Source organism: Variovorax sp. PBL-E5 (assembly GCF_901827185.1).
In the GTDB taxonomy this organism is placed as follows: Bacteria; Pseudomonadota; Gammaproteobacteria; order Burkholderiales; family Burkholderiaceae_C; genus Variovorax.
The window spans coordinates 3,073,237-3,297,858 of sequence record NZ_LR594671.1 but is presented as its reverse complement, the minus strand read 5'-3'; the positions used below and the strand labels follow the sequence as shown (position 1 = coordinate 3,297,858).

Here is a 224,622-nt window from a genome sequence, read left to right as displayed (position 1 = left end):
AGTTCTGCATGAAGAAACTACTGGCCTTGGTCTTCTTGATCGCCGCAGCGGCCGGCGGCCCCACCACCAGCTTTGCCTTCAACGGAGCGCAGGGAGGCGCCCACGGTGGAGGCTTCCAGGGACACGCCGGAGGCTTCCATGGAGGCCCCGGATTCCACCCATTCCATGGATTCGCCGGCTTCCCCGCGCGGCACCCGTTTTTCGTCCGGCGCAGTGCCGTGTTCGTCGGCGTGCCTTTTCCCGTCGCCGTGAATGCGGTGGGTTTCGTGGGCGGGGAGCCCCTCTATCTGTACTGCCAGAACCCGATGGGATTTTTCCCCGAGATCCAGTTCTGCCCGACGGGTTGGCTGCAGGTTTCGCCGTAATGTGATCGAGGGCGGTGTCCCGCCCTTTGCGCCGCGGCCCGCGCTACAGCTGGCGGCTGCGCGCCATCGGCGGGTTCTGCGCGAAGTAGCGCAGGATGCCGCGCATCAACGCGTCCGCCAGTTCTTCCTGGTAGGCCGTGGTGCGCAGCTTGGCTTCTTCGCCGGGGTTGCTGATGAAGGCCGTCTCGACGAGCACGCTCGGGATGTCGGGCGCCTTCAGGACCGCGAAGCCCGCCTGCTCGACCTCGCCCTTGTGCAGGCGCGCGCCGATGTTGCGGATCTCGCCGATCATGGCGCCGCCGAGCTTGAGGCTGTCGTTGATCTGGGCCGTGGTGCTCATGTCGAGCAGCGCCTGCTGCACCTGCACCTCGTGCGCGCCGACGTTGATGCCGCCGACCTTGTCGGCCTGGTTTTCCTTGTTGGCCAGCCAGCGTGCGGCGCTGCTCGAAGCGCCGCTGCGGCTCAGCGCGAACACGCTCGCGCCGCTGGCGGCCGGCGTGGTGAAGGCATCCGCATGAATGCTGATGAACAGGTCGGCCTGCACGCGGCGCGCCTTCTGCACGCGCATGCCGAGCGGCACGAAGAAGTCGGAATCGCGGGTGAGGAAGGCGCGCATCGGGTTGCCGTTGACGCTGCTGGCGTTGATGCGCTCGCGCAGCCGGTGCGCGATCTGCAGCACCACGTCCTTCTCGTGCGTGCCGGCCGAGCCGGTGGCGCCGGGATCCTCTCCGCCATGCCCGGGGTCGATCGCGACGATGATGATGCGGTCGGTGCGGCTCGGTGTCGCGCCGTTTCCGCGCGCGCTGGCAGCCGGCGGTACCGGCGTCAGGGGCAGCGAGCCCACGACGGGCGGCAGCGAGGGCGGGGCGGTGAGCGCCGGCCCGGCGTTGCGGTTGCCCAGTGTGGCAGCGGGTGGCGGCGTCGTGCGCATCGACTGCTGCGCCATCAGCTCGCCCAGCGGATCCACCGCGTCGGGTGCGGCGCGCAAGGGCGCCTGCGTTTCGCCAGGCCCTGCGCCGTTGCGCGGTGCGATGCCGGCCACCGTGCCTTCGCGCTCCTGCGGCCTGGGCGCGTCGCGCAGGCGTTCGCCGATCAGCGCCTCGAGCGGATCGATGGCCTGTTCCGGATACAGGTCCAGCACCAGCCGGTCGCGGTAGGCGGCCACCGGCGCGAGCGAGAACACCTGCGGTGCCACCGACTGCTTGAGGTCGAACACGATGCGCACCACGTTCGGCGCGAACTGTCCGACGCGCAGGCCGTTGATGTAGGGATCGCCGGGCTTGATCTTGCCGACCAGCTCGCGCAGCGCGGGGTTGAGGTCGATGCCTTCGATGTCGACCGCCAGCCGCGGCGGGCTGCCGACCACGCGCTGCGTCGACTTGAGCCGGCCGTCGGATTCGATGGTGACGCGCGTGTAGTCGGCCGCCGGCCAGACGCGCACCGCGATGATGGTGGCGCCGTGCGCGATCTCGTGCAGCCCGAGCAGCAGGGCGATGCTGCCGCCCTGCAGCAGCGTGCGTCGTTTCAGGCCACGGGCCTTCATGCAGCGTCAGCGAGCAACCGGCTGCCGCGCGCTGTGTGCGCCTGCAGGGTCACGGTGCGGGTGTCGTCTGTCATTGCTTCTATTTTAATAGCAAGGTCCGCGAGCGGAAGGTGTCCGGCGACGTTCTGCGGCCACTCGGCGAGCTTGAGGCCCGGGCCGGCGAAGATGTCGCGAAAGCCCGCGTCTTCCCATTCGCGCGGATCGCTGAAGCGATAGAAGTCGAAATGGTAGATGGCGAGGCCGTCCGGCGCCTCGTGCGGTTCCACCACCGCGTAGGTCGGGCTCTTGATGCGCCCGCCGATGCCGAGCGCGCGCAGCAGGTGGCGAACGAAGGTGGTCTTGCCGGCGCCGAGCTCGCCTTCCAGCGAGACGAAGGCATCGCGCAGCGCACTCGAACGCGCGAGCGCTCGTGCGAGTGTGTCGGTGTCTTCTTCGGTGCGCCAGCGTCGGGTGACGCCTTGCGTTTCTACAATCGGCGGGTGATCGGCAGCCATCAACTCGTGATCCGGATTCAGGCCTTGGCCCGGGAGCTCGGATTCTCCCAAATCGGCGTTGCCGGCGTCGATCTGTCGAGCGCGGAGGACGGCCTCATGCAGTGGCTGGCCCAGGGCTTCCATGGCGACATGCACTACATGGCGGCGCATGGCGCGCGCCGCGCGCGGCCGGCCGAACTGGTACCCGGCACCGTGTCGGTCATCACGGCGCGCATGGACTACCTGCCGCGCACCACGCCCGACGATTGGCAGGCGATCGAATTCGAGCGGCTCGCGCGGCCGGGCGAGGGCATCGTGTCGCTCTATGCGCGCGGCCGCGACTACCACAAGGTGCTGCGATCGCGGTTGTCGAAGCTGGCCGATCGCATCGCCGCGGAGGTGGGGCCCTTCGGCCACCGCGCCTTCACCGATTCGGCGCCGGTGCTCGAGGCCGAGCTCGCATCGCGCAGCGGCCAGGGCTGGCGCGGCAAGCACACGCTGGTGCTGGACCGCGATGCGGGTTCGATGTTCTTCCTCGGCGAGATCTACGTCGACATGGCGCTGCCGCCGAGCGAGCCGGTCTCGCCGCATTGCGGCAGCTGCAGCGCCTGCATCGACATCTGCCCCACGCAGGCGATCATCGCGCCGATGCGGCTCGATGCGCGACGCTGCATCTCGTACCTCACCATCGAGCACGCCGGCGCGATCCCGCTCGAACTGCGGCGGTTGATCGGAAACCGCATCTACGGCTGCGATGATTGCCAGCTCATCTGCCCATGGAACAAGTTCGCGAAGAAAAGCGCGCTGCCGGACTTCGATGCGCGCGAGGGCCTCACCGGCCGGCAATTGGGCGAGCTGTTCGCATGGCGCGAGGACGATTTCCTGCGCTACGCCGAAGGCAGCCCGATCCGCCGCATCGGCCACGAGCGCTGGCTGCGCAACGTGGCGGTCGCATTGGGCAATGCATTGCGCGCGGGGGACGAGGGCGCACGTGCGGCGCTGGCCGCGCGCACGGAAGACCCGAGCGCGCTGGTGCGCGAGCACGTCGAATGGGCGCTCAGTGGTGAATGATCGCCGACAGCTGCGCCGTGCCCGCATCGAGCGAGTGCATCGAGCTCAGCCGCAGCGAACCGTACTTGAGGATCGGGTTGTTGATCAGCCGGCCGCTGAAGTGGCCGTTGAAGCGCGTGTCGCTGCAGCCGCTGAGCGTGAGGTCGAGCGAGGCATTCGCGGGCGAGACGAAGTCGGTGCTGGAGCCGGCCATCGTGCAGGCGGCCTCGGGCACGCTGCCGCGCACCGTGCCGTCGGGATCGATCTGGATCGCGCCGGGATGCACCGCGGGCGCGCCCTGCACACCGATGTCGGGCTGCACGACGGAAAACAGGAAAGGGCCTTTCCAGGCGCCCTGGTAGCGCGTGTAGTCCTGCGCCTGGGCGGTCGCCCCGAACAACGCTGCGACGACGAGGGCCGGTAGGTAGCGCATCGACTCGATGGTAGCGGCTCGACGAGGGTCGTCTAGCGTGAAAGCGCCAGGGCGAAGGGCAGGCTGGCCACGCCGAGTGCCGTCGACAGCGTCACCAGCCCCGCCACGAACGGCCCGTTGTAGCCCATGCGCGCTGCCAGCACGTAGGCGCTGGAAGCGGTCGGCACGGCCGAGAAGACCATCAGCACCGCCGATTGCGCGGGGCCCAGCGCCAGCGCGCGCGAGAGGCCCCAGCCGATCAGCGGCAGCGCGAGATGCCGGATGGCGAGCACCGACACCGCCAGCACCTTGCCGCGCGCCAGCGTTGCGAACTGCATGCCGGCGCCGGCGGCCATCAGGCCGAGCGCGAGCGATGCGGCGCCGATGCGCGTGAGCGTCGGTTCGAGCCAGAACGGCACGCGCAGGCCCAGCAGATTGGCGATCAGCCCGCTCACCGTGGCGATGATCAGCGGATTGCGCACCAGCTGGCGCAGCAATCCGCTGCGCGCATGCCGCACCATGGGCCAGACCGCGGCGACGTTGAACAGCGGCACGCAGACGCCGATCAGCACCGCGATCGACAGCAGGCCGTCGGCCCCGGCCAGCCGCTCCGACAGCGCCAGGCAGATGAAGGAGTTAAAGCGAAAGGCGACCTGCGCGCTGGAGGCGTGGTCGCGGCGGTCGATGTAGGCGGCGAGCAGCGGAACGAACGGCAGCGCGTAGGCGAGCGCGATGCCCGAGAGCCCGACCCCCAGGCCCGCGCCCAGCAGGTGCGAGGCGGCGCCGAAGTCGAACGGGCTGCGAACGATCGACTGGAACAGCAGCACCGGAAAAAGAAAATAGTAGACCAGGCTCTCGACCTGGTCCCATACCCGGCGGTCGAGCGCGGTGTAGCGGCACAGCAGCCAGCCGCAGGCGATCAGCGAAAAATCGGGAAAGAGCAACTGCGCATAGTTCACCGGTCGAGGATAGCTGCGGCACCGACCGTGGGTTATCCACGAGGTGGGATGGAGAGCAGAGCCGGTAGCATCCGAGGCTTTTGTTCGTTCAAGGAACCTCTCGATGCGACGTCGCCAATGGAATGCTTTCGCCTGTATGACCGCACTGGCCGCCGTCGCGGGACCGAGTTGGGCGCAAGGCTATCCCACCAAGCCGATCGAGCTGCAGGTGCCCTTCGCACCCGGCGGCACCACCGACATCGTGGCGCGCGTGATCTCCGAGCCGCTCGCCAAGGCGCTGGGCCAGAGCGTGATCGTCGTCAACCGCGCCGGCGGCGGCGGCATCGTGGGTGCGGCCGAGACCGCGCGCGCCGCGCCGGACGGCTACAAGCTCGGCATCGCCACGGTGTCGAGCACGGCGGCCAATCCGGCCATCAATCCGAAGACGCCGTACAACCCGATCACCGACTTCACGCCGATCACCAACATCGCGGCCACGCCCAACATCATCGCGGTCAACCCGCACTTCCCGGCCAAGAACTATGCCGAGTTCGTTGCCGAGCTCAAGAAGAACCCGGGCAAATACTCTTACGCATCGTCGGGCACCGGCGGCATCGGCCATCTGCTGATGGAGCTCTACAAGAGCCTCACCAACACCTACGTGCTGCACATTCCCTACCGCGGCGCCGGCCCGGCGCTGAACGACGTCGTCGGCGGCCAGGTGCCGATCATGTTCGACAACATTCCGTCGACCCTGCCCTTCATCAAGAGCGGCCAGCTGATACCGATCGTGGTGGCGGCACCGCAGCGCCTGGCCGCGCTGCCCAACGTGCCGACCTTCAAGGAAGTCGGCCTGGAGCCGGTCAACCGCATGGCCTACTACGGCATCCTCGGCCCCAAGGGCCTGCCGAAGGAAGTGGTGGACAAGATCTACGCCGGCGTCAAGAAATCGGTCGAGGATCCCGCGGTGCGCAAGCGCATCGAGGACACCGGCTCGCTCGTGGTGGCCAACACGCCGGAGGAGTTCGCCGCGCAGATCAAGGCCGAGTTCGCGATCTACAAGCAGGTGGTCGTCAAGCAGAAGCTCACGATCGACTGAGGCGCGTCGCGTCCGATGCAAGCCGCCCGGTCGACGGGCGGCTTTTCTTTTTGTTATCTTGCAGCGCATGACCGCGGACACCGCCACGCCCGACACCGCCCCCGAGATCGACGACTTCATCGATGCGCTCTGGCTCGAGGACGGCCTGTCGAAGAACACGCTGGCCGCCTACCGGCGCGACCTGGCCCTGTTCGCACGCTGGATGCAGGCCGAGCGCAGCCGCGCGCTGAACGCCGCGCTGGAAAGCGACCTGCAGGCCTACATGGGCCAGCGGCTGTCGGACAAGGGCAAGGCGACCTCGGCCAACCGGCGGCTTACGGTCTTCAAGCGCTATTTCCGCTGGGCCTTGCGCGAGCACCGGATCGCGGCCGATCCCAGCCTGCGGCTCGCGCCGGCGCGGCAGATGCCGCGCGCCATCAAGACGCTGTCGGAGCAGCACGTCGACGACCTGCTGGCCGCGCCCGATGTCGATACGCCGCTGGGCCTGCGCGATCGCGCGATGCTCGAGCTGATGTATGCAAGCGGCCTGCGCGTGAGCGAGCTGGTGGCGCTCAAGGTCTTCGAGATGAGCCTGAACGACGGCGTGCTGCGCGTGCTCGGCAAGGGCAGCAAGGAGCGCCTCGTGCCCTTCGGCGGCGAGGCGCGCCGCTGGATCGAGCGCTACATGCACGACGCGCGGCCGGCCATCCTCGGCGGCCAGCAGACCGCCGACCTGTTCGTCACCGCGCGCGGCGCGGGCATGACGCGCGTGATGTTCTGGGTCATCGTCAAGAAGCAGGCGCGGGCCGCGGGCATCGAGGTGCCGCTGTCGCCGCACACGCTGCGCCATGCCTTCGCCACGCACCTGCTCAACCATGGCGCCGACCTGCGCGCGGTGCAATTGCTGCTCGGGCATGCCGACATCTCGACCACCACGATCTACACCCATGTCGCGCGCGAGCGGCTCAAGCAGATGCATGCCAAGCATCACCCGCGCGGCTGAGGTCATCGCCATTGCGGGAGAATCGAATGAACCAGCGTTCCAGCCTGTCCGTGGAGAACCTTCGATGCCCTTGAATTCCTGCCGTCGCGCGCTCGCTGCGGCGCTCGGTCTCGCACTGTGCAGCCTGATGCCCGCGGCGCAGGCGCAGGTCATCCCTAAGACCATTCATCTCATCGTCGGCTATCCGGCCGGCGGCGTCGCCGACGTGGTGGCGCGCGCGCTGGCCGACAAGCTCGGCGCGCAGCTCGGTACCGCGGTGGTGGTCGAGAACCGGGCGGGTGCGAGCGGCACCATCGGCATGGACGCCGTCGCCAAGGCGCCGCCGGACGGCGGCACGCTCGGCTTCTCCGCGGTCAGCCCGCTGGTGCTGAACCCGCACCTCGCGAAGTCGCCCTTCGATCCGCTGAAGGGCATCGCGCCGGTCGCCAGCGTCATGTATTCGCCCGTGCTGCTGCTGGCGACGTCCGCCACCGGCACGCGCGACTTCGCTTCGCTGCTCGAGGACGCGCGGGCGCGGCCCGGCGCGGTGCGCTGGGCCACCTCGGGCCAGGCTTCGCTCGGCCACATCGTGCTCGAACAGCTGCGTGCGGCGGCGAACGTGAACATCACGCATGTGCCCTACAAGGGCGGCGCGCAGCAGATGAACGACGCGCTCGGCGGCCAGTTCGAGATCCTGTCGATCAACGCCGGCCCGAGCCTCACGCCGCAAATCAAGGCCGGCAGGCTGCGGCCGCTCGCCGTCGGCGCACCGAAGCGGCTCGGCAGCCTGCCGAAGGTGCCGACGCTGGCCGAGCTGGGCTTTCCCGCGGCCAACCTGACCTCGCTGTTCGGCGTGTTCGCGCCGGCCGCGATGCCGTCGATCCTGATCGAGAAGTACAACGCCGAGATCAACAGGGCGCTGGACTCGCCCGATCTGCGTGCCAAGCTGATGGCGGCGGACAACGTGCCGACCGGCGGCAGCGCGGAGGCCTTCGCCGACGAGATCGCGGCGGAGTACGAAAGCAACGGCCGCATCGTGCGCAGCGCAGGCATCAAGGCAGATTGAGGAGACCCGCATGGACGAGACCCCCGGCGCCGGCACGGCGAAGAAACAGCAGCTCTATCTCGAGGACCTGTCGCCCGGCGATCGCTTCACGAGCGGCGAACATGCGCTCGATGCCAAGCAGATCATCGAGTTCGCGACACGCTTCGATCCGCAGCCCTTCCACCTCGATGCGGAGGCCGCCCAGCGCACCTTTTTCCAGGGCCTCGCGGCGAGCGGCTGGCATACCGCGGCGATCACGATGCGGCTGCTGGTCACCAGCGGCCTGCCGCTGGCCGACGGCATCATCGGCTCGGGCGGCGAGATCCATTGGCCCAAGCCGACGCGGCCGGGCGACGTGCTGCATGTCGAGTCCGAGGTGATCGAGGTCGTCCCCTCGCGCTCGCGGCCCGAGCGCGGCATGGTGACGATGCGCTGCGAGACGCTGAATCAGCACGGCGCGGTGGTGCAGCGCTTCACGCCGAAGATGGTGGTGTCGCGGCGGCCAGCGGCCTGAGCGTGCTCAGCCGTCGGCCAGCGCGCGCAGCTCTTCGTCGGTGAAACCGGCGCGTGCACGCGCTTCGAGGTTGAACGGCGCCCGCAGCCGCGGTGCCTCGTGCCGGCGGTACAGCACGCGGTAGTGCGCGATGGGATCGCACCCTTCGCGTTCGCACAGCCATCGATACCAGCGATTGCCGATCGCCACATGCCCGACCTCGTCGCGCAGGATGATGTCGAGGATGGCGCAGGCGGCCAGCGCATCCGGCGTGTCGACGCGCCGCAAGCGGGCCTGGATCAGCGGCGTGGCGTCGAGCCCACGGGCCTCGAGCGTGCGCGGCACCAGCGCCATGCGCGCCAGCACGTCGTGCTTCGTCTTCTCGCACATGGCCCAGAGGCCATCATGGCCGGTGAAGTCGCCGTAGTGCCAGCCCATCGTTCGCAGATGCGCGTGCAGCAGGGTGAAATGCTGCGCCTCTTCGTCGGCCACGCGCAGCCAGTCGCGGTAGTAGGCCTCGGGCATGCCGTCGAAGCGCCAGGCGGCATCGAGCGCGAGATTGATCGCATTGAACTCGATGTGGCAGATCGAATGGATCAGCGCCGCGCGGCCCTCGGTCGTGAAGGGCGAACGCTTTTCCACAGCCGTGGCGGCCACGCGCAGCGGGCGTTCGGGGCGTCCGGGCACGCCGGCTTCGTCGCCGGGCGTGCGCACGGTGTCGACGGGCACGGGCTGCTCACCCATGCCGGCGGCCACGGCGCGCGTCGCCAGCACCTTGCGGTCGGGATCGGTGAGGCGCAATGCGGCCAGGGCGCCGAGACGGGGATGCATCCCTACAATTCTAGGTTTTGATCCCGGGGGCACCGAATGGCTCTGTATGAACTCGACGGCGTGGCGCCGCAACTCGGCGACGGCGCCTGGGTCGCCGACAGCGCGCAGGTCATTGGCAACGTGGTGCTGGCAGACAACGCCAACATCTGGTTCGGCGCCGTGCTGCGCGGCGACAACGAGCCGATACGCATCGGACACAACAGCAACATCCAGGATCTCTCGGTGCTGCACACCGACCACGGCTGCCCGCTGACGATCGGCGACAACGTGACCGTCGGCCACCAGGTCATGCTGCACGGCTGCACGGTGGGCGACAACTCGCTGATCGGCATCCAGGCAGTGGTCTTGAATAACGCGAAGATCGGCCGCAACTCGATCGTTGGCGCCGGCAGTGTCGTGACCGAGGGCAAGGAGTTTCCGGACAACTCGCTCATCATCGGCGCGCCGGCCAAGGTGGTGCGCACGCTCGACGATGCGGCCGCCACGAAGCTGCGGCAGAGTGCCGAGCACTATGTCGAAAACGCCCATCGCTTTGCGAAGGGCCTCAAGAAGATCGCATGACATGACGTTCACCGACTCCTCCCTCATCCATGAGGAGACCAGAGCACCCGTGGAACCGGCTCTGCCGGGCCGCGGGGTGCGCTCCCTTGAGGGGGAGCGCCGCAGGCGCATGGGGGTGTAAGGCATGTCTGAGTTGCACAAGTTCCTGTTCGACGGCCTGCCGGTGCGCGGCATGATCGTGCGCCTGACCGATTCCTGGACCGAGATCCTCGCGCGGCGCGCGTCCAACACCGCCACCGGCGCCTATCCGCCGCCGGTGGCCGAGCTGCTCGGCGAGATGACGGCCGCGGCCACGTTGATGCAGGCGAACATCAAATTCAACGGCGCACTGAATCTGCAGATCTTCGGCGACGGGCCGGTGAAGATCGCGGTGGCCGAAGTGCGGCACGACCTGAGCCTGCGCGCCACGGCCAAGGTGATGGGCACGGTCGCGGCCGATGCGCACTTGCCGGACATGGTCAACGTGGGCAACAAGGGCCGCTGTGCGATCACGCTCGATCCCAAGGACAAGCTGCCGGGTCAGCAGGCCTACCAGGGCGTGGTGCCGCTCTTCGGCGACCAGGGCGAGAAGCTCGAACGTCTGAGCGACGTGCTGCAGCACTACATGCTGCAGAGCGAACAGCTCGACACCACGCTGGTGCTGGCCGCCGACGACAAGGTGGCCGCGGGCCTCCTGATCCAGCGCCTGCCGGTGAAGGGCGAGGCCAATCTCGAAGGCAGGTCGCCGAGCGATCGCGACCAGGCCAGCGAGGACCAGATCGGCCGCAACGAGGACTACAACCGGATCTCGATCCTGGCCTCGAGCCTGACGCGCGGCGAGCTGCTCACGCTCGATGTCGACACCATTCTGCGGCGCCTTTTCTGGGAAGAAAAGTTGCTGCGCTTCGAGCCGCAGACCGGGCACGGCGGTCCGCATTTCGCCTGCACTTGCGCGCGCGAGCGGGTTGCAGGAATGATCCGCGGGCTCGGGCAGCCCGAGGCCCGGAGCATCCTGGCGGAGCGCGGCGACGTCGAAGTCGGCTGCGATTTCTGCGGCAGGCAATACCGCTTCGATGCGGTGGATGTGGCCCAGCTCTTTCTCGCGCAGGGCGATCAGCTGCCCGCCAACCCCACGATTCAATAGCCGTCGAAGCGGCTGAAGCGGATGTCCGGCGCGCTCGTGTTGTGGCGCGACACGATGCTGCGGCCGAAGCGCACCTGAACCGTCCGCAGCGTCGAGACTTCGGGCAGCGGCGTGGCCTGCAACGCGGACCGAGGGGTGGCCTGCCACCGCACTTCGCTCATGTCGGCATTGTCGGCGGCGACATACATCGAACGCAGCACCGCGAAGCGCTGATCGCCGTGCGTCGGTTGCGTCAACGTGACGTCGAGCGCGGTGCGCGCCTGGCTGATCTCGGTCACCTTCGCGATGGCGCTGCCGCCCTGCGCGAAGGCGAGGCGGATCCGCAGCGGCTTGCTGTCGATCGCGATCGATGCGATGTTCACCACCGGCCGTCCATCCTGCTCGACCGGGCCCAGCACGAAGGACGAGCCGTAGACCCCGTCGCCGAAGCGCGGCGCGGGCAGCGGCTTGAGTCGCCAATAGCCGTCGGCCGGATAGAGCACCAGCGCCTCGAGCGGTTTGCGGCCGGGCTTCTTCGCAAAGATCTGGAGCAGGTGGAAGCCCGTGACCGAGTGCCCGTCCACCGTGACCGGCACCTGGTTCGGCCGCCAGAAGCTCGGCAGCACCATGCCCACGATCAGCCAGCGCTTGCCGTCGTGCAGCACCTCGCGCCGCGGCGTGAAGGTATAGCGCGGATCGGTCGGGTGCGTGCTGCCGTCGAAATTGCAGCCGGAAAAATCCGGCGCCGTGCGGTCCTTGGCGATCGATGCGAGGTAGACGGGCGGCAGCGCCTCGACCCGGAAGCGGCGGATGCCGTCGCCGCGCAGGTCCATCGAGACGTTGTCTTCCTCCGCGCAGGTGGTCGGCCGGGTCTGGTTCTCGACCGTGGCCTGGAGCGGCGCGGCCCAAACCATCGTGGACGCGAAGGCCGCCAGCAAGAGGCAGAAGAGGGCGGTGCGGTGTCTGAGGAAAAGCATGAGGCGGATCATGGCATCAGCGCTTCTGGCCGATGAGTTCGCTGAACAGGCGATGCTCGCAGGCAGGGTCGGAGCATTTCTCGCAGGGCCAGAACCAGCCGCGCGCTTCGTTGCCGTTCGAACGGCCCGCGGTGCCGGCCTCGGCCGCCGAAAGTATCGCGTTCCAGGCGCTGGCGAGCCGTTCGGTCCCGCGGCCATGGATCACCGCGTAGGGGGTCTGCGCGTCGGCGAGAGCAGTCCGGATGCGCGCATCCCACCCTGCCTGTTCCTGCGGGCTCACACCGGCGGCTCGCGGAAGGTCGAGCGCCATCAGCAGCGTGATGACGTGCCCGCGCTGCGCGGCCAGCGCCGGTATGTAGAGCAATGCATCGGCGTGCGCGAGATCGTTGCAGACGGTGGTCGTGAGTCCGCTCGCGTCGGTGTCCACCACGCCGCGCTGCGCGAGGCGTTGCGCGAGCGCGTTCGCGAGCCAGGTCTTGCCGGTGCCGGGCGCACCGAGCACCGCGATCACACAGCCGGCCGGCAGCACGGGCGTCATGGCGCCAGACGGGTACTGCCCATTCAGTGCGTGATCTGCACGAACACTTCGTTGGGCTTGACCATGCCGAGCTCCTGGCGCGCCCGCTCCTCGACCATCTCGAGGCCTTCCTTGAGGTCGTTGACCTCGGAAGCCAGGCGCTCGTTGTTCTGCGCAGCCTTGGTGTTGGCCTCTTTCAGCTCGGCCATCTTCTGCTCCATCTGCGCCACATCGCGCACGCTGCCGCGCCCGGTCCACAGCTGCCACTGGAGGATCAGCAGCAGCAGGACCAGGATGATCGGGACGATGCGCGAGCGCATGGCGCGGCGAGCCCAGGATCGCTAGCGGAGGTTATAAAACGCGGCGCGGCCCGGGTAGCTCGCGACGTCGCCGAGGTCTTCCTCGATGCGCAGCAACTGGTTGTACTTGGCGATGCGGTCCGAACGCGACAGCGAGCCGGTCTTGATCTGGCCGGCGTTGGTGCCGACCGCGATGTCGGCGATGGTGCTGTCCTCGGTCTCGCCCGAGCGGTGGCTGATCACGGCCGTATAGCCGGCGCGCTTGGCCATCTCGATGGCGGCGAAGGTCTCGGTCAGCGTGCCGATCTGGTTGATCTTGATCAGGATCGAGTTGGCGATGCCCTTGTCGATGCCTTCCTGCAGGATCCTGGTGTTGGTCACGAACAGATCGTCGCCCACCAGCTGCACGCGCTTGCCCAGGCGCTCGGTGAGCTGTTTCCAGCCGTCCCAGTCGCCTTCGTGCATGCCGTCCTCGATGCTGATGATCGGGTACTTGTCGACCCAGGTCGAGAGCATGTCGATCCAGTTGCCGGCCGACAGCGTGAGGTTCTCGCCCGAGAGCACGTAGTTCCCATCCTTGTAGAACTCGCTGGCGGCGCAGTCCAGGCCGAGCGCGATCTGCTCGCCCGCGGTGTAGCCGGCCTTGTCGATGGCTTCGAGGATCAGCTGGATCGCGGCCTCGTGGTTCTCGACGCTGGGCGCGAAGCCGCCTTCGTCGCCGACCGCGGTGCTGATGCCGCGGTCGCCCAGGATCTTCTTGAGCGCATGGAACACCTCGGCGCCGTAGCGCACGGCTTCGCGGAAGCTCTTGGCGCCCACGGGGATGATCATGAACTCCTGCAGGTCGAGGCTGTTGTTGGCGTGCGCGCCGCCGTTGATGACGTTCATCATCGGCACCGGCAATTGCATGCCGCCCATGCCGCCGAAGTAGCGGTACAGCGGCAGACCCGATTCCTCGGCGGCCGCGCGGGCCACGGCCATCGAGACGGCCAGCGTCGCGTTGGCGCCCAGGCGGGCCTTGTTGTCGGTGCCGTCGAGGTCGTTCAGCGTGCGGTCGAGGAAGGCCTGCTCGCTCGCGTCGAGGCCGAGCACGGCTTCGGAGATCTCGGTGTTGATGTTCTCGACCGCCTTGAGCACGCCCTTGCCGCCGTAGCGGCTCTTGTCGCCGTCGCGCAGCTCGATGGCTTCGCGCGAACCGGTCGATGCGCCCGAGGGCACGGCCGCGCGGCCCATGGTGCCCGACTCGAGCAGCACGTCGCACTCGACGGTGGGATTGCCGCGGCTGTCGAGGATCTCGCGGCCGACGATGTCAACGATTGCACTCATCTTTTCTCTTTCGGATTGACGGGGATTACAGACCTTCGACCACGATCATTCGCATGATGGCCGCGCCCTGGCGCGATGCACGCGCCTTGGCATATTCGGGCGAGCCGTTGAATTTCTTCGCGGCCTCGACGCTGGGGAACTTGAGGATCACGATGCGCTGCGGATTCCAGTCGCCTTCGAGCACCTCGACCTTGCCGCCGCGCACGCAGACTTCGGCGCCATGGGCTTTCATGGCCTCGGAGGACAGCTTCTTGTACTCCTCGTATTGCGCGGGATCGGTGACGTCGACGTGGGCGATGATGTAGGCGCTGCTCATGGTTGAAACGCATCCTCGAGGAAGGTATTTTTCTTGGTGACGCTGTCGAGTGCCAGCAGCGTCTCGAGCAGCGCCTTCATGTGCTTGAGCGGCACGGCGTTGGGGCCGTCGCTCAGCGCCTTGGCCGGATCGGGATGGGTTTCCATGAAGACACCCGCCACGCCCACCGCGATCGCCGCGCGCGCGAGCACCGGCACCATCTCGCGCTGGCCTCCGGACGTCGTGCCCTGGCCGCCGGGCAACTGCACCGAGTGGGTGGCGTCGAACACCACGGGGGCGCCGGTCTCGCGCATGATCGCGAGCGAACGCATGTCCGACACCAGGTTGTTGTAGCCGAAGCTGGCGCCGCGCTCGCAGGCCATGAAGCTGTCTTCGGGCAAGCCCTTTTCGCGGGCGGCCGCGCGCGCCTTGTCGATCACGTTCTTCATGTCGTGCGGCGCGAGGAACTGGCCCTTCTTGATGTTCACCGGCTTGCCCGACTGCGCCACCGCGCGGATGAAGTCGGTCTGCCGGCACAGGAAGGCGGGCGTCTGCAGCACGTCGACCACCTGGGCGGCGGCGGTGATGTCTTCGTCGGTGTGAACGTCGGTGAGCACCGGCAGGCCGAGATCGCGCTTGACCTTGGCGAGGATCTCCAGGCCCTTGTCGCGCCCCGGTCCGCGAAAGCTGGTGCCCGAGGAACGGTTGGCCTTGTCGAAGCTGCTCTTGAAGATGAAGGGAATGCCGAGCGAGGAAGTGATTTCCTTCAGCGTGCCGGCGGTGTCCATCTGCAATTGCTCGGACTCGACCACGCAGGGGCCGGCGATCAGGAAGAAGGGCTTGTTCAGCCCGATCTCGAACCCGCAAAGCTTCATGCCACGACCTTCAATGCCTTCTTGTCCGCGACCTGGTGTTCGAGCGCGGCCTTGATGAATGCGTTGAACAACGGATGGCCGCTCCACGGCGTGGACTTGAATTCGGGGTGGAACTGCACGCCCATGAACCAGGGATGGACCTCGCGCGGCAGCTCGACGATCTCGGTCAGGTGCTCGCGCTGCGTGAGGGCCGAGATCACCAGGCCCGCACGCCGCAGGTCGTCGAGGTAGTTGACGTTGGCTTCGTAGCGATGGCGATGGCGCTCGGTCACCACGTCGCCGTAGATGCTGTGGGCCAGCGTGCCCGGTGCCACGTCGGAGCTCTGCGCGCCCAGGCGCATGGTGCCGCCGAGGTCGGACTTCTCGTCGCGGGTCTTGACCGTGCCGTCGTTGTCCTTCCACTCGGTGATCAGCGCGATCACGGGGCAGGGCGTCTCGGGGTCGAACTCGGTGCTGTTGGCGTTCTTCAGGCCGGCCACGTTGCGCGCGTACTCGATGGTCGCGACCTGCATGCCCAGGCAGATGCCCAGGTAGGGCACGCGGGTCTCGCGCGCGAAGCGGGCGGCGGCGATCTTGCCCTCGACGCCGCGCTGGCCGAAGCCGCCGGGCACCAGGATCGCGTCGTACTTGGCCAGGCGGGCCACGTCCTGCGGCGTGATGGTTTCGGAGTCGACATAGTCGACCTTCACGCGGGCGTGGTTCTTCAGGCCGGCGTGGCGCAGCGCCTCGTTGAGCGACTTGTAGCTGTCGGACAAGTCGACGTACTTGCCCACCATCGCGATGGACACTTCCTTTTGCGGATGCTCGACCTCGTAGACCAGGTCGTCCCAGCGCTGGAGCTTGGCCGGCGGCGTGTTGAGCCTGAGCTTGTCGCAGATCAGGCCGTCCAGGCCCTGCTCGTGCAGCATGCGCGGCACCTTGTAGATGGTGTCGACGTCCCACATCGAGATCACGCCCCATTCGGGCACGTTGGAGAAGAGCGAGATCTTGGCGCGCTCGTCGTCGGGAATCGGCCGGTCGGCGCGGCACAGCAGCGCATCGGCCTGGATGCCGATGGCGCGCAGTTCCTTGGCCGTGTGCTGCGTGGGCTTGGTCTTGAGCTCGCCGGCCGCGGCGATCCACGGCACGTAGCTCAGATGCACGAAGGCCGAGTTGTTGGGGCCCATGCGCAGGCTCATCTGGCGCACGGCTTCGAGGAAGGGCAGGGACTCGATGTCGCCGACGGTGCCGCCGATCTCGACGATCGCGACATCGACCTCGTGCGCGGTGCCGAGGCCGGCGCCGCGCTTGATGTATTCCTGGATCTCGTTGGTGATGTGCGGGATCACCTGCACCGTCTTGCCGAGGTAGTCGCCGCGGCGCTCTTTTTCGAGCACGGACTTGTAGATCTGGCCGGTGGTGAAGTTGTTGGCACGGCGCATGCGCGTCGTGATGAAGCGCTCGTAGTGGCCGAGATCGAGGTCGGTTTCGGCGCCGTCGTCGGTGACGAACACCTCGCCGTGCTGGAACGGCGACATCGTGCCGGGGTCGACGTTGATGTAGGGGTCCAGCTTGATGAGGGTGACTTGGAGGCCGCGCGATTCGAGGATCGCGGCGAGCGAGGCGGAGGCGATCCCTTTGCCGAGGGAAGACACCACACCACCAGTGACGAAGACGAATTTGGTCATGCCAGTTCCGAACGTGCAGGTCCGGGCAGTGGGAAATTGCGATTATAGAGGTCGGGCCATACCCCTTTACACTGCCGGCCATGCAAGAGTTGGATGGCAAACATATCGTTCTGGGTCTCACGGGTGGCATCGCCTGCTACAAGTCGGCGGAGTTGTGCCGCCTGCTCGTGAAGGCCGGCGCCACGGTCCAGGTCGTGATGACCGAGGCGGCCACGCAGTTCATCACGCCGGTGACGATGCAGGCGCTGTCCGGGCGGCCCGTCTACGGCTCGCAGTGGGACGTGCGCGAGCCCAACAACATGCCGCACATCAACCTGAGCCGCGAGGCCGATGCGATCGTGCTGGCGCCGGCCAGCGCCGACTTCATCGCGCGCCTGGTGCAGGGCCGTTCCGACGAGCTGCTGAGCCTGCTGTGCCTGGCGCGCCCGGCCGAGCGCGTGCCGCTCTTGATCGCGCCGGCGATGAACCGCGAGATGTGGGTGCATCCGGCCACCCAGCGCAACCTGCGGCAGGTCGATGCCGACGGCGCGCGCGTGCTGGGCGTGGGCAATGGCTGGCAGGCCTGCGGCGAGACCGGCGACGGCCGGATGCTCGAACCCGCCCAGTTGTTCGAAGAGATCGTGGCCGAGTTCCAGCCCAAGGTGCTGGCCGGCGAGCACGTGGTCGTCACCGCCGGCCCGACCTTCGAGGCGCTCGATCCGATCCGCGGCATCACCAACCATTCGTCGGGCAAGATGGGCTTCGCGATCGCGCGCGCGGCCCGCGAGGCCGGTGCCGAGGTCACGCTGATCGCCGGGCCGGTGCATCTGCCGACGCCGCGCGGCGTGCAGCGTCTCGACGTGACCTCGGCGCGGCAGATGCTCGAAGCCACGCTCGGCGCCACGCAGCGCGCGAGCGTCTTCGTCGCCACGGCCGCGGTGGCCGACTGGCGACCGGCTTCGCACAGCGAACACAAGATCAAGAAGGATGGCAGCGGCCAGCCGCCGGTGCTGCACTTCGTCGAGAACGACGACATCCTGCTGACCGTGGCCCAGGGCGCGCGCGCCAAGGCCGGCGAACTGTTCTGCGTCGGCTTCGCGGCCGAAAGCGAGAACCTCGTCGAGCATGCGAAGGCCAAGCGTGCGCGCAAGGGCATTCCGCTCCTGGTCGGCAACATCGGTCCGCTGACTTTCGGACAGGACCACAACAGCCTGCTGCTGGTCGATGCCGACGGCGTGCGCGAGCTGCCGCGCGCGCCCAAGCTCATGCTGGCACGCGAACTGGCGGCCGAGATCGCGGCACGGTTGCCGTCCGGACGGCAGCGATGAATCCGGACTGGAACACGCCGCCCGACGGCGATTTCGCGCGCTACGTCGAGCGCCTTTCGGCCCAGGCGGCGCTGCCGCAGCGTCCGCCGCAGGAAGGCGAGCATGGGCTCGATGTCGGCATGACGCCGTCCTCGGCGCCGCACGGCGCGACGGACAGCGCGGTTGCCGCAGCGCGGCGCAGCGCGCAATCGAACGGCGAAGTGCCGCGCGGCGAGAGCGGCGGCCAGGGCGCGCACAACCTCGCCAAGGCGCTGGCGATCGGCTGGGTCTTCGCCTTGCTCGCGCTGCTGACGCTCAAGGTGTCGTTCTCGATCGTCGTGCTGGTTCTCGTGGGCGGCCTCTGGCTGGCTCATCGGCTGCGGCGCTGGGCGCTGCCGCCCGGGATGGCGAACTGGCGCGAATGGCTCGCGGAAGAGGCGCGCAAGCAGCAGCAGAAGAAGACGTCCGGCAAGTGAGGCTTCGTGGCGGCGGGTGCGGTGCTGAGACAATAGCGCCGAACCTCAACGAATCCGACGACTGACATGCAGCTGACCCCTTCGCGCCCCGACATAGAGTTCCTGATCCTCGACCCGAGGCTCGAGGAATGGGGCCTGCCCGAATACCAGTCGTCGATGGCCGCGGCCATCGACCTGCATGCGTGCGCCGACCAGAGCCTCTCGATCGCGCCCGGCAGCCCGGCGATCCTGATCTCGGCGGGCTTCGCGATGCACATCGCCGATCCCGGCATCGCGGCCCTGATCGCGCCGCGTTCGGGGATGGGTCACAAGCGTGGCCTCGTGCTCGGCAACTCCGTCGGCGTCATCGATGCGGACTACACCGGCACGGTGATGGTCAGCGTGTGGAACCGCAATCCGGCCGGCAGCGAGCCGATCCGCATCGAGCCCGGCGAGCGCATCGCGCAGATGATATTCGTGCCCATCCTGCGCCCGCGCTTCACCGTCGTCACTTCGTTCTCGGCGTCGAGCGAGCGGGGTGCGGGGGGCTTCGGCTCGACGGGCTGAGGGCGACGGTCTCTCGGACCAGCCGCCACACCCGCTGCGCCAGCGGGGAGGGCGCGCGGTTGCGCCGATGCACCAGCATGATCGCGCGCTGCATCCGCGGCACGAGCGGGCGCACGGCCAGCGCCTGCAGGCCGGCCGGTGGCACGGCCAGCGCAGGCATCACGCTGATCCCGATGCCGGCCTCGACCATGCGAAAGGCGGTGGTCGCATGGCCGACCTGCTGCCGCACTTCGCAGTGCGCGCCATGTCCGGCAAGCGCATCGTCGATCAGGCGCCGGCTGCCGGAGGCGTGATCGAGCAGCACCAGCGACTCGCCATCGAGCGCCGACCAGCGCACGCTGCTGCGTGTGGCGAGGCGATGGGAGGGATGCAGAATCAGGCAGAACGGGTCTTCGAGAATGGTTTCGCCGTACAGGTCATCGGCGGCGGGCGGCTCGACCACGACGCCGAAGTCGACTTCGCCGGCACGCACGCTGTCGAGCACGTCTTTCTGGATGCGGTCGAGCAGCACGAATTCGATCTCGGGGTGGCGCCGCGCGCACTCGGCGATGCAGCCCGGCATCAGATTGGCGGACAGTGTCGGGCTGCTGGCCACCCGCACCTTGCCGCGCCGCGCGCTCGCCATGTCGTGGGTGTCGGCCAAGGCCTGTTCGAGTTCGTCGAGCACCCGGTCGAGCCGCGCGGCGAGCGATTGGCCGGCTTCGGTCAATGCGACCTCGCGCGTGGTGCGGTCGAGCAGTTTCAGACCGAGTTGCGCCTCGAGTTCGGAGATCGAGCGGCTGACCGCCGGCTGCGTGAGGCCCACCTGGTCGCCCGCGCGGCTGAAGTTGCGGCCCGCGGCCACGGCTCGGAAGACGCGAAGCTGGCGCAAGGTCACGTTCATGCGCAAGAATCATATATCTATCAGATAAATCCATTTCACTTTTCAATCGGACCGCGGTCCAATCTGCGCCATGGCCCGTTCACGCTTTCTTCCCGACAACTTCACCATTGCCCTCGTTGCCGTAGTCGTTCTCGCCAGCCTGTGGCCGGCCGGCGGCGCGACAGGCCGGTTCTTCGAGCACCTCACGACCGTCGCGATCGGTCTGTTGTTCTTCCTGCATGGCGCCAAGCTGTCGCGCGAGGCCATCCTTGGCGGCATCACGCACTGGCGGCTGCACCTGCTGGTATTCATCAGCACCTTCGTGATGTTCCCGGTGCTGGGCCTGCTGCTGCGGCCGGTGCTCACGCCGCTCGTCACGCCCGAGCTCTATACCGGCGTGCTGTACCTGTGCGTGCTGCCGGCCACCGTGCAGTCGGCGATCGCCTTCACCTCGATGGCGCGCGGCAACATCCCGGCCGCCGTCTGCAGTGCTTCCGCGTCGACGCTGCTCGGCGTCTTCGTGACGCCCGTGCTGGTCAATCTGGTCGTCGTGCCGAATGGCGCGGCAGGCTCGTCGCTCGATGCGATCTGGCACATCCTGCTGCAGCTGATGGTTCCTTTCATCGCCGGCCATCTGCTGCGGCCATGGATCGGCGGCTTCGTGAAGCGGCGTGCCGCGATCCTGACCGTGGTCGATCGCGGCTCGATCCTGCTGGTGGTCTACACCGCATTCAGCGCGGCCGTGATCGAAGGCCTGTGGAAGCAGGTTCCGCTGTCTGCGCTGGCCGGGCTGCTGGTGGTGTGCGTGGTGCTGCTGGCGCTTGCGCTCGGCTTCACGACTTTCGTCGCCCGGCGCCTGGGCTTCAGCAAGGCCGACGAGATCACCATCGTCTTCTGCGGCTCCAAGAAGAGCCTGGCGAGCGGCATTCCGATGGCGAAGGTGCTGTTCGCCTCGCAGGCGGTCGGCGCGATCGTGCTGCCGCTGATGCTGTTCCATCAGATCCAGCTGATGGCCTGCGCGGTGATCGCGCAGCGCTATGCGCGGCGCCCGGCCGTCGACGATGAAGCGATGCGGGCGCACGCGCGCAAGATCGCCTGAAGCCCGCTGCAGGCGGTCTCCTTCACGTGCCCGCGCCCGTAACCCACAGGTAAAGAGCGGAACCGGCCATGGCGCGGATCGTCGAAGGTTTCAACATGTTCCGGTCGTCATCCCGAAGGCGCCGGACGCGTTAAAGCCCATGTGCGGGGGTTTCTTTCGAGACCCCGATCGCGCCCTTTTCGAGGAGTACCCACCATGAAGATCTCGTTTCGCCTTGTTGCCATCACCGCGTCGGTGCTTGCGCTCTCCACGCTGACGGCCTGCGTCGCGCCGGCACCGGTCTATCAGACCACGCGCTATCCCTACCAGCCCGCGTACCCCCAGGCCCAGGGCGCTTATGTCGAATATGGCCGCGTGGCCAACATCGAAGTGCTCCAGAGTCAGACCGGTGGCACCGGTACTACCGGCGGCGGCGCCGTGGCGGGTGGCGTGATCGGCGGTGTGCTCGGCAACCAGATCGGACGCGGCAACGGCCGTGTCGCGGCCACCGCACTCGGCGTGGTCGGCGGCGCGCTGCTGGGCAACAACATCGAGGCCAACCAGAACGGCCCGCGCACCTATCAAAGCTATCGCGTGTCGGTGCAGACCGACAACGGTGCCTACCGGGCCTTCGATGTTCCGACGCCGGGCGATCTGCGCATCGGCGATCGCGTGCGGATCGACAACGGTCAGATCTCGAGACTTTGACTCGCCCCCAGGCTTCGCGCACTTCGTGTCGCTACGCCTTCCCCCTGCCGGGGGCAACACCGGCGGCCCGGCTAAGCCGGTTCCGCGGCGTTTCACGAAAGGCGCCGCTTTTGAGCGGCGCCTTTTCTTTGGGCGTGTTGGTTCGTTCGGTTCAGTGCAGTAGGTCGTTGCCCGGGGCTATGGGCGGGACTTTGAAAAAGCCTGTGCCGGCGGTGCCTTTGCCGATCTCTTCCTCTGTCGCTTCGCGCACCGATCTCACCATGATGTCGAGGCGGATCGCGATGCCGGCGAGGGGATGGTTGCCGTCGAGCACCAGATGCTCGGGATAGATTTCGCTCACGGTGTAGATCACGTCCTTGGGCATGTCGGGGTTCACGCCCTGCGGCAGCGCGGCGCCGTCGAAGGTCATGCCTTCCTCGGTGCCTTCGGGGAACAGCGTGCGCGGCTCGAGGAACAGCAACTGGTCGTTGAAGTCGCCGAAGGCCTGCTCGGGTTCGAGTTGGAGCTGGACCCTCGCACCCGGCTCATGGCCGAGCAGTGCGGCTTCGATCGCGTCGAAGAGGTCGTCGCCGCCGACCAGGAATTCGACCGGATCGTCGAGCACGTCCAGGACTTCGCCCAGGGTGTCCTTCAAGGTCCAGGTCAGGCCGACCACGCATTGTTCTGAGATTTCCATGGGGGAGAATTCTCCCATGGAGATTCACCAACCCTTGTCTTTGCTCGGCGGCCTCAGTGCAAGCCTGTTCATGCGCCGTCACTGGCAGAAGAAGCCGTTGCTGGTGCGCCAGGCGATGCCTGCCATGGCGCCGCCGATCGAGCGCGCGGCGCTGTTCGCGCTGGCCGGGCAGGAGGGCGTCGAGTCGCGGCTGATTCGCCACGGCAAGAGCGGCTGGACGCTGCGTCACGGCCCCTTCGCACGCCGGGCCTTGCCTTCGCCGGGACAGCCGGGCTGGACGCTGCTGGTGCAAGGCGTCGATCTGCATCACCAACGCGCCTACGAACTGTTGCAACAGTTCCGTTTCGTGCCTGATGCGCGCCTGGACGATCTGATGATCAGCTATGCCAGCGACGAGGGCGGCGTCGGCCCGCACTTCGACAGTTACGACGTGTTTCTGCTGCAGGTCCAGGGGCGCCGCCGCTGGTCGATCGGCAGGCAGCGCGACCTTCGGCTGCAGCCGGACGTTCCGCTCAAGATCCTTGCGCAGTTCGAGCCCGAGCAGAGCTTCGTGCTTGAACCCGGCGACATGCTGTACCTGCCGCCGCGCTATGCGCACGATGGCGTCGCGGTCGGTGGCGATTGCATGACCTGTTCGATCGGATTGCGCTCGCCGGCCGCTGCCCCGCTCGGTGCGGATCTGCTCGCGCGCATCGCGGAGGCACAGGCCGACGCGCTGGAAGAGGCCACGCGGGCTGCCGTGCATTACCGCGACCCCGCGCAACCTGCGCTCGATGCGCCCGCCGCGATGCCGCCCGCGCTGCAGGCCTTTGCGCGCGACGCGGTGATGGCTGCCTTGCGGGAGGCTGACGCGATCGACCGCGCGCTGGGTGAATCGATGACGGAGCCCAAGGCCAGTGTCTGGTTCGAGCAGGGCGAACTCCCTTCCGAATGGAATGCCGTGGCGCTCGACCGCCGCACGCGCATGCTGTATGACGCGCGGCATCTCTACATCAACGGCGAAAGCTTTCGCGCCTCGGGGCGCGATGCGAAACTCATGCGTCGGCTGGCGGACGAGCGCGCCCTCGGCGCGCGCGATCTGAAGGGCGCCAGCGACGACGCGTTGGCCTTGTTGGGCGACTGGTGCGAAGCGGGGTGGTTGCATGCCGAATGAGAATGAAATTCCGAATATCGATCTGCCGGAAGGTCCGGTCGATGGCCGCCATGCATTCCATGCGCATGTGCACGCCGCGCTGGCCGCGGCTGCGCATCAGAACTGGCGCGAGATCGTGCTGAGCGATCCGGCCTTCGACGACTGGCCGCTCGGTGAGCGTGCCATCGTCGATGCGCTGCAGGCCTGGGCGTCGGCGGGTCGCCGCCTCGTTCTGCTGGCGCAGCGCTTCGATGTCTTCGATCGCGAACATGCGCGCTTCGTCCATTGGCGCCGCATGTGGAGCCACATCATCGAATGCCGTGCCTGCGAGGGGCCCGGCCTGCCGCAGGTGCCGAGCGCGATCTGGACGCCGTCCTGGTTCCTGAACCGCATCGACATCGAGCACGGCCGAGGCGTTTGCGGCCGCGAGCCCGAAGGCCGCCGGGCGCTTCGCGAGCGGCTCGACGAGTGCCTTCGCCATGCGAAACCGGGATTTCCGGCAACGACGCTCGGTTTGTAAGCCAATGCCGCGAATCATCGGCCCAGACATAGTCCGGCGAGGGTGGAGGTCTAGAATTTTCCGTTCCAGATCTTCACCCTAAGGAGCCCACTAAATGAAGAAGTCCGTCCTGCTTGCCTCTTTGATCGTCGCTGCTGCATTGACCGCATGCGGCAAGAAGGAAGAGACCGCACCTGCCGTCAGCACGCCACCGCCCGCCGAGGTCACGCCACCCGCTGCGCCCATGGCACCTGCTGCATCCGATTCGTCCTCGATGCCGGCGCCCGCGGCTTCCGATTCGGCCATGGCGCCTTCGTCCAGTGCGTCTTCCGCGCTCGACGCAGCGAATGCGGCCACCGACGCAGCGAAGAAGCCCTGAGTCGCTTCACGCGCATCAGCGTTTCGACGCAGGCCGCCTTCGGGCGGCCTTTTTTCATGGCCTCAAAGATCGAGCCAGGGTGATCCGTCCGCGGCGTTCGCGGCGAGCATCTCGTCCTCATGCGCACCCAGCGCATCGGCCAGCATGCGTCGAACGATGTCGGGACGGTTGTTCTGTTCGCTCAGATGGGCCGCCAGCACATGCCGCAAGCCGTCGTGATGCACCGCGTGTGCAATGGCCGCGGCGGCGGCATTCGACAAGTGGCCGTAGTTGCCGCCGACGCGCAGCTTGAGGAACGGCGGGTAGGCCGAAGCGGCCAGCATGTCGCTGTCGTGGTTGAACTCGAGCAGCAAGGCATCGAGTCGCGTCAACTGCGCAAGCACGTGCGGTGTCGCGTGGCCCAGGTCGGTCAGCACGCCGAGGCAGCGCGCGCCGTCGGTGCAGCGCAATTGCAGCGGTTCGCGCGCATCGTGCGGCACGGTGAACGGCTGCACCACGAGGTCGCCGACATGGATGTCGGCGCCGTCGCGCGCGAGCTTCAGCCGTCCCTCGAAGTCGCGCCCGCCGGTCGCCAGCCAGGTGCCTTCGCTCATCCAGACCGGGATGCGATCGCGGCGCGACAGCGCATGCGCGCAGCCGATGTGATCGCCGTGTTCATGCGTGACGAAGATCGCATCGATGTCGCCCGCAGCGAGTCCGGCACGCGCCAACCGTGCATCGAGATGCCGCAGCGCGAAGCCGCAGTCGATCAGCAGTCTCGACGTGCGGCCATCGCTGACCGCTTCGACCACCGTGGCGTTGCCGGTGCTGCCGCTCCCGAGACTGCGAAAACGCAGCATGGGGACTTGTTGCCGCTACTTCAGGTCATCGGCGATGACTTGAACGATTCGTTGTGCATTGGCCGAAGACTCCGGCACACCCGCCTCGTTCAACACCGAGACCGTGCTCGCTTCGCCCTGGCTCTTGACCAGGATGCGGAACTTGAGCGGCGCTTCGTTCTTGGAAGAACTGCTGCTGAAGATCTTGCCGAAGAAGCTGGGCTCCTTCTTGTTCGGATCCGGCGTCACGTAGCGCACGAAGTAGATGCCGGCGCTGCGGTCGCGGTCCTCGACCGTGAAGCCGGTGCGATCGAGTGCCAGGCCGACGCGGCGCCATGCTCGCTCGAAGCCTTCGCTGATCTGCACCACCGGCTGGCCGCCGACGTTGGCGACGCGCGATGTCTGCGGCGTCGCGGCGGTCGCGGCCAGGATCTTCGATTGCTCCTGCGAGACGCCGAGCTTGACCATCAGGCGGCGCAGGAATTCGGCTTCGAGTTCGGGGTCGCTCGGCCGGGGCTGCCACACCGTCTGGTCCTGGCGCGACGTGCTGTAGACCTCCTGCATGCCGCGATGGCTGACGAAGATCTCGGTGCCGTTGGGCGTGCGTTCCATGCGCGTGCGGAAGCGGTCGAGTTCGCCGGTCGAATAGATCGGGTCGACGATCTTGCCGAGCGTGCTGCGGATGATGTCCTGCGGCAGCTTGGCGCGGTTCTCGGCCCAGTCGGTTTCCATGATCCCGAGGTTGCGCTGGTCGGTGGTGAGCAGAAAGCCGTTCTCCTGCCAGAAGTCGCGCACCGGTTCCCAGAGCTGCTCGGGTGTGCGGCCGACGACGATCCAGCGCTCGGAACCCGAACGCTCCATGCGCACGTCGCCGACGGAGCTGACCGCGGTCGGCACGCCCGGCGCATTGGCAATGCCGGCCTGGTACGAATTGGCGCTGACGGTGCCACCGGGCACGGCATAGCGGTTTTCGCGCGACAGCTGCGTGAGATCGGGCGGCACTTCGAGCGTGGGTGCCTTGCCGGCGCTCTTGTAGTCGATCTTGTCGCCTTCGAGGGCCGAGCAGGCAGCGAGGCTGGTGACCAGTGCCAGCAGTGCAAATCGCGAAATGGTGTTCAACGTCGTCTTCCTTGGAGGATGGTTCGATCTATCGATGGGCCGCAGCGCCCGTCTTTCAGAGCGCAGGCCGCGCAAAAGGTTGCCGGCGTTCGCGTACGGCGAGTAAAGATGGCTCAGTCCTTGAGCAGGCCGCTCGCGCGCAGCGCGGATTCGACCACCGGGCGGCTCGCTTCGCCGAGCTCGGTGAGCGGCAACCGCAGCGCGCCGCCGCACAGGCCCAGGCGAGCCATGGCCCACTTGACGGGAATGGGGTTGGGCTCGACGAACAGGTGGCGGTGCAGGGGCATCAGTTCGAACTGGATCTGCATCGCGCGCTTCGCATCGCCGGCGATCGCCGCCATGCAGAGCTCATGCATCTTGCGCGGCGCGACATTGGCGGTGACGCTGATGTTGCCCTGGCCGCCGCACAGCATCAGCGCCACGGCGGTCGGATCGTCGCCCGAGTAGACGGCGAAATTCTTCGGCAGGTCGCGGATCAGCCACTGCGCACGCTCGATGTTGCCGGTCGCTTCCTTGATGCCGATGATCCCGGGCACCTGCGCGAGGCGCAGCACGGTGTCGTGCGCCATATCGGCGACGGTGCGGCCCGGTACGTTGTAGAGCACGGTCGGCAGGTCACCCACCGCTTCGGCGATCGCCTTGAAGTGCCGGTACTGGCCTTCCTGCGTCGGCTTGTTGTAGTAGGGCACGACCTGTAATTGCGAGTCGGCGCCGACGCCCTTGGCGAACCTGGCGAGCTCGATCGCTTCCTTGGTGGAATTCGCGCCGCAGCCGGCCATGATGGGCACGCGCCCGCGGGCCTGCTCGACCGAGACGCGGATGATCTCGCAGTGCTCTTCGACATCGACCGTCGGCGACTCGCCCGTGGTGCCGACCACGCCGAGGCAATCGGTGCCTTCGTCGATGTGCCAGTCGATGAGCCGGCGCAAGGCGGGATAGTCGACACTGCCGTCGTCATGCATCGGCGTGACGAGCGCGACGATGCTGCCTGTCAGTTGCTCCAAGGGAATCTCTTTGTCGGTTGCACGAAAGGTACACATTCTACTGATCCGCCGGACGGCCCCGGCGCGGGCCGGAACGGTCCGGCGGCGAAGGCCCGTGCGGGCTTTCCCTAGAGGGGGTGGCGCGCAGGCGCGGCGCCGGACGGGCGCACGGCCGCGATGCGCTGGACGAAGCGCTCCGGCCCGCTCAGGAAGCCGTCCTCGTAGGCCACCACCCGCAAGGGTGCACAGGCGGCGAGCAACTCGCCGGGCGCGAGCAGGAAATCCGGTCGCGACGGCTTGCCGACGGTCTCATTGCCCATTGCGAACGTTTCGTACAGCAGCACGCCGCCGGTCGCGACCGCCGCGACGATGTCGGGCAGGCGCGGCCGCCAGAGGTAGTTGGTCACGACCACGGCGCCGAAGCGCTGGCCGGCGAAGGGCCATGGCCCGGCCTCGATGTCGGCCAGCACGGCGTGTCCGAAGCGGCCGGCCGCATCGACGGCCTCCGGCGAGCGGTCCACGCCGGTCACCGCATGGCCGCGTTGCGCGAACCACTGCATGTGCCGGCCCGCGCCGCAGGCGACGTCGAGCACCGCGGCATCGGCTGCGGGCAGGTGCGACCAGCGCACGATCCAGGGCGAGGGCGTGAGCGTCGCGTGCTTCAAAAGCAGGCCCAGAACTGGTCGATCAGCGTCACCATGAACGCCGGCCGGGTGTAGAGCGCGAACACGCCGGCCAGCACGATCGCCGCTGCGGCCAGCCACCCGGCATGGCGCAGGCGTTGGTGCAGCGTCGGCTTCGTGTTCATGGTCGTGCAGGCTCAGGCGGGTTGCGCGATCGGCCGTGCGATCGCGCTTTCCCGCACCGGCAGATTGATCAGCGCGGCGAACACGCCGAGCGCGATGGCGATGTACCACAGGATGTCGTAGCTGCCGGTGCTGTCGTAGAGATAGCCGCCGAGCCAGATGCCGAGGAACGAGCCGACCTGGTGGCTCAGGAACACGAAGCCGCTCAGCATCGACAGGTGCGCCACGCCGAAGATCTGCGCCACCAGCGCGTTGGTGGTCGGCACCGTCGACAGCCAGAGGAAGCCGAGCACCGCCGCGAACACATAGGTCGAGAGCGGCGAGATCGGCAACCCGATGAAGAGCGCGATCGCGATCGCGCGGCCCAGGTAGATCACGGCCAGGATCTTGCGCTTGGCGAAGCGCTGGCCCAGCATGCCCGCGAGGTAGGAGCCGAAGACATTGAACAGCCCGACCAGCGCCAGCGCATAGCTCGCGACCTCGGGCCCGAGGCCCTTGTCGCGCAGGTAGCTCGGCATGTGCACGCCGATGAACGCCAACTGGAAGCCGCAGACGAAATAGCCGGCCATCAGGAAGCCGAAGCTCGGGTAGCGGAAGGCTTCGGCCACCGCGCGCACGACCGTCTGCTCGCGTGGCACGGTGGCCGCGGCCGAGCTGCGCGGCTCGCGCAGGCCGAAGGCCAGCGGCACGATCACCAGCACCATCATCGCGAGCACGATCAGCGCCGTGTGCCAGCCGAGCCGCGAGATCAGTTGGCCCTCGATCGGCACCATGAGGAACTGCCCGAAGGAGCCGGCCGACGCCGCCACGCCCATGGCCCAGGAGCGGCGCTCGGGCGCAATCTGCCGCCCGATCACGCCATAGACGACGGCGTAGGTGGTGCCCGCCTGCGCCGCGCCGATCAGCACGCCGGCCGTCAGCGTGAACAGCAGCGGCGTCGGCGACAGCGCCATGCCGGCCAGCCCGAGCGCATAGCACACGGCGCCGATCAGCAGCACCCGGAACGCGCCCAGCTTGTCTGCCAGCATGCCCGCGAACACGCCGATCACGCCCCAGGCCAGGTTCTGGATCGCGATCGCGAACGAGAAGGTCTGCCGCGACCAGCCCTGCTCCTGCGTGATCGGCTGCAGCCAGAGTCCGAAGCCATGGCGGATGCCCATCGACAGCGTGACGACCATGGCGCCGCAGAACAGGACCTGCACGAGGCCGAGAGAAGGGCGGGCGGGGGATGAAGACATCCCGTGCAATGTACCCAAAAGCGGTGCCGCGGACGGGATCGCTCGCGGCGGCGATTGTTGAAATTTTCGGCCGGCTTTGATGCGTTCGCCGCCGGCCGCTCGCGCGACGGTTTCAGTTCGCCGCGCCCCGGCTGGCCGTGCCGTACAGCGGCGCGTTCACGTCGCGCCAGGCCAGCATCGCGCCCAGGCTGCGGTCGGCGGGCGCCTCGAAGCCGCAGTCGCCGTCGAAATCGCGTGGATTGCGAAAGCTCCCGAACAGAAGATCCCACCAGGGCAGGTCGCCGTAATTGCAGGCATGCAGCCCGCGGCGGTGGTGCACGCAATGCGCTTCGGGCCGCTGGATGACATAGCCCAGCCATTGCGGCGTGCGCACGTTCCAGTGCTGGAACATGCCGTGGAAGGCCGCGACGTAGCCGACCAGCGCGGCCGCCAGCGGATCGAGGCCGAGCACGATCACCGTGGCGAACAGCTGGATCAGCACCTGCACCACCATCTCGGCCGGATGGAACAGCGCCGAGCCGGAAATGTCGATGCGCTGCGGGCTGTGGTGCATCTGGTGGCCGAAGCGCCAGAGCGGCGAGATCGCATGCGAGGCGCGGTGCCAGGCGAAAGCCAGGCCGGACAGCACCAGCCAGCCGACCGCGGTGCCGCCGACCACGCCGAGCGGCGTGCCGTCCATCCAGCGATGCGCGGCCATCCAGTCGAGTGGCAGCAGCATCGGCACCACCGCGCCCGTGGTGCCGATCAATACCAGGAAGCCCACGCCCAGCCAGCGCCAGCCGCGTCGCGCAGGAAAACGCCGGGCCGGCCAGCGGGCCTCGATCGCCAGCAGCACGAGATAAGTCGTCGGCACCAGCAGGCCGACCAGGTCGACAGCTTCCATGGAGCACTTCTTCTTACGGCGTAAGGCTGCTCGAAGTCTATCCCTTACGATGTAAGATTTCAAGCATGAAGACAAGCCGGAACCCAAGGCGCGCGGCAGCGCTGCCGTTGTCGCCCGAACGCATCGTGCAGGCCGCGCTCGACGAGGTCGAGGCCGACGGGCTGGCCGCACTCAGCATGCGCAAGGTCGGCCAGCGGCTGGGCCGGGAGGCCATGAGCCTCTACCATCATTTCCCCAGCAAGCAGCATCTGCTCGATGCGATGGTCGACCATGCGCTGCGCTCGATCGAGCCGCCGCCTCCCGGCCTGTCGCCGATCGACCGTGTCCGCCGCAGCATCTACGATTACCGGGCGATGGCAAGCCGCTTTCCTGCGCTCTTTCCGCTGGTCGCGGTGCATCGCCTCAACACGCCGACGGGCGTGCGCTTCATCGAATCCATCCTGGTGCTGATCAGCGCGGTGGTGCCGGACGCCGAAACCGCCGCGCGCTACTTCCGCGCTATCGGCTACTACATCACGGGCGCCGGGCTCGACGAAAGCGCGGGCTATGCCAAGGGCCCCTCGGCGGCCGAGCCGGTGAGCGACGAGTTCGTCGTGCGCGAATGTCCGCAGCTCGTCGGCGTCGCACCGTACTTCAAGCCGGCACACTGGGACGCGACCTTCGCGCTCGGCGTCGAGGCGCTGCTCGCGGCCATGAAGCGGGATGCCGCCCGCCTGCGGCAGGCATCGCGCGATCCGGGGGCCTCCAAGGGCAGCGCCTAGAATCCCGCGCCATGGCAAGCAAGGAACCAGGCAGTTACGCAGAGGCATCGATTCGCGTCCTCAAGGGCCTCGAGCCCGTCAAGCAGCGTCCGGGCATGTACACCCGCACCGAAAACCCGCTGCACCTCATCCAGGAAGTGATCGACAACGCGGCCGACGAAGCGCTCGCCGGCTACGGCAAGAAGATCAAGGTCACGATGCACACCGACGGCTCGGTCGGCATCGAGGACGACGGCCGCGGCATTCCCTTCGGCCTGCATCCGGAAGAGAAGGCGCCGGTGATCGAGCTGGTCTACACGCGGCTGCATGCGGGCGGCAAGTTCGACAAGGGCTCGGGCGGTGCCTACAGCTTCTCGGGCGGGCTGCACGGCGTTGGTGTTTCGGTGACCAATGCGCTGTCCAAGCGGCTCGAGGTGATCACGTACCGCGAAGGCTCGGTGGCGCGGCTCGCATTCTCGGGCGGCGACGTGATCGAGAAGCTCAAGATCCGCCCGCAGGAAAGCGCGAGCGCCGCCAACGGCGATGGTCCGCGCGACCGCAGGCAGGGCACCACGGTGCGCGCGTGGCCCGATCCGAAATACTTCGAGTCGCCGGTGCTGCCGATCCACGAACTCACGCACCTGCTGCGCAGCAAGGCAGTGCTGATGCCGGGCGTCACCGTGACGCTGGTGATCGAGAAGACCAAGGAAACCCAGACCTGGCTCTACAAGGGCGGCCTGCGCGACTACCTGATGCAGACGCTCAACGGCGATCCGGTGATCCCGCTGTTCGAAGGTGCCGGCCATGCCGACCGCAATGCCGACAACTTTGCCGAGGGCGAGGGCGCCGAGTGGTGCGTGGCCTTCACCGAAGACGGCCAGCCGGTGCGCGAGAGCTACGTCAACCTGATCCCGACCAGCGCCGGCGGCACGCACGAGAGCGGGCTGCGCGATGGCCTGTTCAATGCCGTGAAGAGCTTCATCGAGCTGCATTCGCTCCTGCCCAAGGGCGTCAAGCTGCTGCCCGAGGACGTGTTCGCGCGCGCCTCGTACGTGCTCTCGGCCAAGGTGCTCGATCCGCAGTTCCAGGGCCAGATCAAGGAGCGCCTGAATTCGCGCGACGCGGTGCGGCTGGTGTCCAGCTTCGTGCGGCCGGCGCTCGAGCTGTGGCTCAACCAGCATGTCGACTACGGCCGCAAGCTCGCCGAGCTGGCCATCAAGGCCGCGCAGACGCGGCAGAAGGCCGGGCAGAAGGTCGAGAAGCGCAAGGGCTCCGGCGTCGCCGTGCTGCCCGGCAAGCTGACCGATTGCGAGAGCAAGGACATCGCGCACAACGAGGTCTTCCTGGTCGAGGGCGACTCGGCCGGCGGCAGCGCCAAGATGGGCCGCGACAAGGAAAGCCAAGCCATCCTGCCGCTGCGCGGCAAGGTGCTCAACACCTGGGAGGTCGAGCGCGACCGCCTGTTCGCCAACACCGAGATCCACGACATCTCGGTGGCCATCGGCGTCGATCCGCACGGCCCCGACGACACGCCCGACATGTCCGGCCTGCGCTACGGCAAGGTCTGCATCCTGAGCGATGCCGACGTCGACGGCTCGCACATCCAGGTGCTGCTGCTCACGCTCTTCTTCCGCCACTTTCCGAAATTGATAGACGCCGGCCACGTGTATGTCGCAAAGCCGCCATTGTTCCGTGTCGATGCGCCGGCACGCGGCAAGAAGCCGGCGGCCAAGGTCTATGCGCTCGACGAAGGCGAACTCACCGCCATCCTCGACAAGCTGCGCAAGGACGGCGTGCGCGAAGGCGCCTGGAGCATCAGCCGCTTCAAGGGCCTGGGCGAAATGAGCGCCGAACAGCTGTGGGAAACTACGCTCAACCCGGACACGCGGCGCCTGCTGCAGGTCCGGCTGGGCCGCTTCGATGTCACCGGCACCCAGGGCGAGATCACCAAGCTGATGGGCAAGGGCGAAGCCGCGGCGCGGCGCGAGCTGATGGAGCTCAGGGCCGACGACGTCGAGATCGACGTCTGAAGGCAAGACCCATTCAGAGCGGCGTCCGGTGAACGGCGCGGCGGCCCGCTCCGCGTCGACGGACGGGGCGCGCGGGGGCCGGATAACCATGGAAGGGGAGAGGATCGTGTCACATCAACAGCAGCGGTTTTTCGTCAACAGCGTGAGTCAGCACTTGCCCGGCTTCTTCCAGGGCAAGAGCGTGATCGAGGTTGGCAGCTTGAACATCAACGGCTCGGTGCGCGAGTTCTTCTCGGGCTGCAACTACGTGGGGCTCGATGTCGGCGAGGGCAACGACGTCGATCTGGTCTGTCGTGGCGAAGATTACGGCGGGGCGGCCAACTGCGCCGACGTGCTGATCTCCTGCGAGGCCATGGAGCACAACCCCGGCTGGAAGAAGACCTGGCTCAACATGCTGCGGATGGTGAAGGGCGACGGGCTCGTCATCATGACCTGCGCCACCCACGGGCGCCGCCAGCACGGCACCGCCGAGTTCCTGCCTTTCGATTCGCCGCTGACGCACGGTCAGGGGCAAAACTACTACTGCAATCTTGCAGCCGCGGACTTCGCCGGCATCGTCAACCACGACGCCTGGTTTTCGGTCTGGGCCTTCTTCCAGGATCTGAGCGCGCACGACCTGTACTTCTTCGGTGTCGGGCTGCAGGTCGACGAGCAGACCCAGGCGCAGGCTCGGCGCCTTCAGGCGGCGTTCCATGAGCACTATCAGCGCGTGAACGTGCTCGGCGTGTACTGAGAGAGACCTCGCTGTGAAAGCGCTTGCGCCCCCCCTGCGGCAGATTCACCTTCATCAGATCTTCTACGACGAAGCGACCCGGGCCGCGCTCGATCCCGGCTTCGTCCCGATGGACAATCTGGCGAACGCCCGGCCCGACTGGTTCGAGTACTGGAGCATCCGGCGCTTCTTTCTGGGCAGCGTCCTGAACGAGAACGATCTCTACGGTTTCTTTTCGCCGAAGTTCAGGACCAAGACGGGGTTGAGTGCCGAGGCGGTGCGGCAGTTCGTCGGGGACGGCACGGCTTCCCGCGCGGACGTCTACCTGTTTTCTCCGGTGTGGGGCGCGGCCTGCTATTTCCGCAATGTCTTCGAGCAGGGCGAGCGCTTTCATCCCGGCTTGCTGCCGGTGTCGCAGGCCTTTTTCGATGCCGCGGGATGGCGCGTCGATCTGCGGCAACTCGTCATGAGTACGCGCACCACGGTGTTCTGCAACTACTTCGTGGCCACGCCTCGTTTCTGGCGGCGGTGGTTCGAGGTCGGCGAGGCCCTGTTTCGCATCGCGGAGGATCCGGGCCACCCGCTGGCGCGTCATCTCGTGACCTTCACCGCTCACAACCCTGCGGCCAACATCTACCAGTTCAAGGCATTCCTCCAGGAGCGGATTGCGAGCTTCCTCCTGTGTGTCGAGGACTGGAATACCGTGGCCTGCGATTTCAGCGCGTTGCCGGATCCGCTCTGGCCCGCGCATCTGCAGCGCGATCTGCTCGTGCTCGACGCGCTCAAGATGTCCTACGTCGACACGGGCCTGCGCCTTTTCATCGACGAGTTCGATCGCCGACGGTCGGGTTCCTGATCCTGTCCATGGCTCGAAGCGCATGAAGAACTCGTGGTCCGGCAGCCTGAGGCGGCACATCCGGTGGATCGTGGCGTGGCTGCTGGTGGCCTGCTCGATGGGTGTCCATGCGGCCGACATCTACGGCTACATCGATGACAAGGGCGTGGCTCATTTCGCCTCCGAGAAGCTCGACGCGCGCTACCAGATCTTCTTTCGCGGCGGCCAGAGTTTCGACACGGCCGATGGCATCGGGCCGCTCGCGCGCCGGGGTGCGATCGGCGGCAAGGTGCCGAAGGCCTCGCAGACCCTGATGTCGCTGTTCGAGGCATCGCCCAGCTACAAGGTGGCCAAGGCCGCGCTGCGAGACGCCTCGCGCAAGCATGCGATCGACTACGAACTGCTGCAGGCGCTGGTCGCCACCGAGTCGGGCTTCGATGCGCAGGCGGTCTCGCCCAAGGGCGCGCTCGGCCTCATGCAGGTGCTGCCGGCGACCGCGCAGCGCTACGGCGTGTCGGCCGACAAGCGAAACACGATCGAGAAGAAGCTCTTCGATCCGCGCATCAACATCGCCACCGGCACGCGCTACCTGCACGACCTGATCGCGATGTTTCCCGGCGAGATCGAGCTCGCGCTCGCCGCCTACAACGCGGGCGAGGGCGCAGTCCAGCGCGCCGGCAACAAGATCCCCAACTACCGCGAGACGCAGGACTACGTGAAGACCGTGCTGCAGCTCTACGCCTACCTCAAGCCCTCGGTCGCCCTGGGCGGCGGCCGCACGCCCGGCCGCATCCGCATGCAGATCGGCGGCGCGATCGGGCGCGGCAACATGCCGCCCGCCGAGCCGCAGGACATGCCGGCGATGCCGGAACTCCGGATCTCGCCCTATATGCCGCGCGTGCCCGGCCGCTCGACACCGATCACCGAATAGACACCGAACCCACACCGAAGAAGAAGCAGCCAAGACATGGACTCCCAACCGCCTCTCGATCTCCAGAGCCCCGAAGAAGACGGCGCGCTCACGCTCGCCGACTACGCGCAGACCGCCTACCTCGAATACGCGCTCAGCGTCGTCAAAGGCCGCGCGCTGCCGGACGTCAGCGACGGCCAGAAGCCGGTGCAGCGGCGCATCCTCTATTCGATGTCGCGCATGGGCCTGGGCTTCGGCGGCGCCAACGGCACCGTCGGCGCCAAGCCGGTCAAGAGCGCGCGCGTGGTCGGCGACGTGCTCGGCCGCTTCCATCCGCACAGCGACCAGGCCGCCTACGACGCGCTGGTGCGCATGGCGCAGGACTTCTCGCAGCGCTATCCGCTGGTCGACGGCCAGGGCAACTTCGGCAGCCGCGACGGCGACGGCGCCGCCGCCATGCGCTACACCGAGGCGCGCCTCGCGCGCATCACCAGCCTCCTGCTCGACGAGATCGACGAAGGCACGGTCGACTTCATCCCCAACTACGACGGCTCGACCGAAGAGCCGCGCCTGCTGCCCGCGCGGCTGCCCTTCACGCTGCTCAACGGCGCCAGCGGCATCGCGGTCGGCCTGGCCACCGAGATCCCGAGCCACAACCTGCGCGAGATCGCCGATGCCTGCGTGGCGCTGATCAAGTCCAACGGCAAGCTCAGCGAAGAAGAGCTGTTGACCCTGGTGCCGGGCCCCGACTACCCCGGCGGCGCGCAGATCATCAGCAGCGCCGCCGACATCGCCGAGGCCTACCGCACCGGCCGCGGCTCGCTCAAGGTGCGCGCGCGCTGGAAGATCGAGGACCTCGCGCGCGGCCAGTGGCAACTGGTGGTCAACGAACTGCCGCCCGGCGTCAGCACGCAGAAGGTGCTGGAGGAAATCGAGGAACTCACCAACCCCAAGGTCCGCACCGGCAAGAAGGCGCTGTCGGCCGAGCAGACGCAGCTGAAGGCGGCCGTGCTCTCGGTGCTCGACGTGGTGCGCGACGAATCGAGCAAGGACGCGGCCGTGCGCCTGGTGTTCGAGCCCAAGACCTCGCGCATCAGCCAGGACGAGTTCGTCACCACCTTGCTGTCGCAGACCTCGCTCGAGACCTCCTCGCCGATCAACCTGACAATGGTCGGCATCGACGGCAAGCCGACGCAGAAATCGCTGCGCCAGATGCTCAACGAATGGATCGCCTTCCGCGAGATCACTGTCGAAAAGCGCTCGCGGCATCGCCTGGGCAAGGTGCAGGACCGCATCCACATCCTCGAGGGACGGCAGCTGGTGCTGCTGAACATCGACGAGGTGATCGCGATCATCCGCGCCGCCGACGATCCGAAGGCGGCGCTGATCGCGCGCTTCGCGCTCAGCGATCGGCAGGCCGAGGACATTCTCGAAATCAGGCTGCGCCAGCTGGCGCGCCTGGAGGCCATCAAGATCGAGCAGGAGCTCAAGGGCCTGCGCGAAGAGCAGAAGAAGCTCGAGGACATCCTTGGCAGCCCCGCGGCGCTGCGCCGCCTGCTGGTGAAGGAGATCGAGGCCGATGCCAAGAGCTTCGAAGACGCGCGCCGCACGCTGATCCAGGCCGAGAAGCGCGCCGTCGCCGAAGTGCGCGTGGTCGACGAGCCGGTTACGGTGATCGTCTCGCAGAAGGGCTGGGTCCGCACGCAGAAGGGCTGGGCCAGCGAGCGTGCCGCGGGCGCGCCGGCACCCGAATACAGCTTCAAGTCCGGCGATGCGCTATACGGCGCCTTCGAATGCCGTTCGGTCGACACGCTGCTGGTGTTCGGCACCGCCAAGGAGAAGGGCGTGCGCGTCTACAGCGTCGCGGTGGCCTCGCTGCCGGGCGGCCGTGGCGACGGCCAGCCGGTGACGACGCTGATCGATCTCGACAGCGGCACGCACGTCGCGCACTATTTCGCCGGCCCGCTCGGCGCCAGCCTGCTGCTGTCGAACAGCGGCGGCTACGGCTTCATCGCGGCGGTCGAGAACATGGTCTCGCGCCAGCGCGGCGGCAAGGCCTTCATCGACGTCGGCGAGGGCGAGCAGCTGTGCCGGCCCTCGCTGGTCGGCGGCGCGGGCGGCGCCGAGCCGCTGCCGGCGGCGACGCACGTGGCCTGCGCATCGACCGGCGGGCGCATCCTGAGCTTCGAGATCGGCGAGCTGAAGGCGCTGCCCAAGGGCGGCCGCGGGCTCACGCTGATCGACCTCGATCCCAAGGACACGCTCGCAGGCGCCGCGGCCTACACGCGCAGCGTGCGCATCGAAGGCATCGGCCGCGGCGGCAAGGAACGCGAGGAGACGCTGGAGATCCGCACGCTCAACAATGCGCGCGCCGCCCGCGCGCGCAAGGGCAAGGCGGCCGACCTCGGCTTCAAGCCGGCGAGCATCGTGCGCGTACAGTAGGCCGCTCTGGAGAACAAGTGGACGCCACCCTCATCAGCCTCATCGTCGCCTTCGGCTTCGGCCTCGTCAGCTTTCTGCTGACGCGCTGGTGGTCGCGCCGCAGCCAGCAGAAGAAGACCGAGCGCGAACGCGCCGCGACCGCGGCCAGCCAGAGCCGCCAGGTGCGGCGTGCACGCGAACGGCGCAGGCACCGCTGAAGCACGCGCGCATCCGGCTCAACTCCAGGCGCCGACCTGCAGCCGCACGCGGCCCGTGATGCCCGGCGTGCTGAGCGCCGCGCCCTGCTGCGAGAGCGGCACCACGAACTCGAGCTTGCCGTCGATCACCTGCTGATAGCTGATCGGCAGCGAGGCCTGCCCGGCGGTGTCGGTCTGCCAGCCGTATTTCACGTTCCACTGGTGGCTGGTGCTGCCTTCGGGCGGCGGTTCCATCTCGATGATCAGCGTGTCGCGGTAGAGCGAGCTGCCTTCGTAGTGGCCGTCGAGCCAGAACTTCTTGTTGACCTGGTAGTCGGGCACGCGCACACCCAGCGTCATCGCGTAGGCCAGCGTGCGCCGGTTCGGATCCACCTTCGCGCGGTTGGCGAGGAACACGGTCGACAGGTAGATCGACTTGTTGTCGGGGTTCGCGGCGTCGGTCAGTTCCTTGTGGGTGCGGCAGGCCGGCGAGTCCTCCTCGGCGACGCGCCGGCTCAGGTACCAGCGCTTGCCGCGCGGCGCGGCCAGCAGCTCGACCTGGTAGAGCGCATCGACGTCCGCGTCCTTCGGGATGTCGGGCGGCAAGGCGACCTGGTCGACATCGAACCACAGGTCGACCCGCACGTCGCCGAACAGGAAGCGCACCAGATTCTGGTAGGCCTCCTCGGAATTGACGATGCCGAAGAAGCCGGAGTGCGAACGGTAGGTGAACGCGCGCGCCGTCGGCTTGAGCTTGCCGGCGTCGTCCTTGTACCAGAGCGCGGCATTGTCGATGCGCACCAGGCCGTCGCTGCCCTGGCCGGCGAACATGCGCGACAGGCCTTGCGCCACTTCGTAGTCGCCGCGGTTGCTGCCGATCATGCAGAAGAAGCGCTCCGGCGACGGCTGGATGCCGGCGGGCAGGCAGTCGACGCGCCCGTCGGCCGCGGCCGACGTGTCGAGGTAGTCGGCCATCTTGTCGCGGTTGAAGGTATTCATCTCGCTGGCCGAGAGCCAGGTCGGCACGTTGATGCCGGCAACGTCGATGCCGTTGTGCGGCGTCGCGAAGGTGAACACCTTGTCGACGCTGGCACGCGCTTCGGGCGTGCCGAGCGCATGGTTCTGCAGGAAGGCGCGCACCACGAGGCCGCCCATCGAATGCGCGACGAGGTAGCAGCGGAATTCGTCCTTCGTCAAGCCGGCGCCGGGGTGCTGCGAGACCAGGTCGCGCACGCGCAGGATCAACTGGCCGAGTCCTGTCGCGTAGGTCTTGACGTCGCGCGCCTGGCCGTCGCCCAGGAGCGCGGACCCGGCGTCGTAGTAGCGATAGATGACGATCGAGGTGGATGCGATGCCGTCCACGTCGCGGCCGGTATCGTCCGGCGGCGGCTTCCAGTCCGGATCGAGGATGTCGAGGCCGTTCTGGTAGACGTTCTGGTAGCCGTATTCCGACAGCAGCCGCACCACCGGCGACTCGAAGACGAACTTCTGCGCCGCCGCGTTCTTGTCGACCGTGGCGCGGTACACCGTCGAGCCGACATTGAAGCCGCAGAACGGATCCGCCGCCGTCTCGTCGCGCTCCGACGCGGTCATCGCGTAGCCGCGCACGTAGATGATCGGATAGCGGTTGCTGCTCATGGCGTGTCCTGTCGGCGCCGGGCTGCGGCGGGACGACGACTGTGACTCGGATGGCGCTTGGCGGCCATACAGCGGGCGGCGTAGGTCCTCTGTCGAGGTCTTGCTCCCTCCCCGGAGGGTTGGGGAGGGGGCTTCCGGGGCTTTGAACTGTGCGCTGCGTTTGATCGGAGGCCGGAGCCGGGAGTTCGCCCCGGCGGGCGACTCACTTTCTTTGTCTCGCCAAAGAAAGTAAGCAAAGAAAGGCGACCCCACTGTGCGCGACCCTCCGCTTCGCTACGGGCAACCTGCGGTGCTCGCTTTTCGGCGCGCACAGAGGGGCTTGGGGTCAACGCGCCATGGCGCGTATATGTGTTTCTCGGGCCATCGCTTCGCTCGGCTGCGCAAATGGCATCGAGTAACGCTGCCAGCTGCCAATTGCCAATTGCCAATTGCCAATTGCCAATTGCCAATGACTCGCCCGCCGGGGCGAATTCCCGGCTCCGGCCTCACATCAAACACAACGCCAAATCAAAGGCCCGCAAGCCCCCACCCCAACCCTCCCCCAGAAGGGGAGGGAGCAAGTCATGTGCTTGTCCTCGGCCAGCTTCGCGATGCGCGCCATCGGCTCCTGCCACGGATGAAAAGCGAGGTCGAAGGTGCTGTTGTGCACCGGCAGCAGCACCTGGGCGTGCACGTCCTCGAAGGCCTGCACGCTTTGCTCCGGCGTCATGTGGACCGAGGGCCAGTGGCTGTCGTAGGCGCCGTTCTCGATCAGCGCCAGGTCGAAGCCGCCGAAGCGTTCGCCGATTGCCTGAAGTTCGGCGAATAGCCGCCGTCGCCACTGTCGTAGAAGCGTTGCGCGCGCTGCGCCAGGTAGCCGATGATCGCGGCATCGAGATGGTCGTAGTGGTCGTGCGAAATGATGACGCCCTCGATCGCCGGCAGCTGCGCGAGTGCGATCGGCGATTCGTCGAAGCGCTTGGGCCCGATCCACTGGAAGGGCGACGCGCGCTCGCTGAACATCGGATCGATCAGCCAGTAGCTGCCGCGCAGCTTGAGCAGGCTCGACGAATGCTCGATGCGCGCCACGTGGTTGGCTTGCGGATCGAGCGCATCGAGCTGTGCGGCGCCGAGCGCGTGCACCGGAATCGGGTCGATCGGCATGGTGCCGGTCTTGGTCTCGAACAGGAACCTCGGCCAGATCTTCCATGGGCTCGCCGAGGGCAGGGCCTGCGGGTTCGGCGGGTTGCGGAAACCGCAGCCCTTGAACTGCGGCGATGACGCATAGGGCGATGCGTCGCAAGGACCATGGCCGGCGCAGGCCGCGAGCAGGGCACAGGCCGCGACGGCGAGCGCCGCATGCAGCCGGCATGGCCGCAGGCACCGGTGTGCGAAGGCGAAGGAGGGCAGCATGGACATGGCGTGCGAATTCATCGAGCGGGCAAAGGCGCCGCGCCGAGCTTACTGAATCCGGCATAGACCATTCGTCCCATTGATCGCGCCTGCCAAAGGTGAAATATTCCACGCCGAACCACGAGGAGCCGCATGGACGACACCATCCAGAAGCTGGTGAACGCCCGTCGCATGGCGCTCAACGGCAGCGACGACGGCGGACGGCCCTGGGGGCTGGCGCTCTCGGGCGGTGGCATCCGCAGCGCGACCTTCTGCCTCGGCCTGCTCAAGGCGCTGGCGTCGCGCCGGCAGTTGCTGCGCTTCGACCTGATCTCCACCGTGTCCGGCGGCGGCTACATCGGCGCCGCGCTGGGACGGCTGTGCACCAATGCCGGCTCGGCCGACGAGGTGCGCGAGATCGAGCGCACGCTCGGCGATGTCGACCGCTCGCGCTTCGGCTGGTGGCTGCGCGCCAACGGCCGCTACCTGATCCCGGGCGGCATGCGCGACACGCTGTTCGCGACCGCGCTCTACCTGCGCAACCTGCTGGGCACGCACGTCGAGATCGCGATCGCCGCGAGCCTGATCGGCATGGTGCTCGCCGCCACCAACCTGCTGCTGTGGGATGCGGTGTTCCGCGCGGTGGACCTCGATGGCGCACAGGCCGACGTGGCGCTCGCCGGCGCCGAACTCACCAGCACGCAGGCGCTGCTTGCGATCGTGCAATGGGCCACGCAGGTGCCGACGCTGTGGTTCACCTGGATCGGACCCTTCATCGCGTCGCTGGTGCTCGCGTGCGCTTACTGGTCGGTGCGCGACAAGCCATCTCCCTCCTCGATGTTCCTGCAGGTCGGCATGTGGTGCGCGCTCGGCGCCGGCGCGTGTTGGGTGGGTCCGCAACTGGTCCATCACTACAGCGGCCCGCAATGGCTCGCGCCGGCCTTCGTCGGCTTCGCGCTGTGCTGGATCGTCGCCTTGCTGTGGGGGCTCTGGCGCGGCCGGCAGCGCAACGCCAGCCAGCTGCGCAACGAGCTGACCGATGCGCTGGCCTCGGTGCTCAACACCGCGCTGCTGATCGGCCTGCTCGGCCTGCTCGACCGCAGCGCCTGGTGGCTGGCGGCCGACAATCAGCAGCAGCGCATCTCCTACGGCGCCGTGCTGCTGGTCGCGGCGGCGGCGCTGCGCGGCGTGCTGCCGACGCTGCTGTCGCAGAAGGGCCAGGCGCCCGGCATCGGCAAGACGGTGCTGCTGACGCTGGCCAGCCTGCTCGGGCTGGTGCTGGCCTTCTGCCTTGCGGCCTGGTGGATCGGCGTGGTGTACGCAGCCGTGTTGCTGCAGGTCTTCACGCCCGAAGGGCTCGACTTCTCGCGCGGCTGGGTCTGGCTCGGGACCATCGGCGTGATCGTGGGCTCCTATGCACTGGTCACGGGGCGCAACTTCGCCTTTCTCAACATCTCGTCGCTGCACATGTTCTACCGCGCGCGCATCGTGCGCGGCTACCTCGGTGCGGCCAATGCGCGGCGGCTCGGCGCCAGCCCGACCGACGAGATCTCGGGGCTCGAACCGCCGCAGGTGCCGGTGGGCGAGGTCGATGCGCACGACGACATCGCGCAGCTGCACTATGCGCCGCATCTGCACGGCGGGCCGGTGCATCTGGTCAATGTCTGCATCAACCAGACGCACGACTCCAAGGAGCGGCTGTTCAATCGCGATCGCAAGGGCCTGCCGCTGACCATCGGTCCGCTCGGCTGGATGCAGGCCGGCGGCGGCGCGTGGCTGCAGGCCCGTGCCAAGGCCGCGCTCACGCTCGGTGCCTGGACCGCGATCTCGGGCGCCGCGATCGCGCCGGGCCTGGGCCGCGTGACCAAGCGCGGCATCTCCGCGCTGTCGGTGTTCGCGGGCCTCCGGCTCGGCTATTGGTGGGACAGCGCCGACGCCGGCATGGTGCAGCGCGGCGCCGCCGCGCGTGGCAGCACGCTCCTGATGAAGACGCGCTTCCTGTTGCTCGAATGCTTTGGCGCCTTCCCGGGCAGCAGCTCGGCCAACTGGTACCTGAGCGACGGCGGCCATTTCGAGAACACCGGCGCCTATGCGCTGCTGCGTCAGCAGGCCGCGCTGATCGTGATCGCGGACTGCGGCGCGGATCCGGACTACCGCTTCTGCGACCTCGAGATCCTGATCCGCCGCGCGCGCATCGACCTCAATGCCGAGATCACCTTCATGAAACCGCAACCGGACGCCGAGTGGTCGCACCGGGAGGCCTTCGGTTCGCTCAACGACCTCGCTTCGCCCAGCAGCCAGGCCTGTCTTGCGATGGCGAACGTGCGCTACGCCAGCGGCGCCACGGGGCAGATCGTGCTGGTCAAGCCCAATGTCTCGGCCGCGCTGCCGGTCGACCTGGTGAACTTCAAGGCTGCCAATCCGCTCTTTCCGCAACAGCCGACCACCGACCAGTTCTTCGACGAGGCGCAGTGGGAAAGCTACTTCCAGCTCGGCGCCGAGATCGGCCACCGGCTCAAGGGCGAGCTGCTCGACCAGGTCGCGGCGGGTGCGCAGGGGCTTTTCGTGCCCGACGATGGCCAGTCGCTGCCGGTGGACGATGCCGATGCGCCGCGCACGGCCGGCGAGCGCAGCGACGGCGCTGCGGCCGCGGCCGTCGGCAAGATGAGCCGCCTGCAGGCGCGCGTGATCAAGGCCGGTGCGGTGACGGCATCGGTCGGGCTGGGCACCGCCGCCACCTTCGGCGTCGCGGCCTGGCAGGGCATCGACAACTGGCGCTCGCAGCAGGCTGCGACCGAGCAGTCCGAGAACACCGCCTTCAAGGACCTGAGCAACGTCTGGGCGCACCTGCCGGCCGGCACCTCGGCGAGCGAAGCGCCCTCGCTGCTGGCGGCCGAATTGCTGCGTACCGGCGACCTGCTGTGCCGCGAGGGCAGCGACAACTTCATGGCCAAGTTCCGTCTCTCGGTGCAGATCGTCGACGATGCCAAGCGCGCGTGCGCCAAGGAAGCGCCGCAACAGCGCACGCCGGCCTGTGCGCGCCTGCTCGACGCGGGCAACGGCATCGACTGCCTGCAGCCGACGCGGGCGCCGGCCTGTGCGCCGCGCTACTGGGCGCGCGACTACAGCGGCCAGACGGCGTCGAAGGAAAACTGCAGCGGCACGGCACCGACCCCATGGCCGGCGGTGGTGTGGCTGCGCGACGTGGTGACCGGCGGCCCTGCCGTCCAGGTCGCGGCCGCGCCGCCGCCGGTGGAGGCTCCTGCGCCTTCGGCCATGCGTGGCATCGAACCGGGACAGGTCGGCGCAGCGTCCGGAGAGGCCGGTGCGACGCCGCCCGAGGCCGGGGGCGCACCGGTGCCCGCAGCCGACGTGTGCCGTGGCGTCGTGGTCTACATCCAGCTCTACGGACCGGCGCTGCGCGACGCGGCGCGCGCGTTGCGCGAGCCCTGGCACGCGCTCGGTGCCTCGGTGCCGCCGGTCGAGGACGTGCTGCGCACCTCGCGCCAGGCCGGGCGCTCGCCGCCCACCGGCCATCCGCAGCCGAGCGTGATCATCCGCGACGAGTCGCAGCGCGCCTGCGCCCAGGCGCTGGTGCAGACCGCCGCATCGCCGACCGGGCAGCCGTGGACCATCAAGCTGTTGCCGCGCTCGCTCAAGGGCGCGGCCGATGCAATCGAGGTCTGGCTGCCGCGCGCCCGGGATACCTACGGGAACTGAACAGGGCCGCGGCCCCTAATCCGCCCCCGCCCGCCAGACCCGCGCCAGCACCGCCAGCTTGGTGCGAAAGGTATGGCGCTCGTCCGACAGCGCATCGATGAAGTCCGACAGCCGCTTCGACTTGATCATCGTGTAGACCGTGAGCCAGGTCGTGAAGATGCCGATGCCGAACAGCCAGGCCGCCTTGCGCCACCACGGCGCATCGGCCTCGGCCAGCAGGTTCATGCCGAGGAAGCCGGTGGTGATGGTGCCGATCAGGCCGAACAGCGTCACCACCGTGAGCCGCACCACCGTGTTGGCCTGGCGGCGCAGGCTGTCGGCATCGAGGTACGTGTTCATGTCGGCGATGCGCACCTTGACTTCGTCGTACAGCGGATCGAGCCCCAGGTGCGTGGTGCACAGATGGAACAGCGCGCGCACCTGCGCCTGCTCCGAGATTTCGTGGAACCAGTAGCGGTGCGTGAAGCGCAGGAAGCCCTCGAAGCTCATGCGGATCGCGCGCTTGAAGCGCTTGACGCTCGCGACGTCGTGCACGTCGAGATTGCGCAGCGCCTCCACCAGCCGGTCCGAGAACATCAGCAGCGCCGCCTTCTGGAAATGCGCGATCAGGAACAGCAGGAAGTGCTGGTGCCTGAACTGCGCGAGCACGCCGCGGTCGCGGCAGCCGAAGAATTCGGAGCGCGCATCGCCGACCACGATCAGCGCGCGGCCGTTGCACAGGTAGCGCGTGTTGGGCGCGGCGCCGGCATCGACCCAGAAGCGGTCGTAGCAGTAGCGCTGCTCGAAGTCGGCCACCTGCGCCTCGGCATAGGGCAGCGGTCCGGCGCCGCCGACCGCGGGCTCCGCGGCGCCCGTGACCATCGCGAGCCGGATGAAGTCGCTGCGCGACAGGCGCCGCGGATCGTCGAGCGAGAGGTAGGCCATCACCGGCATGCGGTAGTACTCGAGCTGGCGAAAACGCAATGCGCCCGGCTCGTCGGAATGGTCGCTCACCAGCGGCTGCATCAGCCAGGCCCAGTGGGCCGCGAGGCGCGGCGCGCGGTGCTCGGCCACGTGCGAGAGAAAGGCCTCGCGCTGCTGCGCATCGGAGCGCGCGAGCACGCGGCCGTCCGCGGCCAGCCATTCGACGCTGTTCATGCAATGCAAGGCCTGGCCCTGCGCGTCCCAGCCGCCGGGGTAGGCGCGGCCGAAGCGGTAGAGCAGCTCCTGCGCCTGCGGCAGCCCGAGGTCGTCGGCGCCGACCTCGACGTTGAGCAGCACCACGTCGACGTCGAAGAAGAAGTACAGATCGACATGCACCACCTGCAGCGTGACCGCCGCGTCGCCGGGCTTCGGCACCACGCGCACGGCGGCGACATCGTGGCGGCGGAACACGCGCATCGGCGATTCGCTGCCGATGTCCGTTCCGGCCTCGCGCCCGCGGCGGCCGTCGCCATAGAGAAAGCGCTGCACATAGGGCAGGAAGCTCACGAACTCGTTGTAGTGCCGTTCGTGGAAATGATCGCTGCTGCCGTTGTATTCGTCGATCTCCTCGCGCCAGGGCGAGGCATCGCCGAGTTCGCGCAGCACCTGCCACGGGCCGCGATGCGCATGGCGCGGCTGCGTGGTCGGCATCAGCCGCAGCGGCCACAGCAGGGTCTGGCGCAGATGACGCACGACCGGCGTGGCGCTCGCGCTGTCGAGCTTCGTCGCGGCGTCCGATGTGTCGGTGATCAGCATCGCGTCAGTTTAGGCAGGCGAGGCGCCTAGGGGAATCCCTAGTGTGGCGCTGAAACCGGTTTCAATATACTTGCCGCCGTGCACTACCAATTCCAGTTCGAAGCCGTCTTCGCCGCCTGGCCGCTGTTGCTCAAGGGCACGTGGATCACCATCCAGCTCTCGCTCGTCGCCACGCTGCTGGGCCTGGTGGTCGCCATCTTCTGCGCCTGGGGCAAGACCTCGGGGCCGGGCTGGCTGCGCTTCATCGTCAATGCGTACATCGAGGTCATCCGCAACACGCCCTTCCTGGTGCAGCTGTTCTTCTTTTTCTTCGCGCTGCCGGCCATCGGCTTGCGCTGGTCGCCCTACACCGCGGCGCTGACTGCGATGGTGGTGAACCTCGGCGCCTACGCGACCGAGATCATCCGCGCCGGCATCGAGTCGATCCCCAAGGGCCAGATCGAGGCGGGCAGGGCGCTCAACCTCAAGCCGTGGGAGATCTTCCGCTTCGTCATCATCAAGCCGGCGCTGAAGGCCATCTATCCGGCGCTCACCAGCCAGTTCATTTTGCTGATGCTGAGCTCGGCCGTGGTGTCGGTGATCTCGGCCGATGACCTCACCTCGGTCGCGGCCAACCTGCAATCGCAGACCTTCCGCAGCTTCGAGATCTACATCGTGGTCGCCGCGATCTACCTCGCGCTGGCGCTGGCCTTCTCGGCGCTGTTCAAGCTGATCTACCAGCGCACGCTCAACTATCCGGACCGGCGCTGAACACCATGCGTACCTTCGGCACTCCCGAATTCCTGTTCATCCTCGAAGCGGCCAGGTGGACGCTGGCGCTGTCGCTGATCGCCTTCGTCGGCGGTGCGATCCTGGGCCTCGTGGTCGCGCTGGCGCGCACGTCGGACAGCAAGACCGCGCGCACGCTGTCGACCGGCTTCATCCAGATCTTCCAGGGCACGCCGCTGCTGCTGCAACTGTTCCTGATCTTCTTCGGCGCGCCGGTGCTCGGCTTCGACATCAATCCGTGGATTGCCGCCGGCGTCGCGCTGGTGCTCAACAGCGCGGCCTTCCTCGGCGAGATCTGGCGTGGCTGCATCGAGGCGGTGCCGCGCGGCCAATGGGAAGCGGCGGAAGCGCTGAGCCTCAACTACAGCGCACGCATGCGCGACGTGGTGCTGCCGCAGGCCTTCAAGATCGCGCTCGCGCCGACCGTGGGTTACGTGGTGCAGATCATCAAGGGCACTTCGCTGGCGGCCATCATCGGCTTCACCGAGATCACGCGCGCCGGGCAGATCATCAACAACGCGACCTTCCAGCCGCTGTACGTCTTCACGACGGTGGCGGCGATCTACTTCGTGATCTGCTGGCCGCTGTCGCTGCTGGCTGCGCACATGGAGCGTCGCCGCGCGCGTGCCCTGGCGCGCTGAGCACTGAGCACTGCGTTTTCTTTTCTCATCCGACTTCAAATCAAGGAGACTCCGACATGAACCATTCCATCGCCCGCCGCACGGCCCTCGCAGCCATCGCCCTGGGCGCCGCGCTCACGGCGTTCGCACCCTTCGCCTCGGCCCAGAGCGTGGCCGACATCAAGAAGAAAGGCGAGATCACCATCGGCATGCTGGTCGACTTCCCGCCCTACGGCACCACCGATGCCAAGAACCAGCCCGACGGCTACGACGCCGACGTCGCCAAGCTGCTGGCCAAGGACTGGGGCGTCAAGGCCAACATCGTGCCGGTCACCGGGCCGAACCGCATTCCCTTCCTCCTGACCAACAAGGTCGACCTGCTGGTGGCTTCGCTGGCCATCACGCCCGAGCGTGCCAAGCAGGTGCAGTTCTCGACGCCCTATGCGGCCGCGACCATCGTTCTCTATGGCAAGAAGGGCAGCGCGATCAAGAGCGCGGCCGACCTGAAGGGCGTGCGCGTCGGCGTGGCCCGCGCCAGCACGCAGGACGTGGCCGTGACCAAGGCCGCGCCCGAAGGCACCGAGATCCGCCGCTTCGACGACGACGCCTCGGCCATGCAGGCGCTGATGTCGGGTCAGGTCGATGCGATCGGCTGCTCGGTCACCGTGGCGGCGCAGATCGCCAAGCGCGTGCCGGCCAACACCTTCGAAAACAAGTTCACGCTGGTGCAGCAGGCCATGGCGATCGCGATGCGTCCGGGCCAGGACGACCTGCTCAAGAACGTGAACGACTTCGTTCAGAAGAACACCGCCAACGGCGAGCTCAACAAGCTCTACAACAAGTGGCTCGGCGCTGATCTGCCCAAGCTGCAGTAGGACGCGAGAAGCCATGACGGACGCAGTCACGACCCAGGCGGGCGCCGACACCATCATCCGGATGGAGGCGGTGAACAAGTGGTACGGCACCTTCCAGGTGCTGACCGGCATCGACCTGTCGGTGAAGAGCGGCGAACGCATCGTGATCTGCGGGCCGTCCGGCTCGGGCAAGTCGACGCTGATCCGCTGCATCAACCGGCTCGAGACGGTGCAGAAGGGCCGCATCGTGGTCGACGGCATCGAGCTCACGGCCGGCGGCAGGAACATCGACGCCGTGCGCGCCGAGGTCGGCATGGTGTTCCAGCAGTTCAACCTGTTCCCGCACCTCACCATCCTGCAGAACTGCACGCTGGCGCCGATGCGTTCGCGCGGCCTGAACAAGGCCGAGGCCGAAGCGATCGCCATGAAGTACCTGACGCGCGTGCGCATTCCCGAGCAGGCCGCCAAGTACCCGAGCCAGCTGTCGGGCGGCCAGCAGCAGCGCGTGGCGATCGCGCGCGCGCTGTGCATGACGCCCAAGATCATGCTGTTCGACGAACCCACTTCGGCGCTCGATCCCGAGATGGTCAAGGAAGTGCTCGACACCATGATCGGCCTGGCCGAGGACGGCATGACGATGCTGTGCGTCACGCACGAGATGGGCTTCGCACGCAGCGTGGCCGACCGCGTGATCTTCATGGCCGAGGGAAGGATCGTCGAAGAGGCGCCGCCGGAAGAGTTCTTCGCTCATCCCAAGAACGAGAAGACCAAGCAGTTCCTCGGGCAAATCCTCTCCTCTCACCAAGCGCATTGACGTGTTCCAGGTACTGATCTCGCTTTCGTCCTACGGCGCAGCCGAAGTCGGCCGGCACGGCCAGCTGTGGTGCGCGCAACTCGCGAAGGCGGCCGGCGCCGACGGCGTCGAGGTGCGCGGCGAGCTGCTGCGCGATCCGTCGTCGGAGCTGCCGGCGCTGGCCGGACTGGCTTCGGTCTATTCGAGTCCCGAAGGTCTGTGGGCCGAAGGGGGCATGCTCGACAGCGCCGCGCTCGCGCGCGGCCTCGCCGCCGCGACCGCGCTCGGCGCGCGCCGGCTCAAGACGGCGATCGGCGATTTCCGCGTGTCCTCGCACGGCGCGCTGGCGGGCCTGAAGGCGCAGCTGGACGAGACCCGCATCGAGCTCGTGATCGAGAACGACCAGACCGTGTCGGCCGGTTCGCTGCCTGCATTGCAGGCCTTCTTCAAGGCGGCCGACCACGCGGGGCTCGACCTCGGCATGACCTTCGACATGGGCAACTGGCACTGGCTCGGCGAATGCCCGCTGCAGGCCGCCTCGGCACTGGCCTCGCGCGTGCGCTACGTGCATTGCAAGGGCGTGCAGCGCCTGCCCGCGAAATGGGTGGCGGTGCCGCTGGCCGACTCGGTCGCGCCGTGGCGCGCGGTGCTGCGCGCATTGCCGGCCGACGTGCCGCATGCGATCGAATACCCGCTGATCGGCGACGACCTGCTCGCCGTCACGCGCGACCAGGTCGCGCACATCCGCGCGCTGCGCGCTGTGTCATGACGAAGCCTGCCTTCGACGTCGCGCTGTTCGGCGAAGCTATGCTGCTGCTGGTGGCCGACCGCCCCGGACCGATCGAGAACGCGACCGCCTTCCACAAGCGCACCGCCGGCGCCGAGACCAATGTCGCCATCGGCCTGGCGCGCCTCGGGCTCCAGGTCGGCTGGGCCAGCCGCCTCGGCACCGACTCGATGGGCCGCGCACTGCTGGCCGCGATGCAGGCCGAGGGCATCGACTGCTCGCACGTGGTCAGCGACGCGACGCAGCGCACGGGCTTCCAGTTCAAGGGCCGCGTGACCGACGGCAGCGATCCGCCGGTCGAATACCACCGCAAGGGTTCGGCCGCCAGCCACATGGGCCCGGCCGATGTCGACGAGGCCTGGCTGCGTTCGGCACGGCACCTGCATGCGACCGGCGTGTTCCCGGCCATCTCCGACACCAGCCTGCAGGCCGCGATCCGCAGCATGGCGGTGATGCGCGCGGCCGGCCGCACGATCTCCTTCGATCCCAACCTGCGGCCCACGCTCTGGTCCTCGCCCGAGCGCATGCGGCAGGAGATCAACGGCCTCGCCGCGCGCGCCGACTGGGTGCTGCCGGGCATGGAAGAGGGCGTGTTCCTCACTGGCGAGCCGACGCCCGAAGGCATCGCGCATTTCTATCGCGCGCTCGGCGCGAAGCTGGTGGTGGTCAAGCTCGGCGCCAACGGCGCCTACTACGACAGCGACGTGGCCGGCACGGGGCGCGTCGACGGCTTCCCCGTGAAAGAGGTGATCGACACGGTCGGCGCCGGCGACGGCTTCGCGGCCGGCGTGATCAGCGCGCTGCTCGAAGGCCGGCCGGTGCCCGATGCGGTGCGGCGCGGCGCCTGGATCGGCGCGCGCGCCGTGCAGGTGCTTGGCGATACCGAAGGCCTGCCGACGCGGGCCCAACTCAATGAGGCGAACTTGTGATGCAAAAAAAGAAGGTGCTGGTGTTCCGCGAACTGCCCGATGACCAGCTGGCGCGCCTGCAGGCGGTGCACGAGGTCACGGTGGCCAATCCGCGCATCGCCGCGCAGCGCGAGGCCTTCGAGGCCGCGCTGCCCACGGCCCAGGGCATGATCGGTTCGGCCTATCCGGTCGATGCCGCGCTGCTCGACCGGGCGCCGAAGCTCGAGGCGATCGCCAGCGTCTCGGTCGGCGTCGACAACTACGCGCTGTCCGAGCTGCATGCGCGCGGCATCCTGCTGTGCCACACGCCCGGCGTGCTCGACGAGACGGTGGCCGACACGGTGTTCGCGATCCTGATGGCGACCTGCCGCCGCGTGGTCGAGCTGTCGAACCTGGTGCGTGAAGGCCGCTGGGACAAGAACATCGGCGACGAACTGTTCGGCTTCGACGTGCACGGCAAGACGCTCGGCCTGCTGGGCTTCGGCCGCATCGGTCAGGCGATCGCGCGCCGCGCCGCGCTCGGCTTCGGCATGCCGGTGCTTTACCACGCGCGCCATCCGGTCGACCTGGCGGCGCAGGCGCCCGAGCTGCAGGGCCGCGCCATCCATACGCCGCTGGACGATCTGCTGGCGCGTGCCGACATCGTGGTCGCGATGCTGCCGCTGTCGGACAGCACGCGCGGCATGATCGATGCGCGCGTGTTCGGCGCGATGAAGCCGGGCGCGATCTTCATCAACGGCGGGCGCGGCGCGACCGTGCAGGAAGACGCGCTGCTCGCCGCGCTCGACCAAGGCACGCTGCGCGCCGCGGGGCTCGACGTGTTCGCCACCGAGCCCTTGCCCAAGGCCTCGCCGCTGCGCACCCACCCGCGCGTGACGCCGCTGCCCCACATCGGCTCGGCCACGCACGAGACGCGCCACGCGATGGCCGAGCTGGCGACCACCTGCCTGTTGCAGGCGCTGGCGGGCGAGCGGCCGGCAGCGGTTTTCGATACGGCTGCGGCGTGAAGGCGAGGCCGCCACGAGCAACGATCGCGGATGTCGCGAAAGCGGCAGGGGTGTCCAAGGCCACCGTTTCCCGATTCCTGAATCACCGCGAGCGCCTGCTGAGCCCCGACATCGCGGCGCGCGTCGAAGTCGCCGTCACCCAGCTCGCCTACACGCCGAGCCTGATGGCGCAGGCGCTGAGCCATGGCCGCTCGCGGCTGATCGGCCTCATCGTCGCCGACATCACCAATCCCTATTCGGTCGCGGTGCTGCGCGGCGCCGAGAAGGCCTGCCAGGATGCGGGCTACCTCGTGATGCTGTTCAACCTCGGCAACGACATCGACCGCGAGCGCGAGGCGATCGATGCGCTGGCGGGCTACCAGGTCGACGGCTTCATCCTCAACACGCTGGGCCGCGGCGCCGGCCTGGTCGATGCCGATGCGCTGCATGGCCGGCCCGCGGTGCTGGTGGATCGGCGCCATGCCGGCATGCACACCGATTTCGTGTCGCTCGACAATGCGGCCGCGATGAAGACCGCCTGCGGCCACCTCGTCGAAGGCGGATGGTGCGAGCTGCTGTACATCACCGAGCCGCAGAAGGGCGTGAGCTCGCGGCGCGAACGCACCGCGGCCTTCGGCGGCTGCATGGAGGCGCATGCGTCGGACGCGCCGCGCGTGGCCGGGCAGGTATTCGAAAGCACGGAAGGCGACGCCGATGCGCTCGAAGCGGCGCTGCGCGCCTTGCGCCAGCGCGCGAAGCGCGGGCGGCGCGCGGCGGTGATCGCCGGCAATGCGGTCGTCACGCTGCGCGTCGCGGCGGCGATGGCGAAGCTCGGCTGGCGCTTCGGCGAGGAGCTGGGTTTCGTCGGCTTCGACGATCCCGAATGGACATCGCTGATCGGGCCCGGCCTGAGCGTCATCTCGCAGCCCACCGATGCGATCGGCCGCACCGCAGCGGTCTGCCTGATCGAGCGGCTCAAGGGGCTGGAGACGGCGCCGCGTCAGTTGCTGCTGCCGGGTGAGCTGGTGATTCGCGGCTCGTCGCGCGCACTTGCGGCCTAGCGCCGCGCACGCAGCTCAGCGCGCGGCCCAGTCCGGTGGCCGCTTGTCGATGAAGGCCTGCACGCCTTCGAGCGCCGCCTCGTCCATCATGTTGCAGGCCATCGTGCGGCCGGCGTCCTCGTAGGCGGCGGCGATGTTCTTCTCGATCTGCCGGTAGAACAGCGCTTTGCCCATCGCCACCGCGACGCGCGGCTTGGCCACGATGCTCGCCGCGAGGCGCTCGACCTCGGCATCCAGCTGCGCGGGCTCGGCGACGCGATTGACCAAGCCTTGTTCCATGGCGCGCGCGGCATCGATGAACTCGCCCGTCACGAGCATCTCGAACGCCGCCTTGCGCGAGAGGTTGCGCGACAGCGCGACGCCGGGCGTCGAACAGAAGAGGCCGAGCGTCACGCCGCTGACCGCGAAGCGTGCGTCCGATGCCGCGACGGCCAGGTCGCACATCGCGACCAGCTGGCAGCCGGCCGCGGTGGCGATGCCCTGCACGCGCGCGATCACCGGCACCGGCAGATGCTGGATCGCGAGCATCACGCGCGTGCATTGCGCGAACAGGGCCTGGTAGTGATCGAGCGAAGGTTGCGCGCGCATCTCCTTCAGGTCGTGGCCGGCGCAGAAGGCGCGGCCCTCGGCGGCCAGGATCACCACGCGCGCCGCATCGTCGTGCGCGATCGCATCCAGCTCGGCCTGCAGCGCGTCCAGCATCGCGGCGGACAGCGCATTGAAGGTGCGCGGGCGGTTGAGCGTCAGCGTGACGACGCCGCGCGCATCGCGCGCGGTGCGTACCAGCGGGTCGGAGGGCCCGCCGGGGTTCTCGCCGGATGCAGTCTCGTGGATCTTCGTCATACGTGTCTCCATGCGGTCCATTGTGGACCGAAGTCCTGACGATTCGATCGTTCGCGCCGTCGTTACGGCCGAATCGCCGGCCCTTGCGACGCAATGGCGGCTTCCCGCTGCCAGCCCTCGCTCCTACAGTTCCTTCTGGTTGAACAGGAGTTCGTCATGAGCCCGATCCCCCTTCGCAAAGTCCTCGTGCTGGGTGCCGGCAAGGTGGGCAGCACGGTGGCCGACATGGTGGCGGAATACCACCGGCTTGCGGTCACGCTCGCCGATCGCGCGCATCCGGTGCCGGTGCCGGACGACCGTCTGGTCGAGCGCATCGTTCTCGACGTCGGCGACGACGCGGCGCTGGCCGCGGCGCTGGCCGGCCACGACGTGGTGATCAACGCGCTGCCTTTCCATCTTGCGGCGCGCGTCGCCGCCGCGGCGCGCGCATGCAACGTGCATTACTTCGATCTGACGGAAGACGTGGCGGCCACCGCCGCGATCCGTCTTCTGGCCGAGGGCGCGCGCAGTGTGATGATGCCGCAGAGCGGGCTGGCGCCGGGCGTGATCGGGATGCTGGGCGCCCACCTGGCCGGCCGCTTCGACACCTTGCACGACCTGCGGCTGCGCGTCGGCGCGCTGTCGCGCCATGCGACCGGGCGGCTGCGCTACAACTTCACCTGGAGCATCGACGGCGTCATCAACGAGTACTGCCATCCATGCGCGGCCATCGTGCAGGGCCGGCAGGTGTCGGTGCAGCCGCTGGAGGGTCATGAGAGTTTCGTGCTCGACGGCGAGACCTTCGAAGCCTTCAACACCTCGGGCGGCCTGGGCACGCTGTGCGAGACGCTGGCGGGCCGCGTGCGCAACCTCGACTACAAGACGATCCGCTATCCGGGCCACCGCGATGCGATGGACTTTCTCCTGCACGACCTGCGCCTGGTCGAACGGCGCGACCTGCTGCGGCAGGTGCTGGAGCATGCGGTGCCGCACAGCCGCGAGGACAGGGTCATCGTGTTCGCATCGGCGTGCGGGCTGCGCGCCGGCCGCTTCGAGCAGGAGAGCCGTGTAGCCCGCATCGCCGGCGGCCGCTTGCGCGGCGTCGAGCGCACGGCGATCGAACTGGCGACGGCGGCGGGCGTGGTCGGCGTGGTCGAGCTGCTGCGCAACGGCCACCTGCCGGCGCGCGGTTTCGTCGGCCAGGAGCAGGTGCCGCTGGACGCCTTCCTGGCCACCCGCGTCGGCAGCTGCTATGCGGCACTCGGCGACACGCCTGCGGCTGCAGCATGGCCGGCCGAGCTGCATCGCGGCCCGGCGCCCGCGCATACCTGGCCGCCGTCGCTGCGACGCAGGACCCGCAAGGAGCCACAGCCATGAACGATCCGCTCTCCCTCTTCGAACGCTGCGGCATCGGCGCGGCGGAACGGGCCGGCGGCACGCTGCCCGTGCGCTCGCCCATCGACGGTGCCGAACTCGCGCGCCTGCACGAGACCCCGCTGGCCGGGATGCCGGCGCTGATCGCCCGCGCGAAGTCCGCGTTCGCGCGATGGCGCGACGTGCCGGCGCCGGTGCGCGGCGAACTGGTCCGGCTCTGGGGCGACGAACTGCGCAGCGCCAAGGCCGACATCGGCCGGGTCGTCTCGATCGAGGTCGGCAAGATTGCCGAGGAGGGCCTCGGTGAAGTGCAGGAAGGCGTGGACATCTGCGACTTCGCGCTCGGCCTGTCGCGCCAGCTCTACGGCCGGACCATCGTGTCGGAACGGCCCGGGCACCGGATCATGGAGCAGTACCACCCGCTCGGGCCCGTCGCCGTCATCACGGCCTTCAATTTCCCGAGCGCGGTGTTCGCATGGAACACGGCCCTCGCGCTGGTGTGCGGCGATCCGGTGCTCTTCAAGCCGTCGGAGAAGGCGCCGCTGTCGGGCCTGGCAACTTTCAGGGCGCTGGAGCGGGCCATCGCGCGCTTCGGCGAGCGGGCGCCCGCGGGCCTGGCCCAGATCGTGATCGGCGGTGCCGCACAGGCCGAGGCGCTGGTCGACAGCACCGACATTCCGCTGGTCTCGGCAACCGGCTCCACGCGCATGGGACGCGCGGTCGGTCCGCGGGTCGCGGCGCGCTTCGGCCGCCGCATCCTCGAGCTCGGCGGCAACAACGCGATGATCGTGACGCCCGAAGCCGACCTCGACCTGGCGCTGCGCGCGATCCTGTTCAGCGCGGTCGGCACCGCAGGCCAGCGCTGCACCTCGCTGCGCCGGCTCATCGTCCATCGCACCGTCAGGGAGCGGCTGCTGTCGAAGCTGGTGCCGGCCTACGACAGCCTGCGCATCGGCCATCCGCTGGAGCCCGGCACGCTCGTCGGACCACTGATCGACCAGGCGGCCTGGGAGGCGATGCAGCGCGCGCTCGAAGACGCCATGGCGCAGGGCGGCCGCGTCGTCACCGGCGGGGAGCGTGTCCATGCCGAACGCTTCGCGCAGGCGTTCTACGTGCGGCCCGCGATCGTCGAGATGCCGGCGCAGACCGCGGTGGTGCGCCGCGAAACCTTCGCGCCGCTGCTCTACGTGCTGGCCTACGACGCCTTCGACGAGGCCATCGCGCTGCACAACGACGTGCCCCAGGGGCTGTCGTCGTGCATCTTCTCGAACGACCTGCGCGAGGTCGAGCGCTTTCTCTCGGCGGCGGGTTCCGATTGCGGCATGGCCAACGTCAACATCGGTCCGAGCGGTGCCGAGATCGGCGGCGCCTTCGGCGGCGAGAAGGACACCGGCGGCGATCGCGAGAGCGGCTCCGACGCCTGGAAGCAGTACATGCGGCGCAGCACCAACACCCTCAACTTCTCGAGCCGGCTGCCGCTGGCGCAGGGGATCCGCTTCGAGTGACGACCTTCTGCGGCATCGGATGGCGCGGGCTCAGGTCGAGCAGGTTCCAGGCGTCGATGGCCGACAATCTCTCGCTGTTCGCCCGTTCCCCGAAGTCCCATGTCCCAGCGATCCCCGCAACGCATTCAACCCACCCTGACCGGAGACACCGTCGAGCTCCGGCCGCTTCGCGCCGAGGACCGGCAGGCGCTGCTGGCGGCGGCGGCCGACGGCGAGTTGTGGAACTCGAAGCTGACCGTCGTCCCCGGGCCCGACACCGTCGACGCCTACATCGACGCCGCATTGGCCGGGCGCGAGGCCGGCACGGTGATGCCTTTTGCCATCGTCCTGCGGCGCAACGGCCGGGTCGTCGGCTCCACCCGCTTCTGGAAGATCGATGCCGTGCATCGAAAACTCGAAATCGGCAGCACCTGGCTGAGCGCGTCGATGCAGCGCACGGGCGTCAACACCGAGGCGAAGCTTCTGCTTCTGACGCACGCCTTCGAGGCCCTGGATTCGGTGCGCGTCCAGTTCACCACCGACGAGCTGAACGAGCGGTCGCGAGCGGCGATCCTGCGCCTCGGCGCGAAGCAGGAGGGCATCGTTCGCAACGAGCGCATCATGCCCGACGGCCGCAAGCGCAACTCGGTGCGCTTCAGCATCATCGATGCCGAATGGCCCGGCGTGAAAGCCGCCCTCACGAAGAAGATGCGAACATAGCCGCCTCGCCAGCCACGCGATGGAACGTGCAGAAGGTCACGAAAAATTCACGCGGCTGACGCATGCGTGCAGGGCTGCGGCTCGTCAAGCCCTGAGTCCATGGCATTCTTGGAAACCAGAATGAACACCTATCCGACAGCCAGCCAGGCCAACGGCGTGGCCCGCACGCTGAGCAAGAGCTCGGCCTGCACCATCGTCGCCTACCGGACCGATGACCACTCTTTCGTGACCGCGCGGCCAGCGGATGTCGTGCACGGCCTGGTGGTCGGCATCTACCGCAACGGGTATCAGGTGCGCTACCCGGAGCGCAAGGCGAGCGCTTGACCGCCGAAGGCGGATTGCCCGGCGCCTTGCGCGCGCTGCTGCACTCGCAGCGCGTCGCGGCACTCGGGACGCTCGACGACGATGGCGCACCCTTCGTGTCGATGGTGCCGTTCGCGGTGGTGCCGTTCGCGGTGGTGCCCTCGTTGGGATGCCTGGCGCTCCATGTCAGCGGTCTGGCGGCCCACACTGGTCATCTGCTGCGACGGCCCGGCGTGTCGCTGCTCGTCATGCAGCCCGGGGTGGCCGGCGAGCCGGTCCATGCCTTGCCGCGCGTGACCCTGGCGGGCGAGGCCACGATGCCGGTCCCCGACAGCCCCGCGTGGCACGCATGCCGGGCCGCCTACCTGGAAAGATTTCCCGAGGCCGAGCCGATGACGCAGCTCGACGACTTCCGTTTCGTCGCCATCCGCCTGGCACATGGCCGGCACATCGCCGGCTTCGGCGCCGCGCGCGATGTGGGCCCGGACGAGCTCGAACGCGCGCTCGCAGGCCCGGTCCTCCGAAAGTGAAAGGCGGCGAAGCGGCGGGGCGCGCAGCCGCCGGCTGACCTCATTCCTCGCTCGTCCACTCCACCTGCACGCCGAGGCCGCGCAGGTTCTCGACGAAGCCGGGATGCGCGCGGCGGATCGGCGTGGCATTGCGGATCTCGGAGCGCCCCTCGATGCTGGCCGCCACCATGAAGAGCGCGATCGCGACGCGGATGATGTAGGGGCTCTCCACCACCGCCGGCACCAGCGGATTGCCGCCGAAGGTGATGAGCCGGTGCGGATCGGACGAGAACACGTGGGCGCCGAACTTCGACAGCTCGCCCGTCCAGCCCAGCGCGCCGTCGTAGACCTTGTTCCAGAACATCGCGTTGCCCTGCGCACGCACGCCCAGCGCGATGAAGATGGGCAGCAGGTCGACCGGAAAGTAGGGCCACGGCGCCGCCTCGACCTTGGTCAGCACGTTGCTGGTGAAGGGCGTCTGCACCTTCAGCGGGCCGCTGCGGATGGCGCGCGACCAGCCGTCCTCGTGCGCGATCCGCACGCCGAACTTGGCGAAGGTGCGGTCGATCAGCGGGAAGTTCCCGGGCGCGCTGTTGCGCACGCTCACGTCGCCGCCGGTGATCGCGCCGAGCGCCAGGAAGGTCGTGATCTCGTGGAAGTCCTCGTCGAACCGGAACTCGCCGCCGCCCAGCGGCTGGCCGCCGTGCACGGTCAGGCGCGAGGTGCCGATGCCTTCGATGCGCACGCCGATCATCGCCATGAAGCGGCAGAACTCCTGCACGTGCGGCTCCGACGCCGCGTTGGTCAGCACCGATGTGCCATCCGCGGCCGCGGCGCACAGCACGAAGTTCTCGGTGGTGGTGACCGAGGCGTAGTCGAGCCAGTGATCCGTCGGCCTGAGCCGGCCGCCGCTGCGCACCAGCAGGGAACCATCGACACGCTCGACCTCGCCGCCGAAGCGGCGAAACACATCGACGTGCGGATCGATCTCGCGCACGCCCAGCGTGCAGCCCTTGACGTTGTCCTCCAGCCGCGCGACGCCGAAGCGCGCGAGCAGCGGCGGCACCAGCATGATGGACGAGCGCATTTCCTCCGGCAGCCGGTGGCGCGCGGCGTCGAAGGCGGTGTCGCGGTGATGCAGTGCCAGCGTGCCGGTCGCGTGGTCCATCTGCACCTCGCTGCCCAGGGTGCGGAAGATCTCGAGGATCTTGCGTACGTCGGTGATGTCGGGGACGCCGTGCAGGCGCAGCGGCTCGAAGCTCAGCAGCGTCGCGCACAGCACCGGTAGCACGGCATTCTTGTTGGCGGAAGGGGTCACGCGGCCGCGAAGCGGCGCGCCGCCGTGCACGATGAGATTCGACATTCCCGCACTGTACCCGGCGGCCGGCGCGAACCCGCTTGACCGTCGCGCCCGCACCCCGCAGCATGCATGTCCATGAACCTCGCAACCTGGCTCATCTACCTTCTGGCGGCCCTCGGGCTTTCGCTGTCGCCCGGCCCCAACGGCCTGCTGGCGCTGACGCATGGCGCATTGCACGGCCGGCGCAAGACGCTCTACACCATCTTCGGCGGCGCGCTCGGCTTCATCGCGGTCGTGGCCCTTTCGATGTTCGGCATCGGGGCGCTGCTCAAGGCCTCGCTGGTGGGGTTGACCGTGATGAAGTGGGTCGGCGGCGCCTACCTCGTCTGGCTCGGCATCCAGGTCTGGCGCTCGCCGCCGATCGGCATCGACGTCGAGGCTTCGGCGCAGCCCCGCACGGGCTTCTCGCTGTTCCGGCAGGGCGCGCTCTCGGCGCTCACCAATCCCAAAGGCCTGCTTTTCTTCACGGCTTTCCTGCCGCAGTTCATCGACCCGGCGCGCAGTCTCTTCGGCCAGTTCGTCATCATGGCCGGGACCTTCGCCGTCATCGAGATCGCGATCGAACTGCTCATCGCCAGCATGGCGCATCGCATCAGCCCCTGGTTGCGGCGCGTGGGCCGGCGCTTTAACCAGGCCTGCGGCGGCGTGTTCATGGCGATCGGACTGGCGCTGCCGCTGCGCGCCTGAGCGGTGGCGCGCCCCTTGAAAGCGGGGCACATCCGATGCAATGTGGACGATGTCCATTTTGCGTGCTAAGGTTGGGTTCACCGCATTCGAAACCCTCCGTTCAAGGATCCCCATGGCACAGAATCTCTGGCTCAACCTGCCCGTCAGGGACCTCGCCCGATCACGCGCATTCTTCGAGGCCCTCGGCTTCGCCATCAACGACCGGCATGGTCAGAGCCACATGGTGAGCCTGGTGGTCGGCGACCCCGGCGTGATCGTCAATCTGTTCCCCGAATCGGCCTTCGCGGCCATGGCGGGCGCCGGCGTCTCCGATGCCGCGAAGGCGGCCGAGGTCATGCTGTCCCTCGGCGCGAATTCGCGCGAGGAAGTCGACACCCTCACGCGCAAGGCCAAGGCCGCAGGCGCCACCGTGTTCGGCGAGCCCGCCGAGGTGCAGGGCTGGATGTACGGCAGCGGCTTCGCCGACCTCGACGGGCATCGCTGGAACCTGCTGCACATGGACATGGGCCGCATGCCCAAAGGCTGATCGGGCGCCTCGATCGAGACGTGCGCGGCCTTGTCTCAGCGTTCGGGCGGCGCGACCGCGCTGCGGCGGTCCACCTTGCGGCTCAGCACCACCGACGTGTGGGTCTTTCGGATGCCCTCGATCAGTCCGATGCGATCGAGCAGGGCGTCGAGCTGCTCGTTGGTCTCGCAGTGCAGGAGCACCATGTAGTCGTACTGGCCGCTGACGGCCGAGACCTCCTCGACCTCCGGCAGCCGTTCGAGCGCGCGGACGACGCCGGCACCCATCCTGGGCGCCACGCTCAGGCCGCAGTAGGCCCGCACCGCGGCCTGCTCGAGCTGCTGCCCGAGCCGCACGCCGTAGCCGGCGATCACGCCATCGCGCTCCAGGCGCGCGATGCGTGCCACCACCGTCGTGCGCGCCAGCTCGAGCTTGCGCGCGAGCAGCGCCGCCGACTCGCGCGCGTTGGCCCGCAGCAGGCTCAGCAGGTGGCGGTCGGTATCGTCCAATCAGCGCTCCGGCATGCCCAGAGAGTCATTCGATTTCGGCGATGAGCTCGATCTCGACGCAAGCGCCCATCGGAATCTGCGCGACACCGAAGGCGCTGCGCGCGTGCGCGCCCTTGTCGCCGAAGACCTCGGCCATCAGTTCGCTCGCACCGTTGGTGACCAGGTGCTGCTCGGTGAAGCTCGCGGTCGAGTTGACCAGGCTCATCAGCTTGACGATGCGCCGGACCTTGTTCAGATCGCCGATGGCCGCATGCAGCGTGCCGAGCAGGTCGATCGCGATTGCGCGCGCGGCCTGTCGGCCCTCGGCCGTCTCGATGCCGGCGCCGAACTGGCCGACCCAGGGCTTGCCGTCCTTCCTCGCGATGTGGCCGGAGAGGAAGACCAGGTTGCCGGTCTGCACGAAGGGCACATAGGCCGCGGCCGGCGTGGCAACGGGCGGCAGCGTGATGCCGAGGCTGGTGAGTTTGTCGTAGATGCTCATGAGGGTTCCTTGTCCTGGTGGTTCGGGGTTTGATTTTGCGATTGCGATTGCGATTGCGATTGCGCGGCCCGTGCCGCTTCCTCGCGCAGCTCTTCGAGCGGCTGCACGGTGACCCGCACGTCGAGCGTATGCCGCGCGCCGCCGTGCAGCACGCCGCGCATCGGCGAGACATCGGCGTAGTCGCGGCCGATGGCGAGCATGACGTAATCCGCGCCGGGCTGGCGGCCGTTGGTCGGATCGAAGCCGCTCCAGTCGCCGGGCCCCTCGGTGCCCGGCAGATAGACCGACACCCAGGCATGCGAGGCGTCGGCGCCGACCAGGCGCGGTTCGCCCGGCGGCGGCTGTGTCAGCAGATAGCCGCTGACATAGCGCGCCGGCAATCCCATGGTGCGCAGGCACGCGATCATGATGTGGGCGAAGTCCTGGCACACGCCCTTGCGCTGCGCCAGCGCCTCGATGGCCGGCGTGTTGATCTCGGTGCTCTCGGCGTCGTAGACGAAGTCGCGATGCATGCGCAGCGCCAGGTCCATGGCCGCGTCGAACAGCGGCCGGCCGGGCACGAAGCTGGGCCGCGCATAGGCCGCGAAGTCCTCGTGCCGCGGCACGTAGGTCGACGGAAAGACGAATTCGCAGGCCGGGTCGAAGGCTGCGCCCTTGGCATAGCGGAAACGCTCGCGCACCGCTTCCCAGGGCAGCGCGCGGTCGGCCGCCGGCGAGAGCTGCGGCACCGCGGTCTCGACCACGCTCTCGGCGGTGACCACCAGTTCGTCATGCGTGGAATCGAGTGCGAAGAAGGCGCGCGCATTGCCGTAGACATCGGGCGACTCGCTGCGTTGCGCGGGCGCAGGCTCGATCGTGAGCGCGTGGCTCACCAGGCGCTGCGAAGCGCAGGCGATCGGCTTCAGGTGCGCCAGGTGCTGCGCCGTCTCGACCGGCGGTGCATAGGCATAGCGGGTTTCGTGCGTGACGTGGAGCAGCATGGGGGTCAGGCGCCGACGGAGCGTACCGGGTCGGAAGTCAAGGTGAAGTAGCGGATGCCGATCGCATCCGACACATGGTAGGCCGCGGTCTCGCAGGCTCCCAGCAACTGCTCCAGCGCCGGATAGCGGGCCGCTGGCCCGGCTTCGCACAGCCGCTCGAGCGTCCAGCCGGCGGGATCGGGCAGCTCGTGCGAAAGCGCGCTCAGCTTGCCCGGCGCGCTGCCGGCCAGCCGCGCGATGCGCCCGCGCAGCGTCTGCGTGACCCAGGCCAGCGAGCGCGGGTTGTCGCCGTCGAGCACCAGCAGGTCGACCATGGTCGCGACATCGCGCCGCTGCTGGTAGCGCGCATGGAAGGTGATGGTGCTGTCGAAGAGCGCGATCATGGCCTCGAAGCCGCTGACCTCGTGCACCGAGGCGGTCTCGAAGCCGGCCTGCAGCGCGCTCGACAGGAAGCCGAGCCGCTCGATATGGCGGCCGATCGACAGCAGCCGCCAGGCATCGTCGCGCGTCATGCGGTCGGTCTGTGCGCCGGTGATGGCGGCCAGTGCGCCGCTCGCCGATTCGAGGTTGCGCAGCGCGGCGCCGCTCGCATAGCCGCCGTCGCCGGCCTCGTCGGCCAGTTCGGCCGAGCGGCGCAGGAATTCGTTCTCGGCGCGCACGATCTGGTTCCAGTGGTCCTGCGACAGCCGCTCGCGCACCGCGGCAGCCGCCTGCCGGATGCAGCGCAGGCTGTAGCCGACGCTGCCGCCGCGTTCGACATCGCCCAGCTCCGCGATCAGCGCGCGCTCGAACACGCGCCGCGATCGCGGCGGGCTCGGCACTTCGCGCGGCACCAGCGCATTGCGCACCGCCATGCCGTGCAGCCAGGTCAGCAGGGCGGGCGAAGAAAGATCCTCGCCGCCCAGCAGGTCGAGCGTGAGCCGTGCGAGGCGCACCGCGTTCTCGGCGCGCTCGGTGTAGCGGCCGAGCCAGAACATGTTCTCGGCGGCGCGGCTTGTCACCGGCGCGCGATGCCGCGCGAGCGAGGCCGGCGTTGCGTGCGGCTGCAGCCGCGTGCTGCGGTCGACCTCGCCGCGCGTCTGCATCTGCACCCAGACGTCGGCGCTGCTGCCGCCGCGCTGCATCGACGCGATCTGGGCCGAGGCGTCCAGCAGCCGCGCGAGGCCGCCGGGCAGCACGCGCCAGGACTGCGCGCCGTCGCTGACCGCGAACACGCGCAGCAGCACCGAGCGCGGCGCGATCCGGCCGGGCCCGACGCGCTGCGACCAGGTGGGCATCTGCGACATCGGCAGGTAGCTCTGCACCGTGTGCTCGTCGCCCTGGCGCACGATGCGGCCGGCCCATTCGTCGAGTTCGCGCCGGCTCATGCGGCTGCCGAGCACGGCGTCGAAATTGGTGTGCGTGTCGTAGCCGGCGTAGGTGGATTTGATCGCGCAATCGCGCAGCTGCGGCAGCACCGCTTCCATGGCGGCGCGTTCGCCGCACCACCAGGTCGGCAGCGCCGGCAGTTGCAGCTTCTCGCCGATCAGGCGGCGCGCCAGCGCGGGCAGGAAGCCGAGCAGCGCCGGCGATTCGAGAAAGGCCGAGCCGGGCATGTTGGCCACCAGCACGTTGCCGGCGCGGATCGCCTGCAGCAGACCCGGCACGCCGAGCGTGGAGTCGGGCCTGAGCTCGAGCGGATCGAGGAACTCGTCGTCCAGGCGCTTGATGAGCCCGTGCACCGGGCGCAGGCCCTGCAGCGTCTTCAGGTACAGGCGCTGGTCGCGCACCGTGAGGTCGCTGCCTTCGACCAGCGTGATGCCGAGGTAGCGCGCGAGGTAGGCATGCTCGAAGTAGGTTTCGCTGTACGGCCCCGGCGTCAGCAGCACGACGTGCGGCGGCGCGCCGGCCGGGCACATGTGCTGCAGGCCTTCCATCATCGCGCTGTAGGTCGCGGCCATGCGCTGCACGTGCAGCGCCTCGAAGGCCTGCGGGAACTGGCGCGAGATCGCGAGCCGGTTCTCGATCAGATAGCCGAGGCCCGAGGGCGCCTGCGTGCGTTGCGAGACGACCCACCAGTTGCCGTCGGGTCCGCGCGCCAGGTCGAAGGCGGCGATGTGCAGCCAGGTGTCGCCGGGCGGCGCGACGCCGTGCATCGCGCGCAGGTAGCCCGGATGGCCCTGCACCAGCGCCGGCGGCAGCAGGCCTTCGGCCAGCAGTTGCTGCGCGCCGTAGACATCGGCCATCACGCGGTCGAGCACGCGCACGCGCTGCAGCACGCCGGCCTCGATCTGCGCCCAGCTGTCGGGCGAGACGATCAGCGGGAAGAGATCGAGCGACCAGGGCCGCTGCGGACCGTCGGCGTCCGCATAGACGTTGTAAGTGACGCCGTTGTCGCGGATCTGCCGCTCGAGGTTGATCGAGCGCCGCGGCAGATCGCCGAAGCCGCCGGCGCCGAGATGCTCGAAGAACGCGGACCAGGCGGGTGCGAGCGGCGGGCGTTCTTCGGTGGCCGGGTCGTCGCCGGTGGCCGGCCGCACGGACGGGGCGGAGGACGCATCGTGCAGCGGCGCCGGCTGCGAGGCGACGCCGGTGGCAGATGGCTCCGGCGGTGTCGGCGCGCCGCGCAATTCGTCGAAGTGTCCGGGCGCTGCGGCGGGGGCGAGCGCCGACGCGAGCACGGCCGGTGCTTCCAGCGCCGGTGCGTCGAAGAGAGATTCGTTCAGTGAGTCCACGATCCGTGGATTGTCACATCACCCCCGTCAGCGTCGCAGATCCAGCGTGAACGGGAATTCGCGGCTGCCCGCCAGCTCGATGGTCGCCGGCGGCGTGCTCATCGGCCCCGGCGTATGGCCCATGCGCGAGAAGCGCGAATGGCGACGGCTCTCGGCCTCGTAGGCATTGACCGGGAAGGTGTCGTAGTTGCGGCCGCCCGGATGCGCGACGAAGTACTGGCAGCCGCCGAGCGAGCGCTTCATCCAGGTGTCGACGATGTCGAAGGTGAGCGGCGCATGGGCGCCGATGCCCGGGTGCAGCGCCGAGGGCGGGTTCCAGGCCTTGTAGCGCACGCCGGCCACGAATTCGCCCACCGTGCCGGTGGGCTGCAGCGGCAGCACGCGGCCGTTGACGGTGATCACGTGGCGGCTTTCGTTGAGGCCGGTCGCGCGCACCTCGATGCGCTCCAGCGACGAATCGACATAGCGCACGGTGCCGCCGGCCGAGCCTTCCTCGCCCATCACGTGCCACGGTTCGAGCGCGTTGCGCAGCGACAGCTCGATGCCCATCGCCTGCACTTGCCCGACGAGCGGGAAGCGGAATTCGAGATGCGGTGCGAACCAGTCGGCATCGAAGCCGAAGCCGGCCTGGCGCATCTCGGCGATGACGTCCGCGAAGTCCATCTTCACGAAGGTCGGCAGCAGGAAGCGGTCGTGCAGCTCGGTGCCCCAGCGCGTCGCGGGCGCCTGGCAGGGCGCATCCCAGAAGCGGGCGACGAAGGCGCGCAGCAGGAGCTGCTGCGCGATGCTCATGCGCGCATGCGGCGGCATCTCGAAGGCGCGCAGCTCCAGCAGGCCGAGGCGGCCGGTGCTCGAATCGGGCGAATAGAGCTTGTCGATGCAGAACTCGCTGCGGTGCGTGTTGCCGGTGACGTCGACCAGGATGTTGCGCAGCGTGCGGTCCACCAGCCAGGGCGGCATGTTCTGGCCGTGGATCTCGCGGTTGCGTGCGATCTGCTTGAGCGCGATCTCGAGTTCGTAGAGCTGGTCGTTGCGCGCCTCGTCGACGCGCGGCGCCTGGCTGGTCGGCCCGATGAACAGGCCCGAGAACAGGTAGCTGAGCGACGGATGGTTGTGCCAGTAGAGCAGCAGGCTGGCGAGCAGTTCGGGCCGGCGCAGGAAGGGGCTGTCGGCCGGTGTCGCGCCGCCGAGCACGAAATGGTTGCCGCCGCCGGTGCCGGTATGGCGGCCGTCGGTCATGAACTTCTCGGCCGACAGGCGCGTCTCGAACGCGGCGTTGTAGAGGAACTCGGTGTGGTCGACCAGCTCGCGCCAGTTGTGCGCGGGATGGATGTTGACCTCGATCACGCCCGGGTCGGGCGTGACCTGCAGCATCTTCAGGCGCGGATCGCGCGGTGGCGGATAGCCTTCCATCACGATGCGCACGCCGAGTTCGCGCGCGGTGGCCTCGACTGCGGCGACGAGATCGAGGTAGTCCTCCAGCCGCGCCAGCGGCGGCATGAAGACGTAGAGCACGCCCGAGGCGCTGCCTACCTTTTCTGCCGCCGGGCCATTGGCGCGGCGCGGGTCGCGCACCTCGACGCACAGCGCGGTGCGCGTGACCCAGCCGGCCGATTCGCCGCGTTGCGGCTGGCGCGTCGCGGCTGCATCGACGCCGGCCATCGCGTTCGCCTCGGTGCCGGCATCGCCCATCGCGGCCGTGCGGCTTCGCGCGGCCTGCAGCCGCAGCGCAACCGACGATTGCTGCGGCGTGCCGAAGGCGTAGGGCACGGTGCCGATGTCGGCCGCCTGCGCACCCTCACCGGTCGCATGGCGCGCACGCAGTGTTTCGGCACTCGGCAACACGGCGCGCGGCGCGGTCGGATCGCGCTCGATCAGGTAGGGATAGTCGCTCTTGCTCGCCCAGGGCTGCGAATCGAGCGGCAGCCGATAGCCCATCGGCGAATCGCCGGGGATCAGGTACATGCGGTCGTCGCGCAGGAACCAGGGACCGGTCTTCCACCCCGGGCCGGCGAGCGCGGGTGCATCGATGTCGGCATTCGCGGCCTCGATCGGCAGCATGTAGCCGATCACGGCATCGAGCTTCTGCGTGAACACGCGCCGCAGGCGCACGCGTTCGAGTTCGTCGTCGAGCTTCGAATCGAAGGGATCGACATTGACCGGCAGGCGGCGCTCGCGCCAGAGGTAGTAGTAGGTGTCCTCGTAGCCGGCCTGCACGAAACGGTCGGTCAGGCCGAGCTTGCCCGCCAGCGCGCTCGTGAAGCGGCGCGCATGCTCGCTGGTGTAGTGCGTGGGATGGCGCTCGTCCGCGAACAGCGCGGGGTCGTGCCACAGCGCCTGGCCGTCGGCGCGCCAGAAGATCGACAGCGCCCAGCGCGGCAGCTGTTCGCCCGGGTACCACTTGCCCTGGCCGAAATGCAGGAAGCCGCCCTGGCCGTATTCGGCGCGCAGCTTGTGCACGAGTTCGGTCGCGTAGCCGCGCTTGGTGGGGCCGAGCGCGTCGGTGTTCCACTCGGCGGCATCGCGGTCGCTGGTCGCCACGAAGGTCGGCTCGCCGCCCATCGTGAGGCGCACGTCGCCGGCCGCGAGGCGCGCATCGACGGCGTCGCCGAGCGCCAGCACCTCGGCCCATTGCGCTTCGGTGTAGGGCTTGGTCACGCGCGGCGATTCGTGGATGCGCGTGACGGTCATCTCGTGGCCGAACTCGACCTCGGCATGGTCGACCCCGCCTTCGATCGGCGCCGCGCTCGACGGCGTCGGCGTGCAGGCGAGCGGGATATGGCCTTCGCCGGCCATCAGGCCCGAGGTGGCATCGAGGCCGATCCAGCCGGCGCCGGGCAGGTAGACCTCGCACCATGCATGCAGGTCGGTGAAGTCGACCGTGGTGCCGCTCGGGCCATCGAGCGCCTTGACGTCGGGCGTGAGCTGGATCAGGTAGCCCGAGACGAAGCGCGCCGCAAGGCCGACATGCCGCAGCAACTGGACCAGCAGCCAGCCCGAGTCGCGGCAGGAGCCGGAGCCGTTGGCGAGCGTCTGTTCGGGCGTCTGCACGCCGGGCTCCATGCGGATCAGGTAGTCGACGTCCTTCTGCACCTGCTGGTTGAGGCCGACCAGGAAGTCGATGGTGCGCTGCGGCTTGCGGTCGATCTTGTCGAGATAGGCCTGCACCAGGGGCGTGGCCGGGTCGGCCACGAGGTAGGGCGCGAGTTCCTGCGACTGCGATTCGGTGTAGGTGAAGGGGAAGTTCTCGGCCTGCGGCTCGAGGAAGAAGTCGAAGGGGTTGTAGACCGCCATCTCGACCACGAGGTCGACCGTGACCTTGAAGTCCCGCGTCTTCTCGGGGAACACCAGGCGCGCCTGGTAGTTCGCGAACGGATCCTGCTGCCAGTTGATGAAGTGCTGCTCGGGCTCGACCCGCAGCGAGTACGAGATCACCTGGCTGCGGCAATGCGGCGCCGGCCGCAGCCGGATCACCTGCGGCCCGAGCTGCACCGGGCGGTCGTATCGGTAGTGCGTGACGTGGTGGAGAGCGGCGTGGATGGACATTTTTTCTCGTGACGTCGAGCGGGCCTCGGGTGAGACGCATACTAGCCCACGCAGATAGCAATTAGCGCGCCACAGAACAAGCGCAAGGGATGGATTGCAAGATGTCGTCGGGAGTTTTCGTTTGACGCCGGGCCCGGAAACGCGTGGCCTCGGTGCCTTTGCCGTGATGGCGGGCTCGGTGCCGGGCGCGGCGCTGCAATTGCAGCAGGCGGCGCTGTGGCGCTGGTGGATCTATGCGGCGATGCTTGCGGCCGCGGTAGCGGGGATGGGGTTGCTGCGTGTGGGCCGCCGCTTGCCGCGCGGCCTCGGCATGCTCGCCGCGGCGCTGCTGCTGGGCGTGCTGGCCGGTGTCGGCGCCGCAGGCTGGCGATCGGCCTGGTATGCGGACGACGCGCTCGCGCCGGCGCTGGAAGGTCGCGACGTGGACGTGGTGGGCGTGGTCGCGCAGATGCCGCAACGCAGCGAGGCTGCCGCGCGCTTCCCGCTCGAAGTCGAGTCGGTGCGCTGGGCCGATGGTGCGACGAAGGAGGGCGGCCCGCCGCGCGTGCCGCCGCGCATCGCGCTCGGCTGGTATGCGGACAACACCGGCCTCTGGGGCCGCGCGTCCGACGACCCCTCGCTGCAAAGAGCGGCGAGCGGCCTGCCCGCGCCCGTGCATGCCGGCGAGCGCTGGCGCATGACGGTGCGGCTCAAGGCGCCGCATGGCAGCCTCAATCCGCATGGCTTCGACGAGGAATTGCGGCTGTGGGAGCAGGGCGAACAGGCCACCGGCTACGTGCGCACCGGCGCCCATGACGCGCGCCCCGAGCGCATCGGCGACACCTGGCGCCATCCGGTCGAGCGAGCGCGCGAGGCCGTGCGCGATGCGGTCTTCGAGCGCGTCGCCGACCGGCGCATGGCCGGCGTGATCGCCGCGCTCGTCACCGGCGACCAGAACGCGATCGAGCGCGCCGATTGGGATGTGTTTCGCGCCACCGGCGTGGCGCACCTGATGTCGATCTCAGGTTTGCACATCACCATGTTTGCCTGGCTTGCCGCACTGGCAGTCGGCGCGCTCTGGCGCCGCAGCGGCCGGCTGATGCTGTGGTGGCCGGCGCAGCAGGCCGGTCTGGTCGGCGGCGTGCTGCTGGCGACGCTCTATTCGGTCTTCAGCGGCTGGGGCGTGCCGTCGCAGCGCACCGTGCTGATGCTGGTCACGGTCGGTCTGCTGCGTCTCGCCGGGCGTCGCTGGCCCTGGCCTTTCGTCTGGCTGTGCGCCTGTGCGGTCGTTGTGGGGGTCGATCCCTGGGCGTTGATGCAGGCGGGCTTCTGGCTGAGCTTCGTGGCCGTCGGCGTGCTGTTTGCTGCCGATCCCGGATCGCAGGGCGAAGGCCGGCCCGGCTGGATGGGCCGGGCGGCGCGGCTGTGGCACGAGCAATGGGTCGTGACGCTGGCGCTGACGCCACTCGGCCTGCTGCTGTTCCAGCAGATCTCCGTCGTCGGCCTCCTGGCCAACGCGGTCGCGATCCCCTGGGTCACGCTCGTGGTCACGCCGCTCGCCATGCTCGGCGTCGCATGGGCGCCGCTGTGGGACGTGGCTGCCCGGTCGGTGCAGGTGCTGGCCTGGCTCCTCCAATGGCTGGCCAGTCTGCCCTTCGCGACCGTGTCGATGGCCGCGCCTCCCGTGTGGGCGGCCATGGCGGGCGTGGCCGGCGGCGTGCTGCTCGCGATGCGGCTGCCGTGGTCGATGCGCGCGCTCGGGTTGCCGCTGCTGCTGCCGGTGCTGCTGTGGCAGGCGCCACGCCCGGCCGCGGGCGAGTTCGAATTGCTGGCCGCGGACATCGGCCAGGGCAATGCGGTGCTGGTGCGCACCGCCACGCACAGCCTGCTCTACGACACCGGCCCGCGCTACAGCCTCGAAAGCGATGCCGGCCACCGCGTGCTGGTGCCGCTCTTGCGCGCCTTCGGCGAGCGGCTCGATCTGCTCGTGCTGAGCCACCGCGACAGCGACCACACCGGCGGCGCGCCCGCGGTGCTCGCGATGCAGCCGCAGGCGCGCCTGCTGAGTTCGATCGAGGCCGGGCATCCGCTGCAGGCCCTGCGGGCGGCGCAGCGCTGCGTGGCTGGCCAGCACTGGACCTGGGACGGCGTCGGGTTCGAGATCGTCCATCCGCTCGCGGACGACTACACGCCATCGGTCAAGCCCAATGCCGTCTCCTGCGTGCTGCGCATCGACAACGGCCATGCGTCGGCGCTGCTGGCCGGCGACATCGAGCGGCTGCAGGAGATGGCGCTGGCGGGCCGGTCGACGGCCCTGCATGCCGACGTGCTGCTGGCGCCGCACCACGGCAGCAAGACCTCGTCGAGCCCCTTCCTGCTCGATGCCGTGCAGCCGCGCATCACGCTGGTCCAGGCCGGCTGGCGCAACCGCTTCGGCCATCCGGCGCCGGAGGTGATCGCGCGTTACCGCGCGCGCGGCATCGCCGTCGTCGACTCGCCGCACTGCGGCGCGGCCACGTGGTCAAGCGTGGTTCCGGGCACCGTGAAATGCGAGCGGCAGGAGGCCCGGCGCTACTGGCATCACCTCGTGCCCTGAGCCGAATTTGATGGCGGGCGCCTCGCAGGGGCGCGAAATCCGACGGACTTTGGCCTCGAACTTGCTAAGCTACGGCCAAGGAGATTGGTCGTCCCATGCACAAATTCGACGAGATGTACGAGCAGCTGCCCTACCACGGCGCAGCGGTGCGAAATCACTACAAGCGCTACGACCAATGGCTCGCGCAGCAGCCTGGCGAGGTGATGCGATCGCGGCGCGAAGAGGCCGAAATGATCTTCCGCCGCGTCGGCATCACCTTCGCGGTCTACGGCGCGAAGGACGAGGACGGCTCCGGCACCGAGCGCCTGATTCCCTTCGACCTGCTGCCGCGCATCATCCCGGCGCACGAGTGGGAGAGCATGGAAAAAGGCCTGGTGCAGCGCGTGACCGCGCTCAACCGCTTCATCCACGACGTCTACCACGACCAGGAAATCATCAAGGCCGGCGTCGTGCCGGCCGAGCAGATCCTGAACAACGCACAGTACCGGCCCGAGATGGCCGGCGTGAAGGTGCCCAACGACATCTACTCGCACATCTCCGGCATCGACATCGTGCGCGCACCCGACGCCGACGGCAAGGGCGAGTACTACGTGCTGGAGGACAACCTGCGCGTGCCCAGCGGCGTGAGCTACATGCTGGAGAACCGCAAGATGATGATGCGGCTCTTCCCCGACCTGTTCAGCCAGAACCGCGTCGCGCCGGTCGCCCACTATCCCGACCTGCTGCTCGAAACCTTGCGCGCCTCCGCACCGCCCGCGACCGCCGAGCCGACGGTGGTGGTGCTCACGCCCGGCATGTACAACAGCGCCTACTTCGAGCATGCCTTCCTCGCGCAGCAGATGGGCATCGAGCTGGTCGAGGGGCAGGACCTCTTCGTCAAGGACGACTTCGTCTACATGCGCACCACGCGCGGGCCGAAGCGGGTGGACGTGATCTACCGGCGCGTGGACGATGATTTTCTCGACCCCGAAGTGTTCCGCCCGACCTCGACGCTGGGCACCGCGGGCCTGATGCGCGCCTACCGCGAAGGCAACGTCGTGATCTGCAATGCGGTCGGCACCGGCGTGGCGGACGACAAGTCCATCTACCCCTATGTGCCGAAGATGATCGAGTTCTACCTGAACGAGAAGCCGATCCTCAAGAACGTGCCGACCTACATGTGCCGCAACAAGGACGAGCTCGACTACACGATGGCCAACATGAAGGACCTCGTGGTCAAGGAAGTGCACGGCGCCGGCGGCTACGGCATGCTGATCGGCCCGGCCGCGACGCAGGCCGAGATCGAGGACTTCAAGAAGGCCGTGCTGGCCAAACCCGACGGCTACATCGCGCAGCCGACGCTCGCGCTGTCGACCTCGCCGACCTTCGTCGAGGCCGGCATCGCGCCGCGCCACATCGACCTGCGGCCTTTCGTGCTGTCGGGCAAGGAAGTGCAGATGGTGCCCGGCGGACTGACGCGGGTCGCGCTCAAGGAAGGCTCGCTGGTGGTCAATTCGTCGCAGGGCGGCGGCACCAAGGACACCTGGATCCTCGAGGCCGATCGCAGCGCCAGGCCGCGCGTGCCGGCGCAGTCGCAAACGCAAGCGCAAGCGCAAACCCCGTCGACCTGACCGCAAGAGGAGATCGCACCATGTTGTCACGCACCGCCGATCACCTCTACTGGATGTCGCGCTACACCGAGCGCGCGGAGAACACCGCGCGCATGCTCGACGTCAACTACCAGACTTCGCTGCTGCCGCAGTCGGCCGAGGTCGCCAAGTACGGCTGGCAGGGGCTGCTGTCGATCAGCGAACTGCTGCCGCTCTTCAACGAGAAGCATGCGCACATCGCGCCGCGCGAGGTGATGGAGTTCATGGTCCGGGATGAATCCAATCCCTCGTCGATCCTGTCGTGCCTGCGGGCGGCGCGCGAGAACGCGCGCGCGGTGCGCGGCGCGCTCACCACCGAGGCCTGGGAGACGCAGAACACGACCTGGCTCGAGGTCAACCGCATGCTGCGCGCCGGCGATTTCGAGCGCGACCCGGGGCAGTTCTTCGAGTGGGTCAAGTTCCGCTCGCACCTGTCGCGCGGCGTGACGCTGGGCACCATGCTGCAGGACGAGGCCTTTTATTTCTCGCGCCTCGGTACTTTTCTCGAACGCGCGGACAACACGGCGCGGCTGGTCGACGTCAAGTTCCATGCGCTCAACAGCGAGTTCTTCGGCGCCGCGACCGAGGAGGATCAGGAGTACGACTTCTACCATTGGAGCGCGATCCTGCGCAGCGTCTCGGCCTTCGAGGTGTACCGCAAGGTGTACCGTGACGTGATCAAGCCCGAGCGCGTGGCCGAGCTGCTGATGCTGCGTGTCGACATGCCGCGCTCACTGCATGCGAGTCTGCACGAAGTGGTGAGCAATCTCGACAAGGTCAAGAACGAGCAGAGCGCCGAAACGCAGCGGCGTGCGGGCAAGCTGCTGGCCGATTTGCAGTACGGACGGGTCGACGAGATTCTTGCGACCGGGTTGCATGCTTATCTGACGCAGTTTCTGGATCGTGTGAACGAGCTGGGGTGGCGGATCAGCCAGGATTTTCTGGTGCCTACGCACTGAACTCTTGCTCCCTCTCCCTCTGGGAGAGGGCTGGGGTGAGGGCATCGGGCCTTTGAACCGTTGTTGTCTTTGGTTGGGCCTGGAGCCGGGAATTCGCCCCGGCGGGCGAGTCACTTTCTTTTGCTTCGCCAAAAGAAAGTAACCAAAGAAAAGGCGACCCCACTGTGCGCGTCCCTTCGCTTCGCTACGGGCAACCTGCGGTGCTCGCTTTTCGGCGCGCGCAGAGGGGATGAGGGGCAACGCGCCATGGCGCGTGTTTGTGTTTCTCGGGCCGTCGCTTCGCTCGGCTGCGGAACAGCCAACAATATGGAGTGCGACTGCCAATCGGCGATTGCCGTTTGCTCGTTGCCAATTTCACTCTTCGTTTGCGGGTAGGCAGTATCGACGACCTCTGACCGCATCCACTGACCCATCCACGCAATCTTCGCACCGCACCGCCCCACACAAGGACGCGCCAAGGCGTGTTGACCCTCATCCCCTCTGTGCGTACCGAGGGTGCGCGTCTGGCGCGCAGCACGCATTTGGCATTGCGTTGAGCGCCGGCGGGCACCGCTGCTACTTTCATGCTGCACAGCCCGCAATTGCAGCCCGACGGCTCCGTTAGGTAGCAGACATCGTGCACCGGCGCCGAGTCACCCCGAGATCACGCGCCTAGAGTTCGTTGTGCGCCTGAGCCGGGCGGTTCCACGACTCGCCCGGCTTCCGCGCCCAATCGCTATCGGCTTAAGACTCGGGTCGCTGACCCCTCAGTCTTGCTTCCCGATCACGCCGTGTCACGCCGTCGATGCCGTCCCGGTGAAGGGACTCCACAAACCCGATCGCGAGTACGTGCAAGGAAATCGGAGATGGCGCCCCGCGTTTTGCGAATGGACACGGGCCGGGGGCATGCGTTGCGGATGGAAGCGGCCGTCCAGCATTCGCATCCCGGGCACTTTTCGCATGCGGCATCAGTGCGGTCTTGATGCCCGTGGCCACGCGACGACCGGGCGGTCTTAGTAGCGCGAGGAGAACCTCAAACTCTTGCCAGGAGGAAGACCACGTCGCAGTGCTTGCCCGATGATCCACTGATCCAACCAGTCACGAGGCTCCGCTCCTGAAGTGTTCGAAGCCTTCGAGCACGGCAGCGATCTTGCGATTGCCCTCATCAGCGCGGCGCCACACCAGGGAAATGCGGCGAAAGGGCGCAGTCCGTCCGAGGCTGAACTCCTGCACCTTGTAGGCTGCGAGCAATCGGCTCCTGGGTCGAGGCAGGATCGTCACGCCCATGCCCACCCCCACCATGGAGACGATCGCGTCCATTGAGCGCAGCTCCATCCGTGGGCGGAGGTGCGGAACCAGCAGGCGGGCTTGGCGAGCTGCGACGCGGCCACCCGACAGGCCCGTGTCGTAGCCAATCCACCCGTGCGTCTTCAGGAGTACGCGGGGTTCGGACTGCAGGACATCGGGGGGGGCCAGCATCACGTACGGCTGTCGATGCACCTCGTGCCACACCATCCGCGTGGAGCCGCCGTGTTCCGGCCGGGCGACTAGTGCGGCTTCTATCCGGCCCGCGCGCAGCTCGGCCAGCAGTTCGTCCGTGTCATTCAAAGGCGGTACTTGCACCTCGAGGGACGGATGCCGGCGGCCGAGCGTGCGAAGGGCCTCGGGCAACAAGTCGCTCTGCATGCTCGTGATCACGCCAAGACGAATTTTGCCTTCCACCATCAGGGACGGTTTCGAGCGAAGCGCCTCGATCCGATCGGCGAACTCCGATGCCGCGGACGCCACTTCGATCGCGAAGGGCGTGGGCCGGACCACACGAGTGCTCCGGTCGAAAAGTGGTTGACCCAAGTATTGCTCCAGCTGCTTGATCTGCAGGCTCACAGCGCTGGGTGTGCAGCCAACGGCAGCGCCGGCGGCGGTGAAGTTTCCGTGCACCAGGATGGCGCGAAGCGTCTGCAAGGTAGCGAGATTCATGAGTTTTTCCCACATTGGAAATTTGAATATATCAATTCTCTTAACAGGTCTCCCTGTCTAAATTACGGCTGTACCGCGCAGCACTCGCAGGCGGCGCAAACCATCCGAAGACTGAAGTCAATGAGAAGTTTCAAATCCCCGACCCTCGTCGACCTTCGAAGCGACACCGTGACCTTGCCAACCGACTCCATGTATGAACGGATGCGCCTCGCGCCGCTCGGGGACGACGGGCTGGATGGCGATCCCACGGCCATTGAGCTCGAGCAGCACACAGCGAGGCTTCTTGACAAGCCCGCAGGGCTGTATGCGCCGAGTGCGACCATGGCCAACTTGTTGGCCATCCTGGCGCAAGTCGATCGGCAAGGCGTCGTGTTGGCCGGGGCCGGCTCCCACATCTACACCGCGGAACGCGGAGCAGCCACATTTACCGGCGCCTTCTACCACCCCATCCCTGACCCCGAAGGAGCGCTGGACCTGCACGCGCTGGCAGCCGCATTGGCATCGACGAAAGGCAATCTTCAGGTCGGCCTGGTCTGCATCGAAACGTCGCATAACAACGAAGGTGGTGCAGTGGCTTCACTGGACCACATGCGCAAGGTGTTCGAGCTGTGCCGAGCATCCGGCGTGCGGGTGCATCTTGACGGTGCGCGGCTTTTCAACGCAGCGTTGGCACTCGGTGAGTCCGTGGCCAGCATCTGCAACCAAGCTGATACCGTCTCGGTGTGCCTGTCGAAAGGACTGAGCGCCCCGATGGGGGCCGTGCTGGTCGGGCCCGAACCGGTCATTCATCGAGCCCGCTGGCTGCGAAAGCTAATCGGAGGGGCGCAGCGTCAAGTCGGAATTTCCGCGGCGGCTGGCCTCGAAGCCCTGGGCTCACAGGTTGCGCGGCTGGCTGAAGACCACGCCACGGCCCAACAGCTCGCAGAGGGCTTGAGCGCAATTCCGGCACTGCGCGTCAAGCCGCCCCGGACCAACATCGTGCAGGTCAACGTGGCGGCAACCGGCATGACAGCCAAGCAGTGGGAGGCCCATCTACGCGAATGCCGCGTGCTGGTCCGGCCCTGGGGACCCCACCTGCTGCGCTGCGTGACGCATCGGCACGTAGACAAAACCTCCGTCACGAGCGCCGTCACCGCCTTCAGGTTGGTGGCAGAAGCCACGGCTACCGCTCCAAGCGTCTGAACTCCACCTCTTCGTCCTCCACTCACCGGTATCCAATCATGAACAAGAAAATCGCGTTCAAAAAACAGCCGCCCAGCTTCTACGCGGGCGATGCCCTTCACGCCATCAAGCAACAAAAGCTTCAGAAAGCGCTGGAGCAGTCCGGCTTCGACGCCTTCCTCTTCTGCAAGGCAGAGGCGGTGCGATGGGTGACAGACTTTTACGTCAAGGGTTTTCGCCCGTTCCTGGAACCCGAATACGTTGCGTTGGTGGTGAAGGGCAAGCCGCCGGTAGTGGGGTACATCTCCGGCAGCGACGACCTGCGAATTCAGTTCAAGTCAGACATCCAAGACGCCCTCCGATTGCCTCACGTGACGAAGTGGCACGAGGTCATCGAAAAGATGCTGGCCGACTATGGCGTCAGCCGCGGCCGGATCGCCACGGACGTCATGCCGCACATGGTGTACAGAGGTCTCACCAAAGCCTGCCCGGAGCTGGAGATCGATGACGTCACCCCGATGTGGCTGCAACTCACGGCGGTCAAGCACCCGATCGAAGTGGATCTGATCCGCGCCTCGTTGCGCGTGGCGGATCTCGGCGCCTTGGCTGCCATCGAAGCAATCCGGCCGGGAGTGACCGAGCATTCGGTTTCCGCCGCTGCCGTCACTGCGATGCGGCGTGCGGGTTCGGAGTTCGAGCCGTTCATTCCGTTGATCGCGTCTGGCCCGAATGCCTCGATGTTCGAGCGCATCGCCACCGAGAAGGTCATCGAGGCCGGCGAGATGGTCATTCTCGATCTCGGCGCGGTCGTGAAGGGCTATACCGCCGACCTTGGGCGGACGGTGCTTTGCGGTGGAGAACCGACCGCCAAGCAGCGGCAGATTTACCAGGCGACATACCTCGCCCTGCAGGAAGCGAAGAAGATGATCCGCCCGGGAGTGACCGGCAAGGCGATCGACGCACGTGCGCGGGAAGTCATCGTGGACAGCGGGTGGGGCGACTATGTCTACAGCGGCAACACGGGGCACCAGCTTGGCTACGGATTGCACGGCGAGCCGCTGGTCGACCGTCGCGTGGACTTCGTCGTCGAAGAAAACATGGTCATGTGCCTCGAGCCGCGCATCGTGCTGCCGGACCAGCCGGAAGTCGGCGGCGCGCATCTCGAAGACGTCGTCGTCGTCACATCGAACGGCTTCGAACAACTCAACACGACCCCGTACGACGCGCGTCTGCTTGGTTGATTGTGGAAACCCGCACCCGGAGAGCACCCATGACGCACTTCCCGATGAATCGCCGCCGCTTCACCTCTGCACTCGGTGCGGCCGTGGCGGCAACAGCCATTCCTGGCATCAGCCTCGCCCAAAAGCCGCTGCAAATCATCGTCGGCTATCCGCCCGGCGGCAGCACGGATACCTTCGCGCGCCTGCTCTCGTCGCCGCTGCAGGGAGTCCTGGGTCGCACCGTCGTCGTTCGCAACCAGCCGGGAGCAGGTGGGCAGATCGCAGCCATGGCGCTGCTACGTGACGGCGCAGACGGGTCTGCCGTGCTGGCGATCAACCAGCCGGACCTCAATCTTGTCATCGCCCGCGGGAATGCTGCGCTCAGCGCCGACGACTTCCGGGTGATCATGGCCGACCTGCACGAGCCGCGGGTGTTCCTGGTCAGAAACGATTCGAACATCTCGAACTTCGTCAAGTTCGTGGAGCAGGCAAGGGCAAACCCGGGCAAGCTCTCCATCTCCGTCGCGGGCGGGACCGCGCAGGAGGTGATGGCCAGGTGGCTGATCGACAAGCTCAAGATCGATGTCTTGGTGGTCAATTACAAGGGGGGCTCGGAAGCGATCACTGCCCTGATGGCCGGCGATGTCACCGCGAACCTCGGCGACGACTTCGCGCGGTCAACGATGCGCTCCAAGACCACGGCGCTCTTCATCGGCTCGAACAAGAAGAGCCCCCGTTGGCCCGAGGCAGAGACGCTGGAAATCCAGCTGAAATCGCTTGGCGTCGCAATGCCATCGCCTGAGTTTCTCGGCCGCAATGGGGTCTACGTTGTCTCTGCCGCGTTCGCACGGAACAATTCGAAGGGGTACCAGCAACTGCAGCAGGCGATCCTGAAAGCCCGCACTGGACAGGTTTTCAGTGATTACATCAAGGCCAACAATATTGCTGATCTATCTCTTGGCGTGCCCGGCGAGCAGTACGACCGAGTGTTCGCAGCGGAGATGCAGGAGATTGCACGCGTGATGAAGTAGCTCTTAGCTAAGGAAACCGAAGATGATCGAGATCCGCAACGTTTCCAAGTGGTACGGACCGGTGCAAGTGCTCGAGAACTGCTCGACCCGCGTCGAAAAAGGGGAGGTCGTGGTTGTCTGCGGCCCGTCCGGATCCGGCAAGTCCACGTTGATCAAGACGGTCAACGGGCTGGAGACGATTCAAGGCGGTGCCATCATTGTCGACGGCGTTGACGTTCACGCATCCAGAACAAAGCTGCCGGCGCTGCGTGCCAGGGTCGGCATGGTGTTTCAGCACTTCGAACTGTTTCCGCACCTGTCCGTCACGGAGAACCTGGTGCTCGCACAGATCAAGGTGCTGGGACGGAGCAGCCTGGAAGCCGGCCAGAGAGGCCTGCGGATGCTGGAACGGGTCGGGCTGACCCAGCACAAGGACAAGTATCCGGGACAGCTTTCCGGCGGCCAGCAGCAGCGCGTCGCGATCGCCCGAGCGCTGAGCATGGATCCTGTGGTGATGCTGTTCGACGAGCCGACCTCAGCCCTCGACCCGGAGATGGTCGGCGAGGTCCTGGACGTCATGGTGCGCCTGGCCGGGGAAGGCATGACGATGATGGTCGTCACGCATGAAATGGGCTTCGCTCGCAAGGTCGCCGATCGCGTGATCTTCATGGATGTAGGCGGCCGGATCCTGGTCGACTGCGCGAAGAACGAATTTTTCCATCCTTCGGCGGCGCGGCATCCCCGTACCAAGGACTTCCTGGACCGCATCCTTACCCAATAGTGAGCCGTCCAACGCGGCTGCCATACATCAAACTTATGGGACTTGGCGGGACTCTATTTCGAGGATGGGAAATTCGCCCGGGCGGTCGCCGTCAACGACAAGAGCTTCTCGTACTATGTGGACCTTGTCGACGGCGCCGTCTCGGAACGCAGGCTCCCCACCTTGGTACTGAAATAGATTCGCCCGAGATCAGCACAGGCAGCGAATTTCCTCTTCAGCAAGGGCAGTGATAGTCAATATGCGCGGTGTCCGAACTGCCTCTTGCGTGTCAAGTGCGACATGCGCCTGGTGGTCCATTCCCCGTTCGGGCTTGCGAAACTTGGGGCGCGAATCCGCCGCAAATTCGACCTCTTGCGCCTCGCGTCGCGCTTGCCTTCGGTTGCCCCTGGCCTGAGGAACCGAGATCTGCCTCGCCGGCACAGCCCTCGACCGCACCACGCCGTGGGCGTCTAGGCTTGGCAATCCCAGTAAAGGCGTGTTGGATTCGACACGAGGATTCGATCAAGACAGGCCTGATCATCGACCCACGAACAAAGCTTGGCCACGAACACAGCCGTGTTCGGAGGATTCTGCACCGACGTATGGGGCCAATCGCTGCCCCAGACCACGCGATACGGCGCAATCTGGATCCAGTGCCTGGCGACCGCGTCAACGTCCTCATACGCGCTTTGCCCGCCGCGCCCCGAGTCCAGGTACGGCGCTGAGAGCTTCATCCAGGCTCGGCCCTCACCGAGCAATCTCTCGATGGTGCTTGCGGCAGGGTGCGTGAGGCCTCTCGACACAGGTAGTCTGCCGAGGTGGTCGAAGACGACTTCCACCGGCAGCCGGCGAAGCAGGTCTTCGTGAGCCACGATCTGATCTGCAGTCCAATGCAGTTGCACGTGCCAGCCCATTGCCTTGATGCGGGCTGCCAGCGGTTCGACCATGTCGAACGAGGTCGGTGCATGCTCTGGCGTATAGAGAGTGAACCGGATCCCGCGGATGCCCTGGTCGTGGAGCAAGTGAAGCGTCGCGTCGCTGACGTCGGGGCGTACTACCGCGACACCCCTTGCACGTGAGACTCCCAGCTGCGCAATGGCATCGACGGTGACGGCGTTGTCCGTGTCGTAGTTTCTGGGCGTGACGACGACCGCGCGCTCCATGCCCAATGCCCGTTGAACCCGCGCGTAAGCCGCAGCCGTGCACGAAACCGCACTCATGTCGTCAGCAGGGAGGCGCTCACGAAAGCGGGGATCGAAGATGTGAAGGTGGCAATCACAGGCGTTTGGAGGGATGATCAATCGGGAAGCCATGACTTGCGTTGACATTCGAGTTCGTGCGTCCACTCAGGCGATGGCTTTTCGCTGCAGGTACTTCACCCCGCCCGAGGCGATGACGCAGATGACGAGATAAACGGCGGCCGCGAAGATATAAAACTCCACCACGCGTCCGTCCCGCTGCCCAATTTCGGATGCCGCACCGAAGAAGTCCGTCAGTGATAGCACGTAGACCAGGGACGTATCCTGGAACAGGACAATGATTTGCGACAACACCGCCGGAGCCATGTTCCTGAGCGCCTGCGGGAGCACGACCAGGATCATCGCCTGTCGATAGTTCATGCCCAGCGCGAAAGCTGCGTGGGTCTGGGCCTTTCGCACTGAACCGATGCCCGCCCGCATGATTTCGCAAAAATAGGCACTCTCGAACAGGATGAAGGTGACGAACGCAGACGTGTAGCCACCCACCTGGACGGGCTGCGTCGACCTTGTCAGCCATCCCAGGAGATATGGCGCCAGGAAGTAGATCCAGAAGATCACCAGCAACAAGGGAATCGACCGCATCGCATTCACGTAGAGTGCGGCCAGGTTCGAAAAGACCCGAATGTGCGCAACCCGGAGCACGGCCAGGCAGGTTCCGAGCAGCATGCCCGCCAGCGTGGCGACCAACGTCAGTTCGAGCGAGAAGCGCATCCCGCTTGCAAACAAGTAGGTCAGTTCACCGCCGGAACCGAGGCTCTGCAAGATGTTCATTCTTTGACTCCCGAACCAACTCTTCGGCGCGCTCGCGTTCCGGGTGTCAGTTGAACGATCGATCCAGTCGGCGCATCGCCTGCACCACCGTCACGTTCAGCAAAAGGTAGATCAAGGTCGCCGCCGAGAACGCTTCAAAGACGTGAAAGCTGAACTCCTGCATGGACCGGGCTGCACCCGTCAGCTCGAGCAGTCCGATGGTCATCGCGACGGATGATGACTTCACCGTCGACATCATTTGCGAGGTCAAGGGAGGAATGATCAATCTGAAGGCTTGCGGCAGGAGCACGTACAGGTAAACCTGGGCCGGACTGAAGCCCATCGCCGCAGCGGCATTCTTCTGGCCGCGCGCCACCGACTGCACCCCGGCCCTGATGATCTCGGTCATGTGCGCCCCCTGGTACAAGCTCAGGCATAGGAGCGCCGGAACGAACTGTGCCCACGGAATTGGCAGCCCCTTGATCGCGCGGCCCATCTCCGCCGGCAGGAGTTCTGGCACGACGAAATACCAGAGAAACATCTGGACCAGCAAAGGAATGCCTCTGAAGAACTCGACGTAGGCGGCGGACACGACGCGCAGCGGCTTGCTGCGAACCGTGCGCGCGATGCCGAAAACCAGTCCCAAGGCAAGGCCAAAGATCCAGCCGCAGACAGCCAGGGCGAGGGTCCACCCTGTCCCGATCAGTATCGATTGCAGGAAAGTGTGGACGCCGTCGAGAGACATCTGGCCGAAAATCGACCAGTTCCAGTCATAGTTCATGGCCGTCTAACCGTCGTTCTCCGTCTTCCGAATTCGCTGCAGCCTCATTCGTACGCCTGCGGGTCCGGCGAGTCGCTCGGGTTGGCAAGGGCTCGCTTGAGCTCCGCGCTCATCGGGTATCTGAGGTCGATGCCGTGCGGCGGGATCGGGGAATTGAAATACTTGTCATAGATCCGCGCCACCTCTCCGCTACGAATGAGGGAGATGACGGCGGCATCGACCGTTTTCTTGAACCGGGGGTCGTCCTTCGGCATGACGATCCCGTACGGTGCCACCATCAGGGCCTTGGTCCCGATCACGTAATCCGCAGGTGCGCCCGAAGTGGCAACCAGCGCATACGCCATCCCGTCATCGGCCACCGTTGCAGCAGCGCGCGAGGTTTTGACGGAGAGGAACGATTCGGGCGCGTCCTTGACCGGGACGACGGACATTCCTAGTTTTTGCTCGTTGTTGATTTTCTCGATGACTGCCAGGTTCAGCCCCCCGGACAAGCTGGTCACGGTCTTGCCCCTGAACTGCCGCACGTCGTTCATGTCCAGCCTGCTGTCTTTCCTTCCCAGCAGCACCACCTTGGCTACGAAAGTCGTGGGCGCGAAGTCGACGAACTGATGCCGTTCCGCCGTATTGGTGGTGTTGCCGCATTCCAGGTCGATGGTCCCATTCGCCAGCAACTGCAGACGCGTGGCCGACGTGACCGGCACGTAGCGGATATCGAGCTTCGGTACGCCGAGGGACGCCCTGACTTGGTCGGCGATGCGTTGGCAGATCTCGATCGAATAGCCGACCATATTCTGGTTGCCGTCCTTGAAGGCAAACGGTAGCGAGCTGGTTGGCGATCCGATCGAGATGCTTCCCTCCGCCTTGATCTTGTCGAGGCGGCTGGGAGCCTGCCCGTATGCCGAAGTGGCGGCACCCACCAACGCAGTTGCGGCGGAGGCAACTGCGACAAACGCAAGCAGACTTTTGCTGTTCATGATCTCTTCCCAGGTTAATCAACCGACCGGATTGCGAAGGAGCGCGGTGACAGCGGGTGCCTTCGCGCCGTGAACTGCCGACCCGATGTAATCTAGCCGCATTCGCTTGCGATGAGAATTGACAGATTCGCATTTTGGCTTTGAGCCAATCTCATGAATCAAGCGGGTCGGCGGCCACCTGGCACGCCCTGAGCTACACGCCAGCTGTGTCAGTCTGCTCCGCGCGCGCCTGCACCGCCCTGGTGGTCAAGGGCGGTGCGAACAGCGTTCGCTCTAATGGCAAAGCGCCTTCGATTTCCTGGCTGACCGTCTCCGCGGTCGCTGCCGCCAGGGTCCATCCCAAGTGTCCGTGCCCCGTGTTGTAGAACACGTTGGGGAGCCTTGCCCCTGCCGACTCGAGACAGCATGTCCGGCATCATGGGACGCAGTCCGGCCCACGGCGCGACGCTGCGCGTGTCTATCTCCGTGAAGCATTGATGTACCCAGTCAAGCAACGGCTTCACTCGATCAGCGCGGATGTCCCGGTTGATCCCGTTGAATTCCGCCGTGCCCGCCACCCGGAATCGGTTCAAGCCGAGCCGGTTGGTGACGATCTTGGTCGCGTCGTCCAGCAAGCTCACCTCGGGAGCGGCTGCCTGGCTGGCGCGATCGCCCAGGTTGACGGTGATGGAGTACCCCTTGACCGGGTACACGTTGACCCTGTCGCCCAGTGCCGCAGCCAGCCGGCGACTTCCTGTGCCAGCACACACGATGAGCGCATCGAAGCTGCGACGTGCGATGCCTTCGGCCGAGGATGAAGTCACATGGACTGGGAATTCAGACTCGATGACTTGGCGATAAACGCTCCACAGGTCCATCGTCACGACGCGGACCTTCTCCTTGCCGGGAAGAGTCCGGAAAGTACCGCACAAGATCCACCTTCTTGCGGGTGGGAAGCATGTCAAACAGCGTCTGCTCAGAGACATTAGTGAGCATGGCCCGGTACTCGCCGACGATCTTCAATTCGTCGATGCCCAGAATCTCTGGTATTACGCACGGCAGCTCGCTCTTCAACCGCTCCACGTAATCGTCGAAGATATGTCGGACCGTCTTGTCGGCTACGCCAAGTTCGCGCGCCAGGTCGGCAAAGGTTCGCTTCAGGCAAGAGTCTCCACATAGCGGACGAATCGCGTCGTCGCCAGCCGCTTCGGATCAATTTGATCCAGCGTAGTGAACAAGGTCTTGCCGCAACCAGCGCAGCGATAGCGCTGCCGCTCAACGTGGAGAACGACATGCTTGCCTCGGATCGGCGTGTCGATGTAGCTCTGTGTTTGCCCACCGTGTCGATGCAGGTTGCCCGCAGCGAAGCGGAGGGACACGCGCAGTGGGGTCGCCTTTTCTTGCTTACTTCTTTTGGCAAGACAAAACAAGTGAGTCGCCCGCCGGGGCGAATTCCCGGCCAACGGCCTAACCAGCGAAGACAACAGTTCAAAGGCCCAGCGCCCTCACCCCAACCCTCTCCCAGAGGGAGAGGGCGCAACTACACCCCCTTCTCGGCATCCCGAATCGAAGAACTGATCGGCAACGGCCCAAAGGTATCGAGCACGAACTCATAGCGCTCGGGCCGGATGAAGAAGGTGCTGCGTTCGAGCGATCGTTCATCCGCGGAAAAGGACTCGCGCGCCATCACCAGCACGGAGGATTTCTTCGCCAGTCGCAGCGCCTTGCCGACGTCCGCATCGGCCGGCTGCACCCGGATGTGCACGCTCGCGCGGGCGACCTTCAGCTTCAGCAGTTTTTCGAGGATGCCGTAGATCGGATGCTCGCTCGCCTGCTGCCACGACACGGCCGCGGCCTCCGGCGGCAGCCATGCGCAGACCAGCGCGATCGGTTCGTCGTCGACCGTGTAGAGACGGCGCAGCTCAAAGCCGTGCTCCTTGCCCGCACCCGCATCGCGCCCGACGGCCGAGAACGCCAGCAGCCGCGTCTTCGGATGCACGCCCTGCTGCAGCAGCGAATCGTAGAAGCCGCGCATCGAATGCAGCTCGTGCTGCAGCTTCTGGCCGGCGACAAAAGTGCCCTTGCCCTGCTTGCGCACCACCTGCCCGTCGCGCAACAGCTGCGCCATCGCCTGCCGCACCGTCACGCGGCTGACGCCGAAGCGCGTCATGAACTCGCGCTCGGCCGGCAGCCGCCCATCGGTGGCGAAGGCGCCGCCGGCGATCTCCGCCTTGAGCCGGTCGGCGATCTGCTGGTAGAGCGAGACGGCGGTCGCCCGATCGACCGTCATTGCGCTCGAACGCGGCATCGCCATGTCGCGCCGGCTCAGGTCAGCACGCGCAAGGACTTGCGCACGGGATCGATCTCGACCGTGGCGCCGTGCGGCACCTTCGCCGTGATGTCCTCGTCGAAGCCCGCGAGCATCGTGATGCCGCCGAACGCAGCGCCCTGCACCAGGATCGGGTTGACGGTGTTGAACACGATCGCGAGCGGCACCATCCGCCGCGAAGCCATCTCGTGCAGCATCCAGGCGCTCGCCACGCCGCCCTTGGCGGTGTCGAGCACCAGGATCTTGCCGGCATAGGACTGGCCGGCGAGCTGGTGCGCAGGCCGCGAGAAGATGCCGCGGTTGCGGTCGAGGTCGTAGCGCGCCGAGAAGCCATCGTGCGCCACCAGCGCTTCGCCGCGCACGCGCTGGCCGATCGCGTGCCGTGCCAGCCATTCGCTGCTGTTGCTGCCGCTCATGCCAGCCTCCCTGTTTCGGCTGCCTGCACGCAGCGCTCCATCGATGCCAGCATCGGCACGTAGCCGTAGCCGCCGAGAATGTTCACCAGCTTGGCGCTGTTGGTCGCCAGCCGCTTCCAGCCCTTCGCATCCGCCATCTCGCGCGCATAGGACTGGTAGAAGCACATGCCCGACATCACATGGCCGCCGGCTTCCTCGATCCTTGCGGTGAAGCCCATGCGGTCGCAGTCCGGCTTGACCTGCGGACTGGTGATCGCGAGCAGCGGCCGCTGGAAGCGGCGCCCTTCGCAGAGCGCGGAGAGCTCGCGCAGTTCGTAGAGACTGAGCTGCGGCGCGGAGAAGACCACCACGTCGATTTCGTCGCTCGCCGCGTACTGCGATTGCAGCGCGCGGATGTCGGCCTCGCCGATGCGGTGCGCCAGCGGCAGCCGCTCGCCGCCGACATCCTCGATGCGCACCGCCTCGGGCGTGATGCCGACCAGGTGGAAGAGGGCGATCGAGCCGAAGCTCGCCATCGCGGCGCCGAAGTGCTTGAGCGCATCGGAGCCGGGCGCGCCGTCGAGGCCTTCGACCACCGGCACCGACCAGTAGTTGCCCGCAAGCCGGCCGATCACGCCGCCCAGCGCGCCCCATTCGTTGAGACTCTGCGGCGTGTGGTCGACGCGAAAGCGAACGGTGGCCTGGCGCTGCGCGTCGAGATGGAAGCCGTAGCGCGGCGTGCGCCCGGTCAGTCCGGCCGACAGCGCGGAAGGGCCGCCCTCGAAATTCGAGCGCGCACCGCAGACCGAATTCGAATAGATCACCACGCCCGTGTCGCCGAAGGCCAGGTGCTCGCCGCGCGTGGGCGCCTGGATGGTCTGGTAGTTGATGCAGGTGTCGGTCATCGAGACGCCGAGCTGCACGAAGGCATCGATGGCGCGCTGCTCCAGCTCGAGCATCCACTCGCTCTGGCCGAGCACCTCGGACTTGGCGAAGTCGGTGCCGCGCGGATCGGTGATGGTCGGAATGCGCACGGTGCGCTGGCCTTCGCGCGTCGCGGCCAGCTTCTCGAGCCACATCACGCCGGCCTGGCCCAGGCTTTCGGTGTCGGCCATGATGTGCGCCTGCGTCACCGGCACGAAATCCTCGGCGCCGAAGAAATCGCCGACGGCGATCTGGTGCTGAAGGGCCCAGCGCGGGACCGGCCCTGCTTCGCCCGCCAGGATGGCTTGCTCTTGTTCGTTCAGTTTCATGACATCTCGGTGTCGTGGTGGTGGAGGGACATCAGTCCAGCGAGGCGCCGGAATCGCGCACCGCCTTGCCCCACTTGGCGAGCTCGCTGCGATTGAATTCCGCGAAGGCTTCGCCGGTCATGGGGGTGGGCAGCACGCCCAGGCTCGCGAGCTTGTCGCGAAAGGCATCGGAGCGGACCACCCGTTCGATCTCCGTGCGCAAGGTCTGAGCCACGGCCGCCGGCAGGTTGGCGGGCCCGTAGGCGCCCCACCAGGCCTCGGCGGCAAAGCCCTGGAGCCCCGCCTCGGCCATCGTGGGCACGTTCGGCAGCACCGGCGAGCGCGTGGTGCCACTGACCGCCAGCGGGCGCAGCTTGCCAGCCTGCACCTGCGTCAGCACCGATTGCAGCGGGTCGAACATGACGGTGATCTGGTTGCCGAGCAGATCGGTGACGGCCGGCGCGCTGCCGCGGTAGGGCACATGCCGCAATTGGATGCCCGCGGCCTTCGAGAACAGCACGCCGGTCAAGTGGCCCGGCGTGCCGTTGCCGGCCGAGCCGAAGGTGATCGCTCCCGGCTGGGCCTTGGCGGCGGCGATGAATTGGGCCACGTTCGAGAACGGAGCCGCGGTGTTGGCGACCAGCGCGACCGGACCGCTCGCGACCAGCCCGAGCGCGGTGAAGTCGTGGGCCGGATCGTAGGGCAGCTTCTTGTAGAGCGAGGCGTTGATGGCCTGCGTGCCGACCGTGCCGAGCAGCAGCGTGTAGCCGTCGGGCGGGGACTTGGCGACCAGCTCGGCCCCGATCGCGCCGCCGGCGCCGCCGCGGTTGTCGACCACGACCTGCTGCTTCAGCGGATCGGCCAGCAGGAAGGCCAGCGGCCGCGCGACGATGTCGGTCGGGCCGCCGGCGGGAAAGGGAACGACCAGGCGCAGCGCGTGGTCCGGGAAAGCACTTTCGGCCCGCGCGGACCCCGTGCCCAGCAGGCCTGATGCGAACGCAGCGGCAGCACCGCCGCCGGCCAGGGACAGGAAGTCGCGGCGTGTCGGCGCTTTCGGGTCGGGCGTGAGATCCATCGGACTGCCTTCGATCGTTGGAAAGCGTCAAATGTATTAGATGGTTCTATACCTTGCAAGTCCAATGATTCATCCCGAGAAACCGCCTTCATCCAGGAATCGCTGCTCCTCTTCGGTCGTGCTGCGCCCGAGGGCCCGATTGCGATGCGGAAAGCGGCCGAAGCGGGCGACGATGTCGCGGTGAAGCACGGCGTAGCGGCGCGTGTCCGCATCGAGCCGGCCGTTGAGCTCGACCGACCGTTCCTGGTCGGCCAGCGCCTCCGAATGCATGAAGGGGAGGTAGAAGAAGGGACGGAGCGCCACGTCGATCTGCTGGTCCAGGCCGGCTTCGATCGCTGCGCGCGCGATGCGCACGGCCAGGCCATCGGTGGCGAACATGTGGCCGCTGCCGCGCCAGGCATTGCGCGGGAACTGGTCGAGCAGGACCAGCAGCGCCAACGCGCCTTCGGCGCCGGCGGCCCAGCCGTCGAGGGCGCCGGTCGCGGCGGCATGGTGCGCGGCCTCGAAACGCGACTTGAACTCGGCGTCGAAGGCTGCGTTCTTTGCGAACCATCGCTTGGGGCCGGCTTCGCGCCAGAAGGCCGCGACGTCGCGGGCAGAGGGCAGGGTGTCCATGCCGCGGATGATGCCAGCCGAAGCTTAAAGACGGGCTTGCGGCCGACATGGAAGGGACCCGCCCTTGCCCTATGCTGGCCGCTCCTGAAACTGTTGCTGGAGAACGCACATGAACCGATACGGCACCCTTTTGCGCATGGCTCTCGTCACCGGCGTCGCGACCGTGGCCCTCGCGGGCTGCGGGATGATGTCGAAGTCCCATATCGCGAGCTTCAGCGGCGCGATGAACGCGGCCAGCGAAGTGCCGCCCAACATGACGCGCGGCAGCGGCATGGCCGAAGCCTGGCTGAACAAGGACACCAACGTCCTCAAGTACAAGATCACCTTCGAAGGCCTGAGCGGTCCGGCCACGGCGGCGCATTTCCACGGTCCGGCCGCAGCGGGCGCCAATGCGCCGGTCGTGCTGCCGTTCGCCAAGCCGGTCAGCCCGATCGAAGGCGAGGCGACACTCACGCCGGCCCAGGCGGCCGATCTGATGTCCGGCCGCTGGTATGCCAACGTGCACACGGCGGCCAACGCGGGCGGCGAGATCCGCGGCCAGATGCTGCCGAAGATGTAAGTCAGGCCGGAGTCGCTCGCTTCGTGTCCAATGGAGGCATGAAGAAAACGAGCCGCTCCGCCATCGAATTTCCGGGTCACCGGCGCGCCGACATGCGGGCTGCGCCCAAGGCCCTGGTGCTGCAGGGTGGCGGTGCGCTCGGCGCCTATCAGGCCGGCGTGTACGAAGCCCTCTGCGGCACCGACTACCAGCCCGGCTGGATCGCCGGCGTGTCGATCGGCGCCATCAATGCAGCGCTGATCGCCGGCAACCCGCCCGACAAGCGCGTGGAACGGCTGCGCGCATTCTGGGAGCTCGTCTCGTCCGCGCCTGCACAGCGATGGCCGGCCTGGCTGGGCGAACAGGCCTCCCTGAAACAGTGGAGCGCGACGATGGCGGTGGTGGCCGGGATTCCCGGCTTTTTCTTGCCCCGGCTGTCGCCGGAACTGCTGCTGGGCGGCGCCGCGCCGCTCCTGAGCTACTACGACACGGCACCGCTCAGGCAGACGCTCGAGCGGCTGGTCGATTTCGACCGCATCAACGAGGGCGACACCCGCTTCAGCGTCGGTGCCGTCAACGTGCGCACCGGCAATTCGATCTACTTCGACAACACCGTGCAGCGCATCGGACCCGAGCACATCATGGCCAGCGGCGCGCTGCCGCCGGGCTTTCCGCCGGTGCACATCGGTGGCGACGATTACTGGGATGGCGGCCTCGTGTCCAACACGCCGATCCAGTACGTGCTCGACACCCATCCCGGCACCGAGCCGCTGGTGGTGCTGCAGGTGGACCTGTTCAGCGCGCACGGCCTGATGCCCAAGACCCTCTCGCAGGTGATGGAGCGCCAGAAGGACATCACTTACTCCAGCCGCACCCGCATGAACACCGACGCGCTGGCGTCCAACATGAACCTGCAGCAGGCCATCGCCGACCTTATCGACAAGCTGCCGGCCCATCTGCGCAGCGATCCGTCGGTAGCGGCCGTGCAGGCGCAGCTCACGCGCCAGCCGATCGACATCTTCCACCTGATCTACCGCGACAAGCCCTACGAGCTCGATTCGAAGGACTACGAGTTCTCGCGCGCGACGGTCGAGGCGCACTGGGAGGCCGGCATGCGCGACATGCGCCTCACGCTCGCCCATCCCGAGGCGCTGCGCAGCGATGTGCAGTCCGACGGCGTGACCACCTTCGACCTGTGCGAACCGGGCGTGCCGCGCGTCAGGCGGCCGATGGGGCCGTCGTCGAGGCGGCCGGCCCGGGGCGGCGAAAGCCCTGCGCTGACCGGCAAGGTGGAATTGAAGCTTCGTTCCAAGGGAGTTCTATGAAGATCGGCGACATCCGCCGCAACGCCTTCGCGATGCCGCTCACCAGCCCGGCGTTTCCGCCCGGGCCCTACCGCTTCATGCAGCGGGAATTCCTGATCGTGACCTACCGCACCGACCCCGATGCGCTGCGCGCGGTGGTGCCCGAGCCGCTCGAGATCGTCGAGCCGCTGGTCAAGTACGAATTCATCCGCATGCCCGACTCCACCGGCTTCGGCGACTACACCGAATCGGGGCAGGTCATCCCGGTCCAGCTGCGCACCGACAAGGGCGTGGAGCAGGGTGCGTACGTGCATGCGATGTACCTCAACGACCATCCGCCGATCGCCGGCGGCCGCGAGCTCTGGGGCTTTCCGAAGAAGCTGGCCGCGCCGATGCTCGACTACGAGACCGACACCATCGTCGGCACGCTCGATTACGGCAAGGTGCGCGTCGCCACGGCGACCATGGGCTTCAAGCACCGCGCGCTCGATCCGGCACCGGTGCTCGCAGGCATCGCGCAGCCCAATTTCCTGCTCAAGATCATCCCGCATGTCGACGGCACGCCGCGCATCTGCGAGCTGGTGCGCTACCACATGATCGACGTGAATCTCAAGGGCGCATGGACCGGCCCGGCGTCGCTGGAACTGCATCCCCACGCACTCGCTCCCGTGGCGGAGCTGCCCGTGCGCGAGATTGTCTCGGCCGTCCATTACATTGCCGACATGACCCTCGCGCTGGGGACGGTCGAACACGACTATCTCGCGGCCTGATTCTTTCAAACCCACCATCCACCACGGAGAAAACGCTCATGCAACTCAAGGACAAGGTCGCCTTCATCACCGGCTCGGCCAGCGGCATCGGCAAGGAAATCGCCATCGTCTTCGCCCAGGAAGGCGCAAAGGTCGTGATTGCCGACCTGAACAAGGAAGCCGCCGATGCCACGGCCGCCGAACTCAAGGCCACCGGCGCGCAGGCCATCGGCGTCGCGATGGACGTCACGGTGGAAGACCAGGTGAATGCCGGCGTCGAAGAGGCCGTGGCGGCCTTCGGCGGCATCGACATCCTGATCAGCAACGCCGGCATCCAGATCGTGCATCCGGTGGAGGAGTTCACTTTTTCCGACTGGAAGAAGATGCTGGCCATCCATCTCGACGGCGCCTTTCTCACCACCAAGGCCTGCCTCAAGCACATGTACGCGCAAGGCCGCGGCGGCAGCGTGATCTACATGGGCTCGGTGCACTCCAAGGAGGCATCGCTGCTCAAGGCGCCGTATGTCACCGCCAAGCATGGCCTGATCGGCCTGGCCAAGACCGTCGCCAAGGAGGGCGCGAAACACAACGTGCGTGCCAACGTGATCTGCCCGGGCTTCGTGCGCACGCCGCTGGTCGAGAAGCAGATTCCGGAGCAGGCCAAGACGCTGGGCATCACCGAGGACCAGGTGGTGAAGAACGTGATGCTCAAGGACACGGTCGATGGCGAATTCACCACCACCGACGACGTGGCACGCGTCGCGCTGCTGTTTGCGGCCTTTCCTACGAATGCGCTCACGGGCCAGTCCTTGGTGGTGAGCCATGGCTGGTTCATGCAATAACGTTGGCTCGCCCCCAAGCCACGCGCACCCTCTATAGCCTCAGTTCCCAGGTCTCTCCGACCAGCTGCTGGCCGAAGCCCTCATAGGGCTCGGATTTCGTGCGCCTGAAGCCGCGCGCAGCGTAGATGCCGCGCGCGGCGCTCAGGCAGCTGTTGGTCCAGAGCACCATCTTCCTGTAGCCCTTGCTGCGCGCGAAGGCGATGCATTCGTCGGTGAGCCGCGCGCCGAGGCCGAGGCCGCGGGCCTGCGGCGTGAGGATCAGCAGCCGCAGCTGGGCGACGGTCGCCGACTTGCGCGCCACGAACACGCAGCCGACGCGCTCGCCGTCGAGCTCGGCGATCCAGCAGCGTTCCCAGGCGGGCTGGAACTTGCGCAGGAAGCGGGCCGCGATGTCGGCCACGAGCGCTTCGAACTCGCTGTTCCATCCGTATTCGCGGGCATAGATTTCGCCATGCTGCTGCACCACCCAGCCGATGTCGCCGGGCGCGGGATCGCGCAGCACGGCGGCCCGCGGCTTGCCCGGCGCGGCAGCGGCCGGGCCGAGCAGCGATTGCAGCGTGCCCATGGCGCCGATCAGCTGCGCGCGCTGCGCGGCAGACAGCGGTGCGAGCAGGGCGCCGGCTTCGTCGCGCGACTTCTGCTGCAGCGGCGCGAAGGCCTGGTGGCCGGCCTCGGTCAGGCGCAGCACGCTCTGGCGCGCATCGCGTGCGTGCGTTTCGCGCGTGAGCCAGCCCTGGTCCTCGAAGCGGCGCAGGATGCGGCTGAGGTAGCCGCCATCGAGGCTCAGGTCGCGGCCGATCTCGCTCGCGACCGGCGTCTCGCGGTGCGCCAGCTCGTACAGCACGCGCACGTCGGTGAGCGACATGTCGCTGCCCAGATAGGGGTCGAGGGCGCCGATGCGGCGCGTGTAGAAGCGGTTGAACTGGCGGATCGCCTTGACGGCGGCGGCGTCGGAGGGTGGGGCGGTTGAGGCAGGCATGATTGCCATTGTCAAATGAATGATTGACAAAAGCAAGTAATTGACGGGGCGCCTCCCGTCATGCCATATGGCCTTTGGGGCGACAGCGCACGCACAAGCTCGTAAAATCAAGGGTTGCCCGAAACGGGCCCCTGCGGCATGTCCTGCCGTCCTCCTTCCCGATGAACGCCCCCGTCGACGTCTCCTTCTTCACGCGCGCCGCCAAGCCGCTGACCAGTTACCGCAAGTACTGGGCGGCGCGTTTCGGCACGGCGAAGTTCCTGCCGACCTCGCGGGCGGAGATGGAAGCCCTCGGCTGGGACAGCTGCGACATCGTCGTCGTCACCGGCGATGCCTACGTCGACCATCCGAGCTTCGGCATGGCGGTGATCGGCCGCATGCTGGAAGCACAGGGCTTTCGCGTCGGCATCATCGCGCAGCCCGACTGGCAGAGCGCCGACCCGTTCAAGGTGCTGGGCAAGCCGAACCTGTTCTTCGGCATCACCGCCGGCAACATGGATTCGATGATCAACCGCTACACCGCGGACCGCAAGATCCGCAGCGACGACGCCTACACGCCCGGCGACGTCGGCGGCCAGCGGCCCGATCGCGCGGCCATCGTCTACTCGCAGCGCTGCAAGGAAGCCTGGAGCGACGTGCCGATCGTGCTCGGCGGCATCGAGGGGTCGCTGCGCCGCATCGCCCACTACGACTACTGGCAGGACAAGGTGCGGCGTTCGATCGTGGTCGATGCCAAGTGCGACCTGCTGCTCTACGGCAATGCCGAACGCGCGATCGTCGAGATCGCGCACCGCCTCGCCGCGCGCGAGCCGGTGCAGCAGATCACCGATGTGCGCGGCACCGCCTTCGTGCGGCGCGAGACGCCGGAGGGCTGGTTCGAGATCGATTCGACCAGCGTCGACGAGCCCGGGCGCGTCGAGGCGCACGTCAATCCGTACCTGATGGTGTCGGAGCAGGCGAAGGCGAATGGGGCGAGCTGTGCGAAGGAGGACGAGGCGCAGGCGGTGGCCGCCGCGGCGGAGGCGCGAGGCCCTGTCTTGCTCCCTCTCCCTCTGGGGGAGGGCCGGGGTGGGGGCGCGGCGCAGCCGCTCCGATTCATCCCCAATCCGAGCTTGCGCAAGGCGCAGAGCCCCCACCCCAACCCTCCCCCAGAGGGGGAGGGAGTCAAACCGGACGGCCGGCTCAAAGTCCCGCCGCGCGACCGCTCCGTGATCCGCCTGCCCTCGTTCGAGCAAGTGCGCGCCGACCCCATCCTCTACGCCCACGCCAACCGCGTGCTGCACCTCGAGACCAACCCCGGCAATGCACGCGCGCTGGTGCAGGCCCATGGCGAAGGCGCGACCGCGCGCGACGTCTGGATCAACCCGCCGCCGATCCCGCTCACCACGGCCGAGATGGACCACGTGTTCGATCTGCCCTATGCGCGCAGCCCGCATCCGCGCTACGCCGACGAGAACGGCAGCCACGACGGCGCGACCAAGATCCCGGCCTGGGAAATGATCCGCTTCAGCGTCAACATCATGCGCGGCTGCTTCGGCGGCTGCACCTTCTGCTCGATCACCGAGCACGAAGGCCGCATCATCCAGAGCCGTTCCGAGGACTCGATCATCAAGGAGGTCGAGGCGATCCGCGATTCGGTGAAGGGCTTCACCGGCACCATCTCCGACCTGGGCGGGCCGACCGCCAACATGTACCGCATCGGCTGCAAGTCGCCCGCGATCGAATCGGCCTGCCGCAAGCCGAGCTGCGTCTACCCGGGCATCTGCCCGAACCTCAACACCAGCCACGATCCGCTGATCAAGATCTATCGCCGCGCGCGTGCGCTCAAGGGCATCAAGAAGATCCTGATCGGCTCCGGCCTGCGCTACGACCTGGCCGTGCAGTCACCCGAGTACGTGAAGGAGCTCGTGCAGCACCACGTCGGCGGCTACCTCAAGATCGCGCCCGAGCACACCGAGCAGGGCCCGCTCACCAAGATGATGAAGCCCGGCATCGGCAGCTACGACAAGTTCAAGCAGATGTTCGACAGGTTCAGCGCCGAGGCGGGCAAGAAGCAGTACCTGATCCCGTACTTCATCGCCGCCCATCCGGGCACCAGCGACGAGGACATGATGAACCTCGCGATCTGGCTCAAGAAGAACGGCTTTCGCGCCGACCAGGTGCAGACCTTCTATCCGTCGCCGATGGCCACCGCGACGACGATGTACCACACCGACCGCAATCCGCTGCGCAAGATCACGCGCACCAGCGAGACCGTGGACATCGTGCGCGGCGACAAGCGCCGCCGCCTGCACAAGGCCTTCCTGCGCTACCACGATGCCAACAACTGGCCGCTCTTGCGCGAGGCGCTCAAGGCCATGGGCCGCGCCGACCTGATCGGCAACGGCAAGCAGCACCTGATCCCGACCTGGCAACCGCTCACCGACGGCAGCTACCAGAGCGCGCGGCGCAAGAACTCGACCGCGGTCGAGCCCAAGGCCATGACGCCGGTCCAGCCGCCCAAGGGCCGCATCCTCACGCAGCACACCGGCCTGCCGCCGCGCGACAACGGCGCGGGCCGCGCGAGGCCTGCCGGCACCAAGGCGATCCGCAAGGGCCGCTGAGCCGGCGCCTCGCTGCGCGCGTTTGCACGCGGCCCACGCCGTTGTATGGTGTCGGGCATGAATCGCCTGCGGGTCATCGCGTGTCGCTGCCTTCTTCGCATCGGTCTGGGGCTCGCGCTCGGCGCGCTGGCGCTTGCATCGCGGGCGGCGCCGGAGGCCGGGTCGGCGCAGGCCTTGCGCGACATGCAGCACCAGCTGGCCGACGCGCTCGCGCACAGCAGCCTGAACCGTCCGGTCCACCTCGATTCGTCCGAGACGTCCGACGGCGTGCAGGGCGATGTCTATGCCATCGTCGACCACCCGCTGGACGAGGTGCGCGACACACTCGGCGATGCGGCGCCCTGGTGCGAGATGCTGGTGCTGCACATCGACAACCGGCGCTGCCGCGTGACGCGGCGGCCCGAAGGCGACACGCTCACGCTGAGCGTGGTGCGCCGCTACGACAAGCCGGTCGAGCAGGCGATCGAGATCGCGTTCGACTGGCGCAATGCGAGCAACGCGCGCGACTACCTCGCGATCGACCTGCATGCCGCGGCCGGTCCGCTGGGCACGCGCAACCACCGTGTGGCGCTCGAAGCCGTCGCGCTGAACCCGCGCCAGACCTTCCTGCATTTCGGCTATGCCTACGACCACCACATGATGGCGCGGCTCGCCACCATGGCCTATCTCGCGACCTTCGGCCGCCACAAGGTCGGCTTCACGGTGGTGGGCATCGATGCCGAAGGCCGGCCCGCATACATCCATGGCCTGCGCGGCCTGGTGGAGCGCAACGCGATGCGCTATTTCCTCACGCTCGATGCCTATCTGGACGGCGTTGCCGTGCCGGCGCCGCAGCGCTTCGAGGCGCGGCTGCACCAGTGGTTCGGCGCCATCGCGCAGTATCCGGAGCAGCTGGATGAAACCGATCTCGCGACCTACCTGGCGTTGAAGCGTGCCGACCGCGAACGCGAGGCCGCCGCGCGCTGAGCGCGCACCGGCGCCTCACATCCAGCTCAGCGTCTGCCCGCCGTCGACCGTGAGCACGGCACCCGTGATGTAGCGGCCGGCATCGGACGCCAGCAGCAGAAAGGCGCCATCGAGATCCTCGGGGACGCCGAAGCGGCGCATCGGCGTGCGCTTGAGCATCGCGTCGTGAAAGCCCCGGTCGGTCAGCGTGGCCTGCATGTCGGTCTCGATGTTGCCGGGGCACAGCACGTTGACGCGGATGTTCTTGCCCGCCAGCTCGAGCGCCATCACCTGGCTGAACTGGATGAGCCCGGCCTTCGAGGCCGCATAGCTCGCCATGAAGCTGCCGGCGCGCAAGGCCGCCGTCGAGGCGACGTTGACGATCGCGCCGCGCCGCAGCGCCAGCATGCGGCGCGCCGCCTCCTGCGCGACGCGGAACGCGCCCTTGAGGTTGGTGTCGATGACGCGATCCAGGTCGGCATCGGCATGACCGACGAAGGTCTCGGCATGCAGCACGCCGGCGTTGTTGACGAGCACGTCGACCGGCGCGCCGAGCTGCTGCTCGGCCGCATCGAAAGCCGGCGCGATGCTGCGCACGTCGGTGACGTCGAGGTACACCGATGCGGCGCGGTGGCCGGCTGCGTTCAATGCCGCGGCTGCGGCCTCGGTGCGATCGCCGCGGCGCGCTGCGAGCGCCACCGCCGCGCCGGCCGCCGCGAAGGTCCGCGCCACATGCAGCCCGATGCCGCTCGATGCACCGGACACCAGCACGGTCCGCCCGGCCAGGTTGAACATCGCATCGCTCATGCCGACGCCTTCGCGCGCCACGCCGCATCGGGGAACACCATCGCCACCGTCTCGCCGTCCTCGCGCCAGACGCGGCAGCCGTCGACGAAGAAAGGCTTTTGCACCTGATGCATGCTGGCCGCGAGCGGATCTTCGCCCAGAGGATCGTCGCCGCCGCACAGCGCCTGGTAGGCCGTCGTCGCGATCGGCTCGAACAGGGAGACCAGGTGCGTGCAGCTGTTGCGCCCGCCGAAGATCTCGTGCACGCGCCGGCGCCAGCCGCTGGCCATCGGCATGCCGATCAGCGCGGCGAACTCGTCGCTGCGCGCGGCGCAGGGCGCGAAGGGCGCGGCATCGCTCGACGATTCGACCGCGCGCACCACCAGGCCGGTGTCGATGGTCACGCGCACCCACATGTCGTGGATCGGGCCGCCGGCCGGGATCGTGCCGCGGCGGAAGTCCCGCATGTCGAAGGCCTTGGTGTCGCGCAGATGGGCCTCCACGTCCCACAGGCCGTCGTCGCGGCGATAGGCCTGCGTTTCCACCAGGCGCCGGTGCACGGCGCGGCGCGGCGCGGGGTCGGAGAGCGGCATGCGGCGTTCCTTGTCGGTAGGTCAGGGGATCAGGCGCGCCGCGCGCATCCGCGCCAGGTGGCCGAGCAGCGAAGCCTCGGTCGACACCGTGTCGTGGAAGCCGTGCTCGCGCAGCTTGATGGTGGACGACATGTCGTCCCAGGTCGCGGCAAAGAGGAAGTCGCCGAAGCGCCAGTTGGCCAGCTGGTTCAGCGCGAGCGGCAGCAGCCCGTGCGCGGCGACGATGCGCTGCCACTGCGCCTCGGCGCCGCCGAAGCTTTGCGCCAGCGACATCGGGCGCGCCGGCGCGCTCGGCAACCCGAAGAATCCGGCCAGCCGCGGCCACAGGCGGCGCCAGCGGAAGTAATCGCCGTTGATCACGTTGTAGTCCTGGTTCGCGGCGCGCGCCTCGGTGGCCGACCAGATCATGGCGCGCGCCAGCAGGTCGGCGTCGGTGCATTGCGAGAGGGCATCGAAGGCGGCGTCCGAACCGGGAAAATAAAACGGCAGGTCCATCGCCTTGCACAGCGAGCCGTAGGCGCCGAGCAGCGTGACGCAGTTGTGCGGGTACTGCGTGCCCACGCCGAGCACGATGTGGGGCCGCACGGTCGACCAGGTCCAGCCGCGCAGTTGCGCGCGGCGCCGCATCTCGTCGTGCTGCGCGTAGTAGAAGACCGGCGCGTCGCAGCGCGGATCGTCCTCCTGCGCCGGCGTCGCATAGGGGCCGAGATGGCTGCCGTACCACTTGGTGCCATGCACCAGGCACACATGCGACAGCGCGCCCGGCGGGTCGTCGAGCCCGTCGAGCAGGTTCACCAGCATCGCGAGGTTGGCGCGCGTCTCGCGATCCGGATCCGGGTCGCTGGCGCGCGCGGCGAAGAAGACGTGCGTGACCTCGCCGGCGAGCGGCCCGAGCTGGCGCCGGCACGCGGCCGGGTCGGACAGGTCGAGCGGGAGATGCAGATGGTTCTCTGCGGATCCGGGCTGCGGATCTGCGGCACGCGCGATGCCGATGGTTCGCCAGCCGCCATCGTGCAGCGCCGCGAGCAGGCGCGAGCCGACCAGGCCCAGCGCACCCGCGACCAATGCGCAGCGCCGCGGTGCAGCCAGGACGTCGCTCATCGCCGCTCCCGCGTCGGCAGCAGCACCATCTCCGCGATCGAGACGTGCGGCGGCTGCGCGAGCGCATAGCACACGGCGCGCGCGACATCCTCGGGTTCGAGGAACTGTGCGAAGCCCTGGTAGAACGCATCGGCGCCCGCGGTGTCGCCATGCAGGCGGCTGCCGGCGAAGCCGGTGCGCACCACGCCGGGCGCGATCTCCGTGATGCGCACGCCGGAATCCGGATAGTCCGCGCGCAAGGCCTGCGCGAAGCCGCGCAGCGCGTGCTTGCCGGTGCTGTAGGCGGCCAGGCCGGCAGCAGGGCGGCGCGCCGTGATGGAGCCGATGAGGACGATGTCACCGGCCTCGCGCGCCAGCATCGCGGGCAGGCACAGCTGCGTCAGCCGCATCGCGGCTTCGACATTGAGGCGCAGGCCGGCCAGCCACTCGCCGGGCGCGTGCCGGTCGAAGGGCTTGCCGCCGCCGAGGTCATGGCCGGCGCAATGGACCAGCGCCTCGACCGCATCCAGTGCGTCCGGCGCCACGCGCTGCAGCAGCTGTGCCGCGTCCTCCTGCGCCAGGTCGCCCGAGCCGTAGCGGATGGCATCGAGTGCGGCGAATTCGGCGGGCGCGGCAGCGCGGCGGCCGAGCGCCAGCACGCGCCAGCCCTGCGCCGCGAGCTGCAGCGCCGTGGCCTTGCCGATGCCGCTGCTCGCGCCGCTGACGATGGCCAGCCGGCTCGGCGCCCGCTGCGACGCGGCTTGCATCTACGCCTCCGTGCCGGCCGGGCGCCAGCGTGGCATCGAGATCTCCGGCGACACCTGCTCGAACCACACCTGCACCGGCAGGTCGGCCCGCACCTGCTCCGGCGCGATATCGGTCAGCAGACCCGGCACGAGCACGCCGCGTTGCTCGTCCAGCTCGATGATCGCGCTCACGAAAGGCGCGCGCCGCTGCCAGGCCGGGTCGACCGAACGCCGCACCACGATCCAGCTGTACACATGGCCGCGCCCCGAGACGTCGATCCAGGTGAAGTCCGGCGATGCGCAATGCGTGCAGCCCGCGCTCGGATAGAAGCGCAGCCTGCCGCAGCGATCGCAGCGCTGGATGATCAGCCGATGCGCGCGGGCCGCGTCCCAGAAGGGCTGCGTCAGCAGCGTCGGACGCGGCAGCGGAAGATCGAGCAAAGATGCGTTCATGCGTCGACTCCGAGGATCAGCGCGCTGCCGGTGGAGGTCGCGCCGCCTGCCGTCACGAGCCCGAGTTCTGCGCCGCGGACCTGGCGCGTGCCGGCGTCGCCGCGCAGCTGGCTCACGGCCTCGACCGCGTTGTTGAGCCCGTGGATGTAGGCTTCCGACAAGAGGCCGCCGGCCGTGTTGACCGGCAGCTTGCCGCCGATGCGCGCATGCCCTTCGCGGAAGAAGGCACCGGCGCCGCCTTTCTCGCACAGGCCGAAATCCTCGAACTGGCCGATCACGCTGTAGGTGAAGCAGTCGTAGACCTGCGCGAAGTCGAGGTCGCCGCGCTCGATGCCCGCCATGCCGAACAGGCGGTCGGCGATGAAGCGCGCATAGCACTCGGAATGGTCGCCCCAGTAGTTGCCCCACATCAGGCCGCGGTTGGCCGGACCGCTGCCGGTGATGCCGGCGCGCACCGTCACCGGCCTGTGGCGCAGGTCGCGCGCGCGCTCGGTGGAGGTGATCAGGAGCGCGCACGCGCCGTCGCTCTGCAGGCAGCAGTCGTACATGCGAAAGGGTTCCGCGATCCAGGGCGAGGCGCGGTAGTCGTCGAGCGACATCGGCGCGCGCTTCATCGCGCGTTCGTTGTCGGCGGCATGGGCACGGCCGTTCATCGCGACCGCGGCCAGGTCTTCGTCGGTCGTGCCGTACTTGATCATGTGCCTGCGGCACAGCATCGCGAAGTGCTGCGCCGGCATGGTGATGCCGCAGGTGTCGAGGAACTGCGGCTCGGCGTCCGAATGGATGCTGCTCTCGGCCAGCAGCTCGGAAAACTTCGCGCCGCCGTAGCGCACGCCCGAGGCACCGTTCAGTGCGCGATAGACCAGCACGTGGTCGGCCTGCCCGGTGGCCACCGCCATCGCCGCATGCAGCACCACGCCGCAGGCCATGTTGCCGCCGGCGCCGTAGTCGGCATAGTGGTTCACCACCGGCAGGCCGAGGCCGGTGGCGACGACGCTGGTGGTCGCGGTGTCGCCGAGGCCGAAGCTCACGATACCGTCGACATCGGCCGGCACGAGGCCGGCGTCCTCGATCGCATTGCGGCAAGCCTCGAGTGCAAGGGCCTCGACCGTCTTGCCCGAGTTGCGCGTGTAGTCGGTCCAGCCGATGCCGGCGATCGATGCGGCGCTGTTGAAGTTCATGAGGATTTGTTTCCGGAAGAAGAGGGCGTGCGGCCACGCGGTGCGGGCGCCGGCGCCACCCAGGTCTCGGGCGTGACGCCGCGTTCGCGCAGTTCCTGTTTGCGGACTTTCTGCGTCGGCGTCTTCGGCAGCGCGTCGCAGAATTCGATGAAGCGCGGCACCGCGAAGGCCGGCATGCGCGCCGCACAGAAGGCATGCAGCGCGGCCGCGTCGGCCGCTGCGCCGGGCTTGGCGACCACGCAGATCTTCACTTCCTGCTCGTTGTCCTCGTCGGGCGAACGGATGCCGATGGCGGCGGCTTCCTCGATGCCTTCGTGCTGCATCACGATCTGCTCGACCTCGAAGGAGGAAATGTTCTCTGCGCGCCGGCGGATGCAGTCCTTCATGCGGTCGACGAAGTAGTAGTAGCCATCGGCATCGCGGCGCATCGCATCGCCAGTGTGGAACCACAGGTTGCGCCAGGCCTTGACAGTCTCCTCGGGCATCGCGTTGTAGCCGGCCATGAAGCCATCGGCGACCTTCGGCCGCACCTGCAACTCGCCGACCTCGCCGTGCGGCAGCTCGTGGTCGGTGTCCGGATCGGCGATGCGGCATTCGAACCAGCGCTTGACCACCTTGCCGCAGGCGCCGTCGCGGCGCGCTTCGTCGCGCGGCTGGTAGAGCGGGCAGTTGGCCTCGGTCGAGCCGTACAGCTCGGCCAGCTGGACGCCGAAGCGCTGCTCGAAGACCGGCGCGAAGGCCGGCATCGGCACCGCGCTGGCGATGCGCAGCGCGTTGTCGGCGTCCTCGGGCGTGGCCGGCTGGCGGAACACGAAGTCGGTCATCACGCCCAGCAGGTTGGTCACCGTGGCACCGCTGGCACGCACGTCGGGCAGCCAGCCGCTGGCGCTGAACTGCGGTGCCAGGTGCACGCGGCAGCCGGCGATCAGCGCGCCGTACACCTGCAGCGCCAGCGCGTTGGTGTGGAACAGCGGCAGGGCCGAATAGAAAACGTCGTCACGGCCGATGCCCAGCTGGTCGATGTACACGTGCGGATTGAGGACCATCTGCGCATGCGGAATCATCACGCCCTTGGACTTGCCCGTGGTGCCCGAGGTGTAGACGATGGCGGCGAGATCGCGCGGCGTCACGCGCACGTCGAGACCGCGCTCGGGTGCTGCGCGCAGCGATTCGAAGTCGATCGTTGGCAGGCGTTGCGGGCGCATGGGCTGCGCGGCGTCGGGCTTGACCACCACGAGGCGTTCGAGGCCTGGCATCGCGTCTTCCGAGGCCAGCACCACCGGCACGAAGGCGCCCGACGCGATCATCACGCGCGCGCCCGAGTTGTTCGCCAGGTGCTCGAGAAAGCTGCCGCGGTAGGCCGTGTTGACCGTGACCAGCACCGCACCCAGCCGGTTGATCGCGAACCAGGCCTCGATGAATTCGGTGCAGTTCGGCAGCATCACCAGCACCCGGTCGCCGAAGCCGACACCGAGTTCGCGCAGGCCGTTGGCGATGCGAAGCGAGCGCAGCGCCATCTCGCCCACCGACAGCGCGGGCTCGCCCATCATCGAGAAGAAGGCGCGGTCGGGCGTGGCGCGGGTGCGCGCTTCGAGCACGTCGGGCAGGGACCAGGATTCCTTCATGGCAACGTGGTGGAGGACAGGATGGTGGTGGTCGCCGCGGCGGCATGCCGGCCAGCGATGCGGCCCGAGGTGAAGGCCCAGCCCAGATGATGGCCGTGCCCTTCGAGCAGCAGCCCGCCCTGGCCGGTCGAGCCCGCGGCATAGAGGCCGCGCACCGGTATCGAGCCGCGCACCACGACCTGCAGTTCGGGCGTGACCCTGACGCCGCCGTCGGTCAGCACGACGTAGCTGTGGATCGGGCCGAGCGCATGGAAAGGTCCCATCCGCGGTTCGCGGCTGTTGTTCAGCGAGGCCAGCAGCGCGGCCGGCGGCATGTCCAGCTGCTTCGCCAGCGCCGTTGCGTCGCCGGCCTTCGTGCACAGGTCGGGCCGCGTGCGGACGTAGTCGCCGAAGTAGGCCCAGGCGATGCCCGGCGCGGTCGACACCGCATGCGGCGGCGCGCTGTAGCGTTCGGCCTGCCGGTCGTCGAAGATCAGCCAGGCGCTGCGCTCGGGCGCCGCAGCCACCGCCTTGCCGAGGCTGCCTTCGATCGGCTGGATGCGCTCGCCGTTGCGGTCGACCAGCAGCACGCCGTCGGCGAACAGCGCGGCCTCGGGCCCGAGCACGGTGGTCATGAAGCGCATCACCAGCGAACGCACGATCGTGCTCGGCAGGTGATGCAGCATCCAGGCCATGGTGCGCGTGATCGGCGCCCAGGGCGGAACGCGCTGCGCCAGGCCCTTGCGCGGCGGCGGCGCGAAGCGCATCACCGGGCCGAGGATCAGGTCGCCGTTGAGCACCTCGCCGCCGATCTCGAGCACCATGCGCTGGCAGTCGCCGGTGTTGGTCGTGTTGACTGCCGGCACGCGGGCCAGCGCCGCCGAGCCGTAACGGGTCTTGAAGTCGACGCTGCCGCTGTAGTCGCCGCCGGCCAGCACCACGCCATGGCGCGCGGTGTAGAGCACCGGCCGGTCGTGTGCATCGCGCGCCTCGATGCCGCACACCGTGTCGCCGTCGAGCACGATGCGCGAGGCGCGCGTCGACAGGTGGATGTCGACGCCGGCGCGGCGCGCGGCGCGTGTGAGGTGCCAGACATAGGAGCCCGAGGTCGGCAGCACGTTGTGCATGCGCGGCAGGCGGTGCGGCGGCTCCGCGCCGGGGCCGAAGAACTCCACGCCCAGGCTGCGCAGCCAGGCCAACGTGTCGGTCACGTTGTGCACCAGCGTGTGCCGCAGTGCGAGGTTGTCGCGCGGCAGCAGCGCACCGGCCAGCTTGGCCATGTCCTCGAAGTGATGCTGCGGATCGTCGACGATACCTTTGCGTTGCTGGTCGGGCGTGCGCGTCGCGGTGATCGAGCCGACCGACCAGCCGGTGCTGCCGCCGGTCTGCGGGTTCTTCTCGATCAGCACCACCTGGCGGCCGGCGCGCGCGGCTTCGATGGCAGCGGCCAGGCCGGAGCCGCCGCCACCGACGACCAGCACGTCGGTCTCGACGGTGCGAGCGGAAGGGTTGACGGTGGCGTCCATGCTTCGGGTGCTCACAAGGCCAGCAGGGCCTTGATGTGCTCGACGTCGGCGCGCGCCGCGTCCCCGTCCTTGCGGTACACCACGCGGCCGCGGTCGAGCACGGCAAGCTCGTCGGCGATCGAGAGCGCGAAGCGCAGGTCCTGCGCCGCCACCACCATGGTCTGGCCGGCGCGCTTGAGGTCGTGGATGGTGCCGGCCAGCGTCTTCACCATGATCGGCGACAGGCCCTCGGTCGGCTCGTCGACCAGGAGCAGGCGCGGATTGCCCATCAGCGCGCGCGCGATGGTCAGCATCTGCTGCTGGCCGCCGCTCAGCAGGCCGGCGCGGCGCTGGCGGAATTCCTCCAGCGCGGGAAAGGCGCGGAAGGCCTCGCGCCGCGACCAGGCACCGCGGCGCAACTCGGCGATCTCGAGGTTCTCTTCCACCGTCAGGTCGGCGAAGACGCGCCGCTCCTCGGGCACGTAGCCGATGCCCGCCTGCGCGATCCGGTGCGGAGGCAGTCCGCGCAGGTTCAGGCCATCGAACATGATCTCGCCGGAGCCCGGCGGCACCAGGCCGATGATGCTTTTGAGCAGCGTCGACTTGCCGACGCCATTGCGCCCGAGCAGCGAGAGTACGCGGCCCTCGGCCACGTCCAGCTCGACGTCGAAGAGCACGTGCGCCGGGCCGTACCAGGTGTTGAGCTCAGTGCAGCGCAGCATCGTCTTCGTCGTCCTCGCCCAGGTAGACCTCCTGCACGCGCCGGTCGGCGCGCACCGCGGCGGGCACGCCGTCGGCGATGCAGCTGCCCTGGTGCAGCACGGTGATGCGGTCGGCGATCGCGAACACCATCTCGATGTCGTGCTCGGTGAACAGCACCGCCACGCCGCGCTCGCGGTTGATCGAGCGGATCAGATGGATCACGATCGCGCGCTCGTCCGGGCTCATGCCGGCGGTGGGCTCGTCGAGCAGCATCACCTTCGGCCGGCCGGCCATCGCGATCGCGAACTCGAGCCGCTTGCGGTCGCCCGCGGCCAGCTCGCCCGCGATGCGCTCGGCCTGGCCGTCGAGCCGCACCAGCTGCAGCAGTGCCAGGGCCTCGTCGCGCAGCATCGGTGCGGCAGGGCGGAACATGCGCGTGCACAGGCCGTGCTGCGCCAGCAGCGCCATCTGCACGTTCTCGAACACGCTGAAGCCGGCGAAGATGCTGGTGATCTGGAACGAGCGCGCCACGCCGCGGCGCGCGGTCTCGTGCGGCGGACGTCCGCAGATCGAGCGGCCCTGGAACATCACGCGGCCCGCGCTCGGCGCGAGATGGCCCGACACCACGTTGAGCAGCGTGCTCTTGCCGGCGCCGTTGGGCCCGATCAGCGCGTGCACGCTGTTCTCGCCGACCTGCAGGTTGACGCCGCTGAGCGCATGGAAGCCGGCGAAGTTCTTGCCGATGTCCTCGATGGACAGGATCGTGCTGCGGCTCATGGGCGATGTTCCGTCACGGCCCGGCGCTTGCGCGCGAGGCTGCCGACGATGCCGTTCGGCAGGAACAGCACGATCAAGAGCACCAGCGTGCCGAACACCAGGAGCGGGTATTCGAAGCGGCTGGTGACGGCGAAATTGGTGAACACGAAAAGCGCCGCGCCGACGATCGGGCCGACGAAGTTGTGGATGCCGCCGGCCAGCGCCATCAGCACCGGGTCGGCCGACTGGCTCCAGCCGAGCAGCGACGGAAAGGCCATCTGCTGCAGCGGCGCGCGCAGGCCGCCCGCGATGCCGGCAAAGGCGCCGGCCACCACGAACACGCGCAGTTCCAGCCGCCGCACGTCGAGTCCGATGTAGGCCGCACGCTGCCGGTTGTCGCGGATCGCGCCGAGCGCGATGCCGAAGGGCGAATGCGTGATGCGGTGGATCAGCCAGATGCACAGCGCCACCACGACGAGGCTGAAGTAGTAGTAGTTGCGCGCCGACAGCATCCAGTCCGGCAGCGCCACCGGCAGCCCGTCGTCGCCGCCGGTGAAGCTGTACCAGCCGAGCACCAGCGTGAACACCAGCTGCCCGAAGGCCAGCGTGAGCATCGCGAAGTACATCCCGGTGACGCGCACCGAGAGCCAGCCGATCGCGAAAGCGCCGAGCGCGGCCACGACCGGCGCCGCCGCGAGGCCGAGCCACGGCGGCACGCCGTACTTGTTCTGCAGGATCGCGACCGCGTAGGCGCCCAGCCCATAGTAGGTCGCGTGCCCGAAGGACAGCATGCCGCCCTGGCCGAGCAGCAGGTTGTAGCTCATCGCGAACAGCGACATGATGAAGAAGTCGACCGTGAGGAAGACATAGCTTTCGCCGAGCACCAGCGGCAGCAGCGCGAACACGAGCGCGGCAGCGCACCAGCCGATCGCGGCGCGCGACCCGCGCCGCGCGGGTGCGTGTGAAGTGGGCAGGGCAGCGCTCATGCTCGAAGGTACGGGTTCCGGGTCAGGCCGTGCTGCGGCCGAGCAGGCCCTGCGGCCGCAGCACCAGCACGGCGCACAGCGCGATGAAGATGAAGGCGATGGCCAGCTTCGGCGCGAACAGGATGCCGACCGACTTGGTGACGCCGATGATCAGCGCGCCCAGCAGCGCGCCGCCCACGCTGCCGACGCCGCCGATGATGACGACGGCGAAGCACTCGATGATGATCGAGCTGTCGATGCCCAGCGAGATCGAGCCGACCGGCGCGGCCAATGCGCCGCCCAGGCCGGCGAGCCAGGCGCCGAGCGCGAACACGCCGGTGTACAGGCGCGGCACGTCGATGCCGAGCGCGCCCACCATCGCGCCGTCGGCAACCGAGGCCCGCAGCACCTTGCCGAAGCGCGTGCGCGTGAGCAGCAGGTGCAGCGCGATCGCGATCACTGCGCCGACCGCGATCAGGAGCGCGTAGTAGCTCGGGAAGGGCGTGCCGAAGAGATCGAAGGCGCCGTCCAGGCCGCTCGGGCGCGCCACCACGTGGTTGTCGCGGCCCCAGATCAGCTTGACGCCGTCCGCGAAGATCAGCGTCAGCGCATAGGTCAGGATCAGCTGGTACTGGTGCGCGCGCGTGACGATGCGGCGCAGCAGGAAGCGCTCGACCCCCGCGCCCAGCAGCGCGACGCCCAGCGGCGCCACCAGCAGCGAGACGACGAAGCCCGTCGTGCCGCCGCCGACCCAGCGCGTCAGCGTGAAGCTCAGGTAGGCGGCGATCATGTAGAACGAGCCGTGCGCGAAGTTGGCGACGCGCAGCGTGCCGAAGATCAGCGTCATGCCCGAGGCGACCAGGAACAGCACCATGCCGCTGCTGACGCCGCTCAGGGCCTGGACCAGGATGCTCTCGAACATGCGCCGTGCTGCCTTTCGGGGTCCGGGTCTACTTGACCGCGGCGCGGGCCTGCTCGATCTCGGCCGGCGTCGGCCAGATCTTCTCGGCCGGCACGTACTTGACGTGGGTCAGCGTCTTGAACGGGTACTTGTCGCTCTTCGTGACGGTGCCGATGTAGGAGCCGACGGTGCCCTGGTGGTCGATGGCGCGGAAGCTGATCGGGCCGCGCAGGCCGTCGTACTTCACCTGCTCGACGGCCTTGACGATCGCATCCGATTCCAGCGAGTTGGCCTGCTTGATGGATTGCGCGAGGATCTGCATGCCCTCGTAGCCCATGATGGCCCAGTCCGCCGGATAGTCGTTGTACCTGGCGCGGTACTGCTCGACGAACTTGGTCATGCGGTCGCCCTCGATCGCGAAGAAGGGCGCGCGCATCTGCGCGATCAGGCCGTCGGGCATCTCGCTGCCGAGCGCCTTCATGTCGTCGAGGAACACCAGGCTGGCGACCTTGGCCTTGTCGAACACGCCGTACGGCTTGCCCTGCTTGACGAAGCCGATCAGGTCGGCGCCCCAGAGGTACGAGAAGATCACGTCGGGCTTGGACGACATCAGGCTCGTGATGTAGCTGCTGTAGTCGGGCTCGCCGAGCTTGGGCCACGCTTCGCCGACCACCTGGGCCGAGGGATTGACCTTCGCGAGCCAGTCCTTGAAGTACTTCAGGCCCTGGTGTGCGGCCTCGTAGTCGCCGCCGATGAAGGCGATGCGCTTGTTGCCGGGACCGATGGCCTCGGCCATCGCGCGGGCCTCCATGAGGCCGGAGGGAACCACCGTGAAGACATAGGGATGGAAGGTTTCGGTGGTCAGCCGCGGCGTGTTCGGGATGGTCATCATGACCACCTTCTTGTATTGCTTGGCGACGGCGGACACCGTCATGCCCACCGCGCTGCCGTCGGGGCCGATCAGGAAGTCGACGTTCTCGCGCGTGATCAGGTCGCGCGTGTGCGAGGTGCCGAGGTCGGGCTTGAGCTGCGAATCGCGCACCAGCAGCTCGAGCTTGCGCCCGAGCAGGCCGCCGTTCGCGTTGAGCTGGTCGATGGCCATCTGCACGCCGTTGACCTGCGAGCGCGCATAGGCCGCCGCGATGCCGGTGAGGTCGGTGGTCATGCCGACCTTGATCGGCTTGTCCTGCGCGGCCGCGGGCGTGCCCGACATCAGGATGCCGAGGGCTGCCGCCGCACCGGTTGCAAGGGCCGCGCGGCGGCTGCGAAAGGCGGACGCGAAACGAGGAATGGTCATGCGCTTGTCTCCTTCTTGATCGGTGTTCCGGGCCGGCCGCGGCGCCTTGCCGTGCCGGAGGCCAAAGTTGTCTCTTCTCGGCTATCTCTTATTTGAATGAGGCTTCATTCAAATTTATTTTTGCGCGCCGCCTCCGCCCTGTCAAGGGTAGGGACCCGTGCCCGCGCGTCAGGCGGCGCGGCGCGTGACGCGGCGGGCGGAGGGCGCGGCCGTCTTGGCGGGCTTGACCGGCCCGGACCGCTTCGCCGGAGGGGCGGCCTGCAGGATCGGGCCGAGCAGCATGTCCAGCCCGGCGTCGACGTAGGCCTCGCGCTCGAACTGGCCCTTGAGCCGCCAGGCATTGAGCGCCCACGAATGGACGAAGACCACGATGTGGTAGGTCATCATCGCGACGTCGACCCGGCGGAAGACGCCGGCCTCGATGCACTCGGTCACGCGCTCGCCGATGAGCTCGGTCGACTTGGTTTCCTTGGCCATCAGGCCCTTGGTCAGCGCCTTCGACAGCGAACGCGTCTCGCGGTAGCCGAGCAGCGCGGCCTCGCGGTGCTCGTCGATCACCCGGCAGTAGGCGTGCACCGCCGCGCGAAAGCGCGACAGCGGATCGCGCGCGGCACGGACCGCCAGCGGGATCTCGTTCAGATAGGCATCGAAGATCTGGCCGATGGCGGCCGCGAGCAGGTCTTCCTTGTCCTTGAAGTACTGGTAGATGAGGCCGACGCTCACGTCCGCGCGCTCGGCGAGGTCCTGCGTCGTCGTGCGGTGGAAGCCCTTGGTGCCGAACAGGTCGAGCGCCGCGGTGAGGATCTGCTGGCGGCGGGCTTCGACCAGTCCCTCGATCTTGCGGCGGCCGCGCCGGCGCGGCAGGACCAGTGCGCCAACCGTCCCGCCCACCGTGCGCGGTGAATTGTTTGAATCAAGGCTCATCGAATTGACTATAAGGTCCCGCCCTCTTCGTGTCGAGACGCCGCATCGTGATTCAGAAGCGACATCGAGATCGAGTCCGTATCATCGCGTGTATATTTTTGCGTATCACCTGAAGTCGAGGATGCCCCACGTGCCCCATCGCAAGGAACTGCCGCAGCGCGCGGTCGACACCGTCTACGACACCTTGAAGCAGCGGATCCTGCGCAACAAGCTGTCCGGTGGCAGCCAACTGCTGGAAGACGCGGTCTCGGCCGACCTCGGCGTCAGCCGCACGCCGATCCGCGAGGCATTGGCGCGGCTCGAGGCGGAAGGCTTGATCGAGGCGGTCCCTCGCCACGGCTATCGGGTCCTGCCGATCACGATGGACGACATGCGGGACATCTACCAGGTGCTGTCGCCGCTGGAGACGGTGGCCGCGGAACTGCTCGCCGAGAAGAAGCCCAACACGGTGGAAGTCAAGGCGCTGCAGGAGGCGGTCGACCGCATGGCCGCGGCCCTGAAGGCCGACGACCTCGATGCCTGGGCCGAGGCCGACGAGACCTTCCATGCGCGCCTGGTCGATCTGTGCGGCAATCGCCGGCTCGCGAAAGTCGCGCACCTGCTGTTCGCCCAGTCGCACCGCGTGCGGCTCTTCACCTTGCGGCTGCGCGACAAGCCGATGTCATCCGTCAAGAATCACGCGGCCCTCGTGGACGCGATCCGCAAGGGCCGCCCCGACCTGGCCCGGGCGGTGCACGCAGGGCAGCGCACCCATTGGACGGACACCATGAGCCAGCTGCTCGAGCGCCTGAACATCCATCAGCTGTGAAGCGCAGCCGGTGGGGTGCCGGCGGCCGTCGGCTCAATCGCCCTTCGCGCCGGACAGCTCGACCAGCTTGCCCCAGCGTTCCTTCTCCGCGGCGACGAAGGTGCGGAATGCATCCGGGCCCTTGAAGTTCGCATTGACGCCGGCATCGGAAAAGATCTTCTGCACATCGGCGCGCGTGAGCACGACCTGAATGTCGCTCGCCAGCCTGTCGACGATCGGACGCGGCGTCCTGGCCGGCGCGAAGATGCCGTACCAGTGCGTGTAGTCGGCGTTCTCGTAGCCTTGCTCGGACATCGTGGGAACGTCGGGCAGCTGGGCCAGCCGATGGTCGTCGATCACGGCGATCGCGCGCAGCCGTCCGGACTTGATCTGCGGCAGCGCGGCGCCGGTGGTCGACACGAGCATCGAGACCTGGTTGCCCAGCAGGTCCGTGATGGCGGGCGGAATGCCCTTGTAGGGCACATGCACCATGTCCAGCTTGTTCCGTGCGCGGAAGAGTTCGGAGATCAGGTGCGAGGTGCTTCCGGTTCCGTAGGACGCATAGCTCAGCGGCGTCCTGGTCTTGCGCGCGTAGTCCACGAACTCCGCCAGGTTCCTGGCCGGCGTGCTGCTGTTGATCAGCACCACGTGCGGGCCGGTCGCCAGCAGCGCCACGGGCTGGAAGTCCTTGATCGGGTCGTAGCGCAGATTCCTGAAGAAGGTCGCGTTGATGGCATGCGTGTTCGTCACGCCGAGCACCAGCGTGTAGCCGTCGGCGGGTGCGCGGGCGACCAGCTCGGTGCCGATGATGCCGGATGCACCCGGCCGGTTGTCGATGACCATCGGCCGGCCCAGCCGCTCCTGCAGCTTGTTGGCGACGGCGCGTGCGATCAGGTCGGTGCCTCCGCCCGCGGGCCATGGCACGACCAGCGTCACTTCCCTGGCCGGCCATGGGTCCGCATGGGCCGCGATGTTCCAGGCGCCGCAGGCCATGCCGGCCGCCAGCTTGATAAACAGTCTTTTGTCCATTCCTGTCTCCTTCGGCCGGCGGTGTCAGTGGCCGTCCAGTGTCCGTTGAACTTCCGCGGACGAGGGCAGCTCGCCGTCCGCCAGATAGCGCTCGAAGAGCGGCCGCAGCGCTGCCGGCATCGGATAGGCCTGGCGCAGCGCGAGGCCGGCCAGCAGCAGCGATCGGCAGAACTGCTCTTCGCGGGTGAAGCGGTCGAAGCCGTCGATCACGTCCAGCACCCAGCGCTGCGGCACGACGATGACGGCATCGCGGTCGGCCAGGATCCAGTCGTCCGGCAGCACCAGCGCGCCGCCGCACTGCACCGGCACATCGGCCTCCCAGGCCACCAGCGTCGGCGCCGAAGGCACGGGAAAGGTGCCCGCTGCAAAGACAGGCAGGCCGACTTCCTCCAGGCCGGCGAGGTCGCGCATCACGCCGTCCGTGGCCACGCCGACCGCGCCGGCGAGCTTCGCCCGCAGCGCCAGCATGTCGCCCAATACCGAGCCGCCCGGCCAGCCCTGCGCATCGAAGATCAGGAAGTCGCCGGGCCGGGTCGCGTCGAGCAGCCGGAAGTTGGCGGGGCCGCCCGGTGCCTGCCGGTGGTCGATGCGGGTCGGCAGGCAGCGTAGCGTGCGCGCGCGTCCGGCCACGGAGCCCTTCAGCGGGAACAGCGCCTTGACGCGCGCCAGAACCAGTTCTGCGGGTGCCTGTTCCTTGAGCAGGTCGAGCGCCGCGGTGGTCGGGATCAGCGAGAGCGCCTTGCGGATCGCATCGTCGTCCGGCGATGGCGCCGCTGGCTCGGCCAGGCGATCGCTCGCGCGCGTGCGCAGTGCGGTCGCGCCGCTCATGACGCCGCCTTCAGCATGTCGTCGTACTTGACCTTCTGATGCGCCTCGATCGGATGTTCGCCGTTGCGGATGGCGGCGATCACGCGGTCCTCGGTCTCCTTCACGAAGCGCGCGATCTTCAGGACCTCGGCCATCCGTTCGTGCGGCACGACCACGACGCCGTTCTCGTCGCCCACGATCAGGTCGCCGGGGCGCACGACGTTGGTCCCGAGTTTCACGTCGATGTCGTGCCCCACGTAGCCGACGCGGCCGCGCACCGACTGATGGATGAAGCCCTTGCCGAACACCGGCAGGTCGAGCGTCTTGAATTCGTCGATATCGCGCGACACGCCGTCGCACACCACCCCCGCGAGGCCGTAGTGCTTGCTGGTCGCGCCGGCCACGCCGCCGAAGGTGTTCAGGTCCATGCGGCCGCCGATGTCGATGACGAGCACGTCGCCCGTGTGCGCTTCCATGATGGCCTGGAGCGTGCCGATCACGGTCGTGATCTCCTTGTGCGACGACTCGACGGGCGCGAGCTTCAGGGTCATGGCCGGGCCCACGATCTTCCTGCAGCCTTCCCACAGCGCGCCGATCTGCGTCGGCGCGCACTGGAGGCCCAGACGATCGAGCGCGTCGCTCACGTTGGAAGTTGAAACGGCCATGAAGCCGTTGACGAGTGCCTTGCTGATGGGTTGTCGCATGAAGTCTCCTGTTGAGTGCGAACGAGCGTGCCGTCGGAAAGAACGGTGCACGGCCTCAGTGTACATTTCTACGTATCCACAATACAATACCTAAACAGATACAAGATGAATATTTCATGACCTTGCGAACCGTGGCGCTCGACGACAAGTACACCCTCGACGAAGGGCGGGTCTTCATCACCGGAACCCAGGCGCTGGTGCGTCTGCCGATGACGCAGCGGCTGCGCGATCGCAGCCGCGGACACGACACCGCCGGCTACATCAGCGGCTATCGCGGCTCGCCGCTGGGCGGGCTCGACGATCAGCTGGGCAAGGCAAGGAAGCATCTGGCCGCTCACCAGCTCGTCTTCGTGCCCGGTGTCAACGAGGAGCTCGCCGCCACCGCGGTCTGGGGTTCGCAGCAGGCCGAGATCGGCGGCGAGGGCAAATACGACGGCGTGTTCGCCCTCTGGTACGGCAAGGGACCCGGCGTGGACCGCAGCGGCGATGCGTTCCGCCACGGCAACCTGGCCGGTTCGTCGAAGCTGGGCGGCGTGCTCGTGCTGCTGGGCGACGATCACACCTGCGAGTCGTCCACCACCTGCCACCAGAGCGAGTTCGCGATGGTCGACGCGATGATTCCGGTGCTGAGCCCGGCGGGCGTGCAGGAGATCCTGGATTTCGGCGTGATCGGATGGGCCCTGTCGCGCTACAGCGGCTGCTGGGTCGCGATGAAATGCGTCAAGGACACGGTCGAGGCCACCGGCTCGATCGACGTCGATGTCCATCGCGTCCGCATCGCGATCCCCGAAGGCATGGACCTGCCGGCCGACGGCCTCCATATCCGCCAGCCCGACACGCCGCACGCGCAGGAGGCGCGGCTGCACCGCCACAAGCTCGGCGCGGTGCGGGCCTTCGCGCGCGCCAACCGGATCGATCGCACCCTCATCGACGGGCCGGCCGCGAAGCTCGGCGTGATCACCCATGGCAAGAGCTATCTCGACGTGCTGCAGGCACTCGACGACCTTCATCTTTCGCAGCCCGCGGCTGCAGCGCTCGGGCTGCGCCTCTACAAGGTCGGCATGCCCTGGCCGTTGGAGCCGGAAGGCGCGGCAGACTTCGCCGCCGGGCTGCAGAAGATCCTCGTCGTCGAGGAGAAACGCAGCCTGATCGAGTTCCAGCTCAAGGAACAACTGTACGGCCGGCGCGACGCGCCCGCCATCGTCGGCAAGCTCGACGAGAACGGCCGCGCGCTCTTCCAGCCCGAGATGGCGCTCGATTCCAATCAGGTCGCGATCGCCATCGCGGAGCGCCTGCTGGCGCTCGGCGGCAACGAGGCGCTGCGCCGGCGCGTCGACGAGATCCGCGCGCGCCGCGCGCCCCGCGGCGTCATCGACATCGTGTCGCGCAGCTTCTATTTCTGCAGCGGCTGCCCGCACAGCAGCTCCACCGTCGTGCCCGAAGGCAGCAGGGCCTACGCCGGCATCGGCTGCAGCTGGATGGCGCAGGCGATGGACCGTTCCACCACCGGCTACACCCAGATGGGCGCCGAGGGGATGTCGTGGGTCGGCGAGGCGCCGTTCTCGCGCCGGCGCCACATGTTCCAGAACATCGGCGACGGCACCTACTTCCATTCGGGGCTGCTGGCGATCCGCGCGGCGGTCGCCGCCGGCACGAACATCACCTACAAGATCCTGTTCAACGACGCGGTCGCGATGACGGGCGGGCAGCGCCACGACGGCCCGCTCGATGTGCCGGCCATCGCGCACCAGGTTCGCGCGGAAGGCGTGAGGCGCATCGCCGTCGTCAGCGACGAGCCGCACAAGTATCCGGCGGCCACCGCGTGGCCGGCGGGCCTGACGATCCACCACCGCGATGCGATCGACGAAGTCCAGCGCGAGCTGCGCGAGATCGAAGGCACCAGCGCCCTGATCTACGACCAGACCTGCGCGGCCGAGAAGCACCGTCGCCGCAAGCGGGGTGCCTTTCCTGATCCGGCCCGGCGCGTGGTCATCAACGACCTGGTCTGCGAAGGCTGCGGCGATTGCGGCGTCCAGTCCAACTGCGTGTCGGTGCAGCCGCTGGAGACCGAGTTCGGGCGCAAGCGAAGCATCGACCAGTCCTCGTGCAACAAGGACTATTCGTGCGTCAAGGGCTTCTGCCCCAGCTTCGTGAGCGTGCTCGGCGGCAGCCTGCGCAAGCCGCAACGCATGACGGACGCGACCGCCTTCGCCGCGCTGCCGGAGCCCGCGCGGCCGTCGATCGACCACCGCGTCTACAGCATCCTGGTGGCCGGCATGGGCGGCACCGGCGTCGTCACGATCGGCGCGATCCTCGGCATGGCGGCGCATCTGGAAGGCCGCGGCTGCGGGCTGCTGGACATGGCCGGCCTGGCGCAGAAGGGCGGCTCGGTCTGGAGCCATCTGCGCTTCGGGCCCACGCCCGATTCGATCAAGACGATCCGCATCGCGGCGGGTGGCGCGGACCTGATCCTGGGCTGCGACATGATCGTCGCCGGCCACTCGAAGACCCTGGCCGCGGCACGGCGCGGACGCACGCGGATGCTCGTCAACACCCAGGAGACGATGCCGGGCGACTTCGCCCGCGATGCCGACATGCGCTATCCCCGCGGCGGATTGCGCGGCAACGTGCGCGCCGTGGTCGGCGACGAGGGCGCCGAGTTCGTGGATGCGGGCCGCATCGCCACGGCGCTGATGGGCGACAGCATCGCGGCCAACATGTTCATGCTGGGCTTCGCCTGCCAGCGCGGGCTGATTCCGCTCGCCGTCGCGTCCATCGAGGCGGCGATCGCGCTCAACGGGGCGGCCGAGCAGATGAACAAGGACGCCTTTCTGTGGGGACGCCGCGCGGCGCTGGATCCGGAGGGCATCGAGCGCCTGCTGGCATCGGCGCGCACATCGGCCGGCGACGCCGTCTCGCCGCTGCCGGTGAAGAGCCTGGACGAGGCCATCGCCTCGCGCAGGGCATTCCTCGTCGGCTACCAGGACGAGGCCTATGCGCAGCGCTACGTCGATCTGGTCGAACGGGTGCGCGAGGTCGAAGCGCGCGCCTTTGCCGGGCGCAGCACGCTCACCGAGGCCGCCGCACGCTGCTACTTCAAGCTGCTGGCGATCAAGGACGAGTACGAGGTGGCGCGCCTGCACGTGCAGAGCGGCTTCCTCGACCGCGTGTCACGGCAGTTCGAGGGCGGCTACAAGCTCGTCTTCCATCTTGCACCGCCCCTGCTTTCCCGGCGCGACGCGAAGGGCGATTGGAAGAAGAGGGAATTCGGCCCCTGGGTCATCCCGGTGTTCCGCATCCTCGCGAAGCTTCGCTTCCTGCGCGGCACCGCCTTCGATGTGTTCGGCCACACCGCGGAGCGGCGCATGGAGCGCTCGCTGATCCGGCGCTACGAGGACAGCATCGACGCGATCCTTTCGGCGCTCGAACGCAGCAGGGATGCATCGCAGCACGACGCGGCCGTGGCGCTCGCGTCGCTGCCGGAGCAGATCCGCGGCTACGGCCACGTGCGCGCCCGGAGTCTCGAACCTGTGCGCGAGCGCGAACGCGAACTGCTCGATGCGCTGCGGCGCACGCCGGTGCTCAGTCCGCCGGCGTGAGCAGCGGCACGTCGCTGTCATCGAGCGCGGAGGAGGAGGGCATCGGCCGGAATCCTTGCGATGGGTGTCACCTTCGAGCTTACCGGCAGCGGCCGTCGGCTCTACGATGCGCTTCTCAACCCGCGTTCCATCGCGACAAAGAAGGAGAGCCTCATGTTCCAGACCGATCTCATGGCCGGCCAGCGCATCCTCGTGACCGGCGGCGGTACCGGCCTCGGCCGCGCGATGGCCGAGCGCTTTCTCGGCCTCGGCGCCGACATCGCGATCTGCGGCCGGCGCCAGAGCGTGTGCGAGGCCACCGCGGCCGAATGGCGCACGCAGTTTCCGGGCCGCCGCATCGACACCTTCGGCGTCGACATCCGTGTCGCGCAGGCGGTGGACGAGATGGTCGACAGCCTCTGGCAATCGGGCGGCCTCACCGGCCTCGTCAACAACGCGGCGGGCAATTTCGTCGCGCCGACCGAGAGCCTGTCCTCGCGCGCCTTCGACGCGATCGCGAACATCGTCTTCCATGGCAGCTTCTATGTCACCCAGGCAGTGGGCAAGCGCTGGGTCGCCGAGGCCAAGGCCGGCCAGTGGAAGGCCGGCGATCCGTACCGCAGCGTGATGAGCATCATCGTGACCTGGGTCGACAACGGCGGTCCCTACGTCGTGCCGTCGGCGATGAGCAAGGCCGGCGTCGAGGTGATGACCAAGTCGCTCGCGCTCGAATGGGCGCGCTACGGCATCCGGCTGAACGCGGTCGGTCCCGGCGAGATTCCGACCGAGGGCATGAGCAAGCGCCTGAATCCGGGCGAAGAGCCCGGCGCGCGCAGCAAGGAGTCCAACCCGATGGGCCGCACCGGCGAGATGAGCGAACTGCAGAACCTCGCGGCCTTCCTGATGGCGCGCGGCCAGTGCGACTGGCTCACCGGCCAGAGCATCATGATGGACGGCGGCAATGCGCAGGCGACCGGCGGCAATTTCTACGAGCTGCGCAAGTGGAGCGATGCCGACTGGCTCGAAGCGCGCGAGCGCATCGAGGCGCAGAACCAGAAAGACAAGGCGCAAAGATAGGGCCCCCGGCCTTTCACTTTGCTTCGCAGCGTGTAATTCGCCACCCCCCGAGGGGGAGGCGCGGCTCGCCTTGAGGCGGCCCGGCGGCGGCCGCCTCAGTCTGCGATTTCCGCCCCGCGCTCCGCCAACAGCGCACGCAGAAAGCCCCGGTGGCAATGCGCCTCGTCCTCGCAATAGCAGCCGATCGCGAAGGCGCTGTGGTGCGACAGCGCGGCCAGCAGGTCCAGGCTGCGGCTCGCGTCGGGCTCGGCCATCTCGTGCCTGAACTTGCGGCCGAACGCAGCCCATTGCGCAGGCGTCTCGGCGGCCTGCGCCATCTTCATGGTCTCGACCGAGGGCGCGAGGTTGGGATACCAGACGTCGTACCAGTCCTGCGAGGCGAACTCGGACTTCGGCACGCCGCGCGGCGGGCGGCGCACGGTGCCGATGCGCAGGCCCTCGCCGGGTGCGCGCGCGGTGCCGAGACGGACGATGCGAATGGCCATGGTGTCGTTCCTTCGATGCGGGTTGCCAGGCCCCGACGATACCGCCATCGCGGTGCTGCGTGGCATGGCGCCGCCTGTTGGCTGGGCGACAGCGCGGTCATCGCCGAAGGCCGATACTCGGCGCCTCACTGCCAGGAGACCCGCCATGAACGACCGCATCGAATCCATCCGCCATGCCGACGGCGTGGTCGAACTGCATCTGGCCCGCGCCGACAAGATGAATGCGCTCGACCCGGCGATGTTCGAGGCGCTGATCGACGCCGGCAGCCGCCTTCGCGATGACGCTGTAGTGCGCGCGGTGGTGCTCGCGGGCCGCGGCAAGGCCTTCTGCGCCGGGCTCGACATGCAATCCTTCCAGCGCATGGGGCAGGGCGGTGCCGGCGAGGTGCTGGGTTCGGGCGCGGCCGCGGACATCCTCGCGCGCACGCACGGCATCGCCAACGTGGCGCAGCAGGTCGCGCTGGTCTGGCGCGAAGTGCCGGTGCCGGTGATTGCGGCGGTGCACGGCGTGGCCTTCGGCGGCGGCCTGCAGGTCGCACTCGGCGCGGACGTCCGGCTGGTCGCGCCCGACACGAAGCTGTCGGTGATGGAGATCAAATGGGGCCTGGTGCCCGACATGGGCGGCATGGTGCTGATGCGCGAGCTGGCGCGGACCGATGTCGTGCGCGAGCTCACCTTCACCGGCCGCATCTTCTCGGGCGAGGAGGCCGTGACGCTCGGTTTCGCCACGCGGCTCGCAGCCGATCCGCTGGCCGATGCCCTGCGCATGGCGCACGAGATCGCACAGAAAAGCCCGGACGCGATCCGTGCGGCCAAGCGCCTGCTGAACGCGGCGATGGGCCACAGTGCCGCCGAGCTTCTGCTGGCCGAATCGGTCGAGCAGAAGACGCTGATCGGCAGCCCGAATCAGACCGAGGCGGTGCGCGCCAATCTCGAAGGGCGTACGCCGCGCTTCGCGTAGCCCTTGCTTCATGCTGTTCAACCGCTCAACAACTCGCGGGCGATGACGATCCTCTGAATCTGATTCGTCCCTTCAAAAATCTGCGTCAGTTTGGCGTCGCGCATCCACCGTTCCACGGGATAGTCGCGCGTATAGCCATAGCCGCCAAACACCTGCACCGCATCCGTGGTCACCTTCATGGCCATATCGCTGGCGAAACACTTGGCCACGCTGGCAAGATAGTTCAGTCGCTTCCAGTCACCGCCATCTGCGGCACCGGCACATTGGTACACCAGGCCGCGCGCCGCTTCGACCTGAATCGCCATGTCCGCGAGCATGAACTGGATCCCCTGGAAATCAGAGATGCTGCGCTTGAACTGCCGCCGCTCGCGCGCATAGGCGATGGCGGCATCGAGCGCTCCCTGTCCCAGACCCACGCACTGGGCGCCGATGGTGGGCCGGTTCATGTCGAGCGCTCGCATCGAGGCACGAAATCCCCTGCCCTCGTCTCCGACCAGGTTCTCAACCGGCACCTCCACGTCGTCGAGGAAGATCGGCGTGTTCGGCGCGCCGCGAAAACCCATCTTGCGTTCGTGTCGGCCAAAGGTGATGCCGTTCATGCGCTTGGGTTCCAGCAGGAAGGCGCTGATGCCAGCCGCCCCGACCTCATCGCTGGTTCGCGCATAGAGCATGATGAACTCGGCCTCGCAACCATAGCTGCACCATTGCTTGCGCCCGTTCAGTACATAGTGATCTCCCTTGCGGACCGCCCGCGTGGCAATCGCACCGACGTCGGACCCGGCCTGGGGTTCGGAAATGGCGGTCGCGGTGACAGTTCCTTCCCGAGCCAGAAGGGGCAGGATTCTCTGTCGCTGCGCCTCGGTGCCGAAATGGAGCAGCGGCATGGCCAGCATGGTGTTGAGTCCCGCCAAGGTTGCGCAGGCCGGGGAGACCCGCGCGATCTCCTCGCGCGCGATGCACATCATCGTGAGGTTGCCGCCCGGGCCACCATATTGCTCGGGGACCAGAAGTTGCACCCATCCCATTTCTCCGAAGAGCTTTACCAATTCAGTGGGGAAACGGTCGGTCTCGTCGATCTCCGCTGCAATCGGTGCCACGTGCCGCTCCACGACCCTTCGCACGCTGTCGCGGAAAGCCTGTTGTTCTTCCGTGAATATCATTTCAAATCCATCCGAGTTTCTTGAGCGCCTCAATCGGCCTTGATGCCTTGCAGCTTGACCAGCTCCGCCCAGCGAGCGGTGTCCTTCACGAGCAGTCGCTGGAGTTCCTCAGGCGTCGAAACCTCCACCTCGAATCCTTGTTGAGCCAACGAAGATTCCATCTCGCGCAGAATGCCTTTGACAACGCCATTCAAACGAGCGATCACTTCGTCGGGGGTGCCGCGTGGCGCAAACATGCCGTACCAGATATTGCCGTCGACATCCCTGATGCCGACCTCGGAAAGAGCGGGCACGCCGGGCAGCAGGGGGGAGCGTTTGCTGCCCGTCACCGCGAGCGCAACGAGCTTGCCGGATCGAACGTAGGGCGCGGCGACGATCGCAGTCAGGGGGGCCATGTCAATCTGCCCCGCGAGCAGATCGGTCAGCTGTTGCGCCGAGCCCCGATACGGGATGTGCATGACATAGATCTGCGTGCGCGCCTTGAACAGTTCCGCCGCCAAGTGGTTGGGCGTTCCGTCTCCGGGACTGCCGTAGCTCAATTTGCCGGGATTCCTGCGCGCCGCTTGCACGAAGTCGTCAGCACTCTTGAGTCCGGTCTGAGGATGCGTCACCAACACGAGGCGGTTCCAGCCCATGAGCGTGACGGGCGCGAGGTCCTTCGCCGCGTTGAACGGGATCGACCTTTGAAGCGTGGCGCCTGTGGCCAAGGTGCTGGCGGCCACCAGCAGGGTGTTGCCGTTGGGCGCCGCTCTGACCACGGCCTCGGTGCCGATGTTGCCGGAAGCACCGGTCCGGTTTTCGACGATCACTGTTCGGCCAAGGCGCTCCGACAGTTTGGGGCTGATCAGTCGGGCGAGCAGGTCCGGCGTCGATCCGGGGGTGGTCGGCACGATGATGCGGATGGGGCCGTCCGTCGAAGTCTGGGCCCATGTGACTTGTCCCGAAGTCAGAAGGGCGGCGAGGCAGGTGGCGATCGCTTGGCGTCGTGAAAGCATGGTGGTCTCCTAATGTTCTGAACTGCAAATCGCGGCGCCTTTGCCCACGAGCTCGTCGAGTTGCGCCTCGCCAACGCCCAGGTCGTGGCGCAAGACACCGGCCGTGTCGGCACCGAGGGACGAGACGGTCTCGCCGGTCGGCGGCCGTACGTTCTCGAATGCGAAGGGAAGGCGAGTTGCCAGGAAGTCGCCGGCTGGATCGTGGATGGTCCCGAAGCTGTCCCGCTCTGCGAACTGCGGATCCGTGAGCACCTCCCTCAAGTCGCGGTAGCGTGCGCATGGGACGCCGCCGGCGGTCAAGACTCGCTCGCACTCGGCGGCGTCATGCTGCAGGGTCCAGGCTTCGATGCGATCCATGAAAGCGCCCCAGTGGGCAAAGCGGGCGGCTTCGGTGGCCAGTTCGGGGTCCGCGCGCCATTCCGGATGCCCCAATACACCGCAGAGATTCACGAAATTGCGCTGGTTGATCGGGGTCACCAGGATCCAACCGTCACGAGCGCGCATGGGCCGGTAGACCGGTCGAGGCTGCCGTATCGGTTGCTGCGCATTCTGAAATTCGTAGGGCATGACGTTCAGCACGCTGTCCATCAGGTTCACGTCGATCTCGGTGCCCAGGCCCGTCGCGCGGCGATAAATCAGCGCGGTCTGGATCGACATCGCCGCGAACATCGCGGTCAACATGTCGGCCAGGGGCATGGTCGCGCTCCTGGGCTGCCCGGACGGATCGGAGCCCAGCGCAAAGTCGAAGCCGCTGGCAGCGTGCACCACGGGCCCATAGGCGGGCCGGTCGGACCAGCCCGAGGACTGGCCGAAACCGGAGATCGAGCAATAGATCAGCCTGGGATATCTGGCTCGCATCTCGGCCGAACCCAAACCGAGCCGCTGCATCACGCCCGGCCTGAAGGCCTCCACCACCACGTCGGCGCGAGCGATCATGCGCTCGGCCAGTTCGCGTGCTTCGGCCTGCTTCAGATCGAGCGACATGAAGCGCTTGCCGGCATTGAGGTGGCCGAAGAAAGTGCTGTGCCCCTCGCGCAGCGGGGGCCGATGGCGCATGTGGTCGCCTTCCGGTGGTTCCACCTTGATGACGTCCGCCCCGAGGTCGGACAACCAACGCGTGCAGTAGGGCCCCGCGATCATCGCGGAGAAGTCGACCACGCGAACATCCGCCAGTGCCCGCGCGGCACCGCCGCCATGCATCACGCTTCACCGCCCGCATCGGAGCCCGAGCCGTCGCCGCTCTCTCGAAAGCGCGACTCTCGCCCGTGGGAGGCGGCACGCACGCCGTTCTCGCGGCGTTGCTTCATGAAGTTGTATTCGTCCTGCTCGTAACGGATGTTGGTGGACAAGGCGTGCAGCACGTAGCCGTGGGTGAACTGGCTTGTCATCCCCAGTGAATCCAGCGCCACGTGCGTGGCGGCCTTGCCGATCGCGATGGCGTCGCGCGGCAGGCGGGTGATCCGGTCTGCCCATTCCTCGCCCGCCGCCTCGAGCTGGTCGTCCGGCACGACCTTGTTGACCAGCCCCATCTGCACCAGTTCCTGCGGCGGCAGCACGTCCGCAATCAGGAGCAACTCGCGCGCCTTCTTCGGACCGGCGGCCATGATGTTCCAGGCGGTCATGTAGGCGGCGCCCGCCAGGCCCGCCTTTTGTTCGGGATGGCCCATGCGAGCCGCATCGCTGGCGATCGCCAGGTCGCAGGCTTCCACGATGTGCAGGCCCGCGCCGACGCAGTATCCGCGCACCAGCGCCAGCGTCGGCTTGCTGCAATAGAGCAGTTCGCGGAATTGGTCGAGATGGCGCCGGTCGAAGTTCAGCCTGGCCCTTTGACTGGGCCGGCGACCCTTGCCGCTCGGGTCGAAGCCGTACTCGCTGCCGATCTCGGCGAGATCGTGCCCGGCACAGAAATGATCTCCGGCGCTGCGGATGACGATCACGCGGACGTCATCGTCGCGCTGCGCATCACCGAGGCAATCCATCAGCCGGTCGAAAGCGGCATAGGTCAGCGCGTTGCGCTTCTCGGGACGATTGAATGTGATGTACGCCCTGCCGTCCTTCTTCTCGTAGAGAACGGATCGCGCTACTTCGGCATCTTGATCTGTGAGTGTCATGGTTGTCGATTCGACGAAGTGGAAGAGAGTTCGGCGCGCACCTGCGCGGCATCCGCGTCGACGACCGGCGGCGCCGCGGCCGGAGCCAGCAGCGTGCCGTCGAAGCGGGCCGGATAGCGAGGCGTTCGAAGCGGCGCTCCGGCCGGCGAGGGCACTTCGTGGTAGATGCGGTTGTGCAGGACCTGCGGATCGACCAGATGCTGCTCGAGCGACATCACGGGCGCGACCGGAACATCGTGCGGCGCGAAGAACGCGATCCAATGCGCCGTTGGACGCGTCGAGAGAATCTCATTGAGGTTGCGGTAGAAGAAATCGATCATCTCGCCGTGATCTTTCATGGCGAGCATGCGGTCCTTGAGGTCGGCGCGCCCGAGCGCCTTGAGCGTTCTCGAGAGTTGCCCGCCGTTGACTGGCGTGACGATCAAATGGCCGTCGGCCGTGCGCACCACTGGATTGAACGGCGTTTTCCAGGGCGTCTCGTCGCCGACGAAGGTGCGGTGCTGCGCCATGTCGCTGAAGTTGAAGTAGGCTGCCACGTCCAGCATGGGCAACGAGACGTGGCTGCCGCGACCTGTGCGCTGCCGCTGCACCAGCGCCGCCAGCACCGATTGCGCGCCGAAGGCCGCCACCACCTTGTCGACGACCCAGTATGCGGCCACGGCTGGCGCTCCCTCGGTGCCCTGCAGGTGGGCCATGCCGGTGTAGCCCTGGATCAGCGAGTCATAGGCGGGTGCGTGCGCCAGCGGACCGCTGTCGCCGAACCCTGTGATCGACAAGTGCACGAGCCCCGGATTCACGGCATCAAGCACCGCGTTTCCGATACCGAGCGATGCGGCCACGTGCGGGCGCCAGTTCTCGACCAGCACGTCGGCGTCTGCCAGCAGGCACTTCAGCGTTTCCAGTCCAGCCTGCTGCTTGAGATCGAGGACGATGCTGCGCTTGCCGCGATTGCAACTGGACCAGAGGGCGCTCCAGCCGTTGACCTTGTGCCCGAAGCCGCGAAACCCGTCGCCGCCGGGAGGCTCCACCTTGATCACCGCGGCGCCGAGATCGGCCAGGGTCGTCGCCGTCAGCGGACCGGTCATGTAGCTGCTGAGGTCGACCACGCGAATGCCGGCCAGGGGCCCGGCAACTCGTGGGTCCTGCGCCGCGACCGGAGGTGGAGATTGCGAAATAGAAGTTAATGGGTCATCCATAGATGTATTATGAGTGACCCATTCAAACGAAGTCAACGATGCTCACTCGTTCACCCCTGTCGATATCGTCGACGGCCGAAGTCGCGTCTCCGCGCTTCCTGGCGTCGCGCGTGAAGGCTGGCTTCAGCCCGGTTGCCGGCAGTCAACCGGCAACCGAAATCATCGAGCAGGTTCGATCGAGACTTCGGTTGCAGGAACTCAGGGCCGGCGATCGCCTGCCGACCGAGCGCGAGTTGTCGACGCAGTTCGGCGTCAGTCGCAATTCGGTGCGGCAGGCGCTGCGCTCGATGCAGGAACAGGGCCTGCTCGAGATCCGCAAGGGGCCGAGCGGCGGAGCCGTCATCCGCGACCATGGTGCCGGCTCGGTCGCGACAGTGCTCTCGGATCTCTTCGCACTCGGCACCATCCGGCCGCAGGACCTGACCGAGATGCGGGTGCTGGTCGGCACGGAGGTCGTGAGGCTGGCCTGCGCGCGGGCCAGCGAGGCCGAGTTCGATCGCCTCGAAGCCAACGTGGCGGCTGCCGAAGAAGCCGTGCGCGAGAACGATCTCGCGCGGCGTACCGAATTGAACCTGGAGTTCCACAAGCTGTTGGCGCGCATGACCGGCAACGCATTGCTGGTGGCCGTGGCCGACGCCGTGGTCGGCATCACGGGCCAATTTGTCAGCGCCATTGAACGCACGCCGAACCGCTATGTGATGCCGTTTCGGCGCCGGCTGTTGCGTCAGCTTCGAGCGCGCGACGCGGCCGCCGCGACCGACGAGATGCGGCGCCACCTCCAGCGCCAGGAAGTGCTTTATCTCAAGGCGCATGCGCGCATGCAGAAATCCCGTTGAACAGAGCGTCCCATGAACGAACAACCGACATTCAGCAGTTCCGAACTCTCAGCGATCGTGCTCGCGCGTGATCTCGCCGATGGTGAAAAAGCCATCATCGGTACCAATTCGGACATCCAGGTAGCGGCCTGCAATCTGGCTCGCGCGCGACACGCGCCGTCCCTGTGGTGGGTCTCCGGCCCTGGCGGCATGGTCAATCCGGTGCGCGACCGGTTGCTGCCGACTGCCGGCTACGCGAACATCCAGGCGGCCGAGGCATTGTTCGACCTGCCCGACATGATCGACTTCATCGACTGGAAGGTGCATTTCTTCGACTTCGCCATCCTCAGCGTGCTGCAGGTCGATCGCCACGGCAACATCAACACGGCGGTCGTCGGTGCGCAGAACCGGCCGCGCCTGCGCGGCCCGGGCACGGTGGGCATCAGTGCGCTGTGCGGACTCTCGCGTCGCTTCTACGTCGTCACGCAACGGCACGATCGGCATACCTTCGTGCCCAAAGTGGACTTCATCTGCGGGGCAGGCTATCTGGACGGTGGCGAATCACGCCATCAGGCAGGGCTGCCGCCGGGCGGCCCGCGCCTGGTCGTGTCGCCGCTCGGCATCTTCGACTTCGAACCGGTGAGCAAAGCCATGCGCGTGCGTTCGCTGCATCAAGGCGTTTCGCTCGAGCAGGTGCAACGCAACACCGGCTTCGAAATCCTGTGCGAAGGTTCGCCGGCCACGACCGAGGCCCCGTCGCCGGATGAACTGTCGGTGCTGCGACTGAAGGTGGATCGAGGCGGGCTGCTGCGCAATGGGCAGCGTTGAGGAGGAAAACATGCAAAGCAAACTCATTTCACTGGAAGAAGCCGTGGCCTTCGTGACGCCCGGCAGCAGCCTCGGCCTGGGCGGGTGGATCTTCAACAGCCAACCCATGGCACTCGTTCGTGCCCTCGTGCGACGGGGAACAGGCGATCTGATGCTGGTGCCCGCGCCAGGCTCGATCGCACCGGATCTGCTGATCGGCGCGGGTGCGGTGCGAAGCACCTTTTGCGTCTTCATCAGCTTCGAGCAACATGGTCTTGCACCGCAGTTCCGCAAGGCGGCCGAAGCCGGCGAGCTGGAAGTCATCGATATCGACGGTCCGGGATTCGCCGGCGGGCTTCGCGCCAGCATGGGCGATCTTCCCTGGATGCCGATTCCGGATCTGGGCACCGATCTGCCGCGACACGCGCCCCAGCAATATCGCCTGCTTCCCACCGGGCCGGGCGAGCGACGCCTGCTTGCCACGATGGCGATCCGTCCCGACGTGTGCTTTCTGCACGCCCAGCAGTCGGACGAACTTGGCAACGTTCAGTTCCTCGGCTCGCCTTTCTTCGACGTCATGCTGGCCCAAGCCTCGCGGCGCGTGGTGGTGACCGTGGACCGCATCGTGTCCACCGAGACAGTGCGTCGCGCGAATCACCTGACCAAGCTGCCGTCGGTATTGGTCGATGCGGTCGTGCACGTGCCGTTCGGCGCACATCCGACCGCTTCACATGGCCTGTACCAGGCGGACGAAGCGCATCTGCGCGAATACGTCAAAGCCAGCACCAGCGCGCAGGACTTTGAGCGCTATCTGCAATGCCACGTCCACGCGGGTGGCCATGACGACTATCTGGCCCGGCTGAACGGAGCCACGCTCGCGACGCTGCTTCAATCGGAGTAGCCGCTACGCGTCCCTTGGGAGTCGTTGTCGAAGAATTCGAACGACTGTCCGAGAGTCTCGGAAAGCGGCAAGACCTCGTGAGAATCCGCGTCCAGGCCGAGCGGCAGGTACCAGGAGCGTTCGAACGAGATGCGCATCTTGCTCGCGTGGAGCACGCGGGCTTCGATGTCCTGGCGCGCCGACGCAGCCATTTGCGGCGCTGCCCGCACTGCTTGCGCCACGGCCGCGGCCAGGGCAACCGTGGCGTTGCGAAGTGTCGGCGGCGGCGCGTTGACTTCCGCCAAGGATTTCTCGCCGCGTTCCAGTGCAGTGCCGAGCGCCGCGGAGCATGGCACGGCGTACGCAGAGGTGACCGCCAGCACCTGCCTGGCCAAGTCCACGTGATGACGCAATTCGAACAACTCCCGTTCATGCAGGTGATCCAGCCGTTGAAGCACGAACTCGAGATAGTCGATCGTGAGCCGCAGCTGGTCGTGCGCCTGGGCGTGCGTCGGATCGACAGCGGGTGCGACGACATCGGCGAGCGCCCGCACGGCCGCGCGCAAGCCGATATGGGTGTGATCCATCAGAGGTTTCCTTCCAGCAGTTCGCAAAGCTCATGGGCGCCGATCGGCGCGATGGCCTTCAGGCGCGCGAGCAGGATGTCCTGGTGGGATTTGCCCAGCTTTGCGACCCGGTACATGGTGGCCATGGTGGTCGTGATCACCTGGAAGCAGTTGAGCACCCGGTACCAGCGCAGGCGCCGTGGATCCACGCTGAGGCCGGACGCCTTCTCGTAGCGTTCATAGAACGCCTCCAGTGGAATCAGGCCGCAGACCAGGTAGGTCTTGCCGTCTTCCGCGAGGTGGCCCTTTTCGCGCTGCGTCATCCACGCGAGATCGCGGTGGCGATCTCCGAGATGGCCACGCTCCCAGTCCAGCCATGCCGTGATGTTGCCGCTCGCCCCGTCGAACAGGAAGTTGCCGCTGCGAAAGTCGCCGTGCACGACGCTCGTGCGGTCGAGCACCGGCAGGTTGCGTTCGAGCCAGTTGGCCGCGACGTCCATCAGGGGATAGTCCTCCCCGCGGTCTTCTTCCCAGACGCGCCGTGCGCGGTTCAACTGCCAGCGGGCTGCCTCCTCGGAACCGACCGATGGCTGTTCCATGCTTTCGAAATGCATGCTGCCCAGGTCGGCGGTGTGGATGATCGCCAGGTCGCGCAGGAACTGCGGCGCGAGCAACTCGCGCAGGCGCGGGCCGAAGTTGGTTCCGAGGCCCACGACCTGGCCGGCGCTCGTGCTCCTGGGCTTCGCCACGCCGGAGACGAAGGTGTAGATGATGGCCGGTTCCGGAAACCACTGTGCCTCGCGATCGATCCAGAACACCTTCGGCACGGCCAACCGGTCCTGGAACGCGTCCAGCAACTCCGCTTCGCGCACACGGCTGGTGGTGTTGGAGGCTTCGGAGGGATCCATCCGGATGACGAGATGGTCGCTGCAGGCGCCTCGTCCCGGGGCCTCCCAATCCAGCATGAACGAGACCTGCACCTTGGAAGCGCCACCTGTCAGCCATTTCGGATCGCGCACCGTGAAGCTGCCCTGGATCCGATCCGAGAGCATGGCGTGAAGCCACTTCGTCATCTGCGCCAGGCTGACCTGTTGATACGGAGGGCCACTGCGCCGCCGCATCTTGCGCGTCAACAGCGCGTCGGTCTCGGGCTCGGTCGGGAAGCGCTGGCGCATGTCGGCGATGAACGCTTCGCTGGGGTCGTCGCGGATGTCCAGGCTCGCAGCGGTCGCTGCATCTTGGTTTGTCGTGATCATGCGTCGCCTCCTGCCAGTCGTTCTGCCAGATAGCTCAGGCCGAAGAGCTTGCCGTGACCGCCATGGCCGACGAGCTTGCCGTATTGGTAGCGCATCAGCGACACGAATGCGGCGATCGAAGGGTTGAGCGATCCCATCGGTCGGGTGCCGATCGTCGCACCGAAGAACTCATGGGTGCGCCCGCGCGCGTCCGTGACGACGATGCGGTCGCTGATCGCGAGCATGTCGACCGTCGCGGCTTCGACCTGCGCCGCCACGATGGGCGTTACGACGCCGTGTTCAACGAGAAATCCGGAGTTCAACCGCTCGTAGCGCACATGGCCGGAGGGAGTCACGTCGAGGGTCATGGTCAGCCACATGGCCATGGCGTCGCCGCAGTTCACGGAGATGTACGAGGTGGCGCGGTTCGGTGTCTCGTTGCGCGGGCCCCAGCTGCGGTCCATGCCCTCGTAGCAATCGACCTGGTATTGATGCCCGCGCAGCGTCAGGGTGCCGGTGATGCGGCCCTTCAGATCGAAGTGCCCGTGCGACCATGCATCGCCGATGCGCGGGTCCGCGGAATGTGCGGCCTGCTTTTCGATCATCGGATTCTCTCGTGGGTCGGTCGGATCGAAGGGATGGTGCAGCCCTTGCAGATGCAGGTCGAAGCTGCAGGCGCCGAGCTTGTGCTCGTAGCGGAAGTGCCAGTCGGTCAGCGATCTGGCCTCCACCGCCAACCCGTTGGCCAACGAGAAGCTCGCATAGGACGATGGGCAGGGGAGATGGATCTGCGGATCGCAGAAGTCCACCTCGTGCGGCCGGCGGCGCATGCCACGCGCGACGACGACGGACGACATCGCCACCCCCAGGTTCGGGCGCGCGAGCACATAGCATGTGCCGTGCAGCGCCGCCTCGGGAACGTTGAATGCGAGGTAGGTGGTTTCGGTCCAGATCCGGTCGGCAGGGTCACGCGGATGGAACTCGGTATCGGAGGCTTGAATCATGAGGCGACGTCCATGGGGGCAACCCGCTGCGGGTCAGGGAGAGGACTTGCTCTGTTCCACGAGGGAGAGCATCCTGCGCGCGGCTTCGGCGTTCTGGCGCAGAGAGGCCGTGAATTGCGCCGGCGATTGCAGCTCGGGGATGATGCCCAGCGTCTGCAGGCTCTTCTGGGCTTCTTCCGTGTCGAACACCTTGGCCACGGCGGCATAGAGAGCGGCGATCTTCTCGGGGGCGACGCCGGCAGGCACGAGGAATCCATACCACACGCTCGCTTCCTGAGGCGAGCCGAGGACTTCGGTCAGGGTGGGCGCATCGGGAAAGCGCTTGAGCCGCTCTCGGGATCCGACCGCCAGAACACGCAGGAGTCCGTGCTGGATCAGTTGATCGGCCGCGGGAAGCGACACGAGGCTGGTCAGGATCTGGCCGCCAATCACGTCCGTGAGGGCCTGGGTCGACGACTTGTACGGCACCTCGGTCAATCGGAGTCCGGTCGCGGACTTCACGGTTTCCGTGTACAGCTGTCCGGGCGATCCATTCCCCGTCGAGGCGTAGGTCGCCTTGTCAGGGTGGGCCTTGATGTATTCGCGCAGCTGCACGAAGCTCTTCACCGGCGAATCCGCCGCGATGATCATGACGAGCGGAACGCTGCCCACCCGCGCCACGGGAGCGAAGGCCGTCAGCACGTCGTAGGGCGGCGGCTTCTGGCTCAGCGGCGCGACCATGAACGGCGGATTGGCATTGGCCATGAGCGTGTAGCCGTCCGCCGGCGCGCGTGCAGCAGCCTGCGTGCCGATGATGCCGGTCGCTCCTTCGCGGTTCTCCACCACCACCGGACGCTTCAGCGGGCCTTCCATGCCATGGGCGAAGCTGCGCGCGAGCAGATCCACGCCGCTGCCGGCGCTGTAGGGCACGAGCATGCGCAGGTTGCGCGAGGGAAAGTTTTCTGCCTGGCTGTTCGCCTGTGCGGACAGCAGAGTGCCGGCAAGGGCCACGAGGATTGTTCTCAGCACGATGGACACGGCAGTCACCTCTGTTCGCAGGTAGGTTGAGAAATGGATGATCCAAGTTCCGAAATTTGGGTCACCCAATGAATGATCTACAAAGATTCAGATCCAGTCAATGGGGAAAGCAGCGAGCCGATGCGCCAGCACCGAGCGGCGCTTGCCGCGCTCCGCTCGGCCTCGGCTCAAGGCCCGAGGTCGGACAGCGCCGCGAAGAAGGGCGCCCGCTTTGCCTGCGCCGCAGCCACGCCCTCCCTGAAATCGGGGTGCTTCAGGAATTTGCCGGTGAGGGCCTTCGCATTCTCTACCGCGTGCCCGGGGTCATGGTCCAGCTGCTCGGCGTAGAGCTGCCGCTTGGCGGCCTTCACTGCGATGGGTGAGACGCCATGGGCCATCTCCGTCGCGACAGCCAGCACGCGTGCCTCGAAGGCCTCGGCGGGAAACACCGCGTTGAGGAAGCCCATCGCCAGCATCTCCTCGGCCACGAAGACGCGCCCGGTCAGCAGCACTTCGGCCGCGCGCGTGAGGCCGACGATGCGCGGCAGCACCCACGAGAGTCCGTATTCGGACGGCAGTCCGAGGCGCGGCGTGGAGCTCGTGAATTTCGCACCCGCGGCCGCATAGCGCAGGTCGCAGAAGGCCGTCAGCGCCAGCGCGATGCCGGCGCAGGCGCCATTGACCGCAGCGATCACGGGCTTCGACAGGCCCCAGTGCCAGACCAGCTCGTGGTCGAACTCCGGGCGCACGCCATGGCCGGGCCGCGCCATGTCCTCGTGCCGCGAACTCTCCACATAGTCCTTGTCCGATTCCCGATGGTGGTCCAGCGCCTTGAAGTCCGCGCCGACGCAGAATTGCCGGCCGGCGCCCGTGACCACGATGACGCGCACGTCCGGGTTGTCTTCGAGCGACTGCATCAACCACCGGTACTCGGCATTCATGCGATTCGTCCACGAGTTGCCGCGATCCGGACGGGCGAGGCGCACGATGCCGACGTGGTTCTCGATGCGCAGTTCAGTGACGTGCAGATCCATGGTGCTTGCTCCCGGCGGAAGGTCAGTCGGCGAAGCGCTTGTCGCGGTTCTTGAAGGTGGTGGTGGTTCCCTCCTGCCGGCGTTCGCGCAGGAAGTTGAACTCGTCGCTCTCGAAGCGCAGGTTGGTGCCGAGCGTGTGGCCCACATAGCCGCGGGCGAACTGCTGGCTGCCGCCCAGGCTGTCGAGTGCCATCTGGTGCATGGCCTTGCCGGTGACGAGCGCGTCGCGCGCATGCTTGCTGATCTTCTGCGCCCATGCCTCGACGGTCGATTCGAGGTCGCCGGGCGCGACGGCGCGGTTCACCAGCCCCACGCGTTCGGCTTCGCGCCCATCGAACGCGTCGCCCAGCAGCATCAGCTCGCGCGCCTTCTTGGCGCCGTACATCAGGATCTGGCTGTTCAGGTGCCAGGTGTTGCCCGCCAGGCCGAGGCGCTGTTCGGCGTGGCTGAACGTGGCGTCGTCGGCGGCGATGGCCAGATCGACCAGTTCCACCAGGTACATGCCCACGCCCGTGCAATGCCCGTGCACCTGTGCGATCACCGGCTTGAGCGAATTCTGGAAGGCCATGTAGTTCATGCCCAGCTTGCGGTCGCGCAACAGCCGCGAGCGCTGGCTCGGACGGCGCGGCTTCGCGCCGCTGCCGTCGTCTTCGAGGCCGTAGGAGCGGATGGCATCGTTGTAGTCGTGGCCCGCGCAGAACGAGGGGCCGTTGCCCTTGAGGACGATGACCTTGACGTCGTCGTCTTCCTCCGCCTCGTGCAAGGCGGCGACGAGCAGGTCGAGATCCGCGAAGCGCAGCGCGTTGTGCTTGTCGGGCCGGTTGAGGATGAGGCGGGCGACGGGGCCCTGCTTCTCGGTGATGACGGCGTCTTGCATTCGATGCTCCAGGTTGGGTGCGGCGGGCTGTTGATATGATACACATATTGACCGTATCGTCAATATTATGTAGCATGACAAGCATGAACACATCGACCGCTCCTTCCACCCCCGCCTTGCCCGATCGCGGCGAGGCCCGACCCCTGCGCGGCGTGCGGATCGTCGAACTCGCGCACTGGATGGCCGGGCCGCTGGCCGGCGGCCTGCTCGCGGACTGGGGCGCCGACGTCATCAAGATCGAGCCGCCCGGCGGCGAACCGATGCGCACCATCTTTGCCTCGATGGGGGCGCGCAGCGGCACGCCCAACGGCGCCTTCATCGCGGCCAACCGGGGCAAGCGCTCGATCGAACTCGAGGTCAAGACCGAAGCCGGGCGCGAAGTGCTGGACCGTCTGCTCGAGGGCGCCGACGTGCTGCTCACCAACCTGCGCCCCGATGCGCTCCAGCGGCTGGGCCTCGGCGCCGACGCGGTGCGCGAGCGCTATCCGCGCCTGGTCTATTGCACGGTCAGCGCCTATGGCTGGGGCGGCCCCGACCAGGACCGGCCGGGCTACGACATCGCCGCCTTCTACGGCCGCACCGGCATCGCGCACGAGATCACCACCGCCGGCACGCCGCCGGCCGCGCTGCTGCAGGGCATCGGCGATGCGTTCACGGCACTGGCCGCCGCGTCGGGCGTGATGGCCGCGCTGATGGAGCGCGGGCAGACCGGCCACGGCCGCTTCGTCGAAGCCTCGCTCATGCGCACCGGCATGTGGGCCCTCGCCGGCGAACTCGGACAGCAGGCGCTCGGCGGCAAGCCCAAGCCGCCGCGCCCGCGCGACGAATCGCGGACACCGATGTACAACTCCTACCGCAGCTCGGACGACCACTGGTTCTTCCTCGTCGGCGTCGAGGCGCGGCGCCATCTCGGGCCGGTGCTGCGTGCCATCGGCCGCGGCGAGCTTGTGGACGACGAGCGCTTTCGCGATGCGCGCGGCATCGGCACGAACAGCCGCGAACTGATTGCGCTGTTCGACGAGGCCTTCAATGCGCAGCCGCTGGCCTACTGGCGCGCGAAGTTCGACGAACACGAAGTCTGGTGGGCGCCGATCCAGACGCCGGCCGAGGTCATGGACGATGCGCAGGCCGAGGCCATCGGCGCCTGGGTGCAGGTGGGCGAGGCCCGATCGGTCGATGCGCCGCTGCGCTTCGACGGCATTCACCGCGGACAGGTGCCGCCGCCGCCGGAGTCCGGCGAACACACCCGCGCCGTGCTGGAAGAACTCGGCTACGGCGCCGCCGAGATCGACGGCCTCGCGGGCCGGATGGGCGGCGCGCAATGAGCACGCTGCAGCAGGCTTCACCGTCCGCGGCCGCGCCTGCCGATATCGGCACGCCCGATGCATCGCAGCGCTGGGGGCGCACGGTCGAAACCGTCACGGTAGCCGGCCACCCCTGCCGCGCCTACGCACACCGGCCGCGCTCGATCCCCGAATTGCTGCGCGATGCGCGCCGCTGGGGCCATCGGCCTTTCGTCATCGAGGGCGAACGCCGGCTCGACTTTCTTGCATTCGAAGCGGCGGTGCAGCGCGTGGCCTCGGCATTGCACGCGCGCGGCATCGCGCAGGGCGATCGCGTGGTGCTGCTGGCCTACAACTCGCTCGAATGGCTGGTGTCCTTCTGGGCCTTGCAGTCGCTCGGCGCGGTGACGGTGCTGGCGAACGCCTGGTGGGGCGATGATGAAACGCGCGAGGCGCTCGCGACCGTCGATCCGGTTGCGGTGCTGACCGATCGCGAGGGCGCGCGCGCGCTGGACCCGTCCTTCCATCCGATGGATCTGCGTGCACTGCGCTCGGTGATCGACGCATCCGAGCCCGTGGCCGCGCTGCCGCCGACGCGACTTTCGGAAGACGATCTCGCCATCATCATGTTCAGCTCCGGCACCACCGGCGTTGCCAAGGGCGTGATGATGTCCCACCGCGGCGTGATCGCGAACATCCAGAACCTGCTGGCGCTCACCGGCCGCCTGCCGAACGAGCTGCCGATGGACAAGCCGGGCACCGTCAGCCTGCTGACCGTGCCGCTGTTCCACCTGGCCGGCGTCCAGATCAGCCTCTCGACCTTGCTGTCGGGCGGTTCGCTGGTGTTCCTCGAAGGGCGCTTCGATCCGCTGGCGATCCTGAATCTGATCCAGCGCGAGAAGGTGCGCGTCTGGGGCAGCATTCCGACGATGGTGTCGCGCGTCGTCGAACACGAGCGCTTCGCCGAGTTCGACACCTCGAGCCTGCGCTCGATCCCGATGGGCGGCGCGGCGATCTCGGTCGAACTGCGCGAGAAGGTGCAGCGGGCCTTCCCGGCGACGAAGAAAAGCGTGGGCAGCCTCTATGGTCTGACCGAGGCCGGCGGCGTGCTCGCGGCCGGTTCGGGCGACGACGTGAAAGGCCGGCCCGGCTGCGTCGGCAAGCCCTTGCCGGTGGTGGAGCTGCGCATCGCCGATGCCGATGCGAGCGGCGCCGGCGAGATCTTCGCGCGCACGCCCACGGTCACCCTCGGCTACTGGGGCGACCCGGTGCCGATCGCCGACGCCGATGGCTGGGTCAAGACCGGCGACCTCGGCCGCGTCGAGGACGGCCATCTCTATGTGGTCGGCCGATCGAAGGACATCGTCATCCGCGGCGGCGAGAACATCGCCTGCGCGCACGTGGAGCATGGCCTGCAGACGCACCCCGATGTCGTCGAGGTCGCCGTGGTCGGGCTGGCGCATGCGGACCTGGGCGAAGAGGTTGCGGCCGTGGTGGTGCTGCGCGAAGGCGCATCCGCGAATGTGGAAGACCTGCGGCGCCATGCGGCCGCGCATCTCGGAAAATTCGAAGTGCCCTCGCGCTGGTGGTTGCGCAGCGAGGCGCTGCCCACCAATGCCACGGGCAAGATCTTCAAGCGCGATCTGCCCAGGCAGTGGGCGGGCGACTAGGCGTCAGCCGCTCTGGCCCTGCACCTTGCGCCAGTGCGCATGCGCGGTGGCGCGCCACTTCGCGCGCAGTTCGTCCAGCCGCTCTCCGGCGCGCGTGCCTTGCCAGTCGGCCGGCAGCAGGGCGGCCGGAAGGCCCGGGTCGATCGACGGCAGGCGCTGCAGCGCATTCACGAGTTCGATGTGGGCGAAGAAGACGTCCTCCTCGTCGCGCGGCCGCAGCTCCCGGAAATGCTGCACCAGCACCTCGTAGTGCAGCGAGAGCGCGTCGAGGTCCCAGGCCTGCGCGACCAGCTCGCGCTCGGCAACGCCGAAGCCGAGCGACTGCGCGTTGAAGGCAACCGTGTTGCCGGCAAGGTCGAGTTGTTCCACCGCCGCGCGCGCCGCCTCGGCGCGATCCGCGTGCGGGCCGATCCACAAGCCCGGTCTGGGGCTGCCGAAGCCGAGCCAGCTCAGCGCCCGGTACAGGCGCAGGCGATCCGCTCGCCGCGATTCCGGCAAGGTGATGTGCAGCACGACCCATTCGCCTTTCCAGGCGGCCGTGGCAGTGCGGATCGAGCGCACGCGCTGCGAGCCTTCGCTGATCAGATGCGTGGCGCGCTCGGTCATCCGCCAGGCCGCGCGGCGGCCGTCGCGGTCGTTCTCGATCCATCCGGCCGCGGCAGCGCGCGCGATCGCCTGGCGCGCCGCCTTCTCCGCGATGCCGACCCCGGCGAAGGCGTACAGCAGCGTCGAGGTCCAGGTGGGCGCGTGCGACGGGTGCACGAATTCGCCGAGCAGGGTGAGCAGCACCGAGCGCGCGCTGCCCGGGCCGATGCGCGGCGCCGCGGCGGATTCCGCCGGCGATGCCGTGGCGGTGCGATCTTCTTTCATGCGTGTGCGACGGCAGTGGTTAGCATAGGGAGAGCAACATTGGACGAAACGCTACGAATGCCACAGACACAACAGTCCCGGACCCGGGCGGCGCTGCGATTCAAGCCGGTGATGGGCACCCGGCCCGCCGATGAGATCCAGGCCCAGATACGCGCCTTGCTGGCCAGCCATCGGCTGAAGGCCGGCGACCGGCTGCCTTCCGAGCGCGATCTGTCGGAGCAGTTTAGCGTCAGCCGCAACTCGGTCCGCCAGGCCCTGCGTTCGCTCGTCGACAGCGGCCTGCTGGAGATGAAGAAGGGCGCGGCCGGCGGCGCCTTCATCCGCGATGGCGGCGGCGACGCGGTGCTCGCGGGGATCTCCGATCTCTATTCGCTCGGCACCATCCAGCCGGAGCATCTGACCGAAGTGCGCCTGTTGATCGGCGTCGAGGTGGTGCGGCTCGCGTGCCAGCGCTGCACGCCGGAGGAGGTGGATGCGATCGAGCAGAACGTCGTGCTGGCCGAGCAGGCCGCGAAAGAGAACGACTTCGCGCGGCGCACCGCCATCAACCTCGAGTTCCATCGCATGCTCGCGCGGATGACGCGCAATCCGCTGCTCATCACGCTGACCGATGCGGTGACGGCGATCACGGCGAAGTTCGTCAACGAGGTGGGTCCGACCTCGAACCGCTCGGTGATGCCGCTGCGCCGGCAACTGCTGGGCCATCTGCGTGCGCGCGAAGCCGACGCGGCGGCGCAGAAGATGCGCAACCACCTGTTGCGGCTTCAGAAGATCTACCTGGCTCAGATCGCGGGCTGATCCGCGCGGGGCCGTGGCGTGTGGCCGGTCTCCGGCTTCACGAAGGGCTCGGGCACCAGGCGTGCATCGCCGATCATGTCGCGCAGCGCGAACTTCTGGATCTTGCCCGAGGCCGTGAGCGGAAACGCATCGACATAGAACCAGCGCACCGGCGTCTTGTACGCAGCCAGGCGCGCGCGGCACCACGCATGCAGTTCCTCGGTCGCCGGCACCGGCGACGCGTCGGGCTGCAGCCTCAGCACGGCGGCCACCACCTCGCCCCATTTCTCGTCGGGCAGGCCGATCACGCTGGCCTGCGAGATGGCGGGATGGGCGCAGAGCACCTCTTCGATTTCACGCGGATAGATGTTCTCGCCGCCGCGGATGATCGCGTCCTTGAGGCGGCCGGTGATGCGCAGGTAGCCCTCGGCATCCATCGTCGCCTGGTCGCCGGTCTTCAGCCAGCCATCGGGGGTGAGCGCACCGTCGGCGCCTTCCGGCATGTCGAAATAGCCGAGCATGGTCTGGTAGCCGCGCGCCCAGATCTCGCCCGGCGTGTCGAGCGGCAGCACCCGGCCGGTGGCGGGGTCGGCGATTTTCACTTCCATGCAGGGCGCCGGCTGGCCGATGGTGCTCGCCTGCTGCTGCGGCGGATCGTCGGGAAAGGTCTGGCAGATCACGCCGTTGAGTTCGGTCTGGCCGAAGGTGATGGTGAGCTTCGCACTGAACGTCTCGCAGACGTGGCGCACCAGGTTCGCCGGCACCGTCGAGCCGCCGCTCATGAAGGTCCCGAGCGATCGCAGGTCGCGCTTCGGCCGCTCGGGATGGTCGAGCAGCGCGACCAGCATCGTCGGCACGGCATGCACGTGGTTGCCGCGCTCGCTCTCGATCAGTGCCAGCATCACCGCGGCATCGAAGGCGGGCTGCATGACGAAGGTGCCGCGTTGCGAGAAGGCGCCGAGCTCGCTGCCCGCGCAGCCGCCGACGTGGAACAGCGGCATCGCGCTCACCCACACGCCGCCTTCCGGAAAGCCCACGCGCATGGCGCCGAAGCGCGAAGCGTTGACCACGCCCCGGTGGTGCAGGCAGGCGCCCTTGGGCTTGCCGGTGGTACCGGAGGTGAACTGGATCTGGATCATCGAGGCGGGGTCCACCACGGGCAGTTCGATCGCCGGATCGCTGCTCGCCACGAACGCGGGCCACTCGGAGAAGCAGAACACCTCACGCAGCTCGGGCAGCTCCGCGCGCAGGCCGGCCAGCATGGCGCTCATGTCGTTGCCGCGGTAGCGGCCGCTGTGGAAGATGCCGGCCGCGCGCGAGGTCGCGAGCACATGCCGGAGTTCCGATGCCAGGTAGGCCGGGTTGATGGTGACGAGCACCAGGCCGGCCATCGCCGCGCCATGCTGCAGCAGCACCCATTCGGCCGAATTCGCGGACCAGACCGCGACGCGCTCGCCCGGCTCGAACCGGCGCAGCAGGGCGCGTGCCACCGTCTCTGCGGAATCGAGCAGCTGCCGGTAGGTCCAGCGGCGGCGCGCGGCCGGCTCGGGCGTGCCTTCGACCAGCGCCGTGCGCTCGGGCACCTCGCGCGCGAGCTGGCGCAGCAGGCCGCCGAGGCTGAGCTCCCAGACCTGCTGCGAAGCATCGGCGGCCCAGAAGGATTCGGAGAGACGGACGTCGCGGCGCATCGGCAAGGCTTCTTTCGGGCGAGCGGGTTATTCGGGGTGCAGCTTGGCGACCTGGATCATCTTCCTGGCTGTCTCCACGTCGTCGTGGATCGACTTGGCGAACTGCTGCGGGTTCTGCAGGCCGGGCACGATGGAGGCGCGCGCCATGAACTCCACGATGCGCGGCGTGGCGCTGGCCTTCGCGATCTCGTCGTAGAACTTGTTGACGCGCGCAGCCGGCGTGCCGGCCGGCATCAGGAAGCCGTACCACACGCTGGCCTCGAAGCCGGGCTGGCCGATCAGCTCGGCGATCGTCGGCGTGTCGGGATAGGCCGCCAGCCGCTTGCTGGAACCAACGGCCAGCAGCCGCAGCGCGCCGGTCCTGATGTGTTCCGCCGCGGCGGGGACGGAGACCAGGCTCACCTGCACCTGCCCGGCCAGCACGTCGGTCAGGGCCTGCGCGGTGCTCTTGTACGAGATCTCCTGCAGCGGCAGGCCGGTCTTCGCCTTGATCAGCTGCGTGAAGAGCTGGCCCGGCGAGCCGACGCCGGACGCGGCGTAGTTGGCCTTGTCCGGATGGGCGCGGAAGTAGGCCGCCATCTCCTGCCAGGTCTTGAACGGCATCGAGCTGGCGGTGACCGCCACCAGCGGCACCGCGCCGACCCGCGCCACCGGCTCGAAGCTGGACGAAGCGTCGAAGGCCGGCGTCTTCTGCAGCAGCGTCGCGATGGCGAAGGGCGGATGCGCGGCGACCATGGCGGTGTAGCCGTCCGGCGCGGCCCGCATGACGACCGTGCCGCCGATGATGCCGCCCGCGCCTTCGCGGTTCTCCACCACGACCGGCTGCTTCAGCTCGGTGCGCAGCACTTCCGCGTACTCGCGGGCCAGCTGGTCGATGCCGTTGCCCGAGGCGAAGGGCACCACCAGCTGGATGCGCTTGGTCGGGTAGGCGTCCTGGGCGCCGGCGCACAGGGCGAAGGCCGCGGCAGCCGCGGCGATGAACAGTTGAACGGGTTTTTTCACTTCAGGGTCTCCATCAAGGGCCGCGATCCATGCGCGACGCCATGGCGGAATTATGGGTGACCCATTGAAGGAAGTCAATCGCGCACGCCGCGGCGAGGCAACGTCAGACGCGCGGCAGGTCGAGTTCGCGCAGCACTTCGTCGGTGTGCTGTCCGAGCAGCGGCGGCGCGCGGCGGATGGTGCTGGGGTTGGCCGACAGGCGAATGGGATTGCGCAGGATCGGCACCTCGCCTGCGGTGGGATGGGTGACGGTCTGCACCATCGCATCGCGCACCGCCGGGTCGGCGAAGACCTCCTCGAAATCGCGCACCGGCGAGAACAGCGCGTCCGATGCGCCGAGGCGTTCGGTCCACGCGGCCAGCGTGCCGGTGGCGAAGGCAGCCGCGAGTTCGGCATCGAGCAGCGTGCGGTTCTGCAACCGGTCTGCGTTGGTCCGGAAGCGCGGGTCATCGCCCAAGGCATCGCGGCCCGTCGCGGCCAGCAGCGCCTTCCAGTACTTGGCCGTGTGGGCGACCACCATGACATGGCGATGGTCGCTCGTCTCGTAGGTGTTCCACGGCGCGATCTGGTAGTGGGCATTGCCCAGCCGCTCGGGCGTCCTGCCGGTGGAGAAGTAGTAGCCTTCGCGCGGCACCATCGAGAACACGGTCGCATCGAGCATCGAGACATCGACGCGCTGCCCCTCGCCGCTGGTCTTGCGCGTGTACAGCGCGGAGAGAATGCCGATGGTCCCGAACAGCGGCGGCACGAAATCCGAGATGAGAACGCCGGTCTTCAGCGGCCCGCTGGACGCCGTGCCGTTGAGCTGCATGAGTCCCGACATGGCCTGGATGACGGGGTCGAGCGCCGGCCTGTCGCGGTACGGGCCGTCCTGCCCGAAGCCGGACAGGGCGCAGTAGATCAGGCCGCGATGGCCTTCGCGCAATGTCTCGTAGCCGATGCCGAGCTTGTCCAGCGTGCCGGGCCGGAAGTTCTCCACCACGATGTCGCATTGCAACGCCAGCGCCTTGAGCATGGCGATGCCGTTGGCCGCCTTGAGGTCGAGCACGATGCTGCGCTTGTTGCGGTTCAGGCTCAGGAAATAGTCGCTCTCGCCGCCCGGCCGGTTGACGCCGATGTCGCGGCTGGTGTCGCCGGTGGGCGGCTCGACCTTGATCACTTCCGCGCCGAGATCGCCCAGCAGCATGGTGCACAGCGGCCCTGCGACCATCTGCGTCAGGTCGAGCACCCGGATGCCGTCGAGGACGCCGGTCATAGGAGAACCTCCGCCCTGCGGGCTGCGGTGCGAGCGCCTTCGGGCGGCCGGGCGGCGCTCATTGCAGGCCCTTGAAGCGTGCAGGACGTCGTTCCTGCAGTGCGGCGACGCCTTCCTTGTAGTCGTCGCCGCGCATCAGCTCGGCGATCAGGCGCTTGGAGTCCTCGACGCAGGCGCCGACATCGCGTTCCATCAGTTCCGCATAGAGCTGGCGCTTGGTCGTCAGCGCCGCTTGCGGCGAGACGGTGCGCGCGATGGAGCGTGCGATTTCGGCGACGCGGCCCTCGAATTCGTCGGGCGCGAACACCGCGTTGAGGAAGCCCATGTCCTTCGCTTCCTCGGCGCTGAAGATGCGGCCCGTGATCAGCACGTCGGCCGCATGCGTCACGCCCATGAGCCGCGGCAGCAGCCAGGCCAGGCCGTATTCGGCCGGCAGGCCCAGGCGCGCGGCGGCCGTCGTGAGCTTGGCGCCGGCGACGCCGTAGCGCAGATCGCAGAAGCCCGCGATGGCCACGGCGATGCCGGCGCAGGCGCCGTTGATCGCCGCGATGACGGGCTTCTTCAGGCCCCAGTGCCAGACCAGCTCGTGGTCGTATTCCTGGCGCACGCCGTGGCCCGGCTGCGCGTACTGATCGGGCCGCACGGTGGCCACGTAGTCCTTGTCGCACTCGGCGTAGTAGTCGAGCGCCTTGAAGTCGGCGCCGACGCAGAACTGCTTGCCCGCGCCGGTCAGCAGCACCACTTTCACGGCCGGATCGCGGTCGGCCTCGCTCATGATCCAGCGGTATTCCTGGTTCATGCGCGAGGTCCATGAGTTGCCGCGGCCCGGGCGGTTGAAGCGCACCGTGGCCACGCCGTCGTCATCGACGCCATAGGTCGTCACCTTGAGTTCCATCGGTCTTCCTGGTTGTCTTGGAGGTTGCGGTCTATCGCTCGCGCTTCACGCCGAGCGCCTGCAGCAGCTTGCGCGATTCCTCGGCGTCATGGCGCACCTGCTCGCGGAACTCGCGCGGCCCGACGAGCACCGGCTCGGCGCCGAGCGTCGCCGTCAAGGCCACGATCTGCGGCGATGCGGCAGCCTTGGCGATCTCGGCATGGATGCGCTCGGCGAGTTCGGGCGGCAGGTCCTTCGGTGCGAGGAAGCCGTACCAGACGCTGGCTTCCAGGCCCGGCTCCTTGACCACTTCGGCCACGGTCGGGATGTCGGGCATCAGCCTGGAGCGCCTGGCCGAGCCGATCGCCAGGCCTCTCGCCTGGCCCGCCTTCAGCTGCGTCAGGGCCGCGGGAAAGGACGGCATGTAGAGCGCGGTCTGCCCGCTGATCAGGTCCGTCATCGCCTGGCCGGTGTTCTTGTACGGCACGGCGACGATGTCCAGGCCCAGCTTGCGCTTGATGACCTCCACGTTCATGTTGCTCGGCGTGCCGACGCCCGACGAGGCGTAGTCGAGCTTGCCGGGATGGGCCCTGGCCTCGGTCACCACATCCTCGAAGCGCTGGAAGCGGCTGTTCTTGCCGGTGATCAGCACCATCGGGATGAGCGCCACCTTGGCGATCGGCGTGAAGTCGCTGGCCGGGTCGTAGGTCGCGGCTTCCTGCATGTAGGGCGCAACGGCGAAGGGGCCGTTGGCGGTGAACAGGAGCGTGTAGCCGTCGGCCGGCGCGCGCATCGCGGCGACGGCGCCGATCGTGCCGCCCGCGCCTTCCTTGTTCTCGACGACGACGGCCACCTTCGCCTGCTCGCCGAGCCGCTGCGCGAAGCCGCGGGCCATGACGTCGAGGCCGGAGCCGGCGCCGAAGGGAACAACGATGCGGATCGGCCGTGAAGGCCATGCGGTCTGGGCGCAGGCGCCACCGGCCAGTGCCAGTGCCGCCATCGCGCCCGCGAGAACGCGGCTGAGCTTGTGCATGAGGATCTTTCCTGTCGATGGCCGGGGCGCCACCGTGACGACGATTCTAGGTATCGTTCTCAAAAGGGCACAATATTCTCATATGAGATTGGACAGCTCCGAAGAGGCTCTCTCGTGCGGTCTCACGCGGCGGGCGCCGCCGCCTGCACCGACACCGGCACCGCGCTCATGCGCGGAATGCCGCTGATCGGGTCGCGCTCGTCCATGTCGAGCAGCCGCGTGACCGAGCCGAGGCTGCGCTCGGGGTCCGCCGTGCCGATGGAGATCGGTGCGCCGAAGCCATGCACCACCGAGACCACGCCCTGGCGCAGGTTGTCGTCCGCTTCGATGCGCGCCAGCATGTGGCCGCAGCGCGAGCGCACCGTGACCAGGTCGCCGTCCTTCAGTCCCAGCGCCGCGAGGTCGCGCGAGTGCATGCAGGCCGGTGCATGCACCTTGCCGCCGCCGAGCGCGGGCAGCGTCTGGCCGACCGAGTTCATGGTGTTGTTGGCGCGCCGGCACACGAGCTGAAAGGGCAACGCCGGGTCGGCCGCGGGTTCGGCGCCGTCGGCCTGCAATGCGGCCAGCTCGTCCATCATCATCGGATTGCCGAGCTGCAGCATGGCCGTGTGGCCGGGCTCGCGCGGCTGCACGCGCACGTCGATGTCGTAGACATGGCCGTGCGGATGCGCCTTGACCTCCTCCAGCGCGATGCGCGAGTCCGTGCAGGCGAGCGCGATCAGTTCGTCGTTGTCCGGCGTGCGCGACATGTCGAGCGGCATCGTGCGTGCCGGGCCCTCGGTGTTCGGGCCCTGGCCGCGCGCATTGACCCAATCGAGCTGCAGGCCCATTCGCTGCGCCAGGCCGAAGATGAAGGCGCCGTCGTCGATCAGGTCCGAGCCCGGCGGCACCGGCACCACCGCCGGCGTGTACTGCGCCCACGGGATGGCATAGCCGCGCGAGACGCCGCTGTACTTGAGCGACTCGACCTTCTGCGACGTGCCGGGCACTTCGAGCGACAGCGGCGGCGGGATCACGTAGTGCGCGAACTGCGCGGTCGCGGTCATCTTGTAGTCGAACACGACCAGCAGTTCCAGCTTGCGCAGCGCGGCTTCCGTCTTCGCCTGATCGGGCCAGGACAGCACCGGGTTGCCGCCGAGGCAGAACAGCACCTTCACCTGGCCTTCGCCGTCGAGCAGGATTTCGTCGGCCAGCGCGGCGGTCGGCACGCCGCTCGCGTTCTCCATGAGGCCATGCACGCGCATCGGCCGATCGCTCGCGACCGGGTAGGGCGCATAGGGCTGTGCGCGCGGCGTGAAGGCCGGCAGCAGCACGTTGGGGAAGGGCGCCGGCTCGCCTTCGCGCGCCCAGCGGCCGCACAGGGTGTTGAGGCACAGCGCGAGGTAGTAGCTGAGGTTGCTGTGGGTCGAAAAGCTCGGCCCGGTCGAACACACCACGCCGCCGCGCCGGCCGCGGCCGAAGGTGCGCGCGGCTTCCAGCAACTGGTCCTGCGGCACATCCGCGCGCTGCGCGATGAAGGCCGGCGTGTAGCCGGCGACGCTCGCCTTCAGCGCCTCGAAGCCGTCGGCATTGGCGCGCACGAACCCGGCGTCGTACAGCCCCTCGTCGATGAGGATGTGGATGATCCCGGCCAGCAGCACCGGATCCTGGCCGGGCCGCGGCTGCAGGTGCACGTGCGCGCGTTTCGCGGTCTCGGTGCGGCGCGGATCGATGACGATCATCTTCATGCCGCGCCCGGTCGCCTGTTTCAGGCGCACGCCCGGGTTGTTCAGCGGTGCGCCGTTCGACTTGGCGATGACCGGGTTGGCGCCCACGATCATCCAGGTGTCGGAGGTCTCGAAGGTCTGGAGCCCCGCATGCCAGTTGCCGTGCATCGCGACCGAGGTGTATTCGGCCGGCTTGTCGATGCTCGCGGCGGAGAAGGTCATGCGCGACTGGATCGCGCGGAAGAAGGCGCGCGCGATCGGCGCGCCGGCCGGATGCGAGACCGGACCGGTGCCGCTGTACATCGCGATCGAGCGCGGGCCGTGGGCGGCCAGGATGCGCCGCACCGTGGCCGCGACCTGGTCCATGGCCGCGGCCGAATCGACGACGTCGAAGGCATCGCCATCGCCGCGCTTCAGGCACTGGAGCAGCCGCTGCGGATCGTTGTGCTGCGCCGGCAGGGCGCGGCCCTTGGGGCAGGTATAGCCGTCGAAGGCCGGTGCCTCCGGATCGCCGGTCGCCTTGATCGCGCGGCCGTCTTCGACCGTGACGAGGATCGGGCAATACGCAAGGCAGTTGCGGCACATGCTGGGCGTGATGTGGGTGGCCATGGCGGACTCCTCGCGCCTCACTGCTCGGCGAAGGCGCGCTCGACCACGAAGTGGCCGGGGATCGAGGTGTTGCCTTCCTCGAAGCCGCGCTGTTCCAGGATGTGCCGCAGGTCGCGCAGCATGCCGGGACTGCCGCAGATCATGATGCGGTCGGATGCGGCATCGAGCGGCGGGAGTGCCAGATCCTGCAGCAGCTTCCCGCTTTCGAGCAGCGTGGTGATGCGGCCCGTGTTGCGGAAGGGCTCGCGCGTCACCGTCGGGTAGTAGTGCAGCCGGCCCGCCACCAGGTCGCCCAGCACGTCGTCGCGCGGCAGATGCTCGGCCAGCAGGTCGTGGTAGGCCAGCTCGTTGGCGGTGCGCACGCCGTGGATCAGCACCACCTGCTCGTAGCGCTCGTAGGTGTCGGGGTCGCGCACGATGCTCATGAAGGGCGCGAGCCCGGTGCCGGTGGCGAACAGGAAGAGCCGCCGGCCCGGCAGCAGATAGTCGGTGACCAGCGTGCCGGTCGGCTTGCGGCCGACGATCACCGAATCGCCCGGCTGCAGATGCTGCAGGCGCGAGGTGAGCGGACCGCCGGGCACCTTGATGCTCAGGAACTCGAGGTGGTCCTCGTAGTTGGCGCTGGCGATGCTGTAGGCGCGCAGCAGCGGCTTGTCGCCGACCCTCAGGCCGATCATGGTGAAGTGGCCGTTGCAAAAGCGCAGCGAAGACTCGCGTGTGGTGGTGAAGGTGAACAGGCGATCGGTCCAGTGCCTCACGCTCAGGACGGTCTCTTCGTTGAGTGCGCTCATCGGGTGTCTTGGATCTTGAAGTGGCGCAAAGTCTAGGAGGAAGTCTCATTTGAACCTATCATTCGCAAATGAGAACATCCACCGTCGTGCATCGCATCGATCGCGGCACCGCCGCCGTCGAAGTCCGGACACCGCCTCGCGCACCCGCGCGCGCCATGCAGGTGGTGGAGGCGCTGGCCCAGTCCAGGGACGGCCTGTCGCTGGCGGCGCTGAGCGCCGCGCTGGCGCTGCCCAAGACCAGCCTGCTGCATCTGATGCGCGCGCTCGAGGCCGCGCGCTATGTACAGCGCGTGCCGGCCGGCTTCCAGCTCGGCGTCGGCAGCTACCGGCTGGCCGCGATGATCGATGCCACCAACGGCTTCGCGCATTCCTCGCAGCAGGTGCTGCACGAGCTTTTGCAGCAGACCCGCGAGACGGTCTTGATCGGGCAGTTTGCCCCCGACCGGCTCTCCGGCATCTACATCGACCGGCTGCCGAGCCCGCAGGCGGTGCGCTTCACGCCGGACCTGAACATCGGCCGGCCGCTGTACTGCACGGCGATGGGCAAGGTGCTGCTCGCCTTCGCCGGCGATGAAACGCTAGCGACCTACCTGCAGTCGGTCAGGCTCTCGCGCTTCACCGACCGGACGCTGACGAGCAAGCGCGCGCTGCGCGCGGAGCTGGCCGAGGTGCGCGCCAACGGCTTCGCGCGCTCGGCCGACGAGATGCTGGAAGGCGGCGGCGCACTGGCCGCCCCGGTGTTCGATCAGGAAGGGCGCATCCGCATGAGCCTGGTCATCGCCGCGCCGACGGCGCGCCTGCTGGCCCACGGCGGCAAGTGGTCGACGCTGCTGAAGGATGCCGCGGCCGGTCTTTCGGGCGTGCTGGGGCCGACAGAGCGCCCGCGTGCGGATCCGGGCTGAATCCTCGCCGGCGGCACGGCATACTCGGCGCCGTGACCATCAGCTTTCTTCATCGCCTGGCAGAGCAGCAGCTGCCGATCGCCGTCTCCCGCGGTGCCGACATCGACGCCGTGCGCGTGCTGGCCCTGGCCGGCCACGTGAAGGCGACCATCCCCGGACCGGTGCGCACGCTGGACGGCTACACGCAGCCGCCGGCGACCGTCACGGCCATCACCTCGCTGGGGCAGAGCATGCTGCGGCGTTTCCCCCGGCGCTGAAACGCAAGCGCAGCGCGCAGAGCGCCTATGCGTCGGCGGGCACGTCGATCAGCGCCGCGCCGGGGAAGATCTGGAACACCTGCGCCAGCGCCAGCCCATCGAGGCGCACGGTATGGCGCGCGCCGCTCAGGCGGTCCTCGAAGCAGCGGCCTTCGGCCCAGGCCGGCAGCAGCACCCGCGTGTCGCCCCAGCCCGCCGCGCCGAGCCGCAGCCGCCGCGCGGGCTCGCCGCCTTCGGCATCGCCGTGGTCTTCGCGGTCCATGGTCGCGTGCAGGCGCGCGGCGAGCACGATCAGCGTGCGCCCCTCGTGGCGGCGCAGGAAGGCCACCACGTGGGCCGCACGCGCGCCGCGCACTTCGAGCGGCTCGTAGCTGCCGAGCCGGAAGAGGCGCGGCAGCTCGCGCCGCAGGCCGAGCAGCCGCCAGATGAACCACAGCTTGGCCTCGCCGCTTTCCGGCGCCGAGGCCATGCGCGCGAGCGCCGGCGCGTGCGCTTCGCGGCCGGAGGGCAGCGCCTCGAAGGCCGCCAGCCGCGCCGAACGGGCCTCGTAGTCGACCGGACGGCGGTTGTCCGGATCCACCAGGCTGTGGTCGATCAGCTCGCAGCCCTGGTAGAGATCGGGCACGCCGGGCGAGCCGTACTTGATCAGCATCAGGCTCAGGCCGTTGAGCGCGCCGTACCAGTTGAGCGCGACCGCCAGCGTGCGCAGGTCGGCCAGGAAGCGGTTGTCCTCGCGCAGCGTCAGCGCGGCGCGCACGAAGCTTTCGAGCGCCTGTTCGTACTCGGCATCGGGCTGCGTCCAGCTGGTGCCGGTCTTGCCCTCGCGCGCGGCCTTGCGCATGTAGAGCACGATGCGCTCGACGTAGGCCGCATGCGCGGCGGCATCGGTTCGGGGCTCCAGCGTGCCGAGCAGCGTCTGGTAGAAAAGGTATTCGTGCGCGGCCGAGGGCGCCTGCGGCGCGGCGCGCAGCGATGCATTCATCGCCTGCCAGCGCCTGAGGCCCAGGCGCCAGCGCGCCGGCATTTCGGACAGCACGTCGATGCGCAGCCGCACGTCTTCCGCGCGCTTGTTGTCGTGCGTCGAGGTGGCCAGCATGGTGTGCGGCCAGCGCCGCTGCCGGTCGGCGCCGGCTTCATGGAAGGCGGCGACCGACATGCCGAGCCGGTCGGGCTCGCCGCCGACTTCGTTGGCCGCGGCCAGCGGGAAGTAGCGGTAGAACGCGGTGTCCTCCACGCCCTTGGCCGCGACCGGCGCGCTGAACTGCTGGAAGCGGCTCGCGAAGCGCAGCACGCGCCGGCGTGCGCCGTCGTCGCTGTCTTCGGGCGCGCGGCCCAGCAGCGCATCGCGCACGAAGGCGAACACCGTCGCGTCGGGCAGCTGCAGGCGCCGCCCGGCCTCGCGCACGGCGAGTTCGACGTAGTGCACGTCCTGCGGGTCCGGCGCATCGGTGGTGTTGTAGGTGCGGTAGACCGCCATGCTCGCCACCACGGCCGCGAGCACGGCGCGCAGCGTGTTGAGCGTGTGGTCGCGCGTGTGGCGGTTGTCCTTGGCGATGCGCAGCAGCGCATGCGCGAGCAGTTCGAGGTCGGCCGCCAGCGCGCCGCGCGCGACGTCGCGGCGCGCCTTCCACACCACCTCGTCGAAGCTTTCGTTCACGCCGGTGAAGCCGCGCCAGATGCGCCGCAGGCGCTCGGCCGAGCGCTCGTCCACCAGCACCGCATTGGCCACGTTCGCGAAGCGGTAGCCGGTGGTGCCATGCACGGCCCATGATTCCGGCACGTCCTCGTGCGAGGCGGCGATCTTCTCGGCCACCACATAGAGCGGGCGCGCCGGACGGCCCTGCGCATCGGGCACGCGCAGGCCGGTGCCGGCGCGGCGCGCGAAGCCATCCTGCAGGCGTTCGAAGTACTGCGCCGGATCGTGCAGCCCATCGGGATGGTCGATGCGCAGGCCATCGACCCAGCCGCGCGCGGCCATGTCGAGCGCCAGCGCATGGGTGGCCTCGAACACTTGCGCGCGCTCGATGCGCAGCGCGGCCAGGCCATTGATGTCGAAGAAGCGCCGGTAGTTGATCTCATCGGCGGCCACCTGCCACCACGCGAGCCGATAGGCCTGCGCTTCGAGCAGCTGATGCAGCGCCTCGCGCTGGTCGGGCCGGCGGTATTCGTCGACCGCGAAGGCGATCGCCTGCGCGACCGGCCGCCGCGCCGCGGCCAGTGCCGCGAGCCGCGCCTTGAGCCATTCCTTGTCGCGCGCACGCTCGGCCATTGCCTGCGGCGTGAGTCCGCGCCCGGCCGGCAGGTTGCGCAGCGCGGTCGCGATGCTCGCGAGCGCCGCGGCGGCCTCGGGCTCGCCCAGGTGCAGGCCCGCGCGGTCGAGCACCGGCGCGAAGCTCTGCGGTGCGAGCGGGAAGCGGTGCGCGTGGTAGTGGATCGCGAACGCGCCGCTGTCGCCATGCCACTGCAGTTGCAGCTCGCCGCGTTCCAGGATCGCACCATAGGATTCGCCGAGCACCGGCAGCAGCACCTTGCCGGCGAGGCGCGGATCGAGCGGCTGCCAATCGATGTCGAAGTGCCGGGCATAGAGCGAGGCCGTGCCGTTCTCGAGCACGTCCATCCACCAGGCGTTGTCGGCACCCGTGATGCCCATGTGGTTGGGCACGAGGTCGAGCAGCTGGCCCATGCCCTGCTGCTTGAGCGCGGCGGTGAAGCGCTCGAAGGCCGGCATGCCGCCGAGCTCGGGATTGATCTCGTCGTGCGCCACCACGTCGTAGCCGTGCATGCTGCCCGGCATCGCGCGCTGGATCGGCGAGCAGTACACATGGCTGATGCCGAGCCGCGCGAGGTAGGGCAGGATGCGCACCGCATCGTCGAAAGTGAAGCCGCTGTGGAACTGCAGGCGGTAGGTCGCGTCGGGCACGCGCGTCGCGTGGCGGCGCGGGAAGTGCTCGCCGAGTTCCTTCGCCGGCGGCCGGCTGCGCGCGAGCCGGCGGCACAGGCGCTGCATGAGCGGCGCGCTCCAGAGTTCTTCCGCCGGCAGCGCGTACTTGCGGCGCCAGTTGGGATGCTCGCCGGTGGTGCCGGGCATGTTGGCCTGCTCGCGTTCGCCGAGCGCGTCCTCCAACTGCACCACCATCAGGCTGGACGGCGTCTCGGCCAGGAAGGCATGCACGGCTTCCACGCTTTCTGGATCGAGCGTGTCGCGGCCGACATCGGTCGCGAGCATCGGCGACGAGGGCTGCCCGGTCGCCTGCTGCACCGCGAGCAGCAGCTGCACGCGTTCGCGTGCGCGGTCGCGCACCTGCTGCTCGAACACCGGCACGCCCGGATAGAGACCGAGTTCGAGCCGCGTGCGCAGGTCGTGCACCGACCACCAGCCCGCCAGCGTCGCGAGGTCGTGCGTGCTGACCGCGACCACCGCGCGGCGCGGATAGTTCGAGGGTGGGCGAAAGCCGCCGTCGCGCTGCTCGAAATACAGCAATCGGTACGACAGCACGCCGCGCGCATCGAGCGCGGTGCGCAGGCTGTCGGGCACGGTGCCGAGGTCCTCGCCGATCACCATGCAGCGCTGGCGCTGGCTCTCCAGCGCGACGATGGCGAGCAGCTCGTCGACCGGGTAGTGCACGTAGGCGCCATCGTGCGCCGTGCCGCCGGCCGGGATCCAGAACAGCCGCATCAGCGCCATCACATGGTCGATGCGCACCGCACCCGCGCTGCGCATGTTGGCGCGCAGGGCCTCGATGAAGATGCGGTAGTGGTCCTCGCGCAGGCGATCGGGCCGCAGCGGCGGCAGGCCCCAGTCCTGGCCGTTCGGATTGAATTCGTCCGGCGGCGCGCCGACGCGCGCGCCCGGCGCGAAGCAGGCGCGATGGCGCCAGGTGTCGGAGCCGCCGCGATCGACCGAGACCGCGAGGTCGAGGTAGAGCCCGAGCGGCATGCCGGCGTCGCGGCACTGCCGGTCCACGGCGGCGAGCTGCCGTGCGGCCTGCCATTGCAGGTACTCGTAGAAGCCGACGCGCTCGGCCTGCGAATGCGCGAAGGCCGCGACCGCTGCACCGTCCGGATCGCGATGGTCCTCGGGCCATGCGGGCCAACCCCAGGCATCGGGGTTCGCGCGGTGGAAATGCGCCTGCAGCGCTTCGAACAGCGCATGCCGGTGCAGGGCGTCGCCCTCGCGCGCGCGGTAGGCATCGAAGGCCTGGACCTCCGGGTCGTCGGCCTTCGCGGCGCGGCGCGCGCAGAAATGCCGGTACAGCAGTTCGAGCACTTCCTGCTTGGCCGCGGCCACGCCCGCATGGTCGACCAGCGGCGCATCGCGCAGCGCGGCCAGGCGGGCCTGGAAGGCCGGCGAGTGCACGCACTCGCGCGCCGCGGCATCGTCGCGGAAATCGGGGATGGCCTCGACATCGAGGTACAGCACGTTGAGCTGCGCGCGCGACGACGGGCTGTAGGGACTGCAGCGCTGCGGATCGTGCGGGAACAGCGCATGCAGCGGATTGAGCCCGATCACGGCCGCGCCTTCGCTTGCGGCGCGCGCCGCGAAGGCCGCGAGGTCGGTGAAGTCGCCCATGCCCCAGTTGCGCCGCGAGCGCAGGCCGTAGAGCTGCACGGTCATGCCCCAGAGGCGGCCGCCGTTGTCCAACGCCGGCGGCTGGTGGCAGCGCGCGGGCGCGCACACGAGCAGCGTCTCGCCAGGTTGGCCGGCAAGGCGCAGGCGGTGGTAGCCGGCGGGCAGCGCGAGCACGATGCCGAGGCGGTACATCGCGTGCGGCACGCCGTCCGGCTCGGCGCGTTCGTGGACCTGCAGCGACGCGGTCTGCGCCGTGCCGCTGTGAATAGCACCGCCTTCCTCGACCAGATGCCATTCGAGTTGCGCGACATCGGCCGGCAGCCGCACCGATAGCGCCAAGGATGTGCCGCCGGCCTCGAAGGCATGGACCGCGGGCAGGGCGCGGCGCCATACGGCGCGCTCGGCCTCGGCGTCGGCATCCTCGTGCACGCGGCGCGGATCGGCCGTGTCTTCCTCGGGCAGTGCCACGCCGGCTTCGCGCAGCAGCGCCACCAGCGAGGCCGGCGCGACTGCGTGCAGCTTGCCCCAGACGTCGTGGTAGCCGGTCGCGATGCCATGGCGGCCGCAGAGCCGCCGCAGGGCGTCGGTCAGGCCCGGGCTCGCGTCATGCATCGAAGGCTTCCTCCAGCAGCGCGCAGACACCGCCGGGTGCGAGCGTGAAGCCGTCGCCTGCCGTGCCGTGCAGCGCATACACGATGCGGCCCGGCAGTTCGGCGATGCGGCGTTCGGCGCGATCGAAGTTCGCGATCAGGTGCCAGCGTGCCGACGTCTTCGCGTCGTCCCCGGCATCGAGCCGCCAGACGACATGCAGCAGGTCGGCGTCGCAGGTCCGGCGATCGGCGCGGCAGCGAGGGCCCAGGCGCGGCACGAGTTCGACACGGCGCACGGCGAGCAGTTCGCGCGTGTGGCGCAGCGCCAGCGCGTGCGCGGGCGCATCGCGTTCATCCCAGCGCAGCTTGGACGCAACAAAGGCTTCGTCGCTGTTCGGATCGGGAATGCGTGCGCGCGCGGCCTCGTCGGCAAAAGCGGCGAAGCGGCCGAATTCGGCGCGGCGTCCGGCCGCCACGGCCGCCGCCAGCTCGGGACCGAGGTCGCAGAAATACAGGAAGGGCGACGAAGCCGCGAACTCCTCGCCCATGAACAGCATCGGCGTGTGCGGCGACAGCAGCACGCAGGCGCGCGCGGCCTGCACGCGCGCCGCGTCGGCGAGCGCATCGATGCGCTCGCCGAAAGCGCGGTTGCCAACCTGGTCGTGCGTCTGCAGGAAGGAGACGAAGGCTTGCGGCGGCAGGTCTTTGGAAGGTTCGCCGCGCGTCTCGCCGCCGCGAAACCCGGAGGCTTGTCCGGTGAAGACGAAGCCCTCGGCCAAGGCCAGCGCGAACTGCGCGGCCGGGTCCTTTGCATAGTCCGCGTAGTAGCCGTCGTGCTCGCCGGTCAGCAGCACGTGGGCGGCGTGGTGCAGATCGTCGTTCCATTGCGCGCTGCCCGCGATCGGCCGGCCCTCTGCATCGCGCCGCAGGCGGCTCGCCTGGTTGAGGTCGTTCTCCAGCACCACATGGATGTGGCGCTCGCGTCCCGGGCCGTTGCGCAGGGCCGCGCAGATCTCCTCGACGATCGGCGGCATCGAGTCGTCGCGGATCGCGTGGACGGCATCCATGCGCAGGCCGTCGAAGCGATATTCCTCGACCCAGTAGAGCGCGTTGTGCACGAAGAAATCGCGCACCGTGCGCGCCTCTGGACCGTCGAAGTTGATCGCGGCGCCCCACGGCGTCTGGTGCGCCGGGTTGAAGAACTGCGGGCAGTAGGCATGCAGGTAGCTGCCCTCCGGCCCGAAGTGGTTGTAGACGACGTCGATCAGCAGCATCAGGCCGAGGCCGTGCGCGGCCTCGACGAAGGCCTTGAGTTCTTCGGGCGTGCCGTAGGTGGCGTCGGGTGCGAAGGGCAGCACGCCGTCATAGCCCCAGTTGCGCCACCCCGGAAAGTCGGCCAGCGGCATCAGCTCGACGGCGGTGATGCCGGCGTCGGCGAGCTCGGGCAAACGCGCCGTCGCGGCCGCGAAGCTGCCTTCGGACGTGAAGGTGCCGATGTGGATCTCGGAGACCACGGCCTCGCGCCAGGGGCGGCCGGTCCAGTGCGTGTCGGTCCACGCATGCGCGCGCGGGTCGATCACCTCGCTCGGCCCGTGCACGTCCTCGGGATTGCGGCGCGAGGCCGGGTCGGGCACGTGCAAGCCATCGGGCAGCAGGTAACGGTAGCGGTCGCCGGCAGCGGCTTCGGCCAGCGTGGCTTCGTGCCAGCCTGCGTCGTCGCGCGCCATCGGCGCCGTGCGCCATGCGCCTTTGCGCGCCCATTCGAGCGCGACCTGCGCCGTCGCGGGTGCCCACAGCCGGAAGCGGACGCCGCCGCCGTCGAGAAGCTCGGCGCCGAAGGGCATCCGGTGCGCGTGCTTCATGGCTTCGCGATCGTGCGGCTCAACAACACCAGCGAACGGCCCCGCAGCGCATAGACCGGGTCTTCGAGCGGCGCCTCGTGCATGTCCTCCTGCGCGGTGTCGAGCAGCCGGCACCAGCGATGGCCTTGGGAGGCCGGCACCGTGAAGGGCAGGGGCTCGTGGTAGGCGTTGAGCAGCAGCAGGAAATCGTCGTCGCGCTGCGCCTCGCCGCGCGCGCCGATATCGGTGATGCCGCGGCCGGAGATCAGCGCACCGAGGCAGCGCACGTGCTCGTCCTGCCAGTCGGCCGGTGTCATCTCTTCGCCGCCGGGCTTGAGCCAGACCACGTCCTTCGGCAGGCCTTCGCCGATCGGCTGGCCGCGAAAGAAGCTGCGCCGGCGGAACGAGGGATGGCGCCGCCGGATCCGGATCAGCCGGGCCACGAAGGCGCGCAGCGATTCGCGCTCGGGCGACGAGGTCCAGTCGAGCCAGCCGAGTTCGTTGTCCTGGCAGTAGACGTTGTTGTTGCCCTTCTGCGTGTGGCCGCTCTCGTCGCCCGCCAGCAGCATCGGCACGCCCTGCGACAGCAGCAGCGTGGCGAGGTAGTTGCGCTTTTGCTGTTCGCGCAGCGCGTTGACTTCGGGCCGGTCGCTCGGTCCCTCGGCGCCGCAGTTCCACGACAGGTTGTTGTTGTTGCCGTCGCGGTTCTCCTCGCCGTTGGCCTCGTTGTGCTTGTCGTTGTAGGAAACCAGGTCGTGCAGCGTGAAGCCGTCGTGCGCGGTGATGAAGTTGATGCTGGCGTGCGGCCCCTTGCCCGACCAGCCGTAGAGATCCTGCGAGCCCGCGAAGCGGTCGGCGACATCGCCGACCATGCCGGCATCGCCCTTCCACCAGCTGCGCATGCCGTCGCGGTAGCGGTCGTTCCATTCGGCCCAGCCGGGCGGGAAGTTGCCGACCTGGTAGCCGCCGTGGCCGAGGTCCCAGGGTTCGGCGATCAGCTTGACGCGGTTGAGCGTCGGGTCCTGCCGGATCGCATCGAAGAAGCCGCCGAGGTTCTCGACCTTGCCGGCCTCGCGCGCCAGCGCCGAGGCGAGGTCGAAGCGGAAGCCGTCGACGTGCATCTCGTCGGCCCAGTAGCGCAGCGAGTCCATCACCAGTTGCAGCGCGCGCGGATGCTCGAGGTTGACGGTGTTGCCGCAGCCGGTGAAGTCGTCGTAGTAGCGCCGGTTGTCGGCATTGACGATGTAGTAGGAGGCGTTGTCGACGCCGCGCATCGACAGCGTCGGGCCGAGCTGGTTGCCTTCGCAGGTGTGGTTGTAGACCACGTCGAGGATCACTTCGATGCCTGCCGAGTGCAGGGTCTTGACCATCGTCTTGAATTCCTTGACCTTGCCCGAGGCGGCATAGCGCATCTCGGGCGCGAAGTAGGCCAGCGAGTTGTAGCCCCAGTAGTTCTGCAGGCCCTGCTCGGCCAGGTGGCGATCGTTGAGGAAGGCATGCACGGGCAGCAGCTCGACGGTGGTCACGCCGAGGCGCTGGAGGTATTCGACCACCGGCGCGCAGGCGAGCGTCGCATAGGTGCCGCGCAGATCCTCGGGAATGTCGGGATGCGTCCTGGTGAAGCCGCGCACGTGCATCTCGTAGATCACCATGTCCTGCCACGGCACCTCGGGGCGGCGGTCGTCGCCCCATGTGAAGGCGGTTTCGAGCACGCGGCCCTTGGGCATGAAGGCCGCGCTGTCGCGGCGATCGAACGAAAGGTCCTCCCGCTTGCTGCCGACCGTGTAGCCATAGACCGCATCGCTCCAGCGCAGCGCGCCGATCAGGTCCTTGGCGTAGGGGTCGACCAGCAGCTTGTGCGGATTGAAACGGTGGCCTTCTTCCGGCTTGTAGCGGCCGTGCACGCGGTAGCCGTAGGCCATGCCGGGTCGCGCCTGGGGCAGGTAGCAATGCCAGACGTCGTTGGTGCGCTCGCGCAGCGTGATGCGCTGGCGCTCGTGGCGGCCCTTGTCGTCGAACAGGCAGAGCTCGACCTTGTCGGCGTGCTTGGAGAACAGCGCGAAGTTCACGCCCTGGCCGTCCCAGGTGGCGCCCAGCGGATAGGGACGGCCCGGCCAGACGGCCGTCAGTGCGGGGTGATTTCTCATCGGCGCTGGCTGGTCGGCTCGTTGTCGGCGCTGCGGTCGCCGGCGCGTGTCGGCCACATCGAGCGCCGCCGTGCGCCGGGCACGGCGGCGGTCGGGACGATGGGAGTGACCACGGGCAGGTCGGCAGGACTGGCCGTGTCGGGCGGCGTCGCCTCGGCGCGCAGCCCGGGCTCGGGCCGGTTGCGCGGCCACCAGTGGTCGATGCGCTCGGCCGCCCAGTCCTTGCCCGCGAGCCCGAAGGCCAGCGCCAGCGCGAACACCACGCCGGCCAGGATCACCAGGAAGCTCAGGCGCACGATGTCGCCGCCGACCTTGACCTGGTCGAGCGCGATCAGCACCACGAACACCAGGATCGCGTACTGCGCGAGCTTGCCCAGCACGAAGCCGTCCTGCATGTTGGCATTGCGGCCGTAGGTGGTCACGGCATCGCCGACGAAGCGCGCGAAATAGGCGCCGAAGGCCAGGATCAGCAGCGCGACAAAGAGATTGGGCACGAACCACACGACGCGCCCGAGCAGGTCGGTGACGTAGGTGAGGCCGAGTCCGTTGAAGGCGACCAGCAGCGCCGCCAGGATCACGAACCAGTAGGCCAGCACGCCGAACAGGCCGGTGGTGTCGCTGCGCATGCCGCCCTGGCGCAGGAAGTTGTCGATGCCGGCGCGCTCGGTGAGCACGTGGAAGTTGATGGCGCGCAGCATGCGCACCACCGCGAAGCGAACCACCTTGGCGATCAGCCAGCCGGCGACCACCACGGCCGCGGCGAACAGCAGGCGCGGGATGAAGGCGCCGATCTGGATCAGGAAGGCGCGTACCGGCTCCAGGTACATCGTGAATTCGTTCATGGCTCTCTCCCGGGGGATTCGGATTCGTGGATGGCGTCGTTCATTCAGCGCGGCGCGGCGTCGGCCGGCGCGGGCCGGTCGAGCAGCGCGAGGATGCCCTGCAGCGGCACCGGCACCCATTCGATGCGGTTGCCGAGTTCGTAGCGCAGTTCGTAGAAGGCCTTCTCAAGCTCGAACAGCTCGAGCATGTCGGGGTCGATGGCGCCGGCTGCCGGTGGCAGGCTGGCGGTGTAGCCGGCGAGGAAGGCGGTGCGCGTCTCTTGCTCCCAGGCGCGCACGGCGGGATCGAAGCGGGCCAGCTCGTCTGCGTTCTGCGCCGCGCGGCGCAGCGCGGTCCAGCGTGCGTAGTTGAAGGAGCGCAGCATGCCCGCGACGTCGCGCAGCGGCGAGCGCTTGGCGCGCCGTTCTTCCATCGAGCGCGCCGGCTCGCCTTCGAAGTCGATGATCACGAAGTCGTTGCGCGCCACCAGCACCTGGCCGAGGTGGTAGTCGCCGTGGAAGCGCGACTTCATGCTGCCGGCGCGGTCGACGCGCAGCGCGTCGATGCGGCCGCGGATGTCGGCCGCGCGCGCCAGCAGGCGCCGCGCATCGTCCTGCGACGCGGCGGGCAGGCCGTCGATGCTTTTCTCCAGCGTCGCGAGCGTGCCCTCGGCCTCGCTCTGCGCATGGTCGCGCACGGCGACCAGGTCCTCGGCCGTGAAGGTCTCCGGATCGAAGGCCGGATCGCCGGTGTGCCGCGCCAACGCGGCATGCAGCTCGGCGGTGCGCTGCCCGAGGATGCGGATCAGCGCGAGGAATGCGCCATGCGGATCGGCCGACATGCCGCCGTCGAGGTCGCGCAGCTCGGCCAGGAAGCGTTCGAGGTAGGCCAGCGTGTAGTCCCAGCCGTCGCCCTGGTTGGGCACGTAGGCCTGCAGCAGGCCGAGCGTCATCACGGTGCCGTCCTCGGCCGTGTATTCGAGCGCGCCGGCGACCGGCACGCAGTTCGGGAAGTCGACCACCTCGGTGAGGAAGCGGCCGATCTCCAGCTCGGGATTGATGCCGGGCCGCAGCCGCCGGTAGCCCTTGAGGAACAACTCATCGCCGATCGTGACCACGGTGTTGCTGCTCATCGCGCTCGGCCGACTGACGGGCAGCTCGGGCAGCTCGTCGAGGATCAGCTGGCGCCCGATGGTGGTCGGGCGGAAATGCATGCGGCCCTTGACGCTGGCCACCGTGGTGTCGCCGACGATGGCACGCACCACGGCGCGCGCGAAGGCCTCGTCGAAGAAGGCGTCGCCCATCAGGCCGACGTTGGCCTGCTGGCGGATCTTGGCGATCGCGGCCGGCGTGAGGCTCTTCATGCGTTCCTCGTCGCGGTCTTCCCACGCGAGCGCGAGCGGCATGAAGTAGGTGGATTGCTCCGGCGGTCCCTGCAGATCGAGCAGCGGCAGCATCCAGCTCTGGCCCTCGCTTTCCCAGATCGCGTAGTCGGCGACCTCGGCGCGCGCGATGGCCGAGCCCTTGGAGGCGTACCAGCGCTGCGCCTCGATGTGGCGCGGCAGCGTGTCGCTCTCGAACTGGAGGCGCAGCCGGTCGGCGAAGCCGATGCGCCAGGGCATCACGCGCTCCTTGAACAGGCTGGTCCAGCCGTCGAAGAGCACCAGCACCGGCCGGTCCTGCAGTCCGACCGCTTCCTGGTGCCAGCTGGGCATGTCGACCTCGTTGGTGAGCTTGAACCAGTAGAAGCCGTAGGACGCGAGCGTCAGCAGATAGGGCAGCTCGCCGATCGGCGGGAAGGAGGTGCGGCCCAGCATCTCCACCGGCACGCGGCCCTTGAAGGCCGACAGGTCGAGCTCGACCGGCTGCGCCGCGCGCGAGAGGTTGAACACCGACAGGATCACGTCGTCGTCGTGCTCGCTGATGCAGGCGAGGATCCTGCGGTTGCCGGGCTTGAGGAAGGTGCGCGCACCGCGGCCGAAGGCGCGGCTGGTCTTGCGCACGGCCAGCATGCGCCGCGTCCAGTGCAGGAGCGAGCTCTTGTCGCGCAGCTGGGTCTCGACGTTGACGGACTCGTAGCCGTACATCGGGTCCATGATCGGCTGCAGGTAGAGGCGCTGCGGATCGGCGCGCGAGAAACCGGCGTTGCGGTCGGGGCTCCACTGCATCGGCGTGCGCACGCCGTTGCGGTCGCCGACGAACACGTTGTCGCCCATGCCGAGCTCGTCGCCGTAATAGATGATCGGCGAGCCGGGCATCGACAGCAGCATGCCGTTCATGAGCTTGATGCGGTCCTTGTCGTTGTCCATCAGCGGCGCGAGGCGCCGCCGGATGCCGAGGTTGATGCGTGCCTGCACGTCGGCCGCGTAGGTGGTGTACATGTAGTCGCGCTCGCGGCTGGTCACCATCTCCAGCGTGAGCTCGTCGTGGTTGCGCAGGAAGATCGCCCACTGGCAGCCTTCGGGAATGTCGGGTGTCTGCTGCAGGATCTCGACGATCGGGTCGCGGTCCTCCTGGGCGATGGCCATGTACATGCGCGGCATCAGCGGGAAGTGGTAGGCCATGTGGCACTCGTCGCCGTCGCCGAAATACTCGCGCACGTCCTCGGGCCACATGTTGGCTTCGGCCAGGAGGAAGCGGTTCTTGTACTCGGCGTCGATGGCGGCGCGCAGCTTCTTGATCACCACGTGCGTCTCGGGCAGGTTCTCGTTGCTGGTGCCGTCGCGCTCGATCAGGTAGGGAATGGCGTCGAGGCGGAAGCCGTCGACGCCCATGTCGAGCCAGAAGCGCATGGTCTTGAAGACGGCTTCGAGCACGGCCGGATTGTCGAAATTCAGGTCGGGCTGGTGGCTGAAGAAGCGGTGCCAGTAGAAGGCCTTGGCCACCGGGTCCCAGGTCCAGTTGGACTTCTCGGTGTCGGTGAAGATGATGCGCGTGCCCTGGTAGAGCTGGTCGGTGTCGCTCCACACGTAGAAGTCGCGCTCGGGCGAGCCGGGCGCGGCCTGGCGCGCGGCCTGGAACCACGGATGCTCGGACGAGGTGTGGTTGATGACCAGCTCGATGATCACGCGCAGCTCGCGGCGGTGCGCCTCTTTCAGCATCTCGCGGAAGTCGTCGAGCGAGCCGAACTGCGGATGGATGTCCTCGTACTCGGAGATGTCGTAGCCGTCGTCGCGCAGCGGCGAGGGATAGAAGGGCATCAGCCAGATCGTGTTGACGCCGAGCTCTTTCACGTAGTCGAGCTTCTCGGCCACGCCCTTGAAGTCGCCGACGCCGTCGTTGTTGGAATCGAAGAAGGCCTTGACGTTGAGCTGGTAGATCACCGCGTCGCGGTACCAGGTGGGATCGTCCGAGGTGTCGATCTCGACCGTTTCGAGGGCGAGGTTGGGCAGGGGTGCGTTCATGGGGCGGCTCAGGCGTAGTAGTCGAAGTCGCGCTCGTCCCTTGTGCGGCGGCGCACGGCGAACACGTGCGCCGGCACGCGCCGGGGATCGAGCTGGATGAAATGGCGCGTGCCCTGCCAGACGAAGCGCTGGTCGGTCAGCAGGTCGTGCATCTGGAACGGGTGGTCGTGCGGCACGCCGACGGCTTCGGCGTCGAGTTCGAGCCAGCCGGACTGCGTGTTGTAGGGGTCGAGGTTGACGACAGTGACGACCACGTTGGCGCCGTCGGGCGACTGCTTCATGTAGGCGATCAGGCGGTCGTTGTCGATCGCGAGGAAGCGCAGGCTGTGGTCGACCTGCAGCGCCGGATTGGCATGGCGGATCGCGTTCACGCGCGCGATGAAGGGGCGCAGGCCCGCGCCGGCATCCCAGTCCCAGTGGCGCAGCTGGTACTTCTCGGAGTCGAGGTATTCCTCGCTGGCCGGACCGCGCGGCTGGTGCTCGAAGAGCTCGTAGGCCGGGCCGTACATGCCGTAACTGGCGGCCAGCGTCGCGGCCAGCACGAGGCGCGACTTGAAGACCGATTCCTCGCCGGTCTGCAGCGCCTCGTGCAGGATGTCGGGCGTGTTGGGCCAGGCGTTGGGCCGGAAATACTCATGGCCCGGTCCCTGCGAGAGCTCAGTGAAGTACTCGGTGAGTTCTTCCTTGGTGTTGCGCCAGGTGAAGTAGGTGTACGACTGGGTGAAGCCGAGCTTGGCCAGGCGATGCATCACCTTGGGCCGCGTGAAGGCCTCGGCCAGGAAGATGACGTCGGGATGCGCGCGCTTGACTTCGGTGATCGCCCATTCCCAGAACGCGAAGGCCTTGGTGTGCGGATTGTCGACGCGAAACACGGCCACGCCTTCGGCGATCCAGTGGTCGAGCACGCTCTTGAGTTCGCTCCAGAGCGCGGGCCAGTCTTCGCTCTCGAAGTTGAAGGGGTAGATGTCCTGGTATTTCTTGGGCGGGTTCTCGGCGTACTGCACGCTGCCGTCGGGACGCCAGCGGAACCACGAGGGATGCGCCTTCACGTAGGGATGATCGGGCGCGCATTGGAACGCGATGTCGAGCGCGATCTCCAGGCCTTGCTTGCGTGCGGCCTCGACGAGATGGCGGAAGTCCTCTGGCGTGCCGAGTTCGGCGAGGATCGCCTTGTGGTCGCCCTCGGCCGCGCCGATGGCCCACGGGCTGCCGACATCGCCGGGCTCGGTGACCAGGGCGTTGTTCTTCCCTTTGCGCTGCTCACGGCCGACCGGATGGATCGGCGGAAAGTAAAGCACGTCGAAGCCCATCGCCGCGATGGTCGGCAGGCGCGCCTCGACATCGGCAAAGGTGCCGTGCACGCCGGGCGTCGTGCCGGCCGAGCGCGGAAACAGTTCGTACCAGGTGCTGAAGCGCGCGCGTTCACGGTCGGCGACCAGCGGCAGCTCGGCGCCGAAGCGGGTTTCGAGGCGGCGATCGGGATGGCGCTCGGCGGTGGCGGCCAGCACTTCGTCGAGCGCGAGTGCCTTCAGGGCCAGCGCTTCCATGCCGGCATCGGCCGCGCCCTGTTCGAGTGCGCGTGCCCACTGGGCCAGCGCCTGCCGGTCCTCGCCCACGGCGCGCTCGGCAGCGGCGGCGATCTCGAGTGCGCCGACGCGCGCGGCGACGCGGATATCCTCGGGGTCGACGCGCCGCACCAGCTCGTTGCGCCACGAATCGAAGGCATCGACCCAGGCGACCACGGTGTAGGCATAGCGGCCCGGCGCGGGCGGCGTGAATTCCGTATGCCACTCGTCGTTCCACTTGAGCTTCATCGGCAACTCGTGGCGCGTGGCATCGCCGTCGCGCCACCACTGCAGCATCACGCGCAACGCATCGTGGCCGTCCGTGAAGCAGTGCGCGGTGATGCGCACGCTGTCGCCGGCGACCCGTTTGATCGCGAAGCGGCCGCCGTCGACGATCGGCAGGACCGCGTCGATGACGGCGCGCGCGCGGCCATCGGCAACCTGGATCGGCATGGGTGCGGGCGCGCTCGCTGCGGCGGCCTGGGTGGAGGAGGTGGTGGCGGGTGCGGGGCTCTCGGTCTTAGGCATCGGCGCTGGCCTTGAAGAAGAGGGTTGAAAGCGGAGGCAGGGTGAGCGTGAGGCTGTGCTTGCGGCCATGCGAACGCACCGGCGCAGCATCGACCGTGCCAAGGTTGCCCCAGCCCGCGCCGCCGAACGCGCGGGCATCGCTGTTGAGGATCTCGTGCCAGGTGCCGCCGCGCGGCACGCCGAGCACGTAGTTCTGCCGCGGCACCGGCGTCAGGTTGCAGACCACCAGCAGCGGCTGGCCGTCGGCATCCTTGCGCAGGAAGGCGAACACGCTCTGCGCATGGTCGTCGGCCTCGATCCATTCGAAGCCGTCGGGGCTGAAGTCGCGCTGGTAGAGCGCCGGCTCGCCGCGATAGACGCGGTTGAGTTCGCGCACCAATTGCTGCACGCCGTGGTGGCCCGGCAGCTCGGCCACCCACCATTCGAGTTCGCCCTCGTGCGTCCACTCGCGGCGCTGCGCGAATTCGCCGCCCATGAAGAGCAGCTTCTTGCCCGGATGTGCCCACATGAAGGCGAACAGCGCGCGCAGGTTGGCGAACTGCTGCCATTCGTCGCCGGGCATCTTGTTGACCAGCGAGCCCTTGCCGTACACCACCTCGTCGTGCGACAGCGGCAGCACGAAGTTCTCGCTGAAGGCATAGACCAGCGAGAAGGTCAGGCGATGGTGGTGGTAGCGCCGGTTGATCGGGTCTTCCTTCATGTAGGCCAGCGCATCGTGCATCCAGCCCATGTTCCATTTCATGCCGAAGCCCAGACCGCCCATCTCGGTCGGGCGCGAGACCTTGGGCCAGGCGGTCGATTCCTCGGCCACGGTGAAGGCATCGGGCTGCTCGCGGTAGACGGCGCGGTTGAGGTCCTGCAGGAAATCGATCGCCTCGAGGTTTTCGCGGCCGCCCCACTTGTTGGGAATCCATTCGCCCTCGTTGCGCGCGTAGTCGAGGTAGAGCATCGAGGCCACCGCGTCCACGCGCAGGCCGTCGATGTGGTACTGGCCGAGCCAGAACAGGCCCGACGAAATCAGGAAGCTGCGCACCTCGTCGCGGCCGTAGTTGAAGATGGCCGAGTTCCATTCCGGATGGAAGCCCTGGCGCGGATCGGCATGCTCGTAGAGGTGCGTGCCGTCGAACTCGGCCAGCCCGTGCAGGTCGCACGGAAAGTGCGAAGGCACCCAGTCCAGCAGCACGCCGATGCCGCGCTGGTGCAGGTGGTCGATGAAGTACATCAGGTCCTGCGGCGTGCCGTAGCGCGCGGTGGGCGCGAAGTAGCCCGTGGTCTGGTAGCCCCAGGAGCCGTAGAACGGATGCTCGGTGATCGGCATCAGCTCGACGTGGGTGAAGCCCATGTGCACCACGTAGTCGGCCAGCGCATGCGCGGCTTCGCGGTAGTTCATTGGCTGGCCGTCCTTGCGGCGCCACGAGCCCAGGTGCACTTCGTAGATCGCGACCGGCGCATCGAGCGCATTGCGCGGCCCGCGCTGCGCCATCCAGTCGGCATCGCCCCAGTCGTATTCGAGCGACCAGATGCGCGAGGCGGTGGCCGGCGGCGCCTCGGCGTAGAGCGCGAGCGGATCGGCCTTCTCGAGCACGCGGCCGTCGCGCGCGACGATGCGGTACTTGTAGGCATCGCCGCGTTTCGCGCCGGCGCTGCGGCCTTCCCACACGCCGGTGGCGTCGGGCCGTGCCGCGAGCGGATCGGCATCGGCGTTCCAGCCGTTCCAGTCGCCGATCACCGAGAGCGAAGCGGCGTTGGGGGCCCACACCGCGAAGTGGACGCCACCGGCGCCGGCTTGCGGATGAGCGCCCAGCTGTTGATAGAGGCGCGCGTGCGTGCCCTCGCGAAAGAGGTAGGCGTCGGTGTCGCCGAAACGGGAGGGAGGGGTCACGGCAGTGCGGGCTCCGGAGTGATGATAAGCAACCCCCTTTGCAGGGCCGCGAGCACCGAAGCGTACGCCTCAAAGCATGCCTGCCCTGTCGGACGGCGGCTCAAGCGCCGCGGGCGGCTCAGGCGGGGCTGCCGTCGCGCCAGAACATGGGCTGCATCCGCCACCAGTTCGGCAGCAGCTCGCGGATGGACGGCTGCGCGAAGCGGTCGTCGAGCAGGTACAGCACGCCCGCATCCTGCTCGGTGCGGATCACGCGGCCGGCGGCCTGCACCACTTTCTGCAGGCCCGGATACACGTAGGCATATTCGTAGCCATTGCCGAACAGCGACTGCATGCGCTCGCGCGTGACCTCGTTCGGCGCATTGTGCTGCGGCAGGCCCAGGCTGGCGACGAAGGCACCGACCAGCCGATCGCCCGGCAGGTCGATCCCTTCGCCGAAGGCGCCGCCGAGCACCGCGAAGCCGATGCCCGTGCCGCCCGGCACGAAGCGCGCGAGGAAGGCCTCGCGCTCGGCCTCGTTCATGCCGCGCGACTGGACCCAGATCGGAATCCGCGCATGGCGCAGCGCGAAGGCCTGCGAGGCCGCGGCCAGGTAGTCGAAGCTGCCGAAGAAGGCGAGGTAGTTGCCCGGCCGTTCGGCGAACTGCGCTGCGACGATGTCGGTCAGCACGCCGAGCGAACGCGTGCGGTCGCGCCACCGCGTCGAGACATCCATGGCCACGCGCACGGTCAGCTGCTCGCTGCGGAACGGCGATCCGACGTCCAGCGTCGCCGTGTCTTCGGGCAGGCCGAGCGTGTCGCGATAGAAGGAAAAGGGCGCGAGCGTGCCGGAGAAGCACACGCTAGCCACCGCGCCCGCGAAGCGCGGCTGCAGGAAGGGCGCGGGCACCAGGTTGCGGATGCAGAGCGTGCGTGCGCCCTCGGCGCGGGTCGACTCGAAGACGGAGTGCTCGCCGAAGGACTCCGACAACCGGGTGAAGTGCAGCGCGTCGAAGAAGAAGCGTTGCAGCAGGCCCTTGGAATCCGCGGGCTCGGCGGCGAAGTGATCGGCGATCGTGGAGACCGCTTCCTGCAGCGCGCGCAGGAACTTCGACGGGATCGCGTCGCGGGCTTCGTAGTCGGCGCCTTGTTCGTCCTGCAGGCGCTGCCACTCGTTGCCGAGGCGGCGCAGCGAAGGGCCGATGGCGCGCGGTGCCGTCCGGCGCACCGCATCGAGGACGCCGGCATCGAGCTCGGCGCTGTACATCGCGCGGGCGCGTTCGAGCAGGTTGTGGGCCTCGTCGACCAGCAGCGCGACGCGCCATTCCTCGTCCTTCGCGAGCGCATGCAGCGTGGCGCTGGCGTCGAAGTAGTAGTTGTAGTCGCCGACCACCACGTCGCTCCAGCGCACCATTTCCTGCGCGAGGAAGTAGGGGCAGATGCGGTGGGCGAGGGCGATGCGGCGCAGTGCCGCGCGATCGAGCCAGCCTGCGCGCACGGCTTCGCTGCGCGCCGGTGCCAGGCGGTCGTAGAAGCCGCGCGCCAGCGGACAGGCATCGCCGTGGCAAGCGTGCTCGGGGTATTCGCAGACCTTCTCGCGCGCGGCCAATTCGAGCACGCGCAGCGCGGTGCCTTCGCGGCCGAGGAGCCGAAGCGCGCGCAGCGCCACGGCCCGGCCAGAGGTCTTGGCGGTGAGGAAGAAGATCCGGTCGATCTTCTGCGCCTGCCGTGCCTTGAGCAGCGGGAACAGCGTGGCGACGGTCTTGCCGATGCCGGTCGGCGCCTGCGTCAGAAGGCAGCGCTGCGAGGCAGCCGCGCGATAGACGGCCTGCGCCAGTTCGCGCTGTCCCGGGCGGAAGCCTTCGTGCGGAAATGCGAGGGCCTGCAGGGCCGTGTCGAGTTCGGCGCGGTGTGCGGCCTCCTGCGCGGCCCAGGTCAGGAAGCGGCCGCACAGCGTCTCGAAGTGCGCGCGCAGCGCTTCGCGGGTGCATGTCTCTTCGAGGACGGTTTCCTTGTCGGCTGCCAGGTCGAGGTAGACGAGGGCGATATCGATGTGCTCGAGCGAATGCCGCTCGCACAGCATCCACGCATAGGTCCTGGCCTGTGCCCAATGCAGTGCGCGATGGTTGAGCTTGATGGCGTCGAAGTCGCCGCGGAAGGTCTTGATTTCTTCCAGCCGGTTGCGGCGCGGGTCGTGGCCGTCCGCACGGCCTCTGACGCGCAGGCCGCGGAAGGAAGACGAGAGCGCGAGTTCGCTCTCGTATCCCGCGCCCCGGCGGCCCTGCACCAACCGATGGCCGGCAGCGCCTTCCTGTGCGCTCGGCGAGGGCACGAAGCGCAGGTCGAGATCGCCGGCCTTCGCGCCGAAGGCGCAGAGCGCCCTGACCGAGACCGTGTGGGTGCAGGCGGTTCTGGTCGATTCGGGGTCGGAGGGCGCAGGAACAGCGGCCATGGGCTGCATGAATGGATGGGGTATCCGCTTGGCTCCCACCGAGCAAGCTACTGGATAAACATCCATATGTTAGCGACGAACCCGAAGAGCCGCTGCGCTTGGGGCGAGGGCTCAGAATGGCCAGGACCGGTCACCCGTGTCGCGTCGCCCCATACGCCCGGTGCCTCTCTTCGGCGATGGAAAGTTGGCTTTCTCCGCGGCTCGGGCCAAGGGCGCGCGTCGAATTATTGGGGATGTTCGATCGCGCTAAAAAATGGCAAACTTGCTCGGCGCGATTACCTTTGGCGCGAAGGAGGCAGTTGTGCCGAAAATGGTCGTTGTCAACAAGGATGCCAGGTTGTGGGCGTTTTTATTTGAGCGCGAAGGATTCGAGGTCGACCGTGTCGAAGAAATCGAAACCCTGGCCGAGGTATTCTCAATCTTAAAGAAGCCGTACGATCTGATCGCTGCGCGTCTTACCTTGCAAAACTATTGCGGTATTCGTTTTGCAGAATATGTTCACCGCCTAAGACTTCCGACGAAGCTCGTTCTCATGACAGCGAGTACCACCGTAGATGAAGTCGCGGTGTCGAAGTTCTTCGATGCTCGAATTGGAGGGGTTGCTGAACTGGAAGACGATGTCACGACTGTGAAGGAATTATTCGCACAGCCGCGGCGAAATGAATGGCTGGCTCCTGCCGAGATAGAACGAAATATCGATGCGCTCATGGGCGCTTCCTGTTTCGGCCATGGGACAAACCAGAAATTTTCCGGTCCGGCGGGGTATCGATATGGCGAACACTACAAAGGATCGAAGAAGGAAACTCCCACAGTCATTCATTATGGAAATCACTATGAAACCCATGCCAATGTCGTAGGGGTGGTCGGCGAAAATGCTGTTGCCAATGATTTTTCTCTTGGATGGGTTCCCGTAAGCGACGAGAGGCAGGCATATGCGGCTGCGCTCGAAGCAGAACTCAACGACCTTAAGTTCAGAGTCGGATACCTTTTCAAGAATTCATCAGAGGCCTTGATTGCTATCGAACGGATAAAAAAGGCGCAGCGTGCGGCTAAGCGCGGCGAACTGAATAATGTGGCCGAAAATTTGAAGGAATCCGATCTCATTTCAAATGCGGCAAATGAATACGGATACCTTGGTCAATTGATATTGATCAGGAACATCATAGACGGACATGTGCCCCGATTTTAAATCAGGAAAACCTATGCCGAATAATGTTTACAACACCACGGCTCAGTCCATTGGCATGATCGGAGAAAACGCCGTTGCATCAGGATTTCAAATAGGAAGCTCTGGAGCAGAAATAAAAACTCTTCTCAACGAACTGGAAATCCTCCGTGCCACTTTAAGCAAAATGGCGTGCTCCCCGGAGCACGAGATTGCCGTCGGACAGGTGGTACTGGCGCAGGATGCGGTAAAAGAAGGAAATTGGAAAAGCGCAGTTGATTATTTGCGAAAATCCGGGAGCTGGGTTGCCGATGTGGCCACGAAGATAGGCGTTTCCGTCGTTGCCGATATGATCAAGAAGACCACCGGCCTTTAAAAAACGGATACGCCCTATGTCTATACAGCGCAGGCGTCGATCAGGGTGAGCTTTCCTCTTGCCGGCGGGGCACCCGCACCGGATCGGCGCCGCGGCCGTGTGTCCGCAGGGTTTCACTCGCGGCCAGCACGTCGGCCACGTCCCGCATCAATGCGATGTCGATCTGGCCCGGATCGCGCGGCACGAAGTCGTAGTGGCACAGGGTGCCGAGCATGGCGCCGTTCGCGTCCATCACCGGCACACCGCAATAGGCGACCAGGGATTCACGCTCGGGACGATGCTGCAGGCGTGAATCCGTCAGCGCATCGGCGGTGGCGAAGGTCTGCTTGCTGTCGCGCACATGGCTGCAATAGGTTTCGGCGTCCGCTGTTCTTCGGGCCTTGATTGCGGTCGGGTTTTCGCGGTCGTAGTGCGCCACCGCGTCGATCACGCCGTTGTCGAAGCGGAAGACACCGATGAAGCGATAGTCGGTCAGCCTCAACAGGTAGGCCAATGCTTCGCGCACGCCCTCGGCCTGGAGCGTTTCCGAAAACTGGGCGAATGCGGCCTTGGTGGAAATGATCGGTAGCTGCATGGGGACTCGCGCCAAGGGGAGCCACAATTGTGTGCAGGTGTCACTGACGGCAGGCTGAACATTGGCGCCTGAGGCCTGGCGATGCGCCGGAGCCCCGGCGGCTTGCCTTCAACGTGCGAGGGGCACGGTGTCGGGCGCTTCGGCGCGCCGGTCGAGGTCGACCAGCAGTCCCGGGGGCGTCATGAGTCGCGGCGCCTCGACGGCCGTGATTTCCTGGTCGCCGCCGAGGAAGCGCATCTGGGAGCTTCCGATCGACAGCGTGTCGCCATGCGAGAGCGCCTGCGACGCCACCTTGACGCCGTTGACCTGCACGCCGTTGCGGCTGTTCAGATCCTTGATGGTGACCCGCGTGCCCTCCGTGATCAGGACGGCATGGAAGCGGCTGACCTGCTCATGGTCGATGACGATGTCGTTGGTCGAGGCGCGGCCGACTGTCGTCTCCGGTTCACGCAGGGCCACCTGTCTGGTGGTGGCCATGTCCGTCATCACAATCAGCTTCGGCATGCACTCTATCCCCCTCGGTTTCGGTCATCGTGCGCCTCGTACGCCGACGCCTTGTTGGGTGGCGGTAATGTAGGGTTGCATTGGCGACCCGTCATACGAGGTGTCGTATGGGCTTTGCATCGTCGATCGAATGCTCACACGCTGGATTTGATGGTAATCGGAAAACCCGTCCGACCTGGGCAAACGGCGGCATATTTCACGCATCGCCGCAGCGGATTCGGCTCTCATGCACATTGGTTGTCGATCCCGCAAACAACTGCCTTTGCTTGCGGGCTGTGTCGCCGTAAAACCGGTGCATGTCCGGATCTCTTTTCGTTCTCACCACGGCTGCGGGGCGGGCCATCCGCAATCCGATCGACGAAGATCTCCGCCGCGCATTGGACGAAGTGTTCCAGGTGCCCGCGCCGTCCGACGATGCGGCCGAGCCGGCCGCGCTTCCCAGCACATGGTTGCGCTACGAGCAGCGGCCCGGCGTCACGCTGGTGCTCGAGGTGTATCCCGGGGGCACGGTGACCTTCGACCAATGGGCCGACGCGCACTACGCGAGGGAACTCGCACCGCCGGCGCGCCTGGGCCGCATCTCGTTCTCGCACGCGCTCGCGCTCTGGCGCGCCCTGCGCGCCGGCGACGTCGGGGCCGTGCGCTGCGAGGCCTGGGAAACGCAGTGACGTGTGCCGAAGCGCCGCGCGGCGCTCACACCACCAGCGGCACGGCCGCGCCGTCCATCGAGATGATCGCGCCGGAGATGTAGCCGGCACGTGCCGAGCTGAGGAAGACGACCGCATCGGCGATGTCTTCCGGCTTGGCGATCCGTCCGAGCGGCATGCGGGCCTGGGCATCGCGCAGCACGTCCTCCGCGCTGCGCTGCTGCAGCCGGGCTTCGGCAGCGAGGCCCTCGGCCATGCGATCGGTCAGCGTCAGCGCAGGGTTGACGGCATTGACGCGCACGCCGTGCGGGCCGTAGGCGGCAGCGAGTCCCGCCGTGGCGAGCATCAGCGCGGCATTGGCAGCGCCACCCGCGAGATGCGTCGGGGCCGCGACCTTGCCGCCCATGCCGACGATGTTCACGATCGCGCCAGCGCCTCGCTGGCCCATGCCCTTGATCACCGGATCGATGACGTTGATGTAGGTGAAGAACTTGGCTTGCATGGCGTCCTGCCATGTCTGCGGCCGGAGTTCGTCGAAGGGCGTGCGCCGCGCGGCGCCGGCCGAATTGACCAGGATGTCGATCGGCCCCAGCGCCGCCTGTGCCGCGTCGGTCATTGCCAGCGCCGCACCGGCGTCGCACAGGTCCGCGCTGTAGCCACCGACTGCATGGCCTTCGGCGCGCAGCTGCGCCGCGGCGGCGTCGAGATGGGCCTGCGTGCGTCCGGCCAGGCTGACGCGCGCGCCTTCGCGCAGGAAGGCCCGGGCGCAGGCGAGGCCGATGCCGCGGCTGCCGCCGGTGACAAGCACGTGCTTGCCGGTGAGTTCGAGATTCATGGGTTCTTCGTGAAGGGAATTCTCGAACTCAGTGTGGCATGAAGACCATCTAGGGTTTGGGCAGGTTGCCGAAGCGCTGGAAGATGGCCGAGCCCAGGCGCTTGATCTCCATCATCGAGTCCGACTTGGGCGATTCCTCGCCGGCCAGCACCGCGGCGGCATGGCCAGCGGCATCGCTGGCGGCACGCGCGTTGGTCGAGCAGCGCGCCAGCTCGAGCTGGCGCTCGGACGAGGGCAGTTCCGCGAAGCCCTCCATCAGATCCTCGCTCACCTTCAGCGCGGCCGCTGCCGCAGTGAGGCTCATGTGGATGGCGGCACGTACCCGATTGCCGTGGTCGTTGTCTTCCTTGATCCGCAGTTCGGCTTCCTGGATGGATGCAGGCAGGCCGCCGAGGTCGGTCGGTGCGAAATAGGGCACGGCGGCAGTGCCGAGGCGCCGCCCCGCGATTACCTCTTCGATCGCCCTGCGGGCTTTCACCACCGTGTTCAGATCCGGGATTTCCATGGTTAACCTGTGTACCCCATTCATGGGAGAAGTCCGAGTGTCGGTCAGGTGTCGGAAATCTGTAGGGCTGCGCGCCCGGAAAAGTCCGGGTCTTGTTAAATCCTTGACGATTGAGGGCCTCGTCACCCCGGAGGGTGATGGAGAGTCTGGATTATTTATTAGAACTAATTTGTTACTTTCTTCGCCGAATCGCGCAAAGCCTGCAAGACCCGGTCGAGCGCCGGGCTCGGCTCCTTCAGATCCCAGACCATGCCCACCGGCCCGACGTCGGACTTGAGGCGCAGCGGCAGGATCGACAGCGTCTTCAGGCTTGCCGGGTGATGGGCCGCGGCGCCGGACATCACGCCGATGCAGTCGGTCTCGCGCATGAGCTGCTGGTTGAGCATGCCGGAGGTGGACACGAGCCAGGGCAACGGCGGCGCGAGCCCGTGGTCGAGGAAGGTCGCATCGATGGCGCGGCGCAGGGCGGTGTCCTGCGGCGGCAGGATCCACGGATGGCGCGCCGCCCGGGTCCACGAGACCCTGGCGACGCGCAGCAGCGGATGCGTACGTCCCACGACCACGCAGTGCGGATCCTTGAAGAGCGGTTCGCAGCGCACCTGCGGGCCGAACGCGCGCTCGTCGAGACGTCCGACGATCACGTCGAGCTCGTGCCGCTCGAAGCGCGCCCACAGTCCGGCGGCGATGTCCTCCACCACCTCGATCTGCAAGGGTTCGGACTGTGCCTTGACCTCGCGCAGAGCGTGCGGCAGCAGGCCGGCGGTGGCGACCGGCATGGCGCCGATCCGCACGATCCCCTGCATTCCGGCCGACACCGATGCCAGTTCGCGCTGCAATTGCTGCGAGTCCGCAACCATGCGCCGGGCATGGCGCAACGCCACCGGAAGATGCGGGCTCGGCTGGATCTGCCGCCCCCGCACGAAAAGCGGCACGCCCAGCGCGGCCTCGATCTCCGCCAGCCATTGCGACACCGCGGGCTGGCTGACGCCGAGGGCGTCGGCCGTGCCCGTGAGACTGCCGTGCCGGTCGACGGCCAGCAGGATCTCGAGATGCCGCAGGCGCAGCCGCTGCAGGTTCAATGCCAATCGAAGGCTTGGTTCAGGCATAAGCAATAGCCATGGATCCAGATGAAATGACCGGTAGATCATTATGTCGAAGCCGGCCATGATCCGCCCGTTCGAACCACTCACCTTGCGGAGCCTGCAGCCATGAATCTTGCGAAACGGATCCTTCCGGCCCTGGCGCTCGCGCTGGCCGTGTGCGCCGGCCACGCGCAGACCTACCCGAGCCGGCCGGTTCGGCTGGTGGTGCCCTTTCCGGCCGGCGGCGGCACCGACATCGTTGCGCGCAAGATGGCGCAGCATCTGCACGAGGAACTGGGGCAGGTCTTCATCGTCGACAACAAGTCCGGCGCGAGCGGCAACATCGGCGCGGAGAGCGTCGCGCGCTCGGCGCCGGACGGCTATACGCTGATGCTGACCGCCGCGCCGTTCGCGATCGCACCGGCGCTGTTCAAGTCGCTCGGCTTCGATCCGGTCAAGGACTTCACGCCGGTCGCCGAGGTGGCCTCGGTGCCGCTGCTCGTCGTGACCCGTGCGGATTCGCCGCTCAAGAGCATCGCCGACCTGGTCGCTGCCGCGAAGAAGGACGGCAATGCGATCAGCTATGCGAGCTTCGGCAACGGCTCCCCGCCGCACCTGGTGGGCGAGCGCATGAAGGCGCTCGCAGGCATCGGCATGACGCACGTGCCGTACAAGGGCAGCCAGGCCGCGCTGCCGGACCTGCTGTCCGGGCAGGTCGCCGTGGGCATCCTCGACGTGGTGTCGATGACGCCGCTGATCAAGTCCGGCCGGCTCCGCGCGCTCGCCATCACCGGCCCGCAACGCACGCCGGTCCTGCCGGACGTGCCGACGCTGACGCAGGCGGGAATCCCGTTCGATACCGTCGGCTGGTATGCGATGTTCGGACCCGCGGGCATGGATCCGGCGATCACCGCGCGGCTCAACGGCGCCGTCAACAAGGTCATGGCCCGGCCCGACATGCGCAGCCTGTTATTGGCGAGCGGTTCGCTGTCGGTCGACCCGGCGCCAACGGCCGCGCAATGGGCTGCGGCCTTCAAGGACAACGTGCAGGTCTGGGGCGAGGTGGCGCGCGCGTCCGGCGCCTCGGTCGAGTGAGCGCGAGGCCGTCCGTGAACGGTTCTCCTGCATCGCTCGATGCGGCGGCCATGACGAATGCGTCCGTCGAGGTCGTCCGCGACGTGGTCTATGGACACGGCCTGGTGCACCGCGCCCGGCCCGGCGGACCGGTGCCGCGTGCGTTGAAGCTGGATCTCTATCTGCCGGCGCGGCACGCGCACACCGCGCCGCGGCCTGCGTTGATCATGGCCTTCGGCGGCGCCTTCCATCGCGGCTCCAAGGAGAACGATGCGTTCGAAGCCGAAGGCGGCAACACCTCCGTGGCCGACTACTGCCTTCGCTTCGCCCGGCGCGGTTACGTGGCATGCGCCATCGACTACCGGCTGGTGACCGAAGATCCGGAGCCCGGCACGACCCCGGTGGTGTCGGCACCCGAGCGCATCCCGACCTCGCGCACGGACGTCGTGCGCCGCATCATGAATCTGCCGCCCGCCACGCCCGACATGCTGTGGCGCGGCATCGAAGCGGCGAGCGACGACATGGCCGAGGCGGTGCGTTTCGTTCGCAGCCGAGCGGCCGAATGGCACGTGGATCCGGCGCGGATCGCGCTCGGCGGCTTCTCCGCCGGCGCACGCACGGCGCTGAATGTCGCGTTCGGCGAGAAGGTGCCGGTGGCGGCCGTCGTGGCGCTCTCGGGCTTCATGGATCGCGCGGACCTGCAGCGGCATCTGAGCGGATTCGATGGCGGGCCGGCGGTGCTGCTGGTGAGCGCCGAGAACGACCTCGACTACATCGCCGAGGCGACGCCCGGCCTGGTCGCCCAGTTGCGCGCTGCCGGGCTGCACTGCGAGCTTCTGGACGTCCCGGGCGCCGGGCATTTCTACCAGGCCGATGCGGTCGCGGTCCATGACGCGCATGGCGCGACCACCGTGGAGCGGGCGATGGCCGGGTTCCTGCGGCGCACGCTGGGCGGGTAGCGCGCGCCGCCACGCGCCGCCTCAGTGGCAGATCACCGTGGTGCCCACCGGCTGGCAGGTCTTGCCGCCGGGACCCTGGTAGCGGTCCAGTTGTCCGGCGCGGTTGTAGTGGTTGCCCTGGGTGTCCCGGCAACCCGTCCTGTCGCAGTCGCGCAGCCGTGGCCGCATGTCGCGCGGCGGCAGAGGCCGGCGGTAGGCGCCGGGGTAGCCATCGTCGTCGCCCGCCCCGGGGTCGTCGCCGCGTGAATCGATGACGACCGGGCCTGCGGGCGCTTGCTGCGGTGGTGGCGGCATTGGCGGTGCGACGACCGGCGCCGGCTCCCGCCGCGGCGCATCCGCGTAGGGGCTGTCCACGCTTCCAGCGGCTTGGCTCTGTCCGGATTCGTCAGGCGTCCGGACGGCCGGCGGCGTCGCTACGCGCCCCACCTGCCGTGCACCCGCCGGACACGCGCCGTCCGTGTAGCTCACGTTGCCGGCCGCATCGGCACAGCGGATCACCTCGGCGCTGCACGGCAGGCCGAGCATGAGCAGGATCGCGACGGGAAGAAGGCGGCGCATGAAGCGCCCATTGTGCCGCCGTGGCCTTCGGCGGACCGATCGGCGTGCGGCTCGAACGTTGCCGCGCACGGGCCGCTCAGCGCGAAACAGACTTCGGCGCCAGAATGCAAGGCTTCAACCGAAGTCCCGACCCTCATGGAATACATACGCCTCGGCCGCACCGGCCTCAAGGTCTCCAGGCTCTGCCTCGGCTGCATGACCTACGGCGAGCCGCAGCGCGGCGCGCACGAATGGACATTGGCCGAGGACGCGAGCCGCCCGCTGATCCGCCAGGCGATCGAGGCCGGCATCAATTTCTTCGACACCGCCAACATCTATTCGGACGGCACCAGCGAGGAGATCCTGGGCCGCGCACTGCGCGATTTCGCGCGCCGCGAGGAGGTGGTGATCGCCACCAAGCTCCATGGCGCGATGCGCAAGGATCCCAACGCGCGAGGCCTGTCGCGCAAGGCGGTGATGACCGAGATCGACCTGAGCCTGAAGCGCCTGGGCACGGACTATGTCGATCTCTACCAGATCCACCGCTTCGACTACACGACGCCGATCGAGGAAACGCTGGAAGCGCTGCACGACGTGGTGAAGGCCGGCAAGGCGCGCTACATCGGCGCTTCCTCCATGTACGCCTACCAGTTCTGCAAGGCGCTGCAGCTGGCCGAGCGGCACGGCTGGACGCGCTTCGTCTCGATGCAGAACCACTACAACCTGATGTACCGCGAGGAAGAGCGCGAGATGATGCGCCTGTGCACGGAGGAGGGCATCGGCGTCATTCCATGGAGCCCGCTGGCGCGCGGCCGCCTCACGCGCGACTTCGATGCCACGACCTTCCGCACGCAGACCGACAAGTTCGGCCAGGGCCTGCACAAGCATCTGGGCGATGCCGACCGGCGCGTCGTCGATGCGGTCGCGGCGGTGGCGGCGGCACGCGGTGTGCCGCGCGCGCAGGTGGCGCTGGCCTGGGTCGCGCACAAGCCGCCGGTGACCGCGCCGATCATCGGCGCCTCCAAGGCCTCGCACCTGACGGACGCGGTGGCCGCGCTGTCGCTGCAGTTGAGCGCGGAGGAAGTCGCAGCGCTCGAGGCGCCTTACGTGCCGCACGATGTGGCGGGTTTCTCTTGAGCGCCGTCCCGTCCGCAGCCCCGGCCCCGAGCCTGCGGCCTTCGTCCACGCTGATCCTGCTGCGCGATGCGTCACAGGGCCTGGAAGTGCTGATGCTCAAGCGCCACGGCCAGTCGGCGGTGCTGGGTGACACCTTCGTGTTTCCCGGCGGCAAGGTCGATGGCGACGACGTGCGGCTCGATGCCGCGCGGCATCTCGACGCCAGCGTGCAGACGCTGCATGCGCGGCTCGGCGAACCGGAGATCGATGTCGCCACCGCGGCCGGCTTCTATGTCGCCGCGCTGCGCGAGGCCTTCGAGGAAGCGGGCCTGCTGCTGGCCCAGGGGCTGTCGCCCGAAGCTTGCACCGAGGCCCGTGCGCGTCTCGGAAGCGGCGTCGCGTTCAATGCCCTGGTGGCCGAACTGGGCCTGCGCCTGCAGGTCGATGCTTTGGCGCCGTGGTCGCGCTGGATCACGCCGGTGCGTTCCGTCAACAAGCAGCGCTTCGACACCCGCTTCTTCGTCGCCAGGACGCCCGCGCAGGGCATCGTGCGCCACGATGGGCACGAAACCACCGAAGCGGCATGGCTGCGTCCGCGCGCCGCGCTCGAGACCTACTGGGACGGCGGGATGGCGCTGGCGCCGCCGCAGATCATGACGCTCGCGCATCTCGCGCGCCACGACGCGGTCGATGCCGTGCTCGCCGATGCAAGGTCACGCCTGCCCGCGCTGGTGGCGCCGCGTGTTCTGGGCGAAGGCGACACGCTCGCGATGTGCTATCCCGGCGACCAGGAACATCCGGTCTGTCAGCGCGCCATGCCCGGCCCGTTGCGGCTGCTGGTGCGCGGCAAGCGCTACGAACCGCAAGGCGGCTTCGATGCGTTCTTCGCCTGAGCGCGTGGCTTGCTGACCGTGCAAGTCAGGCTCCCTTAAGTCCTTGTTAAGCAAGCTCTGCGAGCATCGACGGTTTTCGACGGGGTGGCCTGGGAGGGGATGTCGTCGTCCCGACGATATATGCTCGGCGCCTTGATTCAGAAGGATCGGCCTCCGTTCCAAGCCACGGCGCGACCAGCGAGCGCGCCCGCAAACAATTCATGACTGAAGATCCGATCACCGCGACCTCGACCCGCGCCTCGGCCGGGAGGCCTGCGGCACCGGCGGCGCGCAACACCGCGACCGCATCGCGCTGGCTCCTTGTCTGGCTGGGGCTCCTGGCGCTGGTCTGGTTCGCCAGCCTCGGCACCCGCTCGCTGGTCCATCCGGACGAGGGCCGCTATGCCTCCCTGGCGCTCGAGATGGCGCGCGGCGGCGACTGGGTCACGCCGCGGCTCAACGGACTGCTGTATTTCGAGAAGCCCGCGCTGCAGTACTGGATCGGCGCGTTGAGTTTCCTCACCTTCGGCGTCAACGAATTCGCCGCGCGCCTCTGGCCGGGGATTGCAGGCTTCCTCACGGTGCTCGCGGTCGGCTTCACCGCCGGCCGCCTGTGGGGCCGCGAGGCCGGCATCCGCGCGCTGGCCATCGCCGCATCGACCACCTGGATCGTCGTCAACAGCCATTACCTCACGCTCGACGCCGGCCTCACGCTGTTCCTCACGCTGGCGCTGTGCGCCGTGCTGCTGGCCGACCACGCAGGTGCGGATGCGCGCACGCGCCGCCGATGGATCTGGCTCGCGTGGGCCGCGATGGCCGGTGCGGTGCTGAGCAAGGGCCTGGTCGGTATCGTGATTCCCGGCGCGGTGCTGGTTTTCGTCAGCCTGTGGCGGCGCGACTTGAGCCTCTGGCGCGGCATGCACTGGCTGTCGGGCCTGCTGATCTTCTTCGTGCTGACGGCGCCCTGGTTCGTGCTGGTCTCGCTGCGCAATCCGGGCTTCGCGCAGTTCTTCTTCATCCACGAGCATTTCACGCGCTACCTGACCGAGGAGCATCAGCGCGAAGGCGCGTGGTGGTACTACCTGCCGTTGCTTCTCGCCGGCATGCTGCCTTGGACCGGTGCGTTGCCGTGGCTGCTGCAGGACGGCCGGTCCGCGGCCGATCGCAGCGCGCGCCGGGTCACACCGCGCCATGTGCTGATCGTGTGGTCGGTGTTCGTGCTCGTGTTCTTCAGCGCGTCGGGCTCCAAGCTGCCCTCGTACATCCTGCCGATGTTCCCGGCGCTGGCGCTGCTGCTGGCGTTCCGGCTGCGCGACGTGCCTGCGGCCGTGCTGCGCTGGCATCTGCTGGTGCCGGCGCTGGCCTGGGTCATCGTGCTCGTGGCGTCCACGCAGAGCGCGCGTTTCGCATCCCCCGCGACGCCGGCCGAAGTGCTGGCGCCGCTGGCCTCGGCGGCGCGCGTGGGCGGCGCGCTGTTCCTCGTCGGCGCCGCGGTCGCATGGCGGTTCCTCGGCAATGGCCGCATCACGGCCGCGGTGCTCAGCCTGGCGCTGGGGCATTTCGCCGCTACCACGGTGGTGCTGCAGGCCCACAATGGCTTCGGCCAGCTCAAGAGCGCTGCGGCGCTGGCCGCCGTGGTGCGGCCGCTGCTCGATGCCGACACCCCTGTCTTCGCCGTTCGGACCTATGACCAGACCTTGCCTTTCTATCTCCAGCGCAACGTGGTGCTGGTCGACTACGTGGACGAGTTCGCCCTCGGCGAGCAGCGCGAGCCCGGCCGCACGATCGCCACGCTCGACGACTTCATGGCCCGATGGCGAACCCTGCCTCGCGCGGCGGCCTACATGAGCCCGCTGACGTGGGTCGAACTGCACGAGCGCGGCCTGCCCATGCGCGTCGTGTTCCAGGATCTGAGGCGGCTGGTGGTGGTCAAGCCATGAAGGTGTTCGATTTCATCTGGATCCTCAGCGGCGTGCTGCTCAACGCGGTGGCGCAGCTGCTGCTCAAGGCGGGCGCCGCGAGCGCGGGAGAGATCACGCTCGCGTCCGGCGCGCCCGCGCTCTGGCGCACCGCGCTCGGGCTGGCGCAGCATCCCGCGATCCTCGGCGGCCTGACCTGCTACGCGGTGAGCGTGGTCGTGTGGATCATCGCGCTGTCACGCGTGGAGGTCAGCATCGCCTATCCCATGCTGTCGATCGGCTATGTCCTCAATGCCGTGCTCGCCTGGTGGCTGTTCGGCGAGGACCTCAATGCGCAGCGCTGGCTCGGCATCGGCGTGATCATCGTTGGCGTGGTGCTGGTGGCGCGCAGCGGGAGCCACACATGAGTTTCGAGAATGCTTCCATGAACGCCTTGCCCTTTCTTCCCTTCACCCGGCCCTCGATCGACGAGCGCACGATCGCCGAAGTCGGCGACGTGCTGCGCTCGGGCTGGATCACCACCGGCCCGAAATGCCAGGCGCTGGAAGCGGCGCTGTCCGAGCGCCTCGGCGGCCGGCCGGTGCGGCTTGTCAACTCGGGCACCGCATCGCTCGAACTGGCCTTGCGGCTGTGCGGCATCGGGCCCGGCGACGAGGTCATCACCACGCCGCTCAGCTGGGTCGCCACGGCCAACGTGGTGCTGGCCGTCGGCGCGACGCCCGTGTTCGTCGACGCGGATGCGGCCACGCGCAACATCGACCTCGAGCGCATCGAGGCTGCGCTGACGCCGCGCACGCGGGCGCTGATCCCGGTCGACCTGGCCGGCCTGCCGGTCGATCGCGACCGGCTCTACGCGCTCGCCCGCCGGCACTCGCTGCGGGTGGTCGAGGATGCGGCGCAATCCTTCGGCGCCCACTGGCACGGCCGCGAGATCGGCAGCCTCGGCGACCTGGTCTCGTTCAGCTTCCATGCCAACAAGAACTTCACCTCGGCCGAAGGCGGCTGCCTCGTGCTCAACAACGACGCGGAGGCGCTCGCCTTCGAGAAGCTGCGGCTCCAGGGCGTGACCCGGTTGCCCGACGGCGGCCTCGAGGTCGAGGCCTGGGGCGCGAAGGCCAACCTCACCGACGTGGCGGCGGCCATCGGCCTGGGCCAGCTGCGGCAGGTCGACGATTTCTCCGCGCGCCGGCGCGTGCTGGCGCGCCGCTACTTCGCGCGCTGGGACGCATCGCTCGGTTTCGAGCTGCCGCCCGTCGACCCGGAGAACCACGGCAACTGGCACATGTTCCAGCCGCTGCTGCCGCGCAGCCTCGCGGCGCGCCGCGGCGACTTCATCGCGGCGATGAAGGCCCAGGGCATCGGCGTCGGCGTGCACTATCCCGCGATGCATCTTTTCTCGCTGTTCCGCGCACGCGGTCATGCACCGGGCGATTTCCCCGTGGCCGAGGACATCGGCGCGCGCACCGTGACGCTGCCCCTGTTCCCCGCGATGGCCGATGCCGACGTGGACCGCGTCTGCGCGGCCGTGACGGCGGCGGTCGCCGCACTGCGCTAAAGCCGAGGCCGACGATGACAATGCACGATGCGGTCCAGCTCGAGAGCGCGCCGCCCACCGACACCGCCATGCGGACGACGCTGAGCGTCGTGATCCCGGTCTACAACGAGGAGGCCGGCCTGGCGGCGCTGTTCGCGCGGCTCTATCCGGCGCTCGATGCGCTGGGCATCGGCTATGAGATCGTCTTCATCGACGATGGCAGCCGCGACCGTTCTCCGGCGCTGCTGGCCGCGCAGTTCGAGAGCCGTCCCGATGTCACGCGCGTGATCCTGCTCAACGGCAACTTCGGCCAGCATCGCGCGATCCTCGCGGGCTTCGAACATTGCCGCGGCGAGCGCGTCGTCACGCTCGATGCCGACCTGCAGAATCCGCCCGAGGACATCCGGCTCCTGCTCGAGGCGATGGACCAGGGCTACGACTATGTCGGCTCGATCCGCCAGGACCGGCAGGACTCCGCATGGCGTCGCTGGGCCTCGCGCGCGATGAACCATCTGCGCCATCGCCTCACGCGCATCGCGATGACCGACCACGGCTCGATGATGCGCGCCTACAGCCGCAACGTGGTGCAGCTCATCAACCAGTGCAACGAGATGAACACCTTCATCCCGGCGCTGGCCTACCAGTTCGCCAGGAACCCGGTCGAGGTGGTGGTGGGCCACGAGGCGCGCCATGCGGGCGAGTCCAAGTATTCGCTGTACAGCCTGATCCGGCTCAACTTCGATCTGGTCACCGGCTTCTCGCTGGTGCCGCTGCAGGCCTTCTCGATGCTCGGCATCGTGGTCTCGCTGCTGTCGGGACTGCTGTTCCTGGTGCTGGCCGGCCGGCGGCTGGTGCTGGGGCCGGAGGAGGGCGGCGTGTTCACGCTGTTCGCGCTGCTGTTCCTCTTGGTCGGCCTCGCGCTGTTCGGCATCGGCCTCCTGGGCGAGTACATCGGGCGCATCTACCAGGAGGTGCGGGCACGCCCGCGCTATGTGATCAATGCCATCCTGGAGCGCAAGCCATGACCGATCTCCGCCGACCCGCACTTGCCATCGTGTTCGCGTACCACGACGTCGGCGTGCGCTGCCTGCGCGTGCTGCTCGACGCCGGCGTCGAGGTGCCGCTGGTCATCACCCATGAAGATGCGCCCGGCGAGACGATCTGGTTCGGCAGCGTCGCCGCGGTCGCCGCCGAGTACGGCGTGCCTTGCGTCACGCCCGCTGATCCGCATGCACCCGAGCTGATCGAAAAGGCGCTCGCGATCGGGCCCGACTTCGTGTTCTCGTTCTACTACCGGCAGATGCTTCGGCCCGAATGGCTGACGCTGCCGCGGCGCGGCGCCTTCAACATGCACGGCTCGCTGCTGCCGCGCTACCGTGGCCGCGCGCCGGTCAACTGGGCCGTCATCCACGGCGAGAGCGAGACCGGCGCCACGCTGCACCGCATGAACGAGAAGCCCGACAACGGCGCGATCGTCGACCAGTGCGCGGTGCCGATCCTTGCCAACGACACCGCACGCGAGGTGTTCGCCAAGGTCACGGTCGCGGCCGAGATCGTCATGGCGCGCAGCCTGCCGGGCCTGATCGACGGCACCTCGATGGAGCATCCGCAGCGCCTGTCGCTCGGGCGCTACTTCGGCGGCCGCCGGCCCGAGGACGGGCGCATTCCCTACGACGCCGATGCGGCGCAGATCCACAACCTCGTGCGTGCGCTCGCGCCACCCTACCCGGCCGCCTTCGTGCAGATCGCGAAGAAGCGCGTCTTCATCGAGCGCACCCTGCGCGCACCGGCTTCGCCCGAGGTGCCGGGCAAGGGCCTGCGACTGGCGAGCGACGGCACTTCGCTGTGGCTCGTCGCGGCCGACGGCAGCGCCTTGCGCGTGCTGGCGGCGCGCTGCGACGGCGACGCACAGGTGCTCGCCGCGCACGACTTCGAATCCCGTTTCGGCGCCCGCTGCATCGCGGTCGACGCCTGAGGGATTTCCCTTTCCTGTTTTTCGATTGCCTTCCATGCTCAAAGTCCTGATCCTCGGCGTCAACGGTTTCATCGGCCACCATCTCACGCGCCACATCATGGAGAACACCGACTGGCAGGTCCACGGCATGGACATGCAGTCGGACCGCGTCGCGCCCTGGCTCGGGCATCCGCGCTTCCACTTCTTCGAGGGCGACATCACGATCAACAAGGAGTGGATCGAATACCACGTCAAGAAGTGCGACGTGGTGCTGCCGCTGGTCGCGATCGCGACGCCGGCGACCTACGTGCGCGAACCGCTGCGCGTGTTCGAACTCGACTTCGAGGCCAACCTGCCGATCGTGCGGCAGTGCCTGCGCTACGGCAAGCGCGTGGTGTTCCCATCGACCAGCGAGGTCTACGGCATGTGCACCGACGAGGCCTTCGATCCCGAGGCCTCGAACCTGGTCTACGGCCCGATCAACAAACCGCGCTGGATCTATGCCTGCGCCAAGCAACTGATGGATCGCGTGATCCACGCCTACGGCCAGGAGCAAGGCCTGCGCTACACGCTGTTCCGGCCCTTCAACTGGATCGGCCCCGGCCTCGACAGCCTGCATGCGCCGAAAGAAGGATCGAGCCGCGTGATCACCCAGTTCCTCGGCCACATCGTGCGCGGCGAGCCGATCCGGCTGGTCGACGGCGGCAGCCAGCAGCGCGCCTTCACCGCGATCGGCGACGGCATCGCGGCGCTGGTGAAGATCATCGCCAACGAGGGCGGCATCGCCGACCGCAAGATCTACAACATCGGCAATCCCGGCAACAACCACTCGATCCGCGCGCTCGCCGGGATGATGCTGGACCTCGCGAAGACGCTGCCCGAATACCGCGAGGCCGCCGAGCGCGTCGAGCTGATCGACATCGCGTCCGAGGACTACTACGGCAGCGGCTACCAGGACGTGCTGCAGCGCGTGCCCGACATCCGCAACACCATCGCCGATCTCGCCTGGGCGCCCAGGGTCGGCATGCAGGAAGCATTGGCCGAGCTCTTCGCGTACTACCGCGACGAAGCCGCCGCCGCCGTCGACCTGGTGCCCTGAGCGCGATGGCGCGCATCGCACTGAAGGTCGACGTCGACACCTGGCGCGGCACCCGCGAAGGCGTGCCGGCGCTGGTGAGGCTGCTGAGCGCGGCCCAGGCCGGCGCGAGCTTTCTTTTCAGCCTCGGGCCGGACCACACGGGCCGCGCGATCCTGCGCGTGCTGCGCCCCGGCTTCCTGCAGAAGGTGTCGCGCACCTCGGTGGTCGAACACTACGGGCTGCGCACGCTGCTCTATGGCAGCTTGCTGCCGGGCCCGGACATCGGCCGACGCGAGGCCGCGACCTTGCGCAGCGTGCGCGATGCCGGCTTCGAGGTCGGCGTGCACTGCTGGGACCATGTGCGCTGGCAGGACCACCTGCTGCGGCACGACGAGGCCTGGGCCCTGCGCGAAATGCGCCGCGCGACCGAGCGCCATGCCGAGGTCTTCGGTTCGCCGCCGCGGGTGCATGGCGCGGCGGGCTGGCAATTCAACGAAGGCGCGGCGCGGGCCGAGGCCTTGCTCGGCATCGCATTCGCATCCGACACGCGCGGCACTCATCCTTTCGTGCCGGTCGCGGGGGACGGCAGCATCATCGGGCCGCCGCAGTACCCGACCACGCTGCCGACGCTCGACGAGCTGATCGGCGTCGACGGCATCACGGCGGACAACGTGCACGAGCCGCTGCTCGCACGGACCGAGCGCACGGTGCAAGACCAGGTCTACACGCTGCATGCGGAGCTGGAGGGCATGAAGCTGCTGCCGGTGTTGGAGCGCCTCGTCGCCGGCTGGCGCGCGCAGGGGCATGCGCTGGTGTCGGTGGGCGCGCTGCACGATGCGCTGCGCGGCACGGTTCTGCCGCGCGAGCGCATCGCGCTCGGCACGGTGCCGGGCCGGTCCGGCCTGCTGGCCGTTCAGCGCGCGGACTGAGCGAACACGCCCCGCCACGGGTTGCCGGACGCGTGCGCCAGGCGCAGGTAGACGAAGGCAATCCACGGCAGGCTGAGTCCGATCGCGGCATCGCGCAGCGCCGAATTGACGCTGGTGGCGACGCACAGGATCAGCAGCGCGACGAAGGTCAGCCGGCCGGTGAGGTCGCGCCGTCGCCACGCGACCACCAGGCCCGTCGCCATGATCGCCGCCAGGATCAGCAGGCCAGGCACGCCGGTCTCCGCGCCCATCCACAGGAAGTCGTTGTGCGGCATGCTGTAGTCGTAGAGCAGCTTCGGGCCGCGCCGATGCCATTCGGGCGTCCAGCTGCCGAGCCCGCCGCCGGCCAGCGGATGGTCGAGCATCATGCGCGTGGTCTCGCGGTACATGTAGAAGCGCACCACCCAGCTGCCTTCGGACACGGCGCCGGCTTCGGCGGCCTCGAGCTCCTGCACGCCGAGCCTGAGCTTGTCCTGCATCGAAGGCGCATTCCAGACCAGCGTGCCGGCCACCACGGCGCCGACGCAGAGCGCGACGGCCAGCACGCGCAGACGGCCGCGCCATTGGTGCACGCAGGCCGCGAAGAGTGCCAGCAGCAGGCCCAGCAGCGAGGTGCGCGACGGCAGCGTGAAGGTCGCGATCGCACCGGCCGCGACCGTCACCGCGAAGGCCGGAACGGCCCAGTGCCAGCGATCGCGGGTGTCGTTCAGATGCGTCAGGCCGACGACCGCCGCCGACGCGCCGAGCAGCGCGAACAGCAGCGCGTCGTTGATGGACTTGTTGCCCTTCATCACCGTCACGTTGTGCCAGAGCGGCAGATCGGGCAGACCCGTGGTGTGCGCCAGCACGATCGCGATCAGCGCGAACAGCGCAGCGAGCAGGAACCCGCGCAACGCCCAGACGGCTTCTTCGACCGCCAGCAGCACCGGGATCGCGAGCGTGGCTGCGATGCGCAGGTCGTGCCAGAGGCTCAGCGCCGTCTCGGGATGGTGCGGCCGCAGCGCCAGCACCACCAGCGTCCAGGCCACCCAGGCGAGCAGCGGCCAGCGCAGCGGATCCGCGCGCAGCCGCATCGCACGCGCGCGCCAACGCGAAGGCGCGCAAAGCAGCGCGACGATCGTCAGTCCGAGCCCGAGGTAGTTGAGGCCGACGGGCATGAAGACCACGCAGCCCCACAGGAAGGCGGCGACCCGGACGAAACGGGAAGGCGAGGAAGGAAAGGCGCCGGCGTTGTCCGGCCTGCTCGCGGGTGTGTCCATCGTCGCCGGCACGGGCTCAACCCGCGACGATGGCGGCCATGCCGGTGGCGCACGCGATCAGCGTGACGACCGCGGCCGCCGCGACGGCATTGGCCGACGGCGCGGTCGGGCCGCGGCCGTCCAGCAGGCGCCGCCGGCGCCAGACGCCATAGAGCATGGCGGCCACCGAAGCCATCAGCAGTGCGAAGGCCAACGCAGTGATCGGCGTCTCCCGGTCGACCCAGCCCGAGCGCAGCGCGAGCAAGGCATTGACGAAGATCGACAGCGCGGTGCGGTTCCACGACAGCGCGGTGCGTTCGGCCTGCAGGCCTGCATCGCGGGCGCGCGGCGCCGCGGCGTCCGCAGGAGCGGCCGTCATTTCCGCAGCAGCAGGAAGGCGATGACCGCGGCGACCCCGAGGATGGACGCGGCGATCACCGGGATGGCCATCGTGCCCGGCAGCCGGCGCGCATGGCGCATCGCGATCTCGTTGGCACGCCAGCGTGCGTAGGCCATGGCGCAGAGCAGGGCGGCGATCGTGCTGAGCGCGATCGCGAGCAGCTCGACGACGAGGTGCGACGCGAGCCTGGTGGAGAACTGGTCGAGCAGCACCCCGCCGGCCAGCAGGGCGAGCGCGGTGCGGATCCACGCGAGGAAGGTGCGCTCGTTGGCCAGCGAGAACCTGTAGTCCGGTTCTGCGCCCTCCTGGCGCCATCGTGGTTCACGCATCACAGGATCTCCTCTTTCATGTTGTTCGATTCAGTTTGGCATTCCGGACCGCGTGCCGATCCGCGGCGACGAGTCTACGACGCGCAGGCCGCGCACTCCTGCAGTCGAAACGGGCGATCGACCTATAGGACCAGGGGAAAGTCCTGTATAGGACACCATTGAAGCTTGGTCCTATAGAGGACTACAGTTCATGCACCCACCCGAAACCGCAACGCGAACGACAGGAGAATGCATGAACGCCCCCAATAAGCGCCTTCCATCCGAGGCCCGCCGGCCTTCGCTGACCGTCCCGAATCGCGCAGGAGGCCGCCATGTCCCGCGTTGAGAACTCCCCGCTGCGGGGCTGGATCGTGACCATCATGCTGGCACTGTTCATGGTGATCAACTTCATGGACAAGGCGATCCTCGGCATCGTCGCCAAGCCGCTGATGGCGGAGCTGCACATCCAGCCGGCCGAGTTCGGCTTGGTCGCCAGCAGCTTCTTCCTGCTGTTCTCGATCTCGGCGATCTGCTTCGGCTTCATCGCCAACCGCATGTCGTCCAAGATGGTGCTGCTGATCCTGGCGGCCATCTGGGGCCTCTCGCAGTTTCCGCTGGCCTTCGCCGCCTCGGTGCCGCGGCTGTTCTTCTCGCGCATCCTGCTCGGCGTGGGTGAAGGCCCGGCGTATCCGCTGGCGCTGCATGCCTGCTACAAGTGGTTTCCGAACGACCGGCGCAACCTGCCGTCGGCGGTCATCTACCAGGGCGTGACCCTCGGCCTGCTGATTTCCGGCCCGATCCTGACCTTCATCCTGGTCCGCTACAGCTGGCATGCGGCCTTCCTGACGCTGGCCATCGCGAGCCTCGTCTGGATGGTGGTGTGGTTCATCCTCGGTGCCGAGGGCCGGGTGACCAGCGACAGCGAGACCCGCGTCCATCTGTCGCACACCGCGCATGTGTCCTACCGCACGCTGCTGACCGACAAGACCTTCCTCGGCAACATGGCGCTGTACTGGACCACCTACTGGATCTTCGCGCTGATGTTCACGTGGATCCCCTCGTACCTCGGCACGGTGCTGAACTACAGCCCCACCGAGACCGGCTGGATGTTCATGCTCTTCACCGGCATCAACGTGCCGATCGTGCTCGGCGGTTCCTGGCTGTCGCAGTTCCTGCTCAAGCGCGGCGTGGCTTCGGTGCGTGCGCGTGCAGGGCTGAGCTGCATCTTCGTGCTGGTCGGCGGGCTGTTCATTTGCCTGTCGCTGTTCGCCGTCCAGCAGCCCTTGCTGAAGGTGATCCTGCTGGCGATCGGCTGCAACTTGCCGCAGCTCACCTTCGTGCTGAGTTCGACCATCGTGGCCGAGATCATTCCTGACGCTCAGCGCTCGGGGATGATGTCCGTCAACAGTGCCCTCGCCACCACCGGCGGCCTGATCGCGCCAGCCCTGATGGGTCGTTTCATCCAGAGCGCCGCGACTCCAGCCGCGGGCTACGACACCGGTTTTCTCGTCGCTGCCGTCCTGGCCATCGCGGTGAGCGTGATCGGCTTTCTCATCATCAATCCGGAAGCGAGCAAGCGCCGCTTCGCCGCCCGGGCCCTGCCTGCGACGCCACGGGTGCGTCCCGTCGGTGCCGCGCTGGCGAAATAAACCGAGGATTCCATGAGCAACACCGCCTACCCGACCCAACTCGCCCTGTGCATCGCCGGCGAATGGCGCGGTGCCGAAGGCCGCGACGTCGCTGCGGTCGTCAACCCGGCCACCGGCCGACCGATCGGCCAGCTGCCGATGGCGACCGAGCGCGATATCGACGATGCGCTGCGCGCGGCACACGAAGCCTTCCCGGCCTGGTCGCAAACGAGCGCCTGGCAGCGCGAGACGGTGCTGCGGCGCGCCGCGGCGCTGATCGAGGAACGCCGCGCCACGCTGGCCGAGATCCTCACGCTCGAGAACGGCAAGCCGCTCGCCGATTCGAACGGCGAACTGGACCGCGTCGTCGAAGCCATCCTGTATTGCGCGGAGGAGGGCAAGCGCGCCTACGGCCGCATCCTGCCGCCGCGCTCGCGCCTGCTGTCGCAATCGACGCTGAAGCGTCCGGTCGGGCCGGTGGCGGCCTTCGTGCCCTGGAACTTTCCCGCCTTCCTGGCCGCCCGCAAGATCGCCGCCGCGCTGGCCGCCGGCTGCACCGTCGTGCTCAAGCCGGCGGAAGAGACGCCCGCCATCTGCATCGAACTGGTTCGCGCCTTCATCGATGCCGGCGTTCCCGGCGGCGCGCTCAACCTGCTGTTCGGCGTGCCGGCGCAGATCTCCGAGAAGCTGATCGCCTCGCCGGTGATCCGCAAGATCTCCTTCACCGGCTCGGTGCCCGTCGGCCGGCTGCTCGCCACGATGGCGTCGCAGCAGCTGAAGCCCGCCACGATGGAGCTGGGCGGCCACGCGCCGGTGGTGGTGTTCGACGATGTCGATGTCGACCGCGTTGCGCAGGCCTGCGTCGCCTTCAAGTTCCGCAATGCCGGCCAGGTCTGCCTGTCGCCCAGCCGCTTCTACGTGCATGCGCGCGTGGCGCCGGCCTTCACCGAGCGCTTCGTCGCGCTGGCGAAGGCGTTGCGCGTCGGCGACGGCATGACACCCGGCACGCAGATGGGCCCGCTGAACAACGAGCGCCGCCTGCGCGCGGCCGAGAGCCTGGTCGAGGACGCCCGCGAGCGCGGCGCTCGCATCGCCGCCGGCGGCGAACGCATCGGTCACCAAGGCTGGTTCTTCCCGCCGACCGTGCTCACCGACGTGGCCGAGTCCTCGCGCATCCTGAGCGAGGAGCCGTTCTGTCCGGTGGCGCCGATCATGAGCTTCGAGTCCTTCGACGAGGTGATCGCACGCGCCAACGGCGTCGATGTCGGCCTCGCCGCGTACGCCTTCACCAACCAGCTCGAACGCGCGGCCGAATTCGCCGAGCGCATCGAGGCCGGGTGGATCGGCATCAACAACTTCACGCCGTCGCTGGCGGACGCGCCGATCGGCGGTGCCAAGGACAGCGGACTCGGCTACGAAGGCGGTCCGGAAGGACTCGACGCCTATTTCCACACCCGCTTCGTCAGCCAGTCGAGCGTCGTCGTCTGATCAAACCGAACAGTCCAAGCAAAGGAGAACCCATGAGCACTTCAAACCCCAACGTCGTGGCCAAGCCCATCCGATTCAACGGCTATCTCAAACGCAACGTGCCGGCCCACGACGCCGAACTCACCAGCACCGATGCCGGCACGCCGATGGGCGAGCAGATGCGCCTGTACTGGCAGCCCGTGTGCCTGTCTTCGGAACTCGCCGATGTGCCCAAGGCCATCCGCATCATGGGCGAGGACCTGGTCGTGTTTCGCGACAAGAGCGGCGACGTCGGCGTGCTGCACCGCCATTGCTCGCACCGCGGCGCCTCGCTCGAATACGGCGTGATCGCCGAGCACGGCATCCGCTGCTGCTACCACGGCTGGCACTACGCCGTCGACGGCAGCCTGCTCGACGCGCCCTGCGAGGCCGACGCCACGCGGCTGAAGCAGACGGTGTGCCACGGCGCCTATCCTGCATTCGAGCGCGACGGCCTGGTCTTCGCCTACATGGGTCCGCCCGACAGGAAGCCGCCGTTCCCCGAGTACGACACGTACACCCGGCCCGGCGACACGAAGCTGGTGCCGTTCTCGAACGTCTATCCGTGCAACTGGCTGCAGGTGTACGAGAACATCATGGACCACATGCACACGGCCGTGCTGCACAACCACATGACGGTGGAGGGCGTCGACCAGGCAACCGCCGACGGCGTCTCGCTCGAAGGCTTCGGCGACATGCCGGTCATGCAGTGGGAAGCCACGCGCAACAACAACGGCATGGTCTTCATCGCCGGCCGCCGTCTGCCCGACAACAAGGTCTGGGTGCGCATGACCGAGATGATCTTCCCGAACTACCTGCAGATCGGCTCGCTGGTGCCGACCGCGGCGCGCGAACGCCACTCGACGTCCTCCTGCACGCGCTGGAGCGTGCCGGTCGACGACACGCACATGATCATCTTCGGCTTTCGCCACTTCAACAGCGAAGTGGATCCGGACGGCATCGGCTGCGAAGCCGACTGCGGCGTCGACAAGATCGACTTCCTGGTGGGCCAGACAGGCAACCGCAGCTACGACGAAGGTCAGCGCGCGCCCGGCGACTGGGAAGCGCTGGTGAGCCAGCGGCCGATCGCGGTCCACGCGCTCGAGCATCCCGGCTCGTCCGACGTCGGCGTGTACATGCTGCGCAAGCTGTTGCGCGACATGGTGCGCGGCAAGACGCCGGCCGACACGCTGCACGCGCAGCTGACCGCCGCCGGCGAACCCCTGCCGCTGTACTCGCAGGATTCGGTGCTCGACGTGCAGGAGCTGCCCTCGGCGGAAGACCGCAAGCTGATCCTGAGCCTGGGCAAGCGCGTGTTCGAGGCCATGCGTTCGGCCGATCCGCTGCCCGCCGACGAGCGCGATGCCCATGTGCGGCGGCAGCTCGACCTGATCGAGCGCAGCGCCGCGGCGCCCGCGGCCGCGCAGCAGGCCGAGCGCGCCACCACCTGAGGCCAGGGAGTCCGACATGCTGACACTGCGCGTTCGTTCCATCACCTACGAGGCCGAAGGCATCCTGTCCTTCGAACTCGTGGACCCCCGTGGCGCAGAACTGCCGGCATTCGACGCGGGCGCGCACATCGATGTCCACGTGCCGGGCGGATTGACGCGCCGCTACTCGCTGTGCGATCCCCCGTGGGAGCGCGATCACTACCGCATCGCGGTGCTCGACGTGCCGCACGGCCGCGGCGGGTCGCGCGCGATGCACGAGCGCGTGCATGCGGGCGACCTGATCGAGGTGTCGGAGCCGCACAACTTCTTTCCGGTCGCACCGGACGCGCGCCACGCCATCCTGCTGGCAGGCGGCATCGGCATCACGCCGATCATGGCAATGGTCGAGCAGATGCGCCGTGCCGGCCAGAGCTTCGAGCTGCACTACTGCGCGCAGACGCCGGCGCGCACCGCCTTCACGCGCCGCTTCGCGAACGAGATCGAAGCGGGCAGGGCGCGCCTGCACCACGACGGCGGCGACCCTCGCCGAGGCCTGGACATCGCCAGCGTGCTGGCCAGTCCGGGCGAGGGAACGCATCTCTACTTCTGCGGGCCCGGCGGCTTCATGTCGGCGGTGCGCGCGGCCTCCGGGCACTGGCCGCAGGGCACGGTGCACTTCGAATATTTCGGTGCCGACCCGAGTCCCTCCGCCGCGGCGACGACCACCGGCGGGGCCGAGGGCGCCGAGGTGGTGCTGGAGCGCTCGAAGCGGACCCTGCGCGTCGATCCCTCGCAGTCGATCCTGCAGGCGGTGCGCGATGCCGGCATCGAATGCGAGTCTTCGTGCGAGGCCGGCATGTGCGGCACCTGCCGCGTGCGCTATGTCGGCGGCACGCCGGAACACAACGACTACGTGTTGAGCGATGAGGAGCGGCGCGAGTTCGTCCTCATCTGCTGCGCGCGGGTCGCGCAGGGACCGCTGGTCCTGGACCTCTAGAAAGAACGGAAATCGTCATGCGTCAGTTTGATTACATCGTCGTCGGCGCCGGATCGGCCGGCTGTGCCGTCGCGGGCCGCCTGGCCGAAGATGGCCGCACCAGCGTGCTGCTGCTGGAAGCAGGGCCGGCCGACCGCAACATCTGGATCCATATTCCGATCGGCTACGGCAAGACCATGTTCGATCCGAAGAACAACTGGCGGTTCTATTCCGAGCCCGAGCCCTACCTGAACGGCCGCAAGATCTACCAGCCGCGCGGCCGCACGCTCGGCGGCTCGAGCTCGATCAACGGGCTGGTCTATATCCGCGGCCAGGCCGAGGACTTCGACGCCTGGGAAGCGCTGGGCAACAACGGCTGGGGCTGGTCCGACATCCTTCCGTACTTCAAGCGCTCGGAATCGAATGAGCGCGGCGAGAGCGAGTATCACGGCGGCAAGGGACCGCTGACCGTGTCCGACATCCGCGGCCGCAACGAACTGGTCGAAGCCTTCATCGGCGGTGCCGGCGAGCTCGGCATTCCGCGCACCGACGACTTCAACGGCGCGCGCCAGGAGGGTGCGGGCTACTTCCAGCTCACCACCCGAAACGGCCTGCGCTGCTCGGCGGCCAAGGCCTATCTGCCCGCACCGCGCGCGCGCGGCAACCTGGTCGTCGAGACCGACGCGCACGCCACCGGCGTGATCTTCGAGGGCAAGCGGGCCGTGGGCGTGCGCTACATGCGCAATGGCCAGCTGCAGGAGGCACGGGCGAACTGCGAAGTCGTCGTGAGCGCGGGCGCCTTCCAGTCGCCCCAGCTGCTGCAGGTTTCGGGCATCGGCGATGCCGACTACCTGCGCACGCTGGGCATCCGGCCGCTTCACAACGCGCCGCAGGTCGGCAAGAACCTGCAGGATCATCTGCAGTCGCGCCTCATCTACAAGTGCACCAAGCCGATCACCACCAACGACCAGCTGCGCACGCTCTGGGGACAGGCCCGGATCGGCATGCGCTGGATCTTCCGCAAGGAAGGCCCGGTGGCGGCGGGCATCCAGCTCGGCGGCATGTTCGCGCGCACCGGCCCACAGGCGAAGACGCCCGACGTGCAGTTCCACTTCGGCACCATCAGCGCCGACATGACCGCGGGCAAACCGCATGATTTCTCGGGCTTCACGGTGTCGGTGTGCAACCTGCGCCCGACGAGCCGCGGTGAAGTCAAGGCCGTATCGTCCGACGCGCGCGTCGCGCCGGCGGCGCTCTTCAACTACCTGGCCACCCAGGAAGACGAGAACACCATGCTGGCCGGCTTCCGGCTGGCCCGCAGCATTGCCGCATCGCGCTCGATGGCACCGTACGTCGCCGAGGAATACCGGCCCGGGCCCGGCGTGGGCTCGGACGCGGAGACGCTGGCCTTCATCCGCGACTACGCGACCACCATCTTCCACCCGGTCGGCACCTGCCGCATGGGCGAGGACACGGCTTCGGTGGTCGACACGCGGCTGCGCGTGCGCGGCGTGAGCGGCCTGCGCGTGGTGGACGCGTCGATCATGCCGCTGCTGCTGTCGGGCAACACGAATGCGGGCGCCATGGTCATCGGCGAGAAGGCGGCCGACATGATGAGGGAAGACAGAAGGGAACTGCAATGAATGCCAATGCACAGCGTCTCGAGTTGTTCGATGTCCTCAAGCAGCCCGACCGCACCGGACTGCCCAAATACCAGCGGCTCGCGAACACGCTGCTCGACGCGATCCGGCGCGGCCTCTGGCGGCCGGGCGACCGCCTGCCGGCCGAGGAAGAGCTGGCGCAGATGACGCCGTTCAGCCTCGGCACGGTGCAGCGCGCCTTGCGCGATCTGGCCGACCAGGGCCTGGTGATCCGGCAGCATGGCCTCGGCAGCTTCGTGGCCGAGAAGCCGCGCCAGCTCCAGGATCCGTGGCACTGCCGCTTCCTCGGCGATGACGGTGTGACGGTGCTGCCGATCTTCTCGCAGGCGGTGCAGCGCGCCACCATCCGCGGCGACGGGCCATGGACACCCTACCTCGGCCGCCAGGACGTGATGCGTCTGGACCGCATCATCGACATCAACGGCGAGTTCAAGATCTTCAGCCGCTTCTTTGCCGATCGGACCCTGCTCAACCGTCTGTGGGAAACGCCGATGGACAAGCTGCACGGCGCGAACTTCAAGAAGATGATCGCCAGGCAGTGCCAGCTGCCGATCACCGACATCACGCACCTGGTGAGCATCGCGCCCTTCGATGCCGAGTCCTGCGAACGGATCGCCGTCGCGCACGACACCACGGGGCTGTACATGCAGGCCGTCGCGCGCGCGGGCCGGGACCTGTGCGTGTACTACCAGCAATTCTTCATCGCTCCGAACCAGCGCGTGCTCGTGCTGCCGGAGCACACACCCGCATCGCAGCGCGCCTGATCTTCCCGGCGCACGCCATCGCACACACAGGAGTCCAGAAATGAAAACACAGCCCCAGAACCTCGTCATCATCATGTCGGACGAGCATTCGCCCAAAGCCCTGGGCTGCTACGGCCACGATATCGTCCAGACGCCCCACCTCGATGCGCTGGCCGCGCGCGGCACGCGCTTCTCGCATGCCTACTGCACGAGCCCGGTATGCATTCCCGCGCGGGCATCGTTCGCGACCGGCAAGTACATCCACCAGATCGGCTACTGGGACAACGCCGACGCCTACGACGGCCGCGTGCCCAGCTGGCACCACGTGCTGCGCGAAGGCAAGCACGACGTGGTCTCGATCGGCAAGCTGCACTTCCGCCTGCCGGACGAGGACCACGGCTTCAGCCAGGAGATCATCCCGATGCACATCGTCGAAGGCAAGGGCGACCTGATGGGCCTGGTGCGCAGCGAGTTGCCCGTACGCAAGGGCGCCTACAAGATGGCGGGCTTCGCCGGCCCCGGCGAAAGCCAGTACACCTTCTACGACCGCGAGATCGCCTCGCGCGCGCAGATCTGGCTGCGCGAAGCGGCGCAGCGCAAGAGCGACCGGCCGTGGGTGCTGTTCGTCTCCTTCGTCTGCCCGCACTTCCCGCTGACGGCACCGCCCGAGCACTACTACCGCTACTACAACCAGGACCTGCCGATGCCCAAGCTGTACGAGAAGTCCGAGCGGCCCACGCATCCCTACCTCGTCGACTACGCCAGCAGCTTCAACTACGACGACTACTTCGACCGGGCGACAGTGAAGAAGGCCATCGCCGGCTACTACGGCCTGTGCTCCTTCCTCGACGAGAACGTCGGCAAGGTGCTGGCGGCGCTGGACGATGCGGGCCTGGGCGACAACACCCGCATCGTCTACACCGCGGACCACGGCGACAACATGGGCACGCGCGGCCTGTGGGGCAAGTCGACGATGTTCGAGGAGACCGCGGGCGTGCCGCTGATCATCGCCGGCGGCGACATCCCGGCCGGCAAGGTGATCGACACGCCGGTCAGCCACGTCGACGTGTATCCCTTCATCCTCGATGCGGTGGGCGAGCAGGAAGCGCGAGCGCGCGAAGGCTTTCCGGGCACCTCGCTGTTCGAGCTGGCGAAGGGTGCGCAGCCGGACCGCAACGTGATGGTCGAGTACCACGGCATGGGGTCGACCACCGGCGCCTTCATGATCCGCCACGGCCGCTACAAGTACATCCACTACATCGGCTATCCGGCGCAATTGTTCGACCTCGATGCGGACCCCGAGGAACTCACGGATCTGGCGGCCAGGCCTGAGCACGAGGCCGCGCTCGGCGAATGCCGCCAGCGGCTGTACGCGATGTGCGATCCGGACGCGGTGGATCGCCAGGCGAAGGCGCGGCAGGCCGTACAGCTCGAGGACCATGGCGGTCGCGAGGCCGTGATCGCCCGCGGCGACCTCGGCTTCACGCCGGCACCCGGTGCCGTGATCGGCTTCGATTGAAGAAGCCGCAGCCTCCACGAGAACACCCTCCGATGAAAACCACGCTGCTCCTTCGTCTTCCTGTCCTGCTCATGGCGCTCGCGCTGACGCAACAGGCCAGTGCCGCCGACCCGTTCCCGAACAAGCCTTTGCGGCTGATCGTCGCCTACCCGGCAGGAGGCGGCCTCGACTTCGTCGCCCGCACGCTGGCCCAGCGCCTCGGGGAAGCGCTCAAGCAGCCCGTGGTGGTGGAAAACCGTCCGGGCGCCAGCGGCGCGCTGGGTGCCGACACGGTGGCCAAGTCCAGGCCGGACGGCTACACACTGCTGCTGGCATCGCCGGCAGAAGTGATCGTCGGGCCTGCGGCCGGGCAGAAGACGCCCTACGATCCGGTCGCGGATCTCGCACCGATCGCGCTGGCGGGCGAAACGCCGCTCGTGCTGGCCGTCAATCCCCTGGTGCCGGCGAAGAACCTGCCGGAGCTGATCGCGTACGCGAAAGGCCATCCCGGAACGCTGAGCTACGGCACGCCGGGCACCGGCAGCTCGATGCATTTTGCCGGCGAGTCGCTCAACAAGCTGGGCGGCATGGCCAGCGTGCACATTCCCTACCGCGGTGCGGCGCCGGCGGTCAACGACGTGCTCGGCAACCAGGTGCCGATGATCATCGTCGGCATGCCGCCGGTCATGCCGCACGTGGCCTCGGGAAAACTGAAGGTGCTGGCGGTGACGACGCAGAAGCGATCCTCCGCCATGCCCGACGTGCCTTCGGTGTCCGAGATGCCGGGCATGAAGGGCTACCGGTTCTCGAACTGGATGGGCGTGTTCGCGCCGGCGAAGACGCCGCAGGCCGTGGTGGACCAGATCGGCGCGCAGATCGCGAAGATCGTGCAGGAACCCGCGACCCGCCAGCGTCTTCTCAGTGCCGGCGTCGAGCCCTCGGGCCTGCATGGCAGCGAGTTCACGGCCTTTCTCGCGGACGAGCGGCAACGCTACCAGTCCATCGCCAGGGAGCGCGGCATCCGCTTCGAGGACTAGCCGCTCAGCGGAGCGCGCCGGCGTTCTGGTGTGCCGGTGCCGCCATGGCCTCGTCCAGCAACTCCACCCAATGCCGCACGGGCGTCTGGCCTGCGCTTTGCAGGTGCGTGATGCAGCCGATGTTGGCCGACACGATGGTGGTGGGCTGCAGCTGCGCCAGGTGCCCCAGCTTGCGGTCGCGCAAGGCATAGGCCAGCGCCGGCTGCAGCACCGAGTACGTGCCCGCCGAGCCGCAGCACAGGTGCGACTCGTTCCTGGCCAGCTGCACGTCGAAGCCCAGCGCGCGCAGGCTCGCCTCCACCCCGCCGCGCAGCTGCTGGCCGTGCTGCAGCGTGCACGGCGGGTGGTAGGCGATCACGCCCGGGGGCGCCTTCACCCGGTCCTTCAGCGCCGCGGCCAGCTCGGGCAGCAGCTCGCTCAGGTCCTTGGTGAGCGCACTGACACGCTGTGCCTTGGCCGCATAGGCCGCATCGTCCTTGAGCAGGTGGCCGTACTCGCGCACGGTCACGCCGCAGCCCGAGGCGTTCATCACGATCGCCTCCACCGCGTGGCCGCCGTCCCCCTCGATGTGCGGCCACCAGGCGTCGATGTTGGCGCGCATCTGCACGCGGGCGCCTTCGTGGTCGTCGAGGTGGAACTTCACCGCGCCGCAGCAGGCGGCCTTGGGCGCGATCACGCTCTGGATGCCGGCCGCGTCGAGCACGCGCGCGGTGGCCTTGTTGATGTTGGGGGCCATCGAGGGCTGCACGCAGCCGGCCAAGAGCAGCATCCTGCGCGCATGGATGCGCGCGGGCCAGTGGCCCGAGGGCTGCGGCGCGGGCACCTTGGCCTTCAGGGCGTCGGGCAGCAGGCCGCGCACGGACTGGCCCAGCTTCATCGCGGGGCCGAAGAGCGGCGAAGGCAGGCCTTCCTTGAGCAGCCAGCGGGTGGCCGATTCGAGGGCCGGGCGCGGGACCTTGTCGTCGACGATCTTGCGCCCGATGTCGACCAGGTGGCCGTATTGCACGCCACTCGGGCAGGTGCTCTCGCAGTTGCGGCAGGTCAGGCACCGGTCCAGGTGCAGCTGGGTGCTGCGCGTGGGCGCATGGCCTTCGAGCACCTGCTTGATCAGGTAGATGCGCCCGCGCGGGCCGTCGAGCTCGTCGCCCAGCAGCTGGTAGGTGGGACAGGTGGCGGTGCAGAAGCCGCAGTGCACGCATTTGCGCAGGATGGCTTCGGCTGCCAGGCCTTCGGGCGTGTTCTTGTATTCGGGCGCGAGTTCGGTTTGCATGAAGGAGGACGGGTGGATCAGTCGGCGCCGAGCAGCCGCGCGTGGTCGAAGACGGCGTGCGGGTCGAACTCGCGCAGGAGCGCGCGGTGGATGCGCGCGAGGGGGGCGCTGAGCGCGTCGAAGCGCGGCACGGAGCGCGCGGCCTGGCTGGCGCCGTCGGCGATGCGAAACAGGGTGGCATGGCCGCCGGCGGTGCGCGCGGCGGCGCGCAGGCGCGCGCCCTGGTTGGCCGAGGCGAGGTACCAGCGCTGGGCGCCGTGCCATTCGAGGAGGGGCGCGGTCTCGAAGTCGATGGCGGGCGCGGTCTGGGGCACCGAGAGGCGCCAGAGGCTGTGCGCGCCGGGGATGCCGAACCAGGGCAGGCGCTGGTCGCGTGCGGCCTGCCAGTCGGGCTGGGCCTGTGCATCGGGCTGACGCTCGCCGCCCAGGTGCCTGCAGGCGGCATCGACCGCGGCCACGGCGCCGCGCAGGCGCAGCCAGAGGGCGCCGGTGGCGTCCTGTTCGCTCCAGCGGCTGGCGTTCAGGGGCAGCGGCTGGGCGCCCCAGCCGTTGAGCAGGCGCAGGGCATCGGACTGGGTGCATTCGAAGCGCAGGGTGGCCTCGGCGGGGGCGATGGGCAGGACTTTGAGGCTGACTTCGGCGATGAGGCCGAGCGTGCCCAGGGAGCCGGCGAGCAGGCGCGAGATGTCGTAGCCGGCGACGTTCTTCATGACCTGGCCGCCGAAGGCGAGCACTTCGCCGCGGCCGTTGACGAGGGTGGCGCCCAGCACGTAGTCGCGCACGGCGCCCACGCTGGCGCGCGCGGGGCCGCAGAGGCCGGCGGCGATCATGCCGCCGACGGTGCCGGTGCCCGAGGGGCCGAAGCGCGGGGGCTCGAAGGGCAGGCACTGGCCGCAGGCAGCGAGGGCGGCTTCGAGTTCGGCCAGGGGCGTGCCGGCGCGCGCGGTGACGACGAGTTCGCTGGGTTCGTAGCTGGTGATGCCGGTGAGGGCACCGGTGGCAAGGAGCTCGCCTTGCGGGGATTCGCCGTAGAAGTCCTTGGTGCCGGCGCCGCGGATGCGAAGCCGATGTCCATCGGCGGCGGCGGCGCGGATGCGGTCGGTGAGCTGGGCAAGGGCAGGGTCCATGATCGAACTCGTGGATTCAGAACCGCGGCAGCTCCGCGAAGCGCTGCGTCTGCCCGCCGCGCACCACCTGCTTGCCATACTCCGCGCAGCGCTGCAGCGTCGGGATCACCTTGCCCGGATTGAGCAGCCCCGTCGCATCGAAGGCGCGCTTGACCCCTGCCATCTGCGCGTTCTCCTGGGCCGTGAACTGCACGCACATGCTGTTGAGCTTCTCCACCCCCACCCCGTGCTCGCCCGACACCGTGCCGCCCATCGCCACGCTGGTCTCCAGAATGTCGGCGCCGAACAGCTCGCAGCGGTGCAGCTCGTCCGCATCGTTGGCATCGAACAGCACCAGCGGGTGCAGGTTGCCGTCGCCCGCGTGGAACACGTTGCAGCAGCGCAAGCCGTACTTCTTCTCCATCTGCTGGATCGCCAGCAGGATATCGGCCAGCCGCTTGCGCGGAATGGTCGAATCCAGGCACATGTAGTCCGGGCTGATGCGCCCCGAGGCCGGGAACGCGTTCTTGCGCCCGCTCCAGAAGCGCAGCCGCTCGGCCTCGTTCTCGCTGCAGGCGATGGCCGTCGCGCCGCACTCGCGCAGCACCGCCGTCATGCGCGCGATCTCTTCCTCCACCTCCTCGGGCGTGCCATCGGATTCGCACAGCAGGATCGCTTGGGCATCGAGGTCGTAGCCCGCGTGCACGAAGTCTTCCACCGCCGCGGTCATGGGCTTGTCCATCATCTCCAGGCCCGCGGGGATGATGCCCGCGGCGATCACCGCGGCCACCGCGTCGCCGGCCTTTCGCACGTCGTCGAAGCTGGCCATGATGCAGCGCGCCAGGCGCGGCTTGGGGATCAGCCGCACCGTGACCTCGGTGGTCACGGCCAGCATGCCTTCGCTGCCGATCACCAGCGCCAGCAGATCGAGCCCGGGGCAGTCGAGCGCCTCGCTGCCGAACTCGATCGCCTCGCCTTCGGCGGTGAAGCCGCGCACGCGCAGCACGTTGTGCAAGGTCAGGCCGTATTTCAGGCAATGCACGCCGCCGGAGTTCTCGGCCACGTTGCCGCCGATGGTGCAGGCGATCTGGCTGGAAGGATCGGGCGCGTAGTAGAGGTTGTAGGGCGCGGCGGCCTCGCTGATGGCGAGGTTGCGCACGCCGCACTGCACGCGCGCGGTGCGCCCGACGGGGTCGAGGTGCACGATCTGGTTGAACCTGGCCAGCGAGAGCGTGACCCCGCCCGCATGGGGCATGGCGCCGCCGGACAGACCGGTGCCCGCGCCGCGCGCGACCACGGGCACGCCCATCGCGTGGCAGGCCTGGAGCACGGCCTGCACCTGGGCCTCGGTTTCGGGCAGGGCGACGGCCAGCGGGCGCTGGCGGTAGGCGGTCAGCCCGTCGCATTCGTAGGGGGTCACGTCCTCGGTGGTGGAGAGCACGGCGTGCGGCGCCAGCACGGCCTGCAGGGCGCGCACGACCTTGGCTTGCAGCGCGCTGCGCTCGCAGGCCGGGGGGGCGGAATCGGCTGGCACGGGGGTCATTCGGTGTCCATCGGAAAATGATCTCGGACCCGATCGCGAGTCGAAGTCCAACTCTAGTGAAAACCGCAGCCCGGCGCGTTGACGATTCTTCGCGCCGCCGTTGAGAAAACTTCGCGGTTCAGGCCAGCGCTTGCGTCAGCCAGTCCGCAAAGGCCGCGCATTCCCAGCGTTCGAGTGCGCCGGGCTGCCAGCAGATGTAGTGGCCATGCGGGGAGGGCACCGCGCGCGGCGAGAGCCGCACCAGCCGTCCGCTTTCCAGCCAGGCCGCGCCCATCTGCAGCCGCACCAGCGCGACGCCGAAGCCACTGGCCGCGGCGTCGTAGACCAGGCCCAGGTCGTTGAACTGCGCGCCCAGATGGGGCTCGGGCTGGGTGATGCCGCAACTCGAGAACCAACTGCTCCACGGTTCCAGCGGACTGCGGATCAGGCGCGCCTGCGCGATCTCGGCCTCGCTGTCGAAGCCGTTGTAGGGGCCGAACTCGTTCAGGTAGCTCGGGCTGCATGCCGGCGTCGCGTCCTCGGCAAGGATCAACCGGTGCTCGAGGTTGGTGTAGCCGCCGGTGCCGAAACGCACTTCGAGGTCGGCCTTCTCGGCAATGACGTCGAGCAGCGGGATCGACACCTGCAGGATCAGCTCGATGTCCGGGTACATGTTGCGGAACAATTCCAGCCGCGGCATCACGAACTGCCGGCAGAAGGTCGGCGTGATCGCCACGCGCAGCCGCGTCGCGCCCTGCGCCACGCCGCGCAATGGCACTTGCCGCAAGGCCGCCAGCCCGGTGCGAACGTTGGCGAGATAGGCCGCGCCGTCCGCGGTCAGCGTGAAGTCGCTGCGGCCGAAGAGTTCGACGCCCAGGTGCGATTCGAGCTGCCGGATGCGGTGGCTCACCGCGCTGGGCGTGACGCACAGCTCGTCCGCGGCACGGCCGGCGTGGCGCAGCCGCGCGAGCGCCTCGAAAGTCAGCAGACACTGGATCGGCGGGATGTGCTGGATCGCCATCGGTTCTCCTCAAGCCAGTGGCCGATCATGCGCGAAGTCCGAAGTGGCCGGCTGCTGCCGGATGCGTGGCACGCCGCGCATCCGTGCAAACCCGCTACCCAAGACGCTGAAGTTAAGTATTCTCTCCACATGAATGGAGTATTTACTTACCAAGCTGAACAACTGGAATCCGGGCCACCGCGATGAACATCCATGTGACCGATCAGCAGGGCGTCGAACGCAGCCTGCGCGCCGACGGCAACGGGACCCTGATGAGCCTCATCCGGGATGCCGGGATGTCGATCCGTGCCGAATGCGGCGGCTGCTGCGTCTGCGCGACCTGCCACGTGCGCGTCGACGAAGCCTGGGCCGATGCGCTGCCGCCGATGTCGGAAGAGGAGTCCTTCACGCTCGAGGGCGCCTGCGAGCCGGGCATCAGCTCGCGCCTGTCCTGCCAGATCCCGCTGGCGAGCGTGCCCGACGGGCTGCGCGTGACCCTCGCCCAGGACTGGTCATGAGCACCGCCGCAGCAACACCCTTCGAGAGAACTTCCATGAAGCAATACGTCTACAACACCTGGTATCCGCTGGCCTGGGCGCGCGATGTGCGCCACGAACTGACGAAGCGGCGCGTGCTGGAGGAAGACATCGTCGTCTTCCGCGGCGAGGATGGCCGCGTCGCCGCGCTGGAGGATGCCTGCCCGCACCGGCTGGCGCCGCTGTCGCTGGGCACGCTGCGAGGCAACGCCGTCGAGTGCGGCTACCACGGCCTGACCTTCGACTGCAGCGGACGCTGCGTGCGCGTGCCCGGGCAGGACACGGTGCCCGCAAGCATCCAGGTGCGCGCCTATCCCACGGCCGAGAGCATGGGCATGGTCTGGATCTGGATGGGCAAGCCGGAACTCGCCGACCGCAGCGCGGTGTTCCACCTGCCCCAGTACGACGACCCGAGTTTCAGCGTGGTGGAAGGCGATGCGCTGCATGTCGACGCCAGCTACCTGAGCCTGGCCGACAACCTCTGCGATCCTTCGCACGTCACCTACGTGCACCGCTCGACGCTGGCCAGCGAAGGGCGCATCGAGACGCCCGTGCAGGACAAGCGCGAGGGCAACAAGGTCGTGACCTGGCGCTGGGTGATCGACGGGCCGCTGATCCCGGTCTTCAACGGGCTCAAGGACTTCGGCGGCAACGTGGACCGCTGGCACTACTACCACTACCACGCGCCCAGCATCGCGGTGATCGACTTCGGCTCGGCGAAGACCGGCACCGGCGCGCCCGAAGGCGATCTGGGCGACTGCATCCAGATGTTCGCCTGCCACTTCATCACGCCGATCGACGAGCGCAGCTGCACGCAGCATTGGCTCTGCCTGAAGAACTCGCCGGCCGATCCCGCGATCGATGCACGCCTCATGAGCGACCTGCGCATGACCTTCGACGAGGACAAGCGCATCCTCGAAGCCATCCAGCGCAACGAGGACAAGCTCCAGGGCCGGCGCACCATCCGCCTGGGCATCGATTCCTCGTCCATCAAGATGCGCCGCATCGTCCAGGAGATGGCGGCCGACTGAACGGCCGCCGCGCCATCCCTCCATCCACGAATCCATTCCACGAGGTGCCACGATGAAGAACAGTTCTCGCCTGCGCTGTGCTGTCCTGATGGCCCTGGTCGTCGGTTGCGGATGCGCCGCGGCCCAGGACACCATCAAGATCGGCGAGATCAACAGCTACAAGGCACTGCCCCAGCTCATGGGCCCCTACAAGCAGGGCTGGCTGCTGGCGCAGGACGAGATCAACAGCGCGGGCGGCGTGCTCGGCAAAAAGCTCGAGACGGTCTTTCGCGACGACAACGCCAATGCGGGCGATGCGGTCCGCGTCGCGGAAGAACTGGTCGCGCGCGAGAAGGTGGACCTGATCGCGGGCACCACGTTGTCGCACGTCGGCCTGGCGATCACCGACTTCGCGAAGCAGCGCAAGATCTTCTTCCTGGCCTCCGGTCCGCTGAGCGACAAGGTGGTCTGGGACAACGGCAATCGCTACACCTGGCGTCTGCGTGCCGGCACCTACGCGCTGGCCGCGTCGGTGGTCGGCGAGGCCGCGAAGCTGAAGAAGAAGCGCTGGGCGCTCGTCTACCCCAACTACGAATACGGCCAGGCCGCGGCCGCGGCCTTCAAGGACGAACTGAAGAAGGCGCAGCCGGATGTCGAGTTCGTGACCGAACAGGCGCCGCCCTTCGGCAAGATCGATGCGGGCAGCCTGGTGCAGGCCATTGCCGATGCCAAGCCCGACGCCATCTTCAACGTGCTGTTCGGCACCGACCTGACGAAGTTCGCGCGCGAAGGCAAGACCCGCGGCCTGTTCGAGGGCAGGGAAGTGGTGAGCCTCTTGACCGGCGAGCCCGAATACCTCGATCCGCTGAAGGACGATGCGCCCGCGAACTGGATCGTGACCGGCTACCCGTACACCGCGATCGACACGCCCGAGCACCGCAGCTTCCTGCAGGCCTACCAGAAGCGCTACAACGACTATCCGCGCCTGAATTCGGTGGTGGCCTATGCGACCGTCAAGGCGCTGGCGGCCGGCATCCAGAAGGCCGGCTCGACCGATTCCGAAAAGCTGGTTGCCGCGTTCAAGGACCTCGGCTTCATGTCGCCTTTCGGGCCGGTCAGGTTCCGCGCGCAGGACAACCAGTCGACCCTGGGCATCTTCGTCGGCCGCACCGCGATCAAGGACGGCAAGGGCGCGATGCCGTCCGGCACGTACATCGACGGCGCGAAGCTGCAACCCCCGGACGAGACGGTGCGCAAGCTGCGGCACGTGCCGTAGCCCGCGTTGTCTTCTCGATGAAAGGAACGCGCATGTCGAACAACGAACACCGACGGCCCCTGATCGGATGCAACGGCCGCGGTGCGCAGCGCTCCGGCCTGGACCGGCCGGTGGGACTGGAGGAACTTCCGATCCGCGAGCAGTTCAGGCTGGTCGCCGAATCCGGCGTCTTCGATTACTTCGACCGCCTGCCGCTGCGCAGCAACCTCGACGACTACCTCGCCGCCATGCGCGAGTTCGACCTGCCCGTGCACACCGGCAGCTGGTTCTACCGGCTCGGCGCGGACGATGCGCTGCTGCGCGACAACCTCGCGATCTGCAAGGAGGTCGGCGCCGCATGCCACAACATCATGACCTTCACGCACCACGCGGACGGCCATCGGCTCGGCGATGAAGAGATCGTGGCGCACTACCTCGATGTCTACGACGCGGGCATGAAGCTCGGTGTCGCGCCGGCCTTCGAGCTGCACGTCAACATGTGGACCGAGGAATTCCTGCGCGTCGAAGAGATCGCCGATGCCGTGCAGCGGCGCGGCGTGCCCTTCAACTTCACGCTCGACTACAGCCACGTGAATTTCAAGATCGGCAATCCGGAGGAACTGGAGCGCTCGGGCGTGCGCGCGCAGGTCGAATCGGGCGCGCTCGTGCTCGATCCCTTCGAGAGGCATTCGCTGTGCGAGCGCTGGCTGGATCGCGACATCGTGGTCTGGGCCCAGCTGCGCTCGGCCGCGCCGAACCAGCCGCTGAACCTCTGGTGGAAGGACGAAGAGGGTGCATTCGGCCGCGGCATCCAGTACCCCTTCGTCAAGCCGGCGCCCGGGCAATGGCACTCCGCGTGGAGCGCTTACCTGCTCGAACCCTCGAAGGAGGCGATCCGCAAGGTGCTGAGGCACCACGTGCGCAACCCGGCCAGCCCGCTGAAATACCTCACCACCGAGATGATCAACCTGCCCGACTACGGACTGAACGCTCGCTACGACCTGTTCGAGCAGAACGTCGCGGCGGCACGCTTCATCCGCAGCGCATGGGACGAGGCCGTGGCGCTGGATGCAGCCGGCGTCCTCTGACGCGCACCGTCGTCAGGCTTCCTGCGGAAGGGTGAGCGTGTCGAGCTTGTCCTTCTTGTCCTTCCACGCCTCGGCCTCCGGGAGCGGCTCGTGCTTCTTCACGAGCACGGGCCAGATCTTCACGAACTTCGCATTCAGCGCGGTGAAGTGCTGCTGGTCGGCCGGCAGATCTTCTTCAGCGTAGATCGCGTTGACCGGGCACTCCGGAATGCAGACCGCGCAGTCGATGCATTCGTCGGGATCGATGATCAGGAAATCGGGACCTTCGTGAAAGCAGTCGACCGGACAGACGTCGACGCAGTCGGTGTATTTGCAGTGGATGCAGCTGTCCGAGACGACGTGGGTCATGGTTCATTCCTTGGTGTCCTTGCATTTGATGTAGCGATTGCTACATCAAAGTGAAGTGAATGCTACACAAAATCGACAAGGGTTGCAACGGCGTTCCCGGGTCGGTAAAAATACCTAGCGGCGCGGCAGGATGTCGACGAATAATCGTCACTGAAAATACAGTAAGTACTACATTCACGATGGAGATCGGAATCATGAACCAGGCAAGCGCATCGGTGGATGAGTTCTCGGCCAAGGGCATCTCGGAGCCGGCCATGATCGAGGCCCGCAGCACCGCGGTGCTGGTGGTGGACATGGAGAACGATTTCTGCGTCGAAGGCGGCGCCATGGTGCTGCCCGGCTACGAGAAGCTCGTCGGTCCGCAACTCGCGGTGATCGACGCCGCGCGCGCGGCCGGCGCGCCGGTGGTGTTCATCACCGACGCGCACCGTCCCGGCGTGCACCGCGACCGCGAATTCCTCAAGCGCGCGCGCCACTGCATCGAGGGCACCTGGGGTTCGCGCGTGGTCGATGCGCTGAAGGCCCGGCCCGACGACCACTACGTCATCAAGCGGCGCTATTCGGGCTTCTTCGGCACCGACCTCGACATGACGCTGAAGGACCTCGAGGTCGACAGCGTGGTCGTGATGGGCGTGGTCACCAACATCTGCGTGCGCTCGACGGTGCACGACGCTTTCTTCCTCGGCTACCGCGTCTTCGTGCCCGAGGACTGCGTGGCCGCGCCGTCGGCGCGCGAGCAGACCTCGTCGCTGTTCGACATCGCCACCAGCTTCGGCTGGGTCAGCGATTCGGCCGAGGTCGCGCGCGCCTATGCCGGCCAGGGGCCGATCCGCAACCGCTTCGAATTCGCCTGAAGCGGCCGCTGTCCGATCTTTCCGTTCCACTCGTTCTTCATCCGCTCTTCTTTCGCTTTCGAACACCCTGGAGGTTTCTCATGTCGGCTCCACGCATCGTTTCGCCGCAACGGCGCATCATTCTTCGCGCCGGCACGGCGGCCCTGGCGACGACCACGCTGGGCTTGCCCGGCCTGGTGCGCGCCGCAGCCGGCGGGCCGGTGAAGATCGGCATCCTGCAGCCCTTCTCGGGCGGCCTCGAGGCGCTGGGCGAGCAGGGCTTCCAGGGCGGCAAGCTGGCCATCGACGAGATCAACGATGCCGGCGGCCTGCTCGGCCACAAGGTCGAGTTCGTGCGCTCGGACACCCGCACCGACCCCAAGACCGCGGTCGAGCGCACGCAGGAGCTGATCCGCCGCGATGGCGTCGATGCGATCCTCGGCCCGCTCACCAGCGCCGAGCGCGATGCCGTGCGCCCGACCATCGAGCGCGCCAAGGTGCCGCTGCTCTACGCCACCGATTACGAAGGCGGCACCTGCAGCCGCTACATCACCTGCTTCTCGGCGCTGCCCGCCGCCTGGGTCGATCCGCTGATCGGCTACGCGAGCAAGAACGTCGGCAAGAAGCTCTACCTGATCGGCAGCGACTACATCTGGCCCAAGCGCATGAACGAGGCGGTGCGCGCCTCGGCGCAGAAGAACGGCGCCACGGTGCTGGGCGAGGAATACGTGCCCTTCGGCATCAAGGACTACGCCAGCACGCTGCGCAAGATCGAGGCCTCGGGCGCCGACACGCTGGTGGTGAGCGTCGTCGGCGCGGATGCGGTGACGCTGATCAAGCAGTTCACCGGCGCCGGCCTCAAGAAGAAGCTGCGCGTGCTGTTCTTCGGCTTCAGCGAGAACTACCTCGCCGGCCTGTCGACGCAGGAGTCCGACGACATCGTGACCGTCTCCAGCTTCACCTCGACGCTGAAGAAGCCCGAGGCGGTCGCCTTCGTGAAGAAGGTGCGCGACCATTTCGGTCCGCAGACCATCGTGTCGAACAACCTCTATGCGCACTACAACCTGATGCGCCTGTACTTCGGCGGCGTGCAGCGCGCCAAGACCGCCGACAAGGAGAAGGTCAGCGATGCGATGCTGGACCAGACGATCCCGACCGGCAACGGCGACGTCTATCTGCGCGCCAGCGACCGCCATGTCGACCTGAACACCGTGATCTCGGTGGCCAAGGCCGGCAGCCTCGACCTGCTGCAGGACGTCGGCCGCGTGGTCGCTCCGTCCCAGTGCACCAAGGCCTGAGCATGACGGCGCTGCTCGAAGTGCGGGGCGTGCAGAAGCACTTCGGCGGCGTGCGTGCGCTCGAAGGCGTCGACCTCGCGCTGGCGGCCGGGCAGATCTACTGCATCGTCGGGCCCAACGGCTGCGGCAAGTCGACGCTCCTGGCGGTCATCAGCGGCGACCTCGCGCCGACGGCCGGCACGGTCTGGTTCGATGGCCGCGACATCACCGGCCTGGCGCCGCAGCGCATCGCGCGCCTGGGCGTGCTGCGCAAGTTCCAGGCGCCGAGCATCTGCCCGACGCTCAGCGTGGCCGAGAATCTCGAGGCCGCGCTGATGGTGCGCGTCGCGCCCTGGCGCCGGCTCGGCACGCGCGCGCATCTGCAGCGTCTCGCGGAACTGCTCGAGGTGATCGGCCTGCGCCACCGGGCCGACCTGATCGCGGAAGAACTCGCGCATGGCGAGAAGCAATGGCTGGAGATCGGCATGCTGCTGGCCGGCGACAGCCAGGTGCTGCTGCTGGATGAGCCGACCGCGGGCATGACGATCCGCGAGACGCAGCAGACCGTGGCGCTGATCCGGCGCATCGCCACCGAACACAAGCGAACCATCCTCGCGATCGAGCACGACATGCATTTCGTCGCCGGCCTCGAATGCGAGGTCATCGCGCTGTTGCGCGGCAAGGTGCTGCGGCGCGGCAGCTATGCCGAGGTCAGCAACGACCCCGAAGTGCGCGAAGCCTACCTGGGAGCGGCCAGCCATGTTCCAGGCCACTGAGCTCAGCGGCGGCTACCTCAAGGGCAGCCAGGTGCTGCGCGGCATCTCGCTCGCGCTCGAGCGCGGCAGCGTGACCGCGCTGATGGGGCGCAACGGCATGGGCAAGACGACGCTGATGCGGGCCATCACCGGCCACCTGCCGCACCTCAGCGGCTCGATGCGATTGAACGATCAAGAGCTGACGAAGCGCGCCGCCTTCCAGGTGGCGCAGCTCGGCGTCGGCTACGTGCCGCAGGGGCGCGACATCTTTGCCGACTTCTCGGTCGAGGAGAATCTGATGATGGGTGTGCTCGGCAAGCCCGGCCTGTCGCGCACCTTGCCCGAGTGGGCCTGGACCACTTTTCCGGTGCTGGCCGAGCGGCGGCGCCAGCGCGCCGGCACCATGTCCGGCGGCCAGCAGCAGCAACTGGCGATCATGCGTGCGCTGGTCGGCCGGCCGCAGCTGCTGCTGCTCGACGAGCCCTCCGAAGGCATCCAGCCTTCGATCGTGATGGAGATCGGCGCCACCATCCGGCGCATCGCGGCCGAGCAGGGCCTGGCGGTGCTGCTGGTCGAACAGAACCTCGACCTGGTGCGCGCGATGGCCGGGCGCTGCCTCTTCATCGAGAGCGGCGCGATCGCCGATGCGGCCGAGGTCGACGCGCTGCATGCCGACGCGCCGCTGGTGCGCCGCTACCTGTCCGCCTGAACGGAACAAGATCCGATGACGACCGCGAACTTCCTGGCCCTGGTGCTCGACAGCACCAGCTTCTTCCTCGTGCTGCTGCTGGTGGCGCTCGGGCTGGTGATCATCTTCGGGCTGATGAACGTGATCAACATGGCGCACGGGGAGTTCTTCCTGCTCGGCGCCTACACCGCCGTGGCCGCGACGCGCGCCGGCTGGCCTTTCTGGTGGTCGCTGCTGCTCGCGCCGCTGGTGCTGGCCGCGGTCGGATGGATCGTCGAGCAGACGGTGGTGCGCTTCGTCTACCACCGCTTCATCGATTCGATCCTCGCGACCTGGGGCCTGTCGCTGATGCTCAAGCAACTGATCGTGGTGATCTTCGGCCCGACTTCGCAGAGCGTGCCCGATCCGCTGGGCGTCACGGTGAGCGTGCTGGGCATGGCCTATCCGGGCTACCGGCTGTTCGTGATGGGCGCCTCGGTGGTGCTCACGGCGCTGACCTTCGTGCTGCTCTACCGCACCCACGTGGGCCTGACCATCCGCGGCGTCATCGCCAACCGCGCGATGGCCGCCTCGCTGGGCGTCAACACGCGCCGGCTCGACGTCGGCACCTTTATGGCGGGCGCGGCGCTGGCCGGCTTCGCGGGCGCCGCGATGGCGCCGCTGATGAGCGTGGACCCGCAGATGGGTGCCGGCTTCCTGATTCCGTCCTTCCTCTCGATCCTGGTCGGCGGCGCCAGCAGCTTCATCGGCGTGGTGGTCGGCGCGGCGTTGATCTCCGGCGGCAGCACCGGCCTCGCGGCGCTGCGCGATCCGGTGTTCGCGCAGATCGTGGTGTTCTCGCTGGCCATCGTGATCATCCGGCTGTTCCCGAGCGGCCTGTTCGGAAGGCGCCGGCCATGAAGCGCTTCGCTCTCTCGCGCGGATGGGCGACGCCCGTCATCTGGCTCGCGCTCGGCCTGGTGCCGCTGGTGCTCGGCGAATGGGCGCAGTCGCAGCTCGCGCAGTTCATGACCTACGGCATCTTCGCGCTCGGCCTCGGCTTCCTGTGGGGCCACGTGGGCGTGCTGTCCTTCGGGCAGGCGATCTTCTTCGGGCTCGGCGCCTATGCGATGGGTCTGACTTCGCTCGGCATGCTGCCGGGCATCGCGCCCAGCACCTTCAACGGCCTGATGCTGGCCTTTGCCGTCAGCGGGCTGGCGGCGGCGGTGCTCGGCTCGATGCTGTTCTATGGCCGCGGCCTCGCCGGCGCCTACTTCGGCGTCGTCACGCTGTGCGCTGCCGTGATCGTCGAAACGGCCACCGGCCGCTGGGATTTCGTCGGCGGCAACAACGGCCTGTTCGGCATCGCGCCGCTCGACCTGCCGGCCTTCATCGCCGACCGCGTGCCGGACTCGACGGCCCAGTACCTGCTGGCCTTCGCGGTCGCGCTCGGCGTCTATGCGCTGCTGCGCTGGTTGACGCGCACGCCCTTCGGCACCGTGCTCGCGGCGGTGCGCGACAACGACCGCCGCGCCACCTTCCTCGGCTACAACGTCGCGCTGCACAAGACCATCGCCTTCGTGCTCTCGGCCATGGTGTCGGCACTGGCCGGCGCGATGTTCGCCAAGTTCTTCGGCTTCGTGTCGCCGACGCTGATCGGCTTCTCGCTGTCGACCGAGGTGCTGATCTGGGTCGCGGTCGGTGGCCGCGGCGTGCTGATGGGCGCCTTCCTCGGTGCGATCCTGGTGCGCAGCGTCGAGTCGGCGCTGTCCGAGCGCTTCGGCAACTACTGGCTGCTCTTGCTCGGCGGCGTGTTCGTGGTGGTGGTGGTGTTCTTTCCGGTCGGCGTGTTCGGACGCGTGCTGGCACTGGCGCCGCCGAAGCGCCTGCGCATCGGCGGCGCCGTGTCGAAGCCGGCCGGCGATGCCGCGCCGCGTCCGGATCCGGGCGTGGACGCGCGCATGCGGGCATAGGCCAGAATACGAAGCCAGCACAAGAAGAGAAGCGGCAATGCCCAGAAAAAAATCGTTGGACCCCAGCATCGAACCCGGCGCACCGGCCAAGGCCGCTGCGGCAGGGGCCACCGAAGAGGGCGGCCCGACGCGGCGCGGCGCACCGCAGCCGCGCTCCGAGCAGCTCGAGGCGCGCATCCTCGATGCGGCGGTGTTCGAGTTCTCGGAGCATGGCTTCGCGGGCGCGCGCATCGAGCGCATCAGCCAGCGCGCGAAGACCGTGGACCGCATGCTGTACTACTACTACGGCAACAAGGAGCGGCTCTACCAGGCGGTGCTCGAAAAGATCTACGCCGACATGATCGGCGCGCAGCGCGACTTCGTGATGCCCAGCGATCCCGTCGAGGGCATGCGCCAGCTGGTCGAGCATTCGTGGGACCACTACGTGACGCATCCCGATCTCGTGCGCCTGCTGATGAACGAGAACCTGCTGCGCGGCAAGCACATCCAGGCCTCGGCGCAGGTCGAGCGGACCTCGTTTCCATTGGTGGAGACGGTGTCGGCGCTGCTGGCCAGCGGCCAGGCGAAAGGCGTGTTCCGCACCGACGTGTCGTCGGAGCATGTGCTGATGACGATCATGTCGCTCGGCTTTTTCTACGTTTCCAACCAGTACACCTGCTCGCGCTGGATCGGCGCCGACCTGATGACGCGGCCGCGGCGCGCCAAATGGCGCGCGCACATCTGCGACGTGGTGCTGGAGTTTCTCGAGCCGCGCGACCGGGCGGCCGCGCGCAAGTCGGTGCCGGCGAAGAAGTCCGCGGCGAAGGCTGTGCTGGCCAGGTAGCGCCGGGGACGGCTCAGGCCTGCACGTTCAGTGCGTTCAACCCGCGATAGACCGGATTGCCATTCCACTGCGCGACGCCATCGGCCGCTCGCAAGCCCGGCCAGCGCCGCAGCAGCGCACCGAACACCGCCTGCGCCTCCATGCGCGTGAGCGCCGCGCCGATGCATGCATGCGGCCCCGAGCCGAAGGACAGCGAGCCCACGTCCTCGCGCGCGACATCGAGCGCATCCGGATGCGCATGGCGCGCCGGATCCCGGTTGGCCGCACCGATCAGCGCCACCACCAGATCGCCCCGGCGCAGCAGCTGCCCGTGCAGCACCAGATCGGTCGCCACCCGCCGGCCCGTGTACTGCACCGGGCTGTCATAGCGCAACAGCTCGCGCACCGCGCCGGGCAGCAAGGCCGGCTCGCGCTGAAGGCGCTGCCACTGCGCCGGATGGTCCAGCAAGGCCTTCAACCCGTTGCCCAGCAGATTGCGCGTGGTCTCATGGCCCGCGAACAGCAGCATCGCGCACTGCGCCAGCAACTCGGCGCCGCCCTCGATCCGGCCCGCCGCTTCGGCCTGCGCCAGCAGGCTCAGCAGGTCGTCGCCGGGATGGCGCCGCTTGTGCGGCAGCGCTTCCTCGAAATAGCGCGTCATCGCCAGCAGGCTCGTCTGCGCACGCCGCGCGAGTTCGCGCGTCGGTGCCGGTGCGCCGATGAAGGCCGACAGATCGTCGGACCAGGCCGCGAAAGCCTCGTGCGTCGCCGCCTCGATGCCCATCAGCCGGGTCATCACGCGCATCGGCAGCGGCCGCGCCACGGCCTGCATGAAATCGAAGCCGGACTGGCCTTCGACGGCATCCAGCAAATCGTCGATGGCCTGTTCCATGAACGGTGCCAGCCGCTGCAGCAGCTCGGGCCGGAAGCCCGCGTTCATCAGCTTGCGCAGCCGCGTGTGATCGGGCGCATCGACGAAGAGCATCGCGCGCGCGAAGACCTGCTGGAAGCGCGACAGCTCGCCCGGCACCGCCTCGGCGTTGCGGACCCAGCCGCCCGTGCGCTGCGCCGAGAAGCGCGCATCGCGCAGCACCTTCTCCACGTCCGCATGGCGCGTGAGCAGCCAGGCGCCGCCGAAGAACTCCTCGCTCCAGTGGACCGGCCCGGCCTCGCGCAGCGCGTGGTAGGCGGGATAGGGGGCGGCCAGGAAGGCGGCGTCGACGATCGGGTGCCTCAACGCCGCGAGCGGCGCATCGAGGACTGCGCTCATGAAGCCTGGGCGCTGCGCTCGGCCGGCCGCTCGCCCTGCACCTTCAGGCCCAGCCGCTCGAACAGCGCCCGGTCGCGCTCGGCCTGCGGGTTGCTGGTGGTCAGCAGCTTGTCGCCATAGAAGATCGAGTTGGCGCCGGCCGCGAAGCACAGCGCCTGCAAGGCCTCGTCCATCTGCTCGCGCCCGGCCGACAGGCGCACCATCGTGCCCGGCATGGTGATGCGCGCCACAGCAATCGTGCGCACGAATTCGAAGGGATCGAGCGCCGGCGTGTCCGCCAGCGGCGTGCCCGGCACCGCCACCAGGTTGTTGATGGGCACCGATTCCGGATAGGGATCGAGGTTGGCCAGCTGCGCGATCAGGCCGGCGCGCTGCACCCGGCTCTCGCCCATGCCGACGATGCCGCCGCAGCAGACGTTGATGCCGGCCTCGCGCACATGGCCCAGCGTATCGAGCCGGTCCTGGTAGGTGCGGGTGCTGATGATGCTGCCGTAGAAGTCGGGGGCGCTGTCGAGGTTGTGGTTGTAGTAGTCCAGGCCCGCATCCTTCAGGGCCTGCGCCTGTTCGGCTTCGAGCATGCCCAGCGTCATGCAGGTCTCCAGGCCGAGGGCGCGCACCTCGCGGACCATCTCGGTCACCTTCTCCATGTCGCGCTCCTTGGGGCTGCGCCAGGCCGCGCCCATGCAGAAGCGCGTGGCGCCCTGGGCCTTGGCGGCCTGGGCGGCTTCGAGCACCTCGGCCACCGGCATCAGCTTGCTGGCTTCGACACCGGTGTCGAAGTGGGAGGACTGGGGGCAGTAGCCGCAGTCCTCGGCGCAGCCGCCGGTCTTGATGGACAGCAGGGTCGAGAGCTGCACTTCGTTGGCGTCGAAGTGCGCGCGGTGCACCTGCTGGGCGCGGAACATCAGGTCCATGAAGGGCAGCGCATAGAGCGCTTCGACATCGGCGACCGACCAGCGCGGGGGCGCCGACGGCGCCACGGCGGCTCGGGGGATGGACTTGCGCAGCGTGTCGACGGGGATGGAGGCGAGCGTGGTCATGGGTTCCTTCAGGAAGAAAAGAGGCAAGAGCTTGAAGCAAGGACGCCGTGCAGGGCGGCGATATCCAGATGAGCGGCCACGGCCGCCGGCGACGGGTCGGCCAGCCAGGGCACGACGCCCAGGCAGGGCGCGCCATGCCGGCGTTCGAGTTCATGGCGCAGCGCGGCCACGTTGTCGTCGGCCCAGGGCATGTCGCGCACGACGCGGTTGCCGACCCAGCCGGCCAGCCTGAGGCCGCGCGAACGAATGGCCTCGGCCGTGAGCAGCGCATGGCTGATGCAGCCCAGGCGCAGGCCGACGACCAGCACCACAGGCAGACCGAGGTCGCGGGCGAGGTCGGCGGTGTCCCAGTCGGCACCGAGCGGCACGCAGAAGCCGCCGACGCCTTCGACCACCAGCACGTCGGCACGCGCGGCCAGGGCACAGGCCGCATCCAGCAGGGCGCGGCGGTCGATGGCGCGGCCTTCGAGCGCGGCCGCGATGTGCGGTGCGCAGGCGGCCTCGAACTGCATCGGGCCGACCTCGGCATCGGTCAGCGGCAGCGAGCCGGCATCGCGCAGCGCGCGCACGTCCTCGTTGACGCGCTGGCCGTCGATCAGGTCGATGCCGGCGGCCACCGGCTTGAGGCCGGCCGAGCGCCGGCCTGCCTCTGCGAACACATGCAGCAGCGCCGCGCTGATGCGGGTCTTGCCGATCTCGGTGTCGGTGCCGGTGACGAAGCAGCCGTGCAACGCAAGGGCCTGGTTCATGCCGTGGCCTCCGACAACAAGGCATCGGCTGCGTGCGACAGGCCATCGACCAGGCGCTGCACATCCTGCGGCGTGTGCGCGGCGCTGAGCGTGATGCGCAGCCGCGCGGTGCCGGCCGGCACGGTGGGCGGACGGATCGCGGGCACCCACAGGCCGCGTGCATCGAGCGCTGCCGCGAGCGCCAGCGCGGTGGCGTTGTCGCCGACGATCAGCGGCTGGATCGCGGTGTCGGATGCGGCCAGTTGCCAGCCGAGGCCGGGCCGCGATTCGATCAGCGCCGCGAGCTGCGTGCGCAGTTCGCCGATGCGTTGCCGCAGCTGCGCGCGCCGCCGTTCGCCTTCGTCGCCGCCGATGAGCCGCAGGCTTTCGCGCACCGCATGCGCGAGCGCCGGCGGCGTGGCCGTGGTGTAGATGTAGGGCCGCGCGGTCTGCACCAGCCAGTCGATCACGCTCGGGTGCGCGGCCACGAAGGCGCCGCCCAGGCCCGCGGCCTTGCCGAGCGTGCCCATATAGATCAGCCGTTCGCTGCAGAGGTCGAAATGCGAAAGACTGCCGCGGCCCTGCGCCCCGAGCACGCCGAAGCCATGCGCATCGTCGACGATCAGCCAGGCATCGAAGCGCTCGGCCAGCGCGAGCAGTTCGGGCAGGTCGGCCAGGTCGCCGTCCATGCTGAAGACCGCATCGGTCACGATCAGCTTGATCGGGGTCGTGCAGCGCGCCAGCTGGTCCGCGAGCACCGTGAGGTTGCGGTGGGCGTAGCGCTGCATCGGTGCCTTGGCAAGCAGCGCCCCGTCGATCAGCGAGGCGTGGTTGAGCTTGTCGGCGAAGACGGTGGCGCTGGCATCGCCCAGCGCGGTGAGCAGCGCCAGGTTGGCCATGTAGCCGGTGCAGAAGCTCAGCGCCTGCGCATCGGGGATGCAGGGCGCCATCCACGCGGCCAGCTCTTCTTCCAGCGCGGCATGCGCCTGCGAGTGGCCGCTGATCAGGTGCGAGGCGCCGCTGCCCGCGCCGTGGCGGCGTGCGCCTTCGGCCAGCGCTTCGATCAGCGTCGGGTGATTGGCCAGGCCCAGGTAGTCGTTGCTGCAGAACGCGAGCAGGTCGCGCGCCGCCTGGCCGGGCAGGGCGGCGCGCTGCTGCGGCGCGCAGGGCGACTCGGCCGTGCGGCGCTGCCGGCGCAGGCCCTGCGCTTCGCGCTCACGCAGTTGCTGGTTCAGGTGGTCGATCAGCATCTACGGGGTTGAAGTTCAGGGTGTCGTCCAGGGTCGCGAGCACGCGCCCGGCGAGCCAGGGCGACAAGGTGCTGTCCAGCACATAGGGCGGCAGCAGATAGACCGTGCGGCCGATCGGACGGATCAGCAACTCGTTGGCACGGCCCGCGAGATGGAAGCGTTCGGCGAAGCGCGCGCCGGCATGCGCTTCGCGCACGTCGAAGGCCCAGATCATGCCGCGCTGGCGCAGGTGCTCGATGCGCGGATCGCTCGCCAGCGGCGCGAGCGCTTCAGTGAGCATCGCAGCCTGTTCGCGATTGCGCCTCAGCACGTCGTCCTCGGCGAAGCGGTCGAGCACCGCCAGCGCCGCGCGGCAGGCCAGTGCATTGCCGGAGTACGAATGCGAATGCAGGAAACCGCGCGCCACGTCGTCGTCGAGGAAGGCCTCGTAGATGGCATCGCGCGAGAGCACCAGCGACAGCGGCAGGTAGCCGCCGCTGATGCCCTTGGACAGGCAGATCAGATCCGGCCAGATGCGCGGCTCGCCCGCCGGCACGGCCTGCTCGAACGCGAAGAAGGTGCCGGTGCGTCCGCAGCCGACGGCGATCTCGTCGGCGATCAGGTGCACCTCGTAGCGGTCGCAGAGGGCTCGCACCGCACGCAGGTACGACGGGTCGTGCATCGCCATGCCGGCCGCGCCCTGCACCAGCGGCTCGAGGATGAAGGCGGCGATGTGCGCGTGCCGCGCTTCGAACAAGGCTTCGAGTTCGGCCGCCGCGCGCCGCGCGACATCGGCCGCGGATTCGCCGTCCGCCGCCTGGCGCGCATCGGGCGACATCACCTGGTGCGCGCGCATCAGCAAGGGATCGTAGGCATCGCGGAACACCTGCACGTCGGTGACCGCCAGGGCGCCGAGCGTCTCGCCGTGGTAGCCGTGGCGCAGGCAGGCGAATTCGCGCTTGGTCTCGCGCCCGCGGTTGCGCCAGTGGTGAAAGCTCATCTTGAGCGCGATCTCGACCGCCGAGGCGCCGTCGCTGGCGAAGAAGCAATGGCCGAGCACGCCGTCGGTGAGCGCCGAGAGGCGCTCGGCCAGCTCGACCGCCGGCGCATGCGTGCAGCCGGCCAGCATGATGTGCGGCAGCGTGTCGAGCTGCGCCTTCACGGCCGCGTTGATGCGCGCATCGGCATGGCCGAACAGGTTGACCCACCAGGAGCTGGTGGCGTCGAAGTAACGCCGTCCCGCCTCGTCGAACAGCCACGGGCCGTCGCCGCGCACCATCGCCAGCGGCGGCACCGTGGCCGCGCGCTGCATCTGCGTGCAGGGGTGCCAGATCGCGGCGACGCTGCGGCGCGCCAGGTCCGGCCGGGGGTCGTCGGCCAGGGGCCGGGGGCTGTTCATCGTCGTGTGTTTGCCGGGTCAATGCCCCGCCTGGAAGCCGACGGGGTCCCGATGGACTTTAACCGCAGCATCGGCCATCCGGCTGAGAGCGGTTTCACAGGCCGCATCGGCGGCGCCGGCCCGGGAGGCTTCGACGGTCATGGCCCGCGTCCCGCTAGACGATCTTCACCTGGGGCTTGATCCAGGTGCGCAGCACCTTGGCGCCGGAGGCCTCGGTGTGCGCCCGGGCCGCGCTCCATTCCAGCGACTTGTAGGCGACCATCGCGGCCTCCCAGTCGTCGAAGCTCAGCGTGTCGGTGCCGCAGATGTCGGGCTCCTCGTTGCCTTCGCCGCGGTCGGCCAGGTTGATGGTGTAGCCGCGCAGGCCCGGCATGCGGCGTGCGATCGGCGCGTGGTCTTCGAGCCACCAGCGGTGCTGCTCCTCCAGCGTCATGTGGTTGCGGAACAGGATGATTTCGATCTGGACCATGGTGTGTTCTTTCTTCAAGCGACCGTGGCGGCCGGGCTGTCGTTGTGGTTGGCGGAGAAATAGAAGTCCTTCTTGCGGACCTCGCAGACCTCGATGTTCTTCTTGCCCAGCAGCTCACGGGCCAGGAGCGCGGCGGCGTTGGTGGCGTGCGTCCACTTGCCGACGTTGAGCCGCGCGACGCGGTTGTCCTCCACCGTCTTGGCCGAATAGAAGATCTTGAGTGCGAGCTCCTCGTCGGACGCGCAGGGACCGAGTTCGCGCCGGTAGCGCGCCATCGCCGGCTCGATGGTCTGGCCCGGCGGCACGTCGATTTCCTTCTCGTCGCCGGCGATCAGCTCGCGCACCTTCGGATCGATGGTGCCGACGACCTTGCCGTAGTAGCCCAGCACGTACTGCTTGATTTCCTGCGGCACCATCTGGTAGCGCTTGCCGCTCAGCACGTTGAGCACGCCCTGGGTGCCGACGTACTGCGCCATCGGGCTCACCAGGATCGGGTAGCCCAGGTCCTCGCGCACGCGCACGATCTCGTCGAGCACCTCGGGCAGCCGGTGCGCCTGGCCCTGGTCGGTGAGCTGCTGTACCAGGTTGCTCATCATGCCGCCCGGTACCTGATGGCCTTCGTCGACCGATTGCACCGGCAGCACCTCGCCCTCGGGCCGGCCGCTGCGGCGCGTGAGCATGGAGAAGTAGCTCTGCATCTCGTCGATGGCGGCGCGGTCGACCGGCGTGCCGTAGCCGTGCGCGGGCAGCGCATCCAGGATCGCATCGTGGCTCGGCAGCGAGTAGCCGTAGGCCAGCGGCCGGCTGGCCGTGTGCATGAGGTCGACGCCCTGCTCGCCGAGCTTCAGCGTTTCGAGGTAGGTGTCCAGGCCGTGGCCCAGCGTGCAGTGCGAATGCAGCTGCAACTCGAGGCCCGGCGTGACCTTGCGCAGGGCCGGGATCAGGTGCGCGACACGCTCCGGCGTGAGCAGCCCGCTCGGGTCCTTGATCTCCAGCGCATGCACGCCGAGGGCCACCAGGTCCTTGGTGCGCTGCACGAAATGCGCGTCGGTATGCACCGGGCTGACCGTGTAGGTGACGGCGCCGATGATGTGCATGTCCAGCCGCTTGGCGACCTTCACCGAGTATTCGAGGTTGCGCATGTCGTTGAGCGCGTCGAACACCATCACCGAACGGATGCCGTTGCGCCGCATCACCTCGAGCGTGAACTCGGTCACGTCGTCGGCGTACTGCATCCAGCGGAAGATGCTCTGGCCGCGGGTGTTGAAGTTGAGCGGCGTCTTCGTGATCAGGCCCGACAGCACGCGGATGCGCTCGAACGGATCCTCGGCGAGGTACATCATCGCGGAGTCGATGGCCGCGCCGCCGGTCAGGTCGATGACCGAGAAGCCGGCGTTGTCCATCGTCTCGGCGATCGGCGTCATCTCGCTGGTCGTCATGCGCGTGGCCCAGAGGCACTGCTGCGCATCGCGCAGCGTGATGTCCATGAATTTCATCTGCTTCATGCGGCGAGCTCCTGTTGCGCGGCCTTTTCGATCCAGCGCGTGTTGTAGGCGGACTTGGCGAACGCATCCGACCTGAGCAGGCGGATGTGGAAGGGGATCGTGGTGGTCAGTCCCTCGATCACGAACTCCTCGAGCGCGCGCAGCATCCGGCGGCGCGCATGCTCGCGGTCGACGTCCCAGACGATCAGCTTGGCGATCATCGAGTCGTAGTAGGGCGACACCAGGCTGCCGGCCTCGCAATGCGTGTCGACGCGCACGCCCGGGCCGCCCGGCAGCACCAGGCGCGTGATGCGGCCCGGCGAGGGCATGAAGCCATGGTCCGGGTCTTCGGCGTTGATGCGGCACTCGATGGACCAGCCCGCAGCCTTGGCATGGCGCACGCGCTCGTCGATCGGCAGGCCCATCGCGATGCGCAGCTGTTCGCGCACCAGGTCGATCCCGTGCACCGCCTCCGTCACCGGATGCTCCACCTGGATGCGCGTGTTCATCTCGATGAAGTGGAAGCTGCGGCGGTCGGCGTCGTAGAGGAACTCGATGGTGCCGGCGCCGCGGTAGTCGAGCGTGCGCACGATGCGCACCGCCGCGCCGCAGAGATCGTTGCGCAGGTCGCTGGTCAGCATCGGGCTCGGACTTTCCTCGAGCAGCTTCTGGTGCCGGCGCTGCAGCGAGCAGTCGCGTTCGCCCAGGTGCACGTGGTTGCCGTGCGCATCGCTGAGGACCTGCACCTCGATGTGCCGCGCGTTGCCGATGTAGGTTTCCCAGTACACGGTGCCGTCGCCGAAGGCCTCCTGCGCCTCGTTGCTGGCCTGCATGAGGGACGCCGCGAAATCGGCGGCCTGCTCGACCACGCGCATGCCGCGTCCGCCGCCGCCGGCCGCTGCCTTGAGCAGCACGGGGTAGGGCAGCGTGCGCGCGAGCTTGTCGAGGTCCGCGCCGGGTTCGATGTTGCCGCCCGGCACGAGCGGAACGCCGATCGACTCGGCGAGTTTCTTGGCCGCGATCTTGTCGCCCATCCGGCGGATCGCATCCGGCGCCGGGCCGACGAACACCAGGCCTTCGGCGGCGCAGCGCTCGGCGAAATCCGCATCCTCGGAGAGGAAGCCGTAGCCCGGGTGGATGGCATCCGCGCCGGTGGCCTTGGCGGCCTGGATGACGAGCGCCTTGTCGAGGTAGCTGTGCTTGGCCGCGGGCGGACCGAGGCGCAGCGACATGTCGCAGAGCTGCACATGGCGCGATTCGCTGTCGGCATCCGAATACACGGCCACGGTCTCGAGGCCGAGCTCCTTGCAGGCGCGCACGATGCGCAGCGCGATCTCGCCGCGGTTGGCGATCAGCACGCGCTTCATCGCACGCTCTCCCGAAGACGGAAGACCGGCAGCCGCACGCCTTCGCGGAAGTCCTGGAACAGCAGCTCGACCGCCTGGTCGCACTGCACTTTGTCGGGCTTCGCGTCGACGATGTGCGAGAGCAGCACCACGCCTTCTTCCAGCCGCACCAGCGCCACCACGTAGGGCGTCGGCAGGTCTTCGTAAGGACCGCGATGCACCGTCGTGAAGGACCACACGGTGCCCTTGCCGGATGCCGGCACCCAGGCCGGATCGCGTTCGCCGCAGGCCAGGCAGAAGGGCCTCGCGTAGTGCTGGTGCTTTCCGCAGGCGGCGCAGCGCTGGATCAGCAGTTGGCCCTTGGAGGCGGCCTTCCAGTAGGCCCCGGCGTAGCCGTCGGTTTCCGGCAGTGATCTTTGCAGGCCCATCAACGTACTCCCAATACGACGCTTGCATGCGCGCTGAAAATGCCACCCGTCGCGTGGCAGAGCGCTGTCTCGGCTTTCGGCACCTGGCGCTCGCCGCACTCGCCGCGCAGCTGGCGCACGGCCTCGATGAGCAGGAAGATGCCGAACATGCCCGGATGGCAGTACGACAGGCCGCCGCCCTGCGTGTTGACCGGCAGCGAGCCGCCCGGCCCGATGCATCCATCGGCCACCAGGGCCGCGGCCTCGCCGGGCTGGCAGAAGCCGAGGTTCTCCAGGCCGACCAGCACGTTGATGGTGAACGCGTCGTAGATCTGGATGACGTCGATCTCCTTCGTCGTGACGCCCGCCATGCCGAGCGCGCGCGCGCCGGTGACGGCGGAGCCGTGGTGCAGCAGATCGGGCACCTGCGACATCGCGTCGTGGGTGGTGGTCTCCGCGTAGCCGAGCACCTGCACCGGCCGCCTGGCCAGCGTCTTCGCGCGTTCCAGCGAGGTGACGATGACCGCGCCGCCGCCATCCGTGACGAGGCAGCAGTCCAGTGCGTGCAGCGGCGAGCTGACCATCGGCGAGGCGAGCACTTCCGCGACTGTCAGCGGCTCGCGCTTGAAG

The 224,622-nt window shown here is 68.0% G+C and carries 211 protein-coding genes and 1 pseudogene (1 of these 212 only partly in view); 97 read left to right on the top strand and 115 right to left on the bottom strand.

Features of this window, described 5'->3' with window-relative positions; translation table 11 throughout:
- Positions 1–8: 8 nt before the first annotated feature.
- Positions 9–365: a hypothetical protein gene (locus tag WDLP6_RS16005; RefSeq protein WP_162593140.1), complete on the top strand. Its 357-nt coding sequence runs from the start codon at positions 9–11 to the stop codon at positions 363–365.
- A gap of 43 nt (positions 366–408) precedes the next feature.
- On the opposite strand, the gene WDLP6_RS16000 is transcribed toward WDLP6_RS16005, so the two are convergent.
- Both WDLP6_RS16000 and tsaE read right to left on the bottom strand, forming a co-directional pair.
- Positions 409–1,908 (bottom strand): N-acetylmuramoyl-L-alanine amidase, encoded by a 1,500-nt coding sequence (locus tag WDLP6_RS16000; protein WP_162593139.1) that lies wholly within the window; start codon positions 1,906–1,908, stop codon positions 409–411.
- On the bottom strand, positions 1,905–2,402 hold the full coding sequence (gene tsaE / locus WDLP6_RS15995; protein WP_162593138.1) for a tRNA (adenosine(37)-N6)-threonylcarbamoyltransferase complex ATPase subunit type 1 TsaE: 498 nt from the start codon (positions 2,400–2,402) through the stop codon (positions 1,905–1,907). The genes WDLP6_RS16000 and tsaE overlap by 4 nt, the downstream gene beginning before the upstream one ends.
- Here tsaE and queG point away from each other — a divergent pair.
- The gene (gene queG / locus WDLP6_RS15990; protein WP_162593137.1) at positions 2,388–3,452 is read left to right on the top strand and encodes a tRNA epoxyqueuosine(34) reductase QueG; all 1,065 of its coding nucleotides are present in this window, start codon (positions 2,388–2,390) and stop codon (positions 3,450–3,452) included. The two genes, tsaE and queG, sit on opposite strands and share 15 nt — an antisense overlap.
- On the opposite strand, the gene WDLP6_RS15985 is transcribed toward queG, so the two are convergent.
- Both WDLP6_RS15985 and WDLP6_RS15980 read right to left on the bottom strand, forming a co-directional pair.
- On the bottom strand, positions 3,439–3,864 hold the full coding sequence (locus WDLP6_RS15985) for a hypothetical protein (protein ID WP_162568104.1): 426 nt from the start codon (positions 3,862–3,864) through the stop codon (positions 3,439–3,441). The genes queG and WDLP6_RS15985 overlap by 14 nt on opposite strands.
- Positions 3,865–3,896: 32 nt before the next feature.
- Complete coding sequence (locus WDLP6_RS15980) at positions 3,897–4,802, bottom strand: AEC family transporter (protein WP_162593136.1); 906 nt, start codon at positions 4,800–4,802, stop codon at positions 3,897–3,899.
- A 103-nt stretch (positions 4,803–4,905) separates the two neighbouring features.
- On the opposite strand from WDLP6_RS15980, the gene WDLP6_RS15975 reads away from it, so the two are divergent.
- The 4 genes from WDLP6_RS15975 (at position 4,906) to WDLP6_RS15960 (ending at position 8,400) form a co-directional block, all read left to right on the top strand.
- The gene (locus WDLP6_RS15975; RefSeq protein ID WP_162593135.1) at positions 4,906–5,880 is read left to right on the top strand and encodes a tripartite tricarboxylate transporter substrate binding protein BugE; all 975 of its coding nucleotides are present in this window, start codon (positions 4,906–4,908) and stop codon (positions 5,878–5,880) included.
- 67 nt (positions 5,881–5,947) lie between these two features.
- A complete protein-coding gene (gene xerD, locus WDLP6_RS15970) occupies positions 5,948–6,862 on the top strand; it encodes a site-specific tyrosine recombinase XerD (protein WP_162593134.1) in 915 nt (304 codons plus the stop codon).
- A gap of 64 nt (positions 6,863–6,926) precedes the next feature.
- A complete protein-coding gene (locus WDLP6_RS15965) occupies positions 6,927–7,907 on the top strand; it encodes a Bug family tripartite tricarboxylate transporter substrate binding protein (protein WP_162593133.1) in 981 nt (326 codons plus the stop codon).
- Between the two features lie 10 nt (positions 7,908–7,917).
- Entirely contained in the window at positions 7,918–8,400 is a 483-nt protein-coding gene (locus WDLP6_RS15960; RefSeq protein ID WP_162593132.1) for a MaoC family dehydratase, read from the top strand.
- A gap of 6 nt (positions 8,401–8,406) precedes the next feature.
- Here WDLP6_RS15960 and WDLP6_RS15955 read toward each other — a convergent pair whose 3' ends face one another.
- A complete protein-coding gene (locus WDLP6_RS15955; RefSeq protein WP_162593131.1) occupies positions 8,407–9,210 on the bottom strand; it encodes a ferritin-like domain-containing protein in 804 nt (267 codons plus the stop codon).
- Between the two features lie 36 nt (positions 9,211–9,246).
- Between WDLP6_RS15955 and WDLP6_RS15950 the strand changes: the two genes are divergently transcribed.
- Positions 9,247–9,771: a gamma carbonic anhydrase family protein gene (locus WDLP6_RS15950; RefSeq protein WP_162593130.1), complete on the top strand. Its 525-nt coding sequence runs from the start codon at positions 9,247–9,249 to the stop codon at positions 9,769–9,771.
- A gap of 124 nt (positions 9,772–9,895) precedes the next feature.
- Positions 9,896–10,894, top strand: a complete 999-nt coding sequence (gene hslO, locus WDLP6_RS15945) for an Hsp33 family molecular chaperone HslO (RefSeq protein WP_162593129.1) — start codon at positions 9,896–9,898, stop codon at positions 10,892–10,894.
- Here hslO and WDLP6_RS15940 read toward each other — a convergent pair.
- From WDLP6_RS15940 to WDLP6_RS15910, 7 genes are read right to left on the bottom strand one after another with little or no spacing between them, the layout of a single operon-like run.
- Positions 10,888–11,850 carry a hypothetical protein gene (locus WDLP6_RS15940; protein WP_162593128.1) on the bottom strand — a complete coding sequence of 321 codons (963 nt, stop codon included), beginning with the start codon at positions 11,848–11,850 and terminating at the stop codon, positions 10,888–10,890. The genes hslO and WDLP6_RS15940 overlap by 7 nt on opposite strands.
- 16 nt (positions 11,851–11,866) lie before the next feature.
- The gene (locus WDLP6_RS15935; RefSeq protein ID WP_162593127.1) at positions 11,867–12,388 is read right to left on the bottom strand and encodes an ATP-binding protein; all 522 of its coding nucleotides are present in this window, start codon (positions 12,386–12,388) and stop codon (positions 11,867–11,869) included.
- 23 nt (positions 12,389–12,411) lie between these two features.
- Entirely contained in the window at positions 12,412–12,687 is a 276-nt protein-coding gene (gene ftsB, locus WDLP6_RS15930) for a cell division protein FtsB (RefSeq protein WP_162568093.1), read from the bottom strand.
- A gap of 21 nt (positions 12,688–12,708) precedes the next feature.
- The gene (eno, locus tag WDLP6_RS15925) at positions 12,709–13,992 is read right to left on the bottom strand and encodes a phosphopyruvate hydratase (protein ID WP_162568092.1); all 1,284 of its coding nucleotides are present in this window, start codon (positions 13,990–13,992) and stop codon (positions 12,709–12,711) included.
- Between the two features lie 25 nt (positions 13,993–14,017).
- Positions 14,018–14,308 carry a DUF1330 domain-containing protein gene (locus WDLP6_RS15920; RefSeq protein ID WP_162568091.1) on the bottom strand — a complete coding sequence of 97 codons (291 nt, stop codon included), beginning with the start codon at positions 14,306–14,308 and terminating at the stop codon, positions 14,018–14,020.
- Positions 14,305–15,162 (bottom strand): 3-deoxy-8-phosphooctulonate synthase, encoded by an 858-nt coding sequence (kdsA, locus tag WDLP6_RS15915; RefSeq protein ID WP_162593126.1) that lies wholly within the window; start codon positions 15,160–15,162, stop codon positions 14,305–14,307. Before kdsA ends, WDLP6_RS15920 begins: the two co-directional genes overlap by 4 nt.
- Positions 15,159–16,829, bottom strand: a complete 1,671-nt coding sequence (locus tag WDLP6_RS15910) for a CTP synthase (protein ID WP_162593125.1) — start codon at positions 16,827–16,829, stop codon at positions 15,159–15,161. Before WDLP6_RS15910 ends, kdsA begins: the two co-directional genes overlap by 4 nt.
- 80 nt (positions 16,830–16,909) lie before the next feature.
- Here WDLP6_RS15910 and coaBC point away from each other — a divergent pair, with 80 nt between their 5' ends.
- From coaBC to dut, 3 genes are all read left to right on the top strand, one after another.
- Complete coding sequence (coaBC, locus tag WDLP6_RS15905) at positions 16,910–18,136, top strand: bifunctional phosphopantothenoylcysteine decarboxylase/phosphopantothenate--cysteine ligase CoaBC (RefSeq protein WP_162593124.1); 1,227 nt, start codon at positions 16,910–16,912, stop codon at positions 18,134–18,136.
- Entirely contained in the window at positions 18,133–18,591 is a 459-nt protein-coding gene (locus WDLP6_RS15900) for a hypothetical protein (protein ID WP_162568087.1), read from the top strand. The genes coaBC and WDLP6_RS15900 overlap by 4 nt, the downstream gene beginning before the upstream one ends.
- A gap of 66 nt (positions 18,592–18,657) precedes the next feature.
- The gene (gene dut, locus WDLP6_RS15895) at positions 18,658–19,137 is read left to right on the top strand and encodes a dUTP diphosphatase (protein WP_162593123.1); all 480 of its coding nucleotides are present in this window, start codon (positions 18,658–18,660) and stop codon (positions 19,135–19,137) included.
- On the opposite strand, the gene WDLP6_RS15890 is transcribed toward dut, so the two are convergent.
- The gene (locus WDLP6_RS15890; protein WP_162593122.1) at positions 19,079–20,020 is read right to left on the bottom strand and encodes a LysR family transcriptional regulator; all 942 of its coding nucleotides are present in this window, start codon (positions 20,018–20,020) and stop codon (positions 19,079–19,081) included. The two genes, dut and WDLP6_RS15890, sit on opposite strands and share 59 nt — an antisense overlap.
- A 70-nt stretch (positions 20,021–20,090) precedes the next feature.
- On the opposite strand from WDLP6_RS15890, the gene WDLP6_RS15885 reads away from it, so the two are divergent.
- Both WDLP6_RS15885 and WDLP6_RS15880 read left to right on the top strand, forming a co-directional pair.
- Positions 20,091–21,098: a bile acid:sodium symporter family protein gene (locus WDLP6_RS15885; RefSeq protein ID WP_162593121.1), complete on the top strand. Its 1,008-nt coding sequence runs from the start codon at positions 20,091–20,093 to the stop codon at positions 21,096–21,098.
- Between the two features lie 195 nt (positions 21,099–21,293).
- The gene (locus WDLP6_RS15880) at positions 21,294–21,785 is read left to right on the top strand and encodes a glycine zipper 2TM domain-containing protein (RefSeq protein WP_162593120.1); all 492 of its coding nucleotides are present in this window, start codon (positions 21,294–21,296) and stop codon (positions 21,783–21,785) included.
- A 151-nt stretch (positions 21,786–21,936) separates the two neighbouring features.
- On the opposite strand, the gene WDLP6_RS15875 is transcribed toward WDLP6_RS15880, so the two are convergent.
- Positions 21,937–22,461, bottom strand: coding sequence for an FKBP-type peptidyl-prolyl cis-trans isomerase (locus WDLP6_RS15875; protein ID WP_162593119.1), 525 nt, complete (start codon positions 22,459–22,461; stop codon positions 21,937–21,939).
- Positions 22,462–22,477: 16 nt separating this feature from the next.
- Between WDLP6_RS15875 and WDLP6_RS15870 the strand changes: the two genes are divergently transcribed.
- The 3 genes from WDLP6_RS15870 (at position 22,478) to WDLP6_RS15860 (ending at position 24,471) form a co-directional block, all read left to right on the top strand.
- Positions 22,478–23,614, top strand: a complete 1,137-nt coding sequence (locus WDLP6_RS15870; RefSeq protein WP_162593118.1) for a cupin domain-containing protein — start codon at positions 22,478–22,480, stop codon at positions 23,612–23,614.
- On the top strand, positions 23,604–24,113 hold the full coding sequence (locus tag WDLP6_RS15865) for a hypothetical protein (RefSeq protein ID WP_162593117.1): 510 nt from the start codon (positions 23,604–23,606) through the stop codon (positions 24,111–24,113). Before WDLP6_RS15870 ends, WDLP6_RS15865 begins: the two co-directional genes overlap by 11 nt.
- A gap of 94 nt (positions 24,114–24,207) precedes the next feature.
- Positions 24,208–24,471, top strand: a complete 264-nt coding sequence (locus WDLP6_RS15860) for a hypothetical protein (protein WP_162593116.1) — start codon at positions 24,208–24,210, stop codon at positions 24,469–24,471.
- Between the two features lie 62 nt (positions 24,472–24,533).
- On the opposite strand, the gene WDLP6_RS15855 is transcribed toward WDLP6_RS15860, so the two are convergent.
- From WDLP6_RS15855 to WDLP6_RS15825, 7 genes are all read right to left on the bottom strand, one after another.
- Positions 24,534–25,310: an MBL fold metallo-hydrolase gene (locus WDLP6_RS15855; RefSeq protein WP_162593115.1), complete on the bottom strand. Its 777-nt coding sequence runs from the start codon at positions 25,308–25,310 to the stop codon at positions 24,534–24,536.
- A gap of 15 nt (positions 25,311–25,325) precedes the next feature.
- Entirely contained in the window at positions 25,326–26,408 is a 1,083-nt protein-coding gene (bamC, locus tag WDLP6_RS15850; protein WP_162593114.1) for an outer membrane protein assembly factor BamC, read from the bottom strand.
- Positions 26,409–26,521: 113 nt separating this feature from the next.
- Positions 26,522–27,448, bottom strand: coding sequence for a 4-hydroxy-tetrahydrodipicolinate synthase (gene dapA, locus WDLP6_RS15845; RefSeq protein ID WP_162568076.1), 927 nt, complete (start codon positions 27,446–27,448; stop codon positions 26,522–26,524).
- A 71-nt stretch (positions 27,449–27,519) separates the two neighbouring features.
- Entirely contained in the window at positions 27,520–28,056 is a 537-nt protein-coding gene (locus tag WDLP6_RS15840; RefSeq protein WP_232077082.1) for a class I SAM-dependent methyltransferase, read from the bottom strand.
- Positions 28,053–28,199, bottom strand: coding sequence for a hypothetical protein (locus WDLP6_RS15835; protein ID WP_162565133.1), 147 nt, complete (start codon positions 28,197–28,199; stop codon positions 28,053–28,055). Before WDLP6_RS15835 ends, WDLP6_RS15840 begins: the two co-directional genes overlap by 4 nt.
- A 12-nt stretch (positions 28,200–28,211) precedes the next feature.
- Positions 28,212–29,435 (bottom strand): MFS transporter, encoded by a 1,224-nt coding sequence (locus WDLP6_RS15830; protein ID WP_162593113.1) that lies wholly within the window; start codon positions 29,433–29,435, stop codon positions 28,212–28,214.
- 112 nt (positions 29,436–29,547) lie between these two features.
- Complete coding sequence (locus tag WDLP6_RS15825) at positions 29,548–30,318, bottom strand: sterol desaturase family protein (protein WP_162593112.1); 771 nt, start codon at positions 30,316–30,318, stop codon at positions 29,548–29,550.
- 65 nt (positions 30,319–30,383) lie between these two features.
- On the opposite strand from WDLP6_RS15825, the gene WDLP6_RS15820 reads away from it, so the two are divergent.
- From WDLP6_RS15820 to WDLP6_RS15790, 7 genes are all read left to right on the top strand, one after another.
- Positions 30,384–31,079, top strand: coding sequence for a TetR/AcrR family transcriptional regulator (locus tag WDLP6_RS15820; protein ID WP_162593111.1), 696 nt, complete (start codon positions 30,384–30,386; stop codon positions 31,077–31,079).
- An 11-nt stretch (positions 31,080–31,090) separates the two neighbouring features.
- Entirely contained in the window at positions 31,091–33,088 is a 1,998-nt protein-coding gene (locus WDLP6_RS15815) for a DNA topoisomerase IV subunit B (RefSeq protein WP_162593110.1), read from the top strand.
- A gap of 106 nt (positions 33,089–33,194) precedes the next feature.
- Positions 33,195–33,821, top strand: coding sequence for a class I SAM-dependent methyltransferase (locus tag WDLP6_RS15810; RefSeq protein WP_162568073.1), 627 nt, complete (start codon positions 33,195–33,197; stop codon positions 33,819–33,821).
- Between the two features lie 13 nt (positions 33,822–33,834).
- The gene (locus WDLP6_RS15805) at positions 33,835–34,656 is read left to right on the top strand and encodes a hypothetical protein (RefSeq protein WP_162593108.1); all 822 of its coding nucleotides are present in this window, start codon (positions 33,835–33,837) and stop codon (positions 34,654–34,656) included.
- A gap of 22 nt (positions 34,657–34,678) precedes the next feature.
- The gene (locus tag WDLP6_RS15800) at positions 34,679–35,566 is read left to right on the top strand and encodes a lytic transglycosylase domain-containing protein (protein ID WP_162593107.1); all 888 of its coding nucleotides are present in this window, start codon (positions 34,679–34,681) and stop codon (positions 35,564–35,566) included.
- A gap of 36 nt (positions 35,567–35,602) precedes the next feature.
- The gene (parC, locus tag WDLP6_RS15795; RefSeq protein WP_162593106.1) at positions 35,603–37,987 is read left to right on the top strand and encodes a DNA topoisomerase IV subunit A; all 2,385 of its coding nucleotides are present in this window, start codon (positions 35,603–35,605) and stop codon (positions 37,985–37,987) included.
- A gap of 17 nt (positions 37,988–38,004) precedes the next feature.
- Positions 38,005–38,184 carry a hypothetical protein gene (locus WDLP6_RS15790; protein ID WP_162593105.1) on the top strand — a complete coding sequence of 60 codons (180 nt, stop codon included), beginning with the start codon at positions 38,005–38,007 and terminating at the stop codon, positions 38,182–38,184.
- 18 nt (positions 38,185–38,202) lie between these two features.
- Here WDLP6_RS15790 and WDLP6_RS15785 read toward each other — a convergent pair whose 3' ends face one another.
- The 3 genes from WDLP6_RS15785 to WDLP6_RS15780 all read right to left on the bottom strand — a co-directional run bounded on the left by WDLP6_RS15785 (position 38,203) and on the right by WDLP6_RS15780 (position 41,199).
- Positions 38,203–39,801, bottom strand: a complete 1,599-nt coding sequence (locus WDLP6_RS15785) for a hypothetical protein (protein WP_162593104.1) — start codon at positions 39,799–39,801, stop codon at positions 38,203–38,205.
- Positions 39,802–40,291: 490 nt separating this feature from the next.
- Complete coding sequence (locus tag WDLP6_RS35110) at positions 40,292–40,552, bottom strand: MBL fold metallo-hydrolase (RefSeq protein WP_232077472.1); 261 nt, start codon at positions 40,550–40,552, stop codon at positions 40,292–40,294.
- Positions 40,552–41,199: an MBL fold metallo-hydrolase gene (locus tag WDLP6_RS15780; protein WP_232077081.1), complete on the bottom strand. Its 648-nt coding sequence runs from the start codon at positions 41,197–41,199 to the stop codon at positions 40,552–40,554. Before WDLP6_RS15780 ends, WDLP6_RS35110 begins: the two co-directional genes overlap by 1 nt.
- 126 nt (positions 41,200–41,325) lie before the next feature.
- On the opposite strand from WDLP6_RS15780, the gene WDLP6_RS15775 reads away from it, so the two are divergent.
- Positions 41,326–44,892, top strand: coding sequence for a patatin-like phospholipase family protein (locus WDLP6_RS15775; protein ID WP_162593103.1), 3,567 nt, complete (start codon positions 41,326–41,328; stop codon positions 44,890–44,892).
- 15 nt (positions 44,893–44,907) lie between these two features.
- On the opposite strand, the gene WDLP6_RS15770 is transcribed toward WDLP6_RS15775, so the two are convergent.
- Entirely contained in the window at positions 44,908–46,611 is a 1,704-nt protein-coding gene (locus WDLP6_RS15770) for a hypothetical protein (RefSeq protein WP_162593102.1), read from the bottom strand.
- 78 nt (positions 46,612–46,689) lie between these two features.
- On the opposite strand from WDLP6_RS15770, the gene WDLP6_RS15765 reads away from it, so the two are divergent.
- From WDLP6_RS15765 to WDLP6_RS15730, 8 genes are read left to right on the top strand one after another with little or no spacing between them, the layout of a single operon-like run.
- A complete protein-coding gene (locus WDLP6_RS15765) occupies positions 46,690–47,361 on the top strand; it encodes an amino acid ABC transporter permease (protein WP_162568067.1) in 672 nt (223 codons plus the stop codon).
- 5 nt (positions 47,362–47,366) lie between these two features.
- Complete coding sequence (locus WDLP6_RS15760; protein WP_162593101.1) at positions 47,367–48,020, top strand: amino acid ABC transporter permease; 654 nt, start codon at positions 47,367–47,369, stop codon at positions 48,018–48,020.
- A 56-nt stretch (positions 48,021–48,076) separates the two neighbouring features.
- Positions 48,077–48,874, top strand: coding sequence for a transporter substrate-binding domain-containing protein (locus WDLP6_RS15755; protein ID WP_162593100.1), 798 nt, complete (start codon positions 48,077–48,079; stop codon positions 48,872–48,874).
- A gap of 13 nt (positions 48,875–48,887) precedes the next feature.
- Complete coding sequence (locus WDLP6_RS15750) at positions 48,888–49,667, top strand: amino acid ABC transporter ATP-binding protein (protein ID WP_162593099.1); 780 nt, start codon at positions 48,888–48,890, stop codon at positions 49,665–49,667.
- Position 49,668: 1 nt separating this feature from the next.
- Entirely contained in the window at positions 49,669–50,415 is a 747-nt protein-coding gene (locus WDLP6_RS15745) for a sugar phosphate isomerase/epimerase family protein (RefSeq protein WP_162593098.1), read from the top strand.
- Positions 50,412–51,362: a sugar kinase gene (locus WDLP6_RS15740; RefSeq protein WP_162593097.1), complete on the top strand. Its 951-nt coding sequence runs from the start codon at positions 50,412–50,414 to the stop codon at positions 51,360–51,362. Before WDLP6_RS15745 ends, WDLP6_RS15740 begins: the two co-directional genes overlap by 4 nt.
- Positions 51,362–52,348 carry a 2-hydroxyacid dehydrogenase gene (locus tag WDLP6_RS15735; protein WP_162593096.1) on the top strand — a complete coding sequence of 329 codons (987 nt, stop codon included), beginning with the start codon at positions 51,362–51,364 and terminating at the stop codon, positions 52,346–52,348. The genes WDLP6_RS15740 and WDLP6_RS15735 overlap by 1 nt, the downstream gene beginning before the upstream one ends.
- Positions 52,345–53,388 (top strand): LacI family DNA-binding transcriptional regulator, encoded by a 1,044-nt coding sequence (locus tag WDLP6_RS15730; RefSeq protein ID WP_162593095.1) that lies wholly within the window; start codon positions 52,345–52,347, stop codon positions 53,386–53,388. Before WDLP6_RS15735 ends, WDLP6_RS15730 begins: the two co-directional genes overlap by 4 nt.
- A 15-nt stretch (positions 53,389–53,403) precedes the next feature.
- On the opposite strand, the gene WDLP6_RS15725 is transcribed toward WDLP6_RS15730, so the two are convergent.
- On the bottom strand, positions 53,404–54,231 hold the full coding sequence (locus WDLP6_RS15725) for an enoyl-CoA hydratase (RefSeq protein ID WP_162593094.1): 828 nt from the start codon (positions 54,229–54,231) through the stop codon (positions 53,404–53,406).
- Positions 54,232–54,387: 156 nt separating this feature from the next.
- Here WDLP6_RS15725 and WDLP6_RS15720 point away from each other — a divergent pair, with 156 nt between their 5' ends.
- The 5 genes from WDLP6_RS15720 (at position 54,388) to WDLP6_RS15700 (ending at position 58,621) form a co-directional block, all read left to right on the top strand.
- Positions 54,388–55,587: a saccharopine dehydrogenase family protein gene (locus WDLP6_RS15720; protein WP_162593093.1), complete on the top strand. Its 1,200-nt coding sequence runs from the start codon at positions 54,388–54,390 to the stop codon at positions 55,585–55,587.
- On the top strand, positions 55,584–57,089 hold the full coding sequence (gene amaB, locus WDLP6_RS15715) for an L-piperidine-6-carboxylate dehydrogenase (protein ID WP_162593092.1): 1,506 nt from the start codon (positions 55,584–55,586) through the stop codon (positions 57,087–57,089). The genes WDLP6_RS15720 and amaB overlap by 4 nt, the downstream gene beginning before the upstream one ends.
- A gap of 99 nt (positions 57,090–57,188) precedes the next feature.
- Positions 57,189–57,788: a GNAT family N-acetyltransferase gene (locus tag WDLP6_RS15710; protein WP_162593091.1), complete on the top strand. Its 600-nt coding sequence runs from the start codon at positions 57,189–57,191 to the stop codon at positions 57,786–57,788.
- Positions 57,789–57,908: 120 nt separating this feature from the next.
- Complete coding sequence (locus tag WDLP6_RS15705; protein ID WP_162593090.1) at positions 57,909–58,112, top strand: hypothetical protein; 204 nt, start codon at positions 57,909–57,911, stop codon at positions 58,110–58,112.
- Positions 58,109–58,621: a HugZ family pyridoxamine 5'-phosphate oxidase gene (locus WDLP6_RS15700; protein ID WP_162593089.1), complete on the top strand. Its 513-nt coding sequence runs from the start codon at positions 58,109–58,111 to the stop codon at positions 58,619–58,621. The genes WDLP6_RS15705 and WDLP6_RS15700 overlap by 4 nt, the downstream gene beginning before the upstream one ends.
- 40 nt (positions 58,622–58,661) lie before the next feature.
- Here WDLP6_RS15700 and WDLP6_RS15695 read toward each other — a convergent pair whose 3' ends face one another.
- A complete protein-coding gene (locus tag WDLP6_RS15695) occupies positions 58,662–59,963 on the bottom strand; it encodes a UDP-N-acetylglucosamine 1-carboxyvinyltransferase (protein ID WP_162593088.1) in 1,302 nt (433 codons plus the stop codon).
- A 72-nt stretch (positions 59,964–60,035) separates the two neighbouring features.
- Here WDLP6_RS15695 and WDLP6_RS15690 point away from each other — a divergent pair, with 72 nt between their 5' ends.
- Together WDLP6_RS15690 and WDLP6_RS15685 are read left to right on the top strand one after the other, a co-directional pair.
- Positions 60,036–60,647 (top strand): LysE family translocator, encoded by a 612-nt coding sequence (locus WDLP6_RS15690; protein ID WP_162568052.1) that lies wholly within the window; start codon positions 60,036–60,038, stop codon positions 60,645–60,647.
- Between the two features lie 112 nt (positions 60,648–60,759).
- The gene (locus WDLP6_RS15685; RefSeq protein WP_162593087.1) at positions 60,760–61,173 is read left to right on the top strand and encodes a VOC family protein; all 414 of its coding nucleotides are present in this window, start codon (positions 60,760–60,762) and stop codon (positions 61,171–61,173) included.
- 35 nt (positions 61,174–61,208) lie between these two features.
- On the opposite strand, the gene WDLP6_RS15680 is transcribed toward WDLP6_RS15685, so the two are convergent.
- From WDLP6_RS15680 to WDLP6_RS15660, 5 genes are read right to left on the bottom strand one after another with little or no spacing between them, the layout of a single operon-like run.
- Positions 61,209–61,661, bottom strand: a complete 453-nt coding sequence (locus tag WDLP6_RS15680) for an Lrp/AsnC family transcriptional regulator (RefSeq protein ID WP_162593086.1) — start codon at positions 61,659–61,661, stop codon at positions 61,209–61,211.
- Positions 61,662–61,686: 25 nt separating this feature from the next.
- A complete protein-coding gene (locus WDLP6_RS15675) occupies positions 61,687–62,142 on the bottom strand; it encodes a RidA family protein (protein WP_162593085.1) in 456 nt (151 codons plus the stop codon).
- On the bottom strand, positions 62,139–63,122 hold the full coding sequence (locus tag WDLP6_RS15670; protein ID WP_162593084.1) for a transglutaminase family protein: 984 nt from the start codon (positions 63,120–63,122) through the stop codon (positions 62,139–62,141). The genes WDLP6_RS15675 and WDLP6_RS15670 overlap by 4 nt, the downstream gene beginning before the upstream one ends.
- 5 nt (positions 63,123–63,127) lie before the next feature.
- The gene (locus WDLP6_RS15665) at positions 63,128–65,836 is read right to left on the bottom strand and encodes a circularly permuted type 2 ATP-grasp protein (RefSeq protein WP_162593083.1); all 2,709 of its coding nucleotides are present in this window, start codon (positions 65,834–65,836) and stop codon (positions 63,128–63,130) included.
- A 27-nt stretch (positions 65,837–65,863) separates the two neighbouring features.
- On the bottom strand, positions 65,864–69,382 hold the full coding sequence (locus WDLP6_RS15660; protein WP_162593082.1) for a transglutaminase family protein: 3,519 nt from the start codon (positions 69,380–69,382) through the stop codon (positions 65,864–65,866).
- 166 nt (positions 69,383–69,548) lie between these two features.
- Here WDLP6_RS15660 and WDLP6_RS15655 point away from each other — a divergent pair, with 166 nt between their 5' ends.
- From WDLP6_RS15655 to WDLP6_RS15645, 3 genes are all read left to right on the top strand, one after another.
- Positions 69,549–71,957 carry a DNA internalization-related competence protein ComEC/Rec2 gene (locus tag WDLP6_RS15655; RefSeq protein WP_162595113.1) on the top strand — a complete coding sequence of 803 codons (2,409 nt, stop codon included), beginning with the start codon at positions 69,549–69,551 and terminating at the stop codon, positions 71,955–71,957.
- Between the two features lie 95 nt (positions 71,958–72,052).
- Positions 72,053–73,567 carry a circularly permuted type 2 ATP-grasp protein gene (locus WDLP6_RS15650; RefSeq protein WP_162593081.1) on the top strand — a complete coding sequence of 505 codons (1,515 nt, stop codon included), beginning with the start codon at positions 72,053–72,055 and terminating at the stop codon, positions 73,565–73,567.
- Between the two features lie 20 nt (positions 73,568–73,587).
- Positions 73,588–74,544 (top strand): alpha-E domain-containing protein, encoded by a 957-nt coding sequence (locus WDLP6_RS15645; RefSeq protein ID WP_162568044.1) that lies wholly within the window; start codon positions 73,588–73,590, stop codon positions 74,542–74,544.
- A gap of 1,077 nt (positions 74,545–75,621) precedes the next feature.
- Here WDLP6_RS15645 and WDLP6_RS15640 read toward each other — a convergent pair.
- On the bottom strand, positions 75,622–76,500 hold the full coding sequence (locus tag WDLP6_RS15640) for a LysR family transcriptional regulator (RefSeq protein WP_162593080.1): 879 nt from the start codon (positions 76,498–76,500) through the stop codon (positions 75,622–75,624).
- Positions 76,501–76,620: 120 nt separating this feature from the next.
- Between WDLP6_RS15640 and WDLP6_RS15635 the strand changes: the two genes are divergently transcribed.
- The 4 genes from WDLP6_RS15635 to WDLP6_RS15620 are packed head-to-tail and all read left to right on the top strand — an operon-like array spanning position 76,621 to position 80,672.
- Positions 76,621–77,682, top strand: a complete 1,062-nt coding sequence (locus tag WDLP6_RS15635) for a threonine aldolase family protein (protein WP_162593079.1) — start codon at positions 76,621–76,623, stop codon at positions 77,680–77,682.
- Positions 77,683–77,720: 38 nt separating this feature from the next.
- Positions 77,721–78,902, top strand: a complete 1,182-nt coding sequence (locus WDLP6_RS15630; RefSeq protein ID WP_162593078.1) for a M24 family metallopeptidase — start codon at positions 77,721–77,723, stop codon at positions 78,900–78,902.
- Between the two features lie 29 nt (positions 78,903–78,931).
- Positions 78,932–79,912 (top strand): tripartite tricarboxylate transporter substrate-binding protein, encoded by a 981-nt coding sequence (locus WDLP6_RS15625; RefSeq protein ID WP_162593077.1) that lies wholly within the window; start codon positions 78,932–78,934, stop codon positions 79,910–79,912.
- A 22-nt stretch (positions 79,913–79,934) separates the two neighbouring features.
- Positions 79,935–80,672, top strand: a complete 738-nt coding sequence (locus WDLP6_RS15620) for an amino acid ABC transporter ATP-binding protein (protein ID WP_162593076.1) — start codon at positions 79,935–79,937, stop codon at positions 80,670–80,672.
- A gap of 449 nt (positions 80,673–81,121) precedes the next feature.
- Here the strand turns inward: WDLP6_RS15620 and WDLP6_RS15615 are convergent, their stop codons facing one another.
- The 11 genes and pseudogenes from WDLP6_RS15615 to WDLP6_RS15565 form a co-directional block, all read right to left on the bottom strand.
- Positions 81,122–81,964, bottom strand: coding sequence for an amidohydrolase family protein (locus WDLP6_RS15615; RefSeq protein ID WP_162595112.1), 843 nt, complete (start codon positions 81,962–81,964; stop codon positions 81,122–81,124).
- Between the two features lie 33 nt (positions 81,965–81,997).
- Positions 81,998–82,681: an amino acid ABC transporter permease gene (locus tag WDLP6_RS15610; RefSeq protein WP_162593075.1), complete on the bottom strand. Its 684-nt coding sequence runs from the start codon at positions 82,679–82,681 to the stop codon at positions 81,998–82,000.
- Positions 82,682–82,727: 46 nt separating this feature from the next.
- Positions 82,728–83,441 (bottom strand): amino acid ABC transporter permease, encoded by a 714-nt coding sequence (locus WDLP6_RS15605; protein ID WP_162593074.1) that lies wholly within the window; start codon positions 83,439–83,441, stop codon positions 82,728–82,730.
- A gap of 44 nt (positions 83,442–83,485) precedes the next feature.
- Positions 83,486–84,415: an amino acid ABC transporter substrate-binding protein gene (locus tag WDLP6_RS15600; RefSeq protein WP_232077079.1), complete on the bottom strand. Its 930-nt coding sequence runs from the start codon at positions 84,413–84,415 to the stop codon at positions 83,486–83,488.
- Between the two features lie 193 nt (positions 84,416–84,608).
- Positions 84,609–85,182: pseudogene (locus WDLP6_RS15595) on the bottom strand (FAD-dependent oxidoreductase); the annotation flags it as partial.
- Between the two features lie 369 nt (positions 85,183–85,551).
- A complete protein-coding gene (locus tag WDLP6_RS15590) occupies positions 85,552–85,773 on the bottom strand; it encodes a transposase family protein (RefSeq protein ID WP_162593073.1) in 222 nt (73 codons plus the stop codon).
- A gap of 161 nt (positions 85,774–85,934) precedes the next feature.
- Positions 85,935–86,708 carry a GntR family transcriptional regulator gene (locus WDLP6_RS15585; RefSeq protein WP_162593072.1) on the bottom strand — a complete coding sequence of 258 codons (774 nt, stop codon included), beginning with the start codon at positions 86,706–86,708 and terminating at the stop codon, positions 85,935–85,937.
- Between the two features lie 11 nt (positions 86,709–86,719).
- Positions 86,720–87,139 (bottom strand): aconitase X swivel domain-containing protein, encoded by a 420-nt coding sequence (locus tag WDLP6_RS15580; RefSeq protein WP_162568042.1) that lies wholly within the window; start codon positions 87,137–87,139, stop codon positions 86,720–86,722.
- The gene (locus WDLP6_RS15575) at positions 87,136–88,371 is read right to left on the bottom strand and encodes an aconitase X (RefSeq protein WP_162593071.1); all 1,236 of its coding nucleotides are present in this window, start codon (positions 88,369–88,371) and stop codon (positions 87,136–87,138) included. Before WDLP6_RS15575 ends, WDLP6_RS15580 begins: the two co-directional genes overlap by 4 nt.
- 31 nt (positions 88,372–88,402) lie before the next feature.
- Complete coding sequence (locus tag WDLP6_RS15570) at positions 88,403–89,425, bottom strand: Bug family tripartite tricarboxylate transporter substrate binding protein (RefSeq protein WP_162593070.1); 1,023 nt, start codon at positions 89,423–89,425, stop codon at positions 88,403–88,405.
- A 69-nt stretch (positions 89,426–89,494) separates the two neighbouring features.
- Positions 89,495–90,040 carry a DUF924 family protein gene (locus tag WDLP6_RS15565; protein ID WP_162593069.1) on the bottom strand — a complete coding sequence of 182 codons (546 nt, stop codon included), beginning with the start codon at positions 90,038–90,040 and terminating at the stop codon, positions 89,495–89,497.
- A 109-nt stretch (positions 90,041–90,149) separates the two neighbouring features.
- Between WDLP6_RS15565 and WDLP6_RS15560 the strand changes: the two genes are divergently transcribed.
- Genes WDLP6_RS15560 through WDLP6_RS15545 form a run of 4 tightly spaced genes read left to right on the top strand, consistent with a single transcriptional unit; the run spans position 90,150 to position 93,473 of the window.
- A complete protein-coding gene (locus WDLP6_RS15560) occupies positions 90,150–90,599 on the top strand; it encodes a CHRD domain-containing protein (RefSeq protein ID WP_162568038.1) in 450 nt (149 codons plus the stop codon).
- A 38-nt stretch (positions 90,600–90,637) separates the two neighbouring features.
- Positions 90,638–91,903 carry a patatin-like phospholipase family protein gene (locus WDLP6_RS15555; protein ID WP_162593068.1) on the top strand — a complete coding sequence of 422 codons (1,266 nt, stop codon included), beginning with the start codon at positions 90,638–90,640 and terminating at the stop codon, positions 91,901–91,903.
- Positions 91,900–92,652, top strand: coding sequence for an acetoacetate decarboxylase (locus WDLP6_RS15550; protein WP_162593067.1), 753 nt, complete (start codon positions 91,900–91,902; stop codon positions 92,650–92,652). The genes WDLP6_RS15555 and WDLP6_RS15550 overlap by 4 nt, the downstream gene beginning before the upstream one ends.
- A gap of 38 nt (positions 92,653–92,690) precedes the next feature.
- Entirely contained in the window at positions 92,691–93,473 is a 783-nt protein-coding gene (locus WDLP6_RS15545) for a 3-hydroxybutyrate dehydrogenase (RefSeq protein ID WP_162593066.1), read from the top strand.
- Between the two features lie 31 nt (positions 93,474–93,504).
- On the opposite strand, the gene WDLP6_RS15540 is transcribed toward WDLP6_RS15545, so the two are convergent.
- Positions 93,505–94,461: a bifunctional helix-turn-helix transcriptional regulator/GNAT family N-acetyltransferase gene (locus WDLP6_RS15540; protein ID WP_162593065.1), complete on the bottom strand. Its 957-nt coding sequence runs from the start codon at positions 94,459–94,461 to the stop codon at positions 93,505–93,507.
- Between the two features lie 152 nt (positions 94,462–94,613).
- Between WDLP6_RS15540 and WDLP6_RS15535 the strand changes: the two genes are divergently transcribed.
- Both WDLP6_RS15535 and WDLP6_RS15530 read left to right on the top strand, forming a co-directional pair.
- Positions 94,614–97,055 (top strand): YgiQ family radical SAM protein, encoded by a 2,442-nt coding sequence (locus WDLP6_RS15535; RefSeq protein WP_162593064.1) that lies wholly within the window; start codon positions 94,614–94,616, stop codon positions 97,053–97,055.
- A gap of 57 nt (positions 97,056–97,112) precedes the next feature.
- Positions 97,113–98,021: a hypothetical protein gene (locus WDLP6_RS15530; RefSeq protein ID WP_232077078.1), complete on the top strand. Its 909-nt coding sequence runs from the start codon at positions 97,113–97,115 to the stop codon at positions 98,019–98,021.
- Between the two features lie 15 nt (positions 98,022–98,036).
- Here WDLP6_RS15530 and WDLP6_RS15525 read toward each other — a convergent pair whose 3' ends face one another.
- From WDLP6_RS15525 to WDLP6_RS15460, 14 genes are all read right to left on the bottom strand, one after another.
- A complete protein-coding gene (locus WDLP6_RS15525; protein WP_162593063.1) occupies positions 98,037–98,807 on the bottom strand; it encodes an SDR family NAD(P)-dependent oxidoreductase in 771 nt (256 codons plus the stop codon).
- On the bottom strand, positions 98,804–99,379 hold the full coding sequence (locus tag WDLP6_RS15520; RefSeq protein WP_162593062.1) for a DUF2889 domain-containing protein: 576 nt from the start codon (positions 99,377–99,379) through the stop codon (positions 98,804–98,806). The genes WDLP6_RS15525 and WDLP6_RS15520 overlap by 4 nt, the downstream gene beginning before the upstream one ends.
- A gap of 21 nt (positions 99,380–99,400) precedes the next feature.
- A complete protein-coding gene (locus WDLP6_RS15515; protein ID WP_162593061.1) occupies positions 99,401–100,480 on the bottom strand; it encodes an SDR family oxidoreductase in 1,080 nt (359 codons plus the stop codon).
- Positions 100,477–101,226: an SDR family oxidoreductase gene (locus WDLP6_RS15510; protein WP_162593060.1), complete on the bottom strand. Its 750-nt coding sequence runs from the start codon at positions 101,224–101,226 to the stop codon at positions 100,477–100,479. The genes WDLP6_RS15515 and WDLP6_RS15510 overlap by 4 nt, the downstream gene beginning before the upstream one ends.
- Entirely contained in the window at positions 101,227–101,658 is a 432-nt protein-coding gene (locus WDLP6_RS15505; protein WP_162593059.1) for a Zn-ribbon domain-containing OB-fold protein, read from the bottom strand.
- Entirely contained in the window at positions 101,655–102,839 is a 1,185-nt protein-coding gene (locus tag WDLP6_RS15500; protein WP_162593058.1) for a thiolase C-terminal domain-containing protein, read from the bottom strand. Before WDLP6_RS15500 ends, WDLP6_RS15505 begins: the two co-directional genes overlap by 4 nt.
- On the bottom strand, positions 102,836–104,464 hold the full coding sequence (locus WDLP6_RS15495) for an AMP-binding protein (protein WP_162593057.1): 1,629 nt from the start codon (positions 104,462–104,464) through the stop codon (positions 102,836–102,838). The genes WDLP6_RS15500 and WDLP6_RS15495 overlap by 4 nt, the downstream gene beginning before the upstream one ends.
- Positions 104,461–105,969, bottom strand: a complete 1,509-nt coding sequence (locus tag WDLP6_RS15490) for an FAD-dependent oxidoreductase (protein WP_162593056.1) — start codon at positions 105,967–105,969, stop codon at positions 104,461–104,463. The genes WDLP6_RS15495 and WDLP6_RS15490 overlap by 4 nt, the downstream gene beginning before the upstream one ends.
- 11 nt (positions 105,970–105,980) lie before the next feature.
- The gene (locus tag WDLP6_RS15485) at positions 105,981–106,670 is read right to left on the bottom strand and encodes an ABC transporter ATP-binding protein (RefSeq protein WP_162593055.1); all 690 of its coding nucleotides are present in this window, start codon (positions 106,668–106,670) and stop codon (positions 105,981–105,983) included.
- Entirely contained in the window at positions 106,654–107,427 is a 774-nt protein-coding gene (locus WDLP6_RS15480) for an ABC transporter ATP-binding protein (protein ID WP_162593054.1), read from the bottom strand. The genes WDLP6_RS15485 and WDLP6_RS15480 overlap by 17 nt, the downstream gene beginning before the upstream one ends.
- Positions 107,424–108,392: a branched-chain amino acid ABC transporter permease gene (locus WDLP6_RS15475; protein ID WP_162593053.1), complete on the bottom strand. Its 969-nt coding sequence runs from the start codon at positions 108,390–108,392 to the stop codon at positions 107,424–107,426. Before WDLP6_RS15475 ends, WDLP6_RS15480 begins: the two co-directional genes overlap by 4 nt.
- Before the next feature lie 22 nt (positions 108,393–108,414).
- Positions 108,415–109,293: a branched-chain amino acid ABC transporter permease gene (locus WDLP6_RS15470; RefSeq protein WP_162568022.1), complete on the bottom strand. Its 879-nt coding sequence runs from the start codon at positions 109,291–109,293 to the stop codon at positions 108,415–108,417.
- A gap of 28 nt (positions 109,294–109,321) precedes the next feature.
- On the bottom strand, positions 109,322–110,569 hold the full coding sequence (locus WDLP6_RS15465; protein ID WP_162593052.1) for an ABC transporter substrate-binding protein: 1,248 nt from the start codon (positions 110,567–110,569) through the stop codon (positions 109,322–109,324).
- Positions 110,570–110,737: 168 nt separating this feature from the next.
- Positions 110,738–111,493, bottom strand: coding sequence for a TetR/AcrR family transcriptional regulator (locus WDLP6_RS15460; RefSeq protein WP_162593051.1), 756 nt, complete (start codon positions 111,491–111,493; stop codon positions 110,738–110,740).
- 130 nt (positions 111,494–111,623) lie between these two features.
- Here WDLP6_RS15460 and WDLP6_RS15455 point away from each other — a divergent pair, with 130 nt between their 5' ends.
- Positions 111,624–112,301, top strand: a complete 678-nt coding sequence (locus WDLP6_RS15455; protein WP_232077077.1) for a GntR family transcriptional regulator — start codon at positions 111,624–111,626, stop codon at positions 112,299–112,301.
- Between the two features lie 33 nt (positions 112,302–112,334).
- Here the strand turns inward: WDLP6_RS15455 and WDLP6_RS15450 are convergent, their stop codons facing one another.
- The 3 genes from WDLP6_RS15450 to WDLP6_RS15440 are packed head-to-tail and all read right to left on the bottom strand — an operon-like array spanning position 112,335 to position 114,820.
- A complete protein-coding gene (locus tag WDLP6_RS15450; protein ID WP_162593049.1) occupies positions 112,335–113,309 on the bottom strand; it encodes a Bug family tripartite tricarboxylate transporter substrate binding protein in 975 nt (324 codons plus the stop codon).
- 24 nt (positions 113,310–113,333) lie between these two features.
- Complete coding sequence (locus tag WDLP6_RS15445) at positions 113,334–114,137, bottom strand: RraA family protein (protein ID WP_162593048.1); 804 nt, start codon at positions 114,135–114,137, stop codon at positions 113,334–113,336.
- Positions 114,134–114,820 (bottom strand): RraA family protein, encoded by a 687-nt coding sequence (locus WDLP6_RS15440; protein ID WP_162568016.1) that lies wholly within the window; start codon positions 114,818–114,820, stop codon positions 114,134–114,136. Before WDLP6_RS15440 ends, WDLP6_RS15445 begins: the two co-directional genes overlap by 4 nt.
- 74 nt (positions 114,821–114,894) lie before the next feature.
- Between WDLP6_RS15440 and WDLP6_RS15435 the strand changes: the two genes are divergently transcribed.
- Together WDLP6_RS15435 and WDLP6_RS15430 are read left to right on the top strand one after the other, a co-directional pair.
- Positions 114,895–118,419: an indolepyruvate ferredoxin oxidoreductase family protein gene (locus WDLP6_RS15435; RefSeq protein WP_269475601.1), complete on the top strand. Its 3,525-nt coding sequence runs from the start codon at positions 114,895–114,897 to the stop codon at positions 118,417–118,419.
- 153 nt (positions 118,420–118,572) lie between these two features.
- Positions 118,573–119,475 (top strand): SDR family oxidoreductase, encoded by a 903-nt coding sequence (locus WDLP6_RS15430; RefSeq protein WP_162593046.1) that lies wholly within the window; start codon positions 118,573–118,575, stop codon positions 119,473–119,475.
- A gap of 95 nt (positions 119,476–119,570) precedes the next feature.
- Here WDLP6_RS15430 and WDLP6_RS15425 read toward each other — a convergent pair whose 3' ends face one another.
- On the bottom strand, positions 119,571–119,960 hold the full coding sequence (locus WDLP6_RS15425) for a DUF488 domain-containing protein (RefSeq protein ID WP_162593045.1): 390 nt from the start codon (positions 119,958–119,960) through the stop codon (positions 119,571–119,573).
- Positions 119,961–120,105: 145 nt separating this feature from the next.
- Between WDLP6_RS15425 and WDLP6_RS15420 the strand changes: the two genes are divergently transcribed.
- Positions 120,106–120,921 carry a crotonase/enoyl-CoA hydratase family protein gene (locus WDLP6_RS15420; RefSeq protein ID WP_162593044.1) on the top strand — a complete coding sequence of 272 codons (816 nt, stop codon included), beginning with the start codon at positions 120,106–120,108 and terminating at the stop codon, positions 120,919–120,921.
- 17 nt (positions 120,922–120,938) lie between these two features.
- Here WDLP6_RS15420 and WDLP6_RS15415 read toward each other — a convergent pair whose 3' ends face one another.
- From WDLP6_RS15415 to WDLP6_RS15395, 5 genes are read right to left on the bottom strand one after another with little or no spacing between them, the layout of a single operon-like run.
- On the bottom strand, positions 120,939–122,081 hold the full coding sequence (locus WDLP6_RS15415) for an acyl-CoA dehydrogenase family protein (protein WP_162593043.1): 1,143 nt from the start codon (positions 122,079–122,081) through the stop codon (positions 120,939–120,941).
- A 29-nt stretch (positions 122,082–122,110) separates the two neighbouring features.
- Positions 122,111–123,076, bottom strand: a complete 966-nt coding sequence (locus tag WDLP6_RS15410; RefSeq protein ID WP_162593042.1) for a tripartite tricarboxylate transporter substrate binding protein — start codon at positions 123,074–123,076, stop codon at positions 122,111–122,113.
- Between the two features lie 9 nt (positions 123,077–123,085).
- Positions 123,086–124,276, bottom strand: coding sequence for a CaiB/BaiF CoA transferase family protein (locus WDLP6_RS15405; protein ID WP_269475574.1), 1,191 nt, complete (start codon positions 124,274–124,276; stop codon positions 123,086–123,088).
- A complete protein-coding gene (locus WDLP6_RS15400; protein ID WP_162568008.1) occupies positions 124,276–125,187 on the bottom strand; it encodes an enoyl-CoA hydratase/isomerase family protein in 912 nt (303 codons plus the stop codon). Before WDLP6_RS15400 ends, WDLP6_RS15405 begins: the two co-directional genes overlap by 1 nt.
- Complete coding sequence (locus WDLP6_RS15395) at positions 125,184–126,419, bottom strand: CaiB/BaiF CoA transferase family protein (protein WP_162593040.1); 1,236 nt, start codon at positions 126,417–126,419, stop codon at positions 125,184–125,186. Before WDLP6_RS15395 ends, WDLP6_RS15400 begins: the two co-directional genes overlap by 4 nt.
- Positions 126,420–126,421: 2 nt before the next feature.
- On the opposite strand from WDLP6_RS15395, the gene WDLP6_RS15390 reads away from it, so the two are divergent.
- From WDLP6_RS15390 to WDLP6_RS15380, 3 genes are read left to right on the top strand one after another with little or no spacing between them, the layout of a single operon-like run.
- Entirely contained in the window at positions 126,422–127,219 is a 798-nt protein-coding gene (locus WDLP6_RS15390) for a FadR/GntR family transcriptional regulator (protein ID WP_162593039.1), read from the top strand.
- A gap of 12 nt (positions 127,220–127,231) precedes the next feature.
- Entirely contained in the window at positions 127,232–128,026 is a 795-nt protein-coding gene (locus WDLP6_RS15385) for a CoA-transferase subunit beta (RefSeq protein WP_162593038.1), read from the top strand.
- A gap of 10 nt (positions 128,027–128,036) precedes the next feature.
- Complete coding sequence (locus tag WDLP6_RS15380) at positions 128,037–128,906, top strand: CoA transferase subunit A (RefSeq protein WP_162593037.1); 870 nt, start codon at positions 128,037–128,039, stop codon at positions 128,904–128,906.
- On the opposite strand, the gene WDLP6_RS15375 is transcribed toward WDLP6_RS15380, so the two are convergent.
- From WDLP6_RS15375 to WDLP6_RS15350, 6 genes are all read right to left on the bottom strand, one after another.
- On the bottom strand, positions 128,894–129,472 hold the full coding sequence (locus tag WDLP6_RS15375; protein ID WP_162593036.1) for a hypothetical protein: 579 nt from the start codon (positions 129,470–129,472) through the stop codon (positions 128,894–128,896). The two genes, WDLP6_RS15380 and WDLP6_RS15375, sit on opposite strands and share 13 nt — an antisense overlap.
- Positions 129,472–130,707, bottom strand: coding sequence for a phosphotransferase family protein (locus WDLP6_RS15370; protein ID WP_162593035.1), 1,236 nt, complete (start codon positions 130,705–130,707; stop codon positions 129,472–129,474). The genes WDLP6_RS15375 and WDLP6_RS15370 overlap by 1 nt, the downstream gene beginning before the upstream one ends.
- The gene (locus WDLP6_RS15365) at positions 130,704–131,690 is read right to left on the bottom strand and encodes a DUF7065 domain-containing protein (RefSeq protein WP_162593034.1); all 987 of its coding nucleotides are present in this window, start codon (positions 131,688–131,690) and stop codon (positions 130,704–130,706) included. The genes WDLP6_RS15370 and WDLP6_RS15365 overlap by 4 nt, the downstream gene beginning before the upstream one ends.
- 33 nt (positions 131,691–131,723) lie before the next feature.
- The gene (locus tag WDLP6_RS15360) at positions 131,724–132,707 is read right to left on the bottom strand and encodes a Bug family tripartite tricarboxylate transporter substrate binding protein (RefSeq protein WP_162593033.1); all 984 of its coding nucleotides are present in this window, start codon (positions 132,705–132,707) and stop codon (positions 131,724–131,726) included.
- A gap of 167 nt (positions 132,708–132,874) precedes the next feature.
- Complete coding sequence (locus WDLP6_RS15355; protein WP_162593032.1) at positions 132,875–133,720, bottom strand: enoyl-CoA hydratase-related protein; 846 nt, start codon at positions 133,718–133,720, stop codon at positions 132,875–132,877.
- Positions 133,721–133,742: 22 nt separating this feature from the next.
- Positions 133,743–134,597: an enoyl-CoA hydratase/isomerase family protein gene (locus WDLP6_RS15350; protein ID WP_162593031.1), complete on the bottom strand. Its 855-nt coding sequence runs from the start codon at positions 134,595–134,597 to the stop codon at positions 133,743–133,745.
- 83 nt (positions 134,598–134,680) lie between these two features.
- Between WDLP6_RS15350 and WDLP6_RS15345 the strand changes: the two genes are divergently transcribed.
- Both WDLP6_RS15345 and WDLP6_RS15340 read left to right on the top strand, forming a co-directional pair.
- A complete protein-coding gene (locus tag WDLP6_RS15345; RefSeq protein WP_162593030.1) occupies positions 134,681–135,922 on the top strand; it encodes a CaiB/BaiF CoA transferase family protein in 1,242 nt (413 codons plus the stop codon).
- On the top strand, positions 135,919–137,550 hold the full coding sequence (locus WDLP6_RS15340) for a class I adenylate-forming enzyme family protein (RefSeq protein ID WP_162593029.1): 1,632 nt from the start codon (positions 135,919–135,921) through the stop codon (positions 137,548–137,550). Before WDLP6_RS15345 ends, WDLP6_RS15340 begins: the two co-directional genes overlap by 4 nt.
- Positions 137,551–137,553: 3 nt before the next feature.
- Here the strand turns inward: WDLP6_RS15340 and WDLP6_RS15335 are convergent, their stop codons facing one another.
- On the bottom strand, positions 137,554–138,420 hold the full coding sequence (locus WDLP6_RS15335; RefSeq protein WP_162593028.1) for a PaaX family transcriptional regulator: 867 nt from the start codon (positions 138,418–138,420) through the stop codon (positions 137,554–137,556).
- A 57-nt stretch (positions 138,421–138,477) separates the two neighbouring features.
- Between WDLP6_RS15335 and WDLP6_RS15330 the strand changes: the two genes are divergently transcribed.
- On the top strand, positions 138,478–139,218 hold the full coding sequence (locus WDLP6_RS15330; protein WP_162593027.1) for a FadR/GntR family transcriptional regulator: 741 nt from the start codon (positions 138,478–138,480) through the stop codon (positions 139,216–139,218).
- On the opposite strand, the gene WDLP6_RS15325 is transcribed toward WDLP6_RS15330, so the two are convergent.
- The 7 genes from WDLP6_RS15325 to WDLP6_RS15295 all read right to left on the bottom strand — a co-directional run bounded on the left by WDLP6_RS15325 (position 139,203) and on the right by WDLP6_RS15295 (position 148,155).
- Positions 139,203–140,885 (bottom strand): AMP-binding protein, encoded by a 1,683-nt coding sequence (locus WDLP6_RS15325; protein WP_162593026.1) that lies wholly within the window; start codon positions 140,883–140,885, stop codon positions 139,203–139,205. The genes WDLP6_RS15330 and WDLP6_RS15325 overlap by 16 nt on opposite strands.
- Before the next feature lie 27 nt (positions 140,886–140,912).
- Positions 140,913–141,887 carry a Bug family tripartite tricarboxylate transporter substrate binding protein gene (locus tag WDLP6_RS15320; protein WP_162593025.1) on the bottom strand — a complete coding sequence of 325 codons (975 nt, stop codon included), beginning with the start codon at positions 141,885–141,887 and terminating at the stop codon, positions 140,913–140,915.
- Positions 141,888–141,990: 103 nt separating this feature from the next.
- Complete coding sequence (locus WDLP6_RS15315) at positions 141,991–143,142, bottom strand: CaiB/BaiF CoA transferase family protein (RefSeq protein ID WP_162593024.1); 1,152 nt, start codon at positions 143,140–143,142, stop codon at positions 141,991–141,993.
- 58 nt (positions 143,143–143,200) lie between these two features.
- Positions 143,201–144,037, bottom strand: a complete 837-nt coding sequence (locus tag WDLP6_RS15310) for an enoyl-CoA hydratase-related protein (protein WP_162593023.1) — start codon at positions 144,035–144,037, stop codon at positions 143,201–143,203.
- 31 nt (positions 144,038–144,068) lie between these two features.
- Positions 144,069–145,049 carry a Bug family tripartite tricarboxylate transporter substrate binding protein gene (locus tag WDLP6_RS15305; RefSeq protein ID WP_162593022.1) on the bottom strand — a complete coding sequence of 327 codons (981 nt, stop codon included), beginning with the start codon at positions 145,047–145,049 and terminating at the stop codon, positions 144,069–144,071.
- Between the two features lie 122 nt (positions 145,050–145,171).
- A complete protein-coding gene (locus WDLP6_RS15300; RefSeq protein ID WP_162593021.1) occupies positions 145,172–147,364 on the bottom strand; it encodes a molybdopterin-containing oxidoreductase family protein in 2,193 nt (730 codons plus the stop codon).
- A 17-nt stretch (positions 147,365–147,381) separates the two neighbouring features.
- Complete coding sequence (locus tag WDLP6_RS15295) at positions 147,382–148,155, bottom strand: ferredoxin--NADP reductase (protein ID WP_162593020.1); 774 nt, start codon at positions 148,153–148,155, stop codon at positions 147,382–147,384.
- A gap of 68 nt (positions 148,156–148,223) precedes the next feature.
- On the opposite strand from WDLP6_RS15295, the gene WDLP6_RS15290 reads away from it, so the two are divergent.
- The gene (locus tag WDLP6_RS15290; RefSeq protein ID WP_162593019.1) at positions 148,224–149,057 is read left to right on the top strand and encodes an IclR family transcriptional regulator; all 834 of its coding nucleotides are present in this window, start codon (positions 148,224–148,226) and stop codon (positions 149,055–149,057) included.
- Positions 149,058–149,089: 32 nt separating this feature from the next.
- A complete protein-coding gene (locus tag WDLP6_RS15285; RefSeq protein ID WP_162593018.1) occupies positions 149,090–149,314 on the top strand; it encodes a hypothetical protein in 225 nt (74 codons plus the stop codon).
- A 25-nt stretch (positions 149,315–149,339) separates the two neighbouring features.
- Here WDLP6_RS15285 and WDLP6_RS15280 read toward each other — a convergent pair whose 3' ends face one another.
- The 8 genes from WDLP6_RS15280 to WDLP6_RS15245 form a co-directional block, all read right to left on the bottom strand.
- Positions 149,340–154,496 (bottom strand): malto-oligosyltrehalose synthase, encoded by a 5,157-nt coding sequence (locus WDLP6_RS15280; protein WP_162593017.1) that lies wholly within the window; start codon positions 154,494–154,496, stop codon positions 149,340–149,342.
- A complete protein-coding gene (treZ, locus tag WDLP6_RS15275) occupies positions 154,489–156,336 on the bottom strand; it encodes a malto-oligosyltrehalose trehalohydrolase (protein WP_162593016.1) in 1,848 nt (615 codons plus the stop codon). The genes WDLP6_RS15280 and treZ overlap by 8 nt, the downstream gene beginning before the upstream one ends.
- Positions 156,333–158,462 (bottom strand): glycogen debranching protein GlgX, encoded by a 2,130-nt coding sequence (gene glgX / locus WDLP6_RS15270; protein WP_162593015.1) that lies wholly within the window; start codon positions 158,460–158,462, stop codon positions 156,333–156,335. Before glgX ends, treZ begins: the two co-directional genes overlap by 4 nt.
- Positions 158,459–159,304, bottom strand: a complete 846-nt coding sequence (locus tag WDLP6_RS15265; protein ID WP_162593014.1) for a mechanosensitive ion channel family protein — start codon at positions 159,302–159,304, stop codon at positions 158,459–158,461. Before WDLP6_RS15265 ends, glgX begins: the two co-directional genes overlap by 4 nt.
- A gap of 44 nt (positions 159,305–159,348) precedes the next feature.
- Positions 159,349–162,687: a maltose alpha-D-glucosyltransferase gene (gene treS, locus WDLP6_RS15260; protein ID WP_162593013.1), complete on the bottom strand. Its 3,339-nt coding sequence runs from the start codon at positions 162,685–162,687 to the stop codon at positions 159,349–159,351.
- 8 nt (positions 162,688–162,695) lie between these two features.
- Entirely contained in the window at positions 162,696–164,780 is a 2,085-nt protein-coding gene (locus tag WDLP6_RS15255) for an alpha-1,4-glucan--maltose-1-phosphate maltosyltransferase (protein ID WP_162593012.1), read from the bottom strand.
- Positions 164,773–166,662, bottom strand: a complete 1,890-nt coding sequence (glgB, locus tag WDLP6_RS15250; protein ID WP_162593011.1) for a 1,4-alpha-glucan branching protein GlgB — start codon at positions 166,660–166,662, stop codon at positions 164,773–164,775. Before glgB ends, WDLP6_RS15255 begins: the two co-directional genes overlap by 8 nt.
- A gap of 118 nt (positions 166,663–166,780) precedes the next feature.
- Positions 166,781–169,093, bottom strand: coding sequence for an ATP-dependent DNA helicase (locus tag WDLP6_RS15245; protein WP_162593010.1), 2,313 nt, complete (start codon positions 169,091–169,093; stop codon positions 166,781–166,783).
- 253 nt (positions 169,094–169,346) lie between these two features.
- Here WDLP6_RS15245 and WDLP6_RS15240 point away from each other — a divergent pair, with 253 nt between their 5' ends.
- On the top strand, positions 169,347–170,282 hold the full coding sequence (locus tag WDLP6_RS15240) for a hypothetical protein (RefSeq protein ID WP_162593009.1): 936 nt from the start codon (positions 169,347–169,349) through the stop codon (positions 170,280–170,282).
- Between the two features lie 13 nt (positions 170,283–170,295).
- A complete protein-coding gene (locus WDLP6_RS15235) occupies positions 170,296–170,634 on the top strand; it encodes a hypothetical protein (protein WP_162593008.1) in 339 nt (112 codons plus the stop codon).
- Between the two features lie 40 nt (positions 170,635–170,674).
- Here the strand turns inward: WDLP6_RS15235 and WDLP6_RS15230 are convergent, their stop codons facing one another.
- Positions 170,675–171,208 carry a GAF domain-containing protein gene (locus WDLP6_RS15230; RefSeq protein ID WP_162593007.1) on the bottom strand — a complete coding sequence of 178 codons (534 nt, stop codon included), beginning with the start codon at positions 171,206–171,208 and terminating at the stop codon, positions 170,675–170,677.
- Positions 171,209–171,316: 108 nt separating this feature from the next.
- The gene (locus WDLP6_RS15225; protein ID WP_162593006.1) at positions 171,317–171,712 is read right to left on the bottom strand and encodes an FHA domain-containing protein; all 396 of its coding nucleotides are present in this window, start codon (positions 171,710–171,712) and stop codon (positions 171,317–171,319) included.
- A 296-nt stretch (positions 171,713–172,008) separates the two neighbouring features.
- On the opposite strand from WDLP6_RS15225, the gene WDLP6_RS15220 reads away from it, so the two are divergent.
- Positions 172,009–172,380, top strand: coding sequence for a hypothetical protein (locus tag WDLP6_RS15220; RefSeq protein WP_162567969.1), 372 nt, complete (start codon positions 172,009–172,011; stop codon positions 172,378–172,380).
- A gap of 25 nt (positions 172,381–172,405) precedes the next feature.
- Here WDLP6_RS15220 and WDLP6_RS15215 read toward each other — a convergent pair whose 3' ends face one another.
- The 3 genes from WDLP6_RS15215 to WDLP6_RS15205 form a co-directional block, all read right to left on the bottom strand.
- A complete protein-coding gene (locus WDLP6_RS15215) occupies positions 172,406–173,194 on the bottom strand; it encodes an SDR family oxidoreductase (protein ID WP_162593005.1) in 789 nt (262 codons plus the stop codon).
- Between the two features lie 49 nt (positions 173,195–173,243).
- A complete protein-coding gene (locus WDLP6_RS15210; protein WP_162567967.1) occupies positions 173,244–173,699 on the bottom strand; it encodes a hypothetical protein in 456 nt (151 codons plus the stop codon).
- Positions 173,700–173,863: 164 nt separating this feature from the next.
- Entirely contained in the window at positions 173,864–174,805 is a 942-nt protein-coding gene (locus tag WDLP6_RS15205; RefSeq protein ID WP_232077076.1) for a LysR substrate-binding domain-containing protein, read from the bottom strand.
- Positions 174,806–174,907: 102 nt separating this feature from the next.
- On the opposite strand from WDLP6_RS15205, the gene WDLP6_RS15200 reads away from it, so the two are divergent.
- Positions 174,908–175,876: a tripartite tricarboxylate transporter substrate binding protein gene (locus tag WDLP6_RS15200; protein ID WP_162593003.1), complete on the top strand. Its 969-nt coding sequence runs from the start codon at positions 174,908–174,910 to the stop codon at positions 175,874–175,876.
- 14 nt (positions 175,877–175,890) lie between these two features.
- The gene (locus WDLP6_RS15195; RefSeq protein WP_162593002.1) at positions 175,891–176,814 is read left to right on the top strand and encodes an alpha/beta hydrolase; all 924 of its coding nucleotides are present in this window, start codon (positions 175,891–175,893) and stop codon (positions 176,812–176,814) included.
- A 21-nt stretch (positions 176,815–176,835) separates the two neighbouring features.
- Here the strand turns inward: WDLP6_RS15195 and WDLP6_RS15190 are convergent, their stop codons facing one another.
- On the bottom strand, positions 176,836–177,372 hold the full coding sequence (locus WDLP6_RS15190) for a DUF4124 domain-containing protein (RefSeq protein ID WP_162593001.1): 537 nt from the start codon (positions 177,370–177,372) through the stop codon (positions 176,836–176,838).
- A 135-nt stretch (positions 177,373–177,507) separates the two neighbouring features.
- Here WDLP6_RS15190 and WDLP6_RS15185 point away from each other — a divergent pair, with 135 nt between their 5' ends.
- From WDLP6_RS15185 to WDLP6_RS15145, 9 genes are all read left to right on the top strand, one after another.
- Entirely contained in the window at positions 177,508–178,488 is a 981-nt protein-coding gene (locus WDLP6_RS15185; protein ID WP_162593000.1) for an aldo/keto reductase, read from the top strand.
- Positions 178,485–179,360 (top strand): NUDIX hydrolase, encoded by an 876-nt coding sequence (locus WDLP6_RS15180; RefSeq protein ID WP_162592999.1) that lies wholly within the window; start codon positions 178,485–178,487, stop codon positions 179,358–179,360. The genes WDLP6_RS15185 and WDLP6_RS15180 overlap by 4 nt, the downstream gene beginning before the upstream one ends.
- A 200-nt stretch (positions 179,361–179,560) precedes the next feature.
- Entirely contained in the window at positions 179,561–181,279 is a 1,719-nt protein-coding gene (locus tag WDLP6_RS15175) for a glycosyltransferase family 39 protein (protein WP_162592998.1), read from the top strand.
- A complete protein-coding gene (locus WDLP6_RS15170; RefSeq protein WP_162592997.1) occupies positions 181,276–181,665 on the top strand; it encodes an SMR family transporter in 390 nt (129 codons plus the stop codon). The genes WDLP6_RS15175 and WDLP6_RS15170 overlap by 4 nt, the downstream gene beginning before the upstream one ends.
- A 17-nt stretch (positions 181,666–181,682) precedes the next feature.
- Positions 181,683–182,813, top strand: a complete 1,131-nt coding sequence (locus WDLP6_RS15165; protein ID WP_443083409.1) for a DegT/DnrJ/EryC1/StrS family aminotransferase — start codon at positions 181,683–181,685, stop codon at positions 182,811–182,813.
- A gap of 68 nt (positions 182,814–182,881) precedes the next feature.
- A complete protein-coding gene (locus WDLP6_RS15160) occupies positions 182,882–183,817 on the top strand; it encodes a glycosyltransferase (RefSeq protein WP_162595109.1) in 936 nt (311 codons plus the stop codon).
- Positions 183,814–184,767, top strand: a complete 954-nt coding sequence (locus WDLP6_RS15155) for a formyltransferase (RefSeq protein WP_162592995.1) — start codon at positions 183,814–183,816, stop codon at positions 184,765–184,767. Before WDLP6_RS15160 ends, WDLP6_RS15155 begins: the two co-directional genes overlap by 4 nt.
- A gap of 34 nt (positions 184,768–184,801) precedes the next feature.
- Positions 184,802–185,845, top strand: coding sequence for a bifunctional UDP-4-keto-pentose/UDP-xylose synthase (locus WDLP6_RS15150; RefSeq protein ID WP_162592994.1), 1,044 nt, complete (start codon positions 184,802–184,804; stop codon positions 185,843–185,845).
- A 5-nt stretch (positions 185,846–185,850) separates the two neighbouring features.
- Positions 185,851–186,753 carry a 4-deoxy-4-formamido-L-arabinose-phosphoundecaprenol deformylase gene (locus tag WDLP6_RS15145; RefSeq protein WP_162592993.1) on the top strand — a complete coding sequence of 301 codons (903 nt, stop codon included), beginning with the start codon at positions 185,851–185,853 and terminating at the stop codon, positions 186,751–186,753.
- On the opposite strand, the gene WDLP6_RS15140 is transcribed toward WDLP6_RS15145, so the two are convergent.
- Genes WDLP6_RS15140 through WDLP6_RS15130 form a run of 3 tightly spaced genes read right to left on the bottom strand, consistent with a single transcriptional unit; the run spans position 186,738 to position 188,720 of the window.
- Positions 186,738–188,012, bottom strand: a complete 1,275-nt coding sequence (locus WDLP6_RS15140; RefSeq protein ID WP_162592992.1) for an O-antigen ligase family protein — start codon at positions 188,010–188,012, stop codon at positions 186,738–186,740. The genes WDLP6_RS15145 and WDLP6_RS15140 overlap by 16 nt on opposite strands.
- Positions 188,013–188,028: 16 nt before the next feature.
- Complete coding sequence (locus WDLP6_RS15135) at positions 188,029–188,370, bottom strand: DUF202 domain-containing protein (RefSeq protein WP_162592991.1); 342 nt, start codon at positions 188,368–188,370, stop codon at positions 188,029–188,031.
- Positions 188,367–188,720 carry a YidH family protein gene (locus WDLP6_RS15130; protein ID WP_162592990.1) on the bottom strand — a complete coding sequence of 118 codons (354 nt, stop codon included), beginning with the start codon at positions 188,718–188,720 and terminating at the stop codon, positions 188,367–188,369. The genes WDLP6_RS15135 and WDLP6_RS15130 overlap by 4 nt, the downstream gene beginning before the upstream one ends.
- A 311-nt stretch (positions 188,721–189,031) precedes the next feature.
- Here WDLP6_RS15130 and WDLP6_RS15125 point away from each other — a divergent pair, with 311 nt between their 5' ends.
- Genes WDLP6_RS15125 through WDLP6_RS15090 form a run of 8 tightly spaced genes read left to right on the top strand, consistent with a single transcriptional unit; the run spans position 189,032 to position 199,178 of the window.
- Positions 189,032–190,348: an MFS transporter gene (locus tag WDLP6_RS15125; RefSeq protein WP_232077075.1), complete on the top strand. Its 1,317-nt coding sequence runs from the start codon at positions 189,032–189,034 to the stop codon at positions 190,346–190,348.
- Positions 190,349–190,360: 12 nt separating this feature from the next.
- Positions 190,361–191,815, top strand: a complete 1,455-nt coding sequence (locus tag WDLP6_RS15120; RefSeq protein ID WP_162592989.1) for an NAD-dependent succinate-semialdehyde dehydrogenase — start codon at positions 190,361–190,363, stop codon at positions 191,813–191,815.
- A 32-nt stretch (positions 191,816–191,847) separates the two neighbouring features.
- Positions 191,848–193,284, top strand: a complete 1,437-nt coding sequence (locus tag WDLP6_RS15115) for a Rieske 2Fe-2S domain-containing protein (RefSeq protein ID WP_162592988.1) — start codon at positions 191,848–191,850, stop codon at positions 193,282–193,284.
- A 16-nt stretch (positions 193,285–193,300) separates the two neighbouring features.
- A complete protein-coding gene (locus WDLP6_RS15110; protein ID WP_162592987.1) occupies positions 193,301–194,260 on the top strand; it encodes a PDR/VanB family oxidoreductase in 960 nt (319 codons plus the stop codon).
- Positions 194,261–194,277: 17 nt separating this feature from the next.
- Complete coding sequence (locus WDLP6_RS15105; RefSeq protein WP_162592986.1) at positions 194,278–195,882, top strand: GMC family oxidoreductase; 1,605 nt, start codon at positions 194,278–194,280, stop codon at positions 195,880–195,882.
- Entirely contained in the window at positions 195,879–196,664 is a 786-nt protein-coding gene (locus WDLP6_RS15100) for a GntR family transcriptional regulator (RefSeq protein ID WP_162592985.1), read from the top strand. Before WDLP6_RS15105 ends, WDLP6_RS15100 begins: the two co-directional genes overlap by 4 nt.
- Before the next feature lie 40 nt (positions 196,665–196,704).
- Entirely contained in the window at positions 196,705–198,162 is a 1,458-nt protein-coding gene (locus WDLP6_RS15095) for a sulfatase-like hydrolase/transferase (RefSeq protein WP_162592984.1), read from the top strand.
- Between the two features lie 32 nt (positions 198,163–198,194).
- Positions 198,195–199,178 (top strand): Bug family tripartite tricarboxylate transporter substrate binding protein, encoded by a 984-nt coding sequence (locus tag WDLP6_RS15090; protein ID WP_162592983.1) that lies wholly within the window; start codon positions 198,195–198,197, stop codon positions 199,176–199,178.
- A gap of 4 nt (positions 199,179–199,182) precedes the next feature.
- Here WDLP6_RS15090 and glcF read toward each other — a convergent pair whose 3' ends face one another.
- The 4 genes from glcF to WDLP6_RS15070 form a co-directional block, all read right to left on the bottom strand.
- Positions 199,183–200,448 carry a glycolate oxidase subunit GlcF gene (glcF, locus tag WDLP6_RS15085; RefSeq protein WP_162592982.1) on the bottom strand — a complete coding sequence of 422 codons (1,266 nt, stop codon included), beginning with the start codon at positions 200,446–200,448 and terminating at the stop codon, positions 199,183–199,185.
- A gap of 17 nt (positions 200,449–200,465) precedes the next feature.
- Complete coding sequence (gene glcE, locus WDLP6_RS15080) at positions 200,466–201,575, bottom strand: glycolate oxidase subunit GlcE (protein WP_162592981.1); 1,110 nt, start codon at positions 201,573–201,575, stop codon at positions 200,466–200,468.
- A gap of 16 nt (positions 201,576–201,591) precedes the next feature.
- Positions 201,592–203,097, bottom strand: coding sequence for an FAD-linked oxidase C-terminal domain-containing protein (locus WDLP6_RS15075; RefSeq protein WP_162592980.1), 1,506 nt, complete (start codon positions 203,095–203,097; stop codon positions 201,592–201,594).
- A 118-nt stretch (positions 203,098–203,215) separates the two neighbouring features.
- Entirely contained in the window at positions 203,216–204,097 is an 882-nt protein-coding gene (locus WDLP6_RS15070; protein ID WP_162592979.1) for a LysR substrate-binding domain-containing protein, read from the bottom strand.
- A gap of 182 nt (positions 204,098–204,279) precedes the next feature.
- Here WDLP6_RS15070 and WDLP6_RS15065 point away from each other — a divergent pair, with 182 nt between their 5' ends.
- The 4 genes from WDLP6_RS15065 to WDLP6_RS15050 all read left to right on the top strand — a co-directional run bounded on the left by WDLP6_RS15065 (position 204,280) and on the right by WDLP6_RS15050 (position 207,965).
- Positions 204,280–204,594, top strand: coding sequence for a 2Fe-2S iron-sulfur cluster-binding protein (locus WDLP6_RS15065; RefSeq protein WP_162592978.1), 315 nt, complete (start codon positions 204,280–204,282; stop codon positions 204,592–204,594).
- A gap of 35 nt (positions 204,595–204,629) precedes the next feature.
- On the top strand, positions 204,630–205,643 hold the full coding sequence (locus WDLP6_RS15060) for an aromatic ring-hydroxylating dioxygenase subunit alpha (RefSeq protein ID WP_162592977.1): 1,014 nt from the start codon (positions 204,630–204,632) through the stop codon (positions 205,641–205,643).
- Positions 205,644–205,731: 88 nt separating this feature from the next.
- Entirely contained in the window at positions 205,732–206,898 is a 1,167-nt protein-coding gene (locus WDLP6_RS15055) for an ABC transporter substrate-binding protein (RefSeq protein WP_232077469.1), read from the top strand.
- A gap of 32 nt (positions 206,899–206,930) precedes the next feature.
- On the top strand, positions 206,931–207,965 hold the full coding sequence (locus WDLP6_RS15050) for a xylose isomerase (RefSeq protein ID WP_162592975.1): 1,035 nt from the start codon (positions 206,931–206,933) through the stop codon (positions 207,963–207,965).
- 12 nt (positions 207,966–207,977) lie between these two features.
- Here the strand turns inward: WDLP6_RS15050 and fdxA are convergent, their stop codons facing one another.
- Entirely contained in the window at positions 207,978–208,313 is a 336-nt protein-coding gene (fdxA, locus tag WDLP6_RS15045) for a ferredoxin FdxA (RefSeq protein WP_162567937.1), read from the bottom strand.
- Positions 208,314–208,507: 194 nt separating this feature from the next.
- Between fdxA and WDLP6_RS15040 the strand changes: the two genes are divergently transcribed.
- From WDLP6_RS15040 to WDLP6_RS15010, 7 genes are all read left to right on the top strand, one after another.
- A complete protein-coding gene (locus WDLP6_RS15040) occupies positions 208,508–209,167 on the top strand; it encodes a cysteine hydrolase family protein (protein ID WP_232077074.1) in 660 nt (219 codons plus the stop codon).
- Positions 209,168–209,247: 80 nt separating this feature from the next.
- Positions 209,248–210,444, top strand: coding sequence for a substrate-binding protein (locus WDLP6_RS15035; protein ID WP_162592974.1), 1,197 nt, complete (start codon positions 209,248–209,250; stop codon positions 210,442–210,444).
- A 2-nt stretch (positions 210,445–210,446) separates the two neighbouring features.
- Complete coding sequence (locus WDLP6_RS15030; RefSeq protein ID WP_162592973.1) at positions 210,447–211,199, top strand: ABC transporter ATP-binding protein; 753 nt, start codon at positions 210,447–210,449, stop codon at positions 211,197–211,199.
- Positions 211,183–211,887, top strand: a complete 705-nt coding sequence (locus WDLP6_RS15025; RefSeq protein ID WP_162567934.1) for an ABC transporter ATP-binding protein — start codon at positions 211,183–211,185, stop codon at positions 211,885–211,887. Before WDLP6_RS15030 ends, WDLP6_RS15025 begins: the two co-directional genes overlap by 17 nt.
- A gap of 15 nt (positions 211,888–211,902) precedes the next feature.
- A complete protein-coding gene (locus WDLP6_RS15020; protein ID WP_162592972.1) occupies positions 211,903–212,766 on the top strand; it encodes a branched-chain amino acid ABC transporter permease in 864 nt (287 codons plus the stop codon).
- A complete protein-coding gene (locus WDLP6_RS15015) occupies positions 212,763–213,818 on the top strand; it encodes a branched-chain amino acid ABC transporter permease (RefSeq protein ID WP_162592971.1) in 1,056 nt (351 codons plus the stop codon). The genes WDLP6_RS15020 and WDLP6_RS15015 overlap by 4 nt, the downstream gene beginning before the upstream one ends.
- A 55-nt stretch (positions 213,819–213,873) precedes the next feature.
- Complete coding sequence (locus tag WDLP6_RS15010; RefSeq protein WP_162592970.1) at positions 213,874–214,641, top strand: TetR family transcriptional regulator; 768 nt, start codon at positions 213,874–213,876, stop codon at positions 214,639–214,641.
- Positions 214,642–214,654: 13 nt separating this feature from the next.
- On the opposite strand, the gene WDLP6_RS15005 is transcribed toward WDLP6_RS15010, so the two are convergent.
- The 11 genes in view from WDLP6_RS15005 to WDLP6_RS14960 are tightly spaced (at most 18 nt apart) and all read right to left on the bottom strand, a layout consistent with a single transcriptional unit that may run on beyond the window.
- The gene (locus WDLP6_RS15005; RefSeq protein ID WP_162592969.1) at positions 214,655–215,890 is read right to left on the bottom strand and encodes a cytochrome P450; all 1,236 of its coding nucleotides are present in this window, start codon (positions 215,888–215,890) and stop codon (positions 214,655–214,657) included.
- Entirely contained in the window at positions 215,887–216,930 is a 1,044-nt protein-coding gene (gene bioB / locus WDLP6_RS15000; protein WP_162592968.1) for a biotin synthase BioB, read from the bottom strand. Before bioB ends, WDLP6_RS15005 begins: the two co-directional genes overlap by 4 nt.
- Before the next feature lie 8 nt (positions 216,931–216,938).
- Entirely contained in the window at positions 216,939–217,679 is a 741-nt protein-coding gene (gene bioD, locus WDLP6_RS14995; protein ID WP_162592967.1) for a dethiobiotin synthase, read from the bottom strand.
- The gene (gene bioF, locus WDLP6_RS14990) at positions 217,676–218,908 is read right to left on the bottom strand and encodes an 8-amino-7-oxononanoate synthase (protein ID WP_162592966.1); all 1,233 of its coding nucleotides are present in this window, start codon (positions 218,906–218,908) and stop codon (positions 217,676–217,678) included. Before bioF ends, bioD begins: the two co-directional genes overlap by 4 nt.
- The gene (bioA, locus tag WDLP6_RS14985) at positions 218,874–220,286 is read right to left on the bottom strand and encodes an adenosylmethionine--8-amino-7-oxononanoate transaminase (RefSeq protein ID WP_162592965.1); all 1,413 of its coding nucleotides are present in this window, start codon (positions 220,284–220,286) and stop codon (positions 218,874–218,876) included. The genes bioF and bioA overlap by 35 nt, the downstream gene beginning before the upstream one ends.
- 18 nt (positions 220,287–220,304) lie before the next feature.
- A complete protein-coding gene (locus tag WDLP6_RS35385; RefSeq protein WP_269475573.1) occupies positions 220,305–220,427 on the bottom strand; it encodes a hypothetical protein in 123 nt (40 codons plus the stop codon).
- Between the two features lie 13 nt (positions 220,428–220,440).
- The gene (locus WDLP6_RS14980) at positions 220,441–220,755 is read right to left on the bottom strand and encodes an EthD family reductase (RefSeq protein WP_162567925.1); all 315 of its coding nucleotides are present in this window, start codon (positions 220,753–220,755) and stop codon (positions 220,441–220,443) included.
- A 14-nt stretch (positions 220,756–220,769) separates the two neighbouring features.
- Positions 220,770–222,260: a pyruvate carboxylase subunit B gene (locus WDLP6_RS14975; RefSeq protein ID WP_162592964.1), complete on the bottom strand. Its 1,491-nt coding sequence runs from the start codon at positions 222,258–222,260 to the stop codon at positions 220,770–220,772.
- Positions 222,257–223,606: an acetyl-CoA carboxylase biotin carboxylase subunit gene (locus tag WDLP6_RS14970; protein ID WP_162592963.1), complete on the bottom strand. Its 1,350-nt coding sequence runs from the start codon at positions 223,604–223,606 to the stop codon at positions 222,257–222,259. Before WDLP6_RS14970 ends, WDLP6_RS14975 begins: the two co-directional genes overlap by 4 nt.
- Positions 223,603–224,013, bottom strand: a complete 411-nt coding sequence (locus WDLP6_RS14965; RefSeq protein WP_162592962.1) for a Zn-ribbon domain-containing OB-fold protein — start codon at positions 224,011–224,013, stop codon at positions 223,603–223,605. Before WDLP6_RS14965 ends, WDLP6_RS14970 begins: the two co-directional genes overlap by 4 nt.
- On the bottom strand, positions 224,013–224,622 hold the 3' portion of the coding sequence (locus WDLP6_RS14960) for an acetyl-CoA acetyltransferase (protein ID WP_162592961.1). 545 nt of this gene lie beyond the right edge of the window; only the last 610 of its 1,155 coding nucleotides appear in the window; its start codon lies beyond the right edge, outside the window; its stop codon occupies positions 224,013–224,015. Before WDLP6_RS14960 ends, WDLP6_RS14965 begins: the two co-directional genes overlap by 1 nt.

Coding starts and splice junctions, on each gene's coding strand:
- WDLP6_RS15355 (WP_162593032.1), bottom strand. CDS start 133,720: ATGGATCTGCACGTCACTGAACTGCGCATCGAGAACCACGTCGGCATC.
- WDLP6_RS15175 (WP_162592998.1), top strand. CDS start 179,561: ATGACTGAAGATCCGATCACCGCGACCTCGACCCGCGCCTCGGCCGGG.
- WDLP6_RS15490 (WP_162593056.1), bottom strand. CDS start 105,969: ATGGACGCCACCGTCAACCCTTCCGCTCGCACCGTCGAGACCGACGTG.
- tsaE (WP_162593138.1), bottom strand. CDS start 2,402: ATGGCTGCCGATCACCCGCCGATTGTAGAAACGCAAGGCGTCACCCGA.
- WDLP6_RS15825 (WP_162593112.1), bottom strand. CDS start 30,318: ATGGAAGCTGTCGACCTGGTCGGCCTGCTGGTGCCGACGACTTATCTC.
- WDLP6_RS15200 (WP_162593003.1), top strand. CDS start 174,908: ATGAATCTTGCGAAACGGATCCTTCCGGCCCTGGCGCTCGCGCTGGCC.
- WDLP6_RS15405 (WP_269475574.1), bottom strand. CDS start 124,276: ATGCATGGCGGCGGTGCCGCGCGGGCACTGGCGGATGTTCGCGTGGTC.
- WDLP6_RS15160 (WP_162595109.1), top strand. CDS start 182,882: ATGCGGACGACGCTGAGCGTCGTGATCCCGGTCTACAACGAGGAGGCC.
- WDLP6_RS15630 (WP_162593078.1), top strand. CDS start 77,721: ATGAACAAGAAAATCGCGTTCAAAAAACAGCCGCCCAGCTTCTACGCG.
- WDLP6_RS15450 (WP_162593049.1), bottom strand. CDS start 113,309: ATGGACAAAAGACTGTTTATCAAGCTGGCGGCCGGCATGGCCTGCGGC.
- WDLP6_RS15365 (WP_162593034.1), bottom strand. CDS start 131,690: ATGATTCAAGCCTCCGATACCGAGTTCCATCCGCGTGACCCTGCCGAC.
- WDLP6_RS15040 (WP_232077074.1), top strand. CDS start 208,508: ATGAACCAGGCAAGCGCATCGGTGGATGAGTTCTCGGCCAAGGGCATC.
- WDLP6_RS15695 (WP_162593088.1), bottom strand. CDS start 59,963: ATGTCGAATCTCATCGTGCACGGCGGCGCGCCGCTTCGCGGCCGCGTG.
- WDLP6_RS15920 (WP_162568091.1), bottom strand. CDS start 14,308: ATGAGCAGCGCCTACATCATCGCCCACGTCGACGTCACCGATCCCGCG.
- WDLP6_RS15560 (WP_162568038.1), top strand. CDS start 90,150: ATGAACCGATACGGCACCCTTTTGCGCATGGCTCTCGTCACCGGCGTC.
- WDLP6_RS15900 (WP_162568087.1), top strand. CDS start 18,133: ATGAATCCGGACTGGAACACGCCGCCCGACGGCGATTTCGCGCGCTAC.
- WDLP6_RS15215 (WP_162593005.1), bottom strand. CDS start 173,194: ATGAATCTCGAACTCACCGGCAAGCACGTGCTTGTCACCGGCGGCAGC.
- WDLP6_RS14980 (WP_162567925.1), bottom strand. CDS start 220,755: ATGGTCCAGATCGAAATCATCCTGTTCCGCAACCACATGACGCTGGAG.
- WDLP6_RS15145 (WP_162592993.1), top strand. CDS start 185,851: ATGGCGCGCATCGCACTGAAGGTCGACGTCGACACCTGGCGCGGCACC.
- WDLP6_RS15295 (WP_162593020.1), bottom strand. CDS start 148,155: ATGAGCGCACTCAACGAAGAGACCGTCCTGAGCGTGAGGCACTGGACC.
- WDLP6_RS15030 (WP_162592973.1), top strand. CDS start 210,447: ATGACGGCGCTGCTCGAAGTGCGGGGCGTGCAGAAGCACTTCGGCGGC.
- WDLP6_RS15125 (WP_232077075.1), top strand. CDS start 189,032: ATGTCCCGCGTTGAGAACTCCCCGCTGCGGGGCTGGATCGTGACCATC.
- WDLP6_RS15610 (WP_162593075.1), bottom strand. CDS start 82,681: ATGAACATCTTGCAGAGCCTCGGTTCCGGCGGTGAACTGACCTACTTG.
- WDLP6_RS15480 (WP_162593054.1), bottom strand. CDS start 107,427: ATGAGCCGCAGCACGATCCTGTCCATCGAGGACATCGGCAAGAACTTC.
- WDLP6_RS15390 (WP_162593039.1), top strand. CDS start 126,422: ATGCTCACTCGTTCACCCCTGTCGATATCGTCGACGGCCGAAGTCGCG.
- WDLP6_RS15225 (WP_162593006.1), bottom strand. CDS start 171,712: ATGCCGAAGCTGATTGTGATGACGGACATGGCCACCACCAGACAGGTG.
- WDLP6_RS15885 (WP_162593121.1), top strand. CDS start 20,091: ATGGCCCGTTCACGCTTTCTTCCCGACAACTTCACCATTGCCCTCGTT.
- WDLP6_RS15165 (WP_443083409.1), top strand. CDS start 181,683: ATGAACGCCTTGCCCTTTCTTCCCTTCACCCGGCCCTCGATCGACGAG.
- WDLP6_RS15310 (WP_162593023.1), bottom strand. CDS start 144,037: ATGGAACTCAAGGTGACGACCTATGGCGTCGATGACGACGGCGTGGCC.
- WDLP6_RS15445 (WP_162593048.1), bottom strand. CDS start 114,137: ATGAGCGGCGCGACCGCACTGCGCACGCGCGCGAGCGATCGCCTGGCC.
- bioA (WP_162592965.1), bottom strand. CDS start 220,286: ATGAACAGCCCCCGGCCCCTGGCCGACGACCCCCGGCCGGACCTGGCG.
- WDLP6_RS15380 (WP_162593037.1), top strand. CDS start 128,037: ATGCAAAGCAAACTCATTTCACTGGAAGAAGCCGTGGCCTTCGTGACG.
- WDLP6_RS15025 (WP_162567934.1), top strand. CDS start 211,183: ATGTTCCAGGCCACTGAGCTCAGCGGCGGCTACCTCAAGGGCAGCCAG.
- WDLP6_RS15565 (WP_162593069.1), bottom strand. CDS start 90,040: ATGGACACCCTGCCCTCTGCCCGCGACGTCGCGGCCTTCTGGCGCGAA.
- WDLP6_RS15340 (WP_162593029.1), top strand. CDS start 135,919: ATGAGCACGCTGCAGCAGGCTTCACCGTCCGCGGCCGCGCCTGCCGAT.
- WDLP6_RS15440 (WP_162568016.1), bottom strand. CDS start 114,820: ATGCGACAACCCATCAGCAAGGCACTCGTCAACGGCTTCATGGCCGTT.
- WDLP6_RS15505 (WP_162593059.1), bottom strand. CDS start 101,658: ATGAACGCATCTTTGCTCGATCTTCCGCTGCCGCGTCCGACGCTGCTG.
- WDLP6_RS15880 (WP_162593120.1), top strand. CDS start 21,294: ATGAAGATCTCGTTTCGCCTTGTTGCCATCACCGCGTCGGTGCTTGCG.
- WDLP6_RS15650 (WP_162593081.1), top strand. CDS start 72,053: ATGCACAAATTCGACGAGATGTACGAGCAGCTGCCCTACCACGGCGCA.
- WDLP6_RS15110 (WP_162592987.1), top strand. CDS start 193,301: ATGCTGACACTGCGCGTTCGTTCCATCACCTACGAGGCCGAAGGCATC.
- WDLP6_RS15580 (WP_162568042.1), bottom strand. CDS start 87,139: ATGAGCGGCAGCAACAGCAGCGAATGGCTGGCACGGCACGCGATCGGC.
- WDLP6_RS15050 (WP_162592975.1), top strand. CDS start 206,931: ATGTCGAACAACGAACACCGACGGCCCCTGATCGGATGCAACGGCCGC.
- WDLP6_RS15625 (WP_162593077.1), top strand. CDS start 78,932: ATGACGCACTTCCCGATGAATCGCCGCCGCTTCACCTCTGCACTCGGT.
- amaB (WP_162593092.1), top strand. CDS start 55,584: ATGAACGATCCGCTCTCCCTCTTCGAACGCTGCGGCATCGGCGCGGCG.
- treZ (WP_162593016.1), bottom strand. CDS start 156,336: ATGAAGCACGCGCACCGGATGCCCTTCGGCGCCGAGCTTCTCGACGGC.
- WDLP6_RS15070 (WP_162592979.1), bottom strand. CDS start 204,097: ATGGCGATCCAGCACATCCCGCCGATCCAGTGTCTGCTGACTTTCGAG.
- WDLP6_RS15280 (WP_162593017.1), bottom strand. CDS start 154,496: ATGCATGACGCGAGCCCGGGCCTGACCGACGCCCTGCGGCGGCTCTGC.
- WDLP6_RS15020 (WP_162592972.1), top strand. CDS start 211,903: ATGACGACCGCGAACTTCCTGGCCCTGGTGCTCGACAGCACCAGCTTC.
- WDLP6_RS15955 (WP_162593131.1), bottom strand. CDS start 9,210: ATGCATCCCCGTCTCGGCGCCCTGGCCGCATTGCGCCTCACCGATCCC.
- WDLP6_RS15735 (WP_162593096.1), top strand. CDS start 51,362: ATGCAAAAAAAGAAGGTGCTGGTGTTCCGCGAACTGCCCGATGACCAG.
- WDLP6_RS15425 (WP_162593045.1), bottom strand. CDS start 119,960: ATGGCCATTCGCATCGTCCGTCTCGGCACCGCGCGCGCACCCGGCGAG.
- WDLP6_RS15525 (WP_162593063.1), bottom strand. CDS start 98,807: ATGAGCGATGCGATGTTCAACCTGGCCGGGCGGACCGTGCTGGTGTCC.
- bioB (WP_162592968.1), bottom strand. CDS start 216,930: ATGACCACGCTCGCCTCCATCCCCGTCGACACGCTGCGCAAGTCCATC.
- WDLP6_RS15420 (WP_162593044.1), top strand. CDS start 120,106: ATGAACGACCGCATCGAATCCATCCGCCATGCCGACGGCGTGGTCGAA.
- WDLP6_RS15350 (WP_162593031.1), bottom strand. CDS start 134,597: ATGCAAGACGCCGTCATCACCGAGAAGCAGGGCCCCGTCGCCCGCCTC.
- WDLP6_RS15015 (WP_162592971.1), top strand. CDS start 212,763: ATGAAGCGCTTCGCTCTCTCGCGCGGATGGGCGACGCCCGTCATCTGG.
- ftsB (WP_162568093.1), bottom strand. CDS start 12,687: ATGCGCTCGCGCATCGTCCCGATCATCCTGGTCCTGCTGCTGCTGATC.
- WDLP6_RS15960 (WP_162593132.1), top strand. CDS start 7,918: ATGGACGAGACCCCCGGCGCCGGCACGGCGAAGAAACAGCAGCTCTAT.
- WDLP6_RS15510 (WP_162593060.1), bottom strand. CDS start 101,226: ATGCAAGCCGCGTCGCAGCGGGCGCCGAGCCGGCTGGCCATCGTCAGC.
- WDLP6_RS15255 (WP_162593012.1), bottom strand. CDS start 164,780: ATGCCTAAGACCGAGAGCCCCGCACCCGCCACCACCTCCTCCACCCAG.
- WDLP6_RS15705 (WP_162593090.1), top strand. CDS start 57,909: ATGAACACCTATCCGACAGCCAGCCAGGCCAACGGCGTGGCCCGCACG.
- eno (WP_162568092.1), bottom strand. CDS start 13,992: ATGAGTGCAATCGTTGACATCGTCGGCCGCGAGATCCTCGACAGCCGC.
- WDLP6_RS15820 (WP_162593111.1), top strand. CDS start 30,384: ATGAAGACAAGCCGGAACCCAAGGCGCGCGGCAGCGCTGCCGTTGTCG.
- WDLP6_RS15775 (WP_162593103.1), top strand. CDS start 41,326: ATGGACGACACCATCCAGAAGCTGGTGAACGCCCGTCGCATGGCGCTC.
- WDLP6_RS15875 (WP_162593119.1), bottom strand. CDS start 22,461: ATGGAAATCTCAGAACAATGCGTGGTCGGCCTGACCTGGACCTTGAAG.
- WDLP6_RS15830 (WP_162593113.1), bottom strand. CDS start 29,435: ATGTCTTCATCCCCCGCCCGCCCTTCTCTCGGCCTCGTGCAGGTCCTG.
- WDLP6_RS35385 (WP_269475573.1), bottom strand. CDS start 220,427: ATGACCGTCGAAGCCTCCCGGGCCGGCGCCGCCGATGCGGCCTGTGAA.
- WDLP6_RS15105 (WP_162592986.1), top strand. CDS start 194,278: ATGCGTCAGTTTGATTACATCGTCGTCGGCGCCGGATCGGCCGGCTGT.
- WDLP6_RS15950 (WP_162593130.1), top strand. CDS start 9,247: ATGGCTCTGTATGAACTCGACGGCGTGGCGCCGCAACTCGGCGACGGC.
- WDLP6_RS15210 (WP_162567967.1), bottom strand. CDS start 173,699: ATGGAAATCCCGGATCTGAACACGGTGGTGAAAGCCCGCAGGGCGATC.
- WDLP6_RS15345 (WP_162593030.1), top strand. CDS start 134,681: ATGAACACATCGACCGCTCCTTCCACCCCCGCCTTGCCCGATCGCGGC.
- WDLP6_RS15605 (WP_162593074.1), bottom strand. CDS start 83,441: ATGAACTATGACTGGAACTGGTCGATTTTCGGCCAGATGTCTCTCGAC.
- WDLP6_RS15835 (WP_162565133.1), bottom strand. CDS start 28,199: ATGAACACGAAGCCGACGCTGCACCAACGCCTGCGCCATGCCGGGTGG.
- WDLP6_RS15475 (WP_162593053.1), bottom strand. CDS start 108,392: ATGAGCGCTGCCCTGCCCACTTCACACGCACCCGCGCGGCGCGGGTCG.
- WDLP6_RS15120 (WP_162592989.1), top strand. CDS start 190,361: ATGAGCAACACCGCCTACCCGACCCAACTCGCCCTGTGCATCGCCGGC.
- WDLP6_RS15865 (WP_162593117.1), top strand. CDS start 23,604: ATGCCGAATGAGAATGAAATTCCGAATATCGATCTGCCGGAAGGTCCG.
- WDLP6_RS15535 (WP_162593064.1), top strand. CDS start 94,614: ATGAACGCCCCCGTCGACGTCTCCTTCTTCACGCGCGCCGCCAAGCCG.
- WDLP6_RS15240 (WP_162593009.1), top strand. CDS start 169,347: ATGGCAAACTTGCTCGGCGCGATTACCTTTGGCGCGAAGGAGGCAGTT.
- WDLP6_RS15555 (WP_162593068.1), top strand. CDS start 90,638: ATGAAGAAAACGAGCCGCTCCGCCATCGAATTTCCGGGTCACCGGCGC.
- WDLP6_RS15545 (WP_162593066.1), top strand. CDS start 92,691: ATGCAACTCAAGGACAAGGTCGCCTTCATCACCGGCTCGGCCAGCGGC.
- WDLP6_RS15540 (WP_162593065.1), bottom strand. CDS start 94,461: ATGGCAATCATGCCTGCCTCAACCGCCCCACCCTCCGACGCCGCCGCC.
- WDLP6_RS15090 (WP_162592983.1), top strand. CDS start 198,195: ATGAAAACCACGCTGCTCCTTCGTCTTCCTGTCCTGCTCATGGCGCTC.
- WDLP6_RS14970 (WP_162592963.1), bottom strand. CDS start 223,606: ATGAAGCGCGTGCTGATCGCCAACCGCGGCGAGATCGCGCTGCGCATC.
- WDLP6_RS15460 (WP_162593051.1), bottom strand. CDS start 111,493: ATGAGCCTTGATTCAAACAATTCACCGCGCACGGTGGGCGGGACGGTT.
- WDLP6_RS15690 (WP_162568052.1), top strand. CDS start 60,036: ATGAACCTCGCAACCTGGCTCATCTACCTTCTGGCGGCCCTCGGGCTT.
- WDLP6_RS16005 (WP_162593140.1), top strand. CDS start 9: ATGAAGAAACTACTGGCCTTGGTCTTCTTGATCGCCGCAGCGGCCGGC.
- WDLP6_RS15910 (WP_162593125.1), bottom strand. CDS start 16,829: ATGACCAAATTCGTCTTCGTCACTGGTGGTGTGGTGTCTTCCCTCGGC.
- WDLP6_RS15785 (WP_162593104.1), bottom strand. CDS start 39,801: ATGAGCAGCAACCGCTATCCGATCATCTACGTGCGCGGCTACGCGATG.
- WDLP6_RS15100 (WP_162592985.1), top strand. CDS start 195,879: ATGAATGCCAATGCACAGCGTCTCGAGTTGTTCGATGTCCTCAAGCAG.
- WDLP6_RS15870 (WP_162593118.1), top strand. CDS start 22,478: ATGGAGATTCACCAACCCTTGTCTTTGCTCGGCGGCCTCAGTGCAAGC.
- parC (WP_162593106.1), top strand. CDS start 35,603: ATGGACTCCCAACCGCCTCTCGATCTCCAGAGCCCCGAAGAAGACGGC.
- WDLP6_RS15220 (WP_162567969.1), top strand. CDS start 172,009: ATGTCCGGATCTCTTTTCGTTCTCACCACGGCTGCGGGGCGGGCCATC.
- glcF (WP_162592982.1), bottom strand. CDS start 200,448: ATGCAAACCGAACTCGCGCCCGAATACAAGAACACGCCCGAAGGCCTG.
- WDLP6_RS15495 (WP_162593057.1), bottom strand. CDS start 104,464: ATGAAGGAATCCTGGTCCCTGCCCGACGTGCTCGAAGCGCGCACCCGC.
- hslO (WP_162593129.1), top strand. CDS start 9,896: ATGTCTGAGTTGCACAAGTTCCTGTTCGACGGCCTGCCGGTGCGCGGC.
- WDLP6_RS15330 (WP_162593027.1), top strand. CDS start 138,478: ATGCCACAGACACAACAGTCCCGGACCCGGGCGGCGCTGCGATTCAAG.
- WDLP6_RS15060 (WP_162592977.1), top strand. CDS start 204,630: ATGAAGCAATACGTCTACAACACCTGGTATCCGCTGGCCTGGGCGCGC.
- WDLP6_RS15150 (WP_162592994.1), top strand. CDS start 184,802: ATGCTCAAAGTCCTGATCCTCGGCGTCAACGGTTTCATCGGCCACCAT.
- WDLP6_RS15750 (WP_162593099.1), top strand. CDS start 48,888: ATGACGGACGCAGTCACGACCCAGGCGGGCGCCGACACCATCATCCGG.
- WDLP6_RS15410 (WP_162593042.1), bottom strand. CDS start 123,076: ATGCTTTCACGACGCCAAGCGATCGCCACCTGCCTCGCCGCCCTTCTG.
- WDLP6_RS15075 (WP_162592980.1), bottom strand. CDS start 203,097: ATGACCCCCGTGCCAGCCGATTCCGCCCCCCCGGCCTGCGAGCGCAGC.
- WDLP6_RS15780 (WP_232077081.1), bottom strand. CDS start 41,199: ATGTCCATGCTGCCCTCCTTCGCCTTCGCACACCGGTGCCTGCGGCCA.
- WDLP6_RS15520 (WP_162593062.1), bottom strand. CDS start 99,379: ATGCCGCTCTCCGACCCCGCGCCGCGCCGCGCCGTGCACCGGCGCCTG.
- WDLP6_RS15385 (WP_162593038.1), top strand. CDS start 127,232: ATGAACGAACAACCGACATTCAGCAGTTCCGAACTCTCAGCGATCGTG.
- bioF (WP_162592966.1), bottom strand. CDS start 218,908: ATGCTGATCGACCACCTGAACCAGCAACTGCGTGAGCGCGAAGCGCAG.
- xerD (WP_162593134.1), top strand. CDS start 5,948: ATGACCGCGGACACCGCCACGCCCGACACCGCCCCCGAGATCGACGAC.
- WDLP6_RS15155 (WP_162592995.1), top strand. CDS start 183,814: ATGACCGATCTCCGCCGACCCGCACTTGCCATCGTGTTCGCGTACCAC.
- WDLP6_RS15620 (WP_162593076.1), top strand. CDS start 79,935: ATGATCGAGATCCGCAACGTTTCCAAGTGGTACGGACCGGTGCAAGTG.
- WDLP6_RS15575 (WP_162593071.1), bottom strand. CDS start 88,371: ATGAAACTGAACGAACAAGAGCAAGCCATCCTGGCGGGCGAAGCAGGG.
- WDLP6_RS15600 (WP_232077079.1), bottom strand. CDS start 84,415: ATGAACAGCAAAAGTCTGCTTGCGTTTGTCGCAGTTGCCTCCGCCGCA.
- WDLP6_RS15645 (WP_162568044.1), top strand. CDS start 73,588: ATGTTGTCACGCACCGCCGATCACCTCTACTGGATGTCGCGCTACACC.
- kdsA (WP_162593126.1), bottom strand. CDS start 15,162: ATGAAGCTTTGCGGGTTCGAGATCGGGCTGAACAAGCCCTTCTTCCTG.
- WDLP6_RS15470 (WP_162568022.1), bottom strand. CDS start 109,293: ATGTTCGAGAGCATCCTGGTCCAGGCCCTGAGCGGCGTCAGCAGCGGC.
- WDLP6_RS15515 (WP_162593061.1), bottom strand. CDS start 100,480: ATGAGCGACGTCCTGGCTGCACCGCGGCGCTGCGCATTGGTCGCGGGT.
- WDLP6_RS15375 (WP_162593036.1), bottom strand. CDS start 129,472: ATGGATCACACCCATATCGGCTTGCGCGCGGCCGTGCGGGCGCTCGCC.
- WDLP6_RS15500 (WP_162593058.1), bottom strand. CDS start 102,839: ATGAACTTCAACAGCGCCGCATCGATCGCCGGCATCGGCTGGACCGAC.
- WDLP6_RS15755 (WP_162593100.1), top strand. CDS start 48,077: ATGAACCATTCCATCGCCCGCCGCACGGCCCTCGCAGCCATCGCCCTG.
- WDLP6_RS15710 (WP_162593091.1), top strand. CDS start 57,189: ATGTCCCAGCGATCCCCGCAACGCATTCAACCCACCCTGACCGGAGAC.
- WDLP6_RS15585 (WP_162593072.1), bottom strand. CDS start 86,708: ATGGCGATGCCGCGTTCGAGCGCAATGACGGTCGATCGGGCGACCGCC.
- WDLP6_RS15370 (WP_162593035.1), bottom strand. CDS start 130,707: ATGATCACGACAAACCAAGATGCAGCGACCGCTGCGAGCCTGGACATC.
- WDLP6_RS15335 (WP_162593028.1), bottom strand. CDS start 138,420: ATGAAAGAAGATCGCACCGCCACGGCATCGCCGGCGGAATCCGCCGCG.
- WDLP6_RS15235 (WP_162593008.1), top strand. CDS start 170,296: ATGCCGAATAATGTTTACAACACCACGGCTCAGTCCATTGGCATGATC.
- WDLP6_RS15415 (WP_162593043.1), bottom strand. CDS start 122,081: ATGATATTCACGGAAGAACAACAGGCTTTCCGCGACAGCGTGCGAAGG.
- WDLP6_RS15115 (WP_162592988.1), top strand. CDS start 191,848: ATGAGCACTTCAAACCCCAACGTCGTGGCCAAGCCCATCCGATTCAAC.
- WDLP6_RS15685 (WP_162593087.1), top strand. CDS start 60,760: ATGGCACAGAATCTCTGGCTCAACCTGCCCGTCAGGGACCTCGCCCGA.
- WDLP6_RS15265 (WP_162593014.1), bottom strand. CDS start 159,304: ATGAACGAATTCACGATGTACCTGGAGCCGGTACGCGCCTTCCTGATC.
- WDLP6_RS15530 (WP_232077078.1), top strand. CDS start 97,113: ATGAATCGCCTGCGGGTCATCGCGTGTCGCTGCCTTCTTCGCATCGGT.
- glgX (WP_162593015.1), bottom strand. CDS start 158,462: ATGAGAAATCACCCCGCACTGACGGCCGTCTGGCCGGGCCGTCCCTAT.
- WDLP6_RS14965 (WP_162592962.1), bottom strand. CDS start 224,013: ATGGGCCTGCAAAGATCACTGCCGGAAACCGACGGCTACGCCGGGGCC.
- WDLP6_RS15170 (WP_162592997.1), top strand. CDS start 181,276: ATGAAGGTGTTCGATTTCATCTGGATCCTCAGCGGCGTGCTGCTCAAC.
- WDLP6_RS15190 (WP_162593001.1), bottom strand. CDS start 177,372: ATGCGCCGCCTTCTTCCCGTCGCGATCCTGCTCATGCTCGGCCTGCCG.
- WDLP6_RS15720 (WP_162593093.1), top strand. CDS start 54,388: ATGAGCCCGATCCCCCTTCGCAAAGTCCTCGTGCTGGGTGCCGGCAAG.
- WDLP6_RS14975 (WP_162592964.1), bottom strand. CDS start 222,260: ATGAAGCAGATGAAATTCATGGACATCACGCTGCGCGATGCGCAGCAG.
- WDLP6_RS15300 (WP_162593021.1), bottom strand. CDS start 147,364: ATGGCCACCCACATCACGCCCAGCATGTGCCGCAACTGCCTTGCGTAT.
- WDLP6_RS15815 (WP_162593110.1), top strand. CDS start 31,091: ATGGCAAGCAAGGAACCAGGCAGTTACGCAGAGGCATCGATTCGCGTC.
- WDLP6_RS15065 (WP_162592978.1), top strand. CDS start 204,280: ATGAACATCCATGTGACCGATCAGCAGGGCGTCGAACGCAGCCTGCGC.
- WDLP6_RS15055 (WP_232077469.1), top strand. CDS start 205,732: ATGGCCCTGGTCGTCGGTTGCGGATGCGCCGCGGCCCAGGACACCATC.
- bioD (WP_162592967.1), bottom strand. CDS start 217,679: ATGAACCAGGCCCTTGCGTTGCACGGCTGCTTCGTCACCGGCACCGAC.
- WDLP6_RS15740 (WP_162593097.1), top strand. CDS start 50,412: ATGACGAAGCCTGCCTTCGACGTCGCGCTGTTCGGCGAAGCTATGCTG.
- WDLP6_RS15770 (WP_162593102.1), bottom strand. CDS start 46,611: ATGCTGATCACCGACACATCGGACGCCGCGACGAAGCTCGACAGCGCG.
- WDLP6_RS15985 (WP_162568104.1), bottom strand. CDS start 3,864: ATGCGCTACCTACCGGCCCTCGTCGTCGCAGCGTTGTTCGGGGCGACC.
- WDLP6_RS15570 (WP_162593070.1), bottom strand. CDS start 89,425: ATGGATCTCACGCCCGACCCGAAAGCGCCGACACGCCGCGACTTCCTG.
- WDLP6_RS15975 (WP_162593135.1), top strand. CDS start 4,906: ATGCGACGTCGCCAATGGAATGCTTTCGCCTGTATGACCGCACTGGCC.
- WDLP6_RS15140 (WP_162592992.1), bottom strand. CDS start 188,012: ATGGACACACCCGCGAGCAGGCCGGACAACGCCGGCGCCTTTCCTTCC.
- WDLP6_RS15550 (WP_162593067.1), top strand. CDS start 91,900: ATGAAGATCGGCGACATCCGCCGCAACGCCTTCGCGATGCCGCTCACC.
- WDLP6_RS15965 (WP_162593133.1), top strand. CDS start 6,927: ATGCCCTTGAATTCCTGCCGTCGCGCGCTCGCTGCGGCGCTCGGTCTC.
- WDLP6_RS15635 (WP_162593079.1), top strand. CDS start 76,621: ATGAGAAGTTTCAAATCCCCGACCCTCGTCGACCTTCGAAGCGACACC.
- WDLP6_RS15205 (WP_232077076.1), bottom strand. CDS start 174,805: ATGCCTGAACCAAGCCTTCGATTGGCATTGAACCTGCAGCGGCTGCGC.
- WDLP6_RS15800 (WP_162593107.1), top strand. CDS start 34,679: ATGAAGAACTCGTGGTCCGGCAGCCTGAGGCGGCACATCCGGTGGATC.
- WDLP6_RS15615 (WP_162595112.1), bottom strand. CDS start 81,964: ATGGCTTCCCGATTGATCATCCCTCCAAACGCCTGTGATTGCCACCTT.
- WDLP6_RS16000 (WP_162593139.1), bottom strand. CDS start 1,908: ATGAAGGCCCGTGGCCTGAAACGACGCACGCTGCTGCAGGGCGGCAGC.
- WDLP6_RS15655 (WP_162595113.1), top strand. CDS start 69,549: ATGGCGGGCTCGGTGCCGGGCGCGGCGCTGCAATTGCAGCAGGCGGCG.
- WDLP6_RS15035 (WP_162592974.1), top strand. CDS start 209,248: ATGTCGGCTCCACGCATCGTTTCGCCGCAACGGCGCATCATTCTTCGC.
- WDLP6_RS15855 (WP_162593115.1), bottom strand. CDS start 25,310: ATGCTGCGTTTTCGCAGTCTCGGGAGCGGCAGCACCGGCAACGCCACG.
- treS (WP_162593013.1), bottom strand. CDS start 162,687: ATGAACGCACCCCTGCCCAACCTCGCCCTCGAAACGGTCGAGATCGAC.
- WDLP6_RS15725 (WP_162593094.1), bottom strand. CDS start 54,231: ATGACGAAGATCCACGAGACTGCATCCGGCGAGAACCCCGGCGGGCCC.
- WDLP6_RS15675 (WP_162593085.1), bottom strand. CDS start 62,142: ATGAGCATCTACGACAAACTCACCAGCCTCGGCATCACGCTGCCGCCC.
- WDLP6_RS15135 (WP_162592991.1), bottom strand. CDS start 188,370: ATGACGGCCGCTCCTGCGGACGCCGCGGCGCCGCGCGCCCGCGATGCA.
- WDLP6_RS15670 (WP_162593084.1), bottom strand. CDS start 63,122: ATGCTGCTCCACGTCACGCACGAAACCCGCTATGCCTATGCACCGCCG.
- WDLP6_RS15660 (WP_162593082.1), bottom strand. CDS start 69,382: ATGTCCATCCACGCCGCTCTCCACCACGTCACGCACTACCGATACGAC.
- WDLP6_RS15400 (WP_162568008.1), bottom strand. CDS start 125,187: ATGACACTCACAGATCAAGATGCCGAAGTAGCGCGATCCGTTCTCTAC.
- WDLP6_RS15005 (WP_162592969.1), bottom strand. CDS start 215,890: ATGAGCGCAGTCCTCGATGCGCCGCTCGCGGCGTTGAGGCACCCGATC.
- dapA (WP_162568076.1), bottom strand. CDS start 27,448: ATGTGTACCTTTCGTGCAACCGACAAAGAGATTCCCTTGGAGCAACTG.
- fdxA (WP_162567937.1), bottom strand. CDS start 208,313: ATGACCCACGTCGTCTCGGACAGCTGCATCCACTGCAAATACACCGAC.
- WDLP6_RS15485 (WP_162593055.1), bottom strand. CDS start 106,670: ATGCTGCGCTGCACTGAGCTCAACACCTGGTACGGCCCGGCGCACGTG.
- WDLP6_RS15940 (WP_162593128.1), bottom strand. CDS start 11,850: ATGCTTTTCCTCAGACACCGCACCGCCCTCTTCTGCCTCTTGCTGGCG.
- WDLP6_RS15430 (WP_162593046.1), top strand. CDS start 118,573: ATGTTCCAGACCGATCTCATGGCCGGCCAGCGCATCCTCGTGACCGGC.
- dut (WP_162593123.1), top strand. CDS start 18,658: ATGCAGCTGACCCCTTCGCGCCCCGACATAGAGTTCCTGATCCTCGAC.
- WDLP6_RS15095 (WP_162592984.1), top strand. CDS start 196,705: ATGAAAACACAGCCCCAGAACCTCGTCATCATCATGTCGGACGAGCAT.
- WDLP6_RS15465 (WP_162593052.1), bottom strand. CDS start 110,569: ATGACCATTCCTCGTTTCGCGTCCGCCTTTCGCAGCCGCCGCGCGGCC.
- WDLP6_RS15290 (WP_162593019.1), top strand. CDS start 148,224: ATGAGAACATCCACCGTCGTGCATCGCATCGATCGCGGCACCGCCGCC.
- WDLP6_RS15860 (WP_162593116.1), top strand. CDS start 24,208: ATGAAGAAGTCCGTCCTGCTTGCCTCTTTGATCGTCGCTGCTGCATTG.
- WDLP6_RS15305 (WP_162593022.1), bottom strand. CDS start 145,049: ATGCACAAGCTCAGCCGCGTTCTCGCGGGCGCGATGGCGGCACTGGCA.
- glcE (WP_162592981.1), bottom strand. CDS start 201,575: ATGGACCCTGCCCTTGCCCAGCTCACCGACCGCATCCGCGCCGCCGCC.
- coaBC (WP_162593124.1), top strand. CDS start 16,910: ATGCAAGAGTTGGATGGCAAACATATCGTTCTGGGTCTCACGGGTGGC.
- WDLP6_RS15890 (WP_162593122.1), bottom strand. CDS start 20,020: ATGAACGTGACCTTGCGCCAGCTTCGCGTCTTCCGAGCCGTGGCCGCG.
- WDLP6_RS15245 (WP_162593010.1), bottom strand. CDS start 169,093: ATGGCCGCTGTTCCTGCGCCCTCCGACCCCGAATCGACCAGAACCGCC.
- WDLP6_RS15640 (WP_162593080.1), bottom strand. CDS start 76,500: ATGAATCTCGCTACCTTGCAGACGCTTCGCGCCATCCTGGTGCACGGA.
- WDLP6_RS15185 (WP_162593000.1), top strand. CDS start 177,508: ATGGAATACATACGCCTCGGCCGCACCGGCCTCAAGGTCTCCAGGCTC.
- WDLP6_RS15325 (WP_162593026.1), bottom strand. CDS start 140,885: ATGCGCCGCGACGTCCGTCTCTCCGAATCCTTCTGGGCCGCCGATGCT.
- WDLP6_RS15760 (WP_162593101.1), top strand. CDS start 47,367: ATGCGTACCTTCGGCACTCCCGAATTCCTGTTCATCCTCGAAGCGGCC.
- WDLP6_RS15935 (WP_162593127.1), bottom strand. CDS start 12,388: ATGACGCCCGTGCTGCCGGCCGGCTGTGTGATCGCGGTGCTCGGTGCG.
- WDLP6_RS15130 (WP_162592990.1), bottom strand. CDS start 188,720: ATGCGTGAACCACGATGGCGCCAGGAGGGCGCAGAACCGGACTACAGG.
- WDLP6_RS15230 (WP_162593007.1), bottom strand. CDS start 171,208: ATGCAGCTACCGATCATTTCCACCAAGGCCGCATTCGCCCAGTTTTCG.
- WDLP6_RS15315 (WP_162593024.1), bottom strand. CDS start 143,142: ATGACCGGCGTCCTCGACGGCATCCGGGTGCTCGACCTGACGCAGATG.